This window comes from Pseudoalteromonas piscicida (assembly GCF_002208135.1).
Classification (GTDB): Bacteria; Pseudomonadota; Gammaproteobacteria; order Enterobacterales; family Alteromonadaceae; genus Pseudoalteromonas; species Pseudoalteromonas piscicida_A.
In genome coordinates this window covers 2,110,001-2,340,686 of sequence record NZ_CP021646.1, presented here as the reverse complement: position 1 = coordinate 2,340,686, position 230,686 = coordinate 2,110,001, and the positions used below count along the sequence as shown (strand labels likewise).

At 43.1% G+C, this 230,686-nt stretch carries 194 protein-coding genes, 9 tRNA genes, 1 other RNA gene and 8 pseudogenes (2 of these 212 cut by a window edge); 139 read left to right on the top strand and 73 right to left on the bottom strand.

What is annotated here, in order from left to right; all coding sequences use genetic code 11:
• Nucleotides 1–493, bottom strand: partial view of a cytidylyltransferase domain-containing protein gene (locus B1L02_RS10945; protein ID WP_371374091.1) — the 5' portion only. 212 nt of this gene lie to the left of the window's left edge; only the first 493 of its 705 coding nucleotides appear in the window; its start codon is at nucleotides 491–493; the stop codon falls past the left edge of the window.
• Nucleotides 494–775: 282 nt separating this feature from the next.
• Here B1L02_RS10945 and B1L02_RS10940 point away from each other — a divergent pair, with 282 nt between their 5' ends.
• From B1L02_RS10940 to B1L02_RS10920, 5 genes are all read left to right on the top strand, one after another.
• Nucleotides 776–1,873: an FkbM family methyltransferase gene (locus tag B1L02_RS10940; protein WP_088531035.1), complete on the top strand. Its 1,098-nt coding sequence runs from the start codon at nucleotides 776–778 to the stop codon at nucleotides 1,871–1,873.
• Between the two features lie 81 nt (nucleotides 1,874–1,954).
• Nucleotides 1,955–2,995, top strand: coding sequence for a pseudaminic acid synthase (pseI, locus tag B1L02_RS10935; protein WP_088531034.1), 1,041 nt, complete (start codon nucleotides 1,955–1,957; stop codon nucleotides 2,993–2,995).
• Nucleotides 2,992–3,261: an acyl carrier protein gene (locus tag B1L02_RS10930; RefSeq protein ID WP_088531033.1), complete on the top strand. Its 270-nt coding sequence runs from the start codon at nucleotides 2,992–2,994 to the stop codon at nucleotides 3,259–3,261. Before pseI ends, B1L02_RS10930 begins: the two co-directional genes overlap by 4 nt.
• Nucleotides 3,242–4,804 (top strand): pseudaminic acid biosynthesis protein PseG, encoded by a 1,563-nt coding sequence (locus tag B1L02_RS10925; protein WP_088531032.1) that lies wholly within the window; start codon nucleotides 3,242–3,244, stop codon nucleotides 4,802–4,804. Before B1L02_RS10930 ends, B1L02_RS10925 begins: the two co-directional genes overlap by 20 nt.
• Nucleotides 4,801–6,306, top strand: coding sequence for a class I adenylate-forming enzyme family protein (locus B1L02_RS10920; RefSeq protein WP_088531031.1), 1,506 nt, complete (start codon nucleotides 4,801–4,803; stop codon nucleotides 6,304–6,306). The genes B1L02_RS10925 and B1L02_RS10920 overlap by 4 nt, the downstream gene beginning before the upstream one ends.
• Before the next feature lie 31 nt (nucleotides 6,307–6,337).
• On the opposite strand, the gene B1L02_RS10915 is transcribed toward B1L02_RS10920, so the two are convergent.
• The 3 genes from B1L02_RS10915 to pseB are packed head-to-tail and all read right to left on the bottom strand — an operon-like array spanning nucleotide 6,338 to nucleotide 9,661.
• On the bottom strand, nucleotides 6,338–7,471 hold the full coding sequence (locus B1L02_RS10915; RefSeq protein WP_088531030.1) for a Gfo/Idh/MocA family protein: 1,134 nt from the start codon (nucleotides 7,469–7,471) through the stop codon (nucleotides 6,338–6,340).
• 10 nt (nucleotides 7,472–7,481) lie between these two features.
• Nucleotides 7,482–8,663 (bottom strand): UDP-4-amino-4,6-dideoxy-N-acetyl-beta-L-altrosamine transaminase, encoded by a 1,182-nt coding sequence (gene pseC, locus B1L02_RS10910; RefSeq protein ID WP_088531029.1) that lies wholly within the window; start codon nucleotides 8,661–8,663, stop codon nucleotides 7,482–7,484.
• Complete coding sequence (pseB, locus tag B1L02_RS10905) at nucleotides 8,660–9,661, bottom strand: UDP-N-acetylglucosamine 4,6-dehydratase (inverting) (protein WP_088531028.1); 1,002 nt, start codon at nucleotides 9,659–9,661, stop codon at nucleotides 8,660–8,662. The genes pseC and pseB overlap by 4 nt, the downstream gene beginning before the upstream one ends.
• A gap of 223 nt (nucleotides 9,662–9,884) precedes the next feature.
• Between pseB and B1L02_RS10900 the strand changes: the two genes are divergently transcribed.
• Together B1L02_RS10900 and B1L02_RS10895 are read left to right on the top strand one after the other, a co-directional pair.
• Nucleotides 9,885–10,670, top strand: a complete 786-nt coding sequence (locus tag B1L02_RS10900; protein ID WP_088531027.1) for a flagellin — start codon at nucleotides 9,885–9,887, stop codon at nucleotides 10,668–10,670.
• Between the two features lie 148 nt (nucleotides 10,671–10,818).
• Nucleotides 10,819–12,258 carry a sigma-54 dependent transcriptional regulator gene (locus B1L02_RS10895; protein ID WP_088531026.1) on the top strand — a complete coding sequence of 480 codons (1,440 nt, stop codon included), beginning with the start codon at nucleotides 10,819–10,821 and terminating at the stop codon, nucleotides 12,256–12,258.
• 75 nt (nucleotides 12,259–12,333) lie between these two features.
• On the opposite strand, the gene B1L02_RS10890 is transcribed toward B1L02_RS10895, so the two are convergent.
• Complete coding sequence (locus tag B1L02_RS10890; RefSeq protein WP_088531025.1) at nucleotides 12,334–12,933, bottom strand: DNA-3-methyladenine glycosylase I; 600 nt, start codon at nucleotides 12,931–12,933, stop codon at nucleotides 12,334–12,336.
• 236 nt (nucleotides 12,934–13,169) lie between these two features.
• Here B1L02_RS10890 and B1L02_RS10885 point away from each other — a divergent pair, with 236 nt between their 5' ends.
• The 29 genes and pseudogenes from B1L02_RS10885 to B1L02_RS10745 all read left to right on the top strand — a co-directional run bounded on the left by B1L02_RS10885 (nucleotide 13,170) and on the right by B1L02_RS10745 (nucleotide 42,023).
• Nucleotides 13,170–14,270 (top strand): sensor histidine kinase, encoded by a 1,101-nt coding sequence (locus B1L02_RS10885; RefSeq protein WP_088531024.1) that lies wholly within the window; start codon nucleotides 13,170–13,172, stop codon nucleotides 14,268–14,270.
• Entirely contained in the window at nucleotides 14,267–15,646 is a 1,380-nt protein-coding gene (locus tag B1L02_RS10880) for a sigma-54-dependent transcriptional regulator (protein WP_088531023.1), read from the top strand. The genes B1L02_RS10885 and B1L02_RS10880 overlap by 4 nt, the downstream gene beginning before the upstream one ends.
• 255 nt (nucleotides 15,647–15,901) lie before the next feature.
• Entirely contained in the window at nucleotides 15,902–16,234 is a 333-nt protein-coding gene (fliE, locus tag B1L02_RS10875; protein ID WP_088531022.1) for a flagellar hook-basal body complex protein FliE, read from the top strand.
• Between the two features lie 20 nt (nucleotides 16,235–16,254).
• The gene (fliF, locus tag B1L02_RS10870) at nucleotides 16,255–17,973 is read left to right on the top strand and encodes a flagellar basal-body MS-ring/collar protein FliF (protein ID WP_088531021.1); all 1,719 of its coding nucleotides are present in this window, start codon (nucleotides 16,255–16,257) and stop codon (nucleotides 17,971–17,973) included.
• Nucleotides 17,966–19,006, top strand: coding sequence for a flagellar motor switch protein FliG (fliG, locus tag B1L02_RS10865; protein ID WP_010369151.1), 1,041 nt, complete (start codon nucleotides 17,966–17,968; stop codon nucleotides 19,004–19,006). Before fliF ends, fliG begins: the two co-directional genes overlap by 8 nt.
• A 3-nt stretch (nucleotides 19,007–19,009) precedes the next feature.
• Nucleotides 19,010–19,825 carry a flagellar assembly protein FliH gene (gene fliH, locus B1L02_RS10860; RefSeq protein WP_088531020.1) on the top strand — a complete coding sequence of 272 codons (816 nt, stop codon included), beginning with the start codon at nucleotides 19,010–19,012 and terminating at the stop codon, nucleotides 19,823–19,825.
• Nucleotides 19,826–19,898: 73 nt separating this feature from the next.
• A complete protein-coding gene (gene fliI / locus B1L02_RS10855) occupies nucleotides 19,899–21,230 on the top strand; it encodes a flagellar protein export ATPase FliI (protein WP_017218040.1) in 1,332 nt (443 codons plus the stop codon).
• Nucleotides 21,230–21,676: a flagellar export protein FliJ gene (gene fliJ, locus B1L02_RS10850; RefSeq protein ID WP_088531019.1), complete on the top strand. Its 447-nt coding sequence runs from the start codon at nucleotides 21,230–21,232 to the stop codon at nucleotides 21,674–21,676. The genes fliI and fliJ overlap by 1 nt, the downstream gene beginning before the upstream one ends.
• 143 nt (nucleotides 21,677–21,819) lie before the next feature.
• Nucleotides 21,820–23,922: a flagellar hook-length control protein FliK gene (locus tag B1L02_RS10845; protein ID WP_088531018.1), complete on the top strand. Its 2,103-nt coding sequence runs from the start codon at nucleotides 21,820–21,822 to the stop codon at nucleotides 23,920–23,922.
• 43 nt (nucleotides 23,923–23,965) lie between these two features.
• Nucleotides 23,966–24,490 (top strand): flagellar basal body-associated protein FliL, encoded by a 525-nt coding sequence (gene fliL / locus B1L02_RS10840; protein WP_039492515.1) that lies wholly within the window; start codon nucleotides 23,966–23,968, stop codon nucleotides 24,488–24,490.
• Nucleotides 24,491–24,500: 10 nt separating this feature from the next.
• Nucleotides 24,501–25,595, top strand: a complete 1,095-nt coding sequence (fliM, locus tag B1L02_RS10835) for a flagellar motor switch protein FliM (RefSeq protein ID WP_088531017.1) — start codon at nucleotides 24,501–24,503, stop codon at nucleotides 25,593–25,595.
• Nucleotides 25,596–25,667: 72 nt separating this feature from the next.
• Nucleotides 25,668–26,066 carry a flagellar motor switch protein FliN gene (gene fliN / locus B1L02_RS10830; RefSeq protein WP_069018761.1) on the top strand — a complete coding sequence of 133 codons (399 nt, stop codon included), beginning with the start codon at nucleotides 25,668–25,670 and terminating at the stop codon, nucleotides 26,064–26,066.
• The gene (fliO, locus tag B1L02_RS10825; protein WP_088531016.1) at nucleotides 26,066–26,524 is read left to right on the top strand and encodes a flagellar biosynthetic protein FliO; all 459 of its coding nucleotides are present in this window, start codon (nucleotides 26,066–26,068) and stop codon (nucleotides 26,522–26,524) included. The genes fliN and fliO overlap by 1 nt, the downstream gene beginning before the upstream one ends.
• Nucleotides 26,517–27,254, top strand: coding sequence for a flagellar type III secretion system pore protein FliP (gene fliP, locus B1L02_RS10820; RefSeq protein ID WP_088531015.1), 738 nt, complete (start codon nucleotides 26,517–26,519; stop codon nucleotides 27,252–27,254). The genes fliO and fliP overlap by 8 nt, the downstream gene beginning before the upstream one ends.
• Before the next feature lies 1 nt (nucleotide 27,255).
• Nucleotides 27,256–27,525: a flagellar biosynthesis protein FliQ gene (gene fliQ, locus B1L02_RS10815; protein WP_010369116.1), complete on the top strand. Its 270-nt coding sequence runs from the start codon at nucleotides 27,256–27,258 to the stop codon at nucleotides 27,523–27,525.
• A 2-nt stretch (nucleotides 27,526–27,527) separates the two neighbouring features.
• Complete coding sequence (gene fliR, locus B1L02_RS10810) at nucleotides 27,528–28,307, top strand: flagellar biosynthetic protein FliR (RefSeq protein WP_088531014.1); 780 nt, start codon at nucleotides 27,528–27,530, stop codon at nucleotides 28,305–28,307.
• A gap of 9 nt (nucleotides 28,308–28,316) precedes the next feature.
• Nucleotides 28,317–29,447: a flagellar biosynthesis protein FlhB gene (gene flhB / locus B1L02_RS10805; protein ID WP_088531013.1), complete on the top strand. Its 1,131-nt coding sequence runs from the start codon at nucleotides 28,317–28,319 to the stop codon at nucleotides 29,445–29,447.
• An 84-nt stretch (nucleotides 29,448–29,531) separates the two neighbouring features.
• Nucleotides 29,532–31,634: a flagellar biosynthesis protein FlhA gene (gene flhA / locus B1L02_RS10800; RefSeq protein WP_088531012.1), complete on the top strand. Its 2,103-nt coding sequence runs from the start codon at nucleotides 29,532–29,534 to the stop codon at nucleotides 31,632–31,634.
• A 19-nt stretch (nucleotides 31,635–31,653) separates the two neighbouring features.
• On the top strand, nucleotides 31,654–33,129 hold the full coding sequence (gene flhF / locus B1L02_RS10795; RefSeq protein WP_088531011.1) for a flagellar biosynthesis protein FlhF: 1,476 nt from the start codon (nucleotides 31,654–31,656) through the stop codon (nucleotides 33,127–33,129).
• On the top strand, nucleotides 33,122–33,982 hold the full coding sequence (locus B1L02_RS10790) for a MinD/ParA family ATP-binding protein (RefSeq protein WP_088531010.1): 861 nt from the start codon (nucleotides 33,122–33,124) through the stop codon (nucleotides 33,980–33,982). The genes flhF and B1L02_RS10790 overlap by 8 nt, the downstream gene beginning before the upstream one ends.
• Nucleotides 33,983–33,984: 2 nt before the next feature.
• Entirely contained in the window at nucleotides 33,985–34,719 is a 735-nt protein-coding gene (locus tag B1L02_RS10785; RefSeq protein WP_088531009.1) for an RNA polymerase sigma factor FliA, read from the top strand.
• Between the two features lie 42 nt (nucleotides 34,720–34,761).
• Nucleotides 34,762–35,145 carry a chemotaxis response regulator CheY gene (gene cheY, locus B1L02_RS10780; protein ID WP_010369104.1) on the top strand — a complete coding sequence of 128 codons (384 nt, stop codon included), beginning with the start codon at nucleotides 34,762–34,764 and terminating at the stop codon, nucleotides 35,143–35,145.
• A gap of 20 nt (nucleotides 35,146–35,165) precedes the next feature.
• The gene (locus tag B1L02_RS10775) at nucleotides 35,166–35,942 is read left to right on the top strand and encodes a protein phosphatase CheZ (RefSeq protein ID WP_088531008.1); all 777 of its coding nucleotides are present in this window, start codon (nucleotides 35,166–35,168) and stop codon (nucleotides 35,940–35,942) included.
• A gap of 13 nt (nucleotides 35,943–35,955) precedes the next feature.
• A pseudogene (locus tag B1L02_RS10770) lies at nucleotides 35,956–38,180 on the top strand (chemotaxis protein CheA).
• A 74-nt stretch (nucleotides 38,181–38,254) separates the two neighbouring features.
• Nucleotides 38,255–39,400: a protein-glutamate methylesterase/protein-glutamine glutaminase gene (locus tag B1L02_RS10765; RefSeq protein WP_088531007.1), complete on the top strand. Its 1,146-nt coding sequence runs from the start codon at nucleotides 38,255–38,257 to the stop codon at nucleotides 39,398–39,400.
• A 128-nt stretch (nucleotides 39,401–39,528) separates the two neighbouring features.
• The gene (locus B1L02_RS10760) at nucleotides 39,529–40,299 is read left to right on the top strand and encodes a ParA family protein (protein ID WP_010369100.1); all 771 of its coding nucleotides are present in this window, start codon (nucleotides 39,529–39,531) and stop codon (nucleotides 40,297–40,299) included.
• 8 nt (nucleotides 40,300–40,307) lie between these two features.
• The gene (locus B1L02_RS10755) at nucleotides 40,308–41,069 is read left to right on the top strand and encodes a chemotaxis protein CheW (RefSeq protein ID WP_088531006.1); all 762 of its coding nucleotides are present in this window, start codon (nucleotides 40,308–40,310) and stop codon (nucleotides 41,067–41,069) included.
• Between the two features lie 24 nt (nucleotides 41,070–41,093).
• Nucleotides 41,094–41,591 (top strand): chemotaxis protein CheW, encoded by a 498-nt coding sequence (locus B1L02_RS10750; protein ID WP_010369098.1) that lies wholly within the window; start codon nucleotides 41,094–41,096, stop codon nucleotides 41,589–41,591.
• On the top strand, nucleotides 41,592–42,023 hold the full coding sequence (locus B1L02_RS10745; RefSeq protein WP_088531005.1) for a DUF2802 domain-containing protein: 432 nt from the start codon (nucleotides 41,592–41,594) through the stop codon (nucleotides 42,021–42,023). It begins immediately after the preceding gene.
• 290 nt (nucleotides 42,024–42,313) lie between these two features.
• Here the strand turns inward: B1L02_RS10745 and B1L02_RS10735 are convergent, their stop codons facing one another.
• Genes B1L02_RS10735 through B1L02_RS10730 form a run of 3 tightly spaced genes read right to left on the bottom strand, consistent with a single transcriptional unit; the run spans nucleotide 42,314 to nucleotide 45,065 of the window.
• A complete protein-coding gene (locus B1L02_RS10735; RefSeq protein WP_088531003.1) occupies nucleotides 42,314–42,610 on the bottom strand; it encodes an EscU/YscU/HrcU family type III secretion system export apparatus switch protein in 297 nt (98 codons plus the stop codon).
• A 5-nt stretch (nucleotides 42,611–42,615) separates the two neighbouring features.
• Nucleotides 42,616–43,071: a flagellar hook-length control protein FliK gene (locus B1L02_RS24455; RefSeq protein WP_232003067.1), complete on the bottom strand. Its 456-nt coding sequence runs from the start codon at nucleotides 43,069–43,071 to the stop codon at nucleotides 42,616–42,618.
• A 5-nt stretch (nucleotides 43,072–43,076) separates the two neighbouring features.
• Nucleotides 43,077–45,065 carry a flagellar hook-length control protein FliK gene (locus B1L02_RS10730; RefSeq protein ID WP_232003066.1) on the bottom strand — a complete coding sequence of 663 codons (1,989 nt, stop codon included), beginning with the start codon at nucleotides 45,063–45,065 and terminating at the stop codon, nucleotides 43,077–43,079.
• A 103-nt stretch (nucleotides 45,066–45,168) separates the two neighbouring features.
• Here B1L02_RS10730 and ccmA point away from each other — a divergent pair, with 103 nt between their 5' ends.
• From ccmA to B1L02_RS10680, 10 genes are all read left to right on the top strand, one after another.
• The gene (gene ccmA, locus B1L02_RS10725) at nucleotides 45,169–45,723 is read left to right on the top strand and encodes a cytochrome c biogenesis heme-transporting ATPase CcmA (protein ID WP_335682182.1); all 555 of its coding nucleotides are present in this window, start codon (nucleotides 45,169–45,171) and stop codon (nucleotides 45,721–45,723) included.
• A 67-nt stretch (nucleotides 45,724–45,790) separates the two neighbouring features.
• Complete coding sequence (gene ccmB, locus B1L02_RS10720; RefSeq protein ID WP_010606377.1) at nucleotides 45,791–46,477, top strand: heme exporter protein CcmB; 687 nt, start codon at nucleotides 45,791–45,793, stop codon at nucleotides 46,475–46,477.
• Nucleotide 46,478: 1 nt separating this feature from the next.
• Nucleotides 46,479–47,216, top strand: a complete 738-nt coding sequence (locus B1L02_RS10715; RefSeq protein WP_010369087.1) for a heme ABC transporter permease — start codon at nucleotides 46,479–46,481, stop codon at nucleotides 47,214–47,216.
• Nucleotides 47,217–47,218: 2 nt separating this feature from the next.
• Complete coding sequence (ccmD, locus tag B1L02_RS10710) at nucleotides 47,219–47,422, top strand: heme exporter protein CcmD (protein ID WP_088531002.1); 204 nt, start codon at nucleotides 47,219–47,221, stop codon at nucleotides 47,420–47,422.
• Entirely contained in the window at nucleotides 47,419–47,898 is a 480-nt protein-coding gene (gene ccmE / locus B1L02_RS10705) for a cytochrome c maturation protein CcmE (RefSeq protein ID WP_010369083.1), read from the top strand. Before ccmD ends, ccmE begins: the two co-directional genes overlap by 4 nt.
• A 1-nt stretch (nucleotide 47,899) precedes the next feature.
• Nucleotides 47,900–49,858 (top strand): heme lyase CcmF/NrfE family subunit, encoded by a 1,959-nt coding sequence (locus tag B1L02_RS10700; protein ID WP_088531001.1) that lies wholly within the window; start codon nucleotides 47,900–47,902, stop codon nucleotides 49,856–49,858.
• Between the two features lies 1 nt (nucleotide 49,859).
• Nucleotides 49,860–50,432, top strand: a complete 573-nt coding sequence (locus B1L02_RS10695; RefSeq protein WP_045961646.1) for a redoxin family protein — start codon at nucleotides 49,860–49,862, stop codon at nucleotides 50,430–50,432.
• Nucleotides 50,429–50,893, top strand: a complete 465-nt coding sequence (locus tag B1L02_RS10690) for a cytochrome c-type biogenesis protein (protein WP_088531000.1) — start codon at nucleotides 50,429–50,431, stop codon at nucleotides 50,891–50,893. The genes B1L02_RS10695 and B1L02_RS10690 overlap by 4 nt, the downstream gene beginning before the upstream one ends.
• A 26-nt stretch (nucleotides 50,894–50,919) precedes the next feature.
• Nucleotides 50,920–52,173 (top strand): c-type cytochrome biogenesis protein CcmI, encoded by a 1,254-nt coding sequence (ccmI, locus tag B1L02_RS10685; protein ID WP_420541215.1) that lies wholly within the window; start codon nucleotides 50,920–50,922, stop codon nucleotides 52,171–52,173.
• A complete protein-coding gene (locus B1L02_RS10680; protein ID WP_088530998.1) occupies nucleotides 52,174–52,905 on the top strand; it encodes a VacJ family lipoprotein in 732 nt (243 codons plus the stop codon).
• A 47-nt stretch (nucleotides 52,906–52,952) separates the two neighbouring features.
• On the opposite strand, the gene B1L02_RS10675 is transcribed toward B1L02_RS10680, so the two are convergent.
• Both B1L02_RS10675 and B1L02_RS10670 read right to left on the bottom strand, forming a co-directional pair.
• On the bottom strand, nucleotides 52,953–54,971 hold the full coding sequence (locus tag B1L02_RS10675; protein WP_088530997.1) for a TonB-dependent copper receptor: 2,019 nt from the start codon (nucleotides 54,969–54,971) through the stop codon (nucleotides 52,953–52,955).
• An 89-nt stretch (nucleotides 54,972–55,060) separates the two neighbouring features.
• A complete protein-coding gene (locus tag B1L02_RS10670) occupies nucleotides 55,061–56,281 on the bottom strand; it encodes an EAL and HDOD domain-containing protein (RefSeq protein WP_088530996.1) in 1,221 nt (406 codons plus the stop codon).
• 318 nt (nucleotides 56,282–56,599) lie between these two features.
• Here B1L02_RS10670 and putP point away from each other — a divergent pair, with 318 nt between their 5' ends.
• Nucleotides 56,600–58,081, top strand: a complete 1,482-nt coding sequence (gene putP, locus B1L02_RS10665; protein ID WP_088530995.1) for a sodium/proline symporter PutP — start codon at nucleotides 56,600–56,602, stop codon at nucleotides 58,079–58,081.
• 76 nt (nucleotides 58,082–58,157) lie between these two features.
• Here the strand turns inward: putP and bcp are convergent, their stop codons facing one another.
• Both bcp and B1L02_RS10655 read right to left on the bottom strand, forming a co-directional pair.
• Nucleotides 58,158–58,631: a thioredoxin-dependent thiol peroxidase gene (gene bcp, locus B1L02_RS10660; protein ID WP_088530994.1), complete on the bottom strand. Its 474-nt coding sequence runs from the start codon at nucleotides 58,629–58,631 to the stop codon at nucleotides 58,158–58,160.
• A 9-nt stretch (nucleotides 58,632–58,640) separates the two neighbouring features.
• A complete protein-coding gene (locus B1L02_RS10655; RefSeq protein ID WP_010369065.1) occupies nucleotides 58,641–59,174 on the bottom strand; it encodes a glycine cleavage system protein R in 534 nt (177 codons plus the stop codon).
• 332 nt (nucleotides 59,175–59,506) lie between these two features.
• On the opposite strand from B1L02_RS10655, the gene bamC reads away from it, so the two are divergent.
• From bamC to B1L02_RS10635, 3 genes are all read left to right on the top strand, one after another.
• Nucleotides 59,507–60,565, top strand: a complete 1,059-nt coding sequence (bamC, locus tag B1L02_RS10650; protein WP_088530993.1) for an outer membrane protein assembly factor BamC — start codon at nucleotides 59,507–59,509, stop codon at nucleotides 60,563–60,565.
• 65 nt (nucleotides 60,566–60,630) lie between these two features.
• Nucleotides 60,631–62,001: a YjiH family protein gene (locus B1L02_RS10645; RefSeq protein WP_088530992.1), complete on the top strand. Its 1,371-nt coding sequence runs from the start codon at nucleotides 60,631–60,633 to the stop codon at nucleotides 61,999–62,001.
• A gap of 298 nt (nucleotides 62,002–62,299) precedes the next feature.
• Complete coding sequence (locus tag B1L02_RS10635) at nucleotides 62,300–63,589, top strand: IS5 family transposase (RefSeq protein ID WP_410477299.1); 1,290 nt, start codon at nucleotides 62,300–62,302, stop codon at nucleotides 63,587–63,589.
• 320 nt (nucleotides 63,590–63,909) lie between these two features.
• Here B1L02_RS10635 and B1L02_RS10630 read toward each other — a convergent pair whose 3' ends face one another.
• The 6 genes and pseudogenes from B1L02_RS10630 to pabB form a co-directional block, all read right to left on the bottom strand.
• Nucleotides 63,910–64,434, bottom strand: coding sequence for a hypothetical protein (locus B1L02_RS10630; protein ID WP_088530990.1), 525 nt, complete (start codon nucleotides 64,432–64,434; stop codon nucleotides 63,910–63,912).
• 14 nt (nucleotides 64,435–64,448) lie between these two features.
• Complete coding sequence (locus B1L02_RS10625; RefSeq protein ID WP_088530989.1) at nucleotides 64,449–66,791, bottom strand: S8 family serine peptidase; 2,343 nt, start codon at nucleotides 66,789–66,791, stop codon at nucleotides 64,449–64,451.
• A 228-nt stretch (nucleotides 66,792–67,019) separates the two neighbouring features.
• Nucleotides 67,020–67,250, bottom strand: coding sequence for a hypothetical protein (locus tag B1L02_RS10620; RefSeq protein WP_088530988.1), 231 nt, complete (start codon nucleotides 67,248–67,250; stop codon nucleotides 67,020–67,022).
• Nucleotides 67,251–67,390: 140 nt separating this feature from the next.
• Entirely contained in the window at nucleotides 67,391–68,767 is a 1,377-nt protein-coding gene (locus B1L02_RS10615; RefSeq protein WP_088530987.1) for an L-serine ammonia-lyase, read from the bottom strand.
• 168 nt (nucleotides 68,768–68,935) lie between these two features.
• Nucleotides 68,936–69,496, bottom strand: coding sequence for a CoA pyrophosphatase (locus tag B1L02_RS10610; RefSeq protein WP_088530986.1), 561 nt, complete (start codon nucleotides 69,494–69,496; stop codon nucleotides 68,936–68,938).
• Nucleotides 69,486–70,834, bottom strand: a pseudogene (pabB, locus tag B1L02_RS10605) (aminodeoxychorismate synthase component I). The gene B1L02_RS10610 and the pseudogene pabB overlap by 11 nt, the downstream one beginning before the upstream one ends.
• A gap of 164 nt (nucleotides 70,835–70,998) precedes the next feature.
• Between pabB and B1L02_RS10600 the strand changes: the two are divergent.
• The 10 genes from B1L02_RS10600 to B1L02_RS10555 all read left to right on the top strand — a co-directional run bounded on the left by B1L02_RS10600 (nucleotide 70,999) and on the right by B1L02_RS10555 (nucleotide 81,112).
• The gene (locus B1L02_RS10600) at nucleotides 70,999–72,525 is read left to right on the top strand and encodes a fumarate hydratase (RefSeq protein WP_088530985.1); all 1,527 of its coding nucleotides are present in this window, start codon (nucleotides 70,999–71,001) and stop codon (nucleotides 72,523–72,525) included.
• A 424-nt stretch (nucleotides 72,526–72,949) separates the two neighbouring features.
• On the top strand, nucleotides 72,950–73,990 hold the full coding sequence (locus tag B1L02_RS10595) for a Leu/Phe/Val dehydrogenase (protein ID WP_088530984.1): 1,041 nt from the start codon (nucleotides 72,950–72,952) through the stop codon (nucleotides 73,988–73,990).
• Between the two features lie 49 nt (nucleotides 73,991–74,039).
• Nucleotides 74,040–74,684, top strand: a complete 645-nt coding sequence (locus tag B1L02_RS10590; RefSeq protein ID WP_088530983.1) for a CatA-like O-acetyltransferase — start codon at nucleotides 74,040–74,042, stop codon at nucleotides 74,682–74,684.
• A gap of 403 nt (nucleotides 74,685–75,087) precedes the next feature.
• Nucleotides 75,088–75,858, top strand: coding sequence for a DUF3450 domain-containing protein (locus tag B1L02_RS10585; RefSeq protein WP_088530982.1), 771 nt, complete (start codon nucleotides 75,088–75,090; stop codon nucleotides 75,856–75,858).
• Nucleotides 75,859–75,864: 6 nt separating this feature from the next.
• Nucleotides 75,865–77,226, top strand: coding sequence for a MotA/TolQ/ExbB proton channel family protein (locus tag B1L02_RS10580; protein WP_088532269.1), 1,362 nt, complete (start codon nucleotides 75,865–75,867; stop codon nucleotides 77,224–77,226).
• Nucleotides 77,226–77,750 carry a MotA/TolQ/ExbB proton channel family protein gene (locus tag B1L02_RS10575; RefSeq protein WP_017218012.1) on the top strand — a complete coding sequence of 175 codons (525 nt, stop codon included), beginning with the start codon at nucleotides 77,226–77,228 and terminating at the stop codon, nucleotides 77,748–77,750. The genes B1L02_RS10580 and B1L02_RS10575 overlap by 1 nt, the downstream gene beginning before the upstream one ends.
• Nucleotides 77,751–77,764: 14 nt before the next feature.
• Nucleotides 77,765–78,169, top strand: coding sequence for an ExbD/TolR family protein (locus B1L02_RS10570; RefSeq protein WP_010369015.1), 405 nt, complete (start codon nucleotides 77,765–77,767; stop codon nucleotides 78,167–78,169).
• On the top strand, nucleotides 78,169–78,786 hold the full coding sequence (locus tag B1L02_RS10565; protein WP_088530981.1) for an energy transducer TonB: 618 nt from the start codon (nucleotides 78,169–78,171) through the stop codon (nucleotides 78,784–78,786). Before B1L02_RS10570 ends, B1L02_RS10565 begins: the two co-directional genes overlap by 1 nt.
• Before the next feature lie 10 nt (nucleotides 78,787–78,796).
• Nucleotides 78,797–80,056, top strand: coding sequence for a hypothetical protein (locus B1L02_RS10560; protein WP_088530980.1), 1,260 nt, complete (start codon nucleotides 78,797–78,799; stop codon nucleotides 80,054–80,056).
• 51 nt (nucleotides 80,057–80,107) lie between these two features.
• Nucleotides 80,108–81,112, top strand: coding sequence for a hypothetical protein (locus B1L02_RS10555; protein ID WP_223192040.1), 1,005 nt, complete (start codon nucleotides 80,108–80,110; stop codon nucleotides 81,110–81,112).
• Here the strand turns inward: B1L02_RS10555 and B1L02_RS10550 are convergent.
• Together B1L02_RS10550 and B1L02_RS10545 are read right to left on the bottom strand one after the other, a co-directional pair.
• Entirely contained in the window at nucleotides 81,075–81,449 is a 375-nt protein-coding gene (locus tag B1L02_RS10550; protein ID WP_088530979.1) for a TraR/DksA family transcriptional regulator, read from the bottom strand. The genes B1L02_RS10555 and B1L02_RS10550 overlap by 38 nt on opposite strands.
• 37 nt (nucleotides 81,450–81,486) lie before the next feature.
• Entirely contained in the window at nucleotides 81,487–82,473 is a 987-nt protein-coding gene (locus B1L02_RS10545; protein WP_088530978.1) for a tRNA-dihydrouridine synthase, read from the bottom strand.
• A 261-nt stretch (nucleotides 82,474–82,734) separates the two neighbouring features.
• On the opposite strand from B1L02_RS10545, the gene B1L02_RS10540 reads away from it, so the two are divergent.
• From B1L02_RS10540 to B1L02_RS10475, 14 genes are all read left to right on the top strand, one after another.
• Nucleotides 82,735–83,274, top strand: coding sequence for a hypothetical protein (locus tag B1L02_RS10540; protein ID WP_088530977.1), 540 nt, complete (start codon nucleotides 82,735–82,737; stop codon nucleotides 83,272–83,274).
• Nucleotides 83,275–83,428: 154 nt separating this feature from the next.
• The gene (locus B1L02_RS10535) at nucleotides 83,429–84,265 is read left to right on the top strand and encodes a DUF692 domain-containing protein (RefSeq protein WP_088530976.1); all 837 of its coding nucleotides are present in this window, start codon (nucleotides 83,429–83,431) and stop codon (nucleotides 84,263–84,265) included.
• Nucleotides 84,266–84,267: 2 nt separating this feature from the next.
• Nucleotides 84,268–85,017 (top strand): DNA-binding domain-containing protein, encoded by a 750-nt coding sequence (locus B1L02_RS10530; protein ID WP_088530975.1) that lies wholly within the window; start codon nucleotides 84,268–84,270, stop codon nucleotides 85,015–85,017.
• A gap of 432 nt (nucleotides 85,018–85,449) precedes the next feature.
• The gene (gene apt / locus B1L02_RS10525) at nucleotides 85,450–85,995 is read left to right on the top strand and encodes an adenine phosphoribosyltransferase (RefSeq protein ID WP_088530974.1); all 546 of its coding nucleotides are present in this window, start codon (nucleotides 85,450–85,452) and stop codon (nucleotides 85,993–85,995) included.
• 2 nt (nucleotides 85,996–85,997) lie between these two features.
• On the top strand, nucleotides 85,998–88,325 hold the full coding sequence (gene dnaX, locus B1L02_RS10520; RefSeq protein WP_088530973.1) for a DNA polymerase III subunit gamma/tau: 2,328 nt from the start codon (nucleotides 85,998–86,000) through the stop codon (nucleotides 88,323–88,325).
• A 63-nt stretch (nucleotides 88,326–88,388) separates the two neighbouring features.
• A complete protein-coding gene (locus tag B1L02_RS10515) occupies nucleotides 88,389–88,715 on the top strand; it encodes a YbaB/EbfC family nucleoid-associated protein (RefSeq protein WP_010368987.1) in 327 nt (108 codons plus the stop codon).
• 587 nt (nucleotides 88,716–89,302) lie between these two features.
• Nucleotides 89,303–91,756 (top strand): EcoAI/FtnUII family type I restriction enzme subunit R, encoded by a 2,454-nt coding sequence (hsdR, locus tag B1L02_RS10510; protein WP_088530972.1) that lies wholly within the window; start codon nucleotides 89,303–89,305, stop codon nucleotides 91,754–91,756.
• Between the two features lie 82 nt (nucleotides 91,757–91,838).
• Entirely contained in the window at nucleotides 91,839–93,539 is a 1,701-nt protein-coding gene (locus tag B1L02_RS10505) for an N-6 DNA methylase (protein WP_088530971.1), read from the top strand.
• A complete protein-coding gene (locus B1L02_RS10500; RefSeq protein WP_088530970.1) occupies nucleotides 93,539–95,293 on the top strand; it encodes a restriction endonuclease subunit S in 1,755 nt (584 codons plus the stop codon). The genes B1L02_RS10505 and B1L02_RS10500 overlap by 1 nt, the downstream gene beginning before the upstream one ends.
• A 142-nt stretch (nucleotides 95,294–95,435) precedes the next feature.
• A complete protein-coding gene (locus tag B1L02_RS10495; RefSeq protein WP_151208243.1) occupies nucleotides 95,436–96,674 on the top strand; it encodes a DUF6361 family protein in 1,239 nt (412 codons plus the stop codon).
• Entirely contained in the window at nucleotides 96,658–98,499 is a 1,842-nt protein-coding gene (locus B1L02_RS10490) for a phospholipase D family protein (protein ID WP_088530968.1), read from the top strand. Before B1L02_RS10495 ends, B1L02_RS10490 begins: the two co-directional genes overlap by 17 nt.
• Entirely contained in the window at nucleotides 98,492–101,731 is a 3,240-nt protein-coding gene (locus B1L02_RS10485; RefSeq protein ID WP_088530967.1) for a DEAD/DEAH box helicase, read from the top strand. The genes B1L02_RS10490 and B1L02_RS10485 overlap by 8 nt, the downstream gene beginning before the upstream one ends.
• Before the next feature lie 825 nt (nucleotides 101,732–102,556).
• Complete coding sequence (locus B1L02_RS10480; RefSeq protein WP_088530966.1) at nucleotides 102,557–103,243, top strand: DUF3592 domain-containing protein; 687 nt, start codon at nucleotides 102,557–102,559, stop codon at nucleotides 103,241–103,243.
• A gap of 14 nt (nucleotides 103,244–103,257) precedes the next feature.
• Nucleotides 103,258–103,944: a rhomboid family intramembrane serine protease gene (locus B1L02_RS10475; protein WP_223192041.1), complete on the top strand. Its 687-nt coding sequence runs from the start codon at nucleotides 103,258–103,260 to the stop codon at nucleotides 103,942–103,944.
• Nucleotides 103,945–103,994: 50 nt separating this feature from the next.
• Here B1L02_RS10475 and B1L02_RS10470 read toward each other — a convergent pair whose 3' ends face one another.
• Entirely contained in the window at nucleotides 103,995–106,070 is a 2,076-nt protein-coding gene (locus B1L02_RS10470) for a M13 family metallopeptidase (protein WP_088530965.1), read from the bottom strand.
• Nucleotides 106,071–106,339: 269 nt separating this feature from the next.
• On the opposite strand from B1L02_RS10470, the gene recR reads away from it, so the two are divergent.
• Nucleotides 106,340–106,939 (top strand): recombination mediator RecR, encoded by a 600-nt coding sequence (recR, locus tag B1L02_RS10465; protein ID WP_010606421.1) that lies wholly within the window; start codon nucleotides 106,340–106,342, stop codon nucleotides 106,937–106,939.
• 164 nt (nucleotides 106,940–107,103) lie between these two features.
• Entirely contained in the window at nucleotides 107,104–109,017 is a 1,914-nt protein-coding gene (htpG, locus tag B1L02_RS10460) for a molecular chaperone HtpG (RefSeq protein WP_010606422.1), read from the top strand.
• A 78-nt stretch (nucleotides 109,018–109,095) separates the two neighbouring features.
• Here the strand turns inward: htpG and tpx are convergent, their stop codons facing one another.
• Nucleotides 109,096–109,677: a thiol peroxidase gene (gene tpx / locus B1L02_RS10455; protein WP_088530964.1), complete on the bottom strand. Its 582-nt coding sequence runs from the start codon at nucleotides 109,675–109,677 to the stop codon at nucleotides 109,096–109,098.
• A 201-nt stretch (nucleotides 109,678–109,878) separates the two neighbouring features.
• Here tpx and B1L02_RS10450 point away from each other — a divergent pair, with 201 nt between their 5' ends.
• Together B1L02_RS10450 and B1L02_RS10445 are read left to right on the top strand one after the other, a co-directional pair.
• Nucleotides 109,879–110,883: a response regulator gene (locus tag B1L02_RS10450; protein WP_010375391.1), complete on the top strand. Its 1,005-nt coding sequence runs from the start codon at nucleotides 109,879–109,881 to the stop codon at nucleotides 110,881–110,883.
• 2 nt (nucleotides 110,884–110,885) lie between these two features.
• Nucleotides 110,886–111,860 (top strand): sensor domain-containing diguanylate cyclase, encoded by a 975-nt coding sequence (locus B1L02_RS10445; RefSeq protein WP_088530963.1) that lies wholly within the window; start codon nucleotides 110,886–110,888, stop codon nucleotides 111,858–111,860.
• Nucleotides 111,861–112,298: 438 nt separating this feature from the next.
• Here the strand turns inward: B1L02_RS10445 and B1L02_RS10440 are convergent, their stop codons facing one another.
• From B1L02_RS10440 to B1L02_RS10425, 4 genes and pseudogenes are all read right to left on the bottom strand, one after another.
• Entirely contained in the window at nucleotides 112,299–113,804 is a 1,506-nt protein-coding gene (locus tag B1L02_RS10440) for a SpoVR family protein (RefSeq protein ID WP_088530962.1), read from the bottom strand.
• Between the two features lie 18 nt (nucleotides 113,805–113,822).
• Nucleotides 113,823–115,105, bottom strand: a pseudogene (locus tag B1L02_RS10435) (YeaH/YhbH family protein).
• Between the two features lie 25 nt (nucleotides 115,106–115,130).
• Entirely contained in the window at nucleotides 115,131–117,053 is a 1,923-nt protein-coding gene (locus B1L02_RS10430; protein WP_088530961.1) for a PrkA family serine protein kinase, read from the bottom strand.
• A gap of 186 nt (nucleotides 117,054–117,239) precedes the next feature.
• Complete coding sequence (locus B1L02_RS10425) at nucleotides 117,240–117,821, bottom strand: Fe-Mn family superoxide dismutase (RefSeq protein ID WP_088532266.1); 582 nt, start codon at nucleotides 117,819–117,821, stop codon at nucleotides 117,240–117,242.
• A gap of 386 nt (nucleotides 117,822–118,207) precedes the next feature.
• Between B1L02_RS10425 and B1L02_RS10420 the strand changes: the two genes are divergently transcribed.
• The 4 genes from B1L02_RS10420 to B1L02_RS10405 all read left to right on the top strand — a co-directional run bounded on the left by B1L02_RS10420 (nucleotide 118,208) and on the right by B1L02_RS10405 (nucleotide 125,570).
• Nucleotides 118,208–118,552 (top strand): Grx4 family monothiol glutaredoxin, encoded by a 345-nt coding sequence (locus B1L02_RS10420; protein ID WP_010375406.1) that lies wholly within the window; start codon nucleotides 118,208–118,210, stop codon nucleotides 118,550–118,552.
• Between the two features lie 612 nt (nucleotides 118,553–119,164).
• Nucleotides 119,165–123,622, top strand: coding sequence for a glutamate synthase large subunit (gltB, locus tag B1L02_RS10415; RefSeq protein ID WP_088530960.1), 4,458 nt, complete (start codon nucleotides 119,165–119,167; stop codon nucleotides 123,620–123,622).
• Between the two features lie 9 nt (nucleotides 123,623–123,631).
• Nucleotides 123,632–125,047 (top strand): FAD-dependent oxidoreductase, encoded by a 1,416-nt coding sequence (locus tag B1L02_RS10410; protein WP_088530959.1) that lies wholly within the window; start codon nucleotides 123,632–123,634, stop codon nucleotides 125,045–125,047.
• 127 nt (nucleotides 125,048–125,174) lie between these two features.
• Nucleotides 125,175–125,570 (top strand): DUF1801 domain-containing protein, encoded by a 396-nt coding sequence (locus B1L02_RS10405; RefSeq protein ID WP_088530958.1) that lies wholly within the window; start codon nucleotides 125,175–125,177, stop codon nucleotides 125,568–125,570.
• Nucleotides 125,571–125,661: 91 nt separating this feature from the next.
• Here the strand turns inward: B1L02_RS10405 and recN are convergent, their stop codons facing one another.
• The 3 genes from recN to nadK all read right to left on the bottom strand — a co-directional run bounded on the left by recN (nucleotide 125,662) and on the right by nadK (nucleotide 128,962).
• Nucleotides 125,662–127,338 carry a DNA repair protein RecN gene (gene recN / locus B1L02_RS10400; RefSeq protein WP_088530957.1) on the bottom strand — a complete coding sequence of 559 codons (1,677 nt, stop codon included), beginning with the start codon at nucleotides 127,336–127,338 and terminating at the stop codon, nucleotides 125,662–125,664.
• A 95-nt stretch (nucleotides 127,339–127,433) separates the two neighbouring features.
• A complete protein-coding gene (locus B1L02_RS10395; protein ID WP_088530956.1) occupies nucleotides 127,434–128,015 on the bottom strand; it encodes a hypothetical protein in 582 nt (193 codons plus the stop codon).
• Between the two features lie 62 nt (nucleotides 128,016–128,077).
• Nucleotides 128,078–128,962 carry an NAD(+) kinase gene (nadK, locus tag B1L02_RS10390; protein WP_017217984.1) on the bottom strand — a complete coding sequence of 295 codons (885 nt, stop codon included), beginning with the start codon at nucleotides 128,960–128,962 and terminating at the stop codon, nucleotides 128,078–128,080.
• 90 nt (nucleotides 128,963–129,052) lie between these two features.
• Between nadK and B1L02_RS10385 the strand changes: the two genes are divergently transcribed.
• On the top strand, nucleotides 129,053–129,988 hold the full coding sequence (locus B1L02_RS10385) for an HrcA family transcriptional regulator (RefSeq protein WP_174694553.1): 936 nt from the start codon (nucleotides 129,053–129,055) through the stop codon (nucleotides 129,986–129,988).
• A gap of 65 nt (nucleotides 129,989–130,053) precedes the next feature.
• Nucleotides 130,054–130,671 carry a nucleotide exchange factor GrpE gene (gene grpE / locus B1L02_RS10380; RefSeq protein WP_088530954.1) on the top strand — a complete coding sequence of 206 codons (618 nt, stop codon included), beginning with the start codon at nucleotides 130,054–130,056 and terminating at the stop codon, nucleotides 130,669–130,671.
• 62 nt (nucleotides 130,672–130,733) lie between these two features.
• Here the strand turns inward: grpE and B1L02_RS10375 are convergent, their stop codons facing one another.
• From B1L02_RS10375 to B1L02_RS10350, 7 genes are all read right to left on the bottom strand, one after another.
• A complete protein-coding gene (locus B1L02_RS10375; RefSeq protein WP_088530953.1) occupies nucleotides 130,734–131,774 on the bottom strand; it encodes a tetratricopeptide repeat protein in 1,041 nt (346 codons plus the stop codon).
• An 85-nt stretch (nucleotides 131,775–131,859) separates the two neighbouring features.
• A complete protein-coding gene (locus tag B1L02_RS10370) occupies nucleotides 131,860–132,645 on the bottom strand; it encodes a substrate-binding periplasmic protein (RefSeq protein WP_088530952.1) in 786 nt (261 codons plus the stop codon).
• Between the two features lie 126 nt (nucleotides 132,646–132,771).
• Nucleotides 132,772–134,265, bottom strand: a complete 1,494-nt coding sequence (locus B1L02_RS24450; protein WP_232003181.1) for an ATP-binding protein — start codon at nucleotides 134,263–134,265, stop codon at nucleotides 132,772–132,774.
• A gap of 176 nt (nucleotides 134,266–134,441) precedes the next feature.
• Entirely contained in the window at nucleotides 134,442–135,479 is a 1,038-nt protein-coding gene (locus B1L02_RS24445) for a CHASE domain-containing protein (protein ID WP_232003065.1), read from the bottom strand.
• 329 nt (nucleotides 135,480–135,808) lie between these two features.
• Nucleotides 135,809–136,165: a transfer-messenger RNA gene (gene ssrA, locus B1L02_RS10360) on the bottom strand.
• A gap of 207 nt (nucleotides 136,166–136,372) precedes the next feature.
• Nucleotides 136,373–136,639, bottom strand: a complete 267-nt coding sequence (locus B1L02_RS24440) for a hypothetical protein (RefSeq protein WP_223192042.1) — start codon at nucleotides 136,637–136,639, stop codon at nucleotides 136,373–136,375.
• A 328-nt stretch (nucleotides 136,640–136,967) separates the two neighbouring features.
• Complete coding sequence (locus tag B1L02_RS10350) at nucleotides 136,968–138,119, bottom strand: Card1-like endonuclease domain-containing protein (RefSeq protein ID WP_088530951.1); 1,152 nt, start codon at nucleotides 138,117–138,119, stop codon at nucleotides 136,968–136,970.
• A gap of 331 nt (nucleotides 138,120–138,450) precedes the next feature.
• Between B1L02_RS10350 and B1L02_RS10340 the strand changes: the two genes are divergently transcribed.
• A complete protein-coding gene (locus B1L02_RS10340; RefSeq protein ID WP_088530949.1) occupies nucleotides 138,451–140,103 on the top strand; it encodes a DUF342 domain-containing protein in 1,653 nt (550 codons plus the stop codon).
• A gap of 45 nt (nucleotides 140,104–140,148) precedes the next feature.
• On the opposite strand, the gene rnt is transcribed toward B1L02_RS10340, so the two are convergent.
• Nucleotides 140,149–140,829: a ribonuclease T gene (gene rnt, locus B1L02_RS10335; protein WP_088530948.1), complete on the bottom strand. Its 681-nt coding sequence runs from the start codon at nucleotides 140,827–140,829 to the stop codon at nucleotides 140,149–140,151.
• 224 nt (nucleotides 140,830–141,053) lie between these two features.
• Between rnt and B1L02_RS10330 the strand changes: the two genes are divergently transcribed.
• Nucleotides 141,054–141,899: a flagellar protein MotY gene (locus tag B1L02_RS10330; protein ID WP_410477304.1), complete on the top strand. Its 846-nt coding sequence runs from the start codon at nucleotides 141,054–141,056 to the stop codon at nucleotides 141,897–141,899.
• A 163-nt stretch (nucleotides 141,900–142,062) separates the two neighbouring features.
• Here the strand turns inward: B1L02_RS10330 and B1L02_RS10325 are convergent, their stop codons facing one another.
• Complete coding sequence (locus B1L02_RS10325; RefSeq protein ID WP_088530947.1) at nucleotides 142,063–142,536, bottom strand: protease; 474 nt, start codon at nucleotides 142,534–142,536, stop codon at nucleotides 142,063–142,065.
• A 103-nt stretch (nucleotides 142,537–142,639) separates the two neighbouring features.
• On the opposite strand from B1L02_RS10325, the pseudogene B1L02_RS10320 reads away from it, so the two are divergent.
• Together B1L02_RS10320 and B1L02_RS10315 are read left to right on the top strand one after the other, a co-directional pair.
• Nucleotides 142,640–142,957, top strand: a pseudogene (locus B1L02_RS10320) (Mpo1-like protein).
• Nucleotides 142,958–142,980: 23 nt separating this feature from the next.
• Complete coding sequence (locus B1L02_RS10315) at nucleotides 142,981–144,096, top strand: amidohydrolase family protein (protein ID WP_088530946.1); 1,116 nt, start codon at nucleotides 142,981–142,983, stop codon at nucleotides 144,094–144,096.
• Nucleotides 144,097–144,281: 185 nt separating this feature from the next.
• Here the strand turns inward: B1L02_RS10315 and B1L02_RS10310 are convergent.
• Both B1L02_RS10310 and B1L02_RS10305 read right to left on the bottom strand, forming a co-directional pair.
• Nucleotides 144,282–148,486 (bottom strand): annotated as a pseudogene (locus B1L02_RS10310) (DEAD/DEAH box helicase).
• 203 nt (nucleotides 148,487–148,689) lie between these two features.
• Complete coding sequence (locus tag B1L02_RS10305; protein WP_088530945.1) at nucleotides 148,690–149,946, bottom strand: aromatic amino acid transport family protein; 1,257 nt, start codon at nucleotides 149,944–149,946, stop codon at nucleotides 148,690–148,692.
• A 278-nt stretch (nucleotides 149,947–150,224) separates the two neighbouring features.
• On the opposite strand from B1L02_RS10305, the gene B1L02_RS10300 reads away from it, so the two are divergent.
• Nucleotides 150,225–150,986: a peptidylprolyl isomerase gene (locus B1L02_RS10300; protein ID WP_088530944.1), complete on the top strand. Its 762-nt coding sequence runs from the start codon at nucleotides 150,225–150,227 to the stop codon at nucleotides 150,984–150,986.
• Between the two features lie 125 nt (nucleotides 150,987–151,111).
• Here B1L02_RS10300 and B1L02_RS10295 read toward each other — a convergent pair whose 3' ends face one another.
• Complete coding sequence (locus B1L02_RS10295) at nucleotides 151,112–151,342, bottom strand: hypothetical protein (RefSeq protein WP_088530943.1); 231 nt, start codon at nucleotides 151,340–151,342, stop codon at nucleotides 151,112–151,114.
• A 152-nt stretch (nucleotides 151,343–151,494) separates the two neighbouring features.
• The gene (locus B1L02_RS10290) at nucleotides 151,495–153,090 is read right to left on the bottom strand and encodes an ABC-F family ATPase (RefSeq protein WP_088530942.1); all 1,596 of its coding nucleotides are present in this window, start codon (nucleotides 153,088–153,090) and stop codon (nucleotides 151,495–151,497) included.
• 247 nt (nucleotides 153,091–153,337) lie between these two features.
• Between B1L02_RS10290 and B1L02_RS10285 the strand changes: the two genes are divergently transcribed.
• The 4 genes and pseudogenes from B1L02_RS10285 to B1L02_RS25090 all read left to right on the top strand — a co-directional run bounded on the left by B1L02_RS10285 (nucleotide 153,338) and on the right by B1L02_RS25090 (nucleotide 157,086).
• Nucleotides 153,338–155,404, top strand: coding sequence for a T6SS phospholipase effector Tle1-like catalytic domain-containing protein (locus B1L02_RS10285; protein WP_088530941.1), 2,067 nt, complete (start codon nucleotides 153,338–153,340; stop codon nucleotides 155,402–155,404).
• On the top strand, nucleotides 155,401–155,931 hold the full coding sequence (locus B1L02_RS10280; RefSeq protein WP_088530940.1) for a hypothetical protein: 531 nt from the start codon (nucleotides 155,401–155,403) through the stop codon (nucleotides 155,929–155,931). The genes B1L02_RS10285 and B1L02_RS10280 overlap by 4 nt, the downstream gene beginning before the upstream one ends.
• A 70-nt stretch (nucleotides 155,932–156,001) precedes the next feature.
• Nucleotides 156,002–156,528: pseudogene (locus B1L02_RS25095) on the top strand (hypothetical protein).
• A gap of 70 nt (nucleotides 156,529–156,598) precedes the next feature.
• A pseudogene (locus B1L02_RS25090) lies at nucleotides 156,599–157,086 on the top strand (hypothetical protein).
• Here the strand turns inward: B1L02_RS25090 and tnpC are convergent.
• The 3 genes from tnpC to tnpA form a co-directional block, all read right to left on the bottom strand.
• Nucleotides 157,076–158,563, bottom strand: coding sequence for an IS66 family transposase (gene tnpC, locus B1L02_RS10265; RefSeq protein WP_088530886.1), 1,488 nt, complete (start codon nucleotides 158,561–158,563; stop codon nucleotides 157,076–157,078). The pseudogene B1L02_RS25090 and the gene tnpC overlap by 11 nt on opposite strands.
• 80 nt (nucleotides 158,564–158,643) lie before the next feature.
• On the bottom strand, nucleotides 158,644–158,988 hold the full coding sequence (gene tnpB, locus B1L02_RS10260; protein ID WP_088530845.1) for an IS66 family insertion sequence element accessory protein TnpB: 345 nt from the start codon (nucleotides 158,986–158,988) through the stop codon (nucleotides 158,644–158,646).
• On the bottom strand, nucleotides 158,985–159,287 hold the full coding sequence (tnpA, locus tag B1L02_RS10255; protein WP_088530887.1) for an IS66 family insertion sequence element accessory protein TnpA: 303 nt from the start codon (nucleotides 159,285–159,287) through the stop codon (nucleotides 158,985–158,987). Before tnpA ends, tnpB begins: the two co-directional genes overlap by 4 nt.
• Nucleotides 159,288–159,369: 82 nt before the next feature.
• On the opposite strand from tnpA, the pseudogene B1L02_RS25085 reads away from it, so the two are divergent.
• Nucleotides 159,370–159,579 (top strand): annotated as a pseudogene (locus B1L02_RS25085) (hypothetical protein); the annotation flags it as partial.
• Between the two features lie 151 nt (nucleotides 159,580–159,730).
• Nucleotides 159,731–161,890 carry a S46 family peptidase gene (locus B1L02_RS10245; protein WP_088530939.1) on the top strand — a complete coding sequence of 720 codons (2,160 nt, stop codon included), beginning with the start codon at nucleotides 159,731–159,733 and terminating at the stop codon, nucleotides 161,888–161,890.
• A gap of 157 nt (nucleotides 161,891–162,047) precedes the next feature.
• Here the strand turns inward: B1L02_RS10245 and B1L02_RS10240 are convergent, their stop codons facing one another.
• A complete protein-coding gene (locus tag B1L02_RS10240; protein WP_088530938.1) occupies nucleotides 162,048–163,832 on the bottom strand; it encodes a DUF885 domain-containing protein in 1,785 nt (594 codons plus the stop codon).
• Nucleotides 163,833–163,845: 13 nt separating this feature from the next.
• Entirely contained in the window at nucleotides 163,846–164,352 is a 507-nt protein-coding gene (soxR, locus tag B1L02_RS10235) for a redox-sensitive transcriptional activator SoxR (RefSeq protein ID WP_088530937.1), read from the bottom strand.
• 81 nt (nucleotides 164,353–164,433) lie between these two features.
• Between soxR and B1L02_RS10230 the strand changes: the two genes are divergently transcribed.
• The 9 genes from B1L02_RS10230 to B1L02_RS10185 all read left to right on the top strand — a co-directional run bounded on the left by B1L02_RS10230 (nucleotide 164,434) and on the right by B1L02_RS10185 (nucleotide 171,978).
• The gene (locus B1L02_RS10230) at nucleotides 164,434–164,889 is read left to right on the top strand and encodes a flavodoxin family protein (protein WP_088530936.1); all 456 of its coding nucleotides are present in this window, start codon (nucleotides 164,434–164,436) and stop codon (nucleotides 164,887–164,889) included.
• 676 nt (nucleotides 164,890–165,565) lie between these two features.
• Entirely contained in the window at nucleotides 165,566–165,997 is a 432-nt protein-coding gene (locus tag B1L02_RS10220) for a hypothetical protein (RefSeq protein WP_088530935.1), read from the top strand.
• A gap of 361 nt (nucleotides 165,998–166,358) precedes the next feature.
• The gene (cyoA, locus tag B1L02_RS10215) at nucleotides 166,359–167,219 is read left to right on the top strand and encodes a ubiquinol oxidase subunit II (RefSeq protein ID WP_410477305.1); all 861 of its coding nucleotides are present in this window, start codon (nucleotides 166,359–166,361) and stop codon (nucleotides 167,217–167,219) included.
• Nucleotides 167,220–167,221: 2 nt separating this feature from the next.
• On the top strand, nucleotides 167,222–169,204 hold the full coding sequence (gene cyoB, locus B1L02_RS10210; RefSeq protein WP_088530933.1) for a cytochrome o ubiquinol oxidase subunit I: 1,983 nt from the start codon (nucleotides 167,222–167,224) through the stop codon (nucleotides 169,202–169,204).
• Between the two features lie 3 nt (nucleotides 169,205–169,207).
• Complete coding sequence (cyoC, locus tag B1L02_RS10205) at nucleotides 169,208–169,828, top strand: cytochrome o ubiquinol oxidase subunit III (protein ID WP_010606488.1); 621 nt, start codon at nucleotides 169,208–169,210, stop codon at nucleotides 169,826–169,828.
• A complete protein-coding gene (gene cyoD, locus B1L02_RS10200; protein ID WP_017218861.1) occupies nucleotides 169,828–170,187 on the top strand; it encodes a cytochrome o ubiquinol oxidase subunit IV in 360 nt (119 codons plus the stop codon). The genes cyoC and cyoD overlap by 1 nt, the downstream gene beginning before the upstream one ends.
• A gap of 13 nt (nucleotides 170,188–170,200) precedes the next feature.
• On the top strand, nucleotides 170,201–171,079 hold the full coding sequence (cyoE, locus tag B1L02_RS10195; RefSeq protein ID WP_045965423.1) for a heme o synthase: 879 nt from the start codon (nucleotides 170,201–170,203) through the stop codon (nucleotides 171,077–171,079).
• Between the two features lie 339 nt (nucleotides 171,080–171,418).
• A complete protein-coding gene (locus tag B1L02_RS10190; protein WP_088530932.1) occupies nucleotides 171,419–171,646 on the top strand; it encodes a hypothetical protein in 228 nt (75 codons plus the stop codon).
• Nucleotides 171,647–171,666: 20 nt separating this feature from the next.
• A complete protein-coding gene (locus tag B1L02_RS10185) occupies nucleotides 171,667–171,978 on the top strand; it encodes a YciI family protein (protein WP_017218864.1) in 312 nt (103 codons plus the stop codon).
• On the opposite strand, the gene B1L02_RS10180 is transcribed toward B1L02_RS10185, so the two are convergent.
• Entirely contained in the window at nucleotides 171,968–172,498 is a 531-nt protein-coding gene (locus tag B1L02_RS10180; RefSeq protein ID WP_088530931.1) for a TetR/AcrR family transcriptional regulator, read from the bottom strand. The two genes, B1L02_RS10185 and B1L02_RS10180, sit on opposite strands and share 11 nt — an antisense overlap.
• Before the next feature lie 110 nt (nucleotides 172,499–172,608).
• Here B1L02_RS10180 and B1L02_RS10175 point away from each other — a divergent pair, with 110 nt between their 5' ends.
• The 4 genes from B1L02_RS10175 to B1L02_RS10160 all read left to right on the top strand — a co-directional run bounded on the left by B1L02_RS10175 (nucleotide 172,609) and on the right by B1L02_RS10160 (nucleotide 177,710).
• A complete protein-coding gene (locus B1L02_RS10175; protein ID WP_088530930.1) occupies nucleotides 172,609–173,070 on the top strand; it encodes an HPP family protein in 462 nt (153 codons plus the stop codon).
• Between the two features lie 151 nt (nucleotides 173,071–173,221).
• The gene (locus B1L02_RS10170; protein WP_088530929.1) at nucleotides 173,222–175,195 is read left to right on the top strand and encodes a UvrD-helicase domain-containing protein; all 1,974 of its coding nucleotides are present in this window, start codon (nucleotides 173,222–173,224) and stop codon (nucleotides 175,193–175,195) included.
• Between the two features lie 84 nt (nucleotides 175,196–175,279).
• Nucleotides 175,280–176,569, top strand: coding sequence for a Glu/Leu/Phe/Val family dehydrogenase (locus B1L02_RS10165; protein ID WP_088530928.1), 1,290 nt, complete (start codon nucleotides 175,280–175,282; stop codon nucleotides 176,567–176,569).
• 169 nt (nucleotides 176,570–176,738) lie between these two features.
• Complete coding sequence (locus tag B1L02_RS10160) at nucleotides 176,739–177,710, top strand: ATP-grasp domain-containing protein (RefSeq protein ID WP_088530927.1); 972 nt, start codon at nucleotides 176,739–176,741, stop codon at nucleotides 177,708–177,710.
• 32 nt (nucleotides 177,711–177,742) lie between these two features.
• On the opposite strand, the gene B1L02_RS10155 is transcribed toward B1L02_RS10160, so the two are convergent.
• A complete protein-coding gene (locus B1L02_RS10155; RefSeq protein ID WP_088530926.1) occupies nucleotides 177,743–179,761 on the bottom strand; it encodes an ATP-binding protein in 2,019 nt (672 codons plus the stop codon).
• 167 nt (nucleotides 179,762–179,928) lie between these two features.
• Between B1L02_RS10155 and B1L02_RS10150 the strand changes: the two genes are divergently transcribed.
• Nucleotides 179,929–181,086, top strand: coding sequence for an endonuclease/exonuclease/phosphatase family protein (locus tag B1L02_RS10150; protein ID WP_088530925.1), 1,158 nt, complete (start codon nucleotides 179,929–179,931; stop codon nucleotides 181,084–181,086).
• Nucleotides 181,087–181,192: 106 nt separating this feature from the next.
• Nucleotides 181,193–181,603, top strand: coding sequence for a hypothetical protein (locus tag B1L02_RS10145; protein ID WP_088530924.1), 411 nt, complete (start codon nucleotides 181,193–181,195; stop codon nucleotides 181,601–181,603).
• Between the two features lie 35 nt (nucleotides 181,604–181,638).
• On the opposite strand, the gene B1L02_RS10140 is transcribed toward B1L02_RS10145, so the two are convergent.
• Nucleotides 181,639–181,845, bottom strand: a complete 207-nt coding sequence (locus B1L02_RS10140) for a DUF2897 family protein (protein WP_088530923.1) — start codon at nucleotides 181,843–181,845, stop codon at nucleotides 181,639–181,641.
• Between the two features lie 145 nt (nucleotides 181,846–181,990).
• Between B1L02_RS10140 and B1L02_RS10135 the strand changes: the two genes are divergently transcribed.
• The gene (locus B1L02_RS10135) at nucleotides 181,991–183,325 is read left to right on the top strand and encodes an ankyrin repeat domain-containing protein (RefSeq protein ID WP_088530922.1); all 1,335 of its coding nucleotides are present in this window, start codon (nucleotides 181,991–181,993) and stop codon (nucleotides 183,323–183,325) included.
• 87 nt (nucleotides 183,326–183,412) lie between these two features.
• On the opposite strand, the gene B1L02_RS10130 is transcribed toward B1L02_RS10135, so the two are convergent.
• From B1L02_RS10130 to B1L02_RS10110, 5 genes are all read right to left on the bottom strand, one after another.
• Nucleotides 183,413–183,850: a DUF2069 domain-containing protein gene (locus tag B1L02_RS10130; protein ID WP_088530921.1), complete on the bottom strand. Its 438-nt coding sequence runs from the start codon at nucleotides 183,848–183,850 to the stop codon at nucleotides 183,413–183,415.
• Complete coding sequence (gene wrbA, locus B1L02_RS10125) at nucleotides 183,847–184,398, bottom strand: NAD(P)H:quinone oxidoreductase (protein ID WP_088530920.1); 552 nt, start codon at nucleotides 184,396–184,398, stop codon at nucleotides 183,847–183,849. Before wrbA ends, B1L02_RS10130 begins: the two co-directional genes overlap by 4 nt.
• Complete coding sequence (gene arsC / locus B1L02_RS10120) at nucleotides 184,398–184,745, bottom strand: arsenate reductase (glutaredoxin) (RefSeq protein ID WP_088530919.1); 348 nt, start codon at nucleotides 184,743–184,745, stop codon at nucleotides 184,398–184,400. The genes wrbA and arsC overlap by 1 nt, the downstream gene beginning before the upstream one ends.
• Nucleotides 184,746–184,875: 130 nt before the next feature.
• Nucleotides 184,876–186,327 carry a M48 family metalloprotease gene (locus B1L02_RS10115; RefSeq protein ID WP_088530918.1) on the bottom strand — a complete coding sequence of 484 codons (1,452 nt, stop codon included), beginning with the start codon at nucleotides 186,325–186,327 and terminating at the stop codon, nucleotides 184,876–184,878.
• A gap of 1 nt (nucleotide 186,328) precedes the next feature.
• Nucleotides 186,329–186,994, bottom strand: a complete 666-nt coding sequence (locus B1L02_RS10110) for a hypothetical protein (RefSeq protein ID WP_088530917.1) — start codon at nucleotides 186,992–186,994, stop codon at nucleotides 186,329–186,331.
• 309 nt (nucleotides 186,995–187,303) lie between these two features.
• Here B1L02_RS10110 and B1L02_RS10100 point away from each other — a divergent pair, with 309 nt between their 5' ends.
• Complete coding sequence (locus tag B1L02_RS10100) at nucleotides 187,304–188,371, top strand: AI-2E family transporter (RefSeq protein ID WP_088530915.1); 1,068 nt, start codon at nucleotides 187,304–187,306, stop codon at nucleotides 188,369–188,371.
• A gap of 52 nt (nucleotides 188,372–188,423) precedes the next feature.
• Here B1L02_RS10100 and B1L02_RS10095 read toward each other — a convergent pair whose 3' ends face one another.
• A complete protein-coding gene (locus B1L02_RS10095; RefSeq protein WP_088530914.1) occupies nucleotides 188,424–189,461 on the bottom strand; it encodes a LacI family DNA-binding transcriptional regulator in 1,038 nt (345 codons plus the stop codon).
• Between the two features lie 382 nt (nucleotides 189,462–189,843).
• Here B1L02_RS10095 and pgi point away from each other — a divergent pair, with 382 nt between their 5' ends.
• The 5 genes from pgi to B1L02_RS10070 all read left to right on the top strand — a co-directional run bounded on the left by pgi (nucleotide 189,844) and on the right by B1L02_RS10070 (nucleotide 198,959).
• On the top strand, nucleotides 189,844–191,490 hold the full coding sequence (gene pgi, locus B1L02_RS10090) for a glucose-6-phosphate isomerase (RefSeq protein ID WP_088530913.1): 1,647 nt from the start codon (nucleotides 189,844–189,846) through the stop codon (nucleotides 191,488–191,490).
• Nucleotides 191,491–191,721: 231 nt separating this feature from the next.
• Nucleotides 191,722–193,191, top strand: a complete 1,470-nt coding sequence (gene zwf / locus B1L02_RS10085; RefSeq protein WP_088530912.1) for a glucose-6-phosphate dehydrogenase — start codon at nucleotides 191,722–191,724, stop codon at nucleotides 193,189–193,191.
• Entirely contained in the window at nucleotides 193,191–193,901 is a 711-nt protein-coding gene (pgl, locus tag B1L02_RS10080; RefSeq protein ID WP_088530911.1) for a 6-phosphogluconolactonase, read from the top strand. Before zwf ends, pgl begins: the two co-directional genes overlap by 1 nt.
• 764 nt (nucleotides 193,902–194,665) lie before the next feature.
• Nucleotides 194,666–197,299, top strand: coding sequence for a TonB-dependent receptor (locus B1L02_RS10075; RefSeq protein ID WP_088530910.1), 2,634 nt, complete (start codon nucleotides 194,666–194,668; stop codon nucleotides 197,297–197,299).
• Nucleotides 197,300–197,402: 103 nt separating this feature from the next.
• Nucleotides 197,403–198,959 carry a tryptophan halogenase family protein gene (locus B1L02_RS10070; RefSeq protein WP_157757233.1) on the top strand — a complete coding sequence of 519 codons (1,557 nt, stop codon included), beginning with the start codon at nucleotides 197,403–197,405 and terminating at the stop codon, nucleotides 198,957–198,959.
• Here the strand turns inward: B1L02_RS10070 and B1L02_RS10065 are convergent.
• On the bottom strand, nucleotides 198,925–199,665 hold the full coding sequence (locus B1L02_RS10065) for a DUF6445 family protein (protein WP_088530908.1): 741 nt from the start codon (nucleotides 199,663–199,665) through the stop codon (nucleotides 198,925–198,927). The two genes, B1L02_RS10070 and B1L02_RS10065, sit on opposite strands and share 35 nt — an antisense overlap.
• A 290-nt stretch (nucleotides 199,666–199,955) precedes the next feature.
• On the opposite strand from B1L02_RS10065, the gene B1L02_RS10060 reads away from it, so the two are divergent.
• Nucleotides 199,956–200,666 carry a SapC family protein gene (locus B1L02_RS10060; RefSeq protein WP_010375531.1) on the top strand — a complete coding sequence of 237 codons (711 nt, stop codon included), beginning with the start codon at nucleotides 199,956–199,958 and terminating at the stop codon, nucleotides 200,664–200,666.
• A gap of 127 nt (nucleotides 200,667–200,793) precedes the next feature.
• On the opposite strand, the gene B1L02_RS10055 is transcribed toward B1L02_RS10060, so the two are convergent.
• Nucleotides 200,794–201,276 carry a hypothetical protein gene (locus tag B1L02_RS10055; protein ID WP_088530907.1) on the bottom strand — a complete coding sequence of 161 codons (483 nt, stop codon included), beginning with the start codon at nucleotides 201,274–201,276 and terminating at the stop codon, nucleotides 200,794–200,796.
• A gap of 253 nt (nucleotides 201,277–201,529) precedes the next feature.
• Between B1L02_RS10055 and B1L02_RS10050 the strand changes: the two genes are divergently transcribed.
• The 5 genes from B1L02_RS10050 to B1L02_RS10030 all read left to right on the top strand — a co-directional run bounded on the left by B1L02_RS10050 (nucleotide 201,530) and on the right by B1L02_RS10030 (nucleotide 207,884).
• Nucleotides 201,530–202,558, top strand: a complete 1,029-nt coding sequence (locus B1L02_RS10050; RefSeq protein ID WP_088530906.1) for an isoaspartyl peptidase/L-asparaginase family protein — start codon at nucleotides 201,530–201,532, stop codon at nucleotides 202,556–202,558.
• Nucleotides 202,559–202,643: 85 nt separating this feature from the next.
• A complete protein-coding gene (locus B1L02_RS10045) occupies nucleotides 202,644–203,072 on the top strand; it encodes a CBS domain-containing protein (RefSeq protein WP_088530905.1) in 429 nt (142 codons plus the stop codon).
• 153 nt (nucleotides 203,073–203,225) lie between these two features.
• Nucleotides 203,226–207,119 carry an ATP-dependent RNA helicase HrpA gene (hrpA, locus tag B1L02_RS10040; RefSeq protein WP_088530904.1) on the top strand — a complete coding sequence of 1,298 codons (3,894 nt, stop codon included), beginning with the start codon at nucleotides 203,226–203,228 and terminating at the stop codon, nucleotides 207,117–207,119.
• An 81-nt stretch (nucleotides 207,120–207,200) separates the two neighbouring features.
• A complete protein-coding gene (locus B1L02_RS10035) occupies nucleotides 207,201–207,584 on the top strand; it encodes a response regulator (protein WP_045989068.1) in 384 nt (127 codons plus the stop codon).
• Between the two features lie 9 nt (nucleotides 207,585–207,593).
• Nucleotides 207,594–207,884: a PilZ domain-containing protein gene (locus B1L02_RS10030; RefSeq protein ID WP_088530903.1), complete on the top strand. Its 291-nt coding sequence runs from the start codon at nucleotides 207,594–207,596 to the stop codon at nucleotides 207,882–207,884.
• 60 nt (nucleotides 207,885–207,944) lie between these two features.
• Here the strand turns inward: B1L02_RS10030 and B1L02_RS10025 are convergent, their stop codons facing one another.
• Nucleotides 207,945–209,135 (bottom strand): class I SAM-dependent methyltransferase, encoded by a 1,191-nt coding sequence (locus B1L02_RS10025; protein WP_088530902.1) that lies wholly within the window; start codon nucleotides 209,133–209,135, stop codon nucleotides 207,945–207,947.
• A 127-nt stretch (nucleotides 209,136–209,262) separates the two neighbouring features.
• Between B1L02_RS10025 and B1L02_RS10020 the strand changes: the two genes are divergently transcribed.
• Entirely contained in the window at nucleotides 209,263–209,904 is a 642-nt protein-coding gene (locus B1L02_RS10020) for an HD domain-containing protein (RefSeq protein WP_088530901.1), read from the top strand.
• Nucleotides 209,905–209,921: 17 nt separating this feature from the next.
• Here B1L02_RS10020 and B1L02_RS10015 read toward each other — a convergent pair whose 3' ends face one another.
• A complete protein-coding gene (locus tag B1L02_RS10015; protein ID WP_088530900.1) occupies nucleotides 209,922–210,902 on the bottom strand; it encodes an ion channel in 981 nt (326 codons plus the stop codon).
• 226 nt (nucleotides 210,903–211,128) lie between these two features.
• Between B1L02_RS10015 and B1L02_RS10010 the strand changes: the two genes are divergently transcribed.
• A complete protein-coding gene (locus B1L02_RS10010; RefSeq protein WP_088530899.1) occupies nucleotides 211,129–211,785 on the top strand; it encodes a M48 family metallopeptidase in 657 nt (218 codons plus the stop codon).
• 22 nt (nucleotides 211,786–211,807) lie between these two features.
• Here the strand turns inward: B1L02_RS10010 and B1L02_RS10005 are convergent, their stop codons facing one another.
• Nucleotides 211,808–212,203, bottom strand: coding sequence for a helix-turn-helix domain-containing protein (locus B1L02_RS10005; protein ID WP_088530898.1), 396 nt, complete (start codon nucleotides 212,201–212,203; stop codon nucleotides 211,808–211,810).
• A 72-nt stretch (nucleotides 212,204–212,275) separates the two neighbouring features.
• Here B1L02_RS10005 and B1L02_RS10000 point away from each other — a divergent pair, with 72 nt between their 5' ends.
• Nucleotides 212,276–212,773 carry a DUF2938 domain-containing protein gene (locus B1L02_RS10000; protein WP_223192044.1) on the top strand — a complete coding sequence of 166 codons (498 nt, stop codon included), beginning with the start codon at nucleotides 212,276–212,278 and terminating at the stop codon, nucleotides 212,771–212,773.
• 17 nt (nucleotides 212,774–212,790) lie between these two features.
• On the opposite strand, the gene B1L02_RS09995 is transcribed toward B1L02_RS10000, so the two are convergent.
• From B1L02_RS09995 to B1L02_RS09980, 4 genes are all read right to left on the bottom strand, one after another.
• Nucleotides 212,791–212,875, bottom strand: a tRNA-Tyr gene (locus B1L02_RS09995).
• Between the two features lie 26 nt (nucleotides 212,876–212,901).
• Nucleotides 212,902–212,986, bottom strand: a tRNA-Tyr gene (locus B1L02_RS09990).
• Nucleotides 212,987–213,015: 29 nt separating this feature from the next.
• Nucleotides 213,016–213,100 (bottom strand) — tRNA-Tyr (locus B1L02_RS09985).
• Between the two features lie 20 nt (nucleotides 213,101–213,120).
• Nucleotides 213,121–213,205, bottom strand: a tRNA-Tyr gene (locus B1L02_RS09980).
• A 112-nt stretch (nucleotides 213,206–213,317) separates the two neighbouring features.
• Here B1L02_RS09980 and B1L02_RS09975 point away from each other — a divergent pair.
• Nucleotides 213,318–213,839, top strand: a complete 522-nt coding sequence (locus tag B1L02_RS09975) for a VC2046/SO_2500 family protein (RefSeq protein ID WP_088530897.1) — start codon at nucleotides 213,318–213,320, stop codon at nucleotides 213,837–213,839.
• Nucleotides 213,840–213,985: 146 nt separating this feature from the next.
• Here B1L02_RS09975 and B1L02_RS09970 read toward each other — a convergent pair whose 3' ends face one another.
• The 3 genes from B1L02_RS09970 to B1L02_RS09960 form a co-directional block, all read right to left on the bottom strand.
• Nucleotides 213,986–214,447 (bottom strand): YchJ family protein, encoded by a 462-nt coding sequence (locus B1L02_RS09970; protein WP_117332894.1) that lies wholly within the window; start codon nucleotides 214,445–214,447, stop codon nucleotides 213,986–213,988.
• Nucleotides 214,448–214,492: 45 nt separating this feature from the next.
• A complete protein-coding gene (locus tag B1L02_RS09965; RefSeq protein ID WP_088530895.1) occupies nucleotides 214,493–214,888 on the bottom strand; it encodes a SulA-like leucine-rich domain-containing protein in 396 nt (131 codons plus the stop codon).
• Nucleotides 214,889–215,218: 330 nt separating this feature from the next.
• On the bottom strand, nucleotides 215,219–215,668 hold the full coding sequence (locus B1L02_RS09960) for a tetratricopeptide repeat protein (protein ID WP_088530894.1): 450 nt from the start codon (nucleotides 215,666–215,668) through the stop codon (nucleotides 215,219–215,221).
• 121 nt (nucleotides 215,669–215,789) lie between these two features.
• On the opposite strand from B1L02_RS09960, the gene B1L02_RS09955 reads away from it, so the two are divergent.
• The gene (locus B1L02_RS09955) at nucleotides 215,790–217,079 is read left to right on the top strand and encodes an NCS2 family permease (RefSeq protein WP_088532263.1); all 1,290 of its coding nucleotides are present in this window, start codon (nucleotides 215,790–215,792) and stop codon (nucleotides 217,077–217,079) included.
• Nucleotides 217,080–217,145: 66 nt separating this feature from the next.
• Here the strand turns inward: B1L02_RS09955 and B1L02_RS09950 are convergent, their stop codons facing one another.
• The gene (locus tag B1L02_RS09950) at nucleotides 217,146–217,907 is read right to left on the bottom strand and encodes a hypothetical protein (RefSeq protein ID WP_010375563.1); all 762 of its coding nucleotides are present in this window, start codon (nucleotides 217,905–217,907) and stop codon (nucleotides 217,146–217,148) included.
• A 413-nt stretch (nucleotides 217,908–218,320) separates the two neighbouring features.
• Between B1L02_RS09950 and cysB the strand changes: the two genes are divergently transcribed.
• Complete coding sequence (cysB, locus tag B1L02_RS09945; protein WP_010375565.1) at nucleotides 218,321–219,298, top strand: HTH-type transcriptional regulator CysB; 978 nt, start codon at nucleotides 218,321–218,323, stop codon at nucleotides 219,296–219,298.
• Between the two features lie 63 nt (nucleotides 219,299–219,361).
• On the opposite strand, the gene queC is transcribed toward cysB, so the two are convergent.
• Nucleotides 219,362–220,018, bottom strand: coding sequence for a 7-cyano-7-deazaguanine synthase QueC (gene queC, locus B1L02_RS09940; protein ID WP_010375567.1), 657 nt, complete (start codon nucleotides 220,016–220,018; stop codon nucleotides 219,362–219,364).
• A 123-nt stretch (nucleotides 220,019–220,141) separates the two neighbouring features.
• Here queC and queE point away from each other — a divergent pair, with 123 nt between their 5' ends.
• Nucleotides 220,142–220,807, top strand: a complete 666-nt coding sequence (queE, locus tag B1L02_RS09935; RefSeq protein WP_010375569.1) for a 7-carboxy-7-deazaguanine synthase QueE — start codon at nucleotides 220,142–220,144, stop codon at nucleotides 220,805–220,807.
• 96 nt (nucleotides 220,808–220,903) lie between these two features.
• On the opposite strand, the gene B1L02_RS09930 is transcribed toward queE, so the two are convergent.
• The 3 genes from B1L02_RS09930 to B1L02_RS09920 all read right to left on the bottom strand — a co-directional run bounded on the left by B1L02_RS09930 (nucleotide 220,904) and on the right by B1L02_RS09920 (nucleotide 225,324).
• Nucleotides 220,904–221,770: a substrate-binding periplasmic protein gene (locus B1L02_RS09930; RefSeq protein ID WP_088530893.1), complete on the bottom strand. Its 867-nt coding sequence runs from the start codon at nucleotides 221,768–221,770 to the stop codon at nucleotides 220,904–220,906.
• Nucleotides 221,771–221,932: 162 nt separating this feature from the next.
• A complete protein-coding gene (cysK, locus tag B1L02_RS09925; RefSeq protein WP_088530892.1) occupies nucleotides 221,933–222,901 on the bottom strand; it encodes a cysteine synthase A in 969 nt (322 codons plus the stop codon).
• Nucleotides 222,902–223,029: 128 nt separating this feature from the next.
• The gene (locus tag B1L02_RS09920) at nucleotides 223,030–225,324 is read right to left on the bottom strand and encodes a carbohydrate binding family 9 domain-containing protein (protein ID WP_088530891.1); all 2,295 of its coding nucleotides are present in this window, start codon (nucleotides 225,322–225,324) and stop codon (nucleotides 223,030–223,032) included.
• A gap of 211 nt (nucleotides 225,325–225,535) precedes the next feature.
• Here B1L02_RS09920 and B1L02_RS09910 point away from each other — a divergent pair, with 211 nt between their 5' ends.
• From B1L02_RS09910 to B1L02_RS09870, 9 genes are all read left to right on the top strand, one after another.
• Entirely contained in the window at nucleotides 225,536–226,681 is a 1,146-nt protein-coding gene (locus B1L02_RS09910; RefSeq protein ID WP_088530889.1) for a dicarboxylate/amino acid:cation symporter, read from the top strand.
• A 257-nt stretch (nucleotides 226,682–226,938) separates the two neighbouring features.
• Nucleotides 226,939–227,589: a UvrY/SirA/GacA family response regulator transcription factor gene (gene uvrY, locus B1L02_RS09905; RefSeq protein ID WP_088532262.1), complete on the top strand. Its 651-nt coding sequence runs from the start codon at nucleotides 226,939–226,941 to the stop codon at nucleotides 227,587–227,589.
• A gap of 11 nt (nucleotides 227,590–227,600) precedes the next feature.
• Nucleotides 227,601–229,424, top strand: a complete 1,824-nt coding sequence (gene uvrC / locus B1L02_RS09900; protein ID WP_088530888.1) for an excinuclease ABC subunit UvrC — start codon at nucleotides 227,601–227,603, stop codon at nucleotides 229,422–229,424.
• Between the two features lie 42 nt (nucleotides 229,425–229,466).
• Nucleotides 229,467–230,012, top strand: coding sequence for a CDP-diacylglycerol--glycerol-3-phosphate 3-phosphatidyltransferase (pgsA, locus tag B1L02_RS09895; RefSeq protein WP_010375584.1), 546 nt, complete (start codon nucleotides 229,467–229,469; stop codon nucleotides 230,010–230,012).
• Nucleotides 230,013–230,221: 209 nt separating this feature from the next.
• Nucleotides 230,222–230,297 (top strand) — tRNA-Gly (locus tag B1L02_RS09890).
• Nucleotides 230,298–230,304: 7 nt separating this feature from the next.
• Nucleotides 230,305–230,378: transfer RNA gene (locus tag B1L02_RS09885), tRNA-Cys, on the top strand.
• 36 nt (nucleotides 230,379–230,414) lie between these two features.
• A tRNA-Leu gene (locus B1L02_RS09880) sits at nucleotides 230,415–230,501 on the top strand.
• Nucleotides 230,502–230,558: 57 nt separating this feature from the next.
• Nucleotides 230,559–230,634 (top strand) — tRNA-Gly (locus B1L02_RS09875).
• A gap of 21 nt (nucleotides 230,635–230,655) precedes the next feature.
• Nucleotides 230,656–230,686, top strand: a tRNA-Leu gene (locus B1L02_RS09870) (it continues 56 nt past the right edge of the window).

Below are 230,686 nucleotides of genomic sequence, written 5' to 3'. Positions count from 1 at the left end.
TGAATTTAGGCATACCTAAGGTGACGTGTTCTTTGTCTGGTGCACTATGTGCAAGTTCATGCGTGCGAGCCAGTAGACGAAAGGCAAATACACAGGTATCTAAACCTCGGGGAAAGCCACTATGTGGCCCTAAACTGACCATATCCACGTTATGGTTTTGATAATAATCAATAGCTAAGCGTACCAACGTAGAGTCTATAAGGGGACAGTCACTGGTCAGGCGAACAATTGCTGTATTGTCTTGAGCACCATAATGACGAGCGGCTAGGTAATAGCGGCTTAATACGTTTTCTGTGCTTCCGCGAAAATACTTTATATTTAAGCGTCTACAAAGGTCTACTATGGGTTGTTCAGTACCATCATCGGTGGTTGCAATAACTACATTATTAACCAAATCCCCGAGTCTATCTAACATCACTTGTAGTACAGAGCTATTGCATAACGGCAACATAACTTTGCCCGGTAATCGGCTCGATGTCATTCGGGCCTGAATTATTATTTGTAAGTCCTTCAAGGCAAACCTATTTATTGGAGATAGTTGTCAATTAGATGATATACAGAGGTTTCATGCAAGTAAAGTTGAAATGGTTTAAAGGGGATAGTGGTACCTTCTTTGAGCGAGAATGTTCTGAAAATAAACGATTTTCTACTGTTTATTTATAGTTTTTTTGGAGAAGCTTGTAGTAAGTTAATGTTTTGCTTAGAGTGGCCGATTAAAAGTAAGTATTGAATTATTCCCCCAAAAGAATCCTCTAGCAGACAATAGGGAGCAGCAGTGAACATACAAGATAGTCAATTCTATATTTATGGTGCAAGCCATTATGGCCAAGCATTAGCTGCGTACTTGTTGGAGAAAGGTCTCAAGCCTCGCGCAATTTTAGATAAGTCGCCAAAATTTAATGATTACATGGGAATTCCTTGTCACGCTTTTCCCAACGATAAGCTTGATAAATGTTTTCCCGTTATTATTTCTATACTTGGTTACGCTGGTGTAGAAAAAAGTTTACTTGAATCTGGGTTTGATCAAATTGTTTCGACTCTAGATTCGTTCGACTTGTTTCCGGCAGCACTAAAGCGCCTGAACAAGTGCGGTGTACTCTGGATGCAGCCTTCTAGCGATTTGGTTGATGAAAGTAAATGTGCAAAAGTGCTGTCTTTGCTATCCGATCAACAATCTCGAGATACTTATAACTTACTTGTTAACTACCGTGTTAGTCCGTGCCGCGATAACTACCCATTACCCGAGCAATACGAAATGTACTTCCCAGATGACATTCCTAAATTGTATAAATACGAGAAGATGCGAGTTTTAGATATCGGTGCATATGATGGGGATACTTTGGCTGGTTTTTTTCAGCGTTACGCCCAAACTATCAATCATTATGCTGCTGTCGAGGTAAGTACTAAGAACATCAAGTTGCTAGAATCGCGTTTGAAAGCCATGGGAGATGCTACTGAATATGTTAGTATTTATCGCAAAGCTGTAGGGCTTCCAGAAAATAAAAAACTCTTAGTGAAAGAGAACTTATCAGCAACTTATGTGAGTGTTATTGAAGAAGGTGAAGTTGCAAACGTGTCAGAAGACTGTTTGGTTGAGAGTATCAACTTAAGTGTATTAACGGCAATGACTCAATGTAATGTGATAAAAATGGATATTGAGGGAGCCGATTATGATGCTCTTGTTCAATGCAGAGATTATATAGCGGAGTGTACACCGACACTTGCTTTATCTCTCTACCACAGGTCAGAGGACTTATGGGAAATTCCGTTATTAATCGAATCTTTTGCAGCCAATAGGTATCATTATTACGTTCGCCAAGAAGGGCATTGGTTACTAGAAACTCAGTTTTATGCCGTGCCAAAAGATAAATGATACCCCTATTTTGCTCTTGGCGAAAGATTAACTCTTTAACAGTATTGAAGAACATAGATAAAAATTGAATTTAGGAACACAATGACATTTCAATCCAGTTTTAAAATCGATGGTAGGGTGATAGGACACGATCACCCTTGTTATGTTATTGCTGAAATGTCGGCAAACCATGGGCAGTGCTTAATCAAAGCGAAAGAATTAGTGCATGCGGCATATGAATCCGGCGCTGATGCAATTAAATTGCAAACCTATACAGCAGACACCTTAACAATGGACTGCAAACTGCCGCATTTTGAAGCCACGGGACCTTGGAAAGGTCAGTATCTTCACGATTTATACAAAACAGCTTACATGCCATGGGATTTTCATGCTGAGCTTTTCGAACTAGCCGCTAAACTTGGCTTGACATGTTTCTCATCGCCATTCGATAAAACCGCGGTAGATTTATTGAGTCAGCTGGATGCACCTGCATATAAAATCGCTTCACCAGAATTGATCGATCATCAGCTGATCCGAGATGTCGCCGCGACAGGTAAGCCTGTAATTATGTCTACCGGAGGCGCGACGCTACCAGAAATAGCTGAGGCAGTAAAAGTAGCTGAAGAGGCGGGTGTAACTGAGCTTGGGCTGATGAAATGTACGAGTACCTATCCAGCCCCTGCTGAGACGATAAATTTGCGCACAATTCTACATATGAGAGAAGCATTTAAATGCCCTGTAGGGCTATCCGATCATACACTTGGCAATGATGTACCTCTGGCATCAGTTGCGGTAGGGGCATGCATGATTGAAAAGCACTTTGTGCTCGATAAAAGTGACAACACCGCGGATAGTTTTTTTTCAATGACACCAGATGAATTAAAGGCGCTAGTCCATGGCGTTAGACAGATTGAAAAAGCGATGGGTGAGGTTAATTATCCTACTGAAGCGTCAAAAGCTCGTCGCTGTGTCTACATTATAAAAGATATTAAATCAGGTGAGCGCCTGACGACTGAGCATCTAAGGCAGATGCGACCTGGTGGTGGTGAAATCATGCCAAAAGAGTTACCAAGACTAGTTGGCCGTACTGTGAACAGAGATCTGCGCTGTGGCGAGCAGTTAGCATGGAGTGATTTATCGTGAAAGCAAACAAAGAAATGCTAACCCAAACTATTCAGCAGTTTTTGCTAGAAAGAGGCGTAATAGTCGCCGACAATAACATTGATAGCTATAACTTTGTCAAGGAAGGGACACTGGATTCGTTTGAAATATTAACGCTAATCATGCAGTTAGAAAGTGACTTCCGTATTGCGGTGCCGCCCGAATTATTAATGGACACGGAAAATGCAAATGTAGGCACTTTGGTAAATTCACTGGTTAAGCTTGTCAATGATCGCGATAAGAGTTGATACCTTATGTGGCCTTGGCCACTTTATGCGTTGTAAGTGGTTAGCTTTAGCGCTTCAAGCTTGTGGCAAAGAGGTGATAGTTTTTGTCGATAAACCGGTTCCCGAGCAGTTATCACTTGAGCTGAAGAGCAACATAAAATCTTTACCTTTTGCACAAACGCAAAAAGAAGATGCTCACAATGTCTTGAAGGCACTTTCTGAGATACAAAAACCGGTTGAAAGCATTGTCGTGGACAGCTACCGTTTTGACTCAGAATGGGAACTAGAAGTTGCGAAGCAGATTCCCTCAATTGTCGCAGTGGACGATTTAGAAAGAGCGCATAGTGCTAAGCTACTTATTGATAGCAAGTGGTGTGGTGATAAGACTGGTGAGCGCTACGCAAGCTCGCAGTATAAGCTACTAGGCCCTGATTTTGCTATGCTGTCACCGGCATATCAACACTGCACACATCAAGAGCGCAAGCTAAATCGTGTGATGTTTTCTCTTGGCGGTGGAGGGGATTGGCATAGTGTTTCTGACTGGATAGCCTTGTTGCTAAATATGGCACCAGAAATTGAAATTGACGTTATTTTAGGGCCGATGGCTGAGAGAGTAGAGGCGTTAACTCTGTTTGCGAATACAACTTCTAGATTGCAGCTAATTCGGCAACCGACTTCTCTTGTGCCTTATTATCAAAGTTGTAGCCTATTTGTGGGGGCACTTGGTACTTCGCTTTATGAGCTGGCCGCAACCAACACGCCAGCATTGACGTTTTCGATTGCACCAAATCAAGACAATCAACAAAGCGCGCTTGATGACTTAGGTCATTATTTTCATGTACCAGAGCTCTTAACGCGAAAGGCTAGTGAGGTTGTCGCGTTAATTTTGACGTTAGTGAAGCAGTCTACGCGAATAATTAAAGCGCGAGAAATTGCGCCGATTAAGGTAGATGGCCGAGGGGCAATTCGAGTTGCAGAGTTTATTTTAGCGAACGATATTAAATCTTCTGTGACACAAAGGGCTCTACATGGCCAAGAGGAAAATGTATGCCAGCTAACCGCACAGGTGCAGATCCGTCAAGTCAACGATTCTGACGTAAATAGATACCTTGCAGCGAGGAATTTACCAGATAACACTTGGCGTATGACGATTACTTCTGGTATTGACGTGCTGGGGCATTATCAGTGGTGGTTTGCTAACAGTAGAGAGTCATTTGTGATGGAGTCTAACGGCAAACCGTTACTATACGTTTGGCATCAAATGCATAATATTGAAGCGCAAGAATATCTGGTTGGTGGGTGGTTTGCAGCCTCTGATGAGGTGAACTTTGCCCACGCACAAATGGTTTTGGAGTGGCAACTCCGTGAAACCGCGGCTAAATATCCTAAAGCCATTTGGCTTGCGGTAATAAACAAAGAAAATAAGTTTGTGAATCTGCTCAACCAGCGTGCGGGCTTCGTGTCTATCGAACATGATGAAAAGAAAATGCGCGCAACGCAACAGTTGTTTCCAAATGCATCGCTCTGCGAGTTTAATTATGTTGGTAAAGAGGTAAATACATGACAAAGAGTATTTACGAGTTATTCGAAGAAAATGTTAAACAGACTCCCAAGAAAGCGGCGGTTGTCTATCTAGATCAGCAAGTGAGCTATGAGGAGCTGAATCGACAGGTATTAAAGTTAAGTGCACACTTTGTACGGTCGGGCCTTACCCCAGGTCAACGAGTGGGTGTATTTGCGCCTAATGGTATCGAATTTGTCGTAACACTACTCGCTATTGCTAAGCTGGGAATCGCAGCTGTGCCATTACCAATTAGCCTCAAAGGTAATGCATTAATAACAGCGTTGAAGAAAACGCCGGTTGCCATGGTCGTGGCATGGCCGACGATAAGTAAAGTATTACTCGATGCCAATTTGATAGAGCCTAGTAACTTGGTGACTCTTGGTAGAACCGTGAGTGAAGAGCTAAGTTGGGAAGCGGTTCAATCTTGTGGAAAATTAGATGACTTGCAACATGGTGTTGATCTTGATGCGGCGTTTATTTTGACGATGACCTCAGGTTCCACTGGGCAGCCGAAACCAATTGTGTTAAGCCAAGCATGTAAAATAAACCGTGCCATAGATGCGACTATCGATTATTACGGTTTGACCAAACAAGATGTGATTCTGGTAGCAACACCAATGTATCACTCTTTGGCACAAAGAGGGGTGCTAATGCCGTTAATGCTCGGTGCTACAACCGTTGTTATGCCGAAGTTTAATCTTTCACAATGGCTGAGTGCGATTGAACAGTATAAGGTAAGTTTTTTGTTTGCCGTTGCTGCTCAACTAGAAAGTTTGATTGCAAGAGGTACATCTGGTGAGGATTTAAGTTCTTTGAAATGTATCGTTTCATCATCTGCGGTGCTTGAGGATACGACCAAAAAGCGTTTATTAGGGATGCTAAGCTGTCGCTTTCATGAGTGCTACGGCGCTTCAGAAGTGGGTGTGGTCACCGATTTTGCGGTTTCAGAAAATCCAGAGCAAAGTGGTAGCGTGGGCAAAGCACTGCCATTTGTCTCATTGAAAATTACGGATGATAAAGGATGTGAAGTCGCAACTGGCCAAGTAGGAGAGATATGCTGTAAGACTTCTACCATTTTTAGTGGCTACCTAAAAATGCCTGAGCAAACTCGGGCGGCTTTTTATGTGGGAGATTTCTTTAAAACCGGAGATCTGGGTTATGTGGATGAGCAAGGGTATCTCTACTACGTCGGCCGTAAAAAAGAGGTGATTTCTAGCGGTGGGATCAATGTATTCCCTCAAGATATAGAGACAGTTGTCAAATCAGTCGAAGGCGTAGAAGATTGCGTTGCGTTTGGGATAAAAGACGCGCAATTGGGCGAAATTGTGAAAGTGGTAATAGAGCATAGCCAAGACACCGACTTAATTCCTGTAATTAGAAAAGCGTGCTTGCAAGAGCTAACTGACTATCAGCAGCCTAGATTTATAGAAAGAGTAGCAGCTTTACCACGAAATCAGATGGGAAAAGTGCTTCGCAACGACGTTAAGACACAATTTAGTTAATCGAATGAATAACCTAAGCAGGCGAAGTAAACTACTTCACCTGCTGCCATGTACCACTTTCAGCGGAGCGCTTTGCGGCTTCAAATAACGCCAGGCCTTGCTTGGCTTGCTCAAATCCAAAAACGTACTCTGAACGGCTCGATTGCTTGCTCAAGTGTAATTGGAGTGCTCCCGCAATATCGCTATATAAATTGGCAAAGGCCTCGACAAAACCGGTGGGGTGACCAGGTTTCATCCGATTATATCGAAATTGATTCGCATACTGGCATTGGCCAGCTCTATCTAACACTTCTCGACGTCCATCATTATAGTTGAGTTCTAATTCATCAGGATTTAACTGAAACCAGCGAGCACTTCCTTTGGTGCCATACACGCGTACGGAAAGCCCATTTCTATGACCAATTGCTGTTTTAGACATCCACATTGAGCCAACGATACCATTTGGGTATTTCAAGAGCATATTAACGTCATCAACTAATCCTTTGAACTCTGAGTGATTAGCAAATTGCGCGCAGGTGGCTTCAGGCTCAACTTCTAATAGATAGCTAGATAAATGGTGAAGGTGCACACCTAAATCGAGACAGATTGTTGGGACGTCGTAATCTTTTAAACGCCATGGTTGAGGTTGGCTAGGTTTACCTGCGATATCTGGTGGGCGTTTAAAGCCTTCTTGGGGCATTTCAAGATGAATTTTTTGTATTTCTCCAAGCGTACCATTAGAAATGATATGCTTGAGCTCCCTCACCATAGCGTAACCACTATAGTTGAACGTTACTGCAAGAAAGTGTTTGTTGGGATCGTAACAAGCTTCAATTTCCTTCGCCTCAGCCAATCCGCAAGTCAGTGACTTTTCACTAATAACGGCTAAATCCTTTTCCAATAATGCCGTTAACACCTCTGTGTGATGAGGGGTTGGTGTTAAAACAACAAAAGCGTCTACCGTGCTTTGCTCGGCTAAAATTAACTCCTTCCAGCAGTTATAGGTGCGCTCTGTACTTACATTCCATTGTTCAGCCGTGTGCTGATTGACCTTGGCGTCTCGACTAAATGCACCCGCGACGACCTGAAACTTATTATCTAAATGTGCTGCTGAAAAGTGTACATAGCCGACTGCAGAGTTATTACCTCCGCCAATAAAAGCCAGTTGCAATGGTCTATTATTCATAATCTTTCCTTTAGCTTTCATCACTGCTGGTACACTCAAGATAAAGCGCTTCAGTCGTGCTAACGATGTACTCTTGTTGGGTTAAAGTGAGGGTTGGATACAAAGGTAAAGTGATTGCACTGTAGTAGTAGGATTCAGCTTCAGCGCAATAGCCTGCCCTAAAGCCTAAATTCTGATAATAGGGCTGCAGGTATATGGGAATATAATGAACATGCGCAAAAACGCCTTTCTCCCGAAGCGCGTTGACCATAAAGTTATGCTGATCGGGCGTACAACTTTCGAGTCGAATAACATATAAGTGATAGGCAGAAATTGAGCTTTCAGAGCGCGCGAGAGGTGTGATCCCAATACTATCTGCAAATAGCGTATCATACGTGTTAGCAAGATTATTTCGCTGCTTAACAAATGTATCGACCTTAGTAAGCTGTGCTATCCCTAAACTCGCGTGTAAATCCGTCATACGGTAGTTAAAGCCTAAATCTTGCTGTTGGTAGTACCAGACCCCATGGCTGGGTTCATTAAATTCGTCTGGATTTCCAGTAATACCATGACTGCGAAGCCTCGCCATCGTATTTGCCAGCGTTGGGTCATTTGTCAACGCAGCACCACCCTCAGCTGAGGTAATTATTTTTACCGGATGAAAGCTAAAAACGCAGATATCAGAGTATTCACAACAACCCACCTTTTTATCATGATAGGAACCCCCAATAGCATGTGATGCGTCTTCAATTACTTTAAAACCATACTGCACAGCTAATTGATGGATAGCCTTCATATCACATGATTGCCCTGCAAAATGTACCGGTATAACTACTTTGGGGAGTTGGTTTTGTTGCTTTGCTAGTGCTAGCTTATCACTGAGTGCCTGAATGCTCATATTACCGGTACTGACTTCAATATCGATAAAATCGACACTCGCACCGCAATAAAGCGCACAATTAGATGAAGCAACAAATGAGTTTGGTGAGGTCCAGACAATATCACCTTTACCAACTTCAAGGGCGAGGCAGGCAATATGTAGTGCAGACGTCGCACTGTTTACCGCAACGGCACGATTTGCGCCAGTATACTGACAAAGTTTTTGCTCAAACTCTGGCACTTTAGGGCCTTGTGTCAACCAGTCCGATTGCAGTACTTCGATAACGGCGTCAATATCCGCTTGGTCTATTGATTGCTTTCCGTATGGGATCATAATAGTGCTTGCAGGTTAAACGCTTTTATCTCTTCAACACTCATATAAACTGGGTTAGTCAGAGAGTTGTATTCAAACCCAGGTTGCACCGCTTTTCCTTGCTCACCAAGCGCATTAAGGTCAAAAGAGTTACTTCTGCTACTAAACTTGATCCCCGGAGCAATAACAAAATGATCAGAAAATTCAAAGGTATCAAAACTTAAATCCTGAGGACACATTACTTCGTGAAGCTTTTCGCCAGGGCGTATCCCGATAATTTTTTGAGGTAAATTGGGCGCCATTGCAGTTGCTAGGTCAACAATGCGAATCGATGGAATTTTTGGCACAAAGATTTCGCCGCCAAGCATACGCTCAAAATTCTTAAGTACGAAGTCAACGCCTTGCTGAAGACTAATCCAAAAGCGAGTCATATCTGCATGAGTAATAGGAATATGACCTTTCCCTTCATCAATAAACTTTTGGAATACCGGGACCACCGAACCTCTTGAGCAAACCACATTGCCATACCTAACAACAGAGAATCGAGTTTTATGTCCGCCAGCCATATTATTTGCGGCGACAAAAAGTTTATCTGACGCTAATTTTGTAGCGCCGTATAAGTTGATTGGATTAGCTGCTTTATCGGTAGAAAGTGCGATTACCTTTTCGACGTTATTATCTAAAGCGGCTTCAATCACATTTTCGGCACCATTGATATTGGTTTTGATACACTCCATTGGGTTGTATTCGGCAGCAGGCACTTGTTTTAACGCCGCTGCATGAATCACATAATCAACCCCTTGCATTGCTCGGCGCAACCTGTCTTTGTCTCGTACATCGCCGATGAAGTAGCGCATACAACGTTGATTAAACTCTTGTTGCATTTCGAACTGTTTTAGCTCGTCGCGCGAAAATATGATGATTTTCTTTGGCTTATAACGATCTAACAATGTTTTGACATATTTCTTGCCAAAAGAGCCTGTGCCGCCGGTTATTAATATGGTTTTATTATCAAACATAGGGTGTCCACCTACAGGTGCAATCAAAACTTTACAGTATCGGGTATCGAAACTGCTTTAGATATCTTATCGATACAATAAATTAGCTACTACTCAATACTTTATATCACTTCTATGTGTTTTGCAGTATTTATGCCAGCCATTGCGGGAAATTTAACGACTATGATGACTTTTTGCTCACAATAACGTAGATTTAAACTAATGATAGTGAATGGGGGTAAATATGAAAATCCAATCACAAAGTACTGCTTTTTTTAATCGTACAGAGCAGACAGCAAATAAGTTAAACGAGCAGTTGTCTTCGGGGAAGCGTGTAAATTCAGCTGCTGATGACGCTGCGGCTTTGCAGATCATTAATCGTTTGACGTCTCAACAGGACGGCTACAGTCAATCTATTCGTAACGCATATGATGGTATCTCGTATTCGCAAACTGCTGACTCGGCATTATCTGGTGTGAATGATGCGGTTTCCCGGATTAGAGAATTATCGATTCAAGCCGGTAATGGGGCGTTGACAGATAGTGACCGTCAAGCATTGCAAGAGGAAGTATCGCAGCTGCAAACGCAAATAAGCGAAACGTTTGAGAATACTACATTTGGTGGCGCACAAATTTTTGACGGTGAGTCTCGTAGTTTTCAGGTAGGTCCCGACGCTAATACAACCCAGTCGCTACAGCAGACTGATGGTGGTTTTGCCAGTGCAATATTGAGTGTGGACATCTCGACGCAGGTGGGCGCACAAGCTGCCATTGATGCGGCAGATACGGTCTCTGAAGATTTAAACAGCCAACGTGCTGAGCTCGGTGCATTTGAAAATGCGGTATCTAGTACGATTCGCTCTGCGAGTAACCAACGTGAAAACATTGCGGCGAGCCAAAGTCGAATTCAAGACACCGATTACGCGCAAGCGGTGAGCGATCAAGTTGCCAACGATATTTTGTCGCAAGCTTCGATTGCTTTGCGTGGTCAAGCTAATCAGTCTGCATCATCGGTACTAGGTTTATTATAAATTAATACCAAAGTATTGATATAGAACAGCTGTAGTGGCGATTTTTTGGCGTTAATGTCAAAAAGTTGCCACTTAGGTATTGCATCCCCCTTAATCTCTCTTACAATCTAACTATTGAAAAAATTTTAAGTAGATTGGTTCTCAAGCAATGGTCTTGATCTTAGATAACAACAACAAAAGAGCGATCGGATTAGGTGCGGCACTTAGTTTTGTCGGTCAAGCAAATGAAGTGCTGGCCGAAGAGCGTTATGAGCCCAAGATCCTTGATAACAAACAAGAACCAATTTTTGTGTTAGGCGCTTTGCAAAGCTTAACACACGAAGCGTTAATAAAATCTCATCCCGCCGTCCCGTTTTTATTAATAGGTGAAACGCTCAGGCCGCTACTTGCATTACCGAATGTGATAGGGCTCATCACAGAACCCTTTGGGCAAGAAGTCACGATGCAATTGCTACATGACTGTCAGCAATACTTACGTATGCTTCCAAACAAAGAGAACAAGCTACAAAATAAGAGCTTTGATGGTTTAGTTGGGGAAACCGAAGCGGTTAAAAACGTTCGTTTCTTGATTTCTCAAGTGGCCAAAACCGACGCCAATGTCCTTATTTTGGGTGAGTCGGGAACAGGCAAGGAAGTGGTTGCGCGTAACGTACACTTATTGTCTAAACGTGCGCAGGGACCATTTGTGCCAGTTAACTGCGGTGCTATCCCTGGTGAGCTGTTAGAAAGCGAGCTTTTTGGTCATGAAAAAGGCGCATTTACTGGCGCGATTTCAGCCAGGAAAGGGCGCTTCGAACTTGCGCAAGGCGGTACGCTTTTTCTCGATGAAATCGGTGATATGCCACTGCAAATGCAGGTGAAATTGTTACGAGTTTTGCAAGAACGCACCTATGAACGAGTTGGGGGCACAAAGCCTATTCAGGCGGATGTTCGTGTGATTGCTGCGACACACCGTAATCTTGAAACCATGATTGAAGACGGCAAGTTTCGCGAAGACTTATTTTATAGACTCAATGTATTCCCCATTGAAAACCCCTCTCTAAACGAGCGTGCGGAAGATATTGCGCTACTGCTAAAGGAACTAACACGTAGAGTAAATGAACAAACGGGCAATTCGGTTAAGTTTACCGATAGAGCCGTAGACAGCTTAAAGTCGCACGCTTGGCCTGGGAATATTCGAGAGCTTGCAAACCTTGTGGAACGAATGGTGATTATGTTCCCAGACAAGGTTGTCGATGTGACGGATTTACCACAAAAGTACCGCTATATAGAAGTCGAAGCGTTTGAGCCAGAATATCCAGAAGAGCTACTAGAAAAAGATGCGTTCAATGAATTGTTTAGCGATGGTTTTAGTGACGATGAAGAGGACATGGTCGCGGAAGATTTTGCGCCTCAAGTATCGAATGTTGGCTTACTGCCGGACGAGGGAATAGAGTTAAAAGAATATTTAGCAGAGCTTGAAATTGATTTGATCACTCAAGCTTTAGAGCGCTACGACTATGTGGTTGCTCGAGCTGCAGAAATATTGGGCGTTCGCCGTACCACATTAGTTGAGAAGATGAAAAAGTATAATCTCAATCGTGATTGATAGTTCATCACTACTATCTATTTAATCAATTCTACTCATTAAGGCCGCTTAATGCGCGGCCTTATGTTTTGGGGCTCAAAGTTGAGTAAAATCCAAGTCTTGATAACTGGCAACAATGGTTTGTTTGCAAAAACAGTTATCGGCATGGTCGTTAACCATGCCGCAAGCTTGCATATGCGCATACACGGTGGTTGAACCTAAAAACTTAAATCCACGTTTTTTTAAGTCCTTGGCAAATTTGTCGCTGAGTTCACTGGTGGCAACGGCATCGTGTTTGTCACGCATGGGGTTGATAACAGGCTTGTTATTAACAAATTGCCACTGGTATTTTGCAAAGCTGCCAAACTCTTGCTGAATTTCAATAAATCGTTTTGCGTTATTTATCGTTGCTACGATTTTTGCGCGGTTTCTGATAATTCCGTCAAATGCTAATAGCCGCTCGACATCTTGCTCTGTCATCTGGCTCACTTTATGTACATCAAAATTATGGAATGCTTTTCTATAGCCTTCACGTTTTTTCAAAATGGTATACCAGCTTAAGCCTGCTTGTGCAGATTCCAATGTGATAAATTCAAATAAGCTTTGGTCATCCAGTACAGGCCTTCCCCATTCCTTATCATGGTATTCAACATAATCGGGTTTACTCTCGTCTACCCAGCTGCATCGTATTGTCATTGTTAGCTCTCTTCTATCTAATTGTGAATGTGAATAAGCTAAATGATTTACTACGCCAACTACTCATTGCAGCATCACATTTGGCTTTCAAAAACTGTAGCATAGTGCTGTATATAAAAACAGCGTCAATAAATTGGAATTGTTAAACATTGTGTAACTCTATGTTTTAAATGAAATATAAAGTTGGATCGTTTCTTGCTTTTATCCATTGAGTTTATTTTTAAGAGAGCGGAAAAATGGCATTAGCACATGTTATTAATCCACAATTTGTACCAACGACGAATCGCTACAACCCTTGTTTGCTGCAAGAAGCCTACGTCGGTGAGCTAAGCGATCTTAGGCAGCAGGCGAGTTGGTTAAGTCATCTTGTTGATACTATGCCTGCAGGTGTCGTGGTACTTGATGGTCAAGGTATGATTGCCAAGGCAAATCAAATTGCGATGGATATGTTGGGTGAACCACTAGAAGGTGAAAAGTGGTTTAGCGTTATTCAGCGTTCATTTCGGCCACAGCAGGACGATGGTCATGAAGTCTCTCTTAAAGATGGCAGAAGAATTAAGTTAGATATCACCGCACTGACACCAGAACCTGGACAACTCATTTTGATGACAGATCTTACCGAGACGCGTAGGTTGCAAAGTCGTGTCGCGCATATGCAAAGATTAAGTGCATTAGGAAAGATGGTCGCGTCACTGGCGCATCAAGTGCGTACGCCGTTATCGGCTGCGATGTTATATGGTGCAAATCTAGGCGCAGCTAACCTTCCTTCGGCTTCTCGAGAAAAGTTTCACGATAAATTGATGTCTCGACTAAAAGACTTAGAAAGCCAAGTCAACGATATGCTGCTGTTCGCTAAAAGCGGTGAACAACAAGTGGTTGAGCGAGTGTCAATGCAACAGTTATTGAGTGAAGTCAAAGCGGGTGCTGACGCTATGGTTGAGCTTAACCAAGCAAAGTTAGAAGCATTTTTACCTGAGCCAGATATCGAAATATTAGGTAATCGCACTGCGCTTGCAAGTGCGATCCAAAACCTGATCCATAACAGTATTCAAATAATTGGCAGTGCGGCACACATTGAGCTTAAAGCAGAGCGCGAGTCGTGTGGAGAATATGTACGTATTTCAGTTATTGATAATGGGCCTGGCATTGATGAAACCTTAGTAGACAAGTTGTTCGAACCATTTTTTACAACCAAGTCACAGGGGACTGGGCTAGGACTTGCGGTGGTTAATTCGGTCGCTAACGCACATAAAGGGTTTGCGCAGGCAGACAACGTTGAAGGTAAGGGCGCGCGTTTTAGCTTGGTACTACCACTAATTGAGGCGGAGGAACTATGAGTAACAGAGTTTTAGTTGTTGAAGATGACGCAGGCTTAAGAGAAGCGCTCATCGATACATTGCAGCTTTCAAATATCGAGTGCGTAGAAGCAAGTTGTGCGGAGCAAGCCGTTTTATTGCTAAAGCAAGAAACCTTTTCTTTGGTGGTGAGTGATGTGCAAATGGGTGCCATGAGTGGGCTTGATTTGTTAAAGACCATTAAACTCAATTATCCCGAATTGCCGGTATTGATGATGACAGCATACGCGACCATTGATGATGCGGTTGAGGCGATGAGATTGGGTGCTATCGACTATATGGCCAAGCCATTTGCGCCCGAAGTATTGCTCAATATGGTTGGCCGTTATTTACCTGAGAAGGAAAAAGAGACAGACGGACCCATTGTTGCCGATCCCAAGAGTACTAAACTACTTGAACTGGCTGCAAAAGTAGCTAAGTCGGATGCCAGCGTCATGGTACTTGGACCAAGCGGTTCAGGTAAAGAGGTGTTGGCTCGCTATATTCACGATAAATCAGACAGAGCAGACGAGCCTTTTATTGCAATTAACTGCGCTGCAATCCCAGAAAATATGCTTGAAGCAACCTTATTTGGCTACGAGAAGGGGGCGTTTACAGGTGCCATTCAGGCGTGTCCTGGAAAATTTGAGCAAGCACAAAAGGGAACGATTTTGCTTGATGAGATCACAGAGATGGATTTGGGATTACAAGCAAAATTACTTCGCGTGTTACAAGAGCGCGAGGTAGAGCGTTTAGGTAGCAGAAAAACTATCTCACTGGATGTCAGAGTGTTAGCAACCAGTAACCGCGATTTAAAAGAAGCAGTGGATGATGGGGTATTTAGAGAAGATTTATATTATCGCCTCAATGTTTTCCCGCTAGAGTGGTTGCCACTGAAAGACAGAGCGGGTGATATTGCTGTGTTAGCTGAACATTTGTTGCTAAGGCATACGCAAAAAGCAGGCAAGCCAACGCCTATATTAAGCAGTGATGCAAAGCGTAAGCTCAGTTCGCACAGTTGGCCTGGAAACGTAAGGGAGCTGGACAACGTTATTCAACGTGCATTGATTTTGTTTCAAGGTAATGAAATTCAAGAAGATGATATTTTTATCGAAAACTTCTCGCCGATGGCTTTGATTGAGTCAGCAGCACTTGCAAACCGTGAAGCACCAGCTTTATTGGAGCGCTCGCAAGGTGATGATGAGATCATTAGCTATAAAGATGAGTTACAGGATAAAGAACACCAAATTATTTTAGATACGCTGGCAAAGTTTAACGGTAAACGTAAAGAAGTGGCGGAGGTATTGGGGATGAGTCCTCGCACGCTTCGCTATAAGCTGGCGAAAATGCGAGACTTAGGGATTGCGCTACCCGCTTAACCTAAGTAACCTGAGCTTAAATACAATGAGTTAGCTCATTCCTTATCCAAACCTCAGGTTAAGTTTTATATGTCAATTCAAATTTAATTAGGTGCCTATAAGGGTCACAGACTCGGGCACCTAGTTTTCATTTCTATACACTGCCAATTTTTCGACATACTCAATTTTATATAAGTCATTGAAAATAAATAACTTTAAGTTGGCACGTTTTCTGCTTTATTAAGGGTAACTAAGAGTTATTTTGAGTAAAGCATCATGAAAGTACAATCTTCAGCGCTATTTCAAGAAATGCAGGCAATGGCTGCAGAAGCGACGAGAAATACACAGCCATCAGTGCAGCCAGTTAAGACGGCAGCATCTTCGTCGGCTCAGTTTGGCGATTTACTCTCAGACGCAATTAATACAGTTCACGGCTTACAACAAGAAGCGAAACAAAAAGTCACCGCAGTTGAAATGGGTGACAGAAGTGTTTCTCTTGCAGAAGCCATGATAGCGAAACAAAAATCATCGGTCGCTTTTGAGGCAACGGTACAAGTTCGTAATAAACTTGTTGAGGCCTATAAAGAAATCATGAGCATGCCAGTTTAATTGAGTGACTGTGGAGAGTAATCGTGGCTACTAATCAATCAACAGATCTTACGCTTTCCGACGCAGCGCTGAATAATGACAGCGGTTCGGATGAGCAACAAGAGCAAAAATCAGGCTACTTCAGTGCGCTAAGCGGTGTTGATATGTTGCGCCAGGTTACTCTGGTGATTGCCCTCGCTATTTGTTTAGCAATCGCAATCTTTATTATCATTTGGGCGCGCCAACCAGATATGCGTCCACTTGGTAAATACCCAACAGAAGAGCTTGTTGAAACGTTAGACTTTCTAGATCAACAGAAAATTGAATACCAACTAGATGGTAATACCATTTTAGTTGCTGAGTCGGACTATCAAGACATAAAACTGCGTATGGCGCGTGACGGCTTTACCCAGTCTCCGAGTTCTGGCACTGATATTCTGATGCAGGATATGGGTTTTGGTGTTAGCCAACGTCTTGAAAGAGAGCGCTTAAAACATAGCCGTGAGCAACAACTTGCGAGAACAATCGAAGAGTTACAAGATGTAAACCGCGCAAAAGTGTTACTTGCAATACCAAAAGAAAACGTCTTTGCACGTCGCGAGAAAAAGCCCTCAGCAACCGTAGTTATAACCCTTAAACGTGGCAAAACGCTTGGTGGCGAAGAGGTTGACTCAATCGTAGACATCGTGGCATCAGCAGTGCAAGGCCTAGAGCCTTCACGCGTGACCGTAACCGATCAAAACGGCCGTCTACTCAACTCTGGTTCTCAAGACTCTTTGGCTGCACGTTCGAGAAAAGAGTATGAAATTGAACGTAAACGTGAACAAGAATACCTAGAAAAAATTGATAGCATCCTGATCCCAACTGTAGGTCTTGGTAACTTTACGGCGCAGGTCGACTTAACAATGGACTTCAGTGCAGTTGAAGAAACGCAAAAACGTTATAACCCGGATTTACCTGCGGTTCGTAGTGAAACGACCTATGAAGAAAATAATATTGGTGGTTTAGCTGTGGGTATTCCAGGAGCACTCACCAATCAACCGCCAACAAACTCGAATATCCCAGAGATTGCAGGGCAAGGCAGCAATGGCCAAAGTGCAACACCAAGCAGTAATCAAAAAGAAGCAACACGCAACTATGAGTTGGATACCACTATCAGTCATAAGCGTCAACAAACAGGTGTTATTCGCCGGATCAGTGTAAGTGTCGCTGTTGACTACCTCGCAAAGCCTGATGCGGAAGGCAACATGGCGATGGTGCCGCGTACGCAAGAAGAGTTAAATAATATCCGTCGTTTGCTACAAGGTGGTGTGGGTTTTGATATGCAGCGAGGCGATGCACTAGAAGTGGTAACGGTACCATTTGTGCGTGAAGACCTCACCGAAATACAAGAGATACCACTTTGGGAGCAGGATTGGTTCCAAAAGACAATCCGTCTTGCAGCAGGTACCTTAGTGATCATTGTGCTAATCTTAGCGGTAGTAAGACCTATGCTTAAACGTCTAATTTACCCAGATGACACGCTTGAAGATTTCGATGAAGATGCGTTGACCAGTGGTGTTGATTTAGGTGACAGTACACTCGATATGCTAAATAACGATTTTGATGAGTCTGCGGTTGGCTTCTCTTCTGACGGTAGATTACAATTGCCAGACTTACATGGCGACGAGGACTTACTCAAAGCAGTACGTGCTCTCGTTGCTAACGAACCAGAACTCTCATCACAAGTTGTGAAAGCGTGGTTGACCGAAGATGACTGATCAAGAACAAAAACAATTGCCCGCAGCCTTTGACGTTGACAAGCTAGATGGCGTCGACAAGGCTGCCATCTTACTGCTTAGTTTGACTGAAGAAGATGCAGCTCAGATTTTGAAACACTTAGAGCCAAAGCAAGTGCAAAAGGTCGGTATGGCAATGGCCTCCATGGATGACCTATCTCAGGCTAAAATAGCAGCTGTGCACAATTTGTTTATCGAACAAATTCAAAGTTTTAGTACGATAGGTTTCCAATCGGAAGATTTCATTAAGAAGGCGCTAACCGCAGCACTTGGTGAAGACAAAGCGGCAAGTCTCATTGACCAAATCGTCATGGGCTCTGGTGCAAAAGGGTTGGATTCGTTGAAGTGGATGGACTCGAAGCAAGTTGCCAATATTATCCGCAACGAGCACCCGCAGATCCAAACGATTGTATTGTCTTATTTAGAGCCAGAGCAATCCGCTGAAATCTTGTCTCAGTTTCCTGAGAAAGTACGCTTAGATTTGACAATGCGTATTGCAAACTTAGAAGAAGTACAACCAGCGGCACTACAAGAACTCAACGAGATCATGGAGAAGCAGTTCGCTGGTCAAGCTGGTGCACAAGCAGCGAAAATGGGTGGCTTAAAAGCCGCTGCAGATATCATGAACTACTTAGATACCAACATTGAAGGTCAGTTGATGGATTCAATCCGAGAACACGACGAAGAAATGTCGCAACAAATTCAAGACCTTATGTTCGTGTTTGAAAACTTAATGGATGTAGAAGACCGTGGTATCCAGGCAATCCTTCGTGAAGTTCAGCAAGATGTACTAATGAAAGCAATTAAAGGCGCGGACGAATCCTTAAAAGAAAAGATCATGAAGAATATGTCTAAGCGTGCTGCTGAGATGATGCAAGATGACCTTGAGGCTATGCCTCCAGTGCGGATCAGTGAAGTGGAAGCAGCACAAAAAGAAATTTTGGCAACGGCTAGACGTTTGGCTGACTCAGGTGAAATTATGCTTGGTGGTGGTGGTGGTGAGGAGTTCCTATAAACCATGGTCGATAAAAAGTTGTATAAAGGCCGCCCAGTCAGCACCGAAGCGGTGGATGAGTTACTAGAAAACTGGCCCATTCCGGATGTTACCGATAAACCCGAGAAATACCGTGGTCGCTCTACGGCCTTTGGTACGCCGTTGGAAGAGTTATATACTAAGAGAGAGGTGAGCGCAGAACCTGAGCCGCAAGAGCCTGAGTTTCCAACGCTTACGCTTGAAGAGTTAGAGCAGATCCGTCAGGATGCCTACGAAGAAGGAATAAAGCAAGGCCATGAACAAGGCTATATCGAAGGCTTTGACAAAGGCGTATCAGAAGGCAAAGAGGCCGGTTATAAAGAAGGTGTAGAAATAGGTAAAGAAAAGGGGCTAGAGGAAGCACAACCTCTCATTGAAGAGAGGTTGAAAGCGCTATCCACTATTCTAGATGGCATGCAAACGCCACTGAAAAAGGTTGATGATGAGTGTGAAAAGCAGCTGGTTGTACTCGTCAATTTATTGGCAGAGCAGGTTATTTTTAAAGAGCTCAAGACCACGCCTGAACTTATTTTAAACGCGTTGAAAAAAGCGATGGACGCGCTGCCTGTCAAAGATCAAACAGTACGCATCCATCTGCACCCAGAAGATTTAGCCTTAGTGCAAGCCATGTATGGCGAAGAACATATACAATCGCAGCATTGGCAGTTACTTCCAGAGCCGACGTTAGACAGGGGTGGTTGCGAGGTGAAAACGCCTCAGTCATCCATTGATATGACGCTTAAAAACCGTATTAGTGAAGTATTGGAATCATTTTTGCAGGATAGTGGTATAAACCAATAATACTGCACTGTTATCCAGATAAGCGAAGCAATTAAATTCAGGATAACGATGCCTTCTTAAGGTAATTGCGAAAATGTCGACATCTGCTGCTATGAGCGAGCGCATCAGTAAGTATCAGAAATTTATCAAACCATACGGGGTTGCGGTTGCAGGTAGCCTCACCCGTGTGGTTGGTCTCACCCTTGAAGCTAGGGGACTAAGTGCTCCCGTCGGCAGTCAATGTAAAATCGAGACGCTTGGCGGTTTTATTGACGCAGAAGTCATCGGTTTCAATCAAGAAACGCTTTACCTCATGCCAAACGACCATATTACAGGCGTTCTTCCTGGAGCTCGAGTGATCCCAAAAGTCAAGGATGCTGGATTACCTGTCGGAATGGGTTTACTTGGTCGTGTGGTTGATGGACTTGGTAGGCCACTAGATGGCCTTGGTGCCATTGACGCTGAGAAGCATCTTAAATTTGCCGCAGCGCCCATTAACCCACTTGCAAGGCGTCCAATCGACTCACCAATGGATGTAGGTGTACGCGCGATAAATTCGATCGTAACAGTGGGTCAAGGCCAACGTATGGGTCTGTTTGCAGGGAGTGGTGTGGGTAAATCGGTATTGCTTGGCATGATGACACGAGGCAGTGAAGCGGATGTTATTGTCGTTGGCTTGGTCGGTGAACGTGGTCGTGAGGTGAAAGAGTTTATCGATGAGATTTTGGGAGTCGAGGGCAGACGCCGCTCTGTTGTGGTTGCCGCTCCCGCCGATGCTTCACCGCTGATGCGCTTAAAAGGCTGTGAGAGTGCTGTGACTATTGCGGAGTATTTCCGTGATCAAGGATTAAACGTACTGTTGTTACTGGATTCAGTGACGCGTTATGCCATGGCGCAGCGTGAGATAGCGCTTGCGGTTGGCGAGCCGCCAGCCACAAAAGGGTATCCGCCTTCCGTGTTTGCAAAGCTTCCAGCACTGGTTGAGCGCGCAGGTAACGGAGGTGAAGGACAAGGTTCAATTACTGCATTCTTTACCGTATTGAGTGAAGGTGATGATATGCAAGACCCTATTGCCGATGCTGCCCGAGCTATTTTGGATGGTCATATCGTGTTATCACGAGAGCTTGCCGATAGTGGTCATTACCCAGCGATAGATATTGAAAAGTCAATCAGCCGAGTGATGCCTCAAGTGGTATCAGAGGCACACATGCAGCAAGCAAGAGTACTCAAACAAGTTTATTCAATGTACCAGCAGAACAAAGACATGATCACCTTAGGTGCCTATCAACGTGGGAGTGACCAGATGCTAGATCAGGCGATAAATATGATGCCAGCGGTGAATAACTTCCTTCAGCAAGGCATGAAAGACGTGATCAATTATGACGAGTGTTTGCAAGGCCTCGCTAAGCTACTAGGACAAGCATAATGGCAAATAACAAACTGACTTTATTGCTCAAGCTAGAAAAAGACAAAGAAGATAATCTTCGAGCTAACTTTGTTCAAGCTCAGCAGCACCTAGCGACAAACCAACAACGTTTATCGGGACTAAACGATTTTCGTTTGGAATACAGCATGCAGCTACATAGTAGAGCACAAGTTGGCCTGTCTAGCGGTGGTTTTAATCAATATCATAACTTTATTAATAAGATTGAGCAGGCTATTGATCAGCAAGCAAAAACGGTCAACACAGCTAAGCAGGTGGTTGAACAACGTCGTAAGCTATGGTTAGCGCAGCAGGCTAAAACAAAAGCAATTGAAAAACTCATCGAGAAGCAAGCCCTTGCTAGGCAAACTCGTCTTGCCAAAGCAGAGCAAAAAATGCTTGATGAGTTCGCGACTAATCAGTTTGTACGAAAAGAGCGAGCTTGGTAACTTGGCTCGGAATATGCTTGGTATTAATTAGCGTTTTATTATTTGAGTAGTTCACTCGTAAAAGTCACTAATATTCATAGTATTAGTTTTTATTGGTGTATTGCAAACGGCAGGACATTGCCACTTTATGAGGTCGTTTTAAGATGAATCTAATGCTTGCATCCATGCTGCAACGAGGCAGTAACGAGGTTGATATTAAAGAAAAATCCCAAGAAACGGACACTGAGGGTAAAGAAGGCGGTTCTGGATTTAGCGCTTTAATGGCTGAGTTAGCGGAGCAAGAAAGTGTAAGCAATCAGGTAAAGGAGTCAGCAGATTCAGTAGCCTCAGATTCCGTAACCTCAGATCCGGATGCACGAATAGATAGCGAAGTACCATCAAGTGATGAACCGCAATCAGGCGATAAGGCGCAAAGCGCTTCTTCTGTGCAGCATGGGGAAGTACCAGTTTCTACGGTTAGCTACACCGACAAAGGTCAGGTAGTTGTGGACAAGCCACTTCCTGATTCCCCTGACAATGACTTGTATGCTCAGATCAGCGCTGCAAAACAGCAGAACACTTCATTGAGCCAAAACCCAACAGCAATTTCGCAATTAGTCAAAGAGGCATTGGGTAAGGTCTCGGCGGCTGATGAAAACGTTGCGACTAGCGATGGTGCATCCTCTGAGGAGCAGCTGCAAGACGAAGCGAGTCCGTTAATTCGAGGGTTGAAAGGTCAAACTGAAAATACAGGTACAAAGACAGCCCCTTTGTCATCAGCATTGGCTTCTTTGGATAGCCAAGACTCAGAAGTTGAGGCCGCTAAACCTGCGTTAATGAACGACAGTGCAGAAGCTGAAGAGCAAACAGTACAGCCTAAGCTGCAAAAGGATGCTAACACTCAAGCCGTGGTTACCAATACAAACGTAGAAAAACGGGATCCAGATGCTAATAAGTTAGCTGGGACTCAAGTTGAAGATGAGTCTGAAACCGCGCAACTTAAAGAATCCTTAGTCGGTAATAAATCAGAGCTTGTTCAATCTGTTTCTTCACCTGAAGCTAAGCAATCAGAAACAAAGCAAATCGTTTCTGAGACGAGTACACAAACAGTGAAAGAGAAAAACTCAGTAGCTACAAAAAGCACGACTGATGTGCAAACCATTGTAGAAAAGTTGACTGTTCAGCAACAGCACGAATTAAAAGCGGTGATGGCCGGTAAGCTTGATATTTATGATGCGTCACCCAATGTACAAAAAGCCGTAGCCCAGTTAATTGGTAAAGGTGTTGATATTGCAAATGTGCAGCAATTTAAAGCGGTTGTGCCATCCTCTGTCGTAACCCAAACTTCAATAGACGCTCCGACAGAAGCAACGACGGACGTAAAAAGTGCTATCCAAGAGTCTTTTAATGTAAATAGCACGCAAGAAAAGTCTAACAATAGTGGGCAGCAGGCCGTGGTAGTTAAAGAGGGTGAACGTGCTGAAAAAAATATAGCTGTGAATAAATTGGCTAGTGATGAAAAGTTGGCAGCGGAGAAGCAAAGTTCAGAAAAACAGAGCTCAGAAAAACAAATAAGCGAAAAGCTAGTTGATAAAGAGAATAGTAAGGTGATTCAAGCGGAAGCAAGCATTGTGAAAGATGCAGTTAAAAATGAGCGTCAATCGGCTAATGCCGCTACAGCGACACCAACTTCAGCTAAGTCTGAAGCAAGCCCTGTAAGTGCAGCGCAAGATACTAGCTCACTAAACCAAACGCTGAAAGAAGTTCAGCAAATTCAACAGTCTCAGCCAGCAAACCAAAGTACAGCGCAGACAAAACAGGCAACAGATGCTAATCTTCAACAGGCGATTAATATAGCGCGTCAAGATGCCGCAAAAGAGTTGCATCAACGGGTAGGACTGATGCTTAATCTTAACAATAAAGAAGCTGAAATTCGCTTGGACCCGCCTGAGCTTGGGGCAATGCAAATTCGGATTAAAAGCGATGCGGAGCAGGCTCAAGTAAATATTGTGGTGCAAAATCAGCAAGCTAAAGAATTGTTAGAACAATCACTGCCAAGACTGAGAGAAATGTTAGCTGAACAAGGGATTGAACTAGGCGATAGTCAAATATCGCATCAGCAAGGTGGAGATACCGAGGCAGAATCACAAACGGCTGGTGGAAATGCAAATGGAACGCAAACTGTAGGTGATGAGCAGGGGCATTCTGACAACCCACAACCATCGCAAAAGAGAAATACTGATTCTGCAATAGATTACTATGCCTAACACCTGCTATTATTGTAGTTAATAAAGATCATAAGGGCTTGCTATGGCTGAAGAAACCGACTTAGAAATAGAAGAAACGGGTGGTTCTAAGAAAAAGCTGATTATCATTATTGCCGCTGCGGTATTGGTACTTGGCGGTGTCGCAGGGTTTTTCTTATTTTCAGGCTCAGACGCACCAGAAGAATCTTTAGCAGAAGAAACGACAGCAAGTGAAGTTAAAGCGGAGCAAGGTAGCGCTGCGCAAATGGGGAGCGCATTGTACGTTGCTATGCCTCGCCCTTTTGTTTTCAATGTACCTGGTGCAAGTCGCGACAGAATCGTGCAAATTAAAGTTCAGCTGCTGGTTCGCGGTGATGTCAATGAAGAAGTAGCAAAGAAGCATATTCCCTTGATTGAAGGTACTTTACTGAGCGTGTTTTCCACTACCACAGCAGACGAGCTAAGCACGAGTGCTGGTAAAGAAACGTTACGGCTAACGGCGCTAGATAAAGTTCAAGCCGCGATGGAAGGGGTTGAAGGTAGTAAAGTAATCGAGCGTGTGCTGTTTACTGGCTTTGTAATGCAATAAGGTAGTATTTGTGAGCGATTTATTATCCCAAGACGAAATTGATGCGCTACTCCATGGTGTAGATGAAGTCGAAGAAGACGAAGTCGGCGATGGTGGTGACGGTGAAGGCGCTGGTGCCTTACAGTATGACTTTTCGTCTCAAGATAGAATTGTGCGTGGGCGGATGCCAACGCTTGAAATCGTTAATGAACGATTTGCCCGCCATATGCGCATTAGCCTTTTCAACATGATGCGCCGCACCGCGGAGGTGTCTATCAATGGCGTACAAATGCTTAAATTCGGCGAATATATTCATACTTTATTCGTTCCTACCAGCTTGAATATGGTGCGTTTTAGACCACTAAAAGGGACTGGTCTTATTACAATGGAAGCACGGTTGGTCTTTATTCTCGTAGACAACTTTTTTGGTGGCGATGGTCGTTATCATGCCAAGATTGAGGGACGGGAATTTACACCAACAGAACGTCGTATCGTGCAGATGCTACTAAAAATCATCTTTGAAGATTATAAAGAAGCATGGGCGCCGGTGATGGATGTGTCGTTTGAATATCTCGACTCGGAAGTGAACCCCGCGATGGCTAATATTGTGTCACCAACAGAAGTGGTGGTTATTAGCTCCTTCCACATTGAATTAGATGGTGGAGGGGGCGATTTCCATATTTCACTGCCTTACTCTATGTTGGAACCGATTCGAGAGTTACTTGATGCCGGTGTTCAATCAGATACTGAAGATACCGATCTCCGTTGGAGTAAGGCGCTTCGTGACGAGATTATGGACGTGGAAGTTGAGATTTCTTCCCAGTTACTGGAAGTTGACTTATCGCTTGAGCAAGTAATGAAGCTTCAAGCTGGTGATGTTATTCCTGTGGAAATGCCAGAGCATGTAACGGTTTTTGTTGAGGAACTGCCAACGTTTAGAGCAAAAATGGGCCGTTCTCGTGACAACGTCGCGTTGCAGATCAGTGAAAAAATTAAACGTCCAGAATCAGTTAAGTCAGAGCTTCATGTATTCACCAAAGGTGGTAAAAAGCTCGATTCTGATGCTGAACTGGCAGAATTAGAAGAAGATCTACATCTTTCCGAAGGTGTGGATTTAGATTGGTAGTCGCGAGCTTGTATAAGCAGAATCGTGAGACTAATTATGGACAACAAATTAACTTAATCAGGTAGTAATCCAATGAGCGATGATCAAGATACTATGGACGAATGGGCAGCAGCACTAGCTGAAGCCGAAGGTGCCGAAAGTGGCAGTGAGCCAGAAGTTGCAGAGTTAGATGAACTCAAAGATTCAGCGCCTGCATTATCGTCAGATGAAAAACGTAAACTAGATACCATTTTAGATATTCCGGTGACCATTTCTATGGAAGTTGGCCGCTCTAAAATTAATATTCGTAACTTATTACAGCTAAATCAGGGCTCTGTTGTTGAGCTTGATCGCGTAGCTGGTGAACCGTTAGATGTGCTTGTTAACGGCACATTGATCGCGCACGGTGAAGTGGTTGTAGTAAACGACAAGTTTGGTATTCGCTTAACGGACGTCATTAGTCAGGTTGAGCGTATTAAAAAGCTACGTTAATGCGTTGGGGGTGGTCTTTAGCAGTGTTTGGTATCGTTTTTTACACGACGGCTGCCACTGCAACAACCTCAGAGGGAGTACCTAAATCTTCTGTGGGGGCTGGTACCGCGGGATTAAGTTCAGAGCTACTTTCCATGGGGTTGTCTCTGATGTTGGTAGTGCTACTTATTTTGGGACTAGCGTTCGTATTAAAGCGTTTGAATCCCAACATCGTAAACCAGAAAGACTTTAAGGTGATCCGCAGTATATCGCTCGGTACGAAAGAACGTTTGCTGGTTATTGAGTTGGATGATAAACAGCATTTGCTTGGGGTAACACCTAATAATATCAATTACTTGTATCAGCTAGAAACACCGCTAGATGATGCTAGCCGAACGCCATTTGCAAACGAACTACAAAAGTTTTTAGCGGGTAAAGGGCAAGTAACCAACAACCATAATAAGAAAAGTCATGATTAGATTGCTGATACTCTGTTTATTACTGTTTTCTGGGGTAGCTTCTGCAGAAGGGATAGAAGCAATAAGCGTTACAACAAACCCTGACGGCTCTCAAGAGTACTCGGTGACACTTCAAGTGCTCGCCATTATGACAGCGCTGAGTTTTATTCCAGCAGCTGTGATTATGATGACTTCGTTTACTCGAATAATTGTTGTGCTTGCGATTTTGAGACAAGCGATTGGTCTACAGCAATCGCCGTCGAATCAAATTTTACTCGGTTTATCGCTGTTTTTGACGCTATTTATAATGGCACCCATATTTTCGCAGATAAATGATGAAGCGGTGCAGCCATACATAAAAGAAGAAATCACATCAATCCAAGCACTTGAACGTGCCAAAGAACCCATGAAAGCCTTCATGCTGTCACAAACCCGAATTAAAGACCTTGAAACCTTTGCCAAGATAGCAGGATATGACAAGCTTGATAGTCCTGAAGACACGCCGTTTATCGTTATTATTCCGGCATTCGTTACATCAGAGCTGCAAACGGCTTTTATAATTGGTTTTATGTTCTTTATCCCCTTTTTGATAGTCGACTTAGTCGTAGCCAGTGTCTTGATGGCCATGGGTATGATGATGTTATCTCCAATGATAGTTTCCTTACCATTTAAGATTATGCTTTTTGTGCTTGTCGATGGTTGGAGTTTGGTCATGGGTACACTGGCCAGAAGCTTCGGATTGGGGGTGTAATGTGGAACCAGAAGTCTTTGTTGATATCTTAAGTGATGCATTGTTTCTGGTCATCAAACTGGTGGCAGCAATTGTGGTACCGGGGCTTCTAGTTGGCTTAGTTGTTGCCGTTTTTCAAGCCGCAACATCGATTAACGAACAAACATTAAGCTTTTTACCGCGTCTAATTATCACGATTCTGGCCCTTATTTTTGGTGGCCATTGGTTAACTCAAGAACTGATGGACTATTTTAACCTCGTGGTTATGCGAATTCCTGAAATTGCAGGCTAACCATGGAGTTCACCTTTGCGGTAATCATGCAGTGGTTGAGTGATTTTTTACTTCCACTAGTACGTATAAGCTCAATGATAATGGTAATGGCAGGGCTTGGGGCACAAAGTGTGCCGGCCCGAATTAAGTTTGCTCTCGCTGTGGTTGTTACCTTTGCCGTGGTGCCCGTTTTGCCCAAGTCAGAATTTACCGATTTGTTCTCGTTTTCGATGATTTTAGTTGTTCTTCAAGAAATGATGACGGGAGTTGCAATTGGTTTTGGCTCTCTATTACTTTTAAATACTTTTATCATTGCGGGTCAAATTCTTGCTATGCAAACAGGTCTTGGTTTCGCATCTGTCGTAGATCCTGCTAATGGGTTAAGTGTACCTGCCGTCGGTCAGTTCTATTTAATATTAGCGACATTACTGTTTTTTGTTTATAACGGCCATCTGATGATGATTCAAATGGTTGTGTATAGCTTTGAAAGCTTTCCGATTGCAGGAAACTGGTGGGCGGTAGATAATTTTTGGCGAATCGTTAATTGGGGGGGCTGGATGTTCTCTACGGCCCTTGCCCTTGCGTTAGCTCCGTTAACGGCAATGTTGATTATCAATATTTCATTTGGGATTATGACCAGAGCTGCACCTCAGATGAATATTTTCTCCGTAGGGTTTGCATTTACGCTCGTTGCGGGTCTTACCATTATTTGGGCGACACTGGGTAACTTCTTAGCACAATTTGAGTTTCAATGGCTCAAAATGACGGAGCTGATGTGCGACTTAATTGGTTGCACGGTATAGGAGGTTGAAATGGCAGAAGATTCAGGTCAAGAACGCACCGAAGAACCCACCTCCAAGAAGATAAGTGATGCGAGGAGTAAAGGCCAGGTAGCCCGTTCTAAGGAGTTAGGGACTACATTTGTCTTGTTGTTTTCTGCGATTGCTTTGCTGATGTATGGTCCTGGTATAGGGAAGGCGCTTTACAACGTCATGGGGCGAATGTTGTCGCTTAATCGCAATGAAACCTACGATACAACCAAAATGTTTGCTGTGTGGGGAGATATTGGCGCTGAGCTGTTATTCCCAATGGCCATGTTTGTTTTTATCATCGCAATTGCAGGAATAGTGGGGAATACGTTACTCGGTGGTTTTAACTTTTCTTGGCAGGCGGCTGCTCCAAAAGCAAGTAAAATGTCACCGATGAAGGGGCTGAAGCGAATGTTAGGCCCGCAAGCGGCCATTGAGTTATTAAAATCGATTCTTAAGTTCGTCTTAGTAGCAGGTTTTGCGATATTGCTTATCAATATGTATTTTAACGAAATATTGCACTTGAGCATTGAGCAAATACCATCGAGTATAGAACATGCGTTAGAAATAATAGCGTGGATGTTCTTGGCGCTTAGTTGCACCATGATCATTATTTCAGCGATTGACGCCCCTTATCAAAGCTATAATCACCATAAGCAACTAAAAATGACGCTGCAAGAAGTCAAGGATGAATATAAAAACTCAGAAGGTGATCCTCAAATAAAAGCGCGGATCCGCCGCACACAAAGAGAAATGTCGCAACGACGTATGATGCAAGATGTACCAGATGCGGATGTTGTTGTGACCAACCCTACCCACTATTCGGTTGCGCTTAAATACGACACTGAACGAGCGGGGGCACCTATTGTTATTGCAAAAGGGGTTGATGAGCTTGCGATGCAAATTAGAAAAATAGCCAAAGGAAATGAAGTACCGATTGTGGAGTCACCCGTATTGACTCGTTCGCTTTACCACACTACCGAAGTGGGTGACCAAATTCCTGAGCAGTTGTTTACCGCGGTTGCACAAGTACTAGCCTATGTGTTTCAGCTGAATCGTTTTCAAAAGGGCAAAGGGAAAAAACCAACGGCACTCAGTCGAGACTTACCAATTCCTGACAATTTGAAGCACTAAAAACTGTTCTTATAAAAATAAGCCATTAATTGGAATACATATTGCAGTAGTTGCTATGTGTCAATTTTTTGCTTGTGTTAAGTTATGGAATTTAAAGCAGTTTTACAACAACTCAATCGAGATAAAAAAGAATATGCTAAAGGAGTGGGTACGCCATTGTTGGTGCTTGCAGCACTTGGCATGGTTATTCTACCGTTACCTCCTTTTTTGCTTGATATTCTATTTTCCTTCAACATTGCATTGGCACTTGTGGTGCTATTGGTGACTGTTTATACCTTGAAGCCACTCGAATTTGGTATGTTCCCAGCAGTACTACTCATCGCGACTATCATGCGATTGGCACTAAACGTAGCGAGTACTCGCGTCGTATTGCTTGAAGGCCACAATGGTGGTGATGCGGCAGGTAAGGTGATCGAAGCCTTTGGTAGTGTTGTTATTGGTGGTAACTACGCCGTTGGTTTAGTTGTATTCCTTATCCTTATTATTATTAACTTTGTTGTAATTACCAAAGGTGCGGGCCGTATTTCTGAGGTGTCCGCGCGTTTCACCCTTGACGCTATGCCCGGCAAGCAAATGGCCATTGATGCGGATTTGAACGCCGGTTTTATTTCAGCAGATGACGCTAGATCCCGTCGTGAAGAAGTGACTCGAGAAGCTGACTTTTACGGTTCAATGGATGGTGCGAGTAAATTCGTTAAAGGTGATGCCATTGCAGGTATTGTGATCCTTGCCATTAATATTATAGGCGGCCTTTTCGTTGGGATGATCCAGCATGATTTAAGCTTTGGTCACGCGATGGAAGTATATACCATGCTGACAATCGGTGATGGTCTGGTCGCGCAAATTCCTTCTCTTTTACTCTCAATTGGTACGGCAATTGTCGTAACGCGTCAAAATGAATCGCATAACATGGGCGATCAGTTTAAAAGCCAACTGGGTAATGAAAAATCACTGGCTATTGCTTCAGGCATTTTGATCACCATGGGACTTGTTCCAGGTATGCCTCACGTTGCCTTCTTAGGATTGGGTGTACTGCTTGGCTATATCGCTTATTACACAAGTCAGCAAAAGAAAAAGGCCGAGATCGAAAAGGCGGAACAAGCTGCCAAAGGTCCTACCGCAAAGGGTGGTCAGCAGCAAGATCAAAAAGAGCTTGGTTGGGATGATGTACAACCTGTTGATGTGATTGGTTTAGAGGTAGGTTATCGCCTAATTCCTCTAGTTGACCAAGCCCAAGGCGGGGAGCTTCTCAGCCGTATTAAAGGGGTCCGTAAAAAACTATCACAGGAGCTGGGCTTTTTAGTACCACCAGTGCATATTCGCGATAACCTAGAATTAGACCCAAATGCATACAATATCACTTTAATGGGTGTGGGTTCAGGAACTGGTGAGTTGAAGCATGGTGATGAGCTTGCAATTAATCCAGGGCAGGTGTTTGGGCCGATTAAAGGCATAGAGACTAAAGATCCTGCATTTGGCCTAGATGCAGTATGGATTAAGCCAGATCAAAAAGATGAAGCACATTCACTTGGCTATACAGTAGTAGATGCTGCAACTGTGGTTGCGACACATATCAGTCAATTATTGACGAATAATGCATCACTATTGCTTGGTCATGAAGAGGTGCAAAACCTATTAGACATGCTTGCGAAAAGTCACCCTAGGTTAGTTGAAGGCTTAGTGCCTGATATTTTACCACTCACTACCGTAGTAAAAGTACTACAAAATCTCCTTAACGAGGGCGTTGCGATTCGAGATATGCGCTCGATTGTACAAACCTTAGTTGAGTACGGCCCACGGAGCCAAGACCCTGATGTGTTAACGGCTGCGGTAAGAATTTCATTACGCAGATTGATTGTTCAAGATGCCGTTGGAAGTGAAGAAGAAATTCCTGTCATAACATTGGCGCCTGAGTTGGAACAGATGTTGCATCAGTCACTTCAGAACGCAGGTGATGAGGGGGCAGGTATTGAACCTGGCTTGGCTGAGAGGCTTCAAGAATCATTAAGAGAAGCACATCACAACCAAGAAATGCTAGGGGAACCTTCCATCTTATTAACCTCAGGTATGTTAAGAAGTGTGCTGTCTCGATTTGTTAAACATACGATTCCAGGTCTTAGAGTGATGTCATATCAAGAAGTGCCGGAAGAAAGACAAATTAAGATAGTGAGCTCGGTTGGACAATAGAGGATAAAGGGGCTGTAACATGAAAATTAAACGTTTCTTCGCAAAAGATATGCGTACGGCTTTAAATGAAGTGAAAGAAGAGCTTGGTGCTGATGCTGTCATCATGTCTAACAAAAAACTAGCGGATGGTGTTGAAATCGTCGCAGCAATTGATAATGACCGCGCCGCAGCGCCAGTTAAGCAAGCCACAGCCGCCAAAGCGACAGCCTCAAGCGAGGCACCGACTCGCTTTGTCCGTCCAGAGCCTCGCCAAGCACAGCCAGCAAAACAAGCGCAAGTTGCCGATAGCTTAGCGGCATTACTTGAACGTCAAGCGCCGCGTCCTCGCTCACCAGAGCTGGCTTCTATGTTTTCACAATCGGGGATTGATACAGAGCAAATGTTAAGCAGTCAACGTAAAACACCGGCTGCTACACCGACATACCAAGCGAAGCCACAGCAATCTCGCCGCCAATCTTTTGACTTTGATGATGATGCATTTGAGCAGCCACAGCATTGGGGCGAGTCGGATGAGTTAGACAACGGCTTTGGTGATGATTTACCTGAGTTAAATGCAAAGCCTGACGAAATGAGTGCAATGCGTGAAGAGATGAACGCTATTCGTCAGTTACTTGAACATCAAGTATCAGGACTAATGAAACAAGAAATGGCTCGTCGCGATCCAACCCGCGCGTGCCTTGTAGACCGTCTTGAAGGAATGGGGATAGATAAAGATGTCGCTGAGCAAATGGCGTGTTTTATCCCTGATGATGTCTCTCGTAAAGAAGCCTGGGATGCGCTGTTGAATATGGTAATTAACCAAATGCACACCACCAACAATGATATTCTTCGTCAAGGTGGAGTATTTGCAATGGTGGGTCCAACTGGTGTTGGTAAAACTACAACGGTTGCAAAATTAGCGGCATTAGGCGCACAAAAATACGGTGCAGATAAAGTAGCGCTAATAACCACTGATACTTACAGAATTGGCGCTTACGAGCAGCTAGCTACCTATGGTAGAATCATTGGTTGTCCGGTTAAACAAGTTAAAGATGCAAATGAACTTGCAGAAGTGCTTTATCATTTACGCAATAAGCGTCTAGTATTAATAGATACTGCGGGAATGAGTCAAAGAGATTTGCGCTTAACAGAACAGTTAAATACACTAATGCGCAGCGCGAGAGTAGATATTCGCAGCTATTTAGTATTGAGTGCGACAGCACAGATGAATGTGTTACAAGAAACAGTAAGACACTTCAAAAAAGTAAATTTAAGTGGCTGTATTTTCACAAAACTTGATGAAAGTCTAAGTTTAGGTGAGATAATTAGTATAGCGATTCAAAATCGCTTGCCAATAGGGTATCTTACCAACGGTCAGCGAGTGCCGGAAGACATTCGTGTAGCAAATGCTCAAAAGCTAGTAAAAAAGGCTGAGCAATTGTATTTAAAAAGAATAAAAGCACAGCACTCTCGACGTGTACCTGTAGCGTCAGAGTCAGTAGGAATGTATGATTAACACAGTTTTAGATCAAGCAAGTGGCCTGCGTAGAATGAGTCAAAATAGCAACCAGGGTGTAAAAGTAATAGCCGTGACCGGTGGAAAAGGTGGGGTGGGTAAAACCAACGTCTCGCTCAATACTGCCATCGCTATGGGCCAACAAGGACAGCGAGTTCTCGTTTTAGATGCGGACTTGGGCTTGGCAAACTGTGATGTGATGTTAGGTCTAAGGGTAGAAAAGAATCTGTCACACGTGTTGTCGGGGGAGTGTGAACTCGATGAGATTCTCGTAGAAGGTCCCGCAGGTATCAAAATTGTGCCGGCGACCTCAGGCTCTCAAAATATGGTAGAGCTGACTCCTGCGGAGCATGCAGGACTTATTCGCGCATTTAGCGAGCTTAACACCCAATTTGATGTATTAATTGTTGATACTGCAGCAGGTATCTCAGATATGGTTCTGAGCTTCTCTCGAGCTGCACAGGATGTGATGGTTGTTGTGTGTGATGAACCGACTTCCATTACCGATGCTTACGCGTTGATCAAAGTTTTAAGCAGAGAGCATGGTGTCTACCGTTTTAAAATTGTTGCCAATATGGTTCGCAGTATGCGTGAAGGGCAAGAATTATTTGCTAAACTTTCAAAAGTTACAGACCGTTTTCTTGATGTTGCACTGGAATTAGTGGCCACCGTACCGTTTGACGAAAACATGCGTAAATCATCTCGCAGACAAAGAGCTATCGTAGATTTATTTCCGAGCTCCCCTGCGGCGATTGCGATTAAGGGACTTGCCGCTAAGGCAGTTAAATGGCCAATTCCGCATCAACCTTCCGGTCATCTAGAATTTTTCATTGAACAACTTGTAAACGGGTGATTATGGCTTCTCCGGTCAATAGAGCTGCGGGATATCAAACTTCAGACCACATTCATAAGGTGGTTGAACGGCATGCTCCACTTGTCAAAAAAGTGGCGTGCCACCTGATTGCTCGACTTCCGGCAAGTGTGCAACTCGACGACCTCATCCAGTCAGGAATGATCGGATTGATTGAGGCATCTAAAAATTTCGATGCAACTAAAGGAGCTAGTTTCGAGACCTTTGCGGGGATCCGCATTCGAGGTGCAATGCTAGATGAAATCCGCCGCGGTGATTGGGCCCCTCGTTCTGTTCACAAAAATAGCAGAATGGTTGCTGAGGCCATCTCTGAGTTAGAATCTCTCCTTGGTCGAGAACCAAAAGACACTGAAATCGCTGAAAAACTTGATATATCTTTAGATGAGTACCATCATATTTTACATGATGTAAATGCAAGTAAAGTTATCGGCATTGAGGATCTTGGGGTTGATGAAGATGTGATAACCCCGGCAAACAGCGATTTTGCGCTAGACAAACCGTTTAATAACGTTAAAAATGAACGTTTTAACGAGTCTTTAGTAAAAGCTATCAAAGCGTTACCCGAAAGGGATGCTCTGGTTTTGTCACTTTACTATAACGACGAAATGAATTTAAAAGAGATTGGTGCCATTCTAGATGTCAGTGAATCTCGAGTAAGCCAAATTCACGGTCAGGCAATGATAAAGCTTAAAGCTAAAATCAATGACTGGATAAATTAGAGTACATAAAATAGTTGGGTTCGAACCTCACTGGAGGAAGTTTTGGATAAGAACATGAAGATTCTCGTGGTTGATGATTTCTCTACTATGAGAAGAATAATCAAAAACCTATTAAGAGATTTAGGCTTTACCAATGTTCAAGAAGCTGATGATGGTAGTACAGCACTTCCGATGCTACAAAATCAGGAGTTTGACTTTGTAGTAACTGATTGGAACATGCCAGGCATGCAGGGTATTGATCTGCTTCGTGCTATACGCGCAGATGAAAAGCTTAAGCACATTCCAGTGTTGATGGTTACCGCAGAAGCGAAAAAAGAACAAATTGTTGCAGCAGCGCAAGCTGGGGTAAACGGATATATTGTCAAACCGTTTACTGCAGGCACGCTCAAAACTAAGCTTGAAAAAGTATTTGAGCGACTAGGCTAAACAGCAAGGGGATATGGCCTATGTCTGTAAATGCTGCGCCGCAAATTACACTTGAACAAGCCAAGCAACTTGTTGAGCTCCTAGAGCAAGGTGAACAAGAAAAAGCTGACCAGCTGATTTTAGAAGCTGCTAACAAAGAGCAATCGGAGTTGTTTGCGGAAGTTGGAAAGCTAACTCGCCAATTACACGAGTCCTTGAAGAACTTTGAGCTGGATACTCGACTCTCAGATCTCACGACAGAGGCTATACCTGACGCCAAGCAGCGTCTTAATTATGTTATGGAAATGACAGAAAACGCTGCTAATAAAACGATGGACGCGGTCGAAGAAAGCTTACCTCTTGCGCAAAATCTTGCGGATGAGTTAGCACAAATAAAGCCAACTTGGGATCGGTTGATGAGCAGAGATATTCAACTCGGTGAGTTTAAGTCTCTGTGTCATGATCTCGACAGCTTTATGCAGACTTCAAAGACACGTACAGACGAATTACAAGGTTTGATGACTAACGTGCTGATGGCTCAAGACTATCAGGATTTGACTGGGCAGGTTATCCGCCGCGTCATTGAGCTTGTGAGAGAAGTAGAAGATAGTCTCATTCACCTGCTGACTGCATTTGGGACTTCAGATGAAGCGCCTTCAGCTGCAGTGAAAGCGGATGAAAGCGAAATAAAAACAGCTGAGATTATCAGTGATGAATTGTCTGGGCCTGAAGGTCCAATTATTGACGCTGAATCGCGAGATGATGTGGTTTCTGGTCAAGACGAAGTCGATGACTTACTATCTAGTTTAGGCTTCTAGTTGGAGAGTGTGTATGAGCTTTGAAGTCGATGAAGATATCTTGCAGGACTTTCTTGTTGAAGCAGGCGAAATATTAGAACTGTTATCTGAACAGCTTGTTGAACTAGAAAATAATCCTGAAGATAAAGAACTTCTCAATGCGATTTTCCGTGGCTTCCATACTGTAAAAGGTGGAGCAGGCTTCCTCGGCATGACCGAACTGGTTGATGCCTGTCACGGTGCAGAGAACGTGTTTGATGTACTACGACAAGGGCAGCGAAAAGTAACGTCTGAATTGATGGATGTTATTTTGCAATCTTTGGATACGATCAACGAAATGTTCGCTTGTATTCAAAATCGTGAGGAACCGGAAGCTGCCGATCCTGTGTTGCTTGAAACCCTCCACAAACTCAGCCAACCTGCATCTGAAGATGAAGTCAGTGAAGTGATTGACGAATCTGTTTCTGAGCCAGAACCTGTGGTGCCAGATTTGAGTGCGGATGATATTTTATTCGATGCAGATGTTGACTCTGGCGATGATAGCAGTTCCAGCATTGATGAGATAACAGAAGAAGAATTTGAAAATCTATTAGATGAATTACACGGTTCAGGTAATGCTCCTGCTGTTGCTCCGGCAGCTAAATCCGATGCTGTATCAACCGCAGATGATGGTGACATTACCGATGACGAGTTCGATAATCTCTTAGATGAACTCCATGGTGTTGGGAAATTCGGTGGAGCACCAAATGCAGAAGACGCTGTTACTCCTGAAGCCAATGAGCCGGCGGCTAAACCAACCTCACCAGCCGTGACAAGTGCTCCTGCTGGAGATGAAGAAATTACCGATGATGAGTTTGAGGCTTTGCTTGACGAACTTCACGGTAAAGGCAGTGCACCTAAAGCGGTAGATGAATCGCCAGCAGATGTCTCAGAGCCTAAGCCTGCTCAACCTGAGCCAGCTAAAGCAGCGCCAACGCCGAAACCTGCTCCAAAGCCTGCACCTAAAGTCGAAGCTAAACCTGCGACTCCAGCACCACAAAAAGAGCCTGAGGCTGCAAAAGCTTCTGCGCCAGCCGCTGCGAAGAAACCTGCGGCACAAGCTGAGACTACGGTCCGAGTTGATACTAAGCGCCTTGATGAAATTATGAATATGGTTGGTGAACTAGTATTGGTTCGTAACCGCTTGGTTAGCTTAGCGAATAATACTAACAGCGAAACCATGGGCAAAGCTATTTCGAACCTCGATGTAGTAACCGCTGACTTGCAGGGTGCCGTGATGAAAACGCGGATGCAGCCTATTAAAAAGGTATTTGGCCGCTTCCCTCGAGTAGTTAGAGACCTTGCTCGTAGCTTGAAAAAAGAAATCAACCTAGTTTTACAAGGGGAAGAGACGGATTTAGATAAAAACCTTGTTGAAGCGCTTGCAGATCCATTGGTTCACTTAGTCAGAAACTCAGTGGATCACGGCATTGAGATGCCTGACGTGCGCGAAGCATCGGGTAAGCCAAGAATGGGTACGGTCACGTTGTCAGCATCTCAAGAGGGGGATCATATTCTTCTCACTATCAGAGATGATGGCGCCGGTATGGACCCTGAAAAGCTCAAGAAAATTGCTATTAACAAAGGAGTTATTGACTCCGATCAAGCAAGCCGACTATCCGATACTGAAGCCTATAATTTGATCTTTGCACCTGGATTTTCAACGAAAGAACAAATTTCAGACATTTCAGGCCGTGGTGTTGGAATGGACGTTGTTAAAACGAAGATCACCCAATTGAATGGCTCGGTAAATATCCAGTCAGAATTGGGTGTTGGTACTGTATTAGAGATAAAAGTTCCGCTTACACTGGCTATTTTACCGACATTGATGGTAGTAGTTGGAGAGCAAACGTTTGCGTTACCACTTGCTGGTGTGAACGAGATCTTCCACTTAGATTTGACTAAAACGAATGTGGTTGATGGTCAATTGACTATCATTGTAAGAGAGAAAGCGATTCCGTTATTTTATCTTGAGCATTGGTTGGTGAAAGGTGCTAATAGGGAATGAGAAAGGCCGAAGGCCACGTTGTTATAGCTCAAATCGGCACTAAACAAGTCGGTTTTGTGGTCGATTCTCTGATAGGCCAAGAAGAAGTTGTAATTAAACCTCTAGACGCATTGTTACAAGGTACACCAGGTATGGCCGGTGCGACTATCACATCTGATGGTGGTATTGCGCTAATCCTTGATGTCCCCAACTTATTAAAACACTACGCCTGATTTTGTTAGGCGTAGTTCGAATTCTAGAGCAACAGTTGTTGCTCTGCTGTAGAGCAAATTAAAGAGCGTTGCCAATGGCAGTTAAAGTGTTAGTCGTAGACGACTCCAGTTTTTTTCGTCGTCGAGTTAGTGAAATTTTAGAAAAAGACAGTGAAATCAAAGTTATAGATTTCGCCGTTAATGGGAAAGAGGCGGTTGAAAAAGCCGCTTCATTGCGTCCAGACGTAATTACTATGGATGTGGAAATGCCAGTGCTTGATGGGATTAGTGCTGTGAAGCAGATTATGCAGGCCACACCAACTCCAATCTTAATGTTCTCTTCACTAACTCGTGAAGGCGCTAGTGCTACGTTAGATGCACTGGATGCTGGTGCTGTTGATTTCTTACCGAAAAAGTTTGAAGACATCGCTCGTAATAGCGAAGAAGCAATTAAATCATTGCAAAATAAAGTAAAGGAAATTGGCCGCCGCCGCGTTAGCCGTTTTACTCGCCCTAGTATTGCGACTCCACCTAAGCGAGCCGAACCTAGAGCAACTCGCTCTGACACAGGAAGAGCAACAATTCCTCAACCGGATAGAAGCTTTCAGAGACCTGTATCTGGTGGCACGTCTAGTACTACGAGTGTTAGAGCATCGGGGAAGAAATATGGACTGGTTGCAATTGGCACGTCGACAGGAGGACCGGTTGCACTGCAAACGATATTGACGCAGTTACCAGCAAATTTCCCTCATCCAATTTTACTTATCCAGCATATGCCTGCTGCATTTACACCTGCGTTTGCAGCAAGATTGAATAGTTTATGCCAGATAAAAGTTAAAGAAGCAGAACAAGGTGATAGATTAATGCCTGGCGTGGCCTATTTAGCACCTGGTGGTAAGCAAATGCTGGTTGAAAATCGCGGTGGTAGTAAGACACTAAAAGTGTTTGAAGACGATAGCCCGAGGATCACCTATAAGCCCAGCGTTGATGTGACATTTGCAAGTGTTGCAAAAGCTTATGGTGGCGACACGTTAGCGATTGTCTTAACGGGAATGGGCGCAGATGGCCGAGATGGTGCTCGTATGCTAAAACAGGTAGGGGCCACTATTTGGGCGCAAGATGAAGCGACTTGTGTTGTTTATGGTATGCCTCAAGCTGTCGCTGGCGCTGGACTTTCGTCAGATAGCATCGCTTTACAAGACTTTGCTGCGAGAATTAATAAAGAAGCGGGTAACCAATAGACCAAGTTACCTTTTTGGTTGTTTTGCTTGAAGCTTGTAAATATCAAACGTCTAAAAAGAATGAATAACACCGAGTTGGTATAGTATCGATTGAACGTAGTCGATATTGATAAGCGAAGGAATATAGAGTGAAAATTTGGACAGTAGCAAATCAAAAAGGTGGCGTGGGTAAAACCACGACAACGGTGAGCTTGGGAGGCATTCTTGCTGAACAAGGTCACCGAGTATTGCTGATTGATACTGATCCACATGCTTCACTGACATATTACTTTGGTATTGACTCTGAAGAGCTAGAAGTCAGTGTGTATGATATTTTTGCACGCGGCAGCAGTATGACGAGTGAAGAAATTTTGCAGTCTCTTTGCCCATCAACCATAGAGAATCTTGATATTTTGCCTGCCACTATGGCCATTGCTACGCTTGATCGTAGTATGGGTAATAAAACGGGCATGGGACTTATCTTGAAGAAATCGCTCGAAAAAATAGCGGATCAATATGACTATGCTATTTTAGACTGTCCACCAGTGCTTGGGGTACTGATGGTTAACGCATTAGCAGCGAGTGAGCGAATTTTAGTACCGGTTCAAACTGAATTTTTGGCGTTAAAGGGACTAGATAGAATGATGCGCACGATGGAGCTGATGCAGTCTTCACAGCAGAAACAGTATCAATATACTATCATTCCAACTATGTATGATAAACGGACCAAAGCGTCGTTGGAGGCGTATAAAACGTTGCTAGCAACATACAAAGAGGCCGTTTGGCCAGGTGTGGTTCCCGTAGATACCAAATTTAGGGATGCGAGTCTTGCACAGCAAGTCCCAGTACAATTTTGTCCTAAATCACGAGGCGTGTTCGCTTACCGTGCACTATTGGACTATTTGAAGCAGTTAAGCTAGAGAGCATAATGAGTAAGCATTTATTTGCAAATGAAAAGGTGATGAAGCAGTATCTTGGCGCCCTATTACAAGAGGAGCCAGAGATTGAGCAATGCGAATTATCACCAGTTGCAAAGCTACTTGAACAAGTAAAAGAGCCGGAATCCGAACTTGAAGACACAGACCTTCCAGTTGTCGTTGCAACAGAGCCTCAGGAGTCGGTGAGTGAAGTTATTGAAGAACAACCGAGTAAATTAGCTCAAGATCTTGAAGTCACTGAAAATACATCTATTATCAAAGAACAGACAACGATAGAATCCCTCTCTGCAAGGGAAGCCTATCAAGAAGGTGAATTTCAGGCATTGTTTTTTGAAGTTGCAGGCTTAACACTGGCGGTTCCGCTTAAATCACTTGGGGGAATACACCAACTGGGTGAAGTCAATCAACTCTTTGGTAAACCTAAATGGTTTAAAGGCGTGATGCTAAATCGTGAAGAAAAGCTTAATGTTGTTGATACTGCGCGATGGGTAATGCCTGAGAAGTTAACACCTGAATTGGAAGATAGTCTGGATTATCAGTATTTGATTACGCTTGGGGATAGTAATTGGGGATTGTTAGCAGAAAAGCTAGTCAACAATTTAACCCTCAAACCTGAAGACATAAAGTGGCGCACAGCGGATGGTAAACGGCCTTGGTTGGCTGGGGTGATTAAAGAGAAAATGTGCGCGCTGATTGATGTAGAGAATTTAAACCGTTTGCTAGAACAAGGCCTCGATAGTCGAGAGCAGTAACTAGTATATTGATGGAGTGAAACCATGAGCCAAGATAGACTACTTTCTGCAGACAAAAATGCTGATAGTAATGATGAAGTATTGCAATGGGTTACTTACAAGCTTGAAGAGGAAACTTACGGTATCAATGTAATGCAAGTGCAAGAAGTATTGCGTTATACCGAAATTGCACCAGTCCCAGGTGCGCCAAGCTATGTACTCGGGATCATTAATCTGCGTGGTAACGTTGTAACGGTTATAGACACGCGAGCTAGGTTTGGCCTGCAAAGTGCAGAAGTAACGGATAATTCAAGAATTGTGATTATCGAAGCCGAGAAGCAAGTTATTGGTATCTTAGTCGATAGCGTTGCTGAGGTGGTTTACTTACGTAGCTCGGAAATTGACAGCGCGCCAAACATTGGCACCGAAGAAAGCGCTAAGTTTATCCAAGGCGTATCAAATCGAGAAGGCGAGCTGTTGATCTTAGTCGATCTTAATAAGCTATTAAGCGATGATGAATGGGATGAGCTGAGTCATATCTAGATGTCTGAAGTAGTAAACGCACAAACCGTTTTACTCGTCATATCAATAACCTCAAGCATACTTGCGTTAGCATGCTTGAGGTTTGTTTTTGTGCTGAGTAAAAAATTACAGAATGCGCAGGGCCAAACAGCGCAACTTTCGAGCTCACTACAAGACACTGAGCAACAAATCGCAATATTACGCAGCGAAGTTGCAGAGTTACGTGCCAGTATCATGAGTATTGGCAAGCGAGTGGTCGCAACCGAGCAAGAATTAAATGATGTTGCGAATCAGCAAGCGGCACAGAAATATGATGACCCAGACGCAAAAATGTATTCTCGCGCCGTGAAAATGGTAGAGCTTGGCGCCGATATCGAAGAGGTGATGCGCGAGTGTGAGTTGCCAAGAGCTGAGGCAGAGCTGCTCATGTCTTTACATAACAAATCAAAATGATTGTCTAGGGCCTGTTGACCTTTCAAGTTTGTTTTTGCAGCAGTTTGATTGGTATTTATACAAGGCAGAGCCTGCGTAGCATAGTTATTCTATGTAAGTTAGGCGATAACACAGAAGAAATTCCAATCAAGCGCTGCCCTTTGGGTTCCCCTGAGTGCGCTTTGTTCTTTGTTGCTCAACTTTTGCCTAGATTACTAGGCGGCAAGTCGAGCGTCGCGATCAAAACACACTCAGGAGAACAAAAATCAAACAGCAAAGGTCAACAGGCCCTAGAAAGTAGGAAGTTTTGACTATGCCTTAATATCTAGCTTGCCACGAAAACCTTCCCAGCCAGGTGGAAACTTACCACGCATAATGTAAGAAAAAGCGATGAGTTCGGCAATCACATAGTAGAGCTCCTTTGGGATCTCTTGATGTAACTCAAGCGCACTGAGCGTTTGTACTAATGATTCATCTTCATGGATCATGATGTTTTTCTCTTTTGCCAGCGCAATAATTTCCTCTGCCAGCTCGCCATATCCTTTAAAGGTGACCTGAGGTGCGCTTCCGGCTTCATATAACAACCCGATTGCAGATTTTTGTGTCATCTCTTTTACACCTTAATGTTGATAATTGCGTGTTCATTAAAGAACTTATCTTGAAAGCTGGCTTCTTCCCTAAGGCCTATCTCAGCGACTTGTAGCCCATGAGATGCTAACTTATGTCTGAGCATTGCCAAATGTGGCTCTGCGAGCTGTTTGACCTGATTAGAGGTGGCTACTAATGCACATTCTAGGGCTTTATCCATCAGCTCGGCTTGGGCATGGATCTGACCTTTTTCAGCAAAATCAAAACAAAGACGAATAAACCACACGGATTTCTCTGGCATACCAGGTTTGGGCGATTTTTTATATTCACCTATTTGTAATTGTGTTTGCTGTTGCTCTTGTCCTACTTTAGTGGGGAAGAGCAGGTTAACAATCAACTGTGCTTCGCTGTCTTGTTTTGCAGAGTTGGTCGCTGTAGTGTGTGATTGTTGCGGTTGTAATTGGTTATGCAATTGCCCCAATTCGCTTAACAGCTCTTTTGCTTGTGGTTGTTGAAGCGCGTCTGCTGTTTGCTTGGGGAGAGCAGCTTCAGCTGTGGTAGCAGCGCATCCAGCAAGGCTTGTATTTTTTGTGTTGCTTGTTCATTGCTCTGAGCTTGGTTTGCCACCTGACTACCTAATAGCGACACAATTAAACGGTCCAACATTTGTGTAAAGCTCGATTGAGCTAAACTTGTTGGCGTGTTAGCAAAGGTTGCCACGCCCAGTTGGCTTTCTAACTGGTTTTTAACGGTGAGCGCGTTGACTGAGCGGTCATCAAGCAAGCGCGAAAATGCTTGGTTGACTAATTTCTGTAATTCAGGCGTTTGTTTGAATGTATCTGCTTTTGCGAGCTTTTCGATGGTTGCAGAAGCTTGGCGTAACATGTTTGGTGTGTTTTCTTTTTGTTCGGGCTTAGCCATGGGCAGAGTAAGCAGGGCTTCAATTACCCCTTTAATTTGATTGCTGGTAGGCTGAGGTACTTGAGGAGGCGAAGCGGTTACTTTTGTGCTTTGTGAATGTGTAAATTGCAACTGGAGCGTTTTAGCAGGATCTACAGGCACAGAACTCGCTTTACGATAAAGCGGCCGCTCTAAGACTTGTGTCAGCTGTTCAACTTGCTTGTTGCTAAGCGACAGTTTATCTGTGAGGGTGTCCAATAATAAGGACAGGGCTTTTTGTTTCACCTCAAAATCAACCGGTGGCGCTTGATATTTTGGTGTCTCTGCTAGCTGGTGTTGTAAGTAACGAGAAATGGAGCTGGCTAACTTTTCGTTTTGCAAAGGTGTGTGACTTTTTTGCAATGGTAATGGTTGCTTTGCCATTAGCTCTGTAAGATTAAGCTTTATTTGGTTTGAGAGTTGTTGCAGTGGCGTGCTTGATTTATTTTTATTGTGAGCACTTACTTTCTCGTTTGGCGCAAGCAGAGTTGAGACCGAGCGACTCAAAACATCATTTTTACCTTTCTTGACTGGGGAGTTCGCGGGCTGATCTACCTGATTTGTGAGTGGTTTACCAAAAGGTCTTCCGATCAGTACTTGCAACGCTTTTACTACCGTTGACTTAATTTGTTGCAGATTGACTTCAAGTAACGGTTTGTCATACGCCAGCGTATGTACTGACGCTAAGCGTGACTCAAGCGGTGAAGGTGCATCCTTATTGACTACGCTTACCTGTTGCAGCAAAGCGCTAAGCGGCTTTATGGTTTCTACTTTTACTTGTTGTGTCGATTTTGTGATATCAATTCCATTGAAAGCCGTTTTTACTTCGCCCTTTTGCCATGTGGTTGCTGCTGGCCAGTTACTGCTTATTGGCGATAAGGTGACTGAACGGTCATGAATGTTAAGTGTTATTCCGCTTGGCTGCGGCTTTACCTCAACACTGCTAAGTTGACTTGAGATAAGTTTTGCAATCATTGACTTAGGTAAAGCTGTACTAAACAGCAAGTCTTTAAATTGATTGACGACTTGCAAGGAAACATTACTTTGTTGGGCACTAAGATGGGCAATGAGTTTGTTTTCACTTGCGAGCAATTGTGCCACGGCTTGCGGAAGCGGTACTTTTAAATCAAGCGCCTTGATGTGTAATGTGGCGTCTGGCAACGTGGTAGCTGAAGACTGTACTACAGGGCTTGGCGTATGTGTCTTTAGCGTCGTTAAAATATCAAAAAGCTGTTTTGTTAGCGTTACTTGCGCTTGTAATTTGGGCGTTTGAAAGGTGATCACCTTGCCAGTTTCATCGATACTAACCTGTGCTTCTGGAAGCTGATTGGGCTGGGTTGGAGGCTTAAGCGCTAATTGGATAGTTTGCCAGCGGCCATCAATTGCCACATCCATTTTTAGTTTATCGTTACTAATTTGGATATTCTTCGCTGCAAACGGTTGGTTTTTGGCTAAGTCTAATCTCGATACTTCGCTATTATCTGTGCTTATCACAGATGCTGTCGTCGTATTTGTTGTAATTGGCAGCTTATTCATTATTTTAAATCAAATTTTCGCTAATCGGTCGCATCGGATTATTCGTATTACCATACCATTATGTTAGACTAACGCCCAATTTTAGGTAAAGAGAAGCCCAAGTTTGCTAGAGATAGACGCCGTCACTTGTACCAAACAAGATAGATGCTTGTTTGACTCATTAAGTTTCACTCTCCATGCGGGGCAGATCATGCAAATTGAAGGCCCAAATGGTGCCGGAAAAACCTCTTTGTTGAGGATCATTGCTGGGTTCGCCAGAGCGGACGAAGGGCAGATCCGCTACAACAGCACTGATATCAGCGATGATTATGATTCATTCGCTGCCGATTTATTATTTATTGGTCATAAGACAGGTGTCAATCAACAACTTAGCGCCTACGAAAATGTCCAACATTGGCTTATGGTTCATGGCGCTCAGGCCGATGAAGAAGAAGTCTATACACTGCTTGCCAAGCTCGGTTTAATAGGGCTTGAAGATGTACCTGTGCGGACATTGTCGGCAGGCCAACAGCGCCGTGTTGCGTTAGTACGTTTGTGGCTGAATCAGGCCAAGCTTTGGGTGCTAGATGAACCATTTACTGCGCTGGATAAAAAAGGGGTCGCCATGTTGCAAACCCAATTTCAGTCTCATCTTGACAAGGGGGCGCCATTTTATTGACGACCCACCAAGATCTCACCGCACATTTTGCACAGTTACAAACCTTGGCGTTGGAGTACCGTTTGTAATGCAGACTCAACATTCTTACTGGTTAGCTTTTAAATCGGTTTACGCCAAAGATGTGACCTTGGCCTTTAGACAACGCGCTGAGATAGTCAACCCGCTGTTGTTTTTCTTAATCGTGATCACCCTATTTCCGTTAGCAATTGGGCCCGAACCTGCGCTGCTTACCAGAATGGCACCGGGTATTATTTGGGTAGCGGCGCTTTTATCGACTATGTTAGGTCTAGATAAATTATTTAGGGACGATTACAACGACGGCTCATTAGAGCAATTGATTGCTTCACCTTATCCTTTATCGCTATCAGTATTAGCAAAAGTAGCAGCGCATTGGACAGTCAGTGGTTTGCCAATGGTGGTGCTTGCGCCCTTGTTCGCGCTGTTAATGAATCTCGAGTCGCAGTCTCTCAATGCGACTGTCTTGACCTTACTGATAGGTACACCGTTATTAAGTTTTATTGGGGCCATTGGCGCAGGACTCACCGTTGCATTGCAAAAAGGTGGCATTTTAATGAGTTTACTCGTCCTACCGCTTTATATCCCCGTATTGATTTTTGCAACGTCCGCCATAGATACCAGTAGCATGTCTTTAGCGTATGGTGGTCAGCTTGCAATCCTTGGTGCGATGCTTGCCGTCGCAATTGTTGCCGCACCAATTGCCATATCGTCAGCTTTAAGAGTGAGTGTAAGTTAAAATGTGGAAGTGGTTACATCCTTATGCCAAAGCGGAGCGTGCTTACCAACTGTGTAACACCTTGCTTCCTTACTTTGCCGTGATTGCGGTAGTGGGCTTAATTGTTGGATGGGTTTGGGGGTTAGCCTATGCGCCAGCCGACTACCAACAAAAAGACAGCTATCGTATTATCTTTATTCATGTGCCATCGGCTATCTGGTCAATGGGCGCATACTCTTCTATGGCTATTGCAGCGATTGTTGCCTTAGTATGGCAAATTCGTAATGCTGAACTGGCGGTTATCGCCATTGCGCCTATTGGTGCGGCAATGACTGCGATTGCGTTAATCACCGGCGCTGCTTGGGGTAAACCTATGTGGGGCGCTTGGTGGGTTTGGGATGCAAGATTGACGTCAGAGCTTATCCTATTGTTTTTGTATTTTGGTGTCTTGTCTCTATATCACGCCTTTGAAGACAAAAAATCAGGTGGTCGAGCTGCCTGTATTCTTGCCATTGTTGGGGTCGTTAACCTGCCTATTATTCATTTCTCGGTAGAGTGGTGGAATACGCTGCACCAAGGCTCAACCATCACCAAATTTGACACTTCAGCGATAGACCCTTCTATGTTGTGGCCTTTACTGATCAACATAGTGGCGTTTGCTGGTGTACTTGGCGTGGTAACACTTATTCGTTTGAAAAATGAAATCTTACGAAGTGAGCAACACCGTCCTTGGGTCCGCGAATTAGTGAATAGGGGTTAATCATGCAGTTTGAATCCTTCAGTGAATTTTTAGCCATGGGTGGCTATGGCTTTTATGTTTGGCTTTCATTTGGCTCATGTGCATTAATACTGGCTGGTATTTTAGTCGGCTCCATCATGGATGGTAAGAAGCTAAAGCAAGCGGTTAAGGCACAAATGGCAAGAGAAGCGCGCATTAAAAAAGCAAAAGAGGAGTCGCGAGCATGAATCCTAGACGCAAAAAGAGATTATTCACCGTTGTTGCCGTTATCTTTGGTATTGGGGCAGCGGTGGGGCTTACGCTATACGCACTACAAGAAAACATCAATTTGTTTTACACGCCGAGCGAGCTTGTTGAAGGTAAAGGTGAGTTAAAAGAAATACCGCAAATCGGCCAGAAACTGCGTATCGGCGGTATGGTTGTGCCGGGTTCCGTGGTGCGTGATGAAACGTCTTTAGATGTGTCATTTAAACTTATCGACACCGGTCCTATGGTTACTATTCGTTATAAAGGCATTCTTCCTGATCTATTTCGTGAAGGCCAAGGTATCGTAGCACAAGGGACGTTAGTTGAGTCTAATGTTGTTGAAGCGTTTGAAGTGCTGGCCAAGCACGATGAAGAGTATATGCCATCAGAAGTGGCGGAAGCCGTGAAAGGCATTAAGCACGAAAAGCCAAAATATAATTTAAACAGCGAGAACTAAGATGGTCCCAGAAATAGGTTACTTCGCTTTAGTTCTGGCGATGGCATTGAGCTTATTACTGTGTATTTTCCCATTGTGGGGTGCTTATACGGGTAATTTGAGGCTGATGAAAGCCGCTCCTTCACTGGCCGTTGGTCAGTGTATTCTTGTGGTGTTCTCATTTGTGGTACTGATCTACATCACATTAATGGATGACTTTACGGTTGCGTATGTGGCACATCACTCAAGCAGTACTTTGCCTTGGTATTATAAAATCACCTCAACTTGGGGTGGTCACGAAGGCGCAATTTTACTGTGGTTGGTGATGCAATCTATGTGGACCATGTTGGTTGCGGTGATGTCAAAGTCGTTGCCGTGGGTATTGCGAGCGCGTGTGTTAGGCGTACTTGGCTTTTTAGGTGTGGGCTTTATGCTCTATACCCTTTGGATGTCGAGCCCGTTTGAGCGTTTGCTTCCTTATTTCCCTGTTGAAGGGCGTGATTTAAATCCATTGCTGCAAGACCCAGGCATGATCATTCACCCGCCACTTCTTTATATGGGTTATGTTGGCTTATCTGTGTCTTTTTCTTTTGCAATTGCAGCGCTTTTAACCGGTAAACTGGATAATACTTGGGCTAAATGGTCACGTCCTTGGACAATGGCTGCATGGGGCTTTCTTACTCTAGGTATTACCATTGGCAGTTGGTGGGCGTACTCAGAGTTAGGCTGGGGCGGTTGGTGGTTCTGGGATCCAGTTGAAAACGCTTCACTGATGCCTTGGCTGGTTGCAACCGCATTATTGCATTCACTCGCAGTGACAGAAAAGCGCGGTGTGTTTAAGTCTTGGACTGTACTACTTGCCATCACCGCGTTTAGTTTATGTTTACTGGGTACCTTTATCGTTCGCTCCGGTATCATCGTTTCGGTGCATGCGTTTGCAACCGATCCCGACCGTGGTTTATATATCCTGTCATTCTTGGCTGTAGTTGTGGGTGGCAGCTTAGCGCTTTATGCAATGCGCGTAGCTCAAGTATATAGTGAAGGACGTTATCAATTCATTTCGCGTGAAGTGGCGCTGTGGATAAATAATATCTTCTTAGTGGTTGCGACCTTAATTGTATTACTGGGCACGCTATTGCCCATGATCCACAAAGAGTTGGGCTTAGGTTCTATTTCTATTGGTGTGCCTTTCTTCAATCAGATGTTTGCGGTATTAATCGTTCCGTTCGCGATTTTGCTAGGTTTAGCACCTATGCTGCGTTGGAAGCAAAATAAGATGCCGCCACTGGTGAAAAAATGGGCTTTACTGATTGTGGTTAGTTTAGTGCTCACGGCAGCCTGGTTGTACTCGAGCTATGAAGTGGTGGCACCACTGACATTTGTTGCGACAGCTTTAGCTGTGTGGATAAGCGTGGCTACTACTGCTGACTTATTTAATAAAGTGACTGTTCACCCAAGTGTTGCGATCGGCTTTAAAAAGCTAGGATTAAGCTATTGGGCGATGGTGCTGGGGCATGTTGGTATTGCCTTTGTTATTGCATCGGTGACGTTAACTTCAGCATATTCAGTCGAGCGTTCAGTGAGTATGAAGCCTGGTGAAACGGCGATGCTAAACGAGTACGAATATCGCTTTGATGGCGTGAAAGAAATTCGAGGTCCAAACTATGGTGGCCATGCAGGCGTAGTGACGGTATTCAAAAATGGTAAAAAAGTCACCGAGCTGCATGCAGAAAAACGCCGCTATGATGTAGGGATGCAGTTTATGACCGAAGCCGCTATTGATGATGGCTTCTTTCGTGATTTATATCTAGCACTCGGCGAGCCGCTTTCTGCAGGCGCGTGGTCGCTTAGGATCTATCACAAACCATACGTACGCTGGATGTGGTTAGGTGGGCTACTTATCTCTTTTGCCGGCTTCATTGTGCTTGCGGATAAACGCTACCGCAGCCGCGTGAAAAAATCATCCCAAGTGGAGGCTTAACATGAACCGCAAGTTATTAGGTTTAGTGCCTTTTTTGATATTTATTTTCCTTTGTGTGTTTTTGTACCAAGGACTATTTGGTAACCCAAGAGAGATCCAGACAGGCCGTTTAGGGCACACTATGCCTGAGTTTTCATTACCCGATTTAATGGATAGTGATAAAACCTGGACCGCCGACTCGCTTAAGGGTGAAGTCTACTTGATGAACGTATGGGGCACTTGGTGCCCAACGTGTATCGCTGAGCTGGGTTATTTAACTGAGCTTAGAGAGCGTGGCGTGAAAATAATTGGTCTGTATTACGAGCAGGCTTATGACCCTGATTTTGGCGACCAGTTTGATATCAATGCGTTAAGGCAAGATGTCAATAACATGCTAAGTCGTGCTGGTAACCCATATCAATTTAACATTCTTGATTTGGAGCGTACATTAGCGCTGGATTTAGGGGTTTCGGGCGCGCCAGAGACTTTCTTGGTAGATAAGCAAGGTAAGATTTTGTTGCATCATACTGGCGACATCAATGAACGCGTATGGCGCACTAAGTTTGCAGCAATCTATCAGGAGTTAACGCAATGAGATATGTAATTGTTTTGCTTTTAATGATGGTGACCGCAGCGGTGCAAGCAACGGAAGACAAATATAACTTTGCTACAGCTGAACGTGAGCAAACTTTCCGAGAGCTGACTCATGAGCTGCGTTGCCCAAAATGCCAGAACCAAAACATTGCAGATTCAGATGCCGTCGTTGCTAAAGATCTGCGTGACAAAGTTATTGCTTTGGTTAATGAAGGCCAGTCTAAGCAAGAGGTCATTGACTATATGATAGACCGCTATGGCTATTTCGTTCATTATCAACCACCTGTTACGCCTGCAACAATCGTGCTTTGGGTACTGCCTGTGGCAATCATTATTTTAGGCTTCGGCTTTATTGTATTTCGTCAAAAACGCGCAGCGAAGAAGCAAGACTGGAATGCCGCGGACGAACAAAAGCTGGCTGAGCTCATTAATCAATATCAACGTCAGGAGCGTGAGCAGTGAGCGAATTCTCGACAGATTTAACCCAAATGTGGTTTTTGTTCCTTCTGCTAGGCGTATTTGCCGGTCTTTTTGTGGTGTTTCCGTTTATTAAAAAGGAAAAGCGTCTCACGGTCGATCACGATGCGAATGCTGAGCGTATCGATATTTTCCATCAGCGTTTGGAAGAGTTAAAAGAAGAGCTTGCTAATCAACGTATCGAAAAAGACAGTTATAATGAATCCGTGATTGAGCTAAAGCGCCGCTTATTGAATGAGTTATCGTCCGAACAGTCATTGACGAGTCGTGGTGACAACCGTGTGCTGGCGCTGACAGGTATTGCTTTTATGGTGTTGGTGACAGGGGTTTTTTACTATTACACTGGTAGTCATAGGCAGATTGCAAGCTGGCACGAAGCCGTCGAAAAGTTACCTGAGTATGGTGAGCGAGCGGTAATGCAATCTGGAGAGCCGTTAAATGCCAATGAGCTACAAGCTTTTGCACTGGGGCTAAGAACTAAACTAGCAACCGCTGGCGACGATGCGGTTGCATGGATGCTGCTGGGTCGCGTTGCAATGTCACTGAGTGACTTTGAGATGGCGATGCAGGCATTTGATAAGGCTCTTGTGATGCAACCTAATAACAATAATGTTTTGGTGAATTATAGCCAAGCGTTGTTGATAGAGGGCTCTGAGCCAAGTACGAATCGCGCGGCTAAAATGTTATCAAAAGTGCTCAAGAATGACCCGACTAATATTGATGCGATAAGCCTACTGGCGTTAATTGCTTATGAGCGTCAAGATTGGAAAGAGTCAAAAGCCGCATTTGAAGTATTGTTATCACAATTGACCAAAGATGATCCGCGTTATGAGATGATCGCAGGGCGCATTGCTGAAATCGAGCAAAAACTGGGTCAACAAACTGATGAATCTATGGCTGTCAAAGCCAGAATTGTCGTTACCGTAACCATTTCAGCTGAGTTACAGAACAATATTCCAAATGACAGTACCTTGTTCGTTTTTGCAAAAGCGGCTGAAGGCCCTGCTATGCCATTGGCGGTGGCCAAAATTACAAACTTTAACTTGCCAATGACGGTAAACCTAGATGATAGTATGGCGATGATGCCTGAATTAACCTTGTCGAAATTTTCTCACGTTACGATCACTGCACGTATTTCTAATGATGGTTCAGTAATGCCTTCAGATGGAGAACTTGAGGGGGTTTCAAACGTAATTGAACTTCAACAAGGCGAAAACCAGCTCAATGTCGAGATTAGTCGTGTCTTAACAAATACAGGGAAATAAATGCTTAAAGCTGTGCTCACAGGTTTACTTGCGTTGACCGTTGTCGGTTGTGCGCAAGTACCCGAAGAGAAAAAGGATCCACGAGATCCTTTTCAATCACTAAACCGCCCACTCTATGATTTCAACATGGATGTGTTAGATGCCTATATTTTGCGTCCTGTTGCTAAGGGATATGTTGCTGTGACTCCCGCTCCCGTGCGCAGTAGTGTGGTCAATTTCACAACCAACATTGCCGCGCCGACCGATGCGGTAAACGCGGCGCTGCAGGGTAAGCCTGATCATATGGCAATTAATGTTGCTCGCTTCTTAGTTAATTCTACGGTTGGTATTTTTGGCTTGTTTGATGTTGCGAAAACACTTGGCCTAGAGCTCAAAGACGAAGACTTTGGCCAAACCTTGGGGGTGTGGGGCGTTGGTGATGGTGCATATATTATGGTCCCAGGTATGGGGCCGACGACCGCGAGAAATTTAACGGGTGACGTGGTCGATAACTTTGTCTTGCCAGAAATTGCACTCACTACGCCACAAACGGTGTTAGTGTTTGCGCTGCGCGCGGTTGAAGCTAGAGCTGCGTTGATGTCACAAGAAAAGCTGCTTAATGAGTCGCTTGATCCATACACTTTCTTGAAGGATGTATATTATCAACGTCAGTTATATGAGCTATATGATGGCAATCCGCCAATGGAAGAAGAGCCGGATGATTTTGATGAGAACTTCTTAGAAAACCTATAAAAATAAGGTCGGCATTCGCCGACCTTTTCGTTATCTTGGTGTAGGATTTAGAAACGCCAGTTGAGATTGGCCCAGAGCGTTCGTCCCGGTTCATTGACTCGGTCAGTCTGGTCAAAGCCACTTACCGCAGCGCCTGAACGACTTAAATGCTCGGCATAAGTTTTATCGAGTACATTGTCTACACCAGCACTGAGCTGTAATGCATCGCTATATTGGTAATTGGTGTTGAGTGCAAGTGTACCAAAGCCAGTAGTCGCAGCGATATCTTGGCCTGCAATATTTCCTTGGCCAGTCGCCACTCTATGCTGGTTTTGTACTAGCCGCACCAATCCGCCTAGTTGCCACTTATCGCTCAATTGATAATTGCTTGCAATACGCAGTTGTAGAGGTGGTTGCTGGGCTAGCGCGAGGTTGTCAGTAAGGTTGTTACCCTTTACATAATTAATACTACCTGTGAGTTGTAGCGCTTTGCTTGCTTGCCACATTACTTCTCCTTCAAAACCGAAGGTTTCTGCGTCAATATTTCTGGTCACTTTTGATGTCATATTCATCTTTTCAAACATATTGTCTATCAATAAATAGTCGTCGATTTGGTTATAAAACATCGAGAAATTGACGTTAATGTCTTTGAACTGCTTCACAAGTCCTGCGTCTAGCTGCAAAGTTTTTTCGGTATCGACATTAAAGGCAGAAATAGACGTTTCACTTCCGCGGTTACCCCCCACCACTTCCCAATAATCGGGAAAGCGCTCTGTAACGCCAAAACCGACAAAGTAGCTGCTGTTTTCAGATTGTGCTTGATAACGACTAAATCCGCTGAATAACGTATCGTTTCTTGTTTGTAGGGCGGTTGGGTTTGGTTTCATCGACATCATAGCGCTTATCATGGTGCGGTGATCTTCACTTTGCCAATCATCAATACGTAAACCGCTAACCCATTGGCTGGAGCGACTCAATTGATATTCGAACTCGGCGAATACACCGAGTTGTCTGAATTTTGCATCGATCTGGCGCGGCATCGTTTCGACCGGATTGTTGAATTGATCTCGGCTGACTCGATTGCGATGCTCGTTTGTTTGATAATCGACACCGTAAATAAAAGTATGTTGCGTATTGATTTCCGAAGTCAGCGTAAGGTTTGCCCCATAAGTTTTTCGGTCAGGATTGGAAGACGTTGGGGTTTTCATCATCATGTTAGCCACAAAAGGACGTAGGCTATGATTGTCCATGATATGGTCGACGTAATTATAGTAAGCGTTGAATGTTAGCTCTTCAATAAGTGATGAAAGGGAAGATAATTTGATATTCAGGCCAATATTTTCGCGGTCGAAGAGGCTGCCATCCATCATACGGTCGGCATAGGCAACTTCTCCATCGCTCACCCCGTAAGTGATGGAGTAAAATGCGTCATCGGTAGGAGTGTAGGCAAACTCTGTGTCTATATTCCAGCGCTCATAAGCAGAGTGAACTTCGGTGCCGTTGCCATCTTCATAATCATCGGCATCGCTGTAATTTGCGGCGATACGGGCATACCCGTTTTCATTACCAGTCTTGATATCGCTATTGACACTATGGCGACCTTGACTAGAAAGTACAGCATTGGCAAAGCCAATAACTTCAGATTTAGCAAGACGTTCATTGTCACGTTCAAACACTACTGTAGCAGCGCTGTTGCCTGGGCCGTATAACACTGTTTGCGGGCCCTTGATGACTTTTAAGGTGTCATAGGACTGCGGAGTGATATATGCCGTAGGCGGATCCATACGGCTACCGCAGCCACCAAGCGTTTGACCATTGTTGGCGATAATGGCAATTCGAGAGCCTGCCATGCCACGAAACACCGGATCGGCGCTTGCACCACCTTTTTTAATTAATGAAAACCCGGAAATAGAAGAAAGCAAGTCCGCGCCATCTTGTGCTGGTAGTGGTTGGCGAACAGCTTTCGTGTCCGTTGTAAGCGCAATTGGTGTTTGCATCGGCGCAATAACAACGATTTTTTCAATTTCATCAGCATGGGTTATGGACGATAAAGAAACAATAGCGAGAGAAAGTAGGGTGCGTTTCATAAGTTCACTTTGAAGTTGTTTTAGTGGACTTATTTTATCGCTATCAGGCGCTTAGCGGGATGCGACAGATTGTCGCATCCTTTAATAGGTTACTCTATCGCTTTTATTTGAGTGTCACTCCAAATTTGCGATGTTTGATATAACTTTGCGATATTTTGGCTGGTTACGCCGAGAGATTTAGACATGCTCTCAACACTATCCCAGTCACCTTTTTCCATAGATTCCGCAAGGTCTAGGTAAATACCAAAAGCACTTGATTTTTTCAGTAAGGTTGACTTAATTTCTTGAGATAATGGTAATTTCTTCAATAAACTGGCCATGTCATCATCAAGTATGGCGTCCATAAGCGACATCATACCAACCAAAAATGTGCTCCCAGTATCGGATATTTTATTGGCCTCGGTTGCTATTGCTTCCATAAAATGTGCGCGCAATAATGACAGTGAAAGTAGTTCTTTGGGCTTTTCAGTATTAAGTTGTGAAGCAAACAACAATGAGATCAGGCGTTTAAGCTCTTCACTACCGAGTACAACCAAGGCTTGCTTAATCGTCGATATCTCGGCTCTGCGTTTAAACACGGCACTATTAGCATACCGAAGAAGTTTGTAGCTTAGATTTACATCACGCTCAAATACTTGTGTGATCCTAGCAAGATCGGGCTCAACGCTCGAAGTTTCATAAAGCAATTCAGCCATGGCTAATTCCGAAGGAGCTAGCGCTTTGGTTTTGACCATTTCGGGTTTGGCAAAAAAGAAGCCTTGAAAATACTTGAATCCAAGCGATTTAGCGAGTTCAAACTGCTCGTAGGTTTCCACTTTCTCTGCCACTAAATCAATCTGAGGGTAATCCTCTATTGCCGCTTTAATGACATTGATTTGCTCAAGGTTAGTCGCCAGCAAATCGACTTTTATCTGGTCGATATAGGGAAAGAAATGGCGCCATACATTTTGGTGATGATAATCGTCAAGTGCGAGCGTATAACCTTGTTCTTTTAGTTCTTTGACACAGGCTAAGAGTCGTTTTCCTGGCTGTACTGTTTCTAATATTTCTACGACGACTTGGTCGGGCGCTAACATTTGCACATAGCCTTTTGCTAGTGTTTCTAAAGTGAAGTTAATGTAAGCAGGGTACTGATTTGTAAGGTCATCTAATCCTAAGGTAAATTGGCTACCTTCAACCAAGCGGCTTGTCGCTTCATCGCCGTCAATCTCGGGAAATACGTTATTTAAACCATCGCGAAATAAAAGTTCGTAGCCAATCAATTCCCTTTGGACATCAAAAATTGGCTGACGAGCCGCGTAAAAGTACATAGAGACTACCGTCCAAACAAAATGCTATTGGGTTAAATATAAGGTAAAAGTGCAGTCAGGTCACGTCGGGAAATTGAGTTTACTGAATATGGGTAAATACCAAACATAGAATGAGTGATTAGTAACCAGTTGAATTAGGTACGAATGAAAGACAGTTTTGGTCAATGGTCGCAGGTGGTTGGGTGTATGGTTTGTGCGTGTTATAGTGAAGCCTTTATGTTTTTGGCTTTTATTCAAAGTGAGTTAGAAATCGAATAATTAAGTTACAGAAAAAGCTCACATTTGGAGAAGAGCCCAACTAACACTTAGGAGGCTAATTTGGAGATAGGTACGATAATCTCTCTCGCACTATACTTTATTGCGATGTTGGGAATTGGGTTATATGCATATAAAAAGTCGACCAGTGATGTGTCTGGTTACATGTTGGGCGGTCGTAGCTTACCACCAAGTGTAGCGGCGCTTTCAGCTGGCGCATCCGACATGAGTGGTTGGATCTTAATGGGTCTTCCGGGCGCCATGTTCCTTTATGGTTTTAGCAGTACATGGATTGCAATTGGTCTTGTAATCGGTGCTTGGCTTAACTATTTATTGGTAGCCCCACGCCTACGTGTTTACACAGAGTATGCAAATGACGCGATCACCATTCCTGACTACTTTGCAAATCGTTTCGAAGATAAAGGAAACGCGCTAAGAATAGTCTCTGCGTTGGTTATCATTGTTTTCTTCACGTTATATACCTCTTCTGGCGTGGTTGCGGGCGGTAAGCTGTTTGAAAGTTCCTTTGGCATGAGTTATGAAAGTGGTTTATACATCACGACTAGCGTTGTTGTGCTTTATACTTTATTTGGCGGCTTTTTAGCGGTAAGTCTGACCGATTTTGTACAAGGCTGTATCATGTTTATCGCTTTGATTTTAGTTCCTTTAGTTACCTTCTCACTGCTTGATAATCCTCTATCTCAAACACTAAATGAATTAAACCCGACGATGTTAACTTGGGTAGGCTCGGCTGGCGCAATAGGCATTATTTCAGCAATGTCTTGGGGTCTTGGCTACTTTGGCCAGCCTCATATTATTGTGCGCTTTATGTCTGTTCGAAGTGTGAAAGACATGCCGACAGCGCGTCGCATAGGTATGAGCTGGATGATAGTTGCAGCACTCGGTGCTGTGGGCACTGGTTTGTTTGGTGCAGCATACGCACATGAACATGGGATTGTTGTGGATGATGCAGAAACTATTTTCTTGATTTTATCTCAGCTGCTGTTCCACCCATTGATTGCGGGTTTTTTACTTGCAGCTATTCTTGCTGCAATTATGAGTACTATTTCTTCGCAGTTGTTAGTGAGTTCGAGTTCGTTAACAGAAGACTTTTATAAGATATTTTTGAATAAAAAAGCTTCGGATACAGAGCTTGTGCTTGTTGGTCGTATTAGTGTGTTAGTTGTAGCGCTTGCTGCCATTTATCTTGCGTACGACAGAGATAGCTCGATTCTAGATCTTGTAAGTAATGCTTGGGCTGGTTTCGGTGCGGCATTTGGCCCGCTGGTGTTGATAAGCTTATTCTGGTCTCGCATGAATTTTGCCGGCGCGCTTGCTGGTATGGTATCTGGCGCAGTGACTGTGTTGGTTTGGATCTACGGTCCGTTTACTTATAATGGTGAGCCGCTTAGCGCGACACTATATGAAATTGTCCCTGGGTTTATTGTTGCGACAGTCGCTATCTTTGCTGTCAGCCTAATGACCAAGGAGCCAAGTAAAGAGATCACAACCCTATTTAAGAAAGTAGAAAGTGCACTTGATTAAAGTCGGTTGAAGCGAATAAAAAACGGAGCAATCAGCTCCGTTTTTTATTTTTTAATATACGGTTTAAGGAGTCACTTTAAGCGTGTTCTTTCAAGTGGTTAATCACAACTTCATGGTGATCTTTGGTCTTAAACTTATTGAACACGTGCTTGATGGTACCGTCTTGGCCGACTAAGAAAGATAGGCGATGAATGCCATCATATTCTTTACCCATAAATTTCTTTAGTCCCCACACTCCAAACTTATCGGCTACCGCGTGGTCTTCATCCGACAGTAAGTCAAAGTTAAGCTCTTTTTTGTTTTCAAAGTTCTTTAACTTTTTCACAGGATCTGGACTAATGCCTACGGCTAGCGTGTTTAAATCAGCAAGTTCAGCTTTGTGGTCGCGTAGGTTTTCTGCCTGAACCGTACAGCCCGGGGTCAATGCTTTAGGATAAAAATAGACTAAGACTTGGTGAGACTTTAATAAAGTAGCAAGTTCAACGGTCTCGTCGTTTTGGTTTTGCAGTGAAAATAGTGGCGCTTTATCACCAACTTTTAAAGTATTCATAGTAAATCCTTAGCGAATGCGTCTAAATATATAGTCTACGTTTAAGGAGTGAGAAAGATCTTCGAACTGAACTTTAAAGTTATCAATATCCACATCCACTGGAATATTAAACTCAAGCTCGCAGCGCATATGTAGCTCATCTTCTTGCTCAAAGGTATCTGACTTCAATGAACAAATATTCACTCCTTGTGCTGCAAAATAGCGCGTTACTTTGCTTAATGTACCGGGAGTATCTAGTCCTTCATATTCCAAAGTATAACCTGCACTGTATTCGCCTTGCTGATGGCTCGACGTGCGTTTCATCATGGTTAAGAGACCGAGTTCCATGCCTTTGGCAGGTAAGGTATGTTCTACACGACTAATAGACGCCATGTCACCGGCGAGTAACATAATAAAGGTAAATTCATTTCCCAATATTGCGATGCGGCTGTCAATAATATTACAGTTGCAGTCACTCACAAGCTGTGTCAATTCGCCAACAATACCAGATCTGTCTTCTCCTATGGCGGTTAAGACAAGTTGATGGTTTGCATGCATGGTCATTTTGGAACCTCTGATTTCACGTAATGCGCTCAAGGTTAATAGTTAACGCGAAATACTACCATATCTGAGTTTTAGCGCTAGCGCGTTGTAATAAAAAATAGAATTAGGGTTGCGTTGCATGGTTGCTTGTTTTTCTAATGTATGACAAGTAACATAAGGCAAAATTTTGGCTATGAGATGTGCGTTCCCAATATAGTACGAGGAATGTTTGATACCATAGCGTTATTAATTCAGAGATTGTCAATTTTTGGCAACTTTGTGTGAACCAATTCGGCAATCCTAAATCATAACTTTGATTCGAATAACAATAGGGTTTGCTAAGGAGTAAATGAGTGCAGTATTGGATCCCAAAATCACTGGTTCTTGGAATTGCCGTGAGTCTAAGCGGCTGTAGTATTTTCACAAACGATGCACATCATGAAAGAAATTATCGTGCAAATGCACCGGTGAAAGCCCCTGAGGGCTTAGCTCAGCCTTATCGAGACCCAGAATTTGCAATGCCAGTTGGCCAATATGAAAATACAGCTGAGCCGGTAAGCTACCGTGCACCGCAACAGGTATTAACGGTTGCACAAGGCAGTTGGGTAGAGCAGGGCGAAGAAGCTGCAAGGATCTTTTTTGATAAAAATGACGGCATAGAAGATTTACCGGCATTTATTTGGCGTGCTGTAGATGGCGTCGTGGCGATGCATAATGCTGGGCTTGAAAGCGATAACAAAGCGCAAGGCTCGGTGATTACAACTTGGTATTCACTGATCAAGCCAAAAGACGGCTGGTTCTGGGAAGACGCGGCAGAACCATCTAAGCAAAAGTTTAAGTTTACTGTCGAGCAAAAAGAACATCAGCGTACGGCTTCAATTCGAGCTGAATTAGTGGATTATCAAGGCGATGGTGAATTAACTGCGCTTCAGAAAAACCACCTCGAAGTACGGGCACTGAACGAAGTTGTTTCAGAATTTGACTATCAATATCGTCTACTGCAAGTTGAAATGCGTAAGCGCCAAGGTGTACTGGCACTTGAACTTGGGTTTGACAAGAATGGTGATTCGGCGCTACTGACTGAAAAAGGTCAAGAAGCGGTGCTTGATCGCTTCTCTAACTTCCTAGAAAGAAGTAACTTTACGGTTGTCCGTGTCGATAGAGAAAAGCAGGAAGTTTTGGTTCGTTACGAAGCACCTGAAAGCAGCGTTTGGGACTCTATTTGGGGTGAAGAGGCGGTTGTCTTGCCAATCGACAATGGTGATTACACGATAAAAATCGCTCAAGCGCAGGATACGCGTACTTCTATTACCTGGAAGGATAGCGAAGGCAACGTACTTGATGCAAACACCATGAATAACCTGCACCAAGCCTTGATCACCCTGCTTAGGCAAAAAGGTCTAACAATCTAATAAATATAATAACTTAAAAACGAAAAGAGCTTCGGCTCTTTTCTTTGTTTTTGTGGAAGTAAAAAATGACAGAGAGCACTATGACACCACGCTCCACCTTACAAACGTGGTTTGCGTTTATCGTACCGTCATTGATTGGTATTTTTTTATTTATGACGCCAGTAGCGGTAGGGGAAGCAATGACTATCCCAATTGCTGTTATGGCGAAGTGGTTACAAGCGCAAGTCGCTCCTTTTATTAAAGACATGATTGTCGCAATAGTATGTATTACCGGGATCATGAGTTTAGTGATGAAGCTCTTAAGACCCCAAGCGCTATTAAAAATAACCATAATAAAGCATCTATTTGACGTTAGTTGGATTTGGTTGATAACCCGACTAGTTGGCATGGTGTTTATTGTGCTTACCTTCAATGGTGTTGGTCCAGAAGCGATCCATTCGGAAAATACAGGTGCATTAGTGTTAAATGACTTATTACCTGTACTTTTTTCTGTCTTTATTCTTGCTGGTTTGTTACTGCCATTACTCCTTAACTTTGGTTTACTTGAGATGGTTGGCACACTCTTGACCAAAGTGATGCGCCCGCTATTTGGTGTGCCAGGTCGTAGCGCTGTAAACTGTGTTGCTTCTTGGCTTGGCGACGGCAGTGTAGGTATCTTGATGACTGCTCGCCAATATGAAGATAAGCATTATACACAACGAGAAGCAGCTATTATTGGTACTACATTCTCTGCGGTTTCCATTACTTTCTGTTTAGTTGTTATTGGTCAAGTTAAACTCGAACACCTGTTTGCTCCGTTTTACCTCACCGTATGTGCAGCTGGCTTTGTAGCAGCTATTATAGTGCCGCGTTTACCGCCACTAAGATTCAAAAAAGATATCTATGTCGATGGTAGTGATCACAACCAAGACTCAGAAGCGGTTCCGGAAGGAAAAGGGCTGTTCGGTCATTCTTTAGATATTGCACTTGCCAAGGCAAAAACGGCACCTGGGCTGAAAGGAACATTAGAAGAAGGCCTACATAATGCCTTAGATATGGTCTTTGCTGTGTTACCTGTAGTTATGGCTGTCGGTACTTTTGCTCTAATCATCGCAGAATACACCCCTGTATTCCAATATTTAGGCACACCGTTCGTTCCTTACCTCGAGCTACTCAATGTGGCAGAAGCAGAAAAAGCAGCACAGACGATAGTGGTAGGCTTTGCCGATATGTTTATTCCGTCAATCCTTGCTGCAGGTTCTATTGAAAGTGATACCACCAGATTTATCGTTGCGGCTATGAGTGTTACCCAGTTAATTTACATGTCTGAAGTTGGGGCATTACTGCTTGGTAGCAAAATCCCGGTGAACTTGTGGGAGCTATTCCTTATCTTTATTTTAAGAACGCTTGTTACCTTACCTGTTATCGTCTTTATGGCGAAATGGTTAGTCGGCTAAAGCAGAACATTCGATAACAGAGTCCACTGATAACCCACAATATTTACCCGCTTCAATATTGTGGGTCAGTTGGCTAACTTCATGCTGATATTTATTATCCTGTTTCTCTCCATAATCGTTATTAATCAATGCTAAAAGTAAGTCATCAAACTCCCACGAAAAATCATCACTAGAGCTATGGTTTAAGGTATGGGGCTTAAATTGGTATAACTTAATTTTCAGGATGAACGATCTTACTACCCTCAAATTGCAGCTTTTTTAAATCACACAACCAAAACATTGCAATTTGAGTGTAAAAATGAAACCAAAACCAACCATGCAAACACCACAAAAGCACCTGTTTCAAGTCGAGCTTATTGATATTGTTTCACCGCGTCATGAACTCGTGAAATTGGCAAAACTCATTGATTGGCAGCGTCTAGAGGTTGAATTTAAACAGCATTATGGCGATAAAGGCGCTGGCGCCAAGCCTATCCGCCTGCTTGCGGGTCTCGAATACCTGAAACAAATTCACAAACTGTCTGACGAAAACACGGTGGCCATGTGGTGCGAAAACCCGTATTGGCAATATTTTTGTGGCATGCAATTTTTTACGCATGAACCGCCTTGCAGCCCAAGTTCAATGACACGCTTTCGCAAGCGAATTGGTGAGGATGGCGTTGAGTTAATGCTGTCACTCACGGTAGATGCGGGCATTAAAAGTAATACCATCAAGCCTTCAAGCTTGCGAGAAGTAGTCGTAGACAGCACCGTTATGGAGAAAAATATCGCCCATCCAACAGACAGTAAACTACTAGAAAAATGCCGCAATAAACTGGTTGGCTTCGCTAAGCAAGCCGGCATTGTGCTTAGGCAAAGTTATGAACAAGTAGGCCCTAAGGCCGCTCAAAAGGTGGCAAGTTATGCTCATGCCAAACAATTCAAACGCATGAAGAAAACACTGAAAAAACAGAAAAACTATCTCAGGCGAGTGATGAAAGACATATTGCGGAAAATCACCGAGCAACCAATCAAGGAATTCTTCGACACCCTACAGCAGGCTGAGCGGCTGTTAAAGCAAGAAAAAACGAGTAAAAACAAACTCTATAGCCTACATGAGCCGGGTGTTGAATGTATCGCCAAGGGAAAAAGCGCAAAGCCATATGAGTTTAGTGTCAAAGTGAGTGTCGCAACCACATTGAAAGAGCAGTTTGTGGTGTGCGCTCATGCAATGCACGGCAACCCCTATGACGGTGACACGTTATGGGAAACGTTGAGAATAGTAGAAAACGTCACAGATAAAAGGCCATACAGCTGTTTTGTAGATAGAGGTTATCGCGGGCACTTTGCAGAACGTTATGATGTGTATATTGCGGGGCAAAAACGTGGTGTGACGCCGAGCATTAAGAAAAAGCTCAGGCGACGCAACGCGATAGAGCCAATCATCGGGCACATGAAACAAGATGGCCACTTGGGTCTTAACCGTTTAAAAGGAAAGCTCGGTGACAGGCTTAACGAAGGCCAAAACTGCCGTAAAATCCTAGCCCAACTGCGGCTTTTTTATGCCTGGATTTTATATCAGTTATTAGCAGCAAAATGCGCTGTGTAATAATAGAATTGTCGATAAAATTAATGCCCAAGTCTGGATTGATTGAATGCGGCCAACCTAAGCATTAAAACGTCAATATTCAGGAGCGACTAAATAGGTAATTTTATAAAGAATTGTAAGTTTATGATTTCTGGCTTAGTTAGTTTTTACAGGTTGAATATAAGAGAAGGTAAGGGATTTTAAAGTAAGGTGCTCACACTCTATCTGGCCATTCTTTGAGGCCAAGCAGAAAGTACAGTCGTCAGTGTTTTAGGCTTTCCGAGCGCAAAAAAGCCCCATTCGACATGAGGCTTGAGAAAAGTCAGTGTTTAACAGTGAAGTTATCTAGATGTGTATAAAGTACCTAACACTTCAATTCTAGCTTCAACTACCTTTCCAGATTGCTTCAACTCAGCAAGTTTACCAAGTAAATCTTGATTGCTATTTACACTAACAACAGCAATTCTGCCACCGTCATATGTATTTTCAACTGCAACGCCGTAATCACTTGCTAAATCGCTTGCTGACGCATCGTCTTTCAATAGAAGGTTAATATTGCCAGACACTGGAGCAATTTCACCATTAAAAATATTTTTTACTAAAGAGCCTTTAGTGAACAACTTACTGACAGAAGTTGACTTAACCAAAGCTTTATTGCCTTTTTTGCTAATAACAGCATTGGGGTCTGCAATTGTTGCAGGAACTAATGCATGATCAGACATGATTTTATAAGCACCAAAGTCAGGTTGTTCAAAACTTGCCACTTTGTTGACCTTCTCCATTTTTGGAGTCAAGTTGTCATTAGCTTCTGCTTGAGTCAAGAATAGTGAACCCGTAATTAGTGCTGCGATTTTTAACTTGTTCATAATATACACTCCCATTACTCAGCAGATTGGTGACCAAAGATACGTACAGCTGCGCCCATCAATTTTGATGGTGTAGAGTTGTTTACGTAACCATTATAGACAATATCGCCTGTGCTAGCTGTTGCAAACGATTTGTCAGAAACGTCTAGCACGCGAATTGTCCATTCCCCTTTGGCAGACTCGCCATAGAAGCTATTTGATAAAAATACCCCATTTTTCAGGATATAACCGTTCTGGAAACCAGCTCCACTAAGATCGTATGCTGGGCGTATCAACGCTTGTCTAGATGACAATAAAACGCTTCTAGTTCCACTCGGAGAGATAACTTCAATCGCTAAATCGGATCCCGCAGTAGACTGAAGGACATCTTCACCACTTTGCATTCCCATACCGAATTCATCGTTGAATACGTCTAGTTTAAACTGAGCTGCTTCAACTTTGATATCATCTTCAATTGTGACTTTGTATGTCGCACCAACTAAGCTATTATCAGGAATTAGCATTTCAAGTGATTCTTCTGCTACAACTGAGCCTTCGCCGATCCAACCAGTAATGACTTCTTCACCTAAATCGTTAGAGTAAGACTTAGCCATTTTCACAGCTTCGCCAGCATCTACACGTCCAAATCCGTAAAGATTATTATGGCTATAACCAGCCGCATTCTCAACCCAACCATCATGTGCTACGAATTCGTTATCACCTACGGGTACAGTTACGGGTGCATTTTCAGCATCGTTCTTGGTGCTAGTTGATGCAATGATGTGACGCACATCCCTCCAAGTCAGCTCATTGTTAGCTGATAAAATCAATGAGATCACACCTGATGCATTAGGGGCAGCTGATGACGTTCCGTTCATAGAAGAGCGGTAGTTGCAGTTTGGGTTATCAGGGTGTCCTGGGTAATCAAATGGGTATTGACTTGCAGCAAACTCTTCACCATAAACACCAGACCAACCAGCAATTGTACGGCCAGTATAACCTGAGCTACCACTCAGACAGGTCATCGGATCCGTGGTGACCATGGCAGGAGCCCAACGGCCATATTCTCCGGCTGGGGCTGCAGCTAATAGATTAGAACCAGCACTTGAATAGCTCGTGTGTTTACCATTTGAGTTAACAGCACCAATAGAAAAGTAGTATGGGTGGCCTTGACTGCTTTCACTGTTACTATTGTAACAAGTTAATCCAAGGTCATTTGCACCATTATCCTCACAGAATGACCCTTCCAAGTCTTCACTAACGAAGCTATTACCGCTTGATTTTACGTTGGTCGACCCCTTACCTGATCGAAGCTTTCTGTTTGGATAAGACTCAATGGCTTCATCGAGTTCTGAATAGCTAAATTGAACAGGGTAGGTAAGACCATAACTGCGGTTGAATACAGAAATAGACTCACTTTCTGTGATCCCAGAGCCTGGGAAACCATGAACTAAAAGATCTTGCTTCGGCGTTTTTTCGCCGCTTGCCAATAAGTTCATTCCAATGAGGCCTGTATCGGGTGAAACACCTCGGCCACCTAAGCCATTCCAGCCTTTTGAGGCGATAAGGCCAGCTACGCTGGTACCATGGTCACCATTGGTTGCCTTGCTTGTTGGGTCTGTTTTATCCAAAGCGTCGTTTAAAAGGTTTAATGATCGATTCGGAAGCACATTAGGTGCTAAATCTTCGTGTCGAATTTCAAGTCCAGAGTCTACTACTACCGCAGTAACGCCTTGACCAGTAACACCTTGAGCGAATGCGCTTTTCACGTTCATATCTTCGCCGGCGACTAAGGTTTTTGTTTCCGCTTCTTCAAATTCTTTATCCCAATATTGTTGGGCTTCCTCTTCTGTCATTATTCCACGGCCTACATATAAGTCGACGAGACCTTGTTTCATTTCGTCACTTAGTGCATATGCTTTCTGACCGGTGTTGTTTAAGTGCCATTGTTGGCTAGCTAGTGGATCCGTAATGGCTGCTGGGATCTGGATGCTACCACTAGCAGATTTACTGTTTGCTGTCACTGTGAAGTTAATTGTTGCCGCTTCGCCTGTAACTGACAGGTAGTCAAACGCGTTGATACCTTTTAGTGTCAAAATACCATGTGAAAGAGTATAAACATTGTTTTCTGGGGTGATCTCAGTTTCACCATCAAATATTGTAATAGATAGATTGTCACTATCCGCGTCGGAGGCTTGAATAGAACCTGAAATGGTTTGCCAATGTTTTACATTTTCCAGCTGGGTAACACCAGCCTGAGGTGCATGATCTAGCTCTTGAGCTGAACTATTTTTGTTGTTATCGCTTCCACCACAAGCAGATAATGCTAGCACTATCGCTGCGGATAAAGCGGTATATTTGAATTTATTGTTATTCATATTATTTACCTTTGTACACTTTGCGGTAACGAATGTACTCAAGTAACTTATTGTTAGCAATCTTATAATTTCACTTTATGTAAATTAATTGCAATGAAATATGCTTTTTTATTCATTATTACAATCACTTAGTTTATTTGAAAACGAATGTAAACGATAACGATACATGAAAAAAGTAACCTGAAAGGATTCCTTTTCTTTGCCAAAAAGCCAGTGCTAGCGATTTTTTTATAAATTATTTATATCTCTCTTAACTTGATAACCTTCTTCAGTAACAATTTGCTCAAGTATTGCCACTCTTGCTTTTAATGCAGTAATCTCTGAGTGTAGCTCATCGTGCACCTTTGCTTTTTGTGCATCTATTTTTTTAGATTCTAAGCGGCGTTTATAAATCTCACTGATTATTCCGCTACCAACACAGATAAGCACAATTAGAAAAACCATCGTAGTGCCAGACATAAAGCATGTACTCCTTTTTATTAATAAGTGATACCAAGACAAATTTATTGTAGTGTAGATAAGCGACAATAAAAAATGGCACCATGATTTACCATCATGATGCCATTAAGCCATTTTTAAAGTGAACTGACAATTGTCAGTTAGCACTCAATGATATTTACCGCCAATCCACCGCGTGCGGTTTCTTTGTACTTGGTTTTCATATCGTTGCCGGTATCAAGCATGGTCTTAATCACTTTATCTAGTGATACTTTTTGATCGCCCGTACCGCGCAAAGCGAGACGAGATGCGTTAATGGCTTTAATAGAACCCATTGCATTACGCTCAATGCACGGAACTTGCACAAGCCCACCGACTGGGTCGCAGGTTAGGCCTAGATTATGCTCCATGCCAATTTCAGCGGCGTTCTCAACATGTACTACGTTACCACCCATGATTTCGGTTAGCGCGCCAGCAGCCATTGAACACGCAACACCTACTTCACCTTGGCACCCAACTTCAGCGCCAGAAATAGAGGCATTCTTCTTATATAAGATCCCAATCGCCGCCGCGGTAAGTAGATAACGTGTGGCAATCTCTATATCCACTTCTTTGATAAAAGTGTGGTAGTACATTAACACAGCTGGAAGAATACCGGCTGCACCATTGGTTGGTGCGGTCACTACGCGGCCGCCCGCTGCATTTTCTTCATTAACTGCCAGTGCAAACAGATCCACCCAATCCATTGCGCGTAGCGGATCTTGGTGCGTTTCTACACTGAGCTTTAAATACAGGCTAGGTGCACGACGACGAACTTTCAAACCGCCTGGTAAAATACCTTCGGTTTTCATACCACGTTCAATACAAGCTTTCATTACCTGCCAGATGTGGAATAGCGTCTCTTTGATTTCAGATTCTTTACGTAATGTTTTCTCGTTGGCCATCATTAACGAAGAGACACTGAGTCCTGACTCTTTACACATTTCCAGTAGCTCAGCGGCTGAGTTGAATGGATAAGGAGCTGGGTTTTCTGTTCTGATATCTAGCGCGGCTTGCTTTTCAGCTTCAAAATTCTGATCGGTAACGATAAAGCCACCACCAATCGAATAGTAAATTTGGCTATGAGCAAGCTCTTCGCCTTTGTACGCTTTAATTTCCATTGCATTGGAGTGCTTAGGCAGCGTTTTGCGACGGTGAAAAACAATCGCGCCTTGCTTAGGAAACTTTACTTTATATCGCTTGTCGAGATAGATAACTTGTTCATTTTCTATGGTTTCTAATATCTCTGGTACGAGATCTGCGTCTATAGTCTCAGGGTCGTAACCCGCAAGCCCTAAAATAACAGCCTTGCCAGAACCATGGCCAATACCTGTTTGGCCTAAAGAACCGAACAGTTCCACTTTCACCGAAGTGATATCATCAACGATGCCTTGTGCCTGAAGGTCTTGTACGAATAACCTAGAAGCACGCATTGGTCCCACGGTATGAGAGGAAGAAGGGCCAATACCGATACTAAACATATCGAATGCACTGATCATAAATTTTACTCACATTGCCTTTAAAACGGACGCCATCATAACGTGTCTATTTAGGGAAGTAACCCATAATCGGCAAAAGTATATGCCAGTTTCTAACTAAGCGTGATAGAAAGGTAACTAATCCGCAAGGTGGAGAGGGATTTTAAAAAAGGTCTTACCAGTGAAGGGCTAAAATAGGGCGGTAAATTGTTTTACGATTTTTGCCGTTGCGCCCCACAGCAAACCATGAGGCGTCATAAATCCGTCGAGTGATACTGGTTTGCCTTTATTGGTAAAATGGAAGGATTGCCAATTCTTGGCTGCGCTTAATTGGTTTAATGGCACCGTGAAGGTATGTTGCACCTCGTCGCTTTGGTTCACCCAAGTTGCATCTTGTTGTACGGAAGCAACAACGGGGGTGATTTGGTAGCCGGTTAGCGTTTGCATAAAAGGTAATATGCCTAGCACTTGGGACTCTGAGATTGTCAGACCTATTTCTTCTTCGGTCTCGCGCAGTGCGGTGTTGATGATATTACTATCTTGTTGTTCGACTTTGCCGCCGGGAAAGCAAATTTGACTGGGGTGGCTCAGTAATTCGCTGCTGCGTTTACAAAACAACAGGTGCGCATGAGCGTTTACATCAACAATAGGAATAAGCACCGCACTTTGCTTTAAGGTATGTAGTGTGGTTGGCGTTTGCGCCATGATAGGCGACAACATAAATTGCGATATAACTTGATCAATCTTCATTTAATACCGGAAGGATTTTATTCACTTTGTGGTAAGTCTCTTCAAATTCTAACTGTACTTGAGAGTCTTTGACTATACCACCACCTGCCCAGCAATGTATCTTATTTTGATGACAAACTAGCGTTCTGATGGTGATCGAAGTATCCATGTTACCACAGGCGCTGAGATAGCCGATTGAACCGCAGTAAACGCTGCGTCTGTGTGGCTCTAGCTCTTCGATTATCTCCATGGCGCGGATCTTAGGTGCTCCTGTTATAGAGCCGCCAGGGAAGGCGGCTTCAAGCTGATCAACCGCGCATTTTCCTTGCGCCAATGTAGACGTTACCGTGCTTACTAGATGGTGAACTGCAGGAAAACTCTCGATTGCGAAAAGCGATGGAACCGCAACGGAACCAGGCTCTGCGACCTTACCTAAGTCATTACGTAGTAGATCTACTATCATGACATTCTCGGCTCGGTCCTTGCTGCTATTTTTCAGTTTTTCAGCTTGCGCTTTATCGGCGTCAGTATTTGGTAACCTTGGCAGGGTGCCTTTAATCGGTTTAGTTTCTACAATGCCGTTTTTTACTTGGATAAAGCGCTCCGGCGACACGGAAACAATAGCACTGTCGCCTAAGTTAAAAAATGCTGAGAAAGGTGCACGGTTGTGGTTTCGCAGCTTTTTATACGCGAGCCACGGAGTTCCTTCAAAGCTTGCGCTGAATCGCTGTGCTAGGTTGATTTGATAACAGTCGCCACTTAATAGATAAGATTGAATTCGCTCAAAATTTTGCTCGTATTGTGCTCTCGTCATGTTTGACTGCCACTGTGATGTCAGTCTAAATGACTCAAAAATAGAGGTGTCGTCGAGCCGTTGTAAATACATGTCTAGCCTTTGTGTATCAGGTTGCGACACGTAAAACCAAGCCTTGAGTACCTTGTCATAAATCAACGCATCTGGATACAAGCCAACACAGGCATCGGGTAGCTTAATATCGTGTTCTGCAAAGTGTGGTATGTGCTCAATATAACGGCCGAGATCATAGCCAAAATAACCAAGCCAGCCGCCATTGAAGGGTAAATCATGGGGGCAATATGATTACTAAATTGGGCAAGCTTATCTTTCATCACAGTGAAAACAGAATTACTCTGCAATTCTCCGTCTAAAAATACATTTCCGTCTTTAGCTTCAAGTAAATTAATTGGTGCAATCGCAATGATATCGTAGCGGCTATTGATATGCTCAGAATCACTGGAATCTAACAGAATAGCTTGATGTTCGTTCGCAAAGTGTTCAAATAATTCTAGTGCATTGTGTCTAATGTCTAATTTCGTACAGTTTATTCGCTCGTTTATCATTTACTTGACCTGCAAAGCTAGCCCCAAACGGGCGGGGAGGTTATCATAGTTACCTGCTATTCCATAGTTTAAGGTATTGAAATTGACTTTCTGATGCTGAATAACACCAATTGCCAGCGAAAGTTTCAATACCAAAAAATACCGTCGAAAATTGAGGAACCGTCATGAGTACAATCCGTCAGCAAGACTTTATTGATAGCATTGAAGATGCGCTTCAATATATCTCATTTTACCACCCACTTGATTTTGTCCAAGCATTAGAAAAAGCCTACGAAAAAGAAGAAAGTAAGGCCGCGAAAGATGCGATTGCACAGATCTTGATTAACTCACGCATGTCAGCAGAAGGTAAACGTCCACTGTGTCAAGACACGGGGATCGTAACCTGCTTCGTAAAAGTCGGTATGGACGTGAAGTGGGATAAAACTGATTTGACGGTGCAACAAATGGTAGATGAGGGAACTCGTCGTGCCTATACGAACCCAGACAACCCATTACGTGCGTCAATTGTGGCTGATCCGGCAGGTAGCCGTAAAAACACCAAAGATAATACGCCTTCGGTAGTGCACATTGACTTAGTACCTGGTGCTGAAGTTGAAGTGATGATTGCAGCAAAGGGGGGCGGCTCTGAAAACAAAACTAAAATGGTGATGCTAAACCCATCAGATGATGTTGCAGAGTGGGTAGAAAAGACATTACCTACAATGGGCGCTGGTTGGTGTCCCCCAGGCATGCTAGGCATAGGGATCGGTGGTACAGCAGAAAAAGCAGCTGTATTGGCAAAAGAATCTTTAATGGATCCTGTTGATATCCATGAGCTGATGGAACGTGGTGCCGAAACCGCAGAAGAAAAACTTCGTCTAGAAATCTTCGAACGTGCAAACAAGTTAGGCATTGGCGCACAAGGCCTTGGTGGTTTAACAACAGTCGTTGATGTAAAAATCAAAACGGCACCAACACACGCAGCGTCTAAGCCAGTGGTTATGATCCCTAACTGTGCAGCTACACGTCACGTACATTTCACGTTAGATGGTTCTGGCCCTGCAGAGCTAAAAGCACCAAAACTTGAAGATTGGCCAGAAGTGACTTGGGAAGTGGGCGAAGATACGCGTCGTGTAAATCTAGATACTTTGACCAAAGCAGATATCCAAGAATGGAAAATGGGGGAAACTGTGCTGCTTTCTGGCAAGATCTTAACTGGTCGAGATGCAGCGCATAAACGCCTACAAGAAATGATGAATTCTGGTCAAGGTTTGCCGGATGGTGTCGATTTCACTAATAAGTTTATCTATTACGTGGGTCCTGTAGACGCTGTGGGCGACGAAGTCGTTGGGCCAGCAGGTCCTACCACGTCTACACGTATGGATAAGTTTACTGATCTGATGTTAGAGAAAACGGGTCTGATCGGCATGATCGGTAAAGCTGAGCGCGGTCCAGCAACTGTTGAGTCAATCAAACAGAATAAAGCGGTATACCTTATGGCTGTAGGTGGTGCAGCATACTTGGTGGCTAAGGCAATTAAGAAATCACGTGTTGTGGCGTTTGAAGACTTAGGTATGGAAGCTATTTACGAGTTTGAAGTAGAGGACATGCCGGTGACGGTTGCCGTTGATAGCAATGGTGAGAATGCGCACACTCAAGGCCCTGCAATTTGGAAAGCACGAATTGAAGAGTTAGACAGCAAACTTAGCTAAGTTGTTTTGATGGAGAGTATATAGATACTTTCCGCTTAAATATTCGGCTTAGGGTGTTAAGTTAACGAGTTGATGTATTATTGAGGAGGCGTTCAGCCTCCTTTTTTGTACTGATATGTTTACAATGCTTATTTACCTTCCGTTTACGTAAACAGTAACTTCAGAAAAACTCAATAACTTAAATTAAAATTCCCAATTCGACTGTATTTCTGGCTTACTTACCTTTCTTTTGTTTTAATTTTGAATTAAATATTTGTATTTGCTTTAAATTGGGTTTATATCATCTCAATTTGTGGAATGGTGCTAGAGTTAGTGATAGAGTCTTGCCAATTTCAGCGCTATTTGCCCTTAGTGTGGTATTAAACGCAAAGTCACACCTAAGAGCTTACCCGTATGGGATAGATAATTTTTGGAGAAGAAGAAAGTGGCTGTATTTAACCAAGTTGAATTTGATAACCATGAACAAGTCGTATTCTGTTCAGACGAAGCATCAGGTCTTAAAGCGATTATCGCGGTACATAACACTAAGCTAGGTCCAGCTGTCGGCGGTTGTCGCCTATGGAATTATGCCTCTGACGAAGATGCGGTATATGATGTACTGCGTTTATCTAAAGGGATGACCTATAAGAATGCGGTTGCACGTCTACCATTTGGTGGTGGCAAATCAGTTATTATTGGGGATGCTAAGACAATCAAGTCGGAAGCGCTATTCAGAGCGTTTGGTAAGCATCTAGACCGCTTAGGTGGCAGCTACTACTCAGCTGAGGATGTGAACATCACAACCGGTGATGTGATGGTAATGCACAAAGAAACAAATTACGTAATGGGCCTTGAAGGAAAGAGCGGTAACCCTTCACCGTTTACTGCGTTAGGTACATTCCTTGGAATTAAAGCTGCTTACCAGCACAAATATGGTCACCAAGATTTAGCTGGTATCAAAGTTGCTGTGCAGGGGCTTGGTGCTGTTGCTTATACATTATGTAAACATCTTCATGAAGCTGGCGCTGAGCTATTTGTTACCGATATCAACGAAGACTCAGTACAAAGAGTGGTTAATGACTTTAATGCTACCGCTGTAGGTATTGACGAAATCTATGATTTAGATGTTGATGTGTATGCACCATGCGCATTAGGCGCAACGGTAAACGACGACACTATTCCACGTATCAAAGCCACGATTATTGCAGGATGTGCAAATAATCAGCTTGCAGAGTCTCGTCATGGTGAGATCATCCGTGAAAAAGGCATTTTGTACGCACCAGACTATGTGATTAACGCTGGTGGAATCATCAATGTCTACTATGAAACAAAGCCTGAAGGTTATGATGAAGCTGCAGCGACAAGACACGTTGAAGGTATCTATGACACGCTAACCGAAATCTTTAAGCGTTCTGAAGATGAGAAAGTTTCAACACATATAATTGCTGATAAATTAGCTCAAGAGATTATTGAAAACGGTCTATAATAACAGCGCCGTTTAATTACCAGAGAGGGGCAAACGCCCCTTTTTTTGTATGAAAAAGAAAATATCTCTTGATACTTGGCCCCGCCAAGAACACTTTTCCTTCTTCAATGATTTTGCCCAGCCTTATTTTACCGTTACCGTTAGCTTACAAATGGAAAGAGTGTACGAGATGAGTAAACGTAATGCAGTGCCTTTTTCTCTTAGTTGTCTGTACGCGCTACAGCTGGCATTACAAAGCTATACCCCCATTCGTTACCGTATTGAAGCGGGAGAGGTGGTTGAATATGATGCTGTAGAAATTAGCAGTGTCTTTCTGCGAGGGGATGAAACCTTCAGATTTGTAAGGCTTGCACCTGAAAGTGATTTCAACCGCTTTATCAGCGCCAATATTCATAGCAAAACAGAGCAACTAAGTGGACCGCTTGTCAGTGAACAATTTTTAATGGAAAGTCAGGTGCCAAATTGTGTTCATGTATCTATACTTCCATGGTTATCTTTTTCGAGTTTTGGTCATGCGAGGCATAGCAGAGATGACTTTGGCATCCCGAAATTTGTGTTCGGAAAATACAATAAAGCAGATGGTACGATGCCATTTTGTATTGAAGTCCACCACGCCTTAATGGATGGTCTACACGTCGCTGAATTCGTTCAAGTGCTGCAGGAAAAAATAGATCAAGCGATTTGGGATAGATAAACAAATTTTGCGTTAGTTCGCAGAAGATGAAATAATTTGCGTTCTGTGCAATGAAAAATCGAGCTTATGCTGCTGTTTTTATAGGTTATTCATGATTTCTATTTAGAATATCTATTCAATTTATTGGAATAAATCCGGTGTAAAATATTGTAAACAACGTATGCAAAAGGTTGGTTTTACAAGGGATGTGTATCTTTTGCTGTGTTTTTGATGTTAATTTTTTGTTTTGTATATAATTATTACTTATTTATTGACAAAAAATGTTTTCACAGTGAAGTTGACACATCGTGTTGCATTTAGCATTATTGGACAGTTGATATCTGTCAAATGATATCAGGGTTGCTCTCACGTTGGTGAGAGCGCGAAAATTATAAAAGTAACATTACTTAATTGGTTGGGAACTATGTCTGTTAAAATCAGAAAGAGCCTTGTAGCTACGGCGCTTTTAGGCGCGACAGCTTTTGCAAGCAGCAATGTGATTGCAGATCCTTTGAATGACATACAAAAAGTAGGTCAACAAACTCAAACGGCTGCTAAAAAGTCTCAAGAAAAGATTGATAACCTTTACGGTCAGTCTCAAGAAATGGTCGCGGAATATCGTGGTCTGGTTGAAGAAGCAGAACTGCTTAAAGTGTATAACGATCACGTTGCACGTCTTGTAGCAGATCAAAATGCAGGTATTGAGTCTCTTGAGCGTCAAATTGGTACTATTGACAAGACAAAACAGGACGTTGTGCCTTTGATGTATCGCATGATCGATACGCTTGAGCAATTCATCAAAGCGGACGTTCCGTTTAATCAAGATACACGTCTAGAGCGCGTTGAGAAACTTCGCAGCATCATGACTAACTCGTCTGTAACAACTTCTGAGAAGTTCCGTCAAGTTCTTGAAGCGTACACGATTGAAACTGACTACAGCACAACTATAGTTTCAAACCAAGGTTCTCTTGAACAAAACGGCAAAAACATCAATGTTGACTTCGCACGTCTTGGCCGTATCGCATACGTTGCTCAGTCGTTCGACCAAAAACATGCTTGGGTTTGGAACAACAACACTAGGCAGTGGGAACAACTTGGCGAAGAATACCTTAAGCCTGTTAAGAGCATGATCCGTATTGCACGTAAGCAAGCGGCTCCTGAACTTATCGATCTACCTATCTTTGGCGCGGAGTAATAAATGATGAAGAAACTATTTAAAGGTTTTGCAGTTGCTGCAGCGTTAACAGTTTCTGCTGGTGCCGCGCTAAATGCACACGCAAACACTGAAGCCTTAGACAAAATTCTAGAGCAGGTTAAACAAAACCGTATCTCTGAAGGCAAAATCAACAAACAACGTGAGCAAGAGTTTTTAAACGACCGTGCTGACAAACAAGCGTTGTTGAACAAAGCGAAGCGTGAACTTGCTGCTGAGAAAGCACGTGGTGAGCGTTTAAACGAACAATTCAAGCAAAATGAAATCACACTAGCTGAGAAAGAAGTTGAGCTAGAAAATGCCAAAGGTACACTTGGTGAAATGTTCGGTGTTGTACGTCGTTCAGCAGCTGACGCTATCGGTTCAATCGAAGCTTCACTAGTAAGTGCTGAAAAGCCAGGACGTGCTGAAGTGCTTCGTTCACTAGCTGAAGCAAAAGAGCTGCCAACTACTCGTGAGCTAGAAGACCTTTGGATTGCTTTCCAAACTGAAATGACCGAGTCAGCAAAAGTTTCTAAGTTTGAAGCCGAAGTTGCTGAGTTAAATGGTGACGTAAACGTTAAAGAAGTAACGCGTGTTGGTAACTTCAACCTATTAACTAAAGATGGTTACGTTATTTACGATGCTGAGAACAAGCAAATTGTTCCTCTTGGTAAACAACCTAGCGGAGAACTTGGTGGCGTTGAGCGTCTAATCGCTGCACCTGCTGATAAGTTCGTTATGGTTGCAGTTGACCCAACTCGTGGTTCATTACTACAACTTAATACTCAACGCGCAACGATGGAAGAGCGCTGGCACCAAGGTGACACGGTTGGTTACATCATTACTGCACTACTTATTTTAGGTGCATTGATTGCAATCGTTCGCATGCTAGACCTATTCATTGTTAGCGGTAAAATCAAAGCGCAAATCAAAAACGCGAATAACCCTAACACAAACAACCCACTTGGTCGTATCTTGAAAGTTTATCATGATAACAAAGATCAAGACGTTGAAAACCTAGAACTTAAGCTTGATGAAGCTATCCTACGTGAAACTCCACGTATCGAGATGGGTGTGAACATCATCAAGATCCTAGCGGCAATTGCACCACTACTAGGTCTACTAGGTACGGTTGTTGGTATGATTATGACATTCGAATCAATCACACTTTACGGTACTGGTGATCCGAAGATTATGGCAGGGAACATCTCTCTAGCGCTAGTAACTACAGCACTAGGTCTTATTGCAGCTCTACCTCTAATTCTACTTCACGCTGTTGTACACGGTCGTAGCAAAGCGGTTCTACATATCCTAGATGAGCAAAGCGCAGGTATTGTTGCTACTCACGCGGAGAAGGAGAAAGCCTAATGTTAGTCCTGATGGAGATATGGGAATCTATCAGGGATTTTGTTGCTACAGGCGGCGATGTATTATACGTGGTCGCGATAGCACTCTTTCTAATGTGGGTTTTAATGATTGAGCGCTATTGGTTCCTACTAGGCGAATTTCCTAAGCTACACAAGGATATCGTCGCTAAGTGGGACGCCCGCCAAGATACTACGTCTTGGTACGCACACAGAATCCGCGATGCTTGGATTTCTGAAGCGTCTGAAAAATTAGATGAGCGCATGTTGATTATCAAAACATTGGTTGCGATGTGTCCATTAATCGGTCTTTTAGGTACAGTGACAGGTATGATCACAGTATTTGAGACGATGGCTACTCAAGGTACGGGTAATGCACGATTAATGGCTTCAGGCATATCAATGGCTACGGTACCAACAATGGCTGGAATGGTTGCGGCACTATCAGGTGTTTTCTTTAGCACGCGTTTAGAAGCACGTGCAAAAATGGCTAAAGAGAAGCTAGTTGATAGCTTGCCTCATCACTAGAGAGAGATTGAACTATGGCACGTAAACAACGTTTTCGTGAAGAAGAAGATGCAGCAGTAGATATGACGCCGATGCTAGACATCGTATTCATCATGCTTATCTTCTTCATCGTAACCACTTCTTTTGTTAAAGAAGCTGGTATTGAGGTTAATAAGCCAAAAGCGGCACAAGCACAAAAGACTAAGAATGCAAACATCTTTATCGCAATCCGTGAAAATGGTGAGATTTGGATGGACAAGCGTCAAGTTGATGTTGAGCGTGTAAGTGCAAACCTTGAAAGTCTAATGGCTGAGCAGCCTACTGACGTGATTATTATTCAAGCCGATAAAGGTGCGAAACACGGCGTAGTTGTTCAGGTTATGGACCAGATTAAAGCGACAGGCGACAACTTGAAGATTTCAATAGCTGGAGATCAGTAATGATTCGACTTCTGTTTTCACTTCTAGCAGGTGGGGCAGTAACTCTCGGCTTGTTCTTTTTCATGTCATATCTTATCTCCGGAGGAGCGGATAGGGCAGATGTACAAAAGGAACAAATCGTAGTCGAGATTATGTCGAATCCGCCTGAATCGAAGGTGCAGCAGCGGAAGCGTGTCCCGCCTCCGCCGCCGCCACCACCTAAGCAGCCGCCAAAGCCGCAGCCGCCTCAGCCAGACATGGCTGATCCTTCTGCGGGTAACATCGGCTTTAACATGCCTAGTATTGACCTAGGTGGTACTGCAGGTGGTTTATCTGGACCTGGCGAGTTTGGCCGTGATGGTGATGCGACACCTATCGTTCGAATAGAGCCAAAATATCCACCTCAAGCCGCTCGTGATGGTAAAGAAGGTTGGGTACGTTTATCTTTCACAATCAATGAGCTAGGTGGAGTCGAAGATGTTGAAATTATCGATGCTGAACCAAAGCGTATCTTTGACCGTGAAGCAAAGCGTGCATTGCGTAAGTGGAAATACCGTCCTAAAGTTGTTGATGGTAAACCACAGAAGCAACCTGGCATCACAGTCCAGCTTGATTTCACATTGAACCAAGGTAATTAAGGAGGCAGGCATGAAAAGTTTACCCAAATTTACAGCTCTTGCTCTTCTTATTGCATTGACTGGTGGCATTTACTCAGAGTCAGTTTCTGCTGCGCCTAACTATGAAGAAATAGAGAAGCGTAAAGCGGCAAAAACTAAGATCATGGGTGAGCGAGTAGGTAAAAAAGTTGCCAAAGCATTCGAATTATATAATGAAGAAAAAGTCGATGAAGCGATTGCAATGCTTCGCGAACTTGACCCTTCAGATGATTTCGATAAAGCAACGGTTAACCGTTACCTAGGTCAGCTTTATGCTCAAAAGGAAAACTACAGCGAAGCGATTAAATATACGCGTTTAGCTATTGCTCCTGATGCGCTTAACTTTAAAGATCAGGGCGATCTAATGAAGTTACTTGGTGACCTTTTGCTTGGTACTGAAAAGTACTCAGAAGGTATCAAAGCCTATGAAGCGTGGATGGACTTTACGGGTGAAAATGACCCTAAAGTACACGGTCGTATCGCGCAAGCTTATTATGAGTTAAAGCAATATACCAATGTTATTGCTCCAGCTGATAAAGCTATCGCAGGTGTAGAAGAGCCAAATAAACAATATTATCTGATGAAAGTTGCAGCTTACTTTGAATTAAAGCAATTCAAAAAGGCTGTAGAGGTTGGTGAAGAGTTAGTACGTGTTTTCCCAGAAGACCCGAAAGCTTGGACACAACTGGGTGGTTTTTATTTGCAAACCGAAGATTACAGTAAAGGTATGACTGTAATGAAGGTGGCGTATAGCAAAGGTTACTTTGAAAAAGAGAATGACTATAAGATTCTTGGAAGCTTATACTCTTTAACAGAAGATCCTTGGCGTGCTGCTCAAACGTTCGAAAAGGCTATGAAAGATGGCAAAATTGAACGCACAAAGCAAAACGTGACTGCGCTTGCAAGTTATTACCACCAAGCTAAACACATCAGTGATGCTGCTAAATACTATGAAGAAGCTGCAAAATTTGACGATGACGCAGAACTTTATGGAAGAGCAGGTGGCCTTCTGCTGCAAAATCAGCAGTATAGTGCAGCAGTAGTTAGACTAAATAAAGCGTTAGAGCTTGGTACCAAAAAGAAAGGCAGTACCTATGCCGATCTTGCGGAAGCTTACTACTATCAAGATAAGTTCAAGCAAGCTTATGCAGCAATTTTGAAGGCGAAGGAAGATCCTAGTACTCGAAGATTTGCGATTAGCTGGTCGAGCTTTATCAAAGAAAAAGCACAACGTAGGGGTGTTAGCCTCTAATTAAAAAGCCCCGAAAGGGGCTTTTTTGATTTCAAGTTTTAATGTGAAATTATGAAAAAGCATTTATTGTTCAACCTTACTTTGGTCGCGTTTATATTCCTATCCGCTTGTAGTGAGCACAAGCAAGTCGTAAGTTATCAAGAGCTCAGATCTTCTTTAATCTCTCTTAACAATAGTTTAAGTCATTCATCTACGGATAATATTACTGTTTTACCGTTCACCGAGGGCTACTTACAGTTACGCCATGCTTTATTGTCTAGCAGTTTGAACGAACCTGATGTTATGGCACACAAGGAGCTTGACTACTTAAGAATTCAAGAACGATACCCTGAGCGTTACTTACCTTGGCCTAGCAATATCTCGGTGCTTAAAAACGTAAAAGATAAAGTGAGTGGCGAGGAGCTTGAACTGTGGCTTACATTTGTAATAACAAAACTAAAAGAGGCAGACGAAAGTAATATTCGTTTAAACAGACTAGAGCGAGAGGCTTTAATGCTGCAGCTTGAAGATTCGGATATTGACGTACCATCTCGCGCAACTCTATTGGCTTATTTGGATGATTACAAACCAAGAGCTATGCTTGGGCTGCATCAGTTGCCTAATGGGAAAGAGTGGTATCAATCAAAGCTAAATTTTTACGGGGCTATCCAAGAATCGCCTAATAAAGTTTTAGCAATGTTATCAAAAATTGATGAGAAAAATAGTAAGTCAATTGAGCTCAAGATAACGCCGAATACTCAACAGCCTTATATACTCGAGTTATTGCCAACTAACTGCCAAAGAGTGGCTGGGCTTAATTGGCGCGATGGATTTATTAATGTGCCTTCAACTGTAGCAAAATGTACAAAGGCAATAGAGCGGCATAAAGCGCTAATCGTGACTTTGATGGCGGTGGATTTGGGAATTCATTATCAAGGGTGGTCACAAAAGCAAGCATTTGTTGTGCTCAACTCAAAACTAGCGCTGAATGAACAACAGGCACAACAATTGATTGCTAATTTAGTTTATTTCCCTGCAACTATTTTTGCTGCATTTCCCCATTTTTTAGAGCCTTAGTTATACAACTACGGCAGCGTTGGGTTGCTGGATCTTGTTCTAGCAACTCAAACTCAATGGTTTTCTCACAATCACAACAATAACCAAACTGGCCGATTTCCATTTGGCATAATGCCGCTTCGACTTTCATCAACCTGTCATAGAGCGGAAATTGCTCGGGATTTATTTTTTCCATCACAATATCAAGCCACTTATTAGGTGGGTTGATCTCTAAGGTATTAGCAAGGTTATGAGTAAACTCATTGGGTGAAGCTTTTAGCTCTCCTAAAAAATCGCTTCTAAGTGTAGCAAGTTCAGCTTGTAAGCTTTGCTCGTAGTTATGTGTGTTTTCATTCATGGGCGCTCTCCTATCCGACGCCCCATTATCATTTCAGTCAAGCTTCACTGTTATGATTTGAATCAAGGTCTGGAGACATTGCGTATTTCTGCAACACCTTCATGACGTCATCTTTGCTTTTGAGCGTTTTGATTTCATCAAAAAGAACATGCGCTCCGCTATACTGACGTTTCAGATAACTTAACCACTGTTTTGTTCTAGCCGAAAAGTACTTTTCACTCATATTCTCATCCTGATGCATGGAAGAGTGGAGGATATGGTAGACCACGTTTTCCCATGTGAGCGGAGTATAATGAGTTCCGTTAACATGCGCTTTGATTTTTGCTGCCAAATCGGGGGTGGCTAGCGCACCGCGACCAAGCATCAAGTCTTGGCATTGGCTACGTGTTTGGCAGAGTTGTGCATCTTCCACTTGCCAAATTTCACCGTTAGCAACGACAGGAATGGTTAACCTTGATAATAAAGGTGGGATCTTTTCCCAGTAAGCTGGCGGTTTGTAGCCATCTCGTTTGGTACGCGCATGTATCGCCAAACTCGACGCACCACCTTGCTGGACCGCATCGACAATTTCAGTACTATTGGCATCATCGTCAAAGCCAAGGCGTATTTTGGCGCTTACATGATGTTCTTCTGGTACCGCATCTCTAACTGCTTTAATGATTTGATAGATTTGCTCAGGCTCTTTCAGTAAAACCGCGCCGCCGCGGCTTTTATTCACGGTTTTCGCAGGACAACCAAAGTTCAAATCGACACCATGAGAGCCAAGCTTTATTGCCTTTCGCGCATTTGCTGCAAGCGCATGGGGAACCTGACCTAGAAGCTGGACTCGTACCGGTGTTCCGGCTCTGGTATAACCACCATTTAATAGTTCAGGACAGTATCTAGTGAATACTCTGCGTGGAAAGGTGAGATCAACGACGCGAATAAACTCAGTCACACAAAGATCAAAGCCGCCGAGATCTGTGAGCAATTCGCGCATTTTAAAATCAACTACACCTTCCATCGGCGCCAGAACAAGCTTCATGTGTTAACCTTTAGATACAACAAAAATAAAATGGGTCACTGATGACTCATCGAAAAGCGCGACATTTTAGCTAATTGTTTGCTGCAAGTCATCATCAGCCCCTAGTTATCCGCAAATAGCAAAAACACACCTGATGGACTATAACTGGATGTAAATCACAACTTAGCGAATACCACTAAAATTTTTAAACATTTAGCGAAATAAATATGTAGACGTTTGGGTCTACTAATTAAATCTACTAGTTTTGAGAGAGCAAACATTATGAATACCGTTAAAAAGAAATCTATTGCCTTTACTTTAAGCGCTGTTGTTGCGGGCACCGCAGGATTAACCGCGACGGACGCAAGTGCTAATCCATTTAGTTTTGAAACAATGACTGCCGGTTATCAACTTGACGCAGGTGAAGGTAAGTGTGGCGAAGGTAAATGTGGTGGCGACACCAAAGGTAAAAAAGAAGGCAAATGCGGCGAAGGTAAATGTGGTGGCGACGCCAAAGGCAAAAAAGAAGGTAAGTGCGGCGAAGGTAAATGTGGTGGCGACGCCAAAGGCAAAAAAGAAGGTAAGTGCGGCGAAGGAAAATGTGGTGGTGACGCCAAAGGCAAAAAAGAAGGTAAGTGCGGCGAAGGCAAATGTGGTGGCGATGCCAAAGGCAAAAAAGAAGGTAAGTGCGGCGAAGGCAAATGTGGTGGCGATGCCAAAGGCAAAAAAGAAGGTAAGTGCGGTGAAGGCAAATGTGGTGGCCATGCAAAAAGTAAAAAAGAAGGTAAGTGCGGCGAAGGTAAATGTGGTGGTAACCACTAACTAAAGACACTGTTGTGATTGACCCATTAGCACAGCTATCTATGTTAAGGTAAATAACGCTATTGGGTAATTCCAAAGCGAAGCTGCGCAGACAGGCAACCTGTACCATGCGAGCTTCTGATTAGTGTTAAATAATGTCTAAAGTGAGAGAAGTATGGCAATGCAGTTAGGCAAGCTAGGACTTGGTTTACGCCGTGAAATGGTCGATGACGTGCTCAATGCGCCGCCAAAGCAAGTAGACTTTTATGAGGTTGCGCCAGAAAACTGGTTAAAATTTGGCGGCAAGCTTGCAAAGCAATTTCAAGCATTGACGCAACAGCATACTTTTATTTGTCATGGCTTGTCATTGTCGCTGGGTTCTCCCGCACCGCTTGATCGTGAATTTTTATCACAACTAAAAACATTTTTTAAGCAACATAATATCGCTACGTATAGTGAACATCTGAGTTACTGTTCAGGAGATGGTCACATGTACGATCTGATGCCAATCCCTTTTACTGAAGAAGCAATCCATCATACTGCTAAGCGGATCCGAGCAGTCCAAGAGCATCTAGAACGCCGAATTGCTGTAGAAAATGTGTCTTACTATGCCGCTCCTGGACAAGAAATGTCGGAGTTGGAATTTACCCTTGGGGTATTAGCCGAGGCCGATTGTGATTTGCTACTCGATGTTAACAACATCTATGTCAACGCTATTAACCATGGCTACGATGCTGAACAATTCTTAGCGGCTATGCCAAGCGAGCGTATTGCATACGGCCATATCGCAGGTCATTATGTGGAAGCCGAAGACTTACTCGTTGATACACATGGCGCTGAGGTATCTTCACCAGTATGGGGCTTGTTAGAGAAAGCTTATGAGCTGCATGGTGTGTTCCCGACATTGCTAGAGCGTGATTTTAATATTCCTCCCATGGCAGAATTATTGGCAGAAGCGGGACAAATTTCTGCAGTACAGGCTAAATACGCCAAGCGCTTGGAGAAGGTATAGCTATGTCTTTTGTAGAAACTCAGCAGCAGTTTATGGCGCATATCAGAGATCCAGACAATCAACCAGCGCCTGACGGCATAGAAGCTCGGCGCTTAAAAATCTATCAAGAGCTGTTTTTTAATAATGTTGAAGGTTTCGTGAGCAGTGCGTTTCCTGTACTTAAAAGCTTGTATACCAATGCAGATTGGTTGACGCTAATTAGGCTATTTTTCGTTAAGCACGATTGTCATTCGCCATACTTTTTAGAGATTAGCAAAGAGTTCTTGCAGTTTTTACAAACAGAATACGAGCCCTCAGAAGCCGATCCTGAGTTCTTGTTAGAGCTTGCTCACTATGAATGGCTAGAGCTAGATGTGGCAACGACCATTGAAGCAAAAAATGAACTTTCGATTAAAGTACAAGCGCTTGCAGATGTTGAAATTAGCTTGGCAAGTACAGCTAGAGTTGCACATTATCAATATCCGGTTCATCAGATCAGTGAAACCTTTAGGCCAACTAAAACAGCAGGGCAAACGTTTAGCTTTGCACTGTATAGAGACGAAGAGGACGATGTTCAATTTGTCGCACTAAATCCGATGACGGCCCTAATGTTGTCGGTGATTGAAGCCAAAGATGGTATGCAACTCACTGACATTGTGGATATTATCGCGCAGCAAGTGCCCCAATTTACTGTTGAGCAGCTGCAGCAAGGTGCACAGCACACACTAGCTGAATTCGCGGATCTTGGCATTATCAAAACAAAAACCCTTTAAGCCATTGGCAACATCGACTATTATACGGCCTGTTTTTGTCGTGCTTAAACTCGGACTAGGGCGCTAGTCAATGCTTTCTGCTGCTATGCAGTTGGCGCGAGTTGTAAAATTAAAGGTAGTATCTATGTCTAAAGGTGACTTTAAAGATCCGTTCAATGCAAAGTATTTCCTTGCATTTGTTGCTGTATTCGCTGGAATTGGCTGTTTAAACGCGATTCTAGGCTGGGCAACAGCGCTTGCATAAGTCAAGCTGAACGTATTTACCTAGAGGCTGCTTTTCGCAGCCTTTTTCAATTGTATATCGGTATAAAATACTCAATACATTGTTCGCTTTTCCTCCATCCTGACACACAAAGTCACTCAGTCGGTTTCAACCGGATAGAAAATTGTTATAATCTCACTCTTTTGTAATAAACTTAAAGCAAAGCAATTATGACGACAGAGAATATGTCATTGATCAAAAATAGTATCGCGACGGTTCCTAATTACCCAAAACCTGGGATCATGTTCCGTGACGTGACTTCACTCCTAGCAAATCCTGCTGCGTTTAAAGCAACAATTGAAGCGTTCGTTGCGGCTTATAAAGATGGCGGTTTCACTAAAATCATCGGCACTGAGTCGCGTGGTTTTATCTTCGGTGCACCATTGGCGTATGAGTTAGGTATTCCTTTTATTCCAGTAAGAAAGCCGGGTAAATTACCGCGTGAGGTGATCAGCCAGTCTTACCAGCTTGAATATGGTGAAGATACGCTTGAATTACACTCAGATGCGATTGAAGCCGGTGATAAAGTGCTACTTGTTGATGATTTACTTGCAACAGGTGGTACTATTGAAGCAACAGCAAAACTGGTTAAACGCTTAGGCGGTGAAGCCACTGATGCGGCGTTTGTTATTTCATTGCCTGAGCTTGGTGGTGAAAAGAAAATCAACGATCTTGGGATCAAAATCCTTTCACTTGTAGAGTTCGAAGGCGAATAAGCATGAGCTATCAGGTTCTGGCGCGAAAATGGCGTCCACAAAACTTCCATGAATTAATGGGGCAAGAGCATGTTAAACAAGCTCTGGTCAACGCACTCAATGAAAAGCGTTTACACCATGCCTATTTATTCACTGGAACACGTGGCGTGGGCAAAACAACCATTGCTAGGATCTTTGCTAAAAGCCTTAACTGCGAACAAGGCGTTACTTCAACGCCTTGTGGTCAGTGTAGTGCATGTACTGAGATTGAAACTGGTAAGTTTATCGATTTAATCGAAATTGATGCGGCTTCTCGTACGAAAGTTGAAGACACGCGAGAAATCTTAGACAACGTACAATATGCACCAACTCGTGGTCGCTACAAGGTTTATCTCATCGATGAAGTGCACATGCTGTCGAAGCACAGTTTTAATGCGCTCCTGAAAACCTTAGAAGAGCCGCCAGAGCATGTAAAATTTTTGCTCGCCACAACGGATCCACAAAAGTTGCCTGTGACTATTTTGTCTCGTTGTTTGCAGTTCAATCTGAACGCAATGACACAAGGGCAAATAGTTGAACAGCTAGAAAAAATCCTCCCGCTAGAGCAAGTTGCCTTTGATCCGGTAGCGCTACAAACGTTAGCGAAAGCCGCTGATGGTAGTATGCGTGATGCATTAAGTTTGACCGATCAGGCTATTGCACAAACAAGTGGCAATTTAACGGTGCCGGCAGTGCAATCTATGCTGGGACTGATGGATAGTGCTCATGCGGTCATTTTGCTGTCTGCAATTTTATGCCACGACGGTGAAGCCTTACTTGATGCGATTGAAAAAATAGCACTACAAAACGGTAATTTTGTCAGTGTGCTGGACGATTTAATTGCGTTATTGCATGTTATTCAGCTCACTCAACTCGTGCCTAGTGCTGCGCGGTTATCAAATTTTGATAACAACGACATCAAGCTATTTGCCGAGCAATTAGCACCGCAGCAAGGTCAGTTGTTGTATCAACTACTGTTAAATGGCAAAAAAGACCTAAAGTGGGCACCCGAGCCCAAACTTGGGTTTGAGATGGTCATGCTGCGATTAATGGCGTTCGAAAAAGAAATTCATAGTGTAGTGCCTAGCGCACCTGTGAGCCAAGAGACTTCTGAAAAGCAAAGTAAAGTAGGGAATTTACGAGCGCTGTTAAAAAAGCCAACGGAAGATAACGCAACAGTAGCGCCATCACCTCAGGTGCAGCCGACAGCAACACCTACATATGTACCAGAAGCAACGACGCCAGCCGCGCAACAAACAACACAGGATGAGCCAGTGTCGCCAACGCCTGCTGCGCAAAGCCAAGCACCAGTCGACTCTGTGCCGTCTGAGGCGGAGATGGCCAACCAATACGACAGCATTATGTCACAGGCGGTAGAGCAGGGGTTCCAAGAACAAGTTCCTGCACATCATCATGAAAGTGCGCCTGTTGATGATGCTGCATACGCGCAAATGGCATCGCAAAACCAAGAGGATTGGTCTCGACCTGAGGTGCATAACCAAAGCGCTCCAGAACCTGCTGCTACGGCCAGTGTTACCGAGCAGCAAAACCAAGCCCAGTCAGCAATAGCACGAATTTTAAAAAATCGTAATATCTCTGGGGCGGGTCGATTGGTGGGAGCCAATGGTGAGGTAAAAAAGTCTGAGGCGGCTAGTGCGCCAATGCCAATAGAGCAAGCGCCAGCCACGACGGTAACTACACCTGAGTATCAGCCTGAGCCGCAACGCGCACAGCCAGCGGCACCTCGCTTAGCACCAAAAAAGCAAAAGAAAGAAGCGTTTCAAGCGCGCCACAAACCTATTACGGAAAACTTAGCGCCAGAATTGCTAGAGCAGTTATCACCGGTAAAGCAAGATGATAACGAACAAAGTATTCAAGTAGAGATCCCTGCACCGGAAAACTTTGTTAGTCCAATCAGTGACATTAAGTTTGCTCACCAAAGCGACGATTGGGCAAACATGATTGAAAAGATGCAATTAGGCGGCCGAATTCGCCAGTATGCATTACACAGCGTGATAACACAGCAAGGCGCGCAGGTACAATTGCAAGTAGATGCGAGTCAACAGCACTTAGACTCAGCAGTGCTGAGAGAGAAACTAACAGAGAGCCTAAGCGCTTTACTCGAGCAGCCAATCGCGCTTGAGATTAACTATATCGACACGGTAAATAACACGCCGTTTTTGGTACAGCAACAACTAGATGAGCATAGACTTGTCCAAGCTAAAGCGGCGATGCGAGACGATCCTCTCGTCAGCGCATTTGTCCAAGAATTTGACGCAATGCTTGACGAAAATAGCGTTCAGGCATTGTAATTAAGGGCGTTAGCCCTTATCTTTTATCACAGTAAACCAAATTGAAGTATAAGAGAGCAGAATATGTTTAAAGGCGGAATGGGCAACATCATGAAGCAGGCGCAGCAAATGCAAGAGCGCATGGAAAAAGCCCAAGAAGAGATAAAGAGCCTAGAAGTAACAGGTGAAGCAGGCGCAGGTTTAGTTAAAGTAACTATGCTTGGTAGCCACAACGTACGTCGCGTAGAAATCGACGAAAGCCTAATGGAAGACGACAAAGACATGATTGAAGACTTACTAGCCGCTGCGGTAAACGATGCAGTTCGTCGCGTAGGTGAAGAAACGCAAAAGCGCATGTCAGAAGTCACCGGCGGCATGCAAATGCCTCCAGGCTTCAAAATGCCGTTCTAATTTAGAATTCCATAAAAATAGCGCCTTCAGGCGCTATTTTTTTGTTTAAAAAACTCAATTGTATCTGTCATCATTGTTACACATATTTAGACGCACATTAGGTGTCCCATAACTCAAGCATTACTGAAGTCATCTTACAAATAAAAAATAAATTATGATTATGCTTCACCTACCAATCATCAAACCCGCCACAACTTGAATCATCAAAGGTATCCTAACTAGAAAAATCATTATCAAAGCACGAGTTGTGATCAATACCATCGTCTGTGGACGTCACTCCATATGGGTTTCCATTGATATCAACACTGCAACACATTGGTGAGCCATCTACATTTACAGTTGGCTCACTATTAGAAACTGAGTCGTCAGAACCAAACAAGAAGCTAAATAACCCAATGAAAATTACCTTTGTTAACGTCAGGTTGCTGACAAATCACCTCAAAAATGCTAGCTTTTGAAAGCACTTACGTAGTTGTTAGACGTCTACTAGTGCTTGGATGCAAGATCATTAAAACATGTGCTCATGCTTAACTTCATGATAAAGAATACTTATTCCCACATGATTTAAAAAGGAAGTAAAAACACGTATGAACCCAATGAACAAAAAGTCACTCAGCGAAACCGATATCATCACCAAGTACATTATGCCTGCTATCAAAGAAGCTGGTTGGAATGATATGACGCAAATACGTCAAGAAGTGAAGCTTCGAGATGGCAAAGTGGTTGTACGCGGCACTGTAGCTGGTCGAAAATCTGTTAAGTCAGCAGATATTGTTCTTTACCATAAACCTAGTATGCCGTTAGCTGTTATTGAAGCTAAAGCTAATAAACATGAGATTGGTAAGGGGATGCAGCAGGGTTTAGATTACGCTAATTTACTAGATGTTCCCTTTGTTTTTGCTAGTAATGGTGATGGGTTTATATTTCATGATAAAACTAATTTGACACGGCTAGAAACAGAAATTACCTTAGATGAGTTTCCTTCTCCAGCAGAGCTTTGGGAGAAATATTGTGTTTACAAAGGATACACAGAGGAGCAGCTTCCACTTATCACTCAAGACTATTATGATGATGGCTCAGGAAAATCTCTGCGTTACTATCAGCTACAAGCGATAAACAAAACAGTTGAAGCTGTATCATCAGGCCAAGACCGTATTTTATTGGTCATGGCAACAGGCACGGGTAAAACCTATACGGCTTTTCAAATTATCTGGCGTTTATGGAAAGCAAAAGCCAAAAAACGAATTTTGTTTTTAGCTGATAGAAATGTATTAGTTGATCAAACTCGTATCAATGACTTTCAGCCTTTTGGTCAAGCGATGACTAAAATCACAGGCAGAAAAGTAGACCCTGCATACGAAGTTCATTTAGCACTATACCAAGCACTAACAGGCCCTGAAGAAAGCCAAAAAGCATACAAGCAAGTTGACCCAAATTTCTTTGACCTCATCATCATCGACGAATGCCACAGAGGTAGTGCATCAGAAGATAGCGCCTGGCGAGAAATACTCGAATACTTCAACTCAGCGACCCAAGTTGGTCTTACGGCAACACCAAAAGAGACTGACGAAGTATCTAACATCGATTACTTTGGCGAGCCTGTTTATCAATATTCATTAAAACAAGGTATTGAAGATGGGTTTTTAGCGCCATATAAAGTGGTTCGTGTTGATATAGATGTCGATCTACAAGGTTGGCGACCAACTAAGGGTATGGTCGATAAAAACGGCCATGTAATTGAAGACCGTATCTATAACCAAAAAGATTTTGACCGTACAATGATAATAGATGAGCGCACGCAGTTAGTGGCAGAAACCATCACCAATTACCTCAAACGAACTGATCCTATGTCTAAAACCATCGTGTTTTGTAACGACATAGATCACGCCGAGCGAATGCGCCGAGCACTTGTGAACTGTAATCCAGAGCAAGTGGCTAAAAACGATAAGTATGTGATGAAAATCACAGGCGATGACGCAATTGGTAAAGCACAGCTAGACAACTTTATTAACCCTAAAAAGCCTTACCCTGTTATTGCTACTACCTCTGAATTAATGACAACAGGTGTTGATGCTAAAACCTGTAAGCTAGTTGTACTTGATCAAAACATTCAGTCTATGACTAAGTTCAAACAGATCATTGGGCGCGGCACTCGCATAGATGATCGATTTGGCAAGCTCTGGTTTACCATCTTAGATTTTAAGAAAGCCACTGAACTATTTGCCGACGCACGATTCGACGGTATTCCAGAAAAAGTAATAACAACAAAAGCTGATGATATTAACGATCCCGAATCAGACTTTGATGATGTGATTGAAGATACAGAACTAACCATTGGTGATGAACTCAACGGAATTGGAGAATCAGATGCCGATTATGATCCATCTTCAGATGACGTTGAAACCGATTATCCATCAGGTGAAATCGACGGTGATGATTGGGGCGAAGAAGAACAAAAGGTCAATAAATATCACGTCAATGGCGTTTCGGTTAAAAAACTGGGTGAACGTGTTCAATATTATGATGAAGACGGCAAGCTCGTTACAGAATCTTTTAAAGATTACACACGTAAAACTCTCACTAAAACCTTTAGTTCCCTTGATGAGTTTGTAAAACGCTGGGATGAAGCCGAGCGCAAACAAGCTATTATCGACGAACTTGCAGCTGAAGGCATTATTTGGGAAGTTTTAGAGCAAGAAGTGGGGAAAGAATTAGACCCATTTGATATGATCTGCCACGTCGTTTTCGACCAACCGCCTCTAACGCGCAAAGAACGCGCAAACAATGTTAAAAAGCGCAATTACTTCACCAAATATGGCGACCTAGCCCAAACCGTCCTTAACGAACTGTTAAACAAGTACAGTGATGAAGGCGTTGCAGCCATAGAAAGTAAAGATGCCCTTAAAACAGGAAAAGTGGTGGAGCTTGGCCGCCCGTTAGAACTAGCCAAAAAAGGCTTCGGCGGAGCAAAGCAATATGAAGCGGCAATTACCGAATTAGAAAAAGCAATTTACGAAGCTATACCTGAAAAACAAGCTTAACACTAAATATTAAAGTGTTGCCTTACAAAGGCTTAAAAGGTATTCAGTTAGCTAGCAACACAAAATTAGAGAACACAATTTAATGTCAATTAGTACAGTTATAAAATCGATTCAAGACATCATGCGCAAAGATGCGGGTGTTGATGGTGATGCACAACGTTTAGGCCAATTATCTTGGCTACTTTTCTTAAAGATTTTCGACGCACAAGAAGAAGAGCTTGAATTTGAATTAGATGACTATCGCGAGCCAATTCCAGAGCAATACCTATGGCGTAACTGGGCGGCTGACTCTGAAGGCATTACAGGTGACGAATTACTTGAATTTATTAATGACGATTTATTCCCAACGTTAAAAAACTTAACAGCACCAATTGATAAAAATCCACGTGGTTTCGTTGTTAGAGAAGCATTCTCGGACGCATTTAACTACATGAAAAACGGTACGTTATTGCGCCAAGTCATCAATAAACTCAATGAAGTAGACTTTACCGACTCTAAAGAACGTCATTTATTCGGTGATATCTACGAGCAAATATTACGAGATTTACAAAGCGCAGGTAATGCAGGGGAATTCTATACCCCGCGTGCGGTAACACGCTTTATGGTAAATCGTATTGATCCTAAGTTAGGCGAGCAAGTATTCGACCCAGCTTGTGGTACGGGTGGTTTCCTTGCTTGCTCGGTGGATCACGTAAAAAATAACTATGTGAAAACAGGTGCTGATCATAAAACGCTGCAAAGCCAAATTCATGGTGTCGAAAAGAAACAACTGCCGCATTTATTAGCCACAACCAACATGATGCTGCACGGAATCGAAGTACCTGTGCAAGTTAAGCATGGCAATACCTTAAACAAACCACTTTCAAGCTGGGACAGTGATTTCGATGTTATCGTCACCAATCCACCATTTGGTGGTACTGAAGAAGACGGTATTGAAAAGAACTTCCCTGCGGAAATGCAAACCCGTGAAACGGCAGACTTATTCTTACAGCTCATTGTAGAAGTGTTAAAAGATGGTGGCCGAGCAGCAGTAGTATTACCCGATGGCACATTATTTGGTGAGGGTGTTAAAACCAAAATCAAAAAGCTATTAACGGAAGAATGTAATCTTCACACTATTTTAAGGTTACCTAACGGCGTATTTAACCCGTATACAGGTATTAAAACCAACATCCTATTTTTCACTAAAGGCCAGCCAACAAAAGATATATGGTTCTACGAGCACCCATACCCAGAAGGCGTTAAAAACTACTCTAAAACCAAGCCAATGAAGTTTGAAGAATTTGAAACAGAAATTCAGTGGTGGGGTGAAGAAAGTGATGGTTTTGCCAGTCGTGTTGAAAATGAACAAGCTTGGAAAGTCGATTTTGTCGCCAAACGTAAAGCAGCGGAAGCAGATGCCAAACCTCATTGGGACAAAGCAGAAAATACCAAGGCAGAAGCTGAAAAGGTTAAAGCCGAAATTGATTCGCTTAAGTCACCTGATACTGGCATAGACGAAAAAGCCAAGAAACTACTAAAAGAAAAAGTAGATTCGCTAAAAGCTCAACGTGAAGAGCTTTTAAAACGTACCAATGCCGAGCAAGCCCAAGGTGATGCTATTTTTAATGCCATTTTTAATTTTGACATTAAAAACCCACATGTTGGTGAACAAGTGAGCCACGATCCAGATGAACTGCTTGAGCAATATCAAACACAGCAAAAAGATATTCAGCAACTACGTGACCAATTAAAAGGCATTCTAGCAAATGTTCTTTCAACAAATGATGAGGGTAAAGCTTAATGTCTGTAGAAAGCGTTATTACCGAAAATCTCGATGTTTGGACATCGGCAATTAAGACCAAATCAGCTTCTGGCAGAGGTAGCTCAAACAAGCTTGAGCTTTATGGGATCAAAAAACTTAGAGAGCTGATAATTGAGCTAGCTCTGCGAGGAAAGCTCATACAGCAAGAACCTGATACTGTACCTATCAGCGAGCTTATAAATGAGATTCAAGAAGAGAAATCTAGGCTAATTAAAGAAAAAAGAATCAAAAAACAAAAGTCGTTACCTCAAATAGCAAATGAAGAGTATCCATATTCTATTCCTAAAAGCTGGGCATGGGTAAGACTCGGTGATGTAACAAGTTACGGACTTTCATTAAAAGTTGAAGCTAACGATGTAAATGAAAACACATGGGTTCTTGAACTTGAAGACGTTGAAAAAGTAACCTCTAAACTTATTAAAAAAGTTAGATTTTCAGAAAGAAAGTTTAAAAGCTCTAAGAGTGTATTTGAGTCTGGGGATGTAGTTTATGGTAAGCTCCGACCTTATTTAGACAAAGTTATAGTTACGGATGAGCCTGGCGTTTGTACAACTGAAATGATCCCCCTTCGTGGATATAAACACATCCTTCCATCTTTTCTTAGATTGGTTATGAAATCTCCCCAGTTTATTTTATATGCTAATGAATCAACGCATGGGATGAACCTTCCTAGAATGGGCACAGATAAGGCTAGATTAGCTGTCATACCTTTTTGTGTGCCGCAAGAGCAGTCAAGAATCGTAAACCAAGTAGAAAAATTAATGGCTCTTTGCGATCAACTTGAATCTCAGACTGAATCAAATATTGAAGCGCATAAAATACTCGTTGAAACATTATTAGCAACGCTTACCAACGCCAAAGACGCTGATGAGCTAAACGAAAGCTGGCAGCGCATCAGCGAACACTTCGACACCTTATTCACTACCGAAGACAGCATCGACCAACTAAAACAAACCATCCTGCAACTCGCCGTGATGGGTAAATTAGTAAAACAAGACCCTAATGACGAACCTGCTTCAACTTTACTAGCAAGAATGTCAAAAAATAATGAGCAGTTCTTTAATAGTAAAAAGGTGTTACCTAAGAGCGATACTAAAAACGAGCCTTTTGAGCTTCCATCAGGTTGGTCTTTTTGTAACATAGAACAACTCCTAGATCACACTCGCAAAGGTATGATAACTGGGCCGTTTGGTTCAGCGCTGAAAAAAAGTGAGCACAAATTAAGTGGGATACCTGTTTGGGGGATAGAAACTATAAAAAATGGAAAATTTACTGGTGTTAATAAGATTTTTGTAGATAGTAAAAAAGCCGAAGAGCTTAGTTCTTTTAATGCTACTCGTGGCGACTTAATAATTTCCCGTTCAGGAACAATCGATGAGGTGTGTGTAATACCAGATGAAACGGAAGACGGACTAATTTCAACCAATTTGCTACGTGTAACACTTTTAAAAGAGCTTATTGACCCTGAATTTTTTTGTTTTACTTTCAAGGGGAGTGAGATGGTATTGAACAAAATTAAAGATATGTGCGCAGGCACTACTAGATTGTTTCTTAATCAAAAAATACTTAAGGCATTAATCTTTCCAATTCCACCACTTAATGAGCAAAGAAGAATTATAAGTAAGGTTGAAGATTTATTCTTAGCTTGTGAAGAGTTGAAAACTAAAATTGATAAAGCGAAACTCATCCAAAAGAACCTTGCAGATTCAATATCATCTTCATTAGTAAACTAGCCGAATAGTAACAAGGACGTTAAATGAAACTTATTAACGAAAAATATCGTGCACTAAAACCTTCCTTGGATTATTTAACTGATGAAGTGGTTATTGCTCAAGCATGGAAGAAAACACAACAAAACAAAAATAAGGATAAATAGTGAGTGATTTAGGATGGGTTGATTTTTCCTCAGAAGACAGGGAAAGGGTCAGGCACGTGATGGCGATGATGCGAGAGCCTGGAACCTTAGATGAATTAGGTATAGGACAAATTAGAGACGCTTTTGCTGACTTGCTATTTCCTGGTATTTCTACCATTCAAACCCGTGCCAAGTATTTTATTACGGTTCCACGTATTTTACGCGATTATTATGAGCAGTGCTCCGCCAATAAACGGAAAGCGCCTCCTATAGAGTCTTATTTGAAAGACGCAGAAAACAACGTAGCAAAGCGGTTGACTGAAGTTCATGGCGATGACGAAACAGGCATTATTGGCCGCACCCAAATCGATAAGGGAGGCGTTGCCAGAAGGCCGTCTTCTGTTTACTGGAATGGGTTGAGGCAACTTGGCATTATCGACACACAAAGTTCTTTAGCCGAATTCTGCAGGCACTATGGCACTGTTAAAACTAAACCAGATTCAGCGATAAGCGAGTTTGGTGAAGATGATACCAGCAGCCTTAACACCAAGCAGATAGTTCATTTACCCAAAGGCCACTTAGCTAACTGGCAAGAAGACCTCACATTAAATTTAAGTGCTGATGAAGCTAAGTTTTTAGTTAATAAAATTAAGAATGCTAAAAATTTAGAGCACAGTGTGCTTGGGCAACTTTACTTACATGGCTTAACGGATGAAGCCTTGAATTTAAATGATAAATTTGTAAGTGGGTTTACCCAGCTTCAAGCTTTTTTAAAAAAGCAGGATAAGGTTTCTGCTATATGCAAATCAAGGCTTGATGCCGCTGAAGCTTTCAGCTTAGCAATGGAAGGTGCACACCTTCGATATAATATTGTGCTGGCTAAAAACAACGGGTTTGATGAAAAAGTAGCTGAGTACGAAAGTGATTATAATAATTGGGCTGAAATAGCTAAAAAATCCTTACATAAAGACAGTGTAGATAACTGGTTAGATATTGCTGAAATTAAAGCAATCAAGCCTAAAACAAAGACTTTTATTCAAGAATTCATCAAGCAAGTGCAAACAGGCGCTTCTCTCAAAGAAATAGCTACTTTGGTTGAAAGCCAGGCTAAAAATAACAAAAAGAAACGCTCGTTATTATACAAAAAGCTTACTCATCAAGCTTGGGTTGGAATTCAGCGATTGGATTACAGATGGAGCGCAGCGCGACCAATTTTAGCCGATATACAACAAGGATTAGAAAATGCTAAAAGCAGATGAAAACCGCGTTGACTATGGTGAGCAGTTAACACCTCCCTTTATTGATGGTGTGCAATATGAGTTTGATGCCGCTATTGCGACAACATATTCACTAGATTTAGACACATTATTAGCTGCCCCTATCGCACTTTGTTTTAATGAAACACTTGAGGGCGATCTCCGAGGTGAGAAACTAGCGTTATTAGAAGCATTTGGGCAATTAAAAGGACGACTTCGTGTTTTTTATCAAAAGGGTAATATTAAAGTTCCAACGCAGTACAACAAGTTGTTCACACTATTGGAGCCGTGTTTAAGGGCGGTAGTGCCAAGTGGTGGAGAGCACGCTTCCTTTCATCCTAAAGTATGGTTAATTCGCTATAAAGAATCAGGTGGAAAAAAGAGAGCTAATGTAATTTATCGACTTATTGTTTTATCTCGCAACCTTACCTTTGACAGAAGTTGGGATTTAGCAGCTTCGCTTGATGGGAAATTAACGAATACTAAGGTAACGGAATTGGGCACCAAAAGCTGGGCTGATTTTTTCCTCAACCTGCTTAATGAACAGAATGACGCTGAACTAAAAAAGACCTTCAAAAAAGAGCTTCCTAAAATTAGCTGGTCGATAAGTTATGGGCGTAATCCATTGTTATTACCAGGTGGTGGCAAGTTTAATAAACCACTTGATTTACACAATAGCAATGACTCAATACTGGTTGTTTCACCTTTTATAAAAGATTCAGCAGGACAAGTGAAAGCACTTGATTGGTTGGAGACTAAAGCACCTGACACTAAAAGAATGTTAGTCAGTCGCGCTACTGAGCTAAACGAAATTGGGCAAGAAAAATTAAAATCTTGGCAGTGTTACTCAATAAATGACGCCATTGTTGATGGTGCAGAACGAGCTGGATTACCGGAAGAATCCCATGATCTTCATGCCAAGCTTATGATCACTCAACGCGGTGGCACAAGCCATTGGCATTTAGGGTCGGCAAATGCCACAACCGCCGCACTTGGTACAGAGAAAAAACCACCTAGAAATGAAGAATTCATGCTGAGGTTTACGGGCAACACAGCTCAAATCGGCCCACAACGTATTTTAGAGACATGGCTAAGTGATAAAGAAGGCGAAGGCTTGATCGTGCCGCATGAGTTTTCAACCCTACAAAATGAAGCGGAATCGAAAGATTTTGACTTCAGAAAGGTATCTTTTCCTATTATTAATGCGGATTGGCAATTGGAGGCTCGATACAATGATAAAACCGAACTGTATGAGTTAACTCTGTCTCATAATATCGACGATGAGTCTTTGACTCACATTTTAGCCCTTTGTGATATTGAGATAGGCCAGTTAGGTATTGCTGGTGCAAATAAGTCTATATCATCTGAGCTTTATTGGTCGGGTGTTGAGTTGAGCGCTATTAGCGCGTTGATACCTGTGTGTTTGACGTCTAAATGTGAAAGTGACTCACAGCAAAAGAGCCTAATTATACAAGCAAACCTTCATATTGAGGGTGGCGATACTCGCGATAAAAGGGTTTTGTCTGAGTTGCTAGATAATGAAGATAAATTACTGAACTACGTCCGGCTATTATTAAATCCTTATAGCACTAAAGAAGAGTGGCTTGATATTACAACAAGAGCAGCTGGATTAAGTGACGGTAGCGGTGCGAGCCTATTTGAAAGTGCACCGATATATGAACAGTTAATGTTAGCCGCAGCTCGCAACCCGTCAGCACTCAATAGAATTCAAGCTTTACTTGAGAGATTAGAGCAAACAGAAGTTCAAATCCCAGAGCAATTTTTGTCACTATGGAAGCATTTTGAACAAGAGGTGATATATGAGTGATGACGTAATAGCGTTATTGAACCAGTCGCTTTCGAAACTCAAAGATTTTCAATTAGCAACCGTGCACCAAGTGATGAGCAATTTTGTCGATAGTGGTCACTCAGGAAGAGTATTAGTTGCCGATGAGGTTGGCTTAGGTAAAACCGTTGTTGCAAAAGGTGTAATAGCTGAAATGCTCAAAGCAAGGTTGAATCAATCACCTTTTAAGCCTTTAAGGGTAACGTATATCTGCTCTAACCTAACACTTGCTAATGAAAATATAAGGAAACTAGCTGTATTTGATGGGACTGAGCACGAAAAATATGTATCAGAGCCTTCATTTAGCCGTTTGACTGAATTAGCTATAAAGGATAGCCAAAATGATAATGACGCTAATAAATTATTAGAAGTCTGCTCCCTCACCCCCTCTACCTCATTTACTCTAACTCAGGGGGATGGCACTCACTGGGAACGCTTTATTATTTATCAATTGCTTTGTAAACATGACAGTTTATCAAAGTATAAACGTAAGCTAAGTAAGTTGTTTCGAGGCTATTGTAGTAGTAACACTTGGGAGAGCAATCAAGATTGGTTCGACAAAAATAAAACGCTTGATAAATGTGTATTACACTCGTTTCATCAACAACTTAACGCTCAATCAGACTATATCGAAAGTGACTGGGAGATAGCGCAAGATAGTAGCTGCCTCTCAATTATTGAAATGGTTTGCACTGATCAAGTTAAGTGTGAACACCCAAATAGATTGCGCTCTTATTTGAGGAGAGTGCTTGCTAGGTGCTGTGTTCAAAACCTAAAGTCTGATTTATTTATATTAGATGAGTTTCAGAGGTTTAATAGCCTTCTCGACACCAATGAAGACAATGAATTATCAGTTATTGCCAGAGGGATTTTTTCTAAAGAGTCGGCAGCTAAATTATTATTGCTCTCAGCTACGCCATTTAAAGCTATGTCTAAAGTGGATGAAGAAGAAACCCAAACCGCTCATGTTGATGAATTAAGGTATTTACTTAATTTTTTAAGTAAAAAAGATCATAACTTTTTAAGTCAATATGAATACAACAGGGAGAAGCTTCATAGCGAAATTATTAGCCTGCGTGATCCGAGTAAATGCCCAAGCAGTTTGATTTCAACTCATAAGGACAATATTGAAAACTCACTTAGTTCATACATATGCCGCACAGAGCGAGCACAGATCGTCGATAAGGCAGACTCAATAGTTTGCTTTAGAAAAGGCAGTGAACAAGCTACTGAATGTTTAGCAAAGTTTGATGGAAATGAAATTCTGGCATTTAAAGAGTTAGTTCAAATAGCAGAAGAGCTGAATAAGGTTAATAAGAAAAGTCATTCAAGCTACTTATTAGAGTACCAAAAGTCGGCCCCTTGGGCTTTGTCATTTATGAATGGCTATCAATTTAAAAATCATATTGATGATTCATTACAAAAACACGCACCTATATCAAAGGCAATAAAACAGTCGAAAATGAGTTGGCTGTCACGAGATTTAATCCAGTCATATAAATTAAATTTGGCTAAGCAAGGTTCGAACGCAAGGTTCAAGGCTGTGCTTGATACTTTTTTTGACGGCAATGGCGAAGAATTGCTGTGGGTTCCGCCGTCAAATCCGTATTACCCGTTAGAAGGAAGTTTTAAAAATCAACAAGGTTTTAGTAAGTCGTTGTTGTTCTCTGCATGGGCAATGGTGCCAAGGGCGCTAAGCGGTTTGATATCTTATGAAGCTGAACGCAGATTGCTTGAAGGTAGAAGAGGCGTAACTAAGGAGTATTATCGATCAAAAGAGCATGTACCTAAGATTAGATTTGATGGTAAGTCAAACCTTGTTGCATGGTCTTACATTTACCCTAGTCGAACACTGGCAAATATTGAGTTTTCTTATGATGGTAAAACTCTCGATGAGCTTGTAAACGATGTGAGCAAAAAGATTAAAAGCCAGTTTTGGGCAAAGCTCAAGTCCTATGAAAACAAAGGAAAGAAGTCTAAAACACATTGGTATGCCGTAGCGCCACTACTTTTAGATATGTTAAATGGATACCAAAATGACGTAGATGACTGGCAGGTTGATTTTGAAAACAGGTTATCCGATGGCAGAAATAAAGGTCGCTTAGATAGTATCCGGCACTTATTTGATTTGATTGAAGGAGGTGAGTTAGGAAAACTCCCTAAAGACCTTTTTAACTATTTGGCGCAACTTGCAATTTCAGGCCCTGCTGTATGCATCGTTCGTTCGTTAGCAGGTCAAGATTCACATAATCACTTAGTTGATATAAGTGAGAGCGCATTGGGCTTTGTAAGTTTGTTTAATAAACCTGAGTCAGAAAGAGCGATTAAAAAACGCTATTACAAAGCACCTTATTGGCAAGCCGTTATCCAATATTGCGCAGACGGTAACTTACAAGCGGTGGTTGATGAGTATTTTCATTTATTGATTGGCTCTGGGCAAAATAGTAGCGAAGCGTTATCAAAATTAAACAGTGTGTTAAGTACAAACACGGTTTCTGTAGGTTGTCATTTTCACGAAGATATTGCCCTCAAGAAGAGTGAAGGTTCGTTAGGAGAAAAGTCCACGTTAAGATGCCATTATGCTGTTCCTCTTGGTAACCAAAAAATGACGGATGAAAAAGGTATGGTTAGGGTGTCTCATGTTCGTGATGCGTTTAACTCACCGTTTAGGCCCTTTGTGCTGAATTCAACATCTATTGGGCAGGAAGGGCTAGATTTTCATTGGTATTGCAGTCGTATAGTTCATTGGAACTTGCCATCAAACCCAATCGACCTTGAACAGCGAGAAGGTCGTGTAAACCGCTATAAATCGTTAGTTGTTCGTAGGCGACTTGTAGAAAGGTTTAAAGATGAAGTTAACTCAAGCTACCAACACTCTTGGGATAAGTTGTTTGAGTACGCTGATCAACACACAAAAAACGAAAGGCTTAGTGATTTGGAACCATATTGGCACTTGTCTTCAGGTAGTGCTCAAATAGAGCGCATTGTGCCTTTGATGCCAATGAGTAAGGACTTAATCAAGTTAAATGAATCTTTGAAGGTGCTTTCGCTATATCGCTTAGCATTTGGGCAGCCAAGACAAGAAGAATTAATAGACAACCTTTTAGAAAGAAGCTTTACAGATGAAGAAATTGAAAACATTAAGTATAAGTTGGTGGTAAATCTGTCACCTCTAGTTCATTCTAAGAAAACTAAGACAAAGCTTGCTTCATAAATGCTCTAAAACAGGATACCAAATAGATACCAAAAAATTAGAAATAAGGTACGTTTATCAGTTATGAAACTTGTCGAAGAAACGAAGAATACGGCTTTCATAACACATCAGCACTTATAAGCGATTATGGTCATTAGGCTTTAAGATGCCGTTCTATTTTTATGTTGAACTCGAGCACGCCGAAATCAATAGGGCAGCTGCGAAACATGGGATTATATTACGCTTTTTCATAAAGTTTCCTTTGAAAATTATCTAGATAACGCTATTAAGTAGCTACAAGTTCTGGCTAGCACTCTCATACAGTCAGAAATTAAATGTAATTTTATAGTTGATTTTGCAAGGTGGTAATTACACTAAGTTACGCGCTATTACAGCAATGCAATGTTGAGTAGCTACATTTAGACCGCAAAAGTAAGCCCTGAACTATGTGACAGGTGTTAAACGAGCTCCCTTTAACAGAAATTTTTTGGGTTATCTTGAGACCGCATAATTTTACTAGTGAGCTGCATAACATGACAGGATCAGCTACAGATATCGAAGTGAAGTTCACGAGTATGATTGAACTGAGCATCAAGAAAGTTGAAATAGATGATGAAAAACGGTCTAATAGGCCATAAAGGATACGATGTTAGGTCAGGGAATGAGCGCAGCTGTAACGATATAGCTTATAAATCAACGCAAGTGAAGTCGCTCGCCTTAATCTATTCTCGCCACTTAAACAACATCTACCTTGTAGGTCGAACTAGTTTAGTCTGATCCAATAACGCGTTATGCATACTACACATATATAATTTATAAAATCATTCCAGCAAAAAGGAGTTGCTCGTGATAGTTAAATACATTTTCACTCTGATTGGTTCCGCACTGTTAATTGGGTCTCTTTTTATGTACAACAGTACCCAAGATTTCCTAAACCGTGCAATCATTACCGAAGGCACAGTGGTAGACCTTATTCGTTCCCAGTCTGAAGACTCGGATACCTATGCTCCTCTCGTTAAATTCCGCACCAAAAATGGCGAAATAGCGGAGTTTGTGTCCTCAACTGGGGGCGGTCCTAACAGATATTCAATAGGAGAGGTTGTAAGCGTCGTTTATCTAGAAGATTCAATCGAAAAAGCTGAAATTAACGATACTTTCTCGCTTTGGGGCGGGGTTATGATCTTAGCTGGAATAGGCTCCGTATTTTTTCTAATTGGACTTTCAATTATCTTATTTGGCGCGTCAAAAAATAAGAAAGTGAAGTATCTAAAGGAAAAAGGGACACCAGTGGTGGCTAAGTTTCAGAGTGTTGAAGTTAACCGTAGAATAGAGTTTAACGGCAAAAACCCTTACCAAATTTGTGCACAATGGAGAAACCCAGCAACATCGCAATTGCATATTTTTAATAGTGATAATATATGGTTTGATCCAACCAATCACATAGACCGAGAAGAGATAACGGTGTTAATTGAAAAAGGAAACCCGAGTAAATACCACGTGGATATTTCATTTCTTCCAAAGGTCGCGTCTTAATCTTATGAAAGTGGATGGATCGTAACTACAACACTAAGTATGTAAAGTTCACGTGGGCTGAGTTTGCAAATCTATTCGAAATAGCGCTTAATAAGGCGCTATTTTTGTCTGTATATGGAAGTAAGATGAGTAAACGTGCACTGGTTTTTCCGCCCAATTTTAAGTTGGTTTTGTACGCGATGGCGGTGATGTGCCTCGTACAGGTGTTGGGGGGGATTTTTGGCTTACCCGTCTATCGTTTTGGGATTGTACCGCATAATGTGCATCATTTGAGTGGTGTGTTAACCGCGCCTTTTGTGCATGGTAGTTGGGGGCATTTGCTGAGTAATTTGCTCGGCTTAAGTATTAGCGGCTATTTGGCTGCAAGATTACCAAGGTTTAAGCGAGCTACTTTTTTTATTGTGGTTGCTACAGGGCTGTTGGTTTGGCTGTTTGCTGGGCATGCTAATCACATTGGTGCATCAGGCATTGTGATGGGGTATTTTGGCTTACTGCTGGGTGCTGCACTATTCAATCGCGATGTGCTTGGCATTGTTAGTTTTATAGCTCTGCTGGTATTGACTTACTATGCCAATATTAGCTTTTTAGCGACGTTATTTGATTTTTCGGCGCAGACGAGTAGTTCAAGCCATATTTTTGGGTTTTTAAGCGGATTATGCGGGGCATACTTAACCAAGCAAAAGCGTATTGCTCGGCGTTAAAGCAGCATAACCTACCAGTGACGGCAGGTTATGCTTTGGGATTTAATTTATTACCAAATACGCACGCGCTCTTCTGGTGCTAGGTATAGTTTGTCACCCGGTTTAACGTCAAACGCTTTGTACCATGCATCATGGTTGCGAGGCGCAAGCGCTCTAAATTGCCCCGGTGCGTGTGTACCTGCTCGTAGCTGGTTTAGCATGCTTTGCTCAGTACGCTTTTCTTTCCATACCTGTGCCCAGGCAAGGAAGAAACGTTGGTCGCCAGTCAAGCCATCAATCACAGGTGCTTCTTTGCCGTTTAGGCTCAGTTTATATGCATGATAAGCCATTGCAAGGCCGCCCACGTCACCGATGTTTTCGCCAAGGCTATTACGACCGTTTACGAAGTTACCTTCAATAGGCTCATATTGGTTGTATTGTGCCGCGAGTTTGTCTGCCTTTTCTTCGAAAGCAGCGCGGTCGGCATCGGTCCACCAGTTACGTTGAATTCCGTTGGCATCTGATTTAGAACCTTGGTCGTCAAAGCCGTGGCCCATTTCGTGCCCTATCACCGCGCCAATACCGCCGTAGTTTACTGCAGGATCTGCATTTGGATCGAAGAATGGCGGTTGTAAAATTGCCGCAGGGAAAACGATTTCATTAAACGAGCTGTTGTAATAGGCGTTAACGCGTTGTGGTGTCATACCCCAGCGGTTACGATCGGTTTTTTCAAGCTCTTTGGCGATACTGTCATTGCGGAAAAACTCACGTAGGTTTTTCACATTCGTCATTAAGTTATCGCGGGTTAACGTTAACCCATCAAATGATTGCCATTTATCAGGGTAGCCAATCTTAGGAGTAAATGCGGCAAGTTTGGCCTGAGCATTTACTTTTGTTTCTTCACCCATCCAGTCTAAGCCTTCAATCCTTTCACCAAGCGCGGTGCGTAGGTTTTCAACCAATTCTGACATTTGTTTTTTAGAAGACTCTGGGAAGTAACGGGCAACGTACACTTTACCAATGGCAAAACCAAGAGAAGTGGTGCCAGACATTTCGCTGATTGCGCGTTTCCAACGTGCGCGCGGCTCTTGCTGACCACTTAAATGTTTGCCATAAAATTCAAAGTTAGTATTGAAGATATCTTCAGACAGCAACGATGCATTGCCGCTAATTGCGTGATAAGTTAAGTAGTCTTTCCAAACGGCCAAGTCTTCAGAGTTGATAAGTGCAATCATCGCTTTAATCGGCTCTGGCTGAGACATATTTAGCTGAGGCACCTTGTAGCCCGTTTCAGCAAAATATAAATCCCAATTAAAACCTGGGTACTGCGTAGCCAGCTCGTCACGTTTGACTTGATTTAACGTGAGGTCACGGTTTCTGCGTTTTTCGCGTGGCCAATGGCCCTCTGCAATTTTAGTTTCAAGTGCAAGAATGGCTTCTGCGCGCTCAGTCGGCTTGTCTTTACCCGCAAATTTAAGCATATCTGCAATATGTGCAACGTATGCTTCGCGAGTTTTAACAAAACGCTCAGCTTCTTCTAAATAGTAAGAGCGGTCTGGTAATCCAAGTCCGCCAGCACCCATCGACATCTCATATTTATTCGGATCTAGACGGTTAAACCACATACCGCCGCCGATCGGCGCATTGACGCCAGTTAGCCAAGATTGTCCAAATGCTTTGGTGAGGCCGTCAGTGCTATTAATGGCGTCAATGTCAGCAAGTAGTGGTTGAATAGGTTTAATATCAAGCTTATTGAGGGTTTCCACATCCATATAAGCATTGTAAAAATCGGCAATCAGCTGCTCTTCGGCGTTTAGGTTTTCGCCGTTAGCAATCTCTTCGATAATGGTTTTTACTTGTTCTTCACTGCGTTCAGCAAGTGCTGAGAATGCACCAAAACGCGTTTTGTCTGCTGGCATTTCGTAGTTTTTGTACCAAGTGCCGCTGGCGTACATAAAGAAATCATCGCCCGGTTTTACACTTTCATCGCGTGCACTGAGGTCAACACCAAAACTACCTAGTTCTGCCTTACCTGTTGCTATTGCCGCATTTTCTGCGTGTTTGATTTCACTTGTTGTGACTTGTGGCTCAGAGCAAGCTGTCAGCATGATGGCTGTGAGCGCACTTGCTATTATCGTTTTTTTCATTATGTAGTCTCTATTTAGTTCGAGAAGTGAGTCCGACAGTCGTCTTACTGTATTTACTATCGGGAATGGAACCATTGTCGAGTGAATACGCTTTTGCTGCAAGCATTTGAGTCGAATTGTTGGGAAATTCGCGATGAATGCGTTTTCAAAATGGAAAATGAGTGGTAGACATGCGATAGGAGCAGGCTTTAAATCAACAACAATATCCCTTATCATCTCGGCATTGTTATCGGTGCATTTGCACTGCATGGGCCACAAGAAACGAATTTATGCAATTATCACCAAGTTTAACGGCGCTTATAGAAGCGCTGCGTTGTTTACCCGGCATTGGACCTAAATCTGCGCAGCGTATTGCCTTTCATTTATTAGAGCGAGACAGAGAGGGTGGCAGCCAACTGGGGCAAAGCCTGACGCATGCGATGCAAGCCATCGGTCATTGCTCAAGCTGCCGAACATTTAGTGAGGTTGAGGTGTGTGATATTTGCCAAAGTATCAAGCGCCAAGACACAGGGCTACTTTGCGTGGTTGAATCGCCAACGGACGTATTGGCGATAGAGCAAACAGGGCAATTTAATGGCTTGTACTTTGTGTTGATGGGGCATTTATCGCCTCTGGATGGGATTGGCCCCAATGAAATCGGCCTTGATGTCCTGGAGCGTAAGCTAAGTGCCGGCAATATTAACGAAGTTATCTTAGCGACAAACCCAACGGTAGAAGGCGAAGCAACGGCACATTATATTTCTGAGTTATGCCATAAATATCAAGTTGAAGCATCGCGTATTGCTCACGGTATGCCTGTCGGCGGTGAGCTTGACCTGGTAGACGGTATGACGTTAATGCATGCGTTTAGTGGGCGCAAGAAGCTTTAATCTCACTTTTACCGATAAAAGCCTTGTTTTTTGAGCGATTGATCAAAAAAGCAGGGCGGTTTGTTAAAAATTTTGTTCAGTCTCTTGAAAGTTTTCTCTCCTCCCCCATATACCTAGCATATTGATAAAGAACACTGCATTAATTGCTTATATTGGAGAGAACAATGTCCGCAGCTCAAAAAGAAACATTAGGCTTTCAAACAGAAGTCAAACAATTACTAAACCTAATGATCCACTCTTTGTACTCAAACAAAGAGATCTTTTTACGCGAATTAGTATCTAACGCTTCAGACGCGGCTGACAAACTACGTTATTTAGCTTTGCAAAACGGTGACCTTTACGAAGGTGATGCAGAGCTTCGAGTTCGCCTAAGCGTAAACAAAGATGCAAAAACCATTACCATTTCTGACAATGGTATTGGTATGACGCGTGACGAAGTGATCAGTTCACTTGGAACCATCGCAAAATCAGGTACAGCTGATTTCTTTAAAAACCTAACTGGCGACCAAGCAAAAGATTCACAGCTGATTGGTCAGTTTGGTGTTGGTTTCTATTCCGCATTCATTGTTGCTGATAAAGTAACGGTTCGTACGCGTAAAGCGGGTGAGTCAGAGGCGGTTGAATGGGAATCGCAAGGTGAAGGCGACTTCACGATTGCTGAAATCGAAAAAGCAGAGCGCGGTACAGAGATCACACTACATCTTCGTGAAGAAGAAAGTGAGTTCCTTGAAACTTATCGCCTGCGCGGTATTGTGACCAAGTATTCAGATCACATTTCGATTCCTGTTGAACTTTATAAAGACCCGGTGCCTGAATCTGAAGGCCCAGATGGCGAGAAAATCGAAGCGCAACCTGGGGAGTGGGAAGCGATCAACAAAGCTACAGCACTTTGGACTCGCGATAAATCAGAGATCAGCGAAGAAGAATATAAAGAATTCTACAAGCATGTCGGGCATGATTGGGAAGAGCCACTCACTTGGGCACATAATAAAGTAGAAGGTAAAACTGAATACACCAGCCTACTTTATATCCCTAAAAAGGCACCTTTCGATTTGTATAATCGTGAGCGTCAAGCTGGCCTTAAGCTTTATGTACAACGCGTGTTCATCATGGATGACGCCGAGCAGTTTATGCCAAGCTACCTGCGCTTCGTGAAAGGCTTACTAGATTCTAACGATTTACCGCTTAACGTATCTCGTGAGATCCTACAAGACAACAAGATCACTCAAGCTATTCGTAAAGGCTGTACATCTCGTGTACTTAAAATGCTTGAGCGCATGGGCAAAAACAAACCAGAAGATTATCAGGCATTCTGGAATGAGTTTGGTAATGTGATCAAAGAAGGTCCTGCTGAAGATTTCGCAAACAAAGATGCCATCGCAAAACTATTACGCTTTAGCTCTACACATACTGACGAGAAAACACAAAATGTTTCTCTTGAGCAGTACATTGAGCGCATGAAAGAAGGCCAAGATAAGATTTACTATGTTGTGGCTGATAGCTTTGAAGCAGCAAAGAGCTCACCGCACCTTGAAATCTTCCGTAAGAAAGGCATTGAAGTCCTACTCTTGTCAGATCGTGTTGATGAGTGGATGATGAGCCATCTCACTGAATTCAACGAGAAGCCACTTCAGTCAATCACGCGTGGTGATCTTGACTTGGGTGATATGGATGACGAAGAAACGAAGAAAGCACACGAAGAAAGTGAGAAAGAAGTTGAAGGCCTAGTTGAGCGCGTGAAAACCGCGCTAGGTGATAAAGTGAAAGAAGTGCGCTTTACGCACCGCTTAACCGATTCTCCGGCGTGTGTGGTTGCAGACGATCATGACATGAGCTCTCAAATGCAAAAGCTGATGGAGCAGGTGGGTCAAGCTGTTCCTGAGTCTAAGCCGGTATTTGAACTTAACCCAGAGCACCAATTGGTTAAGCATTTGAATAACGAACAAGACGAAGACAAGTTTGGACAGTGGGCGGAAGTGCTCCTAGACCAAGCAATGCTTGCAGAGCGTGGTAGCCTGAAAGATCCAGCGGGCTTTGTAAGCCGTCTTAATAAGCTAATGCTAGATCTACAAAAGTAGTTGATATAATGTTGTGAAAAAGTCGGTCATTGTTAAGTGACCGGCTTTTTTGTGTTCACTGAGGGTCGCGAGAGTCGGTTATAGGCTCTTCAGTGCGCCAACAACTTCTTCGTAGTTTGGTTCTTTTGCTAAATTTTCTACCAGCTGCTTGTAAATAATCTTGTGTTCCTTATCTAACACAAAAATCGCACGACTGAGCAAGCCCATATCTTTAATCAACAAACCATAATTTTCACCAAAAGAATGCCATACGGCGTCTGATAATGTTTTAACTTTGTCGATATTTTCAGCTTTGCAAAAGCGCTTTTGCGCAAATGGTAAGTCCGCACTAATCGTCAGCATGGCAACATCTGGAAATTGGCTTGCTACTTTTTCATTGAAATGTTTGGTTTGTAGGCTGCAAGTGCCAGTATCTAGGCTTGGTACAACACTAATTAAAATCGCACGACTTTCAAAATCTTTCAGGGTAACCGGGCTGAAGTCAGCATCTGCCACCTTAAAATCCGGCGCAGCCTGACCTTGCTTTACACCAGTACCAAGCAATACCACCGCTTTACCTTGCGCTTTTACCTTGCCCATATCTACCGAGTTTTCTGGTAAATCATAAGCCAAAGAAATCGCGCTAAACAGACCACTCGCTAAAACTAACATTTTCAGCATAAAGTATTCCTTTTGAAGTTAACTTAATTGATTTGAGTGTATTATACTGACAGTAACTAACCAAGCTTAAGTGACATTTAGATTGTCAAGATGGCGTTGTTTTATTAACATATGTCGCAATTTTAAGCTTTTATCTCATAATTATAACTAAAACTTCCCGACATCGTGCCGATACGCATGGGAAACAGAAAGAGAGCTTGTATGTCAACACTAGTCCTAATTTGTGACGATTCAAAACTTGCCCGCCGGCAATTGGCACGCTCGTTGCCAGACGACTGGGACATTAAAGTAGAATTTGCAGAGAATGGACTCGATTGTATTAAACAAATTAAAGCACTCTCTCCAGAGATTCTATTCCTTGATCTAAATATGCCGCAAATGGATGGCTATGAAGTACTACAGGCCATTAGCGAGCAGGATTTATCTGTGCTTACTGTCGTTGTCTCCGGCGACATCCAGCCTAATGCACACCAACGAGTGATAGAGCTCGGTGCTATTGATTTTATCCGTAAGCCCTGTGATGCAGCTAAACTTGCTGAAATCATTGAGCATCATGGAATAAAAGACAAAGCAATCCGAGAAAGCTTAGTCCATAAACTTGGTGAGCAGCTAGATCCAGAGATCCGTGATATCTATCAAGAGCTTACAAACGTTGCTATGGGGCAGGCGGGTGATTTGTTGGCGCGATTGCTGAACGTATTCGTCGAATTACCCATCCCGAACGTTAATGTACTTGAAGTCAATGAGCTGCATATGGCACTTCAAGCGATTGATGCTAGCGCAACTACCTCGGGCGTTTGCCAAGGCTTTATTGGTGGTGGTGTTTCTGGTGAAGCGCTGCTACTGCTCAATGATTCCAGCTTCAAAGAGATCGCGTCCTTGATGAATTATCATGGCGATCTTAATACCAAAGTTGAACTTGAGCTCTTAATGGATATTAGCAACATTTTGATTGGCGCAATTTTAACGGGACTATCGAAGCAGCTTGATATGTCTTTTAGCCAAGGGCACCCTGTTGTACTTGGTCAGCATTGTGATGTAGCAGAGCTTGTGAAAGCCAACAAGGCGAGATGGCAAAGAACGCTCGCCATTGAGATTAGCTATGGCATAGAGCATCACAACATCAACTGTGACCTCATGCTGTTATTCACAGAAGACTCACTTAAAACATTAAAATACAAAGTAGCCTATTTATTGGATGATTAACTATGCCTGCAGCCGATTTTGATATGAATGAAATCCATTGGTTAATGGATATGTTTAACACCGTAGATGTTGGCTTGGTAGTGCTCGATCGCGACTACAAGGTATGTATATGGAATGGTTTTATGGAAAATCATTCAGGTTTATTACCAAGTGCGGTTAAAGATAAAGACATTTTTGACTTGTTCCCAAGCATTGATGAGCAATGGTTTAGATCAAAAGCTGAACCTGTATTTGTGCTAAAAAACCGGTCGTTTACTATCTGGGAACAGCAACCTTATATTTTCCGTTTTAAAAATTATCGGCCTATCACAGGCAAAGCGGATTATATGTATCAGAATGCGACCTTTATCCCTTTGACTACAGTGACAGGTGATGTAGGGCATCTTTGTGTGATCATTTACGATGTGACCGATGAAGCAATCAATAAGTTAGAGCTTGAGTCGCTGAATAAACAATTAGAGAAAATTAGCCGTACTGACAGTTTGACTCAGTTGCATAATCGAGGCTTTTGGGAAGAAAGCTTAAAGCAGGAGTTTAAGCGTTTAAAGCGTAATCAAGGACAAAGCGCACTGCTTATGTTTGATATTGACCACTTTAAAGGTATTAATGACGAATACGGTCACAGTGGTGGGGATGAGGCTATACGCCATATCTCAGACTTGCTGCGTAAAACACTACGAGAAACAGACACCGCAGGACGTTATGGTGGTGAAGAGTTTGCGGTCACTCTTCTCGATACTGACGTAAAAGGTGCAATTACTTTTGCTGAAAGACTGCGGTCGTTAATAGAAAACTCGTCGATTTACTATGATGAGCAGCAAATCAAGATCACGGTTAGCCTTGGTGTTGCCGTCTACGAAGAGTCTTTTGAAAAACATGAGCAATGGATTGAAGCGGCAGACAGCGCTTTGTACGTTTCGAAAGAGGGCGGAAGAAATCGCGTCACTGTATATTCTGAAGACATGGCCAGCGAGTAAATCTATCTTTATATGGTGGCTTTTAGCGCAATGCGGTTTTACCCACACAGCCACTTTATATTCTCATCCTGATACAACGACACTTTGCATAGTAAACTCTTTTGTTGCGATTATTCGCGTTTGCAGTATTGAATTTAATAACACGCATAATAGAAGCTAAAGTATCTGAGCATGAAAAGGAGTAGCAACCCAAGCTGTTTGCTTGCTCCTAATTCAAACTAATACCAATTATCTTAATTAAGTGATCTATTTTGAGGTGAGAAAATCTTGTCGATAACACCGCTACCGCGTCCTGCTATCGCCAAGGTACCTACATCCATGTAGGCAAGGCAAAAATTTTGCTATTTAGTTGTTCTAAATAAGAAATTTTTAACGCAGTTAGCGTCAGATTTACTCCTTCAAATTGAGCAAGTATTAAGACTAATTGGTATAAGAGGGCTACGACTCACTTTCTTCTTCAGGGCATTGAGCTATCTGCTCGATATTGCCGTTTTCATCAACTTGCTCAAGCCTCACTTTAAATCCCCATAAGCGATAAAGGTGCTTTATCACTTCTTGCTTTGAAGCGGCAAGTGGGATCCCGCCTTGCGGTACATATCTTAGTGTAAGCGAGCGATCCCCCCGTACATCAACATCATAGACTTGAATATTAGGCTCATGATTGCTCAAGTTGTACTGCGCCGAAAGGGCACTGCGAAGTTGTTGATAGCCCATTTCATCGTGAATAGGCCCGACCTCCAAATGCGGAGATTTCTGTTTGTCGACAATAGTAAAAAGCTTAAAGTCGCGCATGAGCTTTGGAGATAAAAATTGGCTGATAAAGCTCTCGTCTTTAAAGTTTTGCATCGCAAAATGCAGTGTATCTAGCCAGTTACTCCCCGCAAATTCAGGAAACCACTGCTTGTCTTCTTCCGTGGGGGTTTCGCAAATACGGCGAATATCGACCATCATATTAAAGCCGAGCGCATAGGGATTTATCCCTGAATAAAACTTACTATTGTATGGCGGTTGATACACAACATTAGTGTGGCTTTGCAAAAACTCCAACATAAAAGAATCACTTAGTTTCCCCTCGTCATATAAGTGATTCAAAATAGTGTAGTGCCAAAATGTTGCCCAGCCTTCGTTCATTACTTGAGTTTGTCTTTGTGGGTAGAAGTACTGTGATACTTTACGCACAATACGAATGATCTCGCGTTGCCAAGACTCCAGCAGCGGCGCATTTTTCTCGATAAAATACAGAATGTTTTCCTGAGGCTCTGATGGAAAATGGAGGCGGCTGTCGGTTTCTTCGTCTTCACCTTTGGGGATGGTCCGCCATAATTCGTTAACTTGTGACTGCAAATAATCTTCCCGTTCTTTTTGGCGCTTTTGCTCCTCAAACATTGAGATCCGTTGTGGCCTTTTATACCGATCAACCCCGTAATTCATTAAAGCATGACAAGAGTCAATAAGGTTTTCTACCTCATCTATACCGTACTTTTCTTCACATTTGGCTACATAATTTTTAGCGAATACCAAGTAATCAATGATGGAAGATGCGTCTGTCCATGTTTTAAATAGATAGTTCCCCTTGAAGAAAGAATTATGGCCATAACACGCATGCGCCATCACCAGTGCCTGCATAGGCATGGTATTCTCTTCCATTAAATAAGCAATACAAGGGTCAGAGTTAATCACTATCTCGTAGGCGAGGCCCATTTGACCGCGTTTGTAGGTTTGCTCTGTCTGAATAAACTTTTTACCGTAAGACCAATGTGCGTAACCAATTGGCATGCCTACACTTGAGTAGGCATCCATCATCTGCTCTGCTGTGATCACCTCAATTTGATTTGGGTAAGTGTCAAGTCTGTAATGCTCGGCTACACGAGCAATTTCCTGATGATAGGTATCAAGTAAATCAAAGGTCCAATCTGGACCATCGTCAATTGGCTGATATGTCATCGCGCAACCTCCCAAAAATTATGCCGCACTTTGCTTATCTTTGTTCTTCTTGAACAATTCTCTAAAGATAGGATAAATATCTTCTACACCTCGGATGTGCTGCATGGCAAAGTTGTCAAATGAGTTGGCTACTCCTTGATACTCCCGCCATAGGCTTTGGTGTGCTCGGGTAGTTATCTCTATATATGCATAGTAGCGGACAATTTTAAGTAGTTTATTAGAGAGTATCTGGGTGCATTGTGGAGAATCGTCTGCCCAGTTATCACCGTCAGAGGCTTGTGCGGCGTAAATATTCCAATCGCCTTGGGCATACCGCTCTTGAATGATTTCATCCATCAATTTCAATGCACTTGAGACAATTGTGCCACCGGTTTCTTGTGAGTAGAAAAACTCTTGTTCGTCTACTTCTTTTGCTTGGGTATGGTGGCGGATATAGACTACCTCAATATCTTTATAAGTACGGGTTAAGAACTGATAGAGCAAAATATAGAAACGCTTGGCCATGTCTTTTGTAGCTTGATCCATTGAGCCAGACACATCCATCAAGCAAAACATGACAGCTTTGCTGGTGGGATGTGGACGCCTTTCGTAATTACGAAAGCGTAAATCGTAATTGTCGATGAAAGGCACAGCGGCTATCTGCTCTTTTAGTACTTGGATCCGCAGTTCTATGTCATTAATTTTCTGTTGCGGAGGCACAGGTTCTGCAAGCATATTCGCAAGCTCTTCTTCAAGCTCTTTTAACTCTCGGCGTTTACTTGAGGTCATCGCGATACGCCGTGCCATAGAGCCTTTTAAACTGCGCACAATATCTAGGTTACTAGGCATACCATCGCTACAAAAGCCAGCTCTATGCGTTTTCATTTGCATTAATTTATCTAGCTGGCTTTGTTGTAGGTTGGGTAACTCTAAGTCTTCAAACAATAGGTCTAAGTATTCGTCTTTTGAAATAGAGAATACAAAGTCGTCTTGTCCTTCGCCTTGGTTACTTGCCTCGCCATCACCTGAACCACCACCTTGCCCAGAAGGGGGCGTTGGATCCGATCGCCCGTTGAAAATTGATCGTTGCCTGGGTGAATTAGCTCTCTGTCTCCCCCTTTACCTTGATGGAAAGTGGGCTCGCTGATATCTCGTTGTGGGATAGAAATGCTCTCGCCACTGGAGATATCAGTCACACTACGTTTATTGATGGCCTCTGAAACCGCTTTCTTTATCTGCTTTTTATAGCGGCGGATAAAACGTTGGCGGTTCAGAGTACTCTTATTTTTGCCGTTAAGACGGCGGTCAATAAAATGCGCCATATAACCCCCTCTTCATACTAACAAGTTACTGTGACTTTCTGACTCTTAAATACCATTCTGAAAGTAAGCGAACTTGTTTTTGGGTATAGCCTTTATCAACCATACGATTGACAAAGTCCTCATGCTTCTTCTGATCTTCAGCAGAGGTTTTTGCATTGAATGAAATTACAGGGAGTAAATCTTCGGTATTTGAGAACATTTTCTTCTCGATAACCGTTCTTAGTTTTTCATAGCTGGTCCATACTGGATTATCGCCATTGTGATGGGCTCTTGCTCTTAAAACAAAGTTGACTATCTCGTTACGGAAATCTTTTGGATTTGAAATGCCAGCTGGCTTTTCAATTTTTTCCAGTTCGCCGTTAAGCGCGGCTCTATCGAACAGTTGGCCTGTGTCTGGATCTCGATATTCCTGATCTTGGATCCAAAAGTCTGCATAAGTAACATAGCGGTCAAAGATATTTTGGCCGTACTCAGAGTAAGACTCGAGGTAAGCCGTTTGTAGCTCTTTACCGATAAACTCGACATATTGTGGGATAAGATACCCTTTTAGGTGACTAAGGTAGCGCTCTTGTACTTCGGCATTAAATTGTTCACGCTCAATTTGCTGCTCGAGTACATAGAATAAATGAACAGGGTTCGCTGCGACTTCACTGTGATCAAAGTTAAACACACGAGAGAGGATCTTAAAGGCAAAGCGAGTTGAAAGGCCATTCATACCTTCGTCGACACCTGCGTAGTCCCGGTATTCTTGATAGGACTTGGCTTTTGGATCTGTGTCTTTTAAGCTTTCACCATCGTATACGCGCATTTTTGAATAGATACTGGAGTTTTCAGGCTCTTTAATTCGAGACAGCGCCGAGAACTTAGCTAAAGTTTCCAATGTGCCAGGAGCACAAGGGGCCTCTCTTAATTCACTATTTTCAATGAGTTTCTCGTAAATTTTGACCTCTTCAGACACTCGTAAACAATAGGGCACTTTGACGATGTAAACACGGTCTAAAAATGCCTCGTTGTTTTTGTTGTTCTTAAAGGTTTGCCATTCTGACTCGTTAGAGTGGGCAAGTATGACGCCGCTAAATGGCAAGGCAGAAATACCTTCTGTACCATTGTAGTTGCCTTCTTGGGTTGCAGTTAGTAGTGGGTGTAGCACTTTAATGGGTGCTTTAAACATCTCTACAAACTCCATCAGACCTTGGTTTGCAAGACATAGCGCCCCAGAATAAGCATAGGCATCTGGATCGTTTTGAGCGAAATGCTCAAGTTTCCGTATATCGACTTTACCCACCAGTGCTGAGATATCTTGATTGTTCTCATCTCCCGGCTCTGTTTTCGCGATAGCCACTTGATCAAGAATAGAAGGGTAGCGTTTTACGACTTTAAATTGGGTAATATCTCCATTGTATTCATGTAAGCGTTTGGTCGCCCATGGAGACATAATCGTTTTGATATAGCGCGAAGGAATACCGTACTCTTTTTCTAACAACTCGGCATCTTCTTGTGGGCTGAACAAGCAGAGCGGGTGGTCGTTAACGGGTGAGCCTTTTAAAGAATAAATCGGCACCTTTTGCATCAAGTACTTGAGTTTTTCTGCGATAGACGATTTACCGCCACCCACCGGACCGAGCAAATAGAGTACTTGTTTACATTCTTCTAGGCCCTGTGCGGCATGTTTGAGATACGATACAATTTGCTCAATGGCATCCTCCATACCATAAAACTCATTGAAGGCAGGATATCGAGCTATTACTCTATTCGAAAACAGTCGGCTAAGCCTGGCATCTTTCGACGTATCGATCATTTCTGGTTCGCCTATTGCCATCAGAAGTCGCTCAGGTGCGCTGGCATAAGCTGATTTGTCATTTTTACAAATTTCAAGAAATTCCGCGATGGTGTACTCTTCTTCTTGCGCGGCTTCATATCTGGCCTGATAATGTTCAAATATTGTCATAACGACCTCCAATAAGCTACTTTGTGTGGATTGCGGATCACAGATTTGGAAAGGTTACTTAAAGCTTAGTCGCGATATACAATAATACCCAAAAAAAACTAGATTTTTTATGTATTAATGTTGAGTTACAGGCATAAAAAAGGGCGCATTTGCGCCCCATTATTGCATCAATACTGATAGTTGATGTTAAGCTAGGTTGCTATTAGCGAAATCCCAGTTAACAAGTGCCCAGAAACCTTTTAGGTAATCAGGACGAACATTACGGTAATCAATGTAGTAAGCATGTTCCCAAAGGTCAACTGTGATGATAGGGGTAACACCTTCTTCAGTCAGCGGAGTTGCTGCATTTGAAGTGTTAACGATATCTAGAGAGCCGTCAGCTAATTGTACTAACCAAGTCCAGCTTGAACCAAAGTTGTTAACTGCTTTGTCGTTGAAAGCTTCTTGGAATGCTGCGAACGAGCCCCATTTTGCATTAATTAGTTCAGCAACTTTACCTGTTGGTTCACCACCTGCATTTGGCGCAAGGCTGTGCCAGTAGAAGGTGTGGTTCCAGATTTGAGCAGCATTGTTGAAAACACCACCTTCAGAGCTACATACGATCTCTTCTAGTGATTTACCTTCAAAGTCAGTACCTTCAATAAGACCATTCAGCTTTACAACGTATGTGTTGTGGTGCTTACCGTGGTGGAACTCTAGTGTCTCTTGAGAGATGTGCGGCTCAAGAGCATTTAGTGCATAAGGTAGTGACGGTAGTTCAAATGCCATATTAATCTCCATTTTTTGGTTGATTTGCCAATAGCGCATACGAAAGGTAGCTAACATCAGCCCGCTTTTCTATACCATTGGCCTATATAGTGATACTATAATTCCCGACTATTTTACTCAAGTTTTGGCAAACAGCAATGTGTGCCAGCGACTTAATGACTTATAATACACATTCTTTGTGAACATATGCCGAATAGCAGTCAAAATGTAGAATATCATGACTGGCGGTCATGCTTATTTTAGCCATGTCTCCCAAGATTCTATCGTTGCTAGAAGCTAGGTATCATGAATGCAATGGGTGTTGTTAAAGTGAGTAGCAAGCTAAAACGCCGATGTTAAACTAAATATTGATAGGCATTGGACGAAACGTCATTTTGAGGTAACTAATGGAAACTATTGACAAGATTAAACAGCAGATCGAAGAAAACCCAATCATTCTATACATGAAAGGGTCGCCAAAACTACCTAATTGTGGTTTCTCTTCGCAGGCGTCTCAGGCATTGATGGCGTGTGGTGAACAGTTTGCTTATGTTGACATTTTATTAAATCCAGACATTCGTGCTGAACTACCGCATTATGCGAACTGGCCAACTTTCCCGCAGCTTTGGGTAGAAGGTGAGTTAATCGGTGGTTGTGACATCATCATTGAAATGTTCCAAAAGGGTGAGCTTCAACCTCTTATTGCTGAAACTGCAGCTAAATATAAGAAAGACGAAGCGGCAGCGGAATAAGTTACGCGCTGATGGCAGAGTACCTACTCTGCCATGCTTTATTTTCTAAAAGCTTTTCAAATATTTTCCAACCTACTTTTTCTGTAAATCTTGCTGTCTGTTGTCTGGCTAAACACCAGCAGGCTCATTGATTTAACATACCTTTACTTTTCTTAACGCTATTCGCATTTATCTAAACCGTAGAAACTCACTTTTCTTTATCAAATCAAGTTGACGTTAGCGTCAAGCTAAAAACACGCTCTGTTCTGCATACCTATATAAACAGTTTAATGGAAAGGGCTTCAATATTGAGTTTTGTTAAATGCAAAAAGTGAATAAATATTCACTTTTGCGTTAGTTTACGTTTACGTAAACGTTTGTCATTAATTGTACGTCATTGCATTTTTACCGGAGTGATACCGGTGTCATTTTACAAATTTATATTCACTATTTTCAAAGTGGCAAAATTATTACAGTTTTGGCTAACTTGTCTTACCAATGAGAAATATTCAAGTTTGTGAATATGTATTCATATTTGTGTTGACTCTACTTTCAATCAAGGCTAATTTTGAATATCTGCCAGCATTTCGTCGTACCGTCATGGGCTGGCCGTTGTAGCAAGGGGAGGAGTCTATGTTATACGACTCAAAATTAGAAAAAGATAACTGTGGATTTGGCTTGATTGCGCATGTGAGCGGTCAGCCAAGTCACAAATTGATCCGTACAGCAATCACAGGTTTGGACCGCATGCAGCACCGAGGTGGCATTTCTGCAGATGGCAAAACCGGCGATGGTTGCGGACTGTTATTACAAAAACCGGATAGTTTTTTCCGTGCCGTTGCAGCTGAAAACGATTGGCATGTGGGCAAAAACTATGCGGTAGGTATGATATTTTTAAATCAGGATCATGAGCTTGCAGCTACGGCTGAAAAAGTGATCAGTGAAGAATTAGAAAAAGAAACACTGACGCTCATTGGTTGGCGTGAAGTACCCACCGATCCATCTATGCTTGGTCCCATCGCCAAAGCGCAATTACCGCAGTTTAAACAGGTTTTTGTCGGTGCCCCAGAAGGGTGGCGTCCTAAAGATTTAGAGCGTCGTCTATATATAGCAAGGCGACGTATCGAGAAACGTTTAGAGCAAGATGAGCAGTTTTATATTTGTAGTTTGTCGGGCTTAGTAACTATCTACAAAGGCTTAATGATGCCGGCGGATCTACCGAATTTTTATACTGATCTTGCTGATATGCGTATGACCAGTGCGATTTGTGTATTCCATCAGCGCTTTTCAACCAATACACAGCCTCGATGGCCGTTGGCGCAGCCATTCCGTTATTTAGCTCACAATGGTGAGATCAACACCATTGAAGGTAACCGTCAGTGGGCGAGGGCACGTGCCTATAAGTTCGCATCACCGTTATTACCAGATTTGCAAAATGCGGCACCGTTTGTCAATGAAACGGGTTCTGACTCGTCTAGTTTAGATAACATGCTGGAGCTATTTTTAGCCGGTGGTATGGACTTATTCCGCGCTATGCGGTTGTTAGTGCCACCCGCATGGCAAAAAAATCGTGCCATGGATGACGACTTACGAGCATTCTATGACTTCAACTCCATGCATATGGAACCGTGGGATGGTCCTGCAGGTATCGTGATGTCTGATGGGCGCTTTGCTGCCTGTAACTTGGACCGTAACGGCCTTCGTCCTGCCCGCTATGTGATCACCCAAGACGGTTTTATCACGCTTGCCTCAGAAGTGGGCATTTGGGATTACGCGCCAGATGAAGTCATCGAAAAAGGTCGCGTGGGCCCAGGTGAATTGCTGGTGGTCGATACCTTACATGGTAAGATTTGGCAGTCTGATGAAATCGATCAAGATTTGAAATCGAGACACCCATACAAAACATGGCTTGAGCAAAACGTTAAACGGTTAACGCCATTTGAAGCACTAGATGAGAAAGCGGCTGGCAAGCGCGACCTTGACGATGAAACCTTGCTGACCTATCAGAAGCAGTTTGGTTATACCAACGAAGAACTTGACCAAGTGATCCGCGTGATGGGCGAAAATGGCCAAGAAGCAACTGGCTCAATGGGTGACGATACGCCGTTCGCCGTGCTATCTGAAGGACACCGTTCGATATTTGACTACTTCCGCCAGAAGTTTGCTCAGGTCACGAATCCGCCAATCGACCCATTACGTGAAAACCACGTGATGTCACTCGCGACTTGTATTGGCCGCGAGCAGAACGTTTTTAACGAAACCACAGGCCATGCTAAACGTCTTCAGTTTGCCTCGCCGGTACTGACTTACTCTGACATGCAGCAGCTATTAACTGCCGATGACGACCATTACTGTGCGTGTAAAATTTCATTGATCTACGGAGCTGAAGAGTCACTGCAAGATGCAATCAAGCGCATTTGTGATGAAGCCGTTGCAAAAGCAGGTTCCGGATGCGTGATGTTAGTGCTAAGCGACCGAGAAATAGCAGCAGGCAAGCAAGTTATCCCTGCGGCGATGGCCGTGGGGGCAGTACAAAGGCGACTAGTGGATGGCAATCTGCGTTGCGATACCAATATTTTAGTTGAAACAGGTAGTGTGAGAGATCCACACCAGTTTGCCGTTCTGCTTGGTTTTGGTGCAACGGCGGTTTATCCCTATTTAGCATACGAAACCCTCGTTGCAATGTGTGATAAGAAGATCATTAGAAAGTCTTATCGCGAGGTGACTTTGTCTTATCGCGGTGCGATCAATAAAGGCTTATATAAAATTATGTCGAAGATGGGGATCAGCACCATTGCTTCTTATCGTTGTTCGATGTTGTTTGAAGCCGTCGGTTTATCCGATGAGGTGGTTGAATTATGCTTCAAAGGGGTTGCAAACCGTATTAAAGGTGCGTGTTTTGACGACTTTGCATTGGAGCAACAGCAGCTCAACAAATTGGCATTTAGCAAGCGTAAGCTACTATCACACGGTGGATTATTAAAGTATGTGCATGGTGGGGAATACCATGCGTATAACCCAGATGTCGTGCAAACTTTGCAGACCGCAGTGCGCTCGGGTAATTATCAAGACTACGTTAAATACGCGGAGCTGGTAAATAACCGGCCAATTACGAATCTGCGAGACATGCTTAAGCTGAATACGGCGCAGCAAGCAATCGATATCAACGATGTTGAGCCTGCGACTGAGCTATACAAACGTTTTGACTCGGCTGCGATGAGTATCGGTGCATTATCACCAGAAGCTCATGAAGCGTTAGCGATTGCGATGAATCGCCTCGGCGGTTGTTCTAATTCTGGTGAGGGTGGTGAGGATAAGCTACGTTTTGGTACCGAAAAGAATTCGCGTATTAAGCAGGTTGCTTCTGGTCGATTCGGTGTGACACCACACTATTTACGTTCAGCTGACGTCATTCAAATCAAAGTTGCTCAAGGGGCAAAACCAGGCGAGGGTGGCCAGCTTCCGGGTGAAAAAGTCACCCCTTATATCGCGAAGCTACGCTATTCGGTTCCTGGTGTTACTTTGATTTCGCCACCGCCGCATCACGATATTTATTCGATTGAAGACTTAGCTCAGCTTATTTTCGACCTCAAACAGGTTAACCCTGAAGCGATGATCTCGGTCAAATTGGTTTCAGAACCCGGTGTCGGCACAATTGCGACTGGTGTAGCTAAAGCGTATGCCGATCTCATTACCATTGCCGGTTATGATGGCGGTACCGGGGCGAGTCCTCTGACATCGGTAAAGTATGCCGGTAGCCCTTGGGAGCTTGGCCTTGCAGAAACGCAACAGGCGCTGGTTGAAAATGGTCTACGCCACCGCATTAGGTTACAAACGGATGGCGGCTTAAAGACCGGATTAGATATCATTAAAGCTGCAATTTTGGGTGCAGAGAGCTTTGGTTTTGGTACTGGCCCTATGGTTGCGCTTGGCTGTAAATACCTGCGGATCTGTCATCTTAATAACTGCGCAACAGGCGTTGCGACACAAGATGATACGCTGCGTCAAAAGCATTATCACGGGTTGCCAGAAATGGCGATGAACTACTTTAAGTTTATTGCGCAAGAGGCTCGTGAACTGATGGCGTCTTTGGGAGTTGCAAAACTCACCGATTTAATTGGCAGAACGGATCTACTTGAAGCCATTGAGGGTAATACGGCGAAGCAGAAAAAGCTCGACTTAAGCCCGCTTTTAGCGAAGCCGAACAATCCCTCAAATGAAGCGCTGTATTGCACGCATATTAATCCATCACATTACAGTGGTGCGTTGAATGAAAGTTTGCTTGCGAAAGCGAAGACAGCAATCGACGAAATGACGGGTATCTCGTTGGTGAGTCGTATTTCCAATACAGATCGCTCTATCGGTGCAATGTTGTCTGGTTATATCGCTAGTAAACATGGTAACCAAGGTATGGCGGCAGATCCAATCGCACTTGAGTTACATGGTACTGCTGGACAATCGTTTGGGGTATGGAACGCCGGTGGACTTGAAATGACTTTAGTCGGCGATGCTAACGACTACGTTGGTAAAGGGATGGCTGGTGGAAAGCTGGTTGTTCGTCCTCCTATCGGCTCTAGCTTTGCCTCTCATCAGGCGGCTATCATCGGCAACACCTGTTTATATGGTGCGACTGGCGGCAAGTTGTTTGCAGCAGGTCGCGCCGGAGAGCGCTTTGCGGTACGTAACTCGGGTGTTCAAGCGGTTGTTGAAGGGCTTGGTGATAATGGCTGCGAATACATGACGGGAGGCGTGGTATGTGTGCTTGGTCAAGTTGGTGTTAACTTTGGTGCAGGCATGACAGGTGGCTTTGCCTATGTACTTGATGAAGAAAGTGATTTTGATAAGCGGATCAACCCTGAGTTGGTCGAGCTGGTAGACCTCAAAGCGCTTGCATCGCACCAAGAACATTTACGCGGTTTAATTGCAGAGCATCTAGATTTAACGAGCTCAACCCGTGCTGAGCAGATCTTAGCTAACTTTGAGTTGTATTTACCAATGTTTAAATTGGTAAAGCCAAAGTCGAGTGATTTAAACAGTTTACTTGGCCACCGAGCGCGTAGTAGCGCTGAGCTAAGAATTCAGGCGCAGTAGGAGAGAGCAATGAGCGAGAACGTTTACCAATTTATCGATGTACAACGTGTAGATCCGCGCAAAAAGCCTATTTCTACGCGTAAGCAATCTTTTGTTGAAATTTATGAGCCATTTTCTGAGCAGCAGGTGCATTCGCAGTCTGATCGTTGTTTAGATTGTGGTAACCCGTATTGTGAATGGAAGTGTCCGGTTCATAACTATATTCCGCAATGGCTCAAGCTTATTCGTACGGGCAGAATCATCGAGGCGGCGGAGCTGTCTCACCGTACCAATAGCTTGCCTGAAGTGTGTGGTCGAGTATGTCCGCAAGATAGGCTTTGTGAGGGGTCGTGTACGCTGAACGAAGAGTTTGGTGCAGTGACCATAGGAAATATTGAAAAATATATTACCGATACGGCGTTTGCACAGGGCTGGAAGCCTGATCTTTCCTACGTTACTTGGACCGATAAGAAAGTCGCAATCATAGGTGCGGGTCCGGCTGGACTTGGCTGTGCAGATATTCTAGTGCGAAACGGCGTGCGCCCTGTGGTGTATGACCGCAACCCTGAAATTGGCGGTTTGCTGACCTTTGGGATCCCGTCATTCAAGTTAGAAAAATCGGTAATGGAAAACCGTCGCGAAATTTTCACCGACATGGGTGTTGAGTTTAAACTCAATACAGAAGTGGGTCGTGATGTCTCAATGGATGAATTATTGTCGCAATACGATGCCGTATTCTTAGGGGTGGGGACGTACCAAAGCATGAAAGGCAATCTTGAAAATGAAGATGCCAACGGTGTTTATGATGCACTACCATTTTTAATTGGTAATACTAATCGAGTCATGGGCTATGACGAAAGTCAGCACAGCTATGTGAATATGGCAGGTAAGCGCGTGGTGGTACTTGGTGGTGGGGACACCGCGATGGACTGCGTTAGAACGTCAGTCAGACAAAATGCGCAATCTGTGATCTGTGCTTATCGTCGTGATGAAGAAAACATGCCAGGCTCAGTTCGAGAAGTTAAGAATGCCAAAGAAGAAGGCGTTGAATTTAGATTCAATTTGCAGCCGGTTGGCATTGAGGTCGACAGCTCAGGCAAAGTCACGGGTGTTAAAATGGTGAAAACACAATTAGGTGAGCCAGACAAAAATGGTCGCCGTAGCGCTGAAATCGTGGAAGGCTCTGAACATACTCTAGAAGCTGACGCAGTGATCATGGCATTCGGTTTTAAACCTCACAACCTTGATTGGTTAGCACAATACGATGTCGCAATAAATCACTGGGGCGGCATTGTTGCACCAGAAAAAGGCGCATTTACACATCAAACAAGTAATCCAAAGATCTTTGCCGGTGGTGACGCCGTACGAGGTTCTGATTTAGTGGTGACGGCGATTTTTGAAGGCCGTAACGCCGCTGAAGGCATTTTAGATTATTTAGAAGTTTAACGCTTTTGTCGTTCACAAACCCCAACTACACTCGTTGTAGCTGGGGTTTTTTATTTGAATTTTGCGTAGTTAGCCGCTAACTTAATTTCACTCTAGATGTATTTATCAATAGTATTAAGGAAAGATCATGAATGAAACAATAAACTCAGGCGCTGATGCGGTCACTGCAAAGATAGCGAGTGTAAACGATTGGCGTGCAGTGGTATTGCAGCAGATCAGAAGTCTGATCCTAAGTGTTGATAAAGATGTAGAGGAAGATATCAAATGGCGTAAGCCAAGCAACCCAACAGGAGTGCCCGTATGGTCAAAAGCAGGCATGATCTGCACGGGCGAAGTATACAAAGATAAAGTCAAACTTACCTTTGCATACGGCGCAAAGTTTGAAGATGAGCACCAGTTATTCAATACTGGATTTGCTGGTAACACTCGACGGGCGATTGATATAAAACAGCAGGACACCATCAATGAAGCGCACTTTTGTAAATTGATCCGTGCGGCAATCCGGTTTAATGTAGAGCGATAGCTCAAACAACGCGCTAAAAATATATTTTATCCCCAAACTGTAAATAAGGCCGATTAACAATAAATTGGGTAAGTTATCAGCCTAATAACAGCTACGCACTTTGTACTTGTAATAATTCCTTCGCACTTGCTCTTGTCGTATCACTTATTTTATCACCGCCAATTAACCTTGCTATTTCATCAATGCGTTGACTTTCTGCCATAGGGGTCATTTTGGTAAAGGTTTCGCCATGTTCTACCCGTTTTGCGACAAAGAATTGGTTGTGACCACTGCATGCCACTTGCGGTAAATGGGTAACACAAATAACTTGCGTAGACTGGCCAAGCTGGCGTAGTAATTTACCGACGGTTGCTGCCGTTGGACCTGAGATCCCGACATCAACTTCATCGAAAATCAAAGTGGGTGTCGTGACGCGTGTTGCGATAATAACTTGAATGGCTAAGCTTATTCGAGATAGCTCACCGCCTGAGGCAACCTTGCCCATAGGCTGTAAAGGTTGGCCTGGGTTTGTAGAGACATAAAATTCAATGTGGTCATATCCAAGCGGGCTCGGTTTACCGCCAAGATTAGGCGTTAACTGGATCTCAAATTGACCATCGCCCATCGCAAGCTCTTTCATACTCGCGGAAATACGCTCGTTAAGAGATGCACTGGCTTGCTGGCGGCTTTGACTTAATCCAAGCGCAGCTTGGTTATACGCGTTGATGGCTTCGGCAATTTCTTCTTCTAGCGCATCCAGTCGTGCAGAATCAGAGCTAATCGACTCAAGTTCGTGTTGTAGCGTTTGATGGTGCTGAAATAGTAATTCAGGCTGGACTTGATGTTTTCTAGCTAAATCTAGTGCCTGAGAGAGTCTATCTTCTAGCTCTTGTAACCGCATTGGATCTTGTTCGACTGAATCGGAATAGCTGCGGATCTCTCTACTTGCTTCTTCCACTTGTACTGCGGCTTCTTCAAGCACTTGCGCAATATTCTCAAGCGTTTTGTCAAAACTGGTAAGTTCAGAGAATACTTGTGCACTTTGGTGTAGCTGCGATAGCACAGTCTGATCGTCATTTTCATAAAGGCGAGATAGCTCACGGTGGCATTGTTCTAAAATGGTTTGGCTATGACTTAGGCGCGAATGTTCGGTCTCGATATCTTCATATTCACCTTCTTGTAGGGCAAACTCGTCAAGCTCTGCTACTTGGTACTCAAGTAGTTGTTTTTTTGCGGCTTGCGCCTGCTGTGACTTTTGTAGCTCGGCATATTCTTTTTGCAGCTTATGGTAGTGATTATACTGCCCCTTAACTGCTTGTAACAAAGTCGTATGGTTGGCATAGGCATCCAGCAAGTGCAGTTGATACTCTGGCTTTAGCAGTAGCTGATGGGCATGCTGCCCATGGATCGCAATAAGATGTTGGCCTAACTCCTTTTGCTGGCCAGCAGTAACTGGGGAGCCATTGATGTAGCTTTTACTACGCCCACTTTTACTAATAACACGACGAAGAATACATTCATTCTCTTCGTTATCTAGCATATGCTCCGTTAGAAAGCGTTTGGCAGCGGGGAGGTTGGAAACATCAAACTGAGCAGAGATATCCGCTTTGTCGGTACCTGGACGAATAGCAGAAGGATCAGCGCGCTCACCAAGACATAAAGATAGCGCGTCGATTGCAATAGATTTACCTGCGCCCGTTTCACCTGTAATTGCGGTCATGCCACAATGCCAGTCAATATTTAGCGCACTAACAATAGCAAAATTTTGAACATTTAAAGCTAAAAGCATACTGTACACCCTAACAGAGAATTACTGTTAATTTATACAGTATTTTATTGTTTAGCAACTCAAATTAAAAAATTCCGCTAAAAATAATACCAAGATTAACCGATGGCATGCTCTTTTACTGAGTCTGCTGCTTGCATTTGTTGGCTGGATGGTTCTGAATTGCTTAGTTCTTGCGAGCCTAGTTCATCTTCATCTTGCTGTAGTGCTGGCGTATCAGGTGTTTGAATGCGTGCAATGAGGGCGGGAAGCATCTCGCGATAGAAATCACGATTATAGGCAATGCCTGCCGTAGGTAATTCGGCAACAAAATATTGCAATTGTTCAGCAAGCAAATCCAAATTGCCGTTTGAACGACACTTATTGAGCTCGTTTGTCACTGAATAGATAAATAACTCAGACACTTTTTCCAGTTGCGCCAAGTTCTCTTCCGAGTGCGCTTGAACAACAAAAAAGTTGCCAACAATTGCATTGAGCTGCGGTGCGTATTTTGGCCTTAAAATCTTCGCTTCAACGAATTCAGCAACTTTAAGCTTAAAGTTGCTACTAATCACTTTTAAACGATCGTTAAAGGCTTTTTTTTCCGCTTCACGGGCTTTTCTTCTATTATTTTCAATCACTAAATATACCGAAAGAATAGTGATAAGCAGCGCTAATGTGAAAAATACAACGTAAGCCATTTTATTGTTATTTACCTAAATTAGAAAATTTAACCAAAGCTATTTTGCGTAACTTTGCGTACTTAGTAAAGCCTACTACCCCAATTTAATTTCTGTCTAAGAACATTGTAGTAGGAGTAGCATTTCGGATGGATCAGTCTTAGTCTTTTCTCCGCTTTTTTGATGATCACTTCATCACCAGGGAGCACCGCTAATACCACGTGACTGTCACAACTCACTTGTAAGCTGTCGGTGTTTTCTAGACTTAGCTTAAGTTTGACTTCTTTCTCTGCATCCACCACTAAAGGCCTGCTGGATAAGGTATGCGGAAACATAGGGACCAGTGAAATAGCATCGAGTTCAGGGGTTAGAATAGGTCCACCACCAGAAAGCGAGTAAGCGGTTGACCCCGTTGGTGTGGAGACGATTAAACCGTCCGAGCGCTGTGAAAATACAAAGTCGTCGTCGATAAAGGCCTCAAATTCAATCATATGAGCGACCTTATCAGCGTGTAATACGGCCTCGTTCATCGCTAAATTTGCGCTTTTAAGTTGGTGATGTCGGTATACTGCTACCTCTAACAGAAATCTCGACTCTTCAATAAATTGGCCGCTCAACACCGCTTCTAGTTGTGCTTCAAAGCCTTCGGGGTTCAAATCTGTCAAAAAGCCTAAGTTACCGCGGTTTACACCAATCACGGCGACATCAAAACGAGCCAGCACTCTTGCTGCGCCAAGCATGTTGCCGTCACCCCCAACAACAATAGCAAGATCGCAGCGTTTACCTAGTTCAACTAACTCGACTACAGCGTCTTCGTCTAACGACTTTATTTGCTCCGCAACGCGATCTTCTACGAGTACTTCATATCCTAATGCTTGCAAAAATGTGTAGAGTCGTTGTAAGGTCGTCCCCGCGCCTTCGTGGTTGGGTTTGCCAATTAAGCCGATGGTGTTAAACGTGGTCGTCATTCAGTCATTTGTCCTTGGTATCTTTGTTGCAAGATTATATTAAAAGCGTAGTGCTTGAAACTGGCAATTGACACCCATATTAAAATAATTATGAAACTAAATCCCAGAGATGAACAAATTCTGTGTGCGGTCATGCGCCATTATTGTAATGGTGAAGGGCAGCCTGTTGCATCCAGCAAAATTGCAAAGCAGGACGGCCTTGCTATTTGTTCTGCAACCGTACGCAATGCAATGGCAAGACTTGAAAATCAAGGCTTATTGTATTCGCCGCACACGTCAGCTGGCCGCGTGCCCACCGACCAAGGTGTAAAATTCTGGCTACAGGAGTTTTTTCCTCTGGCTGATGTTGCCGTTCATTGGCAACCAGATCAATCCGCAATAGTCTCTTTTGCACATTTATTGAGCCAAAATTTCCAGGTGTGTTGCTGCGTGGGATTACCACAAGTTAGCAGCAAACAAATGTTCCGTGTAGAAGTGCTCGATTTTGACCGTAAAAATTGGCTGGTCTTACTGTTAGATAGAGCGGGGCAATCACACAATATTTGTATTGATAAACCCGTTGACGATTCCGACGCGTTGCGTTACCAGTTCGCGGCTTGGATGAATACCGTATTCAGTCAACAAACGTTAGTTGAAGGCTTGCACCGAATGCGCGCTATGGCACACAGTGCGCCGCCGAGTTGTCATCATATTTTGGCTCAGTGGACTAAACAGTTAAGTCAGCAATTAGGCTCAGATAATGCGATCGTCGTTGGCGAGCGCTATTTATATAACCGCTTAGAGTTGGATAGAGAGATTAATCTTGGCGTCGGCTTTTTGGATCAGGTCGAAGACCACTTGGCGTTTAAAGACGGCGTATCAGTGTTACTTGGTGAAGAGTTAAGCATGCTAGGTTTACATCGTGTCGTGGTGCTTAGTGTGCCGTATTTCTCCAAAGGGGAATATCAAAGTCGTTTTTGTGTGATTTGCCCTGCGGATTCAAAGATCGAAGCCATCTTGTCAGAATTCAAAAAATTGCCGCAATAAAGGGTTGAAACTCTCATTTCAATCCCCATAATTACCGCAGTTGTAAAGAATCGGAGAATCACCATATGTCTGAGCAGACAAAAGCCCCAGAGCAAGAGCTTGAACAAGAACAAACACAAGTGGAAGCAGAAGTTGTAGACGCACAAGCAGAACAACAAACTCAGGAAGAGCAGGCAGAAAATGCGGGTGAGTTGAGCCCAGAAGAAGAAATCGCTGGTTTATACGCTGAGCTTGAAGCAGCTAAGCAAACTATCGACTCACAAAAAGATAGCGTTGTTCGCGCCGCCGCTGAGCTTGAAAATGTTCGTCGCCGTGCAGCGCAGGACGTTGAAAAAGCACACAAATTTGCGCTAGAAAAGTTTTCAAACGAATTACTACCTGTAATCGACAACCTAGAGCGTGCCATTGAGTTTTCTGACAAAGAAAACGAGACGCTCAAGCCTGTGCTTGAAGGTATCGATATGACTATCAAGACATTTGCCGATGCCCTAGCTAAATTTGGTGTTGAAGCGGTAAACCCGCAGGGCGAAGCGTTTAACCCAGAGCTACATCAAGCAATGTCAATTCAGCCTAGCAATGATGTATCACCAAATACTGTGCTTGCTGTCATGCAAAAAGGCTATACCTTAAACGGCCGTCTATTGCGCCCTGCAATGGTGATGGTGTCTAAGGCTGCTGACTAAGCAAATTAAATTTGAAAAAGCCGCTCACTGAGCGGCTTTTTGCGTTTAGTGCTGTGTTTAGCCTACCAACTACATTGCTTTACTTTATCAAACCAGGCACTTGAAAAAGACTTGGTTGTGATGGGGAGTGGGGCGGTTACTTCAATGCCTAACTCCTTTGCTAAATATCTATGTACTAACCGTTTTACTTTATCGCTTTCTAACTGAGTATATGCCAGTTGTAACGCTTGCTTAGCACTTTGGCTGGGCATTTCCCCTTCGAGTTGTTTATGCCGCGCCTCAAGCCATTGTAACCATGCTTGTTTTGATTCGTTTGGAAAGGCTGTGGTTAGGGTTGAGGTGGGCCCTTGTAAACGTTCGTAGTTAACGGTTTGTTTTTGAATAAGGAAGACAAACATTAAGTTAATTCCTGCCGAGATTTGACCTGAGCGCTTATCAACAGCTTGATAGCCCAGCAGGGCGTGACGAAAATACTGCTCGGCTTCAAATATTCGACCTTGATCAAGCGCGAGACTACCTAAGTTATTTTCAATCATCGCCAGTATCGGGGTTTGTTTTAATTCCTCAGCAAGTTTACGTGCCTTTGCATACAGTATTCTCGCTTTTTGATAGTCGTCTTGAGTGCGGGCAACCAGTGCCATACTATTGGTAAGTGTAAGTCGTTGGCGGTCATTTTCCGCATATTTGTAGGCACACTTGAGGCTTATGTCGGCATCATCAAGATATTCTTGTCGGCGCAACCAAATTCCAAGTGCACTCAAAATCGTTGGAAGATTTGCTTTAAAAAACATATCATCAGGATACAAAAAAGCTGCATTTATTGACGTATAGAGCCTATCTACTTTATTTGTTGGTACAGATGCTCGAGCACTCAGCAAATGCCACTGAATAAATAAAGGTACGGGTACGTCTTGCAGCTGTTCTAAACTGTCGAGAATAATCAGTGATTGTGCAGGGTTAACAGTTATATAGTCGCTGGCCTCGTCTAGCTTACTTTCAAAATATGAAAAGTCTTTCGCCAACGCGTGTGGGCAAAAATAAAATGTACAAGTTACAAAGAATAAAAACCGAACCAAGCAAACCTCAACCACATTTTGGCGTATCTATTAACTGTAGTCGGCAGCAGCAAATAGTTCCAAATCAATTACGATAAATAGCATTATACAAAGATAAACAACAATATAGAGATCATATCTTCGGATACAAGTGGGTATCAGAAGCTGCACTAGAAGAAAACAAATCGCTGAGCACGCTCTTGTGCGCTTCGATTAGTTGATTGATGCTTTCAAGATCCGCAGTTGTTAAACTGACTTTGCTAAGCATATAGCTAACTGGTGTTTTATTCGCGTCGGTACCAGAATAGATAACATCGGTATACTCTTTGGTTTGAATAAAGTATTCGCCCGCGAGCTTATCCTCTACAACGTAGTCAACTCGTTTTTTGCTCAACATTTTAAAACGACGAGCGGCATTGGGCAGGTGTACCAGCTGATCGTTATAAAAGTCTTGTATCAGTTTTTCAAAGGCAATGCCATAGTAGCTGCCAGCATTCAGTGCAAATGTGTTTCCTGCAATAATCAACGACTCGACTTCACCACCAATTTTTGGTTTGTCTTTATGTTGAAATAATGCCATGACTTCTTGGCGATAAGGTTTAGTGAAGTAGGCAAACTTAGCTCTTGTTGCCGTCTTGGTCGCAGCCATTAGTACGTCTACTTTACCTGCTTTTAGCTCCGCTAGCATTCTTGCTGAAGTGGGATAAAATACGTACTTTAGGCAATAAGAAGAATTTTTAAATAGGGTGTTTAAGGCATTAATCTCTAACCCAAAGACATTACCTTCTTTGCGAGAAAGATAGGGAGGCCAAAGTGTCTCATTTATTCCTATTCGCAAAGTTTTACTGCATTTGGCTGAAGCTTCGAATGCTAAAAACACGACGAGCAAACTGAGTAAAAGCGATTTAGTGTGTTTCATGGCGTAAATCTCTGAGCGTTATATGACGCATGCTTACCATATAAGTAAAAGATGGCAAGTACGCGCGTTGTTAAACGATTAAGAATGTGCACGCTATCCACGAAGTGTTTTTTACTTCTTAATGTATTATCGTACATTGCGGCTATGTGCGAGTACCGTAGCTATGGTATTGATAAGCTCGAGCTGTTCTATGGGCTTGGCAACATAACCATCAAACCCCACGCGTTCATACAAAGCTCTGTCTTCAGGGAAAGCATTTGCAGTTAATGCGATTATTGGGATATTGGGGTCCTTATTTTTAAGGCGCTTGCAGGCTTCAACACCATCCATTTCAGGCATTTGAATATCCATAAGTATTAAATCAGGTTTGTTTAGCTCGAATTGTTCAATGGACTCTTTGCCATTATTTGCAATTGTAATATCACCATTGGCTTTACTGATCATAGAACGAACCACCAGCTGATTCACAGGGTTATCCTCAGCCAGCAATATAGATGTACCACTTAAGTCAGCTATTTTTAGCTGGTCGCCTTTAGGCTGCTCTGACGTATACTCAGATTTTTGCATTGGCAATTCGATGCTAAATAGACTGCCTTCGCCAACGGTGCTTTCTACTTTAATTTTGCCGCCCATCAAGTCAATTAAAGAGCGGGTAATGGAAAGACCAAGCCCCGTACCACCAAACTTCCTAGTGGTGGACTTATCTGCCTGCTCAAATCGTGAAAAGAGTTTTTTGATTGTGGCTTCGGTCATCCCTATGCCAGTGTCGGCAACGGTGATAAGCATACCAGAATCATTTTGTAGCGGTTTTATATGGGTAACAATACTGCCTGTCTCAGTAAATTTAATGGAGTTAGATAAGAGGTTAAGCAGCACTTGCCTGACTCTTACTTCATCACCCATCCAAAATTTATGCTCAAGTTCAACGTGGATCTTAAGCTTGAGTCCCTTGTTTTTCGCTAACACCAAAAAGTCTGAACGCAGATGTTCAACCAACACCTCAATATTAAAGGGCCGCTCCTCAAGCTCAATCCTACCGGCTTCAATTTTAGAGAAATCCAAAATATCGTTAATGATGGTGTTAAGTGCTTTAACTGAGTAAGTGGCCTTTTCAAGCAGATTGGTGGCGGTGCTGTTAAGCGGCTCTGATTTTAATAGTTGTAATGTGCCGTATAAGCCATTCATGGGGGTTCGTATTTCATGACTCATATTAGCCAAAAAGACGGCTTTGGCGTTGGCTGCTTGTTCAGCAGCCTCTTTAGCGTGCGAGAGTTCTCGTTCGTGCTTGAGCTGTTCAGTTAGATCTAATGCTATGCCTAAAAAACCATCAATACTGCCGCGTTCGTCGGTTAATGTTGTTACGTTCAACTTTATTTGAACGTATTGATTTTGCTTGGTAACGTAAGTCCATCGGCTAGTATCTACCACACCTTGTTTGGCTTTAGCGACAAAAACGTCAAATCCAGGTTCAATGACTCTGTCAAGCTCTTCCGTCAATGCTTTGGCTCTTGCTACGACCTCTTCCTCAAGATGGAAAATGGCTGGGGATGATTTACCAATGAGTTCCTCTTTTTTATACCCTAATAAGCGTTCGGCTGCAGGATTAAACTGAGTGATGATACCATCGCGATCAGTAGCTATAATGGCATAACCCGAGCCTTCGACAATACTGGTGTGAAGTTGGCTGTATTTAACGATTTCTTTAGTTCGTGCTTTTACTTCCTGCTCTAATGAAGAGTTCAGCTTAGCAAGGGACTGTGCTCTTTCTTCTTCTGCAGCAAGTTTCTCTTTTTCTGCTAAACGCTGACGCGTAAACTTAAAAGCAAAATATAAGTAATGATTGCTAATAGAGCAGAGACTAGCAGCGCCACTTGCAAAATGGTATTAGGAGAGACGAGATTGAGTGAACGGATAAATTGCGGAGTCGGCCAAATTTTTACTTCCCAAGTGCGACCAAACAAGGTGACCTGTTTAGCCACTGAGTTATCTAACCCTTTAACATCCTCTTTTAGCACCTGATAAAATGGTGTATTTTCATCGTTATTGGTTATATCGGAAATTTGAATCGAAACATCTTGTCGAAAAGAAAGCAAAGTCGACAGGATTTCATCAATTAGTAACGGAGAATAAGTCCAGCCAACTAAGTTATCTAACCGATTTTCTTCATTTTCCGCCATACCAATAGAGGTATAAATTGGGGCGAGGATCAAAAAGCCGTATTTAATTTTATTGTCGGCTTGCACTAAGGTAATTGGGGCGGTAAGTCTTGGCTCATTGGCAGTTGCAGCTTCTATTGCCGCCGTTCTACGACTCGTTTCGGAGCCTATATCCAAGCCGACGGCTTTATCATTGTTTACTTCGGGTTCAATATACTGGATAACAAATTTGCTGGTGTTATGCGGATTTAATGTTTTGATTGAGAAGGTTCTATTCGTGCGTTCAGCCTGTGCTTGTTCGAGAAATATGTCTACTTTGTCGACGGGGACATATTTGATGATCCCAACGCCACGAGCTCCAGGGTACTCCGCTTGGAAGTCAAACGACCTGATATAGCGCTGCATCGCTTGATAGTCAAAGCTATGCTGTTGGTTTGCGTAAATCGCAGTGCGTAGCCCTAAAATACCGTACCAATACAGTGTAACGCGCTCGTTCACACCCTCAGTCACATGGTCAAGCCGCGAGGCAAGTGCAGACGCGACTTTTTCAGCATGATGCTGCTTTTCTTGCTCATATAACACCAGCCCATAAAGCATACTGCCAACTAACACAAGAAGTGCTGCGACTAGTGGCAAAAATCGGTTCTGGCGAACTGTGCGAGCATTCGCTAACGACACGCTATATTCCTTACGCTTTAAATCTAACCAATATGTTAGTCCAGAAAGCATTGAATTGATAGTGATTGCGGCGAAGTGACAATTCTGAATTTATGCCTAAATTGGCTCATTGAAGACATATTTTGAATTGTTATTTGGATAAATTGTATATTAAGGCTGGCTAAGTCCCTTAGCCTTAAAAGCTAAAATAAATATGCGAATTTTGGGCTTTATATAAATGTGGTCAAGATGTGGACACTTTTTAGGATGAAATGTGGATATTTGCCCCGAAAACAAAAAAGCCAGTCAAAGCATATTGCTCTAACTGGCTGTTTTAAAACGCTAAAATTTGGTGGAGCTGGGGGGATTTGAACCCCCGTCCGGAAAGCGTCGACCTTCGGTCCTACATGTTTAGTATCGTCTTTTGGTTAACCTTTAAATCTCGGACGAACACGATAAGTAAAGGCGAGGCCGCTTGGTTTTAGCCCTTCAACCCCGGCCAGGGTTTCCGTAGCGATCTTGTGTAGGGTGACACTCCAGAACCAGATCCACAAGAATATCATGGAGGAGTGCTAGCGGGCTATTATGCCGCTAGAGCGTAGTTATCGTCGTTTGCGATTACTTTAAATACGGCTTTTTTACGAGGCCAGCCGCACCTCGACATGCACCTTAGGCTTCTTGAATCCCGTCGAATCCTAATCAGCCCCTGAATAAATTCAGTACTGTTAGTGTTTGAACATCTAACAACTAACTATGTCTCGCATTATACATAGGATTAATGTCATTACAATGGCTTATCATGTCATTTGCTGATGATTTAACGAAGCATAAGCGTGTTTGATTAATTACTCACCGATTGCTGAACAAGGCCGTAAGTGTTAAATATATAACGGGCTAGCTTTTGGGTGGCGTGATTAAGTACTTGCGAAGAATCGTCCTTTGCCACCATATTGATAGTTCTCTAAAGTATTGAGCAGCTTTTCAGGAAATTGAATTTCTGTTTCTGAACGGCCACTCCGGCGGGCCTCTCTTAAGCTGGCCTTTTGCATGGTGATAACGTCGATTTTTTCATTCTCGGCTCGTGAAATATTGGCAGGAGAGGGGATACCGCTCTCTTGATTTAGGCCTTGCTCAACAGCAAAATGATGTAAAGAAAGCGAAGCATGCTGCCCTAAATCCAATATTCCTTCGTCATACAGCGATTTGGATGCTTGAGAAAGCTCTTTCTTGGTGATGTGGGTAAAGTCGAATTGCGCTTATTTGGTATGGCTAGTTGTTGCCTCTGTTACTGGCAAAACACTTCCCTTAGCTTCGTTTTCTACTGATTGCGGACGCCCGCACCTGAGCCTGATTATATAGCACTGCTTGGTGTTGAACTTTCATTTAGCAAATCCTTCTGAAATATGTATAACAACTTCAGCAAGGTTTATGCTCAAAAGTGGATCGACAAAGTGAAACATGCTGCTACAAGTTGGACGACCAAAGTGGTGAGTATGTTGCCTTTTGTGTTTACGCTCCGCGCAACCAGTTGCGTAGTCTATCTTTGAGTTGGCTGAGGTCGTCTTCACAGATCAGGCCTATCTCAAGTTCTTTGGCGCGTAGCCTTTCTGAGGTTCTTATGCCTTGATAGCTCACCAGTAGGCCTCTTGCCTGTACGCCGCCAAACAGTTCGCTGAGTGAATCAAGTTTGTAAATCACTTGGTTGCCTTCCCCTTTACTGAACTTTTTGGTTTTGCACTCAATGAGGTGAAGCTTATTGTTGGCGAGCGCCACAATGTCTAGCTCGTTATTGACATAGCCTTGCCCCACGCGACGTTTAATCGCAACGCCTTGGGCGACATCTTGTAAAATCGTGAGTTCTTTTTTTAGGCTGAGGAGGGTGGCGTAAACATATTCTTCTAGCCAGCCACCGTTGGCAAAAAAGCGAGCGCCTGCATTAGCAAACTGTAATTTGTTGTCTTGCCTTATGGCGATGCTAGCATCTTCTAAATCGTCAATGAGTGTTTGCAAACTTGGGCTATTCATTTGGCTGCGACTCAAAGGCTCACTGATAAGTGCATTATCTTCGCTACTGGCAGCGAGATAGTTGAGCTGGGCTAGGGCATGGCTAAAATCTGTTTGACTGGTTGCCCATTTGGCGCCGAGCTGGCGATAGCGAATATCAACGATACCCTCATTTGCAATTTCGGTGATATCGCCGTCGATGAGGTTAAAAAAGTCGCGTATCTTTAATTTATCGGCAAGGATGGTGTTGACTCGCTCTGTTGGCACAAGCCAGTGAAGTTCGTCGCGTTCGGGTTCAATGATAAAACATTCAACTGGATAGGCGCGGATCACCTCATACATTGCAAGTAAGTGTTGGCGGTCGCCGCAACTGGCATTAAACACAAATTGGGTATTTGGTTGTTCACTAATTAGGGTATCAATGAGCTGGTGGAAGCTGTCGATTAAGGTGTCGCTATCTCGGCTGGTAGGAATAAGGGCATGATGTACTTTTACCCCTCTTGGCCCCAATACTTTCTTAATATCTTCAAGATGTTGTTGTTGTTGAGACTCTATTAAATAGAGGATTTCATCCGAGTTGATATTGTGGTCGAGTACAGGCGTAAGCGTGTTAATAAAGTTAGTGTCGATAAAACTGAGGTGTACGTGTTTTGTCATGACTGTCCCTAAAGGTTATGTCCCTCATGAAAGATGAAATTACCCTATAAAACGGCAAGTGTAAAACAGAGTAATACTTAGTTATGAATTTGCCGCCATCTCGCGCGAAATCCCAAAGTTTCTCTAAAGCTTTGTAGTGTAAAGCCGATAAATCCAAGGAAAATAATAGGTTGTCTTTTTAATGCACGGAATGATTTACATTCATTTATAATTTGTAGCAATTCAGGCGATGTTAAGCTTAACAATTTGGCGAAGTTATGCTCAAATGAGTTCGCTGCATTAAAAATAACAACATAACAATAAGATCGTGCATACTTTTCAGGGTTGATGAATGTCATTATTTCGTTTTGATGAGGATGAGGGCTATGTCTACTTGCTCTCTCATCCAGTGGAATCCGGATTTCCGGCGAGCTCGTCTCAATTGATAGAGATGATTGAGGAGTCGCCATATGCGGATTTTGAAATCATTCATGCCAATATAGGTCAATTATTTGCCGCTAGTGAGACGCCCGAGCAGGACTCGCTGATTGTGGCTCGCGCAATCGATGCATCTATTTCTGTCCGTATTGAAGAAGGGAATATGCTTGCCGAAGCTAGAGTAACCACAGCCCGAGGTGGTAAGTTGGTGTGTATGAATAAAGCCAAACAAGCATTAAAACAAGCAGGCATTAGAAAAGGTGTCAGTGGCAAAGCGCTCGATAATCTTCTCGGCCAGCAGTTAGAACTCCCCCCAGGACACACTTATAGCGGTATTGTTGCACATGGTCAACGAGCCAAAGATGGCAACGACGCACGGTTTGTGCGCCTGTGTATGACAGCGCAGGACAGAGTACTCAGCCCGCAAGAATCGAGCGGCGGTAAGGTCGATATGCGCAACTTAGGTGCTATCATCACCGTAAAGCCGGGCAGCCCATTAATGAAAAAAGTCCCGCCAACTGAAGGCGAGCCGGGTTATACCGTGTTTGGTGATGTGATCGATCCAAAACCAGGCAAAGATGCACCACTTGAGGTGTCAGAAGGCACCAAGCTCGACCCCAACGATAAAAACCTGCTTATTGCCGATTCAAAGGGGGTGCCTGTAGCCATTCCTCGAGGCATGCGCGTTGACGATGTGCTGTGTTATGAAAACATTGATGTGACGACTGGGCATGTTGAGTTTGATGGCAGCGTGATTGTGAGCGGTGATATTAAAGATGGAATGCGGGTTAAGGCTTCGGGCGATATTACTGTTATTGGTTTTGTGGAGTCGGCTATTCTTGAAAGTGGTAGCGCGGTCACGATAATGCTTGGCACGATAGGCCGCAAGCGCACTGAAGGTGAACCTTTTTCATGTTCAATTAAAGCAAAGCGCAGTGTTTCGTTAGGTTATGCGCAGTACTGTCGAATTGAAAGTGAACAAGATATTCTCATTGAACGTCAAGCTTTGCATTGTGACTTGGCTTCCAAGCGTTTAATCAAAGTAGGTAAAGGTGAAACTCCCAGAGGCAAACTGATTGGCGGTAATGTATTGGATGCTATGCGTATTGAAACAGGTGAACTTGGGGCACCATCAGGTACAAGAACACGTATTTCATTAGCCCAAGACTGGGATAGTTTGCACGATAAGCACCGCGAACTAGTGGAGCTGGAAAAGGTGCTGGCGTCCAAAGTCATCGATATTAAGCAAGCCATGAATAAAGCACAGGCGTCACCGCAATCTCAAAAACGAGATGCCTATCTTGCCAAGTTGCAGCACAGCGAAGCGCAGATAAATAAGCACTATCGCCGTAATCAGCGTAACATCGGTTTAATACAGCAAAAAATACATCGATTAGCACGCTTGAGTCGAGTCACAGTCAATGAGCTAATGCACCCCGGAACCGAGGTAAAAATAGCAAAAGACACTAAGCTGTTTTCGCGAATTTACCCGCCTAATTTCGTTAAATTGCATGAAGGTAAGATCATGCAGCAGTTTACGACTGCCAAAACCGCAGAAATAGCGTAAAAACGAACACCTATAAAAATGCCAGCTTGTTTGCTGGCATTTTTATTATTCGGTGTCGGTTTCGGTTGTTGACTCGGATTCTGACTCAGCCTCCGGCTCAGGTAATGGCCAGCCCCCTAATGCTTGCCACTTGTTGACTATGTAGCAAAAGAGTTCTGCGGTACGCTCAGTATCGTAAAGTGCGCTGTGTGCTTGGCTGTTATCGAACTCGATACCTGCTGCACGACATGCCTTTGCAAGCACTGTTTGCCCTAATGCAAGCCCTGCGAGTGATGTGGTATCAAAGCTGACAAACGGGTGAAAAGGCGTACGCTTTATCTTGTTACGTTCAATCGCCGCATTTAAAAAGCCGTGATCAAAAGCAGCATTGTGGGCGACGACAACAGAGCGCTGACAGCCTGCGGCCTTTTGGGCTTTACGCACAGCTTTGCAAATTTCTTTCAGCACTTCATCTTCTGCAACTGCGCCTCTGAGCGGTGAAAATGGATCAATGCCATTAAAGTCAATCGCAGCTTGCTCAATATTTGCGCCTTCAAAAGGTGCAACATGAAAATGTACTGTCTGATCTAAGCTTAATATCCCGTCATCGTCCATTTTTAACATACTCACGGCAATTTCTAGTAGGGCGTCAGTATCTTTATTAAAGCCAGCGGTTTCCACGTCGATAACTACAGGAAAGAAGCCGCGAAAGCGTTTTGAAAATAGCGTTTGCTCGGTATCAGACATAATCTTCTTGGTTTGTGAAATTTAGCGGCCTATTATACTGATACCTCGACAAGAAGCGAGCAGCTTAAGAACGCCTAGTGTGGTACATTTATTGCTTATCTTTAAATAACACGAATTGCTAGAGACAAGCTCAGGTTTTTGGCGTGTTGAGAAAATACAGATTAATGGTTGATGTAGTGAGGTGTTAGGTGATTAAGTTATATAAATCAGCAGGTTGGCTTGGTATATCGTTATGCGCCATCACCTTTAATAGCGAGGCTGCAATGCGGCAATACGCTGCCGAAGCTGATTCATCACATTGGAATGTTGACCAAAACAATCGTTTGAGTTGTGCGCTTAATCATGAAGTCCCGTATTACGGTGAAGCTATATTTTCAAGTAATGCTAGTAAAAATAAAGACTTAACTTTTAACCTCGATATGATGGTACGTCCTGAAAGTTACGATTTTGCAGGGCTTGAATCGGTGCCACCGCTTTGGCGAGCTGGCAAACCGGCAAGAAGTATCGGTCAAATGAAATTACTGAAAAAATTTGACGGTGAACTTGAAAATGACGTCGCGTGGCAGTTGTTGACTGAGCTTGAAAAGGGCTACTTTCCCACTTTTTACTATAAAGATTGGCACAACGACGTAGATAAAATCTCGGTTTCTTTGTCGTCAGTAAACTTTAAACAGGCGTATTGGGCGTTCTTACAATGTCGCGATAACTTGTTGCCATATAGCTTTGAAGACATTGCTTTTACAGTGATGAATTACAAGAAAAATTCCAGCGAGCTGACAAAGTCGTCACGTAAACGCTTAGATATGATCGGCGAATATCTTAAAAATGACCCAAAAATTGAGCAAATTTACATTTCAGCCTATAGCGATAGTTACGGTGGTCGTGATACCAACCTGAGATTGTCAAAAAAACGTGCCGAGGCGATTAAATCATATATGGCGAGCTTAGGGGTTGAAGAGAATAAGATTATGACCGACGGCTTTGGTGAAAAACGCCATATTGATACCAATGACAATGCCATTGGTCGTGGTAAGAACCGTCGAGTCGTGATCCAAATTTCGAGACCTTGATGTTGGGGTTTTTGTTGTTGGATGTTGGGGTTTTTGTTGTTGGGTTGTTGGGTTGTTGGTTGTTGGGTTGTTGGGTTGTTGGGTTGTCGGGTTGTCGGGTTGTCGGCTTAAAAGCCGACCTACGAGCCGACCTACGAGCCGAGACACGGTGCTGATATCGGTTCTATTCTAATACCGCACTACATGACGCTTTTAATGCATTGGCATGACTGAGCTGATTGTGATAGGTGATGGTAATGGGCTGTGCGGTGTTTATCTCATATGCCAGCGCTAAATCTAACTCTACGCTTTTACTTTGCCCGGCATTTAGGGTCATAAATTCATTCGCTGAGGGCGCGAGTCGTTTCGCCATGGGTCCTTGATAAGTAAGCGGCTTACCATTTTGTGTCACCTGTAAAAATTGGCTCCACCAACCCTCAAAAGGAGTATGCCAAATGAGAAACTTTTCATCATTGTGCCCTACGTTGGTAAAAGTGAAATTAACGGGATAGGTCATACCTGAGTCGGAGCCCTTACTCACATTGCATTGAATGTTACTCTGTGCATTCATCGTTGCCTCTGAATTGGTAGTTTGGGCGGTGTCGTTGCAAGCTGATAGTAGCATAGCAGCGGTGATCATCATTAAGGGTTTCAACATACTGTTTTTGAGCCTGTTGCCACGCTCATTCCTTTTTTATTTTCAACGTAAACTCTTTGCACTATGCTGAGTATTACCATTGAATCACAAATAGCATACTCTCATGACCAAAAATAATAACAAAGAGTTCAATTCTTTTGCATCGTTTTACCCTTACTATCTTGCGGAGCACAAAAACAAAACCTGCCGTCGTTTGCATTTTATCGGCTCGACTGTAGTACTTTTGATTTTGCTCTTTGCGCTGGTCACGACACGCTGGTCTTTACTATGGTTGTTGCCAATCGCGGGTTATGGGTTTGCTTGGGTGGGGCATTTCTTTTTTGAGAAAAATAAACCTGCGACATTTTAATATCCGCTATATAGCTTGATTGGAGACTGGGTCATGTACAAGGATATTATCCGTGGTAAAGTACCTTGGTAAAGGAGACTCAGTAGATAATAAAAATGAATGTAAAACAAAGTGTTATTGCCATTAGTTGTGCGGTTTTATTGGCAGGTTGTCAAAGCGTCTCGGCCACAGGCACACGCACGCTGGCAACTTTTAGTGTAGATAATAGCCAGTGTTACGACCGAAAGGCGCAGCCTAGTTATTTTGCAGTTGATTCCCATCACCATTTTCAGCCATTTCGGGGCGATGCGGTCCCGTTTGATAAGCTCGTTGCTTGGGCTGAGCGTGCGGGTGTCGTGTTTATCAATGTTTATGGCATTGGTCAAACCTACGAGCGAAAGCCTGATTGCTTTGGTGAGCGTGGGTGCTACAGCCAGTTAATTTCACCTAGCATTCAAAATGACTTTAAAAATGCGAGCAATTATCTTAAATATGGCGCAGATAGCGTGCATCTTACCTTGTCTATGACCTTCGCTGACTTACACAAACCAGAGACTATTTTGCCAAAAATGGCACTTCTTGAAGACGAGTTCGGTGATTTATTTCGTTGGATGGGAGAAGTGAATTTAGTCAAAGCGGCGCATTTTGGTAACGGCCATCAAGCGGTAGATAAAGAGACTATCGCCAAGTGGCAGCCATTTATGGCTGTGCTAAAAGAAAAGCGTATTCCGCTTGCACTGCACGCTGACTTGGGCGATAACAACACGCCACTTAAATACTTACCTTTGCTTGAGGAAGTGTTAAAACGCTACCCAGAAAACGATATTATTTGGATGCACATGGGCGTCTCAAAAGAGTTAAACCACATTGATCCAGAGCTGCACATAAACACCATGGAGCGGTTATTCTCCCAATATAAAAACCTAAAGGCCGATCTATCATGGCGGATTTTGTACGACTATTACTTTAGTGACCCAGAAATTAAGGCGCAGTATGTTGAATTTATTAATGCCCATGCTGAGCGCTTTTTGCCGGGCAGTGATTTCGTCGCCAGTAAAAATAAACGCTTTTTCGACTATTTAGAGGAAGTCGATATCAATAGTCGAATTCTCGCCGAACTTGATGACAATGCTTTTCGCCAGATCGCCTTAGGTCAAAACTACTTTTCGCTGTTAGATTTACCTTATCGTGCGCCAGAGATCTGTGTTATACCAATTGTATTAAGTAAATGAGCTATTTTGAAGCGGGGAAATAGCTTTAGTGGCACCGCTCTCGCGTCCTGCTACCGCTAAGGTACCTATATCCATATAGGCAAGGCAAAAATTTTGCTATTTAGTTGTTCTAAATGAGAAATTTTTAACGAAGCTAATATGCTATTTCACCCTTCAAATTGATTGGAGAATTAATTCAATTGGTATTAAAGCGTCTCCTTGAGCATGGATAGCACATCGTTTACGTCTAGCTTCATCACTTTGTCGGTGTTCGCGAGCAATTGATCCGCGAGGTCTTTTTTACGGTGATGGAGCTCAACAATTTGTTCTTCAATCGTGCCTTTGGCAATTAAGCGATAAATAGTAACGGGACGCGTTTGTCCCATTCGATGTACTCGGTCTGACGCTTGCTCTTCAACCGCAGGATTCCACCAAGGATCCATGTGAATCACATAATCTGCTGCGGTAAGATTCAAGCCAGAGCCTCCGGCTTTGAGGCTAATCAAAAATACCTCGCCTTCACCTTTTTGAAAGGCATTCACGGCCTGCTGACGTGCTTTGCTTGGCGTGCTGCCATCTAAATACTGAAACCGGATCCCGCGTTTTTCTAAGCGACTTTTGATGAGTTGCAAATGGCCTACAAACTGACTGAATATCAGTGCCTTGTGATTGTTCTCTTGCAGCTCGGTCAGAAGCTCATCCAATGCCGCTAATTTAGAGCTGGTTATCTGACTTTCTGCCATTAGCAGTTTTGGGTGACAACAGGCTTGGCGCAAGCGGGTCAGCGCTGCCAGCATTTTAAAGCGTTGTTCATTGGCACTGTCTTGCTGCGTGGACTGCGAAATTTCGTCAATGGCGTTTTGGCGCAGCGCTTCGTAAAAGGTTTGTTCTTCTTGGCTCAATTGAATTGGTACATTGATCTCAGTGCGTGGTGGTAATTCGGTTAATACCTGATGCTTCATACGGCGCAGAATAAAAGGCTGGATCAGGTGTTTGAGTCCTTTACGGGCACGGTGTGCTGCAAGCTTATCTTCATTGGCGTTTTCAATGGGAGCGGAAAACTTCTCGCTAAAGCGCTTTAGGTTACCGAGCAATCCTGGGTTTACAAAACGAAAGAGTGACCAAAGCTCGGTGAGATTATTTTCTATTGGGGTCCCTGTGGTGATCAGCTTAAACTTGCCTTTGAGCGCGCACGCGGCTTGCGTGCGTTTTGCTAATGGGTTTTTTAGCGCTTGGGCTTCATCGGCAACAATGGTTTCAAAAGCGATAGGTTTTAAGATATCAACTTCGCGCTGTAGTAGACCATAGCTTATTATCACACAATCTAGAGGTTGCAAGTTGCTCAGCATCTCAGCTCTGGCATCAGAATGTGGATAGTCAGAAAAGAGTTTCACCGACAAGGTTGGAGCGAACTTTTGGATTTCTTGTTGCCAGTTGAAGCAGACCGATGTTGGCGCGATGACAAGCGTCGGGCCGACATTGGCACGGGCCAATATCATCGCCAGCGCTTGGATGGTTTTACCCAATCCCATATCATCGGCAAGGCACGCACCTGCCCCCAATGGGCAAGTCGCATAGCCCAGTCAAATCCCGCCTGCTGGTAGTCGCGAAGCTCGGCTTGTAATGTTGAAGGAAGCGTTGGAGTCAATGCGACGGCTTGCTGCATTTTTTCGTTTTGCGCTTCCCAGGCAGGCAAGGTTTTCATCCGCATTCCAGTGGTGGCTTCAGCAATTAAAGGTGCAGCTAGCGGGTGAAACTTTCCGCCCTCGGTCGCGTTATTGAGCTGGTCGAGTTGTGCTTTTAACTCACTCGACAGAGCGAGCACTTGCTCACCGTCAAGCGCGATAAAGCGGCCATTGCTGGTGGCAACCATTTTGAGAAGCTGTTTAAGTTCGATAACTTGGTCATTACTTACTTGTAGCTCGCCGGTCATGTCGAACCATTCATTTTTCTTACTCATGGCAAGTTGCAAATGTTGGCTTTCGAGTTTGCTACTGAGCTTAACCTTTTTGCCTTTTGGCCATCTGAGCTTTAGCGCCATGGGGCAAGGTTCTTGATTAATCACCAGCTCAAGTTCTTGCAACACCTCTAGCGCTTCATCCATTTCAGCTAAACTTAAGCGATTATCTGTCATCTCCAAAAATAGTGGACAGTGCGTATCTAACTCATCCAATCTTTGCTGCTCAAGTAACAAATTTCGGGTGGTGGATAAACGTTTACCATCGATTTCGGCGCTGACAGTGGCAATACCGTGTCCCGGATGAAAAATCGGCCCCTTTTCGCCAAAGGGCATAACCACGCAGTGAAAATCGAGTCCTTGATGATAAGGTTGAATGTTAATAACAAGCGCTGATTGCGCTTCGATACTATCCAGCCCAGTATCAATATCTGCTAAGTCTGACTGTACATTAAGATAAGGTGCAATGGCTTTAATACTCGACAGCACCTTTTGTTTTGCACTGGCAGGCACGGTTAATCCGGATTCACCAATAATCTCAGCGACCTGTATATGTGATTGGTTAAACACAATAAACTCGTAGTGATGCTCAGCTTGCTGAATAAATGAGTAGGTTTGCGGTTGACCAAAATAGCTGGGTAAATTAGGAATAGAGAGCAGCAGATCGTCGCCATGTTGACGGATATGTAACTCGGGAGATTTCTCGGCAATAGTAATGGCTTGTTTTAAGTCGTCTTCATGGTATAGGTTGGTGGCGCCGACTGCGGCTTTTAACGCGGGAATTCCCGCAAGGGCGTAGTCCGCACGACCATTGTAGCCATAACCCGATTGTGGTGCGATGGCGTCGATCAGCTTTTTATCAGACTGGCTGATATAACTAAATTGCTCGGGGTGCTGTTTCAGTTGTTTGCAGGAAATTGGCTTACCTTTTCCCCAGCCTGTTTTACCCCGTTTTTGTTCACGTGCTAAAAACTCAATATCAAAGCGACCTTGCCTAATTTGCCAAATAAGGCGAAATTGTTCGTCAACTTCTTGGCTGGTATTTGCGTTCGGGTTGAGCGCAATAAGCTTGTCCAGTGCTAGATCCCATGCCGTCTTTTTGGCAACGAGATGACTAACATTAAGCTTGGGATTAAACGCGAGCGGATATTGCTCACCGTGCATTGCCAGCATCAACTGCTTTGCAAGTCCAGCAAAAAGAGGTAAAGAGAGGCGCTCAAACGTTGCGATGCAGTCATCGAGACTGGCAAGCGTTTTGGCATCTAAACTTTGATTACACCAGAAGTGTGCAAAGCAGTCGAGCAAGCGACCTAAGTAATAGTCAAAAACATGAGATTTCTTCAGGCTTGAATAATTTAAATGGGCGCTGCTGTAGCTACTGTTTTGCGACAAGCTCTCTGCGCAGTATAACAGCACGTTATTGGCAAAGAAGTTATTATAAGGTGCTTTGCTGTCTTGGCTTTCAAACTCAAGCTGTTGAGAGAGGGTGTCAAATAATGCGGCATCATGGCTATTGGCTTGCTGCAATAACGCCAACTTATGAAACAAACCCAGTGTTCTACCTAGGTACTGCTTTTTACGTTTGGTGATTTTGTCTTTGGCTTTTAGTGCTTGTTCAAAACAAACGATAAGGTCGTCGTGTTGTTGTAAAAAAGCAATGCTTGCCATAATTTGTGCACTATAAGCGGTTTGGATATTGGCCACCAACGCCTGAGCCTTATCCAATTGCAGGGTATAGATTTGATATTCTGCTAATAAACAGGTCAGTAGCGGGCTTTGTGTCTTGGCTTGAACCTGTGTGAGTATTTCAAGTGCATAGCTAATGCTGTGACCACCTTGTAGTAAGGTATATAGCAAGGTTGCAAAAGCTTGATATTGTAAGTCATCAGCAAGCGCCGAAAATCCTTCAACTGTAAAAGGATAAAAATACAGTGGTAATAGCACTTGATTGGTCTTATGGCACACCGCCTGTGGGTCTTTCGCCAGTCCTAAATGATTGCGGGCTTTTGGTAGTTGATTGATAAATAAAAAGTCTCGAATGAGTCGCTGTTCATCGGCAAATTGGCGTTCCCATTCATAAGCATTCAGTACAGGGATAAACTCTTCTGCGATGTTAAGGATTGCTAAAAACTGGCCGTCAGCCATGACTCGATGGCTTAAACTGGTCGCGAGTTTTAGATTTATTTGCACTCCATCTTCGTTAAAAGTCACTAACCCGTCTGAGCGCCACTTCATAATTTGGCTATGACTCACACCTTGTTCAAAGTCATTTTCGGGGATGATCTCTTTTGCCACGAGCGCTTGAACTAGGCGTTTGAGTTTGATTGCTGAAACTGGTTTATAGACGACCGCCAGCACACTCAACAGCGTTTGCTCATGCACAGGTAGGTTATGCACTTGATTGATTAGGGCTGTGATTTCTTCGTTAATTGCTGATGGAAAGTCAAAATTCATCGTTTGGTCGTAGTATTCAATTTAAGACACTGAAAACTACCATAATATAGGTTGAACTGCCATGAAGATAAACAAAGTCAAAGTTCATTTTTCGGTTATGGTGGTTCATTCAATACACTGAAAAATAGTACTATATTATTTAGTCTGAACTGCTATGAAGATAAGTAACAAGAAAGGTGAGGGAGGCGATGCCTCCCTTTTGGTTAGCCTAGCATGTTATACAGTAATGCAGAAACCGCCAGCAAGCCGACGAATAGCACAAAATAAGTGCCAATGTGGCTTTTGTATTTTTGTAGTGCCGGTACTTTAAACACGGCAATGGTTGGCATGATAAACAAGATCATCGCAATGATCGGGCCTGAGATTGCCCCCATCATGTCCAAAATACTTGGGTTTAATACGGCGCATACCCAAATGGCAACAAACATAAATACCACGCCTAGCTTGTCAGCAAGCTTGTAGCTCATGCTCGTTTGCTTGGTTGCAAGGCCGTTAAAGCTTTCACGTGCACCAAGGAAGTGGCCTAGGAAAGACGAAGTAATCGCGATAAATGCCACAAGAGGGCCAAGCATTTCAATAAATGGATTGTTATACACGTTAGCTAAATAGGATAAAACAGACACGTTTGCTGATTTTGCTTCTTCCATTTGTTCTGGTGTTAAAGAGAATACGCAGGAGAATACGAATAGCAAAACAAACACTATCAACATAATGGAGGTCGTACGAAGGATCGCTTCTGATTTTTGAACTGCCTCACTTTTGTAGTGACGACGCTGTACGTTAGCAAAGCTAGAAATGGCGGCTGCATGGCTAAATGAAAATACTACGATAGGAACGGATAGCCAAAGCAATTCGGTTAAGCTCGCAACATCAGGCGTGCTTACCACTGGCATTTGCCAGTTAGGCACTAAATAGAGTGATAAAAACAGTAATACCCCAACCAGCGGGTAAACCAAAATAGCAAAAGCTCGCAGTAGCAGCTTTTCGCCGCCTAGCATGATGGCAATCATGCCGGCAACGAGCAAACCAGAGAGCAAAATACGAGATGGCGACTCAAAGCCAAGTTGATTGACGATAAAGCTGTCGACGGTATTGGTTAGGCCAACACCATAGATAAGCAAAATAGGAAAAATAGAGAAAAAGTAAAGTAAAGAAATTAAACGACCAGCCCCTGCGCCGAAGTGCTCTTCTACTACATCCGTAAAATCGGCATCTTTTTGCTTTGATGAAAGGACGAACCGTGCCAATCCTCGGTGTGCTAAAAAGGTCATAGGGAAGGCAAGCACGGTCATGATTAGTAGTGGCCAAAAACCACCAATACCAATGTTAATTGGCAAGAATAAAATACCTGCGCCGACCGCAGTGCCAAATAAACTTAACACCCAATGGGTGTCGTGTTGGGTCCAGCGCCCATCGCTGATGGTATTCATCTCCATCGTCGCTTCAGAGGAATTACTCATATACTTGTTGTCCTGGATTTAGAATTATAATCGGGCGCATCATATAAAAAATGACGAAGTGTTGCATGTATAAACCGTCTACTCCGAGGAGTTATGCGGTGAAATTCGTTTGTTTGACTAAAACTTGCTCAAGGTGTGGTGGGTTCCTAACCAGTTTTTGTAAATCTAAGTCTGCAAATGTTCTTAATTGTTACCACTGGCAATGAATTGCTAGCCGACTTATAAATAAATTTTTATTCTAGTTTGCAAAGAGAATTAAAATAACCAAGTGGAAAAGTATGTTCAAGCTAAACTCTCTATTGCTCGCTTCAACTTTGTTGGGAAGCTTCGCTGCTAATGCAACGATTGTCGAATTTCAAACTTCTCATGGTAGCTTTCAGGTCAATCTATTTGATGAAAGCACGCCTAAAACCGTGGAAAACTTTTTGAAATACGTAGATAACGGGCGTTATTCTGATACGGTTATTCACCGCGTTATTCCAGATTTTGTTGTGCAAGGTGGTGGCTTCAAATATGAAGGAGACGTGCCTCTTGACGCCATCGCTACTTACGATGCTGTAAAAAATGAACCAAAGTGGTCTAACGTTAAAGGCACTATTGCAATGGCAAAGGTAGCAAATAGACCTGACAGTGCGACAAGCCAATGGTTCTTTAACTTGGTAGACAACAGTAAAAATTTGGACGTTGACAACGGTGGCTTCACAGTTTTTGGTCAAGTGACTGGTGATGGCATGGAAATATTAGCAGCGATAGCAAAAATTCCTCGTTGTGGTAATGTGCCATTAGTTAACTTCACTGATGAACAGTGTAAAGATAGCAATAGTGAGCCAGGGGCAGCTAACTTTGTGACTATAAACGCAATTACTGTGCTGGATGATGACCCCAAATCAGCTCAAGGCTTAAGTCCAAAAGCAAATACCTTGATTGATCAAGTGCCTGATAAGCCTTCAACTGACTCTGAGTCATCTGGTGGTTCAATGTTTGCGGGTCTCATGTTGCTGGCTGGTATTGTCGGATTTAGACGTAGATTTCATAGGTAACCAAGTCACTTTGGTTGCAGATGCTAAGCGTAGCATCACAGTCCCTAGTTAACCTGATCTCAGGTTAATAACTTGGAAGCGCACTTCGGTGCGCTTATTTCTTTATTATTAAGTTATTGTTTTCGTTATTCGTCTTCGCCAAACAGTGCAATCGCTTTTGTCGTCAAACTGTACTGATCACGGCCATCCGCTTGGATAAGCCCTTCATTGAGGTGAGTGGTCACAACATCGTCGAGTAGTTGTTGATCTACGTGTGGGAGTGAAAAAGTGTGGTGATTGATATCGCACGATTCTGGAAAGCTTGCTTTCAGCTTAGACAGCAACATTATCGAATACATATTCTGTAAACGTTCCATAGCCGACCCTTTTATTATTCCAATTTTTGCGAGAACAATGCTAACAGCAAAATTGCAGCTTTGTCTATTTTTTGTTCTACTTTGTGAGGGGGCATAGATCCGTTGTGCTTGAGAAAATAAAAAGGGCCAATTTGGCCCTTTACAGTCTAATCTTATACGGCTTCAGCCGCTTTCTTCGCGAGGTACTCGTCGTACGTACCATGGAAGTCGGTGATCTTACCGTCTTTAATTTCCCAAATGCGCGTTGCAAGTGATGAGACAAACTGGCGGTCGTGCGATACGAAGAATAACGTACCTTCGTATTGTTCAAGTGCCAAGTTGAGAGACTCGATTGATTCCATATCCATGTGGTTCGTTGGTTCGTCCATTAGTAGGATATTTGGCTTATGCATCATGATTTTACCAAATAGCATACGGCCTTGTTCACCACCTGAGATCACCTTAACTGACTTTTTGATGTCGTTTTGAGAGAACAGCATACGGCCAAGGAAGCCGCGTACGACTTGCTCATCATCGCCAGGCTGTTGCCACTGTTCCATCCATTGGAAAAGATCCAGATCTTTTTCAAATTCGTCAGCATGGTCTTGCGCATAGTAACCAATATTGGCGTTTTCTGACCATTTATACTCACCTGCTTGCGGCGCTTTACGGCCCGCTAAGGTGTTGAGTAGTGTTGTTTTACCTGCACCATTTTCACCGATGATGGCAACTTTCTCGCCAACTTCAACAAGGCCATTTAGGTCAGAAAATAGGGTGTCGTCATAACCTTGTGATAGCGAGATAAGCTCAAGCGCGTTACGGAATAGCGGCTTTTCTTGCTCGAAACGAATAAATGGATTTTGACGACTTGATGCTTTAACTTCTTCCAGTTGGATCTTGTCAATTTGCTTAGCACGAGATGTCGCTTGCTTCGCTTTTGAGGCGTTTGCAGAGAAGCGCGAAACGAATTGCTGTAGCTCAGCAATTTGCGCCTTTTTCTTGGCGTTGTCTGATAACAGGCGCTCGCGAGCTTGCGTCGCAGCAAACATGTATTCATCGTAATTACCTGAGTAAATACGCAGATCGCCATAGTCGATATCCGCCATGTGTGTACACACTGAGTTTAAGAAGTGGCGGTCGTGCGAGATGATGATCATAGTACAATCACGCTGATTCAATACGTCTTCCAACCACTTGATAGTATAGATATCCAAGTTGTTGGTTGGTTCGTCTAAGAGCATGATATCTGGCTCTGCAAATAATACCTGTGCAAGTAGTACACGCAGTTTCCAGCCCGGAGCAACTTCTGACATCAAGCCATAATGTTGCTCGGTTGGAATACCCACACCCAGGAGTAATTCACCCGCTTTTGCTTCTGCGGAATAGCCATCCATTTCAGCAAATTGCGTTTCAAGGTCGGCAACACGCATGCCGTCTTCTTCGCTCATTTCTGGTAATGAGTAAATGCGATCGCGCTCTTGCTTGATTTCCCACAGCTCTTTATGACCCATGATCACTGTGTCTACAACCGTATATTGCTCGTAGGCAAATTGATCCTGATTTAGCTTAGCGATGCGCTCGTTTGGATCGTAGTTTACGTTACCTGAACTTGGCTCTAGCTCTTTGCTTAGGATTTTCATAAAGGTGGATTTACCGCAGCCGTTAGCGCCTATTAGGCCGTAGCGGTTGCCGTCACCAAACTTAACGGAAATATTCTCAAACAGTGGTTTTGCACCAAACTGCATAGTGATGTTGTTACACGAAAGCATAAATTTGACTCATTACTGACAATTGCGGCGATCCTATCATTTATGGGTGACAAATGATGTAAAAAGTTTAGCTAACTCACACGTTACTTTTGCAGCTGATATAGCAAAGACCTAGGCGTTGAAAACTTATCGCCATAAGACGTTTTATTTACGATTTCATTAAATTTTATTTACCAATTGAGTGGTTGAATGTTAGCCTATTTTAATGCGAAAGGATGATATGAAAAACTAATTCTGGTGAACAAGGATGAAAATAGTTGAAGAAAAACATAATTGGTTAATTGACCAACAAATCGATGAGCTGGAAGTCTTACCACCCCATACCACAACCGCTCATTTACCGTCAGAAATTAGAACGCAACTAAAGCCTCATGCCAGTGATTGGATAGTATTGCAACAAAGACATAATTGGCGCCATGTTAAGCGTGACGAATTTACTCGTGTTTTTATAAAGACCAAAAAGGGCTTACAAAGTGTAAGGTCTGGCAGTGCTGCCGGTTCTAGGGAGCAGCTAATCATCGTTAAACGCAAGTCTTATTTCAAAGCAGAGATTAGAAACAATGCCTTTACAAGCAGTGGTGGGGTTGATCTTAATCAGCCCATTGGCGCAAGCCAATTAGACCCGTTAACACCGGTTGAACAGGTATTGGCCTCGATTAACGTCGATAAATCACCTGAGGTGGCTGAAAAGCGCATATTGGTGTCGCTGGAAGGGGAGTTGGCGGTGAGTTTTGTGATCCAAGGTGCTAATACTCCCACATTGTCCAGAGCCTCTGAAGGGGCAACACAAACGCCTCTGATATTCGGCAAGTTGAGTGAAGATGGTCGCTATAGTCTAAAAGCAAAAATCTTAGGTGTGCCGGAGCAGGTGCTTTTTAACAATGTGCCATATGCAGACCTACTTGATATAGAAAAAGTAAAAGCACTTAAGATTGGCGCTGAGGGCGGAGTGCAGCTGATTAAACACAGAGTGTCAGGTGAGGGTAATGTACACCTATATTTTATTAGCGAGCCACCGAGTATCGGGATCTTCTTTGATGGTACAGGCAACAACAAGTACAACGATATTTTGGACCCTTTTGATGATAAAGAGCCGACGAATATCGCAAAGCTCCATGAGTTGTATGAAAATGAAGGTAAGTTTACCACTTCTTCATATATTGAAGGAGTTGGCACTTCGGCAGGAAAGAAAGATTCGACCATCGATCTGGCAATTGCATACTCTTTTGACGAAAGGCTAATTGAAGCGGTGTCAGACTTAGATAAGTTCATAAATAACAATGGGTTAATTGAGCTTTGTAACACTCTGTTGGTTGATTGTTTTGGCTTTAGCCGTGGCGCAGCGGCAGCAAGAGCGTTTGTTAATCTGATCAATGAAATGAGAGAAAAGCAAGATACTAAATTAGCGAATAAAGAGGTGGTATTTCGCTTTGTTGGTATTTTCGATACAGTCGCGTCTATTGGAGGGGATGGAGATAATGATCATGGTGAGCTGTATGCCAGAGATGAGTTAGACGATGCAGCTAGACTCGATCTCAATCAGGCCAGCGCAGGGGCTGTGTATCACTTAACGGCTTGGGATGAGCGACGTGATAAATTCCCGCTAAGCTCGTTAAAAAATAAAGATGGCAGCTTGTTTGCTAACCATAAAGAAGATTATCTGCCAGGCGTTCATTCTGATATTGGGGGCGGGTATGCCCCTATCAGTATTGATATTGAGTATCCTTTAAAGCGCATTCGTGGTATTCCCGGAAATCCAGAGCATGAAGCAAAAGTACAACAGGAAAAATTGGCAATTGAACATAAATATCAGTGGCCTGGCATTAATGTGGATATGGTCTATCGCTTCAAAAGACTTAGATATGGCGCAAGTCGCTCGGGAAGAGACAAGGATTTTTACACCACATACCGGCCCGTTTGGAGACGTAAAATAGATAATACCCTTGCCCATTTTGGACTGCACCAAATGTATAACGAGGCGGTTCAACATGGCGTTCCGCTGAGAGCTATGGCGCGTCTTCAAAGTATCTACCCTTATGAACTTAGCAATGAGGTCGCAACTTTGGTACCTAAAGCCCTTAAAGCTGGGCCAGCAAGCCAAGCTTGGCAGAAGTTATACGAGCATTATATTCATATTAGTTCTCGGTTTACGGGAGCTGTGGATAAAATGGCTCATGGAGCAGAAAGAAAGGCAAAATACGCCACTGAAAATGGACAAAGGGAAATGTTTTACAATAATGCAAAAGCGCTACCGCAGGTACAAATTTGGAAAGCGTATAAAAATGGAAATAAATCAATTTGGAGGAAAGGATGAACAATAAGCTCTATACCGTTTTACTGGCAGTAATACTGCTTTGCAGTTGCTCTTCACATTCCGAGCTCGAAAAATTACATATAGGTATTTCCGCTTATGAAAAAAGTGACCTGATGGTAAAGCTGATATTTGACGATAGATTTTCCCCTCCCGCTGGTGCTATAGGCTGTTGCTGGGGGAACGCTCAAAAGAAAGGTGTGTTTTGGGGAGCTGAGATCCCACATAAAGTTCAAGCAGAATGGTGGGATTATAAGCAAGGAAGGCATTACAACGCTGAGTTCAGTGTAAAACGTGATAAAGCATACAAAATCGCGGGTAATTTACCGAGCGTGACTTATTACACAGGCAAAACGGAGACCGATGTTGATCCTTATATCATCTTTGGGTTTGGTGAAAAGGGTGAAGTAAAAATGTGGATTTCTAATTCTCAGTTTGCTAGTGGAGTTAAAGGGCGCATTTTAGAAGAAATTGGTTCAGCGCAAGCGACTTGGGAACCCTTTGAATTAACCGATGAGATGTTTAATTAGATAAGCGCCTACAATACAAAGTTAAAGTCAAAAACAAATAAGACTACGGATGTTCGACTTGGAGAAAAGGATGAACAATAAGCCCTACACCGTTTTACTGGCAGTAATACTGCTTTGTAGCTGCTCTTCACATACCGAGCTCGAAAAATTAAATATAGGTATTTCCGCTTATGAAAAAAGCGATTTGATGGTGAAACTGATATTTGACGAACAATTTTCTCCCCTGCTGGTGCGGTAGGCGGTGGTTGGGGAAATGCCGTAGGAAGTGGGACGTTTTGGGGAGCCGAAATCCCATATAAAGTAAAAGCGCAGTGGTGGGACTACAAGCAGGGAAAACACTATGGTGCAGCGTTAACTGTACAGCGTGACAAGGCGTACAAAATCGCCGGTAATTTACCTAGCATTACCCATTACACAGGCGAAACAGAAACCGATGTTGAGCCCTATATTATCTTTGGTTTTGGTGAAAAGGGTGAAGTAAAAATGTGGATTTCTAATGCACCGTTTGATGGCGTCGAAGGACGAATTTTAGAGGAAATCGGCTCGGCACAAGCGACTTGGGAACATTTTGAATTAACCGATGAGATGTTTAATTAGCTAAGCGCCCACAATACAAAGTTAAGGTCAAAAACAAATAAGACTACGGATGTTCGACTTGGAGAAAAGGATGAACAATAAGCTCTACACCGTTTTACTGGCAGTAATACTGCTTTGTCGCTGCTCTTCACATACCGAGCTCGAAAAATTAAATATAGGTTTTCACCCCCAGCTGGCTCAATAGGTTGTTGTTGGGGAAATGCTAATGCAAATGGTACTTTTTGGGGAGCTGAAATCCCGCATAAAGTGAAAGCGCAGTGGTGGGATTATAAACAAGGAAGGCATTACAACGCTGAGTTCAGTGTACAACGTGATAAAGCATACAAAATCGCAAAAAACCTGCCTAGTATTACCTTCCACACGGGAGAGATAAAGGAAGATCTTGTCCCTCAGATTATCTTTGGTTTTGGTGAAAAGGGTGAAGTAAAAATGTGGATTTCTAATGCACCGTTTGATGGCGTCGAAGGACGAATTTTAGAAGAAATTGGTTCGGCACAAGCGACTTGGGAACCCTTTGAATTAACCGTGAGCGTGCAGCGAACCACACCTAGAGCTTAACATTCCAAGGCAGTAAACTGTTGATATCACAGTCTGGTTGAGCAAGTTCGTTTAAACAATGCATCACATAGTCGAATGGCGTGAGGCCATTTGCTCTGGCTGTCTCGATCACGCTGTAAAGGATTGCGCTACTCTCAGCGCCACTTGTGGTGAAGCTAAACAGCCAGTTTTTTCGGCCTATGACGAACGGTTTAATAGCGCGTTCTGCCCGGTTATTGTCTATCTTTAGGTGTCCGTCGTCGAGGTAGCGAATAAGTTTCGGCCATTGTCTTAGCGTGTAGTGGATAGCCTCGCCTAGCTTCGATTTCGGTACCACTGTTTGTGCTGATTTTTCTAACCAGGTTTTAAACTGTGCCAGCAGCGGTGTGCTTTGTTTTTCTCTCGTTGCTTGTTTTTCTTGAAGACTCATGCCCTTTATTGCTGTTTCAACCCGATATAGTTTTTGAATATGGTTGAGCGCCCAGTTCGCCTTGCCGGTTTTACCTTTGGCCTGCGCATCCGCAGCTTCTTTGAACTTGCGTCTTGCGTGTGCCCAGCAACCAACCAGTGTCGCTTGTGTTTGTTCGTAACCTGCATAACCATCAACTTGCAGATAGCCGTTGTAGCCCTTTAAAAATGCCACAGGACAGCGACCCGCGCGACTATTCTGATAGTCGAACAGGGCGATATTGGGGATGCTTGCCTCTGGCGCAGGCGAGTCCGTGCCGCTGCAATACAGCCACATGTAATTAGTTTGTTTGTCTTCTTTCACCACCTTAACCGTGGTTTCATCGGCCTGTATCACCGGTTGCTGTAGCAACACGTCGTGCAGCCTGTCGTAGAGTGGTTTGAATAAACTGGCACAGCGGATCATCCAGTCTGCCATGGTGCGTCTGCAAAGCGCGATACCATATTGTTTGAACAGGCTTTCCTGCCGATACAGCGGTAAACCGTACTGATATTTGCTGGTGATGATCTGGCTGAGCAAACTCGCCGTGGCAATGCCTTTCGGGATTGGACTAGGTGGTACAGGTGCTTGCACTATCCTGATCTGGGTTTGCGTTTTTTCACACTGTCGGCAACTATATTTTGGCCTGACATGTTCAATGACTTTGACTTGGGCCGGGATAAACTCCAGTTTTTCGCTCACATCCTCGCCCATTTTGTGCAGCTCACCGCCACAACAGCCACACTGTTTGTTGTCGATGTCATGGACAACACGCTCGCGGGGGAGGTCTTTTGGCAGAGGCTGGCGCGTTGGCTTTTTACGCTGATATTCGATGGTTTCAACGTCTTGCTCTGGCACCTCTTCAACCAGCGTTTCGGCTTCATTGAACAAGTCAGCTTGCGCCGGATGCGACTCACTGCTGGCCCCGAAGCGTTTTTGCTGGGCCAGTATGAATTGTTCTTCGAGGTAGTTATTACGTGCCTGAAGCTGAGCAATGATCTCTTCTTGCTTCGCTAACTGCTGGCGTAATACATCAAGTTCGTTTTGCATGAGTGTTACTTTACCAGCAGATTAACTGTTTTTAAATTAATAACTTAGATTATTTTACGTTCAAAAAGTCGCTGTTATGATCATACGTTATAACCATAACTGAGTGGCTTATGAGCAATGACGGACAAGCCTGACAGTAGCCATTGCCACTGCTCGGCAGTCAGCGTAATGACGTCATCGTCTTCTTTGTCTGGCCATTTAAACTTGTCTTTTTCGAGGCGTTTGTACCACAGTGCAAAACCGGTTTTATCCCAATAAAGCACCTTCAGCTTGTCCTTACTTTTATTGCAAAAGGCAAAGACGTTACCCGTCATTGCGGACGTTGCCATTGCTTGCTCAACAATCGCCGCAAGTCCATTGATGGATTTACGAAAGTCGACCGGCTGGCGATGTAAGTAAACCACTTTATTTTGCCAGCAGATCATGACAATGCCTTCAGCAGTGCTGCGAGCCAAAGGGTATCTGTTGTTGATGGCAGCAATACCGTGCTCTGGCCATGTTTGAGTTGCAACAACTCAGGTGGGGAAACTGACTCAGGTGCTGCAGGCTTAGCGGCAACAAAAGATGACTGAGGAGGTGTTTGCTTACGAATTTTGCTTCGGCGATTATAAAAAGACTTGATACTGAGGTTGTGTTGCGTGCAGAAGTCACTAACAGACAACCCACTAAGCTCCTGCTGTTCGAAAAGTTGCAGCCATTGCTGCGCGGTCTTGTGTTTAGGCATGTTCCACTCCGAATTGAGATCAGAGCTTTACTTTATAAGTTGATAACATCCTGCTGCTAGGTGTGGTTTAGGCGACGGTTACGGTAATTTACCGAGCATTACCCATTACACAGGCGAAACAGAAACCGATGTTGATCCCTATATTATCTTTGGGTTTGGTGAAAAGGGTGAAGTAAAAATGTGGATTTCTAATGCACCGTTTGATGGCGTGGAAGGACGCATTTTAGAAGAAATTGGCTCGGTGCAAGCGACTTGGGAACCCTTTGAATTAACCGAAGAGATGTTTCGCTAAAAAAGTGAAAACTAGGCGTTTTATCTTGGTATTTTCTATACGGTTGTTTACATCGGTTTATCGAATTCCACCGAAATAAATTGCTATTTGGCGCTATCTTGGGTCACATTACTGACCGCAATTAAAATAATATAATATTTAGGATTGGAATATGCGTATTAAAGCTATCTCCGCGGCCATGGTGTTGGCCTTTTCTCAGTACGTTGCTGCCGATGAAGGCATGTGGCAACCACATCAACTACCTGAACTTGAATCTATTTTAAAGTCTAAAGGACTAGAGATTGATGCTAAGTCAATTTCTAAACTCACAGAGTTCCCGATGAATGCGGTGATTAGCTTAGGTGGTTGTACGGCGTCATTTGTCTCTCCTAAAGGTCTGGTGGTGACAAACCATCACTGTGCATACGGCTCTATTCAATACAATTCAACAACAGATAACAATATTCTTGAGAATGGCTTTTTAGCAAAACAGCCAAGTGAAGACTTGCCGGCGGCACCGGGCTCACGCGTTTATGTGACAAAAGAAGTGTCGAACGTAACGGATAAAGTTAATGCTGGGACAGACTCACTGACCGGTAAAGCACGTTTTGATGCCATTGATAGTAAGCGCAAACAACTTGTTGCCGAGTGTGAGCAAGATGAAAGCTATCGCTGTAATGTTTACACCTTTCATGGTGGATTGGAATATTACCTCATTAAATCGCTAGAGATAAAAGACGTCCGTCTGGCATACACGCCAGCGATGGGCGTGGGCAAATATGGTGGCGATATAGATAACTGGATGTGGCCTCGTCACACTGGCGATTTTGCTTTTTACCGTGCATATGTGGGTAAAGATGGTAAACCCGCTGAGTTTTCTAAAGATAACGTACCCTACAACCCAGAGTCATTCTTGAGTGTGAGTGCAAAAGGCGTGCAAGAGGGCGACTTTGTAATGGTGACGGGTTATCCAGGTCGTACCAACCGTTATCGTATTGCTTCTGAAGTAGATTATGTGTTTAACACGGTTTACCCCATGGTACGTAAACATAACTCAAAGTATGTGGCACTGATTGAAGAAAATGCACCAGAAGGTTCGCAAGCTCGTATCGCTTATGAAAGCACCATTGCAGGTTACAACAACTACATCAAAAACTTTGGCTCTATGATTGAGAGCTTCAAAAAAGGCAGTATGTACAGCCGCAAGCAGCAATTTGAGCGCGATCTTAGCACTTGGATCAATGCCGATGCAGACCGTAAAGCAAAGTATGGTGCTGTGCTAAACGAATTGAGCGAGTTGGTTGCTCAATCTCAATCCCATTATGAGCGTGATATGATGGTTGGCTATATCCACCGTTCGCAAATGATGTCTACTGCGCGTCAACTTTACCGCTTGGCGGTTGAAAAACAAAAGCCTGATGCTGAGCGTGAGAGTGGTTATCAAGAACGTGATATGCCAAAAATCAAAGCGGGGCTTCAGCGTATGACGCGCCGCTATGATGAAACAGTTGATAAAGCGATTATGCTTTACTTCATGGAGCTTTATGCAGCCTTGCCAAAAGAAGCGCGTTTAGCTGAAGTCGATAAGCAGCTTCAACTTGAAAACGGCTTCAATAAAGCAAAGCACCAAGCGCTGCTTGATGAGATGTATGCCAACTCTAAGCTTGCTGATGAAAAAGCCCGTCTTTGGATGTTAGATTTAGAGCTTGAGCAGTTAAATCAAAGCTCTGATCCATTCATTCAATATGCAAAAGCGATTTTTGCAGTGATGAAGCAAATCGAAGATGAAGAAAAAGAATTGGCTGGTAAGCAGCAATCTGCACGTCCTGCCTTGATGGAAGCCATTATTGCTTACAACAAGTCGCAAAATAAGCCGGTTTATGCGGATGCTAACAGCACACTCCGTGTCACTTACGGTACGGTAGGTGGCTACTCACCGCAAGATGGCTTAGTGGCAACGCCATTTACCTCGCTTGAAGGATTGCTGGCTAAAAATACTGATGTAGAACCATTTAACGCGCCGAAAAAGCAACAGCAGTTGATCCGCGAAAAAGTATATGGTCAATATACAGGTGGCATGAATACCGTACCGGTGAATTTCCTTTCTAACGTGGATACCACAGGTGGTAACTCAGGCTCGCCAACTTTAAACGGGAAAGCGGAGTTAGTAGGTTTACTGTTTGACGGTGTATATGAAAGCATTATTGGTGACTGGGATTACGATAAAAACCTAAACCGCTCAATTCATGTTGATTCGCGTTACATGTTATGGGTAATGGATAAGGTTGATAATGCGCAAAACCTGCTAGATGAAATGAAGATAGTAAAGTAGGTCGACCTTTAGGTCGACAATCCCCCAATGTTTAAAGGGTAGCCTTTAGGTTTATAGGGTACCCTCTAAATTAAAACGTTAGTCGGCCTAAAGGCCGACCTACAGGTGATGTCAATTTTTGAAAAATAATGCCGGCCATTAGGCTGGCATTATTATGTTACTTCGCCATTAACTGGCGGATATATTTCACCGGAGCACTACCAAAGCTTAAGAATTCTTCATGGAATGCTTTTAAGTCAAATTCCTTTCCAAGCTTTTGTTTTTGTGTTTCACGGAAGTCGTAAATTTCGCGATAACCAGAGTAATAGCTGGTTAATTGTACTTGGCTCAAGGTTGCACGGCGCCATTTACCTTCGGCTTCTGCACGCTCTTGGAAAGCCCCATTCATTAGCAGATCTAAGCCTTCTTCTTTGCTTATTCCTTTTACTTGGATACCGTAATCTAGGATGGTGTTACAGATCACACGTAGATTCCACTTGTAGTACATTAACCACATTTCAGGCTCAAAGTTACCATAGCCTTCTTCTAGCATCATGCGCTCAGTGTATACTGCCCATCCTTCAATCATCGCGCCATTGCTTAAGATACTCTTCACCAAAGACGGAGATTCGTTAGAGTAAACTAACTGAGTGTAATGACCTGGCACGGCTTCATGAATATTTAGGATCTGCAGGATCCAGTGGTTGTATTCACGTAGATACGATTCAGCTTGCTCGTCACTCATTGAGTCCAGCGGAGACACGTTATAATAGGTGTTCTCTTTTTTGTCGTATGGGCCCGGAGCACTGATTGAAGCGCCAGCAAAGCCACGCATATATTCAGGTGTTTCGCGAACAACCAGCGGCTTTTCAGGGTCTAGCGTGATGAGATCTTTTTCCATCACAAACTTTTCAAGTTCTGGTATTTGCGCCTTGATTTCGCTCACAAAGTTTTCACGCTTTACGTGTTTGACTGAAAGGTGCTTGATAAGCGTGGCAATCGCATCAATGTCAGATTCTGGGCGTGGCTTGTCAGCAAAGTACTTTGGCCAGAGTTGATCAACAATCTTAACCATTTCATTAGTAACACGGGTTTTGTCGGCCATTGCCTTTTCATACATTTGCTTGGCGGTGTAGCCAGACTGAATATCAAAGGCAAATTTTTCTTCGTACAGCTTCTCACCAATTCTAAATGAGCGCGCGTTGCCGCTTTCGCTTAACTCTTTTTCAAGGTTGGTAAGGTAAGATACATATCCATTGATGGCAGATTTCGCGGCAGCGAAGCGCTGTTTGAATAGGGCTTTTTCCTCGGCTGTTAATAATGAGGTCGCGAGTTTATCAAGCAACTCGTCGTTTAATACACTAAACGCGCCTTGGTTTTGTGCAATCGCAAGCTGAGTATATTCAAGTGTTGGATTGCTTATATTGTTTTGTGCAGCTTCATAATACGCTGGCACATATTGAAGACGTGCTAAAACGAGCTTGAGCTTTTCGTCATCCGTTTTAAAGCGGCTATTGAGTATCGTCGCAAAGCCATAAGAAACATTGTAGTTTGACGGATTCCACTGCCAGCTTTTGAAGGTTTCAATATGCCAGATATCGCGTTTTAGGCGATTTTCAATCAAGTGATAATCGATTTTTTGACTATTGCTTAAGTTAGCAAGGTCGAACTGTTGTAACTTAGCCAGTTGCGCCCGAGAGAAGGCAACACTTGCATCACGAGTCGCTTGGGTTGGTACAGTGATAATATCGTCGTACTTGCCAAAGCCTGCCCAGAGCGATGCTTCTGGGTACTGTTTCCATAAGTTATTGATAAATTGCTGAGAAAAGTCAGCGAATTGTGTATTTGTTGCTACTGTTTGCTGTGAAGCTGAAGGCGTCGTCTCGACAGACGAAGGAGAAAGTGAGCAGCCAGTCAGGCCCATTGCCATGGCTAGCGCCATGCACAAGGCAGTCTTTTTCATTATTGTGTCCTATTTAATGGTTTTCGCTATCATAACAAGATTTTGCTTTATTTGCTTTGTCTGGCTCATCCAACCACACCGCACCGTTAGCCTCTTTGGCAACGATGTCATCAGGGTTGTAGATAGGGCATGATTTCATCGACAAACAGCCACAGCCAATGCAACCATCGACATAGTCTCTTAAACGTTGCATATAAGCGATTTTTTCATCCAGTTTTGTTTGCCAGGCTCTAGACAGTTTGGCCCAGTCCGCTTTGGTTGGTGTTCTTGAGTCGGGCAGAGTATCAAGGGTTTCTTTTATCTCCCCTAGGGTTATCCCCATCTTTTGGCCTGCTTTAATAATGGCTATACGGCGCAACACATCCTTTTTGTAACGGCGCTGATTACCGTTATTACGCCAACTGCGAATAAGCCCTTTGTTCTCATAGAAATGCAGCGCAGACACCGCAACGTCAGCTCTTTGGGCAACCTTACCAACGCTGAGATTCGGCTCGTCTCTTAATAATTTTTCAGTTTTCATAAATTAGTACTTTACCTTAACTTAAGGTGAGGTTTTAAGGTAGCACCCAATTAATTATTAGTGCAACTGGAATTGAACATTATGAAAACAGTCGTTATTTACTCAAGCTCAAACCCCAATGGAAATACCTACCAATCTGCAAAGGCACTAGCAGAAGAAAAAAGAGCTGAACTCATCTATTTAGACCGCTATAAAATTGGTGAGTATTGCTACAAACATTCTCACAGTGATGATGACTTTGTTAACCTATTTAGATGGGTACTCGGTTTTGAGCACATCATTTTTGCATCCCCCGTTTATTGGTATGCAGTAACACCCAGAATGAAGGCATTTATCGACAGAATAACCGACTTTATGGACATCGAAGCGCTAAAGCCTGAGCTTAGAGCGCTGCGCGAAAAGCAGTTTTCTATCTTGTCGACATCATGCCAAGAGAAAGCACCGGCTCCATTTACTGAGATGCTGGTGGGGACCTTTGAGTATTTGGGTATGAAATTACAAGAGCAGCGTCATGTCCATTATCCTTATGCTGATTAACTGCGGTGGATTTTGTAGGGTGGGGTTGTGTGGCAATAGAGTTTAAAGATCGCTGCGTAAAGCAGCTCCCACTCCGATGCAAAGCTGGTTATATCGGGTGGTGATGTTGTGTGGTAATGGCTTTTAGAGATCGCTGCGTAAAGCAGCTCCTACTCCGAAGTAAAATCAGTTTGGTGGGCGGTTTACCCGCCGAGCAGTTTTGTGACTGGTGCATATCTAGATCCTGAATATAGTTTTTCGGTTTGGATATTTCATCACGATGGTTGTGATGTAAAGAGAATATCAAGTTCAATGGCAAAGTGGTTGAGGGACGATAAGGCTGCTTAATTGGGGAGACTGACCGCACAACTGCCAGCGGTTGTGAGGGGTACTAAACCCTTGCTAGCCATCATTTCTCAGCGGAAGTACACACTTCCGCGTATGCGAATAGGTCTCAGATCACACCTTGAATTCACTCACCATTCGTCAGAGTCGTTGTGACATTTTGCTTAATTGTCGGCTCGATGTATCAACAAAGGGGGAACTAGACAATATAGATTAAGAAAATTTGATATAGATCATTGCAGATATCGCTTGAATCGAATAGCGACTTTGTTATACTCGCTGCGAATTTTCAGTTTAGACTGAAAGTTCTGAACTAATCAATTCTATCAAGATAAAAACATCAGGATAATCTGTGCCACTGTTAAGCTATGTTCGACATACTGCTACTGCTGACGACACAACCTATCAAGGTTGTACGATCACGCGTGCGCAGTTATTCGGTCGTATTTTCAGTGTGCTAAGTGCATTGATGATGTTTAACACGGCATTATTATTCACTGGCATGCTAGGTGATGTTGCTGAATTAGAAGTACTTTTTGCAGATAATTCACTACCTGACTCTGTTTTGGTGATGCTCGGAGAGTTTTTGGCTCAGCCTATCTTGTCATTGCAATTATTGATAGGTCTTTATTGGTTAGTTTTCCATACTATTTTGCCTACACGCGCGGGCATCGTGCTGCGTAAAACGGCATTCGCCTCTACTGAGGCTATTCAACCTCAACCGGTGCCTAGCGCACATGGTTGTCGTGCTCCTCCTTTTGGGTACCGCTGTCTGTTTGCGTAATCGCAATATTTGAGTCCAGTGCGTTTGATTTACGCGATTTGGATCAGCAGTCAGCAATTCAGTTTCAATTACATTAATCGGCTACTTACAGTCCTTTTAGGGCGAACTATAAGCTTAGCGAATGTGATTGTCCGTTTACTGTATCGATTATTTGGTAAATGGTTAGTGACTGGTATCAAAGGAGCGTTTCCCTTCACTAATGTATTTTCCTGATGGATACAGTGCAATTCGAACTTGTGCAGCACAGCTTGCACAAACAGATACTCAGCGTGCTTAACAAATAAGCCGCAGCTTATCGTTGAAGGGTAATCAATTGAATAAACGTAGTGTTGTGAATTATGCGTTCGCTTCATTGGGGCTGATGCTCACCGGCTGTAGTGGTGGCATTTTAGATCCCAAGGGGCAAATTGGCATGGATGAGAAGTCCTTGATCATCATTGCCACTGTACTGATGTTACTCGTTGTAGTACCAGTTATTATTCTTACCTTATATTTTGCGTGGAAGTACCGAGATGGTCGTGACCACGAGATCTACGCACCTAAATGGGCCCACTCTAACAAAATAGAAGCCGTGGTTTGGACTATTCCAATTGTGATTATTATCGTGCTTGGGGTGATCACTTGGCGCTCTACACAATCGCTTGATCCGTACAAGCCGTTGGAAGGTAAGGGTGAACACCTCACTGTTCAGGTGGTATCGCTAAACTGGAAGTGGTTATTTATCTATCCAGAGCAAGGCATTGCCACAGTGAATGAGCTGGTGTTTCCAGCGAATGTACCAGTGGAGTACAAAATCACTTCCGAAAGCACCATGAACTCTTTCTTTATTCCACAGCTTGGTAGCCAAATCTACTCGATGGCAGGGATGGAAACACAGCTTCACCTGATTGCCAACGAGCCGGGGACGTTCAAAGGCTTTTCTGCTAACTACAGTGGAGCGGGCTTTACGGGTATGAAGTTCGATGCCACTGCGACCAAAGACAAAGCAAGTTTTGATAACTGGGTTGCCGACATCAAAGCAAACGGCGAAGCCTTAACCGCAGGTCGTTATACGAAACTGGCTGAGCCTTCGGAATATCACCCCGTTGAATATTTTGGTTCGGTAGAGCAGGGCTTATTCCACACCATAGTTATGAAGTACATGCAGGGCCATGGCGAAATGAGTTATTACGCCAAACCAGAGCATGCTGCGCATCCACATCACGGCAAGGCTGAGGAGTAATTATGTCGTTGTTTGGTAAATTATCCATCGAGGCAATCCCCTATCACGAACCCATCATTATGGTGACGTTAGCTGTGGTGGCGATTGTCGGTCTAATTGTGGCGGCAATGGTCACAAAACACAAAAAATGGGGCGTGCTGTGGCACGATTGGATCACTTCAATCGATCATAAACGCCTAGGCGTGATGTACATTATCTTGGCATTAATTATGTTAATGCGTGGTTTTGCCGACGCCGTCATGATGCGTACACAGTTGGCGATGGCTACAAGCGGCGCTGCTGGTTACTTACCTCCTGAGCACTATGACCAGATCTTCACCGCACACGGGGTGATCATGATCATCTTTATGGCGATGCCATTTATGATTGGTTTGATGAATATCATCTTGCCACTGCAAATTGGTGCTAGAGATGTTGCTTTTCCGTTTTTGAATAACCTCAGTTTTTGGCTGACGGCGGGCGGGGCAATTCTGATCAATTTATCCTTGGCATTTGGTGAGTTTGCAAAAACTGGTTGGGTGGCGTACCCGCCATTGTCTGAGTTGTCGTTTAGTCCGGGTGTCGGGGTTGATTACTATATTTGGGCGCTGCAAATATCCGGACTTGGGACATTGCTCACTGCCGTGAATTTCTTGGTAACCGTATTTAAGATGCGTGCACCTGGCATGACGCTAATGAAAATGCCGATTTTTACTTGGACTTGTACTTGGGCAAATATTCTAGTTGCGGCGTCTTTCCCGATTCTTACTGCGGTGCTAGCGATGCTAACGCTTGACCGTTATATGGATTTCCACTTTTTCACCAATGAAGCTGGTGGTAATGCCATGATGTATATCAACCTGTTCTGGGCATGGGGTCACCCTGAAGTTTATATTTTGATCTTGCCTGCGTTCGGGATTTTCTCAGAAATTATTTCAACCTTTACAGGCAAACGCCTCTTTGGCTATAAGTCGATGGTGTATGCCAGCGGTGCGATTTCTATTTTGGGCTTTATTGTTTGGCTACATCACTTCTTTACTATGGGTTCAAGCGCCAATGTTAATGCTTTCTTTGGGGTCATGACGATGGTCATTGCGGTGCCAACGGGAGTAAAACTCTTTAACTGGTTATTTACCATGTATCGCGGTCGTTTACGGATCACGGTGCCGGTCCTTTGGACGTTAGGGTTTATGGTGACCTTTACCGTAGGTGGAATGACGGGCGTACTGCTTGCAATTCCAGGTGCGGACTATGTGCTGCACAACAGTCTATTCCTAATTGCACATTTCCATAACACCATTATCGGTGGCGCGGTGTTTGGTTATCTAGCGGGTTTTGCTTACTGGTTCCCTAAAGTGATGGGTTACAAGCTTGATGAGCGTTGGGGTAAAGCCTCATTCTGGTGCTGGCTGGTTGGCTTCTTTGTTGCCTTTATGCCGCTTTATGTGCTGGGCTTTTTAGGTATGACACGTCGCCTAAATCATACCAACACGCCAGAGTGGAACATTTGGCTATACATCGCGTGTATTGGTGCCTTTATCATTATGTTTGGGATAGTCTTCCAAGTGGTACAGCTAGTGGTGAGCTACAAAAACCGCGAGCAATTGCAAGACACCACTGGCGATCCGTGGAACGGACATACGCTGGAATGGTCTACGGACTCTCCACCGCAGTACTACAACTTCGCGAAAACCCCTGTAGTTGATGATATTGACGCTTGGACAGAAATGAAAGAGCAGGGACAGGCATACCAAAAGCCTGCACATTATCAGCCTATTCACATGCCAAAAAATACCCCGGCTGGAGTGCTTATCAGCGCGTCTTTGACCGTGTTTTGCTTTGCCATGATTTGGCATATTTGGTGGTTAGCGGCGGTCGGTTTTGTCAGTGCTATCGCGGTATTTATTAAGCGTTGTTACACCCGCGACGTTGATTATTATGTTCAGGTTGACGAGATTGAGCAGATTGAGTCTGCCCACCTTTCTCGCGCATTACAGGAGGGTTAATTCATGAGTGCAATTACTCCCGCTACGCTGCATGCGTTAGAAGATGCTCACGAGCATGCAGATCATGACACAGGTTCAAATACCGTATTCGGTTTTTGGCTATATCTGATGACGGACTGTTTGTTGTTTGCCTCTTTCTTTGCCACTTATGCTGTGTTGTACATGAACACGGCAGGTGGGGTGTCTGGCAAAGACATATTCGAGCTGGGTTTTGTTGCGGTTGAAACCGCGGCCCTACTGTTAAGTAGTATTACCTTTGGGTTTGCCATGATAGCGGCAAACAAACAGAAAAAGTCGCAAACCTTATCTTGGCTTGCGGTGACATTTGCTTTTGGTGCGGTGTTTATTGGTATGGAAGTGTATGAATTCCATCACTTAATAGTACATGGTCATGGACCGCAGCATAGTGCTTTTCTGACTTCTTTCTTCTCATTGGTGGGTCTGCACGGCATGCACGTGACGGCAGGCTTGATTTGGATGACAGTGATGATGATTGAAGTGACACGTCGTGGTCTTAAGCCACAAACGGTAACGCGTTTGAGCTGCTTAAGCTTGTTCTGGCACTTTTTAGATATCGTGTGGATCTGTGTATTTACCGTTGTTTATTTAATGGGGGCAATGTAATGAGCCATAGTGAATCTCAAGCGTTAGCACAGATGGATGTTCATGAGCATGAACACGACAGCCACGGTAGTGTGAAGTCGTATCTAATTGGTTTTGTGTTATCCGTCATTTTGACAGCCATTCCTTTTGCTGCCGTGATGAGTGGCAGCTTGTCATCTAGCACGACATTCTGGACGTTAGTGACAACGGCGTTAGTGCAAATTTGGGTGCACCTAAAGTACTTTTTACACCTGAATTTTGTTACGGAAGAAGGCAAGGCAAGCACGCTTTCCTTTATCTTTAGTGCGTTGATTATTGTGATGGTAGTGGGGCTGTCGGTCTGGATCATCTACGAATCGAACGCCATGATGATGTATTAACAGGAGAGTAGTCATGCTGCGTCGTTATTTTCAGGTGACAAAACCTGGGATCATTATGGGAAACTTGATTTCAGTCGCAGGAGGCTTTTTATTGGCCTCTCGAGGTGAAGTTGATTGGCTGCTATTTGCCTTGACTCTACTAGGGCTATCTTTGGTCGTTGCGTCAGGTTGTGTAGTTAACAATGTCATCGACAGGGATATCGATGCGGCAATGGCTCGCACTAAAACTCGCGTGACAGTAACTGGGGAAATTTCCTCAGTTGCTGCACTGTCACATAGTCTGGTACTCGGATTATCTGGCTTTGGGCTCTTAGCCTATTTCACCAATTGGATTGCGCTGAGTTTTGCCGCATTTGGTTTTTTTATTTATGTCGGTGTTTACAGCTTATACATGAAACGAAACTCAGTGTATGGCACGGTGGTTGGTAGCCTGTCAGGGGCAGTGCCTCCTGTGGTTGGTTACTGCGCGGTAAGCGGTGTGTTTGACTCTGGCGCTGCCATTTTATTATTGATGTTTTGTCTTTGGCAAATGCCACATTCTTACGCCATTGCGATTTTCCGTTTTGAAGATTACCGGGTCGCGAATATTCCAGTGTTGCCAGTTGCGCAAGGTGTTGAAAAGGCTAAGCATCATATTGTTTTGTATATTGCCATTTATGCACTCGTGGTGATGTTACTGCCGCTTAGCGGTTATACCGGCATAGCATTTATGGCGGTGGCCTGTACAACCAGTTTTTGGTGGTTATTGATGGCGCTAAAAGGATACCAAAGAGACTTAGATTTACATGGTTGGGCGAGGCAAGTATTTGCATTCTCAATAGTCAATATCACAGTCCTAAGTATCGCGATGGCGATTGATAATCACAGCACAGTTTCTGCGATGCTGTACTGATCGCAGATTATCCCAAAGTAACTAAAATCCAAAGGCCCACAGGGCCTTTTTTCGTTCGTATCTTATTTGTTTTACATCGCTTGCTTTTTACCCATCTTATCTCCATATCCAGCTTATTGAATAACCTGAGCTGTGGATAATCAATGCCTTTCTAGCAGCCAGTTTTAGCGCTAACTGCGTTGAATTCACTTCCAATAGCCAGCTATTGGTGCGTAAATTCGCCTTGTTTCCCCTAAAACTCTCTGGCTAGACAAGGAGAAAAACTAAGTTGTGTTTTAGCAGCAATGAGTTAGAACATTCGTTATCCAAACCTCAGGTTAAATAGATGAGAAGATAATAATGGATATAGGGATCACAGAAGTATTGTTGTTATTTGCGGCGATTTTTATCGCGTCCTTTTTACTTTTTAAGGTCGTGCTACGGGCCAAAAAAATGCCAAAAGGCGCCTATCTATTTTTGGCTTTAATGCCGCTCATTTCTCTTTTTCCTATTCCACCACCGGTTTTTAAAAATGTCGCGAAAGCCAAACAAGAACAACGTAAAAAAGCACCCAAATCAGAACCATAATCACACAGGAAAATAGCTTAATGTCAGCTTCAATATTTATTGTTAATCTTACTTATGTTACCGAAATTGAACAGGTAGAGCCGCTGCTTGCCCCTCACATTGCGTTTTTAGAACGTTTTTATGCCAATGGCACTTTTATCGCTTCTGGCAGAAAAATCCCACGAACTGGTGGGGTTATTTTGGCAAAGGCGAGTAGTGAAGCTGAGCTACTTGACATTGTTCGTCAAGATCCCTTTTATGTCGCCGAAGTGGCTCGGTATGACATTATCGAGTTTGTGCCAAGCAAGTTTGCATCTTGCTTTACAGAGGTGGAAAAATATCTTAATTCTTGAGTGCTCGCTTGGCCACGTCCGTATCATGACAGGTATAGGCCGTTGAAATAATCCCTTCGCTCAATAGAAACAAGCGCTCGACAGCGGCGTCATCAGCGTCGTTGAGCGCTTGTTTCAGTAACGCTTTTACCGCAAGTTTGTGCCGCTGGCATAGTTGATTTATTGGATTGGTAAGCTCACCAAATTCTGCCGCCGTGTTGATAAAGTAACAACCACGGAAATCGCCCAGCACCGCCACTTTATTATTAATCCACTGATCTAGCGCTGAAAATAGCTGCTCTGTGAGCTGTTCATTCGTTTGAGCATTTTCAAGGCAACGAGATAACCAAGATATAAATAGGTGATGCCGCTGCTCAAGTGTTGCAAGCACCAGCGCCTCTTTACTCTCAAAATGGTTGTACAGGGTTTTTTTAGCAATGCCAGATGACTTTAATACTTCGTTAATGCCAATGGCATGAATGCCATGTTGATAGAACAGTCCCATTGCGCAATCGATCAGTTGTTGTCTTTTTGTACTCATCAGTCAGTCATGTTTATTAGCGTGATTATAGGTTGACAGAAGTAGACCAACTTGTCTACTGTTTGCGTGGTAGACAAGTTGGTCTACCTTTTGGAAAGGGAAAGAATACAATGAGAGAAATACAACTTGCTTTAATTGCTGGAGCAGGGGCGTTTATCGCAATTGCAATATTGGCGTTTAGTCAAACGATAAGTGCTGAGCATATTTTTTTAATGGCACCTTTGGGCGCGACGGCAGTGCTGGTATTTGGTGTGCCTGAAAGTCCACTTGCGCAGCCTAAAAATGTCATCTTTGGACATATCATTACCGCTACCATCGGGATTATTTTTGCGCAGTATATCGGTGTTAACGAATTCACTTTGGCATTAGCAACGGGGCTTGGCGTATTTAGTATGTTAGTAACAAAAACCACCCACCCACCGGCTGGCGCGAATCCAATACTGATCATGTTGGCACTAGAGGGATGGAGCTTTTTATTTACGCCTGTGATTATTGGCGCCGTGGTGCTCGTACTGGTTGGTAAAGCAACGTTAGCGGCTAAAACAAAGCTAACTACAGTAACAGCTGCTTGATATGTTGATGTGCAGGCCTTATTCGCCTGCCTTCTCAAATATTGAGTCGCACAATTTGTTAGCTAGGTATTAGATTAGTTCGTTGAAATTAATAAAAAATAAATAGCGATGACAAAATTTCATTAAGCGCGTTTTTGGGTTTCGTGCTAGCATGGCAGCAACGGAATTACTTTGTCTGATTGACCAATTGATAGCATTACATCTCTTTAGTCGGCTGTTTTATGGGGTACGTGGCGCCAAATGTACGAAAGAAGGCCTTCACCTTAAGTCGAAATCTGCTGACAGTTTCATCCCTTTTAGCGCGATGACAGTTCCGCCAGCACCTCAGCGTGGTTGGCTTGCTCAGAAAGTCCTGATCAAACAGGGTCACGAGACCTATGTGTTAAGTGTTAAAAATCAAGGTGCAGATGAGTTAGTGCAACAATTGCAACGACTGTGGATCTTACACCATGGAAAGCACTTGCAAGTCAAAATTCGTAAAATCGAGCAGTTATTAACGCGTCGATATCTCAGCCATCATAATCAAACTCTAGTACGTCATGTTTGCAGTACCTTATGGTCCAGCTGGCAGCACCTAGATGACAATATCGTGCCAAGTTCGTTAAAGCCTCAAGTAGCAACAGTACGAGAAATTGCAGTTTGGAATGAGCGTGATATTGCTGAGTTTCAGTCTGCTTTTGTCGAACACTACTTGGCAGAAGACGCTAACTATTTTGACAGCGTTGAATCAAATCCCCTTACAGTAGCTCAGCGTAAGGCTTGTGTGATCCAGGATGACAGGCAATTACTGCTTGCTGGCGCAGGCACGGGTAAGACAAGCGTTATCAAGGCCAAAGTTGGGTATCTTTTGCATCGTAAATTAGCTCAGGCGAATGAGCTGTTATTGCTTGCGTATGGTAATGATGCCGCGACGGAGATGCGTCAACGCTGTCAGCCTCTCTGTGATACCTTAAATTGCTCTACCTTTCATTCGCTTGGCATGCAGATCATCGAAGCGGTTACAGGGGCAAAGCCGACAATTTCAACTCTAGCAACGGATAAAAAACTATTTAAACAATTTATTGCAGACACCGTGCAGTCGTTGCGACAAGAAAGCCACTTTGAGCGAGACTTTGCGCTATTTCTGAAAAGTTCGAGCACACAGCAAGCGTCACAGGCGATAGACCTGATAAGCCAGGTATTACCTTTGATGAAGCATGCTCAAATAATGGGTGAGGTTGAGCAACTGCTGACGCAATTTAGCAATCAAATGAGTGTGATCATGCCAGTTCTTGCGGAATATCAGCTGTATTTAAGCAATGAATCTAGCATCGATTTCGATGACATGCTGGAGCGGGCTATTTATTACGTAGAGTCTGGTCAGTTTATTTCACCGTGGAAGTTCATCTTGGTCGACGAATTTCAAGACATCTCCCGTGTGCGGGCAAAGCTCATTCAGGTGCTGCTAGATAAAAAAGCTGGCTCGCAATTGTTCGCCGTTGGTGATGATTGGCAGGCTATTTATCGCTTTAGTGGTGGAGATATGCGCTTAACTACCGAGTTTTCTAAGTATTTTGGTAAGTCGACGACCACATACTTGGATAAAACATTCCGCTATCCACAAACCATTTTAGACACGGCGAGTGAGTTTATTTGCCGCAATCCAGAGCAAATAACCAAGCATATCACTTCTCATACCGCAGGTGTAGCAGGGCAGGGTGTGGTGAAAGTTGTGGTGAATGACGAATTGTCGCAGGCACAACAACTGCTTAATCTTATAGAGCAGCGCAACGAAGGAAAAACTTCTGTTGCCTTACTGGCGAGAAATCACAGGGCACTACCTGATAAATCGAAGATTGCGCAGTGGCGGCAGCTCTATCCACAGCTTATTATTTCGTCTAATACCTTTCACGGTGCCAAAGGCACTGAAGCAGACTTTTCGATAGTATTTGGTCTACAGCATCGAAACTTTCCGTCACAGGTAAAAACGCCAGCATTTGTCGATGCGCTATTGCCAGCACAAGGCGCATTTCCTGACGCAGAAGAGCGGCGTTTATTCTATGTGGCATTAACCAGAGCTAAGAAACAATGCTTTTTATTAGCGCCAAACGATGCACCTTCCTACTTTTTGGAGGAAATCGCATAATCATTAATCCGATAGGCTGACTTGATCTTTTTGCGCCATGCACTCATACAATTACTTGTTGAATGAAAAATAAGCGAGGAAAGGATGAGTACGGATCTACTAAAAGACGCATTGAAAAGATTAAATCATATCGTCGAAAAGACAGGCATTAACGAGTCTACCTATCAAGCGTTAGCCCAGCCTCAAAGAACGCTGTCGAGCAATATCTCAATTCGTCGTGACGACGGCAAGCTTGATTATTTTAAGGCGTATCGTTGTCAATACAATGATTTGCTAGGCCCGACAAAAGGCGGAATACGTTTTCACCAAGAGTCTGATATGAGTGAGGTACAAGCTCTAGCCCTGTGGATGACGCTAAAATGTGCAGCGGTTGGCGTGCCATTTGGCGGCGGTAAAGGTGCCGTAACCGTTGACCCTAAATCACTGAGTCCCATGGAGCTTGAGCGTCTAGCTCGAGCATACATCAGGGCTAATGCTGACTTTATTGGACCCGATCAAGATATCCCCGCACCGGATGTGTATACCAATGCCAGGATCATGGGCTGGATGATGGACGAATACGAGAAAATCGTCCGTAAAAAAAGCCCTGCGGTGATCACTGGTAAACCGCTAATTTTTGGTGGTAGTGAAGGGCGAGAATCCGCCACTGGTCGCGGTGCATTTTTAATGATAGAGCGGCTCAGTGAAAAAAATAATTGGAATAAAGCTGAACAAACGATAGCGATTCAAGGCTTTGGTAACGGTGGCTATCATTGTGCAAGGCTGTTGCAACAGGCGGGTTATAAAGTCGTCGCAGTGAGCGATTCAAAAGGCGGGATTTACTGTAAAGATGGCTTAGATATCGAAAGCATTTATCAAGAAAAGCAACGCAACAAGGCGCTCAAAGCGGTGTACTGTAATGATTCAGTATGTGAAAGCGTTGAGCATAAAGTGCTGAGTAACGAAGAGCTGCTCGCTCTGGATGTGGACATTCTGGTGCCCGCGGCCTTATCTGGCGCGATCACCCGCGATAACGCCAAAGCAGTATCGGCAAAGTATATTGTCGAAATTGCCAATGGACCCATTGAGGCGGATGCCGACGAAATCTTACATGAACAAGGCGTGATCGTTGTTCCAGATATTTTAGCGAATGCAGGCGGCGTCATCGTAAGCTATTTTGAGTGGTGTCAAAATCGCCAAGGAGAGTCTTGGGATGAGCAAACTGTGCAAGATAAATTGGCGCAATATCTATCGAATGCGTTTGAAGCGGCATGGCGGCTGCGAAGTGATGAAGGACTTGAGATGCGAGATGCCGTATACAAACTGGCATTGAAACGTATTGAAAGCGCTTTGGAAGCCCACGGGACGCAGTCTTACTTTGAAAATCGTGAATAATTTTTTAGATTGTGTCGATAAATTTTTTTTGCTGTACTGTTTTCAGGTGAGTCCACATAATCGCGCCTTTGTTTGGGGGTCGGTGGCACGTGCACTCGCTTAGGTGTTTTCACTTAACGATTCGTGTCTACAACGACCCTCTTATTCCGCTACTCAAGGGGCAATTCGTATGCGCGGTTGGATCATTTACAAAGACTCTGCCAGTTTGTTAAAACCTGAAATTTATGAAATAGATAGATTGATGGCGGTGGCGAAGGAAGAAGGTATTGATCTTCAAGTTTACTCACCAGATCAATTTGATCTATTGGTAACCAGAGAAGATGAAGAAAGTATTCTAATCGACGGTCAGCCGGTTGCGTTACCTGACTTTGTACTGCCGCGTATGGGCGCAGGCACGACTTACTTTACGCTTGCAATTATCCGCCACCTTGAGCGTTTAGGCGTACATTGTTTTAACTCTTCACAGTCTATCGAAACGGTAAAAGATAAGCTCTATGCACAGCAGATCCTAGCAGAGCAAAACTTACCAACACCAAAAACCATGTTGGTCAAGTTCCCGGTAAATATTGAACTGGTAGAGAAGCAAATTGGTTTCCCGGTCGTGATTAAAACGCTATCAGGCTCCCAAGGCAGCGGCGTATTTTTGTCTAAGTCACGCGGTGAATTTGATGATTTGATGCAACTCATTGAAGCAACAAATCCAAAAGCAAATATCATTTTGCAGCGTTTTGTGAAGTCGAGTCATGGTCGAGACTTACGTGTATTGACCATTGGTGGCCGTGCTGTTGCTTGTATGGAGCGTAACTCAGGCGGTAAAAACTTTAAAGCCAACGTCAGCTTAGGTGCAAAAGGTAGCCCACACCCGATCACCCCTGAAATCGAATGGCTAGCAACGCAAACCGCTAACATTCTGAACCTAGATGTCGCTGGCATCGACTTATTATTCGATGAAGAGCACTTTAAAATTTGTGAAGCAAACTCGAGTCCTGGTTTTGAGGGGCTTGAACAGGCTGTAGACATTGATGTTGCGAGAGAGATCTTACACTTTATTCGCATTCGCTTAGGTATCTTTAACCGCGCTGGTCAAACAAAGAAGAGCAGTAACGGAACCAAAGCGACAAAAGAAAAAGCGGCAGAGTGATAACGAAGAAGGAGCTAGGTCAAGCTCCTTTTTTATTGCGTGAATGGCTCAAGCGCGCCTTTCAGTGCATCAAGCTGAATAGGCTTAGAAAGAAAGTCATTCATGCCAGCTTCATAACAGGCTGCCTTGTCGGACTCAGAGGTATTGGCGGTTAATGCAATAATATACGGTCCTGGATGGTCATCTTTTGAAAGCCTACGAATACTTCGAGTAGCTTCGAAGCCATCCATAATTGGCATGACGCAATCCATAAATACAATATCAAAGATTTTATCTTGGCATGATTTCACGGCTTGCTCGCCGTTATAGACCTTGTCAATGTGAGTTGCACCAAATTGATTCAGTAACTTTTCCATCACCAGCACGTTGATCTGATTATCATCGACAAGCAAGATTTTACATTCTGATAGGGAGATATACTGCTCTTCAGTCTCCTGACTTTGCATGTCGCCTGTTTCTGCTACAAACTCTATTGGGAAGGTAACGATAAAGGTACTCCCTTTACCTAATTCACTCTCTACCTGTACTTCGCCTTGCAACAAATTACAAAGCTCAAACACGATAGAAAGACCAAGACCTGTGCCGCCAAAATGCCGGCTTATGCTGGCATCACCTTGGCTAAATGGTTGAAAAAGGTGCACTTGATTGGCCTTGGCAATACCGATGCCTGTGTCTGAGACACTTAATTGCAGAACCGGTGAAGTGTCACTCCCCAGCACATCGGCATAAATATCGATACTACCCGTTGGCGTAAATTTGATGGCGTTACTAACAAGGTTTGCAATAATTTGCTTAACTCGGGTCGGATCTGAATGGAGCCAATACGTGCTTTGTTTATTAATATGGAAGTTGATTGAAAGTCCTTTTTCGCGACAGGCTGGACTGTATAAGCCTACAACTTGTTCGACTAACTGATGAAGATCAAACGTGGTCTTGTCTAGCTTTAGGTTATTACTGTTTAGTTTGCTGAAGTCTAAGACGTCGTTTATTAGAGTAATCAACATATCCGCACTGTTAACTGCGACGCTCAAATTGTTTTTGATTTCTTGTATGTCGGTTTCTTTTCTGCACGCTTGAAGCATACCAACCAAGCCATTTAAAGGGGTTCTCAATTCATGACTGATTTTGGCAATAAATTCACTACGGGTCTTGAGAAGTTGTTCCGCTTCTTCGCGCTTTTCCTCTAATGCAATACGCATTTTTACTTGTTCATCAATATCTTGAATGGCACCAAAAACTCGAACGCATTCGCCGTTCTCATATTCCCCCTGACCGTGGGAAGCAACCCATTTTTCGTTGCCATTGGCGTCGATAATAATGGACTCTATGTCCCATTTGGTTTTGGAGGTAATGGCGTCATCTATGGCTTGTTTAATGTTTCCTTGGTGAATGCCGGGCTTGTAAAAGCTGATGGCATTGTGGAGTGTTGGTGTAAAGTTATCATCAACGCCATGAATGAGCCGTGTTTGTTGACTCCAATATACTTTATTCTTTCTAAAATCGACTTCCCACGAGCCAATATCGGCAAGTTGGCTCATCGCAGCTAACGCTTGTGAGCGATGTTGTATCTTCTTTAACGCCTTTTGTCGAGAAATCTCAACGCCAATCCATTGCCCTAATAAACTCACGTAATCTAAGTGTTCTTGGCTGAACGCCTGCGCTTTGGCGCTAGATGCTGAAAAGTTAACCGTACCATAACGCTTACCATCAACAATAATAGGTGCACCAATGTAGCTCTCTAGGCCAAAGTTTGCATAGCAAGGGTGGGTCGCAATTTCACTGGTACCAGCGTGATGAAAGGACAGTGCGCTGTCTGCTTGTAAAGTGTGCCAGCAATAGGTGTTTGCTAGTTCAAAATCTGTATCTGCCAACAAGGAGTTATTTGGGGTGATCACATGCCTAACCGTATATACATCAGCTTGGATTTCACTAACGATTGCAATATCAAGTTCAAAAACATCGAGTCCAAGCGTAAGTAGCGCCGTCACTTTTTCTTCGAATGTGGTGTCTTGGTTTGTGGTGATGAGGTGTAATCGTTTTAAAATACTCACAAATTTCACATTGGCAGTACAAAGCAGTTAATCATTTAACTTTAACCGCTCTTTGCTAGCTTGCCAACATAAAATCTCTGAAGTCTGTCGAGATAATTTCCGTTTTTCAAAGGATTATGAATAAAATAGTCATCGCGGGATTTATCACAATTTTTTAAGGCAAGTCTATGAAATACGTGGGTCTACTTTTTTTATTAATGACAACAGTAGTAAGTGCGCAAACGCTTCGGGTTGCTACATTTAATGTCAGTATGGAAGCAACGAATTATCAGCAAAAAGGGCAAGCGCTGGACTCTCAAAAGCTCAGTAAATTGCTACAGAATGGTCAACACCAACAAATCAAAAATATTGCAGAAATCATTCAGCGTGTTCGCCCAGATGTGATTCTACTCAATGAGTTTGATTACATCGCTGAACCAAATAAAGGTGTACTGGCATTTGTAAATAACTATCTAGCGCAACCTCAAGCGGATCAGCAGCCTATATCGTATCCTTATTTCTACATCGCGCCAGTCAATACGGGATTACCAACACCCTATGATTTGGATAATGATGGTAAGCACGCTAATTATGGGGGCGATGCACAAGGATTTGGTTTATATGAGGGGCAATATGGGATGGTTGTGCTGTCAAAGTACCCGATTAAAAAGGAACAGGCCCGAACTCTACAGACATTTCTTTGGAAAGATATGCCAGACCATAAGGTGACAACAGATCCCACGACGAAACAGCCTTGGTATAGTGAGCAAGAGTGGCAAAACTTGAGGTTAAGCTCTAAATCTCACTGGGATTTGCCAATTGAAGTGAACGGTAAATTATTTCATCTGTTGGCGATGCACCCGACGCCCCCTGTGTTTGATGGTGAAGAGGATAGGAACGGCAACAGAAATCACGATGAGATACGCTTGATGGCCGATTATATCGACCCTAAACGCAGTCAGTACATTTATGATGACAATGGCGCTAAAGGCGGCCTTAAGAGTGATGCTCGATTTATCATCGTCGGTGATTTAAACGCTGCTGATAAAGGCGATAAACATAGACCCGGCGTGATAGAACAATTACTAGATAACCCTAAGGTATTCTCGAACTTTGCGCCTGAGAGTAAAGGGGGAAGCGAGCATAGTAAAGAAAGTGTGAGTCGCAGCTACACCGCGCATTGGGGGGCACGTGTAGATTATGTTCTGCCATCCAAGTTAGGCTTTCAATTAGTTAACAGCGGGGTTTTCTGGCCCAATAAAGCGGACGAATTATTCCGTTTAGTGGAAAGTCGTCACGCCAGCTCCGATCACCGTTTGGTTTGGATAGATGTGGAAGTTAAGTGACTGCAGTGATTGGTCAATCGTGTCGCTTACTACAAATTTAAACAATGACTAACGGAACTAAACCGAAATAACCACTAAGCTTGCGCTTAATGAATAGGAGAGTGTGATGAAAAGAATTCTATTAAGTGTTGGTTTAGCGGTTTGGTTATCTGGGTGTGCTCATCATGACGATGTGCGTCCATCGTCTGATGGTGTGCATAATATTATGTTATTTTCCGACAGCCGTGATGCGGGTAGTAAAGAGGCATTAAAGCAGGCTAGGCACTATTGCAAACAAGCTGATATGGTCGCGTATGTTGTGAATCTAGATATCATTTATGACAGTGATACGCCTGAGAGTACTTATATCACGCAAAAAGGCGTAGCTAACGCCGTTGAGGCTGCCAGTATGGCGATGTGGATTTTTGGTCGAAATAGTGTCGATGATGCAGGGGCTGCAATGACCATAGGTGGAGGAATAGCCGATGGTGCGCTCGGTAAGCCTTATGATGTGCGATTAAATTTCAAATGTGGATGAATGATTGAGCTGCACGTCTAACGTTGCAACATGCTTCAATCTTCATCCTTTTTTGGATTATTTTGAGGTGTGTTGTTCTTGGACGTTAACTTATCTTTGTCAAAAGGCGCTGTCTGTTCGTCGATTTTCTTTTTCATTTCAAATTTGGCGGAATACTTTAACAACGCGATATTGCTCCAGATCACCCCTAACACGCCCACAATGATCAAGATCACCTGCCATGTCTCTAATTGATTGCCCATTCTACCCCCTCAAAAACGCTATATTTTTTAAATTTGTCCTGAAATAGGTGAGCATTTTAGCGCGACTGTTGATATTATTCACCACCTAGTCATTTCGCGATAATTATGCTGCATATATTTACATTCTGAGGATAATAGCGCATTCATGGAACAAGTGTTAATTTGGCCTGCCCAGTATCCCATGCTGTTAAAGGGGTTAATCGAACAAAACGGTGCTTACATTCTAGATGCCATAGAGGCATGGCCGAATTGCCAACAAATTAAAGATGAGCAGGGCGTAACGACCACTGTTTTACCTCCTTTGTTTTACCTTGCTTGGTTACGACCGCTAGAGCCGTTCGAAGCCTGTTACTTTCAACATATTGAAGACTATGACGACAAACAGCGTCAATACGTCAATAGCGTAATTCAACACATTGAAGAAAATGATACCGATCAGGATGAGCTAATAAAAACACTCATTCAGCGTCTTGGTCAGTACTCTAACATTCAAGCTCAGGTACAAGAGCAAAGCTTATCGTTTGTACAGTTGCTCTGTGACAAACATTATGAAAAAACGTTGATTTGGCTATTGGACAAAGGGGTTAAGTTTAGCGCGAAAGAAATCGTGTCTCTGTGGTGCAATAGCTCAGAAGAAACACGTGCGGCACTATTGACTCATCTTGAAACTTGTCTGCTTGACCGAGCGGCCACGGCTAAACTAGCAACAGATAGCTTGCTTGATGGACAGCAGACTTTTGAACTGCTGTGTGCCATGTGTGATAAAGATGAGGTGACGGGTCTTTTAGAGCAAGCGCTATTGTTCCAACTGACTCAGCAACAAGTTAAGCAGTCAGCGATTATTACGCTGGTAACGCAGGGCGCGAAAGGGACGGCAAGAGATGGTAGTGGGCGCTCAGCTATTATGCTGGCGGTTGAAAATGGCTTTGTGAGTGCCGTTGAAACCATGTTGCCGCACCATAAAGTAAATGAATTGGACGAATCGGGCCGAAACTTAATGCACTACGCCGCAGCGTCGAATTCAGCTGCTATGATCGAAATGATTTTTGAACACGGTGATGACCCGACGCTTGCAGATATTCATGGTGATACCCCTTACCGTGTGGCTATGAAAAATCAGGCGCTTACTTCTAAGCAAACGTTTGAGCAGCGCGGTATTATTGAACTTTCTAACGAAGCAAAGTATCAAAAAATAAAAACCGTCCATATTCTTTATGCCTTTGCAGCTATTTTGCTGCCACTTCAGTTGTTTTTATTCTTTACTGATGAAGTTGATGAAAAAACCATCGCAACACTGGTCACTACGGCTGCTTCCATTGCAATTTTCGTTTTCGCGAGACGAAAACGCAGTAACCCTCTCTACCCGAGTAGCTCAACACCTTGGTCACTCATTGGGGTAAATGCGTTAGCTTGGCTGAGTATCGGTGTGCAGGTATTGTTTTCAGTATTAGTGTTGATAGCCGTACTATCGTTGCAGTAGTATCAAATAATACCATGGCATGAATGCGAAAAAGCGCAGTTACTTCAAGGAAAACTGCGCTTTTTTAATGTGGTAATGCTGGCGAGACTATGACTCTTTATGTTCGTGCGCTGCTTTTTCGTCAGCGAGGTCTTCTTTTAACTTGCGGATTTTCATTCCTAACTCTTGACCTCTGTGCCTTGCATAGTAGGTGCAACCAATAAACATGGATGTGGCGAAGCCGATCTCAAGCAGGACTAACACTAGCTCGTCTGGAGATGTCCACAAAAGGGTAAAACCGTGGATAAAATAAAACATCACGATAAAGTTTGCCCAAGCATAAGTGTATGGCTTGTCTTGTAAAATACCTTTAAGTGGAAGTAATAAAGGTAAAACGTACACCACAAAGACAAAGCCTAGACTGTAACCTTCTCTCGGTGCAAGCACAAAGAGCCACAGTGGCATCAATATCAGGAGGCCGAAATACCCGACTAGCGCAAAGAGTTGAAAGCGTCTAGTTATAGGTTTTTTTGCAATTTCATTCATGTTAACTTTTCCGCGATGCGTAGCAGTCGACTCGCTGCTGCACGACAAATTTTGATTTCTGTTTGAGTGAGTGAGGCAGTGTTTTGGCTGCCTGCAACATGCGTTGCACCGTATGGGGTTCCGCCCATTTCTGTCGCCAAAAGCTCAGGGACATCATAGGGGACACCTAACAACATCATGCCGTGGTGTAATAACGGTAAAGAAAGGTTAAGTAGGGTTGCTTCATTGCCACCGTGCATACTGCTTGAAGACGAAAAAACGCAGGCTGGTTTATCGATGAGTGCCCCTTTAAGCCACAAGTCGCTGGTGGTTTCCCAAAACGCTTTCGCTTGGGCTGCCATCATGCCAAACCGAGTTGGGGTACCAAATGCCAGTCCGTCACACGCCACTAAGTCTTGCTTTGTTACGACCACATCATGGTCTTGGCGCTTCTCAAATACGCGTACGAAAGCTTCACCGCCTTGTGACACTATGGTGTCTGCAAATTCGTGCGCCATATTCGCCACGGAGCCATGACTGGAGTGGTATAAAATAAGAATTTTACTCATTACAGGATATCGAGCACTGACTCTGGGGGTCTACCAATTGCTGCTTTGTCACCTTTGACAACGATAGGACGCTCAATAAGCTTAGGGTTTTCAAGCATGGCAGTGCGCAATCTCGCTTCGTCTGTGTCTATCGATAGTCCAAGCTCTTTGTAGAGCGTTTCTTTGCTACGGACGAGCTGGTGAGCAGAACTAAATCCAAGTTTTGAAAGTAAATTAGCCAAAGTGTCACTATCGATTGGCGTCTTTAGGTATTCAATAACGGTAGGGTTAACGCCTTTGGACTCTAGTAAAGCTAAGGTTTCACGTGATTTTGAACAGCGCGGGTTGTGATAGATTTCTACTGACATTATTTCGCTCTATTTTGCTCTAATTCTTAATGTGAAGGGATCATAGCTTAATGTAGAGATGACGAAAAGCGATGTGCAAGAAAATTGGCTTAAATACGTTTCTACTATCGCTGTGAGCAATCGCTAAGCGTTACAGCTTAGCGATTTCTTTTTGCATATTACGATATTGGCTAAGTAGCGCTTTTAATCTGGTACGCTTAATATCTTCTTTGTCCTCTACGTGATTGAGTGCGCGTTGTACTTCATCGGCTGCCTTATTAAACGCACCATACTGGGCATAGACACTCGCTTTTGTCTCGTGGTAAGCCGCCTTGTTTTCCTGCGCTTCGTAGGTTTGCGTGAGCAAATCACGAGCGAGGATATGATCCGGTTTCTCAAGCAAAAAGATCTTTAGTAACTGCTCTGCAACTTCATACTGTTTTGCTTTTATTGCGGCATTGGCATAATTCAGCGTGATGACCTGATTATTGGGCCTGAATTGATGCTGGGCTTGAAGCATCTCAACGGCTTTGTCAGAGTGCTCTGTCGCGATTAAATAATCGGTATACACATCAAGATAGAACAGGTTATTCGGATCTTTTGCTAATAACTCATCTAATAGTTTGCCAGCTTCCTCGTATTTTTTCTGATCCAGTAACGTAATAGCTAATCCGTATTGTAGGGCGCTGTTGTCGAGTTCTGCTGAGCGTTTTAGAGAATTTCTAAAAAACGCTTCTCCAGCATCTTCTGAATAATAGTATCGTGCAAGGACACGGCTTTTAGCTAAAGCGTAGGAAAGACTTGAGGGATAATGCTTTTTCTCGAATTGCTGTGCTCTAAGCCTAACGTCCGATACTCGGCTGTCGGGCAACGGGTGCGTAAGCAAAAATGCGGGAGGCTTATTTTTGAAGCGAATTTGATCTGAGAGTTTAGTTAAAAAATCACTGGCCGCGTAGGGGTCAAAGCCCGCTTTATGTAGAGTATTCATACCAAAACGGTCAGCTTCTTGTTCTGCTTTTCGGCTATGCGTGAGCTGATTCAATGATGATTGAGTTTGGCTTGCGGATAAAATGGCGATACCCGCGTCTGGCGCGACAACGGTTGCTAAAATGCCAGTAATAAGGCCCGCGATGGTCAAGGCGCTGTTGTCTTTTGCGTTTTGTACGCGGCGTGCTAAATGACGTTGGGTAACGTGCGCAATTTCGTGGCCAATAACGGACGCTAATTGACTCTCGTTATCGGATTGCGCAATGAGTCCGGTGTGTACACCAACATGACCCCCATAAAAAGCGAAGGCATTAATGTCTTTGTTATTTATCCAAAAAAAGGTAAATGGAAAGCGTACGTCATTAGCATTGGCGACGAGGCGATTGCCCAGGCTAGTTAAGTACTCTTCCAGTACTGGATCGCCAACCACAGGGGAGCGCGAGCGCAGCTGCATCATCATGACTTCGCCGATCGCTTGCTCTTTTTCAATAGGCAGTACTTGGAGAGCTGAAGTGCCTAAATCTGGTAGTTTCAGCTCTGTTTGTGCAATAGCGCTGCTTGATGCAGCGAGCGCAAATGTTAAAACGATTGAATTTAATAGGGGTTTTAACCGCATTTTAATCCCTTTTAAGGTCTTCTCCGAGCATGATCCTAGCTAAGTCGACTTCGTCAATGCATGCTCGAGCATCTTTTTCGCAAAGTTGGTAAAAATCTTTTATTGAGACTCCATCAACGCTGGTGATGTTCAATTCTTTTTTTAAAAACGTTACTGTCATATGTAGCACTTTATGTGCATGAAGTATCAGAGCTTTGTCTGCTATATCGCCGCGCTCAAAGTAAAACGCAATAAACTTATGGAGTTGATTGATGCGCAGTAAGTTTTTCATCGTATGAGGATCCCATACTTGAAACTCTAAAAAACGATTGTCTTTTACATAAGCATCAATCTTTGTGCCTTTGGCTATTGGGTAAGCCCAAAGCTCAAAGCCTCTGTCAGTAAATGCTTGATGTAAAGCTATTTGAGGTTTATTGTCACAGTGGATTATGCCACGGTCATCTTCATAACCACCTAATAGCTCTATGTTCCAGTTTCGCTTATCTAGCAAGCGTTTTACTGCATTGTCAAAGCCGTGATGGAGCAGACCTTCACATTCGCTTACTGCTGAGGCCACAAGGTGATAAAAAGGTGGAAGTTCACCCCAATTAATTTGCTTTTTGTACCAATTTATTTCTTTTAGTGTTGGATTGGCTGGCAATCGGGCCTTATTATTAACGCCTGGCATTAAGATTCCCAAGAAGTAGAGTATGCTATTAAGAATAAACCATCAACGCCTTGAGGGCTACCGCATTGAGTGATTTGTGTGGAGACGAAACTATAAAATTTGTGCATGATCTACGAGAATTTACCTGTCCTGCATTATTTGTTCAGTTTAAGTGGCGGTTAAAGCGCCATGACTATACTCTAGGCAAACTAAAATTGCTGATGAGTCAGGATCAAAGCTTGTTAGACATAAAAAAGTATTTGGATGGTAACTCGGTGAGTTACCGAATTATTGAAATTGAGAGTGGTGAAGTGTGTTTGGAGATCATGGATGTTTGAGTTAGTAAAAGCGTGGTATATCAAAAAGTTTTCAGATCCACATTCCGTCACTCTATTGCTGATGCTGGTTGCCACGGTTGCTTTACTGTACTTTTTTGGTAGTTACGTCATGCCGGTACTGGTGGCAATTGTGATCGCCTATTTACTGGAGTGGCCGGTGAGCAAGCTAACCCGAGTGACTGGCAGTAGGATGTTATCAGCAGTGGTTGTAATGGCGGTATTTGTGGGCGTCGCTTTGGGGCTGGTATTTGGTATTGTTCCTGTTCTGTGGCAACAATTAAGTAATCTGCTCCAAGAAAGCCCAACCATGGTCGAAGAGGGTAAAGACTTCCTTTTACATTTACCTGAATACTATCCGACTCTGATCTCTACAACACAAGTACAAGCCATTGTGAGCTCGGTGGAAAGCAAGTTACTAGAGCTTGGTGAAGTCATTGTCTCAGCCTCATTAACTTCATTAAAAGACGTGGTTGCATGGATGATTTACTTGGTTCTAGTACCGCTGCTTGCTTTTTTCATGTTGAAAGACAAGTCAGAGCTTACATCTGGAATTTCAAAAATCATACCCAAGGACAGAAAGCTTATTTCACAAGTGTGGCACGAGATGGATCAACAAATTATGAATTATATTCGTGGTAAAGTTTTTGAGATTGTCATTGTTGGCTTGGTGAGTTTTGTAACCTTTTCTATTTTTGATTTACGTTATGCCGCGCTACTGGGAACATTGGTTGGATTCTCTGTACTTATTCCATTTATTGGTGCCGCGCTGGTTACGTTACCTGTTGCCGCAGTTGCGTTGTTTCAATTTGGTCTTGCGCCAGAATTTTGGACAATCCTCATCGCGTACGGCATTATTCAAGCATTAGATGGTAATGTTTTAGTGCCTTTATTGTTTTCCGAAGCGGTAGACCTCAACCCTGTTTATATCATTGTTGCAGTATTATTTTTTGGTGGTTTATGGGGTTTTTGGGGCGTGTTCTTTGCCATTCCACTTGCATCTCTCGTTAAAGCGCTGATCAATGCATGGTCAAGTAAAAACGAAGAGTTATTGGCGAAATAGTAAGGAATTTTTGATGCTAGTCGGCTCAAGCGCCGACTAGCTAAATGTACTGCTATTGTGTGACTCTACCTGTGCTTTCACGAACCACCATACTCGGTGTGAATACATGTGAGACTTCTTTATCATTTTTTCTATGCCCACGCGTTTTAGAAAACAACAAACGAGCAGCATGTTCAGAAATAATGTTGTTAGCCTGATGTGCAGTCGTAAGCTTAGGCCAAGTTTGGCGGGAGAATGGAGAGTCTTCGAACCCACTAATAGACAATTGACCGGGGATCTCTATATTCATCAGCCGCGCAGCAAATAAAGCCCCAGCTGCAACCTCATCGTTACCACCTAAAATCGCAGTAATTTGCTTTGGATTACCATCGGCCAGCAGCGCTTTAGCGCCTTTTACCCCAGATTCAAATGAGTACGTGCCGTGATAGAGCAGTGTATCGTCTTGCTTGATGTCATGGGCTTTCAGCGCATCTCGATATCCAGCTAGTCGCTCTGCAGTTGATTTATGTTCTTCGTCGCCAAGTACAAAAGCAATTTTTTTATGTCCAAGTTGGATCAAATGCTCGGTAATTTCATAGGCGGCGGCATAGTCATCAACAAAAATACAGTTATTTGCACTATTTTTTGCTTCTTGCGCTCGGCCTGAAAGTAGACGCACGTAATGAATGCCCAGCTCATCTAGCATATCAATAATGGTTTGTTGCTCGGATAGAGGAGGAGTCAAGACCAAACCCGCGAGACGTGAGCGTTTGATCATAGTGACAAACTCTTCAGCCATATTTTCCGAATTGGATTCACAGGGGTGGATGACGAGTTCATACCCTTCGTCTCTACAGCGAGATAACACGCCATTTTGCATATCAATGACATAATACGCATTGGGGTTGTCGTAGACTAAGCCAATCGCAAATGAAGAAGTACCAGCCAAGTTTCTTGCAGCAATATTAGGCTGATAATTAAGCTCTTTTACAGCCTGCATTACTTGATCGTAAGTTTTTTTTCTAACCGAAGGTTCTTTATTGATTACCCGCGATACGGTTTTCATAGATACGCCAGCTAGCTTGGCAACATCATTAATAGTGACTTTCATGTAATTGTTCTTCTATTTACAGGTCTGTATCGATCATTATTAAGCACAGAGGAATAGTAGCGCTTTATGTATGCAGAAGCTAGCGCCCAATTTCTGTGATATTTAGCTGCTAAGTCGACTATTGGCTTAATAAAAGGATCATCTGTTTTTCTTAGTCTATCTAATAAGTACAGAATTTAGCACTACAATTCGCAGAAATAAATGAATGATACCGGTGTCAAAAATTTTATTTTAGGTTATTATTCGCAATGTAAAATTGAAAAGAAGCAATTTGACAGCGTTGTCATTTTGACATAATGTGCTTGTTTAATAATGTTTCTTTGTTGTTACTACCTGAAAAGTAAGGTAACTAACAATCACTTACGTCTTAGGGGAATATGTAATGGGTGGTCGTGTAGATTTGGATAGTTGGCAAAAGCTCAGTAGCTCTGCGCAGCGAGTAGAGCAGCAGCATTTAAAAACGATGTTTGCAAATGATGCACAAAGGTTTGAAAAGTTTTCTCGTCAAATCTCAGGTGTATTGTTCGACTTTTCCAAGCAACGCATTGACGACCAAACATTCTCTGAGATGATGCAGCTCGCAAAAGAGAGTGATATCGCGCTTTGGCGAGAAAAAATGTTCTCCGGTGAAAAAATAAATATCACCGAGGACAGAGCGGTTTTACATACGGCGCTGCGCAACCGTGCTAATACACCTATCTATGTAGATGGTGTCAACGTTACCGAACAAGTCAATGCGGAATTAGAAAAACTACAAGTATTTAGTAACCGAGTTCGCTCAGGTGAGTGGCAAGGGTATACAGGCAAAGCTGTAAAAGATGTGGTTGCGATTGGCGTTGGTGGTTCTAACTTAGGTCCGCAAATGGTAACTGATGCGCTAGCCGCGTATGCAGATGACACGCTAAACGTGCATTATGTTTCGAATGTTGACGGTGTACAGATTGCTTCAGTACTAAAAGGTTTGGACGCAGAAACCACCTTGTTTGTTGTGTCATCAAAAACCTTCACGACCTCTGAAACCATGACTAATGCAAAGACTGCCGTTGAGTGGTTTTTGAATGCTGCAAATGATAAAACAGCAATCGCCAAGCATTTTGTTGCGGTGAGCACCAACCTTGAGAAGACCAGAGCGTTTGGTATTAGCGATGATAACGTGTTTACGATGTGGGACTGGGTTGGTGGTCGTTTCTCGCTTTGGAGCGCGATAGGGTTACCAATTGCACTTTATCTAGGCTTCGATAAGTTTGTCGAAGTGCTTGAAGGTGCGTTTGAAATTGATGAGCACTTTAAAACGGCAAACAACGAAGACAATATTCCACTGTTGATGGCGTTACTCAGTGTTTGGAATACCAGCTTCTTAGGGTATCAAGCACAAGCGATTTTGCCTTATGATCAGGCGCTTCATATGCTGCCTGCGTATTTACAACAAGGTGAAATGGAAAGTAATGGTAAGCATGTTACTTTTGCAGGAGAGCAGGTAAACTATACGACTGTTCCAATTATTTGGGGCATGACAGGGATAAATGGCCAGCACGCTTTTTACCAGTGTTTACACCAAGGTAATGTGATTGTACCGGCTGATTTTATCGCTTCAATTGAACCGCAAAACAAAGTAGGCCAGCATCACGATATTTTACTGTCTAACTTCTTCGCGCAAACGGAAGCAATGATGACGGGTGTAGATGCACAGCAGGTTCGTGAAGATTTAACGGCTAAAGGTAAGTCGGATGCGGAAATCGACAAGTTGATCCCGCATAAAATACACCAAGGTAACCGTCCAACCTCTTCATTTATCTTAGATAAGGTAGATGCGAAAGCTGTGGGCCGACTAATTGCCTTGTATGAACACAAAATTTTCTGCCAAGGCATCATTTTGGATGTGTGTTCATTTGACCAGTGGGGTGTTGAGCTTGGTAAAGGACTGGCATCAAATATTGAAGCTGAACTAACGCAAGAAGGCGTTTCTAACCCTCATGATAGCTCAACAGCGGGTCTAATCGCTTATTACAAGCAAAAGAGAACGAATTAATACTTCGAGTGGAACTTGAAGTAAACAGAATACCTTTGAACGGGTAGCGCTGGAGTACTTAGAACCTGTATTTTTGTGAGAGGAAATACAGGTTTCTAAGACTCATTTACTAGCGCATTGTAATCGAAATCATCACCCGTTACACAATGAGTTTGGTAGGCTTTGGAGTGGCTCCAAATCGAATAAACACTGCGTGCTTGTAGTGCACGCCCAACCTAATGAGAGTGAATTATGCTTAATCCTTTTGACATCGTAATTTTTGGTGGGGGAGGCGATTTAGCACTTCGCAAACTCCTACCTGCTTTGTATCGTGCATATCAAGAAGGTAACTTACCTGAAGGCACTCGCATCTTACCGACCGTTCGTGAACAAAACAAACAACAAGAATTTATCGAAACGGCACATCTCGCATTACAAACTCACCTTGGCAAAGGCGAATACAACAAAAAAGATTGGTCCGCATTTGAACAGTTTTTAGTACCTGTGGTAGTCAACGTTACTGAAGAAGACGAACATTGGGATACGCTAAAGAATATGTTGGCAGACGGGGAAGATAAGTCCCGTGTATTCTATTTATCTCTCCCTCCTGCGGTTTATGGCCGTTGTTGTGAGCTACTATCAATCAAAGGACTAATCACTGAACAATCACGTGTGGTTGTTGAAAAGCCTATTGGTTACTGCGGTAAATCTGCAGAAGAAATCAATGCCAAAATTGGCGAGTTCTTCTCGGAAGAACAAGTATTCCGTATCGATCATTACCTAGGTAAAGAAACGGTTCAAAACCTGATGGCGCTAAGGTTTTCAAATGCACTGTTCGAGAATTTATGGGATGCAAAAACCATTGATAATATTCAGATCAGTATCTCTGAAACAGTAGGTCTTGAAAGCCGAGCTGGCTTTTACGACAAAGCGGGCGCACTTCGTGATATGGTGCAAAATCACTTATTGCAACTACTTTGCTTAGTTGCGATGGAGTCACCACATAAACTTAATGCCAACAGCATTCGCACTGAAAAGCTTAAAGTATTGGAAGCGCTTAGACCGCTAATTGATACGGATGTAGATAACAATGTTGTGCGTGGTCAATACGTACCTGGTGACCTCGAAGGTAAGCTAGTACCTGGCTATCTTGAAGAGTTGGGCGAAGGGTCAAGTACAACAGAAACATTTGTTGCTATTCGTGCTCACATTGATAACTGGCGTTGGTCTGGCGTGCCTTTTTATTTAAGAACAGGCAAGCGCATGAAAAAACGCTGTGCTGAAATTGTGGTTGAGTACAAGCCTGTTTCTCACAACGTCTATGGTGATGCGGCGGGTCCAATTCAGCCAAACCGTTTGGTGATCAGATTGCAACCTGAAGAAAGTATTCAGTTAACGCTGATGTCGAAGCGTCTAGATAACCTAGAAATGCAATTAGAGCCGGTGACGCTAAATATCTCATTGAGTGAAAAGTATAACAATGGCTATCATTCAGATTCATACAAGCGCTTAATGCTAGATGCTGCTGCAAATAATCCAGCTTTATTTATTCACCGTGATGAAGTTCGTCAAGCATGGCAGTGGATCGACCCAATCGTTGAACGCTGGCAGAGTAAAGGTGCACCGTCACTTTATCGTGCAGGCTCTTGGGGTCCAGAAGATGCAGACGAACTGCTAGAAGAAAACAAACATGTGTGGTTCAACACGGGAGAGCAGGCGTAATGGCACAGTTGACAGAAAGAAATTTCAACTCCAAAGACGAGATGACAGCAGCGCTTGCAGAACTACTTCAAGCAGGGCTTAGTCAAGGTATTGAGCAAGACGGTGAAGCGGTGCTGTTAGTGTCTGGTGGTTCATCACCGGCTCCAGCGTATCGACACCTCTCTGGTGTTGAGCTAGGCTGGGACAAAATTACGGTTGCTATGGTTGATGAACGTTGGGTCGAACCGGATCACGAAAAGTCTAACGAAGCATTTATTAAGTCGACATTGCTGCAAGACAAAGCGGCAAATGCTCGATTTGTAACAATGAAGAATGCGGCAGTGTCAGCAGAAGAGGGCGCTGATCTATGTGAGTCTGCTTATGGTGCGTTGAAAAAACCGTTCGATGTTACTATTTTGGGAATGGGGCCAGATGGTCATACCGCGAGTTTATTCCCAAGTGCAAATGGCCTAGAACACGCATTAACGACCACAAACACCGTGTGCGCAATTAATGCTCATCAAAGCGAAGTGACAGGTGAGATCACCGAGCGCATGAGTTTGTCTTTGGCAGGAATAGCTAATTCTAAAGCGGCTGTTTTATTGATCTCTGGTGATGAAAAAAAAGCGGTGTATGAAGCGGCAAAACAACCCGGCTCAGAGTATGAAGTACCACTGCGTGCTGTATTAAATCATCCTGATATTAATTTGACCGTATTCTGGTGCCCGTAACCCGAGTGCATGTACTAGAAACAGTAAAATGTAAGGCTGGCGTGATAGCTGGCCTTGTCTCGATTATTTGAGTCAACTGATTGAATATCTCTGGACATTAAGCTCGAAGCGACAATACTTCTTACTTCTTACTTCTTACTTCTTACTTCTTACTTCTTACTTCTTACTTCTTACTTCTTACTTCTTACTTCTTACGAATAAAAGCAATAAATTTTACTGATTCAATATACGATCATTAGAAAATCAATAAGTCCCGTAATAGGGTATTCAAATTTATGCAAAAGATAGTGATAGCTAACTCGCTAATCGTAGATTTTATAAGCCTTTGTCATAAAAAATTCTCTTAAAAGAACTAGACAGTACTTACAGATGAATCTATAATGACAGCGTTGTCATTGATATTTATTCTCATCTTTAGCTTCTGTCCAAGCTTGATGAGAGAATTGAATACACATCCCCTTGTGTGTATTCAGATAATTAAAATGTCCCTTTATTGAGACAATTCCATCTTAAAACTCTACAGCAGCAAAATTTTTTGTGCTATTCTCCAATCGTTTTTGTAACAAACCATATCTTGGTCATATTTAAGTTTATATTTATCAATAAGATATATATCTATATAAATATTTTTTGAATAACAGGCCAAAAAAATTGTAGCGAATATGTAATTTAGGGTGTATGGTTTGTTATTAGATGACAGCGTTGTCATCATCACTGGGCAGAAGTGATTTAAAAAACCAACAAAATGATTCAAGGGGAATCCTGTGTTAGCTAATAATTTCAAAAAAAGCTTACTTGCAGTTAACGTCAGCATCGCACTAGGTGCGGGCTTTTCAGGCGTTGTAGTTGCAGAAGAAAGTCAAAATCAAGTACAAGAAAACGTAGAAGTCATTGAAGTTCGCGGTATTCGCCGTTCTTTAAAAGAATCTATTAATACCAAGCGTTTTGCAACGAGTGTTGTTGACGCCGTATCTGCAGAAGATATCGGCAAGTTTCCTGACAGCGATGTAGGTGAAGCTCTTGGTCGCATTCCAGGTGTTGCAGTAAACCGTCAATTTGGACAAGGTCAACAAGTATCCATCCGAGGTGCTTCAAACCAATTAACACTGACTACTCTAAATGGTCAGTCTGTTGCGTCGACTGGTTGGTATGACCAACAAGCAATCGATAGAAGCTTCAACTATACATTGTTACCACCTCAATTAATAAGCGCTATCGAAGTATTTAAGTCTTCACAGGCCGATTTAGTCGAAGGCGGTGTAGGTGGTACTGTTAACGTTAAAACTCGAAAACCACTAGATCTGGACTCAAACTCAGCTTTTTTCTCTATTGAAGGTGACTATTCAACAGAATCTGAAGAGACAGATCCTGGTTTATCAGCGCTTTACAGCTGGAAAAATGCTGATGAAACTTTTGGTGTGATGGGTGCGGTTGCGTATGAAGACTCTACATATGTACGTCGTGGAAATGAAGCGTCGTATGGTTGGGATGGTGCGGAGTCAGTAAACTATTTCGAACAGCAGCGTGAAAGAACTTCTATCGATATCACCGCACAGTACGCACCAACAGAAAATTCAGAGTTTGTCCTACATTACCTAGGATTAGAGCTAGAAGCTGATAACGCTAACAACAGTATTTTCTTATTCACAAACTTGAATAACTGTGAGAAAAAAATCGCAGTGTCAGATGTCTGTACTGTTCGTTCGAACACAGCAGAGAATCCAGCGCCAAACCGTGCATTCTTACAAACGTTTGCTCGTTTTGCTTCGATGGAATCTGAAGTTATTGATTTAGCCTATAACTATCATGGTGACAACTTTAAGGTTGAGACTCGTTTAGGCTCAACTTCAGCTGAAGGTGGAACGGATTTAACAATAAACCACGCAGCATACTTAGGAACTGCGGCAGATCTTAACGGTTTAGTTTTAGATAACTCAGGAAAGGTGTCTTCGGTAAATCTGCCAAAAGGCGGCTGGAATATTTCAGAGTTTGATCCAAGTTGGGACGATCGAGGTCTACAAAATTGGGCTTCTCAAAAAGCACCAAATAAAGATGAAGAAACATATTTCCAAGCAGACCTTACCTACAATCTAGATCATGATTATGTTACGTCAATAAAAGCAGGTGTTCGTTGGACCGATCATGAAGTAGTGCGAGATTCATACCGTCCTACGCATAATGCACACAATATCATCGATCCAACACAATTTTGGACTGGTAGTGAAACTTCTGGTACGGATGCAAATGTTGTAATCCCAACGCCAGATATAAATGCTATGAGAGCAAATGCAGAAGCAACTTTTGGTACTTGGTACCATGATCGTTCAGGTTATTCTACGGTTGAAGAAGAAAACTTAGCTATCTATTTAATGGCTAATTATTCAGGCGAAAATTACAGAGGTAATTTTGGTTTGAGATATGTGTCAACAGATGCATCATCTAAATACTTTGCGCCTATGCCAGGTTTTGTTGATCCAAATGGTATTGGTCAAAACAATGGTCTGAGCTCAAGCATTGTTAAAGATAAAGGTGATTACAGCGAAATCTTACCTAGCTTTAACTTAGCCTACGACTTAAGTGAAGATAGCATTGTACGTGTTTCTCTAGCACAAGTTATCTCTCGTCCTAACTACAACGATATGTTTGCAGCGACGCAGATTGCAGGTTATGGCGATACTCAGCGCGGTAATGAGACGCTTACAAAGGGTAACCCTAACCTTAAGCCGTTTAAAGCTACTCAAGCTGACCTAGGATATGAGTATTACTACGGTGATGCAAATATGGTTGCAATTACGTTGTTCTACAAAGATGTCAGTAACTTTACGACTAGTGAAACTACGTTGAACCAATCGGTTGGAATTGTTGACCCTGTGACTGGTCAAGATAACTGGCAGGTAAACACTCAGGTTGATGGTGATGGTGGTGATATTCTTGGTTTTGAATTCCAAGTTCAGCACGAGCTAGGTGGTGGATTTGGCACGCTATTCAACTACACCTATGCTGACGGTTCTGTTGATGAGTCGAACTTCTCTGATGCTGTAGGCTTATTCTCAGATAGTTCTGAAAACACAATCAATGCGGTTGCGTATTATGAGCAAGATGATGTAAGCGTAAGACTTGCTTACAACTGGCGTTCTAAGTATATGATCCGTGAGACAGGCTTCTACGGTAACCGTATGCACGATGACTATGGATCACTCGATTTAACCGCAAGTTACAATGTTACTGATGCAATTACGCTACGTTTTGCAGCTGTGAATTTAACTGAGGAAGATAGTGTGCAGTACGGTGCCGCTGAGTTCCCAGCTGGAACTAAGGCTTCAATTCGAGATGGCTATGCTGCTTGGTCATATAAAGGGGATGCTAGATACTCTCTTGGTGTTGATTTCCGCTTTTAAGATTTAGCATACTATTAAGGGAAGCCCCTATATGGGGCTTCTTTCTATTTAGTACTATAGAAATTCGATTTTGATGTTTTACTATGTTTCGTAGGTAATTAATTTGAAAGAAATTAGCAAGGTCGTAATCGTTGGTGGTGGGACGGCTGGATGGATTGCTGCATGTCATATTGCCAAAAAATTAAACCCTAATGAAAATGACAATATTTCAATTACTTTATTAGACTCGCCCGATATTCCGACCATCGGAGTTGGAGAAGGAACCGTCCCTGTAATCAAAGACACGCTAAAATACTTTGGAATAAAAGAAAGTGATTTTATAGGTCAATGTGATGTCACTTTCAAACATAGTATTAAATTCGTGAATTGGTGTCATAATCCATCAGCAGTAGGAGAAGATTTTTATCATCACCTTTTTGATTTCCCAAATATTCGCCCTTTTGATGTAACACCTCATTGGTTATTAAATAAAGATTTAGCCAGCAAAAAGTATGCAGATTTAGTATCGGTACAGTCGTATATTTGTGAAAAAGCATTACCACCAAAACGGTTATCAGATAAAGAGTTTTCAGGACTCTTTAATTATGCCTATCATCTTGATGCTGGTAAATTTACAGAGCTCCTGCGTCAGCATGCAATACACAAGCTTGGCGTTAAGAATCTTAAGTGTAGTGTCACAAAGGCCAACTTAAATGAAGAGCACTTTATCGAGTCTTTAGAACTCGACAATGGTGAAAGAGTGAAGGGAGATTTCTTTGTTGATTGTTCCGGATTTCAATCGTTACTGATTGAACAGTCACTTGGAGGGAAGTTTATTGATAAAGGGAGTGAGCTTTTAGCAGACACCGCGTTGGCTGTTCAAGTTGATTATGATACTCCAAATGCCACGATCAAACCTTACACGACTTCAACCGCCCAAAAATACGGGTGGATTTGGGATATAGGCTTAACAACACGCAGAGGAATAGGGTATGTTTATTCCAGCAAGTATCAAACAGAGGAGAGTGCGAGATCTACCTTACTGAATTATATAGACGATAGTATGATGCTCAGCCAAGTTCGAAAATTGCCAATGAAGGTTGGATACCAGCAAACGCCATGGATAAATAATTGTGTTGCCATGGGGCTATCACAAGGGTTTGTAGAGCCATTAGAAGCTACAGGTTTGCTTATGTTTGATGTTACAGCAAGGATGTTTGCAGAGGCTTTTCCGAGTGATGTAGAAAATATTAAACTTAGGCAAAAGCGTTTCAATGAAGATGTTACGCAGATGTGGGAGTCAACGACCGACTTCATTAAACTTCATTATTATTTATCAAAAAGAGATGATAGCGCTTTTTGGATTGACAATAGAAATGAAAACTCGTTATCGAATGAGTTAAAAGAAAAGCTACAACTTTGGCGTGCTAAAATTCCTTCTCAATTCGACTTCCGTTCCAATTTAGATCTGTTTCGTGTCAGCAACTATCTCTATGTTCTATACGGCATGAATTATTATACCCACCTTTCGATCCAGCCGCCTTCGGGAGAGGCTAGTGCATTATCGAAGCTATTGGAGGATATTCAGAAAGGAGTAAGCTATTGCAGTAATAACTTACGAGGGCACAGAGAAACCTTAGAGCATATTAAACGTTCGGTAGCTCACGTCGGTCAAAAATAATAAAGCTCGTAATCGTTAAACGTCCATCCAATATTGCGTCTGAGCTCAGTTGCGATTCCGCGAGACACGCTGAATGAAGTCGAGTGCTAGGGAAAGCCACGATGCGGCCAAACTTAGCTTCGATATAATGAGTTCTGTCAAAAAGTGGATGGTGACTGGAGATATATTGTTTTTCTTTGTAGCCACCTTGTGACAGCTCAATATCTAAGTGATCTCGATAGCGGTCATGATTTGCACTGATAACTTCCTTCACTCCCGTCGATTTGTGTTGGTAAAAGCCAGTCCCGCCAAATTCACCACCACAAAGGTAATGAACCAATGCTATTTGGTTTGAGTTTAAGTTATCGAAGTGTGGAATTGTTTGATATGCATGAAGTTCTTCATTTGATTTGGTGGCAATTGCATAATTGCAGCTGATACGTTTAATTGATTCTAGCGATGGTGATGCACCAAAATAAGGAGCCAGTTTAAGTGCTAATTCCTTAACAAATTCAAAATAGTCATTTGAAACTCGAGCCCATAAGCCTGGATAACTGTTTATCGGTTTTACCCAATCAGGACGATAACTTGGCGCTTGCTGTTTCCACACTGTGCTCATATTGCCAAAGTCCATATAAATCATCGGTGTGTCTCTTTCACAAGGCGACAATTGAATGGGTTCAACCTTTTCAATAGATTTTATATGTTGTTTAATTGCTTCGTTCATTTAGCTCTCTTTTTACACTAGGGAAGTTGGCAAGACCATCAATATATCAAACTCTTAACTAAGAGTTTAATATATTTCTTTACTTCTTTAGTCAGTGATTCGCGCGATGCGTTTAGATTGATTTCTAGACAGATATTCAAGAATATAGGCGAGGTCATTATTTGGTTTTTAGTTGCCATAGTTAGCGGTATCTCTTCTCATAAATATTTAACTTCCAATTTGCCCCGAAAAACGCTAGCCTTAGGGGCAATAAATAAAGTAACAAATACGTAAAATAATGGAGCAGTATTATGGCGGAACAACAAGTGCAGCCTTTACACAACGAAAAGCACGCTAACATCAAAGTAAAAAATGGCGTGAACGTTGATTTCCTTAAAACTCAGCACTTAATGCCTGTGGTAGCGCATGAGTTTGCGCGTGTAGCGACAGAATTCCCAATGGCGTTTGTTAAGAACACTGAGTCAGGTCAATTTCAAGCGGTTGCTATGTTTGGTCTTCAGCCAGGTGAAAACTTATTTGTAGACGGTGACAAGTGGACTGGCAGCTTTGTGCCAATGGCCGCAGCACGTTACCCGTTTGGTTTGGTTAAGCACCCTGAGCAAGATCAGTTTGGTATTGTTATTGATGAAGCAAGTCCGCTAGTCGGTGAAGAAGAAGGCAATGCGCTTTTCGAAGACGGTAAAGAAACTGAATATCTAGGTCGTCGTAAAGAAGCGTTAGTTAGCTATGTTGAGTTTGCTCGCGTAACTGAAGCGTTTACTCAGTATCTTGCTGACAAAGAGCTTCTAGTTCAACAAACACTAACGGTAGAAATCCGTGGTGAGAAAAAAGACATCAACGGTATCTACCTTGTGGATGAGCGTAAGTTAAATGAATTAGGTGACGAAGATTTCCTAGAGCTACGTAAACGCGGTTATTTAGCTCCAATCTTCGCATTCTTAACTTCTACACATCAAGTAGCGCGCCTTGCTCGCATGAAGGCACAGCGCGAAGCGAGCTAATCGCGTTTAGATATAGAATGATTCGATAGAAGCGCTTCCAGAGGAAGCGCTTTTTTGTGGATGCTATTTTATAAGTGCTACACCAATTTGCACCTTCAAATTGAGCAAGTATTAAGACAAATTGGTATTACTTAGCGTTTGGAATAGGACAGTATGAACCGCCTCGAGGGATCCAAACCGAGCGTGTTTCCCAACGACAGTTATACGCTACTCGGCGTTCTTCTTGTTGAGTTGAAAAAGTATCATGTTGATGAACATAGGCACCTCCAGGCACCTGATAGTTTGGGATTGGATGAGGAATAGTCCAACCTCCGGGGCAGCTTTGTGTCGCGAGTACGGTTTTAGTTTGCCATAAAGTATAGGGACCGTAAGGTTCTCCTGCTATTAATTTGTAGTGACAAGTCTTATAACTCACATCAACGAGCTCCGTACGGTAGTCACATACCCACACACGTCGCTCATCCCAGTAGCCACCGCAGTCAACATTGTTGACTTGGGTGTCATAAAAAGTGTTGTAATCAACAACTTTAATTTGCTCTTGAGTAGCAGCGGCTTGAGCAGTTCCAAGTAGTAGTGTGCTAAAAGCTGCAATTTTTAGAATGTTTTTCATATCGATTCCTGTCGAATTTCGTTATTTTATTACTTTGAGTTATTTCAAAGTAATAAATATGTTTCCATTTTGTGGTCGAAATAACAACCGTTAGTTGATTGAAAAATATTCAAATTTGCTGTTGTGTCGTGCAGCTCATGAGTTTCTTTCAACCACACTGTAAATCACTTAGCTTGACAATTTTAACGCGAAAGCTTGCATCGTTCTAAAATTCACCTCATGCTGAAGTTTAACAACGAACCAAGGTATAAAAATGAAAAAAAACTCTTTGCTAGCAGCCTTATTAGCCTTGTCGACGACAGCCGCTGTCGCGGCAGAGAAAGCGCCCCCGTTTGCGATCGCCATTCATGGAGGAGCTGGTACGATTGAGCGCAGTAACTTCACACCAGAAAAAGAAAAACAATACAAAGCTAAATTAAAAGAAGCCGTTGAGGCGGGGTATAAGGTACTAGAACAAGGTGGAGAAAGCCTTGATGCGGTAACGGCTGCCATTAATATTCTTGAAGACTCGCCTTTTTTTAATGCTGGTAAGGGGGCCGTGTACACTTATGATGAAGGACATGAGCTAGATGCATCAATCATGGATGGTCGTAATCGCCAAGCGGGCGCTGTGGCGGGGGTGAAGCACATTAAAAACCCAATCAACCTAGCAAAAGAAGTGATGCAGCACTCAGTACACGTCATGCTAAGTGGTGAAGGTGCAGAAGACTTTGCTAAGAAACGCGGTTTTACGTTAGTGGAAAACAGCTATTTTGACACCGATGCTCGCTATCAATCGCTCCTAAAGGCGAAAAAGCGATTGCAGATGAAAGAAGCGGCGACCAAAGACTATCAGGCGGCACACCAACAATTAGAGAGCCAATATAAGATGGGAACTGTAGGGGCTGTCGCACTCGATAAGCAGGGGAATTTAGCGGCTGGAACGTCAACTGGTGGCATGACGGCTAAACGCTTCGGACGGATAGGTGACTCACCGGTGATTGGTGCGGGCACATTTGCGGATAACCGCTCTTGTGCTGTGTCAGCAACGGGACATGGCGAGTATTTTATTCGATATAATGTCGCAGCTGATATTTGTGCTCGTGTCGCTTATCAAAACAAGTCGATTGAAAAAGCGGGAAAAGAAGTGATTTTTGATACGCTTTATCCAATTGGTGGCACGGGTGGGGTGATCATTGTTGACCCTAAAGGAAATATTAGCATGCCATTTAATACCGCGGGGATGTATCGTGCGAGCAAGTCGTCAACAACACAGACCTATGTTGGTATTTATAGCGAGTAAAACAATATTTCGTTGAGACTAAGCAAGTTCTTCAAACGCCAGCTATTATTATCATGATAGCTGGCGTTTTTAATGGAGATGAGCAATGCAATCAATAAAAGTCGCAGACTACTTAAATCATCGCCCCGTAACATTCAACCAGGATATGCGCGTAGAATCAGCTGTAGAGAAGCTGCTACAAAGCGGCCAGTCGGGCGGGCCGGTTATAGACGAATCAAGGCGGGTTATTGGGTTTTTATCTGAGCAGGATTGTCTCAAAAAAATGCTAGAGGCGACCTATCAAAATGAGTCTCATAGCGTGGTGTCCGATGTGATGACAAAAGCGCCTCTTTGTGTAAAACGTGAAGACAGCATAGTGCAAATGGCAGATTTGATGATTTGCAATAAGCCCAAAGTGTACCCGGTAGTTGACGATGAAGGACATTTACTTGGGGTTATTAGTCGTGCAAACGTGTTGTTAGCGTTGGATAAGCATTTACATGATGCTTATGTCTCTGGTCACCGCTACGTATAAAGCGATGGAATTTACGAGCTGTTAAGGTAACCCATGAGGAATTGCCTTGTGAATATCAGCAAAAATCTCAATTCCTAACCAAATTTAGTTGGGTTCGCCTAATCTGATTTGATAAACTACACGGCGTTTTATGTAATCACAAGGTGTCGTGTAGTGCAGGTTGACTCGCTGTTCAAAGAGCTAAATTCATGTCTTAAAAAGGATCACTTCATCCTCAAAAAGCGCCTTCATGGTGCGAAAAAAATTACCGATCAAGAAAAGCAAAAGCAGGTAGTCGCAAAAATAGCGGCTGCGATTGCAAAAAGCCAAGAATTAAAGGTAACAAGAAGTGCCAATATTCCTGCAGTAGAGTATCCTGAGCAACTACCCGTCAGCCAGAAAAAAGACGACATCAAGGCTGCCATTGCGCACAACCAAGTGGTTATTGTTGCCGGTGAAACGGGCTCGGGGAAGACTACGCAGCTGCCTAAGATTTGCTTAGAGCTTGGTAGAGGCTTGGATGGCTATATTGGTCATACACAACCTAGAAGGCTAGCGGCAAGAAGCGTATCTACCCGTATCGCAGAGGAAATTGGCTGCGAGATGGGGCAAGAAGTTGGATTTAAAATTCGCTTCTCAGATCAAGTCTCTGACAATACGTACGTAAAACTGATGACCGACGGTATTTTGCTCTCGGAAATTCAACAAGACAGATTCCTCAATCAGTACGACACAATCATCATTGATGAAGCGCACGAGCGCAGTCTGAATATTGATTTTATTCTTGGTTATTTAAAGCAGTTATTGCCGAAGCGTCCAGATCTTAAAGTGATTATTACCTCAGCAACCATAGACCCTGAACGATTTTCTAAACACTTTAGTGATGCACCTATTATCGAGGTGTCAGGGCGAACTTACCCAGTAGAAGTGAGATATCGTCCAGTTGAAGATGTTGACTCGCAAAATGGTGAGGCGGAAAACGACCAGTTGCAGGGCATTTTTGATGCGGTTGACGAACTTTGCGCCGAAGGACCTGGAGATATTCTGGTATTTATGAACGGTGAGCGTGAAATTCGTGACACCGCTGATGCGCTGGCAAAACGCAATTTAAAAGGCGTTGAGATTTTACCTTTGTATGCGCGCCTTTCTAATGCCGAACAAAATCGCATTTTTGCACCTCATAGCCAACGGCGTATCGTATTATCTACAAACGTTGCTGAAACGTCATTGACCGTACCAGGTATTCGCTATGTTATCGACCCGGGTACTGCGAGAATAAGCCGCTATAGTTATCGAACCAAAGTGCAACGCTTACCGATTGAGGCGGTATCACAAGCCAGTGCAAACCAGCGTAAAGGTCGATGTGGGCGTGTGGCATCCGGTATTTGTATTCGTTTATATTCTGAAGACGACTTTTTAGGGCGCCCTGAGTTTACCGACCCTGAAATTCTAAGAACCAATTTAGCTTCGGTTATTTTGCAAATGCTCGCACTTGGACTTGGTGATATAAGTCAATTCCCATTTGTTCAAGCGCCTGATAGTCGTAATATCAAAGATGGCATGTCGTTACTTGAAGAGTTGGAGGCGATAGTTCCTGCAAAGCGCAGAGAAAAAGCCAAGCTCACAGAATCAGGTCGCAAACTAAGCCGCTTACCCATAGATCCAAGGCTTGCCAAGATGGTGATGTCTGGGGCACAAAACAATGCGCTTTGGGAAGCGATAGTGATCACTGCGGCACTGTCAATTCAAGACCCAAGAGAGCGTCCTCAAGACAAACGTGCAGCAGCAGACGAAAAACATAATCGTTTTGAGTGCGAACACTCAGACTTTGTTGCATATCTAAATCTATGGAATTACATCGAAGCGCAGCAGCAAGCACTGACGCGTAACCAGTTTAGAAAGCAATGCCAAAAAGACTTTTTGGCCTATATGCGTGTACGTGAATGGCAAGACATTGTATATCAGCTGACTACGGTATGTGAGGAGCTCGGCTTTAAAATAAATAGCAGTCCTGCAAGCGATGAAGCTGTCCATCAATCATTACTAAGCGGTCTGCTTAGCCATATTGGTGTGAAGGACGAAAAGCAAAAGCAAGTGTTTAAAGGCGCACGTAACAGCCAATTTCATATTTTCCCCGGTTCAACACTGTTTAAGAAAAGCCCTAAGTGGCTGATGTCTGCAGAGCTTGTGGAAACCAGTAAACTTTATGCTCGGGTTAACGCCAAAATCGATGTAAATTGGATTGCACCGCTCGCCAAGCATTTAGTTAATAGCAGCTATAGCGAACCGCATTGGGAGAAAAAGGCTGGAGCGGTTATCGCGTTTGAGCAACAAACCTTGTACGGCTTGATCATCGTTGGCCGCAAACGCACTGTGTATAGCGATATTGATCCTGTGGTTAGCCGAGAGATATTTATTCGTGAAGCGCTGGCAAATGGTCAACTTGGCCAGAGCGAAGGTTTTTTAAGCGCAAACCAAAAATTGGTTGAAGAAGTGCAGGCGCTTGAAGATAAAGCTAGGCGTCGCGATATCCTAGTTGACGAAGAAGATGTTGTTGCGTTTTACAACGAACGAATTCCACAAGATGTAAATAATCGTGCTGCGTTTAGCAAGTGGTGGCGTTCACAAAAGCAAAAAGACAAACGTTTTTTGCATATGACGCGCGATCTGCTCATGAAGCATGACGCCGAACATATCACGGATACCCACTACCCTGATACGTGGCAGCAAGGGCATTTGATCTTGCCGCTCAGCTATCACTTTGACCCAGGCCAAGCATTAGACGGCGTGGTGGTCAATATTCCTCTGGCGCTATTGAACCAAGTTCAAGATGAAGGTTTTGATTGGCATATTCCTGCGCTCAGACATGAGCTGATCTGTGGACTTATTAAGTCACTGCCGAAGACCCTAAGACGTAACTTTGTGCCGGCACCAAACTACGCCGATGCTGTGCTTGCCGCCGTTGAGGTAATGCAAGGTTCATTTATAGAAGCGGTGGCTAATCGTTTACTCAGAATGACAGGTGTCAAAGTCGCCGAGTCAGATTGGGATGTTAGTGCACTTGAGCCGCACTTAAAAATGCAATTTCAGGTAGTCGATGATAAAGGCAAGGTGATAGCCCATGGCTTTGATTTATTAGCACTTAAGGCAAAGTTGCAAGGGCAAGTGACCGAGACGCTTTCGCAAGTAGCAGAGCAAGGAATAGAGCAAACGGATATTCAGCAGTGGGATTTTGGCGAGCTGCCAGAGCAATATACTAAAAAGCAAGGAAATTATGAGATTAAGGCGTTCCCAGCTTTAGTCGATAAAAAGCAAAGTACGGCCATAGAACTGTTTGATAACGAAATAAAAGCCCAAGCGGCGCATCAAGCAGGATTGCGCCGTCTTGTGCTACTCAATGTTCCGTCGCCTGTTAAATACCTACAGCAACACTTACCAAATAAGGCTAAGTTAGGATTGTACTTTAACCCCTTTGGTAAAGTGCATGATTTGGTTGATGACTGTACGCAAGCTGGGGTTGATAAGCTGCTGCGTGTATTTGGCGAGATCAGAGATGACGTTGCGTTTGAAAAAGCCAAAGAACATATTCGAGCCGAGCTAGGCGACACCGTAGTTGATATTGCGAAGCAAGTTGAGGCAGTGCTTAGTATTGCTCACAGTATTAACAAGCGCATGAAAGGCAGAGTGGATCTCACCATGATCACTGCGCACGGCGACATAAAATCCCAGCTATCCGGTCTTATCTTTAAAGGTTTTGTCACCGCTCATGGTGCTGACAAAATCTCTGATATTTTACGCTACATGAAAGCGATTGAAAAAAGGCTTGAAAAACTTGCGGTAGATCCAAACAGAGATAGGCTGTGTGTACTAGAATTGGAAAAAGTTGCTACGGCCTATCAAGACAAATTGGCAAAAATTCCTTCTGGATTACCTGTACCTGAGTCGCTTATAAATATTTTTTGGATGCAACAGGAACTTCGCGTGTCTTTATTTGCCCAAACATTAGGAACAGCTTATCCGATTTCGGCTAAACGCGTTCTGAATTCGATAAAAGAGTGCGAAATATAAACTTGCATTTTAGAGTACGACAGTTACTTTATTATATGAGGAAGTAAAGTTTTGGATTGTGAGAAGGAAGCGGCATTGAATATGTCCACACGAGAGAAAAGGAAAAATGCACCGCACCTGCTGGTGGTTGACGACGAGTATTTTAACTATGAAATGCTTGAAATGGCGCTTTCGGGGTCGTTTGAGCTGAGCTATGCAAACTCGGGTACGAGCTGCTTATCTAATGCGATTGCTGATCCTCCAGATGCTATTTTGCTTGATGTGTGTATGCCGGGTCTTGACGGTTACGACACCTGTCGAATGTTGAAAAATACACCAGAGACGAAGGACATTCCTGTATTAATGGTGTCTGGTTTAGAGTCTGAAAAGGAACAAAAAGCGGGATTCGATGCAGGCTGCGATGCCTATGTGGTTAAGCCATTCTCAATGCAATCGCTATTAGAAAAAATAAAATCAATGGTGTAGGAGCATTATATGATCAATGAAGATAAACGCCGTTTTATGCGTATGTCGGTGGATGCAGTAGCAAAATTAACCGAACTTGAGTCGGGTAAAGTGCACCAAGGAGTTTGTCACGATTTAAGCGCTACAGGGTTGTCGGTGACAGTGAGCGACCCAATCGAAGCAAATTCAACCGTTGACATTTTCATTGATTCCAGTGGCGATATGATCCAGCCGCTTAGTGCTCATGCAACCGTGATCCGTTGCAGTCAAGAGCAGGACGAGCAGTGGGTTGTAGGACTTGAAATCACCAAGTTCAATTAGATTAGTTAAAGCCCTAAGGTGGTATTGAAGTTTCCTCCAATACCACTGAAAATTGCCGGATCAATAAACCTTACAAATAAGGCCTTTTAGGTAAAAGCCTTCTGGATAATTGCCCGCAATAGGGTGGTCGGCTGCTTGATTTAGCCTTTCCATAATCAACAATTCTTTACCGGCATCGAGCGCAGCGTCAGCAACGACTTTCTGGAATAGATTTTGTTCCATAAGGCCAGAACACGAGAAGGTGAGTAACGTGCCACCTGGCTTTAATATCTGCATGGCAATCATGTTGATATCTTTATAGCCACGACAAGCACCGTTAAGCTGCGCCTTACTTTCTGCAAACTTTGGTGGATCCATCACAATCGTATCGAATTGACGGCCCTCATCACGATATTGTCTTAGTAGTTTGAACACGTCTTGCTTAACAAACTCGGCCTTCGACAAGTCTAGTTCATTATGCTCTACATTGCGTTTAGCTGTGTCGAGTGCTGGCTGCGATACGTCAACATTGATAACTTTACTACAGCCACCGCGCAGCGCATAAAGGCCAAATGTACCGGTGTAGCAGAAGCAGTTAAGCACTTGTTTGTCTTTTACAAAGCGCTCTAACGCGGCTCGACTGTCACGTTGATCTAGATAAAAGCCGGTTTTATGGCCGCCGATGATATCGACTTCAATCTTTAAACCATTTTCGCTAATCAGGACTGGTGCAGTTGGTGCGTAGCCTGCAAGCGGTCCAGTAATTTTATCAAGGCCTTCTTTTTTACGTACATCAACATCAGAGCGCTCGTAAACATGACAATCAGGAAATAGTGATTGCAACGCCATTACGATTTCACCCTTGTGGCGCTCGGCACCTGCGCTTAGCAGCTGACACACCAAGTAGTTATCAAATTTATCAATAGTTACACCCGGCAAGCCATCTGACTCTGCGGCACACAATCTAAAGCCAGTTAAACCACCTTCAGCGATAACATATTCTCTGGCTGCTAATGCCCTTGCAAGCTTTTGCTCAAAGAACGCTTGGTCGATATGTTGTGATTCATCAAATGTCCAAATTCTGGCTCTGATCTGAGAGTCTGGACTGTAAGCGGCTGTGGCGAGGTATTTACCCTCATTGCTGTAAATCTTGACGGTATCACCAAGGGCAGGCTTACCTTTTACTTTTTTAATGGCCTTTGAGAAAACCCAAGGGTGTCTTCTGTTAAGGGATTTTTCTCTGCCCGGTTGCAGATATAGCGCGCAAGTCATATATTTTCTCTAATCTGTCCTGATAGCTGCCATTTTAGTGAAGGGTGTGGCAACATACAATCAGTAATACATTTCACGCTGAATTTGTGTGAGCTTATTTGTCGGATATTAATAAAAGTTGAGCTTAATGACGTTAAAAATGCATGAATTAGAAAAAGCATGTGAAGAGTTTATGCTGTCGACACCATGTGCAGATACCGCCCATGATTTGTCTCATATCAAGCGTGTAGTTAAAGTCGCAAAGTCACTTTGCGAAGCTGAGGGGGCGGATCCTGCTGTGGTGATCCCTGCCGCTTGGTTACATGATTGTGTTGCCGTAGCAAAAAATCATCCAGACAGACCGTTGGCGTCGAAACTAGCTGCAGACAAGGCGGTTGCCTTCCTAACAGAGTTGAAGTACGACACGGATAAACTCGAGGCGATTCACCACGCCATTGTTGCACACAGCTTTAGCGCCGGTGTTACACCCACGACATTAGAAGCCAAAATTGTCCAAGATGCAGACAGAATGGATGCGTTAGGTGCAATAGGTGTCAGCCGCTGTATGAAAGTAGGTGGGGCGATAGCGCGTAATCTCTACAATGTAGAAGACCCTTTTTGTGAGCACAGAAAAGCTGACGATACCAAATATACCTTAGATCACTTTTTCATTAAGCTGCTGCATATTAAAGATAATATGCATACCACTGCAGCCCGTGAGCAGGCACAAGCCCGCACCCAGTATATGCAGGACTTTTTAGAACAGCTAAAGTCAGAAATAGCGGGTTAAAAATGACGAGATGAGTATCACCTCGTCATTTGCTTCACAAATACCACCACGAATAGCGCTAATGAAAAGCTGCCGGTAAACGCTTCTACCGCTGCAATCAACCGTGAGATCCCCACAGGCGTAATGTCCCCGTACCCCAAGGTTGTGAAGGTAACGACACTAAAATAAAAGCTGTTCAGCAGTGCCATCACGTTTTCATATACACTGTTGTTTAAGTCCATCTGCATTATCTGATCTTGAAACGAAACGCCGAATAGAAAATAGCAGAATGCACAGGTAATTATCATACCTAGGCTGAAGCGAATGACATTTTCCGGTTTTTCTCCATACCCACATAGTAAGTCGACAAAGCTGGAAATAAGGTGACGTTTTGAAAATCGTGGATACTGGGCATGTCGCATGCGCAGCTCTTTATATGTAAAGCGCCCAACCATTTCAAATAATCCTTGGTTTTCTGCGCCTTTACGTAGTAAACGATAGATCTCTTCGGACTGTAGGAACAAGTCTTCCGCGTCTTCTATAGCTCGGTTTCTACGAGCTTCAAAAGCTTGCTGCTCTTGTAGTAATTGCTCGCCGAGTTCCATATTATCGATACGGGTGTTTTCCAGCTTTATGCCAAGCAAATTGGTGCTTTCTAAATTGCAGCAGTGCAGACTTGCTTCTCTCAAATCCGCCTTCATTAACGACGCGTGCTTAATGGTATTATTAAACAGGTGCGCCCCTTTCAAATTGGCACGATAAAAGTTGCTATAAGATAGATCATAGCCATGATGATTTTCAAAGTTAACAAGATTGAGCCCTTCCAAATTGGCCCGCTTTAACTCTAAGCCTTGCAGCAAGCCGCCGCGCTTGGCATAGCGTTCAAGCTTTTGGCTTAGCTCCAAGCCACCTTTATCGAATTTATTGTCATGCCAAAAGCAGTAACCTGAGCCCATATCGATTTCACTGCATTTTTTTCCCTCAGGTGACACATATTGGCAAATGGGTTTATCAGCCATAGCTTGCCTAAATCAAAATGCCTTTTTCATTAAGCGTAGCAGCAAAAATAATAAATACGGTGATTTAACGAAAAAATCTTTCTAATTTATAGAGTGTTAGAAACCACACTATTGATGAGTGTATTGTCATCATTGGTCGAATTCATTATCTTACATGGCGTTTGCAGTGACTCTGATAAGTTGCTCATACTATAATGCATGCTTTAGTGACTAAGAATTTGTTACCTTGCAATATCAATTAAAGAAAAGCCGAAAGCGTAAGAGCGTTGCGATAAAAATAAAAGCTGGCCAAGTATTTGTGTATGCGCCAGAGCAAATTTGCGAGCGCTGGTTACATAATTGGGTGGAAAGCAAATCCGATTGGATAAAATCAAAGCTTGCTCTAAAAATCATACCAAAAAGCCCTCGGCCACTGGAAACAGGAATTGTGCAAGTATTCGGCGAGACCTTTACCATTCAAAGAGGCGAAAGTACGACTTCTGTAATTGATTTTGATAACAAAAGGGTTTTACTTAAGGCTGTCAAAAATGAATGGCGTGAATTAGTTGCGCTGTTAAGCGAAACGCTAAATGACTATTTAGATATGGTTATTGCGCGCTATCAACCTGATATTCAAGCTCGCTTTGATACCCTAAAAATACGCGTTTATAAAAGCCGCTGGGGCAGTTTTTCATCTAAAGGCGTGCTTGCGTTTAATACGTTTTTGATTGGTGCGCCTAAGTGGGTAATTGACTATGTGGTCGTGCACGAACTTTGCCATTTTCATGTCATGGCACACAATAGCGCATTTTGGCATTTGGTAACAAAGCACTATGGCCACGACCATAAAATGGCTCGGCGTTACTTACGTGACCACGGTAGTGACTTGATGATTGAGCATTAGCATAGTGTCCGGTTTATGCCTGTTATTTTTCGGGCCTCACTTTTCCCACGCGTTTTAAAAGCTTTTGAAATGTCGGACACTCAAAATGGCTTGGCGCAGGGCATTTGGCAGCGTGATAGAGGCCATCTCGCATTGCAGTTAAATGCTTAATGGTTTCATTTAATTCATCCGCTTTGGATTGTAACTTCGCCCTATCAATATCCGCTTTACCCTCGGGGGTAAACATGTCCGCTATTTCATCTAACGAAAAGCCTGCGTTTCTGCCTAGTGTAATAAGCGCTAGACGTTCAAGTATCGAAGGGGGGAAAACACGTTTGAGCCCCTGTCGACCAATCGATCGGATCAGTCCTTTTTCTTCATAATATCTAAGCGTGGATGCGGGTAAACCTGACTTCTTTGCAACTTCACTGATATCCATTCTAGCCCTTGACTTAAAGTTAACTTGAACTAGTAGGATAGCGGCTATCAGTAAAAAAGAGGAGTAAAAATAGTGGAAAACCTATATTCGATGTTAATGCCAGCAGTCGTGATTGGCGTTGGTGCAACGCTTGTTATGGATTTGTGGGCATTTATGCTAAGTCGCGTGTTTGCCATAAAGGGCTTAGATTATGCGTTAGTTGGTAGGTGGATTGGACACTTGTGTCAAGGTCAACTTACGCATCAAGGTATCGGGCGTAGTAAACCAATATCTGGTGAACGTGTCATTGGCTGGTGCATGCATTATCTCATTGGGATTGTATTCGCCTTGGTGTTACTACAGGGCGTGGGCAAGCCTTGGTTGATTGAGCCTAGCCTTTTGATTGCGTTAGTTTTTGGCTTAATAACATGTGTTTTTCCATTTTTTATTATGCAACCCTGTTTTGGCGCAGGGATCGCAGCATCTAAATTACCAGAGCCGAATAAGGCAAGGGTAAAAAGTATGGCAGCACATTTGATTTTTGGCTTTGGATTATTTTTAAGCTCGTTTATATATGTAAGCTTATTATGAGATAAAACAATAGAAGGTGGTGGAGGGAGCTGGATTCGAACCAGCGAAGGCTGAGCCGTCAGATTTACAGTCTGATCCCTTTGGCCGCTCGGGAACCCCTCCATCATTTGGAGCGTTTACTTTAAAAGTGGTGGAGGGAGCTGGATTCGAACCAGCGAAGGCTGAGCCGTCAGATTTACAGTCTGATCCCTTTGGCCGCTCGGGAACCCCTCCATACATTTTAAAGCGTTACAATTTGAAAGTGGTGGAGGGAGCTGGATTCGAACCAGCGAAGGCTGAGCCGTCAGATTTACAGTCTGATCCCTTTGGCCGCTCGGGAACCCCTCCGAAATTGTAACTGTTGTTTATGGTGGAGGGAGCTGGATTCGAACCAGCGAAGGCTGAGCCGTCAGATTTACAGTCTGATCCCTTTGGCCGCTCGGGAACCCCTCCTAAACAACGGCGGTGATAATAACAAAGTTTTTTTCGAAGTAAAGAAAACTACTAAAGTTTTTCGGAAAAAGGCCGATAAATTCATAATTAGTAAAATAATCGGTTGGAATACATGCAAATTGATGGCGTTTTAATCAGTGAGTCGCAATTAGGGTCCGCGTTGAACATCAGTGTTCATGAGACGCGCTCTGCCGATTTTGCCATGCTGTTATCTATGCTATCAACCGATGCATTAGATTTTAGCCAATTTCATCTACCAAAATCTGAAGCTGCCGCAAAAGATAACTCAGAAGAAATACTAAAAAAGCAATTTGAAATAGGTCCACAAAAGCCACTTGCCCCAAAAGAGTACAATATGCTTATTGGTCAGCATAACGCGCAGCTGGTATCTATGGGGGCGATGGCGACCTTGCGATTACAGGAAAATTTAAATCCAGAACCTTTTGCCGCACGAAATGATAAAAAGCATATTCCACTCGAAGTTGTAGAAAATTTGGAACCAGCGGTTAAAAGACGTTTGGCGAGCGCGCAAGGTAAACTGGCCTTGGTTACTGATAAGGCAATGGATGCAGCTGGTTTCTATGATCAAATTGCAACGGGAGATATGCAGAGTATGTTACGCGCGACGGCGTAACAACATTAGCTGCTTGCTTCGTTACTAGGCTGACATTCAACGCTATGCTTATCGCGCCTCATATTTAAGCTGAACGGCTCTTAATCATCCTTAGCTCGCTTCAAGCTTTTTTATTGCTTTGTATCTAATCTCGAATTCAGATTATTTTAGCTACCGTGGCACTTTTTGTACTTTTTATCACTCCCACACGGACAAACGTCATTTCTGCCTACTTTGGTTGCAGGCGCATCGTACAATTCGCCATCTAAGTAATACCATCTGCCTGCTTCGGTAATAAAATTTGATCTCTCATGGAGTATATAGTGCATGTTTTCTGCGATATAGTGCGCCTTAAACTCAACGATCCCCTGAGTAGCTTCTACTACTTCTTCTAGCACTTCCAATTTTATAAAGTGTGCATAATTAGCGAATGCTGCAATATCGTCGACATTGTTTTGTGCTTGTTTAGCATGGGCGTAGGTGTCATGAATATACTTTGCATCTTTTAAGCAGTATGCCGTATAGCGAGAGCGCATGAGTATTTGAGGACGCTCTGCGAATTTTTGTCCCTTAAGATAAGGCTCACAACATTGCGAATAGGGAAGGGATGAATTGCAATAACAAGACATAAAAACTTCTGTTTTAACAAATTTATATCCCGTTATTGTAGCTTGTTAAGCGCTTTGAAAACAGAGGATCGCAACGTCAGATACCGGCAATTCCATTTTGTTGATAGTTTGCACTGAAGCAATATTAGTCCAAATCACCACAGCAGCGAAATTACCATTGCTTATAGCACTTTTAAGCACATACTCAAGGTCGTATATATGCTTTTGCCTAATGACGAGCAACTTGCTTGCATCAACTGAAGCACTCTCTAGTAGTGACTTGTTTGGTACATTATCGGGCGCAACGAGTAGCGTCCAGCCTTGTTTATGCTGACATTTATGTAAAACTTTAAGTAACTCTAAGCTAGCGACGATCTCATCTTCAACGATAGCAGTATTGATTTCGTTAAGTGTGTAGTAAGTCGAATTGTTTGGCTGTAGAAGTGTATTGCTGTGTAACATAATTGTCTCACTGGTTATCTATACAGTATGTGTGTACAGTAGTTTATACAGTGTGTGAATGCAAGAAAAATTGCTAACTTTTTAATCAATATTTACGTTTAGTTTGTATTGAATTTGAATTTGTCAGATAAAACAGCGGGTTGTGATTTTTTAAAATGAGCGCTTAATTGACGAAAGTTCAGTATGGGTAAAGCAACAGAAAGTTTTCTCAGATGCTATACAGTGGTTTTCGTACTGTATCGATTTTGATAATCGCAGAGGGAAAGCCCACGTTTACTTAAGCGGAGGCTTGACTACACCGAGCCTATGTTTCGGTGAGTAAAATTTAATTTATTGGCTAATATGTTGTAGCTGATGAATTTGTTCATAAAGGGTTGCTGCATAGCACTGCGCATCTCTAAAGCGCTTAGTCGTAAGAAACCGGCGAACATCAAGTAGGACTTGTTCAGCGCCTTTATGGCCTTGACTGCTGGCCAAGCTCAACCATGCGGCTGCATGAAAGGGGCTGGGTGGAACACCTTGACCTTTCATAAACAACAAACCTAAAAAGAACTGTGCCTTCAAATCACCAGACATTGCCGCCAGTCTTAGCCATTTAGCCGCAAGCGGGAAAGACCTTTCTTTTAGGTAATAGAGGCCTTTTTTCAAAGCTTGGGTATTGTCGTGAAGATCTGGGAATTTTGCGTCCGCTTTTAATGGTGACGTTACAAATTCAAGCACATTCAGCAGCTGCTGTTCTAAGTCATGGTTTGCTGAGTTGTCGGTGCTATTTTGATCCATATCTTTATTCGCAATAATGTTGATAAGCAGAGTGTAGCTGAATTTTAACTATTTTGTCCGAGTTTTAAAGTGATTCGTGTTAAAATCCAACCACTTGTTCCTCAAATTTGTAATTTTAGTTATGCTCGAGCGGTTATTTTCACTGCAAGCTATGCACACCAATGTAAGAACCGAGGTGATTGCAGGCTTGACGACATTCGTTACTATGGTTTACATCGTTTTTGTAAACCCTGCAATGCTAGCAGAAGCTGGCATGGATCATGGCGCTGCTTTTGTTGCAACCTGTATCGCAGCTGCAATCGGCTGTTTTATTATGGGGCTATGGGCAAACTATCCATTAGCGCTTGCACCTGGGATGGGCTTAAACGCCTTTTTTACCTATGGTGTTGTGCTTGGCATGGGCTATACATGGCAAAGTGCATTAGGCGCGGTATTTATGTCGGGCTGTTTATTTCTATTTTTGAGCGTATTTAAAGTGCGCGAGTGGGTGATCCAAGCTATCCCCATCGTGTTAAAGCGCGCGATCGCCGCAGGTATTGGCGCATTCTTAGCATTAATCGCGCTAAAGAATGCAAAGATTGTGGTCGCGAGTGATGCTACATTAGTACAACTTGGTGATATCACTTCTCCCGGCCCGCTATTAGCCATTGCTAGCTTTTTCGTGATTGCGGCGCTCATGTACCGTGAAATAAAAAGTGGTGTGCTTATCAGCATTTTAATGGTAACGGGTATTGCGTGGGGACTTGGCCTTGTAGACTATCACGGGGTTGTTGATGTGCCCCCAAGCATCGCGCCGACCTATATGCAGTTAGATTTGAGCGGAATTTTTGAGCTTTCCATGCTCAGTGTGGTGTTTGCATTTTTATTTGTCGATTTATTTGATACCAGTGGCACATTGGTTGCGGTGACGCAAAAGGCCGGATTATCTGACGAACATGGTCGTATGCCAAGGCTGGGTAGGGCATTGTCAGCTGACAGCACAGCAACGATTGCAGGCTCAGTGCTCGGTACCTCGACGACGACTTCATACATTGAATCGGTATCTGGTGTATCTGTCGGTGGTCGCACAGGATTGACGGCCGTGGTCGTGGGGATCTGCTTCTTACTCATGATGTTCTTTGCGCCATTGGCACAAATGGTTCCTGCATATGCGACGGCAGGCGCTATACTGTATGTGTCGGTACTAATGCTGCAAAACCTAAAGTTGATTAATTGGGATGAGATGAGCGATGCTATTCCTGTCAGTGTTGTGTTATTGATGACACCGCTTACGTTTTCAATCGCACATGGTATTGCTTTGGGTTTTATTTCTTATACGGCAGTTAAATTGGCGTGTAACAAAGCAAATGAAATCAGTATCAGCGTTTGGGTACTGACAGTACTCTTTATCGTTAAGTTTGCTTTTGGTTAAGCTGGCAGGTTTATTTCATTTGTAATAAAAAGGCTGGGAGGCCAGCCTTTTACGTAAGTTTTGGTGTTACCACTTCTTCTTCGGTGCAAACAATACGTCCAAGTCGTCTTGTTCTTGCTCTGCTTTCTTTTTCACTGCTGATGCGTTGGACGCTCTAAGTTCACTGCTGATCTCTTCTAAATAACCTTCCAGCTGTGCTTTTTTCTCTTTTACATAGTCATCATTGTATGAGACGGCGCAAATTGTAGCATAAGCTTTTTCAAAGTATTGTCTTGCTGAACCAACCATATTTGCAGTCCTTGCTGAAAGCCCTCGTTTTATCTGGCTTTCAACATTGATTTTAAGCTGAAATCGCTCCAGCCTACGGTCTTCATTCACGAACAGTTGAGTGTCCACCTTGCCTTTACTATGCTCAGAGCGCAGCAGTTGGCGTAATTTCTTTATGCCTTGAACTAATGCGATAATTTGTTTGTCATTGTCAGGAAGTGCTATCGAGTCTGAATCTGCTGTTTTTTCAGGCTGAGTATTTAAGCGCTCTTGCGACTCGTGTAAGCGACTTTTTAATTCTTTCGAAGTTGGAGACAGCTCCACCATTGCGGCTAAAGCGTCATGCACGCGGCGTTGAATGATACGGATCATGACTTCAGACATCGGAATATTGCTGCCATTCATGATGACGTCTTCCGCTTCTTCTATTACGCGCTTTTGCTTAGCAAGTTCTTTGCGTCTCTCCGCTTCTTGTTTCTCTTTATGTTGCTGGATCGCGCTTACCCAAACTGCTATGACGATAAGTGCAACAATCAACATTATTATAATAGAAACAAACATACTGAAATCTCTTTCATGTAACCACCAGTGTAATTTTTTAATCTTACATGAATTCGTACTATTCTGAACAGGTTTACGACAATAACCTGTAAAAAAGATAAAGAATTCATTATTTTTTAGTATAGCCGATGCCTAAATGAGCGGTTAGTTTTAGTGAAAGATAGTCGCCAGATTTAGCGCGTGAGTTTGCTAAAACGTGTCAAAATATTCGTTATTCGGCCAAGTGACTGCCGGAGCGCCTGTGAAAATGCTGATATTTAGTACCTCTCGGCTACCTCATTTTTACCAAATGTGCTAGCCTACATAAGGTCGTAACAGGCGGTTTTTATCGCTTTGCACTAAACTCGCTAACAAAAAGCGGTTTTGCTATGGGCTGATGCTCAACATCAAGAGATCATAAGAATAAAAGCAATATGAAATTACAACAATTGAGATATATCGTCGAAGTGTTGAATCACAACCTTAATGTGTCAGCGACGGCGGAAAGTTTATATACCTCTCAACCTGGTATTTCAAAGCAAGTGCGCATGCTTGAAGACGAGTTGGGAGTACAAATTTTTGGCCGTAGCGGTAAGCATTTAACGCATGTTACGGGCGCGGGTAATGAAATTATTAATATTGCTCGTGAGATCCTCTCTAAAGTGGAAGGGATCAAAGCAGTTGCAAATGAACATACCTTACCAGATCAAGGTAAACTAAACATCGCAACGACGCATACACAAGCTCGTTACGCGTTACCTCCTGTGATCCAAGGGTTTATGAAAAAATACCCGGCGGTTTCTCTACATATGCATCAAGGTACGCCACAGCAAATCTCTGATGCTGCCGCTCGAGGTGATGCTGACTTTGCTATCGCCACCGAGGCGCTACACTTGTACAGTGATCTGGTCATGCTACCTTGCTATCACTGGAATCGCAGTATTGTGGTCGCCAAAGACCATCCTCTTGCACAAAAAGGCAGTGCACTGACGGTGCAAGACGTCGCTAAATATCCGTTGATCACTTATGTGTTTGGTTTTACTGGCCGCTCAGAACTGGATAAAGCATTTAATGCTCATGGCTTGGAGCCTCACATCGTGTTTACTGCAACAGACGCTGATGTGATAAAAACCTATGTAAGATTAGGACTCGGTGTTGGTGTATTGGCGTCAATGGCACTTGATGAAAAGTCTGATAGCGACTTAGTTTGCATCGATGCAAGTCACCTATTTGAAGCAAGTACGACGAAAATCGGTTTCAGAAAAGGGAGCTTCCTAAGAGGCTACATGTACGACTTTATTGAGCGATTTGCACCGCATCTCACAAAAGATGTGGTAGAGCGTGCAAGCTTGCTGCGAAATCAAGATGATATTGACAAGCTGTTTGAAGGTATGACGCTTCCGGTAAAGTGAAGCACTTGAAAAGCACCTGAACAGCATATGAAGAGGCCTCAACAGAGGCCTTTTTCGATACGGTTATTCGTACGGGAGTGGATCTGTTGCGTGGTTTAGTTCAAATGCTTCGAGACGCTCTTGGCAAGCACCACACTTACCACATGCTTTTTCGCGGCCGTTGTAACACGTCCAAGTGTCAGCGTAATCTAATCCCATTTTTAGACCGTCAGTCAGGATATCAATTTTTGAGTTGTTAAGGTAAGGACTCACAATTTCAACGGCGTCGTAGTTCGCAATGCGACAAACATCATCCATCTTTTTAACGAACTCTGGGCGGCAATCTGGATAAATTGCATGATCGCCAGAGTGAGCACCGTAAAATACCTTATTTGCTTTTAGAGAGACAGCGTAACCTACCGCAAGAGAAAGCAAAATCATATTGCGATTAGGCACAATCGTGCTCTTCATGCTCTCTTCTTCATAGTGGCCTTCTGGCACGTCGATGTCATCAGTTAGGCTAGAGCCTGACAATAATTGATTGATAGCAGAAATATCAACGACCTTATGAGCAACGCCGAGTTTTGCACATACGTCAGCGGCAACTTGTAGCTCTTTTACATGTCGCTGGCCATAGTTAAAAGACAGTGCATAAACCTCATGGCCCTCGCGGACAGCCTTGTTTAATACAGTGTAAGAGTCCATTCCGCCGGAATAGATTACGACAACTTTTTCGCTCATAGGTGATTTGCCTCGATTTTGATAGAGGTTTACTTCAGGGCGCGATATACTACACGGCCGCTGGAGAAATGACAATTTTCTCGCGGTATTTTTCGACAACTTTATCTTAAACACGGGGCCATTTTGTACAAGGTTAACGAAATATTTGAAACAATTCAGGGTGAAGCAAGCTTCACTGGTACGCCTTCAATCTTTTTACGTTTGCAGGGCTGTCCAGTTGGTTGCGCTTGGTGTGATACCAAACAAACGTGGGAAACCAACGACACTTTTATTGTTTCATTGGATAACACTGTAGAAAAAAAGGCTGACTCAGAGTGGTGGGCGAACGCGAGTGCTGACGAGATCTTGGCGATTTTCGAGTCGCGGGGCTACCAAGCCAAACATGTGGTGATCACTGGTGGTGAACCTTGTATGTTTGATCTTCGCCCGTTATGCGAGTTATTGCATAGCAAAGGGTACAGCACACAGATTGAAACCAGTGGTACATTTGAGATCCTCGCGCCAGCTGAAACTTGGGTTACCGTGTCGCCAAAAATTAATATGCGTGGGGGTTACAAAGTACTTCCAAGTGCAATGGCTCGTGCTGATGAGATAAAGCACCCCGTTGCGATGCAAAAGCATATTGAGGAATTAGAGGCGTTATTTGCACAAACTGGAGTTGAGCCAAAGTTAGTGTATCTTCAGCCAATCAGCCAAAAAGCCAAGGCCACTAAGCTTGCAATAGACAATTGCAAAGCGAAAAATTGGCGCTTATCAGTTCAAGTGCACAAGTATTTAGGGATTAACTAAAGCGATTTGCCTAAGCGTATTTTAGCTAAAAATGCGGTGTGTTTAAGCTGGTATTGAACAAACCGCGGTGCGCAGGCGTTAAGCCCTTTGTGGAGGTTAATAACACTCGTTACTGACCATTTCGATCATTCTTTGCGTTTCACCACTGTTTTCAAACTGATAGAGGTTGCGATTGATGTCCTTGAGCAATTCACGCCAATGAGGTTTTTGTTTGCTAAGCGCGAAGTAGAGGTGATTATACTTTATAGGTGGTGTCACGCTTTCTATGTTTCTCAGTAATTCAATTTTCTCAGCTCTAGGTAAGTCTGAATAGTTGACCGTAAAGCGCAGCACCTTTGGATCGCCTATTACTAAATTTACGCGCTTACCGACAAGCAACTTCACCAGCTGTAAATCATTTACGGCCTCGACCGTAACAAATTCACCATTATCCATCATAGCATCAAACTCAGGGGTATTCTGATAACCTCTCACGACACCAATAAGTTCATTTTTAACTGAGCTTAGATTACCATCAAAGCGGTCTTCCTCGCCTCTGCGTTTCAAGAAGCCGATTTCACCACCAGGAAAAGCATTAGATAAAGCAAGTAGCTCTCTGCGGGTCTTATTCTTATGATTGTCAGACGGTGCTGAATCCTCAATATAGTATTCAGGGAATAAAATATCGGCTTTGCCCGTTTCCGCGGCTCTTACAGCACGAGCCCAAGGTAAAAATTCGACATACACCTGATAATCTAAGTCTGTAAGCAGTGCGACGGCAAACTGAAAGGCCCAGCCTTTATTGCAGAGATGTGCACCGATATAAGGTGGCCAATCTAATGTGACAATATGAATGAACGCATTTTTGCCTTTCTTATTGTATAGGTAACCCCCTTGATACTTTTCTCCAGCAACAAGGCGAAATTCACCATCCTTAAAGTAGGCGACGTTTAAATTCTCCCCATAGATGAAGCTACTAAACATGAGAAAGAATATGAGTAATAAGGTCTTTACAATCATTGAAGTCAAAAAAGCGTAGCGAATAGATAAAGTGTAGTGAAGGGAAGTGAAATTAAAAGGAATAATATAAAAAACAAAGGGGCCGTGATGCCCCTTCTTGGTAATCTAGAGTATGAAGCTCTACTCTTACTGCACTAATTCTTGTTCGGAGAATGTGTCTGCAAAGAGTGGGCTAGTTAGGTAACGCTCTGCGGCACTTGGCAAAATAACCACGATGTTTTTATCAGCATTTTCAGGTTGCTCGGCAATACGCTTTGCGGCAACTAGGGCTGCACCAGAAGAAATACCCACTAAAATACCTTCATCTTTCATCAGCTGATGTGCCATTGCAATTGCATCTTCATTAGACACCAATTCAACACCATCAATAAGCTCAAGATCTAGATTGCCTGGAATAAAGCCTGCACCGATCCCCTGAATTTTGTGTGGACCTGGTTTTACTTCGTCGCCCGCAAGGGTTTGCGTGATAACTGGTGAGTCAACTGGCTCAACAGCGATTGACTTAACATTTAGGCCTTTTTCGTTTTTCAGATAGCGTGAGACACCAGTGATCGTGCCACCTGTGCCAACGCCCGCGACGAAGTAATCGACATTACCTTCAAGTGCATCGAAAATTTCTGGACCCGTTGTTTCAAAGTGGATCTTCGGGTTTGCTGGATTTTCAAACTGTTGTAGTAACACGTATTTTTCAGGGTTACTTGCTTGGATTTCATTCGCTTTTTCAATCGCGCCTTTCATGCCCTTAGCGCCTTCTGTTAGCACTAAATTTGCACCAAGTGCTTTTAGCAGTTTACGACGCTCAAGACTCATCGTATTTGGCATAGTAAGCGTCAGCTTATAACCACGAGAAGCTGCAACGAAAGCCAGTGCAATACCAGTGTTACCTGAAGTTGGTTCAATAAGCTCTTTACCTTCGCTAAGAAGTCCCGCTTTTTCAGCTTCCCAGATCATAGACGCACCAATACGGCATTTAACGCTGAAGCTTGGGTTACGCGCTTCCACTTTTGCGTAAACATTGCCGCCAGAAACGCGATTGATTTTAACCAGCGGTGTATTACCGATAGTTAGACTGTTGTCTGCATATACTTTAGTCATTTGTGTTCCCTAATCTAGGTTTGCTTGTATTCCATCACTTTACTGCGCATTTCGCAAAACGAAAGGAAAGATTGGCTATAAGATATATCAAATTTGCTTATAGCCAATAGTTATTTAAAGGTTGATATTTAAATCAACCAGGCATAACTGAACTTCATAAATACCGTCTTTTCGTCTTTAGTTATCCTTGACAAATCATCGTCTTGATAACCATGATCGGAATAGCCCGCAAAGAAAACGGTTTGCGGGTTTAGTTTGTAGGAATAGAGCAGTTGGGTGCTGATACTTTTATAATTAGTATCAACATCATCGTTATAATTGCTTTGGTTTCTTGAAATATCCGTGTTGATAATTGCCAATCTCAGATAGCTATTAATATTGAATTGGTAAGTCAGGCGTATATCGCTCAGATTTGCGGTATAAACTTCCGCACCATCTGCTTTCATTTTTTCGAATGTGTGGCGGAATCTAACTTCAAAATGTTTGCCAAGATTGACGTTAATAACCGGGCGGGCGAAATACAAATCACCAAGACGGTTGTTTGCAAGGTCAACGCGGTTTCCTTTACTTAAGTTCAAGCCTGCGAAAACGCCGGCCATTGGCTTGAACTCCATATAGGTCCACTGTGAATTCTCGGTAAATAGATCGGTATTGTCGTCAATCGCTAAACGGGTTTCATCATGTCGTAGTCCAGTGCGTTTTCTATGTTCAACACCGAAATCAAGAAAGCTTTGCAACGGGCCGTCAACTGCAAAGTTGGTTTGCACTTCTTTTTCTAATAACTCGCCTTGCTCGTTGTGGGAAATATCCCAGTCGGCATACCAACGTGCACGGTTCCACCAGTTGTTGTCATCGCCATACCAACGGTACTCACCGCCAAAAAGAAATTTATTAAAGTCGACCTGAGTGATAAAGCCCATATCGGTTCTAAGTGCTGCATCGCGAGCTTGATAGCTGGTAAATGCCTTCCAATGCTTGCGATTGTGCTCGTAATTAACGTAATAGCCTGCACCACGGTCATCTTCGTCAATCACTCTGAGTACATTTTCGTTTAGGTCGCACTCAGCGAGCGTACTATCACATAACGCTTCAGCGAAAGCGCTATCATAGTCTGTATCTGAGCCAATTAACTGAACCTGTAAGGTATCGTTATCTGTTGGCTTGTATTTGGCGTCTATACTCGCAACTTGGTTGCGATAGTCGTCGCTTTGCCTAGTCGTCGATGTCACACCTACAGACAAGGTTTTGTTTATGTCATGACGGTATCTAAGTGCCATGTTTTGGCTTTTTCTCTCTAATGAGACAACACTCGAGCCTAGATTTCCAGGAACAACGACATTGAGTCTTTCATCGTTGGCAATAAATCCTGCAAAAGTGTGACCGTTTTTATTACCGGTAAGCTTGACGCCATAATCGGGTGCCGAAATATTCCGAGTATGAATAAGGTTAAGGTGAGAAGAAAAGTAATCGGAATTATCTAAAAAGAACGCCCGTTTTTCAGGGAAAAATAGGCTAAAGCTATTGTTAACGCTCAATTGTCCTGTGTCAGCTTCAACTTGTGAGAAATCAGGGTTTAGTGTTGCGTTTAACGTCGTGTCTGGTGTGATAGCCCACTTTACGTCTAAACCAGGCTCGACATTATTGTCGGCTTGCCACGGCTCTGCGATGCCATCATTAATATCGCGAGATTCTTGTCTATTGGTGACAAGTGTTGGAATAACGGCAAAGTTACTACCTTGCTTAGCCTTAGCAAATCCTTGATATTTTGGCATTTGACAGATCCAGCAAGAGTTTGCATGTCGCAATTGCATGCTGGAGATACGCAACCTTTCATTTCTTGGATAAAAACGCAGAAACTCTAAAGCCATGGTTTTGCTCTTGAGGGAGTCGTTAAAATTCAATACACGAAGTGGGATTTCAACTTCAACAACATAACCGTCTTTACTGATCTTTCCGACGCTATCCCAGATACCATTCCAAGAACTATTCTCACTTTTAGTGAGTTCGTTTTCAATTGAGTCTTGTTGTACACCTAGTGGATTGATAAAAAACTGATAAGCGCTTTGGGCGTTGTTAAATGAATCAATTTTAATGCCGACAAGATCATCTTCCCAGGCGCGGTCACGGTCACGATAAAATGCGCGGATCAACTCAGGGTTAGGGTCCTTTGCATCAAAAGCAATAAACAAAGATTGACCATTCTCATATACATAGGCCTTAGTTTGTACTGGACTTGATTGGTTCTCGTATGGCCAAGTGATGTTGTTGATATCTATTTCTAATGCACGTTGCCAAATATCGGCTTCAAGTACACCATCAATTTCTGCAGAGCTATCGATAAATGGGATTTTATTTGGGTCTAGTGCCCATGCTTGACTAGATAGACTAAACGCGACAAAAGAGTAGGTTACAGCTTTAAGCATGAATTTAATTATTTTACAGAGACTTTTGCCAGTATTAGATAATATGCAATGGGATGAAACAATTTATTTTCGTCAAGTTGCAATTATTTACGTTAGGTGGCGAATATGTATACATAAAATGTACAAATCGATTGATCTCCATCGAATTAATAGCAAATATGGTCAAAAACATGTTACAACAACGCCTTTGAAAATCAGCTAGGAAGTAACTATGTCTCTTATATTGAAGCTAGTGGCGGGTATCGTCGCTGGTATGTTGGCGGGTCTGTACTTGCCGACTGTGTTGGTTGAACTCTTATACACCTTTAAGGTGATCATAGGGCAACTTATCAGCTTTACTATTCCTCTGATAATCCTGCTTTTTATTGCTTCAGGTATAGCAGGCTTACCAAAGGGATCGGGCCACTTGCTTGGTAAGACTGTTGGCTTTGCTTATGGGTCAACCATTATCGCTGGTACGTTAGCATTTTTATTAGTTAATGCTTTCATTCCATTTTTTGATGGTGGTGTTGCTTATCAAGCAGTGGAAGAGTCTCATCTTAAGAGCTTTATTAATCTTGAGATCCCACCGCTTATGGGAGTGATGACGGCACTTGCAACGGCATTTATCTTTGGTATTGGTATGAGTCAGTGTGGCTTAACTAAACTAAAAGGTGTCACTGACGAAGCTCGAGATGTGGTAGATGCACTGCTTGCAAAAGTCATTATTCCGGTATTACCGCTATATATCGCAGGTGTTTTTGCTGAAATGGCAGTCGCAGGTACGGTATTTGACACCTTAAGTACGTTTGGCGTGGTATTGCTTGCAGCGATTATTATGCATTGGTTATGGCTAAGCATCTTGTTTGTGGTAAGCGGCCTGTTACTTGGTAGAAACCCACTGGAATTAATCAAAAATATGCTACCTGCGTATTTTACTGCAATTGGTACTATGTCGAGCGCAGCTACTATTCCTGTGTCTCTTCGCGCAAGTAAATCTAATAATGTTAACGAAGAGGTTGCCAATTTTACCGTACCACTCTGTGCTACCATTCATTTGTCAGGGTCGACTATTACCATAGTAACTTGTGCAATGGCCGTGATGCTGCTTTCTCCTGAGATGGTTGTACCGTCATTATCGGAAATGTTGCCATTTATCTTTATGCTTGGTGTAGTAATGATTGCGGCTCCTGGTGCGCCGGGTGGTGCGGTTATGTCTGCGCTTGGATTATTGACTAGCATGCTAGGTTTTAATGAGGGCGCAGTGGCATTGATGATTGCTTTGTATTTAGCGCAAGATAGTTTTGGTACGGCATGTAATGTAACTGGTGACGGTGTGATTGCACTTTGGGTCGATAAATTTTCAAAGCAAAGCTGAGTGATATAAAAATAAACCTACTATAAGTCGCTATGGCTAAAATGCCGTAGCGGCTGCCTTTAAAATCACAAAGCGGTGAAATTATAATCAAACAGCTTCTTCCATTAATTAACTATTTGGTTAATTCATATCAAAATTGTATTTTTCTCTCGTTTCTATCGTTATGCTTTTAAAAAATATGTGGTAATCTCAAACATCTGGAAGCGAGGCTGTTGGTTGTTTCGCTCCTTTTACCAATATATGTAGAGGGTGTGCCATTGATTAATGTGCTTTTAGTTGATGATCATGAACTTGTCAGGACTGGCATAAAACGCATTTTAGATGATGTGCGTGGCTTTAAAGTGGTAGGAGAAGCCAAAACCGGTGAGGAAGCCGTAACCTTTTGTCGCCAAAGTGAGCCTGACATTGTGCTAATGGACATGAACATGCCTGGTATTGGTGGATTGGAAGCGACCAAAAAGATTTGCCGTTACTGTCCTGATGTAAAAGTTATTGTGCTTACCGTACATTGTGAAGATCCTTTCCCAAGCAAGGTAATGCAAATTGGTGCGCATGGTTACCTAACAAAAGGTGCAGGCCCTGACGAAATGATCAATGCAATACGTGCGGTTAATGCCGGGCAGCGTTATATTGCGCCAGAAATTGCGCAGCAAATTGCCCTTGCGCAATTTAGTGGCCGCAATGACGAAAACCCTTTCCAATCGCTATCGGAAAGAGAATTGCAGATCATGCTCATGATCACTAAAGGTGAGAAAGCGCAAAATATTGCAGAACGCTTGAACCTGAGCTCTAAGACAGTAAATAGTTATCGCTATCGCATGTTTGAAAAGCTCAATGTGAGCGGTGATGTGGAATTAACCCACTTGGCGATTCGCCATAAAATGATCGATATAGATAGCAGTCATTAAGTTCTTTTTAAATGACTGAATTTGACTACAAACCTTTTCTCAAGACATTAACAACAGAACCTGGTGTGTACCGCATGTACGATGTGGATGACCAGGTAATCTATGTTGGTAAAGCAAAAAACCTCAAAAAACGAGTTTCTAGCTACTTCCGCTCGACTATCACTGATAGTAAAACGCGGGTATTGGTCAGTAATATTGATCATATTGAAGTAACGTTAACGAATACCGAAACCGAAGCGCTGCTTTTAGAAAATAACTTAATTAAGAAATATCAGCCGCGTTACAACATCCTCTTAAGAGATGATAAAAGTTATCCGTATATTTTCCTGAGCGCCCATCAGCATCCAAGACTTGCATTTCATCGTGGTAGTAGGAAGCAAAAAGGCGAATATTTTGGTCCTTTTCCTAGTAGTGCGGCGGTATCAGAAAGTCTGAGGTTAATGCAGAAGATTTTCCCTGTTAGGCAATGCGAAGATGCGTATTACCGCGCACGCAGCCGACCTTGTTTGCAGTATCAGCTAAAAAGGTGTTCAGGACCATGCGTTGGCAAGGTAAGTGACGAAGAATACCAAGAACAAGTTGCCATGGTTCGACAGTTTTTGACGGGACGTTCACAGGACGTTATCTCTGCGCTGGTGGAGCGAATGGAATCCGCCAGTATGTCTTTGGATTTTGAGAAAGCGGCAAAACACAGAGACCAAATTGCTTTATTAAGGCAGATGCAAGAACAGCAGTCCATTGCTGGGAACTTTGCAGAACTTGATGTCATCGGTTATGAGCAGAAGAACGGCTTAGTAGCCATTCATGTACTGATGATAAGGGAACATAAAGTACTTGGGACAAAAACTCATTTTCCAAAAGTGCCAAAAGATTCTGGTGCTGATGAAGTGCTAACCTCTTTCCTCGGGCAGTATTATATTTCAACGGGTAACCACTCTAGAATTGCCAAAGAAATTGTATTGCCATTTGAAATAGAAGAGGGAAGTGCGTTAGAAGCCGCACTGAGCCAAGTTTCGAAGCGCAAAGTTAACTTCAAATGCAATGTTCGTGGAGAACGGGCTCAATATCTTGCATTGGCAAATAAAAATGCGCAAAACAGTATTGAAGTTAAACAAAGTGCACAAGACTCAATCACCAAACGATATGCCAAACTAAAAGCGGTGCTAGGACTGTCAGACATTCAAAGAATGGAGTGTTTTGATATCAGCCATACCATGGGAGAAAACACGGTCGCATCGTGCGTTGTATTCGATGGTCAAGGGCCAAACAATAGAGAGTATCGCAGATATAATGTGACAGGGATCACCCCTGGGGATGATTACGCAGCGATGGATTTTGCATTAAATAAGCGTTACGGCAAAATGTCGGATGAAGCGAAAGTACCCGATATTATTTTTATTGATGGTGGTAAGGGGCAGTTAGGTAGGGCGGAATCTTTCTTCGCTGATTGGCAACTCAATAAAATGCCGATACTGATAGGGGTTGCAAAAGGCACAAGCCGAAAGCCAGGATTAGAAACATTGCTAATAGATGGCGGTCGTAAAACGGTGAATGTTGAAAGTGATTCACCTGCATTACACCTTATTCAGCATATTCGCGACGAATCACATCGCTTTGCAATTGCAGGGCATCGTAATAAAAGACAAAAACAAAGAACACAATCTGTGCTTGAAGAGATTGAAGGCATAGGTCAGAAAAGACGTCAGGCATTACTTAAATTTTTGGGAGGCATGCAGGGAGTTAAATCTGCAAATATACATCAATTAAAGCAAGTTCCTGGGATCAGCCCTGAAATGGCTGAAAAGATATTTAATCATTTGCATGACAAAGCTTAAGCAATCATGCGAACATAGAAAAAAAGACAATACCAAGTAGTTATGTGGAATATTCCAAATACGCTCACAACATTTAGATTGCTACTCATTCCCGTGTTTGCAGTCGTTTTTTATCTTCCTTATTCATGGGCGTTTTTTGCCGCCGCTTTTATTTTCTGGTTAGCTTCCGTTACTGATATCCTCGATGGCTATCTTGCACGTAAGTTGGAACAGTCAACGCCATTTGGTGCTTTTCTAGATCCCGTCGCCGACAAAGTGATGGTCAGTGTTGCATTAGTGATACTCGCTACACATTATGATAATTATTTCATTACTATTTCTGCTGTTGTCATTATTAGTAGAGAAATAGTTATTTCTGCGCTGCGTGAATGGATGGCTGAACAAGGTAAAAGAGGAAGTGTTGCAGTATCTTGGCTGGGTAAATTCAAAACAGCTGCGCAGATGTTAGCTATTATCGGTTTGATTTGGCAATTATCAGATTGGATGACGATGCTAAGTTATGCACTTTTAGCTATTGCGACATTGCTAACATTAGTTTCTATGATCCAGTATCTCTATGCTGCAAAAGGAGAATTGACTAATTCTTGACTTGAAATGATTATAAACTCAGCGGTTTAGATAAATTTTGAGCAAACGATTCAAAACATTCATTTTTTATGTTGACGCGTTCCATAACTTCTGTAGAATGCGTCCGTGTTGAGAGGGCAGTATGTCATCTAAATGAAATTTAGATATCATCACCTAGCAAGTTAAAGTTTAAAGAAGCTTAGTAAATAAGTAGATTTAAATAATGGAACGCGAGTATAGCTCAGCTGGTAGAGCGCGACCTTGCCAAGGTCGAGGTCACGAGTTCGAACCTCGTTACTCGCTCCAAATTTGCGGCGGAATGGCAGAGTGGCCATGCAGCGGATTGCAAATCCGTCTACCTCGGTTCGACTCCGGGTTCCGCCTCCATTTCTCAACATATCCACATGCGAAAGCAAGCCCGATGCCCGGGTGGTGGAATTGGTAGACACAAGGGATTTAAAATCCCTCGCTGGTAACAGCGTGCCGGTTCAAGTCCGGCCCCGGGCACCATTTTAATCGGGATTTGTATGTAACAAATCTATATGGTTTTTATGTACAAAACGGAACGCGAGTATAGCTCAGCTGGTAGAGCGCGACCTTGCCAAGGTCGAGGTCACGAGTTCGAACCTCGTTACTCGCTCCAATTTTTGCTTTCACACCCGATGCCCGGGTGGTGGAATTGGTAGACACAAGGG

Coding starts and splice junctions, on each gene's coding strand:
- ccmB (WP_010606377.1), top strand. CDS start 45,791: ATGCAGACTCAACATTCTTACTGGTTAGCTTTTAAATCGGTTTACGCC.
- B1L02_RS10240 (WP_088530938.1), bottom strand. CDS start 163,832: ATGAAAAAGACTGCCTTGTGCATGGCGCTAGCCATGGCAATGGGCCTG.
- fliN (WP_069018761.1), top strand. CDS start 25,668: ATGAGCGATGATCAAGATACTATGGACGAATGGGCAGCAGCACTAGCT.
- flhF (WP_088531011.1), top strand. CDS start 31,654: ATGAAAATTAAACGTTTCTTCGCAAAAGATATGCGTACGGCTTTAAAT.
- B1L02_RS10145 (WP_088530924.1), top strand. CDS start 181,193: ATGAAAAGAATTCTATTAAGTGTTGGTTTAGCGGTTTGGTTATCTGGG.
- B1L02_RS10340 (WP_088530949.1), top strand. CDS start 138,451: ATGTCATTATTTCGTTTTGATGAGGATGAGGGCTATGTCTACTTGCTC.
- B1L02_RS09950 (WP_010375563.1), bottom strand. CDS start 217,907: ATGTTTGTTTCTATTATAATAATGTTGATTGTTGCACTTATCGTCATA.
- B1L02_RS10020 (WP_088530901.1), top strand. CDS start 209,263: ATGACGTTAAAAATGCATGAATTAGAAAAAGCATGTGAAGAGTTTATG.
- B1L02_RS10655 (WP_010369065.1), bottom strand. CDS start 59,174: ATGACCATGCATGCAAACCATCAACTTGTCTTAACCGCCATAGGAGAA.
- B1L02_RS10550 (WP_088530979.1), bottom strand. CDS start 81,449: ATGAATGAAAACACACATAACTACGAGCAAAGCTTACAAGCTGAACTT.
- B1L02_RS10920 (WP_088531031.1), top strand. CDS start 4,801: ATGACAAAGAGTATTTACGAGTTATTCGAAGAAAATGTTAAACAGACT.
- B1L02_RS10030 (WP_088530903.1), top strand. CDS start 207,594: ATGATCAATGAAGATAAACGCCGTTTTATGCGTATGTCGGTGGATGCA.
- B1L02_RS10735 (WP_088531003.1), bottom strand. CDS start 42,610: ATGACACAAAAATCTGCAATCGGGTTGTTATATGAAGCCGGAAGCGCA.
- arsC (WP_088530919.1), bottom strand. CDS start 184,745: ATGTCAGTAGAAATCTATCACAACCCGCGCTGTTCAAAATCACGTGAA.
- nadK (WP_017217984.1), bottom strand. CDS start 128,962: ATGACGACCACGTTTAACACCATCGGCTTAATTGGCAAACCCAACCAC.
- B1L02_RS10900 (WP_088531027.1), top strand. CDS start 9,885: ATGAAAATCCAATCACAAAGTACTGCTTTTTTTAATCGTACAGAGCAG.
- B1L02_RS09960 (WP_088530894.1), bottom strand. CDS start 215,668: ATGGATCAAAATAGCACCGACAACTCAGCAAACCATGACTTAGAACAG.
- B1L02_RS10845 (WP_088531018.1), top strand. CDS start 21,820: ATGAATCTAATGCTTGCATCCATGCTGCAACGAGGCAGTAACGAGGTT.
- B1L02_RS10135 (WP_088530922.1), top strand. CDS start 181,991: ATGGAACAAGTGTTAATTTGGCCTGCCCAGTATCCCATGCTGTTAAAG.
- B1L02_RS10280 (WP_088530940.1), top strand. CDS start 155,401: ATGAACAATAAGCTCTATACCGTTTTACTGGCAGTAATACTGCTTTGC.
- B1L02_RS10545 (WP_088530978.1), bottom strand. CDS start 82,473: ATGAAGCTTGTTCTGGCGCCGATGGAAGGTGTAGTTGATTTTAAAATG.
- B1L02_RS10100 (WP_088530915.1), top strand. CDS start 187,304: ATGTTTGAGTTAGTAAAAGCGTGGTATATCAAAAAGTTTTCAGATCCA.
- B1L02_RS10450 (WP_010375391.1), top strand. CDS start 109,879: ATGTCAACACTAGTCCTAATTTGTGACGATTCAAAACTTGCCCGCCGG.
- B1L02_RS10915 (WP_088531030.1), bottom strand. CDS start 7,471: ATGAATAATAGACCATTGCAACTGGCTTTTATTGGCGGAGGTAATAAC.
- bcp (WP_088530994.1), bottom strand. CDS start 58,631: ATGAATACTTTAAAAGTTGGTGATAAAGCGCCACTATTTTCACTGCAA.
- B1L02_RS10500 (WP_088530970.1), top strand. CDS start 93,539: ATGTCTGTAGAAAGCGTTATTACCGAAAATCTCGATGTTTGGACATCG.
- B1L02_RS10395 (WP_088530956.1), bottom strand. CDS start 128,015: ATGGCTTACGTTGTATTTTTCACATTAGCGCTGCTTATCACTATTCTT.
- B1L02_RS10625 (WP_088530989.1), bottom strand. CDS start 66,791: ATGAATAACAATAAATTCAAATATACCGCTTTATCCGCAGCGATAGTG.
- B1L02_RS10115 (WP_088530918.1), bottom strand. CDS start 186,327: ATGCGGTTAAAACCCCTATTAAATTCAATCGTTTTAACATTTGCGCTC.
- B1L02_RS10755 (WP_088531006.1), top strand. CDS start 40,308: ATGAGTAAGCATTTATTTGCAAATGAAAAGGTGATGAAGCAGTATCTT.
- B1L02_RS10245 (WP_088530939.1), top strand. CDS start 159,731: ATGCGTATTAAAGCTATCTCCGCGGCCATGGTGTTGGCCTTTTCTCAG.
- B1L02_RS10325 (WP_088530947.1), bottom strand. CDS start 142,536: ATGTTGAAACCCTTAATGATGATCACCGCTGCTATGCTACTATCAGCT.
- B1L02_RS10150 (WP_088530925.1), top strand. CDS start 179,929: ATGAAATACGTGGGTCTACTTTTTTTATTAATGACAACAGTAGTAAGT.
- B1L02_RS09965 (WP_088530895.1), bottom strand. CDS start 214,888: ATGTTACACAGCAATACACTTCTACAGCCAAACAATTCGACTTACTAC.
- B1L02_RS09970 (WP_117332894.1), bottom strand. CDS start 214,447: ATGTCTTGTTATTGCAATTCATCCCTTCCCTATTCGCAATGTTGTGAG.
- cyoE (WP_045965423.1), top strand. CDS start 170,201: ATGCTGCGTCGTTATTTTCAGGTGACAAAACCTGGGATCATTATGGGA.
- cysK (WP_088530892.1), bottom strand. CDS start 222,901: ATGACTAAAGTATATGCAGACAACAGTCTAACTATCGGTAATACACCG.
- B1L02_RS10555 (WP_223192040.1), top strand. CDS start 80,108: ATGAAAAAGCATTTATTGTTCAACCTTACTTTGGTCGCGTTTATATTC.
- zwf (WP_088530912.1), top strand. CDS start 191,722: ATGCTTAATCCTTTTGACATCGTAATTTTTGGTGGGGGAGGCGATTTA.
- pgl (WP_088530911.1), top strand. CDS start 193,191: ATGGCACAGTTGACAGAAAGAAATTTCAACTCCAAAGACGAGATGACA.
- B1L02_RS10700 (WP_088531001.1), top strand. CDS start 47,900: ATGGTCCCAGAAATAGGTTACTTCGCTTTAGTTCTGGCGATGGCATTG.
- B1L02_RS10565 (WP_088530981.1), top strand. CDS start 78,169: ATGATTCGACTTCTGTTTTCACTTCTAGCAGGTGGGGCAGTAACTCTC.
- B1L02_RS10190 (WP_088530932.1), top strand. CDS start 171,419: ATGGATATAGGGATCACAGAAGTATTGTTGTTATTTGCGGCGATTTTT.
- ccmD (WP_088531002.1), top strand. CDS start 47,219: ATGCAGTTTGAATCCTTCAGTGAATTTTTAGCCATGGGTGGCTATGGC.
- B1L02_RS10690 (WP_088531000.1), top strand. CDS start 50,429: ATGAGATATGTAATTGTTTTGCTTTTAATGATGGTGACCGCAGCGGTG.
- B1L02_RS10170 (WP_088530929.1), top strand. CDS start 173,222: ATGGCAGCAACGGAATTACTTTGTCTGATTGACCAATTGATAGCATTA.
- pgi (WP_088530913.1), top strand. CDS start 189,844: ATGGGTGGTCGTGTAGATTTGGATAGTTGGCAAAAGCTCAGTAGCTCT.
- tnpC (WP_088530886.1), bottom strand. CDS start 158,563: ATGCAAAACGAACTTGATGTATTACGCCAGCAGTTAGCGAAGCAAGAA.
- B1L02_RS10765 (WP_088531007.1), top strand. CDS start 38,255: ATGGCAGTTAAAGTGTTAGTCGTAGACGACTCCAGTTTTTTTCGTCGT.
- B1L02_RS10730 (WP_232003066.1), bottom strand. CDS start 45,065: ATGAATAAGCTGCCAATTACAACAAATACGACGACAGCATCTGTGATA.
- fliH (WP_088531020.1), top strand. CDS start 19,010: ATGGTCGATAAAAAGTTGTATAAAGGCCGCCCAGTCAGCACCGAAGCG.
- B1L02_RS10515 (WP_010368987.1), top strand. CDS start 88,389: ATGTTTAAAGGCGGAATGGGCAACATCATGAAGCAGGCGCAGCAAATG.
- flhA (WP_088531012.1), top strand. CDS start 29,532: ATGGAATTTAAAGCAGTTTTACAACAACTCAATCGAGATAAAAAAGAA.
- htpG (WP_010606422.1), top strand. CDS start 107,104: ATGTCCGCAGCTCAAAAAGAAACATTAGGCTTTCAAACAGAAGTCAAA.
- B1L02_RS10745 (WP_088531005.1), top strand. CDS start 41,592: ATGTCTGAAGTAGTAAACGCACAAACCGTTTTACTCGTCATATCAATA.
- B1L02_RS10165 (WP_088530928.1), top strand. CDS start 175,280: ATGAGTACGGATCTACTAAAAGACGCATTGAAAAGATTAAATCATATC.
- B1L02_RS10180 (WP_088530931.1), bottom strand. CDS start 172,498: ATGAGTACAAAAAGACAACAACTGATCGATTGCGCAATGGGACTGTTC.
- B1L02_RS09930 (WP_088530893.1), bottom strand. CDS start 221,770: ATGTTTAGTAGCTTCATCTATGGGGAGAATTTAAACGTCGCCTACTTT.
- B1L02_RS10475 (WP_223192041.1), top strand. CDS start 103,258: ATGGATCGTAACTACAACACTAAGTATGTAAAGTTCACGTGGGCTGAG.
- B1L02_RS10060 (WP_010375531.1), top strand. CDS start 199,956: ATGGCGGAACAACAAGTGCAGCCTTTACACAACGAAAAGCACGCTAAC.
- B1L02_RS10005 (WP_088530898.1), bottom strand. CDS start 212,203: ATGGATATCAGTGAAGTTGCAAAGAAGTCAGGTTTACCCGCATCCACG.
- B1L02_RS10610 (WP_088530986.1), bottom strand. CDS start 69,496: ATGAAGATTGATCAAGTTATATCGCAATTTATGTTGTCGCCTATCATG.
- B1L02_RS10620 (WP_088530988.1), bottom strand. CDS start 67,250: ATGTCTGGCACTACGATGGTTTTTCTAATTGTGCTTATCTGTGTTGGT.
- B1L02_RS10790 (WP_088531010.1), top strand. CDS start 33,122: ATGATTAACACAGTTTTAGATCAAGCAAGTGGCCTGCGTAGAATGAGT.
- B1L02_RS10715 (WP_010369087.1), top strand. CDS start 46,479: ATGTGGAAGTGGTTACATCCTTATGCCAAAGCGGAGCGTGCTTACCAA.
- B1L02_RS10425 (WP_088532266.1), bottom strand. CDS start 117,821: ATGGCATTTGAACTACCGTCACTACCTTATGCACTAAATGCTCTTGAG.
- pseC (WP_088531029.1), bottom strand. CDS start 8,663: ATGATCCCATACGGAAAGCAATCAATAGACCAAGCGGATATTGACGCC.
- B1L02_RS10140 (WP_088530923.1), bottom strand. CDS start 181,845: ATGGGCAATCAATTAGAGACATGGCAGGTGATCTTGATCATTGTGGGC.
- B1L02_RS10695 (WP_045961646.1), top strand. CDS start 49,860: ATGAACCGCAAGTTATTAGGTTTAGTGCCTTTTTTGATATTTATTTTC.
- tnpB (WP_088530845.1), bottom strand. CDS start 158,988: ATGATCTGCTGGCAAAATAAAGTGGTTTACTTACATCGCCAGCCGGTC.
- fliG (WP_010369151.1), top strand. CDS start 17,966: ATGACTGATCAAGAACAAAAACAATTGCCCGCAGCCTTTGACGTTGAC.
- apt (WP_088530974.1), top strand. CDS start 85,450: ATGACGACAGAGAATATGTCATTGATCAAAAATAGTATCGCGACGGTT.
- recR (WP_010606421.1), top strand. CDS start 106,340: ATGCAATTATCACCAAGTTTAACGGCGCTTATAGAAGCGCTGCGTTGT.
- fliL (WP_039492515.1), top strand. CDS start 23,966: ATGGCTGAAGAAACCGACTTAGAAATAGAAGAAACGGGTGGTTCTAAG.
- B1L02_RS09910 (WP_088530889.1), top strand. CDS start 225,536: ATGTCTCTTATATTGAAGCTAGTGGCGGGTATCGTCGCTGGTATGTTG.
- B1L02_RS10295 (WP_088530943.1), bottom strand. CDS start 151,342: ATGGAACGTTTACAGAATATGTATTCGATAATGTTGCTGTCTAAGCTG.
- B1L02_RS10540 (WP_088530977.1), top strand. CDS start 82,735: ATGAATACCGTTAAAAAGAAATCTATTGCCTTTACTTTAAGCGCTGTT.
- pseB (WP_088531028.1), bottom strand. CDS start 9,661: ATGTTTGATAATAAAACCATATTAATAACCGGCGGCACAGGCTCTTTT.
- B1L02_RS10570 (WP_010369015.1), top strand. CDS start 77,765: ATGGCACGTAAACAACGTTTTCGTGAAGAAGAAGATGCAGCAGTAGAT.
- gltB (WP_088530960.1), top strand. CDS start 119,165: ATGTTATACGACTCAAAATTAGAAAAAGATAACTGTGGATTTGGCTTG.
- B1L02_RS10880 (WP_088531023.1), top strand. CDS start 14,267: ATGAGTAACAGAGTTTTAGTTGTTGAAGATGACGCAGGCTTAAGAGAA.
- cyoB (WP_088530933.1), top strand. CDS start 167,222: ATGTCGTTGTTTGGTAAATTATCCATCGAGGCAATCCCCTATCACGAA.
- B1L02_RS10370 (WP_088530952.1), bottom strand. CDS start 132,645: ATGAAACACACTAAATCGCTTTTACTCAGTTTGCTCGTCGTGTTTTTA.
- B1L02_RS10130 (WP_088530921.1), bottom strand. CDS start 183,850: ATGAATGAAATTGCAAAAAAACCTATAACTAGACGCTTTCAACTCTTT.
- B1L02_RS10430 (WP_088530961.1), bottom strand. CDS start 117,053: ATGACAATATTTGAACATTATCAGGCCAGATATGAAGCCGCGCAAGAA.
- B1L02_RS10025 (WP_088530902.1), bottom strand. CDS start 209,135: ATGACTTGCGCGCTATATCTGCAACCGGGCAGAGAAAAATCCCTTAAC.
- B1L02_RS10890 (WP_088531025.1), bottom strand. CDS start 12,933: ATGACAATACGATGCAGCTGGGTAGACGAGAGTAAACCCGATTATGTT.
- B1L02_RS10895 (WP_088531026.1), top strand. CDS start 10,819: ATGGTCTTGATCTTAGATAACAACAACAAAAGAGCGATCGGATTAGGT.
- B1L02_RS10290 (WP_088530942.1), bottom strand. CDS start 153,090: ATGCTTTCGTGTAACAACATCACTATGCAGTTTGGTGCAAAACCACTG.
- B1L02_RS10185 (WP_017218864.1), top strand. CDS start 171,667: ATGTCAGCTTCAATATTTATTGTTAATCTTACTTATGTTACCGAAATT.
- B1L02_RS10670 (WP_088530996.1), bottom strand. CDS start 56,281: ATGTACTTTTACGCGGCTCGTCAGCCAATTTTTGATGTCCAAAGGGAA.
- B1L02_RS10645 (WP_088530992.1), top strand. CDS start 60,631: ATGACAGAGAGCACTATGACACCACGCTCCACCTTACAAACGTGGTTT.
- ccmE (WP_010369083.1), top strand. CDS start 47,419: ATGAATCCTAGACGCAAAAAGAGATTATTCACCGTTGTTGCCGTTATC.
- B1L02_RS10530 (WP_088530975.1), top strand. CDS start 84,268: ATGTCTTTTGTAGAAACTCAGCAGCAGTTTATGGCGCATATCAGAGAT.
- tpx (WP_088530964.1), bottom strand. CDS start 109,677: ATGCTGAAAATGTTAGTTTTAGCGAGTGGTCTGTTTAGCGCGATTTCT.
- B1L02_RS10055 (WP_088530907.1), bottom strand. CDS start 201,276: ATGAAAAACATTCTAAAAATTGCAGCTTTTAGCACACTACTACTTGGA.
- wrbA (WP_088530920.1), bottom strand. CDS start 184,398: ATGAGTAAAATTCTTATTTTATACCACTCCAGTCATGGCTCCGTGGCG.
- B1L02_RS10560 (WP_088530980.1), top strand. CDS start 78,797: ATGAAAAGTTTACCCAAATTTACAGCTCTTGCTCTTCTTATTGCATTG.
- hsdR (WP_088530972.1), top strand. CDS start 89,303: ATGAACCCAATGAACAAAAAGTCACTCAGCGAAACCGATATCATCACC.
- B1L02_RS10410 (WP_088530959.1), top strand. CDS start 123,632: ATGAGCGAGAACGTTTACCAATTTATCGATGTACAACGTGTAGATCCG.
- B1L02_RS10015 (WP_088530900.1), bottom strand. CDS start 210,902: ATGGCTGATAAACCCATTTGCCAATATGTGTCACCTGAGGGAAAAAAA.
- B1L02_RS10575 (WP_017218012.1), top strand. CDS start 77,226: ATGTTAGTCCTGATGGAGATATGGGAATCTATCAGGGATTTTGTTGCT.
- fliP (WP_088531015.1), top strand. CDS start 26,517: ATGATTAGATTGCTGATACTCTGTTTATTACTGTTTTCTGGGGTAGCT.
- B1L02_RS10035 (WP_045989068.1), top strand. CDS start 207,201: ATGTCCACACGAGAGAAAAGGAAAAATGCACCGCACCTGCTGGTGGTT.
- B1L02_RS10785 (WP_088531009.1), top strand. CDS start 33,985: ATGGCTTCTCCGGTCAATAGAGCTGCGGGATATCAAACTTCAGACCAC.
- fliO (WP_088531016.1), top strand. CDS start 26,066: ATGCGTTGGGGGTGGTCTTTAGCAGTGTTTGGTATCGTTTTTTACACG.
- fliR (WP_088531014.1), top strand. CDS start 27,528: ATGGAGTTCACCTTTGCGGTAATCATGCAGTGGTTGAGTGATTTTTTA.
- ccmI (WP_420541215.1), top strand. CDS start 50,920: ATGTGGTTTTTGTTCCTTCTGCTAGGCGTATTTGCCGGTCTTTTTGTG.
- queC (WP_010375567.1), bottom strand. CDS start 220,018: ATGAGCGAAAAAGTTGTCGTAATCTATTCCGGCGGAATGGACTCTTAC.
- rnt (WP_088530948.1), bottom strand. CDS start 140,829: ATGTCTGATACCGAGCAAACGCTATTTTCAAAACGCTTTCGCGGCTTC.
- B1L02_RS10045 (WP_088530905.1), top strand. CDS start 202,644: ATGCAATCAATAAAAGTCGCAGACTACTTAAATCATCGCCCCGTAACA.
- B1L02_RS10445 (WP_088530963.1), top strand. CDS start 110,886: ATGCCTGCAGCCGATTTTGATATGAATGAAATCCATTGGTTAATGGAT.
- soxR (WP_088530937.1), bottom strand. CDS start 164,352: ATGAAAACTGAAAAATTATTAAGAGACGAGCCGAATCTCAGCGTTGGT.
- B1L02_RS10775 (WP_088531008.1), top strand. CDS start 35,166: ATGTCTGTAAATGCTGCGCCGCAAATTACACTTGAACAAGCCAAGCAA.
- cyoD (WP_017218861.1), top strand. CDS start 169,828: ATGAGCCATAGTGAATCTCAAGCGTTAGCACAGATGGATGTTCATGAG.
- B1L02_RS10305 (WP_088530945.1), bottom strand. CDS start 149,946: ATGAGTAATTCCTCTGAAGCGACGATGGAGATGAATACCATCAGCGAT.
- B1L02_RS10490 (WP_088530968.1), top strand. CDS start 96,658: ATGCTAAAAGCAGATGAAAACCGCGTTGACTATGGTGAGCAGTTAACA.
- B1L02_RS10635 (WP_410477299.1), top strand. CDS start 62,300: ATGAAACCAAAACCAACCATGCAAACACCACAAAAGCACCTGTTTCAA.
- B1L02_RS10405 (WP_088530958.1), top strand. CDS start 125,175: ATGAATGAAACAATAAACTCAGGCGCTGATGCGGTCACTGCAAAGATA.
- fliE (WP_088531022.1), top strand. CDS start 15,902: ATGAAAGTACAATCTTCAGCGCTATTTCAAGAAATGCAGGCAATGGCT.
- B1L02_RS10420 (WP_010375406.1), top strand. CDS start 118,208: ATGGAAACTATTGACAAGATTAAACAGCAGATCGAAGAAAACCCAATC.
- B1L02_RS09920 (WP_088530891.1), bottom strand. CDS start 225,324: ATGCTTAAAGCTGTAACCTACTCTTTTGTCGCGTTTAGTCTATCTAGT.
- B1L02_RS09955 (WP_088532263.1), top strand. CDS start 215,790: ATGCTCGAGCGGTTATTTTCACTGCAAGCTATGCACACCAATGTAAGA.
- B1L02_RS10285 (WP_088530941.1), top strand. CDS start 153,338: ATGAAAATAGTTGAAGAAAAACATAATTGGTTAATTGACCAACAAATC.
- B1L02_RS10590 (WP_088530983.1), top strand. CDS start 74,040: ATGAAAAAGAAAATATCTCTTGATACTTGGCCCCGCCAAGAACACTTT.
- B1L02_RS10385 (WP_174694553.1), top strand. CDS start 129,053: ATGAAACTAAATCCCAGAGATGAACAAATTCTGTGTGCGGTCATGCGC.
- flhB (WP_088531013.1), top strand. CDS start 28,317: ATGGCAGAAGATTCAGGTCAAGAACGCACCGAAGAACCCACCTCCAAG.
- B1L02_RS10630 (WP_088530990.1), bottom strand. CDS start 64,434: ATGAACAAGTTAAAAATCGCAGCACTAATTACGGGTTCACTATTCTTG.
- fliI (WP_017218040.1), top strand. CDS start 19,899: ATGTCGACATCTGCTGCTATGAGCGAGCGCATCAGTAAGTATCAGAAA.
- B1L02_RS10050 (WP_088530906.1), top strand. CDS start 201,530: ATGAAAAAAAACTCTTTGCTAGCAGCCTTATTAGCCTTGTCGACGACA.
- recN (WP_088530957.1), bottom strand. CDS start 127,338: ATGCTTTTAGCTTTAAATGTTCAAAATTTTGCTATTGTTAGTGCGCTA.
- B1L02_RS09975 (WP_088530897.1), top strand. CDS start 213,318: ATGCAAATTGATGGCGTTTTAATCAGTGAGTCGCAATTAGGGTCCGCG.
- B1L02_RS10160 (WP_088530927.1), top strand. CDS start 176,739: ATGCGCGGTTGGATCATTTACAAAGACTCTGCCAGTTTGTTAAAACCT.
- tnpA (WP_088530887.1), bottom strand. CDS start 159,287: ATGCCTAAACACAAGACCGCGCAGCAATGGCTGCAACTTTTCGAACAG.
- B1L02_RS10470 (WP_088530965.1), bottom strand. CDS start 106,070: ATGAAAAAAACGATAATAGCAAGTGCGCTCACAGCCATCATGCTGACA.
- grpE (WP_088530954.1), top strand. CDS start 130,054: ATGTCTGAGCAGACAAAAGCCCCAGAGCAAGAGCTTGAACAAGAACAA.
- B1L02_RS10585 (WP_088530982.1), top strand. CDS start 75,088: ATGTCTGTTAAAATCAGAAAGAGCCTTGTAGCTACGGCGCTTTTAGGC.
- B1L02_RS10615 (WP_088530987.1), bottom strand. CDS start 68,767: ATGATCAGTGCATTCGATATGTTTAGTATCGGTATTGGCCCTTCTTCC.
- B1L02_RS10680 (WP_088530998.1), top strand. CDS start 52,174: ATGCTTAAAGCTGTGCTCACAGGTTTACTTGCGTTGACCGTTGTCGGT.
- pseI (WP_088531034.1), top strand. CDS start 1,955: ATGACATTTCAATCCAGTTTTAAAATCGATGGTAGGGTGATAGGACAC.
- B1L02_RS10095 (WP_088530914.1), bottom strand. CDS start 189,461: ATGAAAGTCACTATTAATGATGTTGCCAAGCTAGCTGGCGTATCTATG.
- cysB (WP_010375565.1), top strand. CDS start 218,321: ATGAAATTACAACAATTGAGATATATCGTCGAAGTGTTGAATCACAAC.
- fliJ (WP_088531019.1), top strand. CDS start 21,230: ATGGCAAATAACAAACTGACTTTATTGCTCAAGCTAGAAAAAGACAAA.
- B1L02_RS10315 (WP_088530946.1), top strand. CDS start 142,981: ATGAATGTAAAACAAAGTGTTATTGCCATTAGTTGTGCGGTTTTATTG.
- B1L02_RS10600 (WP_088530985.1), top strand. CDS start 70,999: ATGAGTACAATCCGTCAGCAAGACTTTATTGATAGCATTGAAGATGCG.
- B1L02_RS10925 (WP_088531032.1), top strand. CDS start 3,242: ATGATCGCGATAAGAGTTGATACCTTATGTGGCCTTGGCCACTTTATG.
- B1L02_RS10230 (WP_088530936.1), top strand. CDS start 164,434: ATGAAAACAGTCGTTATTTACTCAAGCTCAAACCCCAATGGAAATACC.
- B1L02_RS10675 (WP_088530997.1), bottom strand. CDS start 54,971: ATGAAACGCACCCTACTTTCTCTCGCTATTGTTTCTTTATCGTCCATA.
- B1L02_RS10485 (WP_088530967.1), top strand. CDS start 98,492: ATGAGTGATGACGTAATAGCGTTATTGAACCAGTCGCTTTCGAAACTC.
- B1L02_RS10300 (WP_088530944.1), top strand. CDS start 150,225: ATGTTCAAGCTAAACTCTCTATTGCTCGCTTCAACTTTGTTGGGAAGC.
- B1L02_RS10065 (WP_088530908.1), bottom strand. CDS start 199,665: ATGAACGAAGCAATTAAACAACATATAAAATCTATTGAAAAGGTTGAA.
- B1L02_RS10580 (WP_088532269.1), top strand. CDS start 75,865: ATGAAGAAACTATTTAAAGGTTTTGCAGTTGCTGCAGCGTTAACAGTT.
- B1L02_RS10175 (WP_088530930.1), top strand. CDS start 172,609: ATGAGAGAAATACAACTTGCTTTAATTGCTGGAGCAGGGGCGTTTATC.
- B1L02_RS10440 (WP_088530962.1), bottom strand. CDS start 113,804: ATGACATATCAGCCAATTGACGATGGTCCAGATTGGACCTTTGATTTA.
- dnaX (WP_088530973.1), top strand. CDS start 85,998: ATGAGCTATCAGGTTCTGGCGCGAAAATGGCGTCCACAAAACTTCCAT.
- B1L02_RS10750 (WP_010369098.1), top strand. CDS start 41,094: ATGAGCCAAGATAGACTACTTTCTGCAGACAAAAATGCTGATAGTAAT.
- B1L02_RS10885 (WP_088531024.1), top strand. CDS start 13,170: ATGGCATTAGCACATGTTATTAATCCACAATTTGTACCAACGACGAAT.
- B1L02_RS10350 (WP_088530951.1), bottom strand. CDS start 138,119: ATGACAAAACACGTACACCTCAGTTTTATCGACACTAACTTTATTAAC.
- B1L02_RS10535 (WP_088530976.1), top strand. CDS start 83,429: ATGGCAATGCAGTTAGGCAAGCTAGGACTTGGTTTACGCCGTGAAATG.
- B1L02_RS10505 (WP_088530971.1), top strand. CDS start 91,839: ATGTCAATTAGTACAGTTATAAAATCGATTCAAGACATCATGCGCAAA.
- uvrC (WP_088530888.1), top strand. CDS start 227,601: ATGACTGAATTTGACTACAAACCTTTTCTCAAGACATTAACAACAGAA.
- B1L02_RS10110 (WP_088530917.1), bottom strand. CDS start 186,994: ATGCCAGGCGTTAATAATAAGGCCCGATTGCCAGCCAATCCAACACTA.
- pgsA (WP_010375584.1), top strand. CDS start 229,467: ATGTGGAATATTCCAAATACGCTCACAACATTTAGATTGCTACTCATT.
- cyoA (WP_410477305.1), top strand. CDS start 166,359: ATGCTCACCGGCTGTAGTGGTGGCATTTTAGATCCCAAGGGGCAAATT.
- cyoC (WP_010606488.1), top strand. CDS start 169,208: ATGAGTGCAATTACTCCCGCTACGCTGCATGCGTTAGAAGATGCTCAC.